This window comes from Streptomyces sp. L500 (genome assembly GCF_054551825.1).
In genome coordinates this window covers 57425-283090 of the sequence record NZ_JBTOLC010000002.1, presented here as the reverse complement: position 1 = coordinate 283090, position 225666 = coordinate 57425, and the positions used below count along the sequence as shown (strand labels likewise).

Below are 225666 nucleotides of genomic sequence, written 5' to 3'. Positions count from 1 at the left end.
TGGTGCTCCCGCCCTACGGCGGCGACACGATGGTCGCCAACGGCGCGGCCGGCTACAAGGACCTGCCCAAGGAGCTCCGCGAGATCGCCGACAAGCTGTGGGCGGTGCACACCAACCGCGCCGAGCAGCCGAAGCTGGGCACCGAGCGCGGCGAGGAGGTGCGCAAGGCGTTCATGGCCAAGCGCTTCGAGGCCGCCCACCCGGTGGTCCGCGTCCACCCCGAGTCCGGTGAACCGAGCCTGTTCCTGGGCGGCTTCGCCCAGCGCTTCGTCGGCATGACCCAGCAGGAGTCCCGCGGTCTCCTCGACGTCCTCCAGAGCTATGTCCGCCGCCCGGAGAACACCGCCCGCTGGACCTGGCGCGTCGGCGACGTCCTGATCTTCGACAACCGCGCCACGCAGCACTACGCGATCAACGACTACGACGACCACAAGCGCGTCCTGCACCGCGTGTCCATCACCGGCGACGTGCCCGTGGGCCTCGACGGCCGCACCAGCTACGTCATCGAGAACGGCGTCGAGGACGGTGAGGGCGAGTGACCACCACCGCGAACACCACCTCGCCCACCACCTCGCAGACCGCCGAGCGCCACGACCCGGCCACGTTCGCCGCGCGGCTGCGCCGCCGCGAACGCCTGCTGGGCTACTGGATCGCCTGTGACAACCCGGCGGGCACCGAGCGCATCGCCGGCGTCGGGTACGACTACATCGGCGTCGACGGCCAGCACGGTGTGATGCACCGGGCGGGCTGGCAGACGGCCATGCTCGCCGTGGACGCCCGGCAGGTCTCCGCCGGTGTCCTGCGCGTCCCCTCCGTCGACCCGATCGCCATCGGCACGGCCCTGGACTCGGGGGCGCGCGGCGTGGTGGTGCCGATGGTGAACACCGCCGAGGAGGCCGCGATCGCGGCCCGCGCCTGCCGACACCACCCCCGGGGCACCCGCAGCCTGGGCGGCCCGGTCCGCGGCGAGCTGCGGATGGGCTCGGTGCCCGCCGAGGTCGACGAGGCCGTCGCCTGCATCGTGATGATCGAGACGGCCGCCGCGCTGGAGAACCTGGAGGCGATCTGCGCGACGCCCGAGCTGGACGCCGTCTACGTCGGCCCCGCCGACCTGTCCGTGGCCCTGGGCGCCAAGTTCTTCGGCGACCCGGACGTCGCGGAGGCCCTGGAGGACGCGCTGAAGCGGATCACCGACGCCGCCGAGCGCGCGGGCATCGCCTGCGGCATCCACGTCCTCAAGGGTGCCGACGCCAAGCGCCGGCTGGCCGAGGGGTTCACCTTCGCCACGGTCTCCAGCGACATCACCCACCTCCAGGAGGCCGCCGTCACCCACCTCGCCGCCGCCCGCGGCGAGGCCTGACGGACCCCCGGTCGCGTCCGCCGGCCGCACCGAAGACGAACTGCGATGACACTGCGATGAAAGCTGGAGCTTTGATGACAGGGAACGCGCCCTCCCCCGCCCCCGCCCGGGCCGCGCGCCGGATCGTCCGGTCGGCGGAGGAGCTCGTCGGCGACACCCCGCTGATGGAGGTCCGCCTCCCGGGCGTGCCGGAGTCCGCCCGGCTCCTGGCGAAGCTGGAGATGTTCAACCCGCTGTCCAACGTCAAGGACCGCCCCGCGCTCTACATGATGCGCGAGGCCGAGCGGTCGGGCGTGCTGGCCCCCGAGGGCGGCACGGTCATCGAGTGCTCCTCCGGCAGCACGGGCATCTCGATCGCGGCACTCAGCGCCCAGCGCGGCCATCGCTGCATCATCGTGATGCCGGACAACGCGACCGAGGAACGCCGCCAGATCCTCCGGGAGTTCGGCGCGGAGATCGTCCTCGTCCCCCACCAGGACGGGCTGCTGCCCGCCTGGCGGTACGCCGAGGAGCTCCAGCGCTCCATCCCCGGCTCCTGGCTGGCCCACCAGGACGAGAACCCGGCCAACCTCCGCGCCCACTACGAGACCACGGGCCCGGAGATCTGGGAGGCCACCGGTGGCGACGTCGACGTGCTGGTGTGCGGCGTCGGCACCGGCGGCACCCTGATGGGCGTGGCCCGCTACCTCAAGGAGCGCCGCGACGTCCACGTGGTGGCGGTGGAGCCGGCCCGTTCGGCGATCCTCTCCGGCGGGGAGGCCGGGCCCCACGGCATTCCCGGCATCGGGGCCGGCTACGTCTCCGACATCATGGACCTCGAACTGATCGACGAGGTCGTCGCGGTGCCGGACGACGCCGCCGCCGACACCACCCACGAGGTCAACAGGGCCACCGGCCTGCTGGCCGGCATCTCCTCGGGCGCCGCCGCGTACGCGGCCCGGCTCCTCGCCCAGCGGGAGCGCTGGGCGGGCTCGACCATCGTCACCGTCTTCCCCGACACCGGGGAGCGCTACCTCTCGATGGCCCGCGACCAGGGCTGACGCCCGTACGGCACCCGGCGGCCGGGCGGCCCCCGCGCCTCGCCCGGCCGCGCACATCCTCTTGGCTCCACCCCGGAACGGACACCTCTTATGTGCCGCATCTACGGCTACTTCAACGCGATCGCGTCCCCCCACGAACTGAGAACGGTCGCCGCGCTCCAGCGGCACGGAGGCCCGGACAGCAGCGGCTCGGCCCGGGACGCCGGCTGGGGCATCGGCAACAACCGGCTGGCCATCGTCGACCTCGACGGCGGCGTCCAGCCCTACGGACGGCCCGGCCGCTACCAGGTCGTCTTCAACGGCGAGATCTACAACCACAACGAGCTGCGCGCCCGGCTGGAGGCGATGGGCCACACCTTCGCCGACCGCTGCGACGGCAGCATCATCCCGGCCCTGTACCGCGAGTACGGCCTGGACTTCACCGACCACCTCGACGGCATGTACGCCCTCGCCCTGGTCGACGAGCGCGGCGAGCGCCCCAAGCTGATCCTGGCCACCGACCACATCGGCATGAAGCCGCTGTACTACCGCTGGGACGCGGCCGAGCGCTCGATCCACTTCTCCTCCGAACTCCCCGCGCTGCTGGGCTTCTCCGGCGTCCCCGCCGGCCTGCGCTCCGAGGGCCTGGACGCCTACCTGGCGACCAAGACGCCCTTCGGCGAGGAGACGATGTTCGCCGGGATCCACGTGCTGCCGCCGTCCACCACGATGGTGATCGAGGCCGGCGAGACCCCCCGCGTCATCCACCGCCCGCAGCGCCCCGACGCCACCCGGCAGACCGACGAGTCGGCCGCCGGCGAGCTGATCCAGGGCCGGCTGCGCACCGAGGTCGGCAGCCTCCTCAACGCGGACGTGCCCGTCGCCGTGATCACCTCCGGCGGCCTGGACTCCAGCCTGGTCACGGCGCTCGCCGCCGAGCACGGCCCGGTGGACTCCTTCAACATCGCCTACAAGGGCGACTGGCCGTTCGACGAGCGGCACTTCGCCCGCCAGGCGGCCGAGCGGGCCAACGCCACCTACCACCAGGTGGAGATCGACCCGGCGAGCTTCCCCTCGCTGCTGGAGGACGTCGTCTGGCACCTGGGTCAGCCCAACGCCGACCCCATCACGCTGAGCACCTTCTCCCTCTTCCGCGCCGTGCGCGACGCCGGCTTCAAGGTGGCGCTCACCGGTGACGCGGCCGACGAGATCTTCGGCGGCTACTCCCGGATGCGCGCGGCCGCCCAGGCCGCGGCGACGGGCGCCGAGTGGTACCAGGAGTACGTCGACGAGCTCGGCGTCCTGCCCGCCCACCGCCGCTCCTCGCTCTACACCGACGAGTACCGCTCGCTGATCGCGGGCACCGACGCCATCCCGGCCGACGCGCTCACCCGGCTCCGCTCGGGCGAGGGCACGGTGCTCGAGCGCATCACCGAGTTCGAGCTCGGCCACCGGCTGCCCGCCTACCACCTGCGCCGCGTCGACCACCTGAGCATGGCCAGCTCCGTCGAGGCCCGGCTGCCGTTCTGCCAGCGCAGCGTCATCGCACCGGGCCGGGCCCTGCCGGACGCGCTGCGCATCCGCGACGGCAAGGTCAAGCGGTCCCTGTACGCGGCGGCCGCCGGTCTCGTCCCCGACGACGTCCTCAACCGCCCCAAGCAGCCCTTCACCCTCCCCATCACGGCGATGCTGGCGCCCGGTTCGGCGCTGTGGGAGTACGCGCGGGACATGCTCAGCCCGGGCCGGCTCAAGGACGCGGGCCAGCTGGACGTCCAGGCCGTCGAGCGGCTGTTCGCCGTCCAGGCGGAGCGGCCGGACGACACCACGTCGCTGACCCTGTGGGCGCTGCTGGTGCACGAGGTGTGGCGCGAGCTGTTCCGCCGCGCGGCCCTGGGGCCGGTGGCGGCGGCCGGGCGCACGGCGGTCCCCGCATGATCGGCCATCTCGCCTACGCCTCGGGCAGCCCCTGCCCGACGGTCGTCCTCGACGCGGGCCTGCTGGGCCCGGACGAGGAGGCCATGCGGCGGGACCTCACCGCGGTCCGGCGCTATCTGACGGAGGCGGGCGGCTCCCACGTCCTGAAGATCGCGCTCGTCCGGCCCTCCGAGCACCCGATGTTCGACCTGGACTACCGCTTCGTGCAGGCGCTGCCCGGCGGCCCGGACCGCTTCGACTTCCGCGGCTCCTGCGGGCATTCGATCCTCTCGGCGGTCGTGGCGGCCGCCCGTTCGGGGATGCTGCCGAAGCTGACGCCGGGCGGCCGGGTCCGGGTGAACGTCCTCAACAACGGGGACAGCGTGGTGTGCGAGGTGGACGCCGTCGACCGGGACGAGGTCCGCTTCACCGTCTACTTCGTCCAGCCGGGCGGCGTCGCCGTCTCGCGGCTGCTGCTCACCGGCGAGGCCCGCACCGAGCTCGCGGTGGACGACGGGAACGTCACGGTGTCCCTGGTGTCCTCCGGCAACGCCTACGCGTTCGTGGACGCACGGCAGTTGGGGATCGCCGACCACACCGCGCTGTTCTCCGCCGGGAGCGAGCTGTTCGACCGGATGGCGCGGATCCGCGCGGCGGCCGCCGCCCATCTGGGCTGGTCCCCCGAGGGCGCGTTCCCCAAGATCGCGGCGATCGTGCCGATGGAGCCGGGCCGGCTCGCGGCGCGCGCCATCTCGGTGCCGTCCTGGCATCCGACGATCGCCCTGACCGGGGCGGTCTGCCTCGGCGCCGCCACCCGGGTGCCCGGCACGATCCCCTGGGCCATGGCCCGGGAGCAGGGCCGCGCCGACGGACTGATCGACATCACCACACCCGGCGGTGACACGGCCGTCACCGCCACCACGCTCGAGACCGCCGGGGAGCCGGCGCTCACCTGGGTGGGCGTGGGACGCAAACGGGTCGTCTTCCAAGGCTCGTTCGTGCTGGAACCTCTCGCCCATCTGCAATTCGAGGAGATTGCCCAATGCCTGGCACTGTCAGCGACGTCCGCATGACGGACATCCGCATGAGGACGGAGATCACCCCCGCCCTGCGGGCGCGGCTTCGCGAGTCCGCGGAGCAGACCGCGCTGAGCGGGGCCCCCGACCACGAGGTGCTCGCCGAGCTGCGGGCCTCGGGCCTGCTGGCCACGGCGGTCCCCGCCGAGTACGGCGGCGCGGGCGCCGACGCCCGGGAGATCAACCGGGTCGTCGAGGAGATCGCGACCGTCAACCCCTCGGTGTCCATCATCGCCTTCCAGCACTTCGCGGTGAGTGCCCGGATCGCCGAGTGGGGCACCGAGGAGCAGAAGCGGGAGCTGCTGCCGCGGCTCGCCGACGGCACGTACCTGGCCGCCTCCGCGTGGAGCGAGACGGGCGCGGGCGCCGCGAAGCAGAAGCTCGCGAGCACCGGCACCCGCCGCCCGGACGGCACGTGGGTGCTGAACGGCGCGAAGTCCTTCACCACCGGCGCCTCGGTCGCCGACATCTACCTCGTGCTGGTGCAGACCGAGGAGCCGGAGGCGGACACCACCCGGGTGTACGGCTCGGTGGGCCAGACCTTCTTCCTCGTCATGGGCGAGAACCCGGGCCTGGTGCCGGACCTGAGCCTGGACCTGGTGGGCATGCGCGGCTCGGCGACGGGCTTCGTGTCGCTGGTGGACTGCGTGGTCGGTGCGACGGACATGCTGGGCCCCGAGGGCCGGGCGCCGGAGATCATCGCCGGGGTGCGGGAGTCCGGGGCCACCCTGGGCGCCGTGGCCGTGGGCACCGCCCGGGCCGCCCTCGACCTGGTCGTCGACCACGTCGAGCGGCGCGGCCTGCTGGAGAAGGCGACCGTGCGGCACCGGCTGGTGGGCCTGGCCACCCGGCTGGAGTCGGCGCGCGCCATCGTCGAGCGGGCCGGCGCCCGGACGTCGCAGACCCCGGGCCTGACGACGCTCCACAGCAAGCTCCACGCGTCCACCGAGGCGGAGGAGATCTGCCTGGAGGTGGCCCGGATGCTCAGCTCCGCCGGCTACGTCACCGGCTCGCGGCTGAACCGGCTGCTGGCCGACGCGCGCGCGGTGGCGCTGATGGGACCGACGAACGACCTCGCCCGAGAGCTGGTGGCTGTGTCATGGCAGAACTGAACGAAGACCGCTCCGGCGTGGAGCTGGTCGTCACCGCCCGTCGGCTGGTCACCCCCGAGGGCGTCCGCCCGGGCCGGGTGCTGATCGCGGGCGGCCGCGTCCTGGCCGTCGAGGGCGTGGACGACACGGACACCGTGCCGGCGTCCGTGCCCCGGATGGACGCCGGGGACCACTACGTCCTGCCCGGCCTCATCGACTCCCACGTGCACTTCCGCACCCCCGGTCTGACGCACAAGGAGGACTGGGAGCACGGCAGCCGGGCCGCCGTCGCCGGCGGCTTCACCACCGTGATGGACATGCCCAACACGGTCCCGCCGACGCTGACGGAGGAGGCCGTCCGCGAGAAGGCCGCGATGGTCGCGGGCCACTCGCTGGTCGACCACCGCTTCCACATCGGCCTCGACCCCGAGCGCCCCGAGCTGCTGGCCACGCTGGATCCCGAGGTCGCCACGAGCGCCAAGGTGTTCATGGCCGGGCACCACACGGCCCCGACCGTGGTCCGCGACCCCGTCGCCCTGGAGAAGGCGTTCGTCGCCGCCGCCGAGGGCGGGGTGCAGCTGGTCCTCCACGCCGAGGACGACCTGCTCTTCCAGCTCCTCGACGGCTGGTGGGGCGACCCGGAGAACTACCGCGAGTACGAGGCCCGCCGGCCGCGCAGCGGTGGCATCGCCGCCGTGGCCCGCGTCATCGAGCTCGTCCGCCGCCACGGCACCAAGGCCCACATCCTCCACCTGTCCAGCGCGGAGGAGGCCGACCTGGTGAGCGCCGCCCGGGCGGCCGGGCTGCCGGTCAGCTTCGAGGTCACCGGCCACCACCTGTCGTTCACCGACGAGGACACCAAGCGGCTGGGCGCCCGTACCCGGCTGTCGCCGTCCATCCGTCAGCAGTCCGACCAGGACCGGCTGTGGGAGGCGCTGCGGTCCGGGCACTCCGCCACGATCGGCAGCGACCACGCCCCGCACACCGTCGAGGAGAAGACGCAGACGGTCCAGAAGTCGCCGCCCGGCCTGCCGGGCGTGCAGGAGCTGGCCGTCGGCGTGTGGACGGGCATGCGCCGCCGCTGGCCGGACGAGGACCCCGACGTGGCGGTCGCCCGCCTCGTGCGGCACCTCGCCGAGGGCCCGGCGGACCTGTTCCGCCTGCCGGGCAAGGGCCGGATCGTCCCGGGTGCCGACGCCGACCTGGTGTTCTTCGCGCCGGACGCCACCTGGATGCTCTCCGCCCACGACGTCCGCGCCAAGTGCGGCTGGTCCGCGTACGAGGGCTGGACGATGACCGGCCGCGTCGAGCGCACCCTGCGCTCCGGCAAGGTCGTCTGGGACGCCGCCACCGGCGAGTTCGGCGACTACGACGGCCGCTGGCTGTCCTGCGCCCCGGCGCGGGCTGAAGGGGTGTGACGAGCATGGAGCGCAAGCGCACAGTGATCGTCGCCGGCGGCGGCATCGGCGGCCTCGCCGCCGCCGCTGCCCTGGCGGGCGCCGGACTGGACGTCACGGTCGTCGAGCGCGCCGCGCACATCGGCGACGTCGGCTCCGGGCTGATGGTGTACGCCAACGGCGTCCGGGCGCTCGACGCGATCAGCCCGCGCCTGGGCGAGCGCGTCCGCGCGACCGGTCACCCGACGGTCCCCGGCGACGTCCGCCTGCTGATGGACTCCGCCGGGAACACCCTCTCCGAGGAGCCCATCGGCGACATGGGCGAGCGCCTGGGCGCCCCGCAGATCCCGATCCTGCGCACGGCCCTGCAGACGGCCCTGCTCGACGAGGCGCTCGCCGCCGGCGCGGTGGTGCGGCTCGGCACCACCGTCGAGGGCCACACCGGCCGCGCGGACGGGGTGAGCGTACGGCTGTCGGACGGCAACACCCTGGAGGCGGACCTCCTGGTGGCGGCCGACGGCATCAAGTCCGTCATCCGGCAGGCGATGCTGGGCGACGGCGCCCCGACGTACCGCGGCTACACCTCCGTCCGGGGCCGGACGACCGGATCGCCGCTCTACCCGCGGCCGTTCGTGGCCAACGGGCGGGGCATCCAGCTCTTCGTCGCCCCCGTCGGCGCCGACACGATGTACTGGGCGGCGAAGATCACCGCCGAGCCGGGGGTGTGGCCCGCGAAGGGCCGCGACGTGGCCCTGAAGGAGCTGGTGGCGGCTCTCGACAGCTGGGACGAGCCGTTCGGGCGGCTGATCCTGGACGCCGACCCGCAGGACGTCGCCGTCACCGACATCCACGACCGCGACCCGGCCCCCTACTGGGTGGACGGCCGGGTCGCCCTCCTCGGCGACGCCGCGCACCCCATGGTCCCGGCCATGGGCCAGGGCGCCAACATGGCGCTGGAGGACGCGGTCACGCTGGCCGCCGCGCTCGGCGCCCACCAGGACGTGGACACCGCCCTGCGCGTCTACCAGGAGCAGCGCCTGGAGCGGACCTCCGCCGTCGTGCTCCACTCGCGCCGCCAGGGCGCCCTCGACCAGGGCGCCAGCCGGGACGAGGAGCGCGCGCGGAACGACTTCATGCGGTCCCACGGCCGCAAGGACGAGGCCATCTTCGACGTCGTCGCCTGGCGTCCCGAGGACATCCGGCTCGAAGCCACCCAGCCCCTGCCGGCAGCCGGCTGAGGGACACAGCTCACACTTCATGGAAGGTTGCCGCAGCGTGCAGACGCCACACATCGTACTGATCAGCGGGTCGCTCCGGGCCGGGTCGACCTCCGACCGCATCGCCGACTGGTGCGCGCGGGAGTGCCGGGAGCAGGGCGCCACGGCCCGGACGTTCACCGGCGGGGAGATCGACTTCCCGTTCTACCGGCCGGGGATCTCCGGGGACCACCCGGGGATCACCGAGTTCCTCGACGAGCTCGGCCGGGCCGACGGCGTGATCCTGGTCTCGCCGACCTACCACGGCACGCTGTCGGGCCTGCTGAAGAACGCCCTGGACTTCGTCAACGACCTCGCCGGGCCCCGGCCGTTCCTCGACGGCCGCGCCATCGGCTGCGTCGCCGTCGGCGCCGGCACCCAGGGCGCGGTGACCACCTTGGAGACGCTGCGCACCATCGGCCACTCGCTGCGCGCCTGGCCGACCCCGCTCGGGGTGGTCCTGCCGAACGCGGGCTCGCTGAGCGCCGAGGGCACCCCGGGCGAGCCGCACCACCGGGAGAAGATGATCGAAATGATCTCCCAGGTGCTGACGGTGAGCCGGGCCCGGGCGATGGACCAGGACCGCGTCCCGGCAACGGTCTGACAGCACATCACCACCCTTTTTCACTCCACTACTTGAGATTCAGGGAGACAGAACATGTCCGCAGCGGACGCCCCCGCACAGCCCTTCTCCATCGGCCCGATCTGGCGCGACTCGAACGTCCGCTCCGGCCCGTCCCTGGAGAGCCCGGTCCAGAAGCTGCTGCTGCCGGACGACGGCGTGAGCTACGACGCGCTCGGCTGGGTGACCGGCGACGAGGTCGTCGAGGGCGAGAACCCCAAGGGCGTGATCATCAGCGACCTCTGGTTCGAGCTCGCGATGGGCGGCTGGTGCAGCGCCGTGAACTTCGACCAGGAGACCGTCGCGCGGGTCGTCGCCGGCCACTGAGGCACCGCCTGACCTCGACGAACAGCGCTTGCTGCCGCGTCACCCCCGTGCGCGGCGGCGAGCGCTGTTCGCGCACCCTTTAATTGGACTCTCATACTCGCATTAACTAGGGTGAGTGACGTGCGACTGACCAAGAGCACCGACATCGCCCTGCGCATCGCCATGCGCCTGGCCGTGACGGACGACGCGGGGGACTCCGCGGCGCCCACCACCCGCGAGGTGGCCGGGGCCGTCGGCGTGCCGTACACCCACGCCGCCAAGGTGGTCAGCCGCCTCCAGCACCTGGGCGTCGTCGAGGCCCGCCGGGGTCGCGGCGGCGGGCTCGCCCTCACCCCCGCCGGGCGCGGGTGGTCGGTCGGCCGCCTGCTGCGCGAGCTGGAGGGCACGGGCGACGTCGTCGGCTGCGAGGACGAACCGCCGTGCCCGCTGCGCGGGGCCTGCCGGCTGCGCGGAGCGCTGCGCGAGGCCCAGGAGGCGTTCTTCGCGACGCTGGACCCCCTGACCATCGAGGAGCTGACGGCCCCGCCGACGGGCCCGCTCCTCCTCTCCCTCACCACCCGCCCGGAGCAGTAAGAGCCCCGGACCCCCACCGCCCACATCCCCCCACACCCAAAAATACGAATCTCAGATACCAATTAAAGGATCGCAGGAGGAGCCCAGATGCTGTCCCCGAAGTCGACCGAGATCGTCCGTGCCACCCTGCCCGCCGTCGGCGGCGCGATCGGTGACATCACCACGCTCTTCTACGACAAGCTCTTCACCGCTCACCCGGCTCTCCTGCGCGACCTGTTCAACCGCGGCAACCAGGCCGAGGGCAGCCAGCAGCAGGCCCTCGCGGGCGCCGTCGCCGCCTTCGCCACGGCCCTGGTCGAGCACCCGGACGTCCGCCCCGACGCGATGCTCTCCCGCATCGCCCACAAGCACGCCTCCCTGGGCATCACCCCGGACCAGTACCCGATCGTCCAGCGGCACCTCTTCGCCGCCATCGCCGAGGTCCTGGGCGACGCGGTCACCGCGGAGGTCGCCGCCGCCTGGGACGAGGTCTACTGGCTGATGGCGAACGCCCTCATCGCCCTGGAGGCCCGCCTCTACGAGCAGGCCGGCACCCCGGACGCCGACGTCTTCGTCCCCTGCCACGTGGTCGCCCGCCGGGCGGAGACGCCGGAGGTCACCACCTTCCTCGTCCGCCCGTCCGACGACCGCCCGCTCCCGGCCGCGCGCCCCGGCCAGTACGTCTCCGTCCGGGTGCCCCTCCCCGACGGCGCCCGGCAGATACGCCAGTACAGCCTCTCGGGCCACCCGGACAACGCCCTCCAGTTCTCCGTCAAGCGCGTGACCGGCGACCCCGCGGGCGAGGTCTCCACGTACCTCCACGACCACGTCGCCGTGGGCGACACCCTCACCGTGAGCGTCCCCTTCGGCGACGTGACCCTGGCCGACGGCGACTCCCCCGTCCTGCTGGCCTCGGCGGGCATCGGCTGCACCCCGATGACCGGCATGCTCTCCCACCTGGCCGCGACCGGCGCCACCCGCCGCGTCCTCGCCGTCCACGCCGACCGGAGCGAGGCCACCCACGCCTTCCGCGCCGACCTCCACCAGCTCGTCGCCAAGCTCCCGGACGCCGCCGCCCACGTCTGGTACGAGCACCCGGAGGCCGCCCACCCCGCCGACCGCACGGGCCGCGCGGACCTCACCACCCTCGACATCCCCACCGGCACCATCGCCTACCTCTGCGGCCCCCTCCCCTTCCTGAAGACGGCCCGCGCCCAGCTCCTCACGACGGGCGTGGCCCCGGCCGACATCCACTACGAGGTCTTCGGCCCCGACCTGTGGCTCGGAGCGGACGCGTAGGGCGACAGCCCCTAGGGGTGCGCCCCCGTGCCCGGCATCATGGTGACCGGTTCCGCGGGGGCGACCTCGACGGCCTCCGTCTTGGGGCTGCGGCGCTGGCGCTTGGCGGCCCAGGTGGCGAGCCAGGAGAGCAGCATGCACATCCCGATATAGATCGGGCAGATGATCATCACGACGGGGATGAACGGCAGGTCGTAGTCGAGATTGCTGGCGATCAGCTTGCCGGCGTGGAGGAACTCCTCGTAGGTGATGAGGAAGCCCAGCGAGGTGTCCTTCAGGGCGACGACCAGCTGGCTGATGATCGTGGGCAGCATGGCGCGCAGCGCCTGGGGGACGAGGACGTGGGTCATCACCTGGGTCTTGTACATGCCCAGGGAGTACGCGGCCTCCCGCTGGCCGCGGTCGACGGCGTTGACGCCGGTGCGGAAGACCTCGGCGAGGACCGAGCCGTTGTAGAGGGTCAGGCCGGTGACCAGGGCGGGCAGGGGCTGGACCTTGAGGGCGACGAAGACGAAGAAGATCATCACCAGGACGGGCATCGCCCGGAAGAACTCCACAAGGAGCGTGGCGGCCCAGCGCAGCGGCCGGTGCTCGGAGAGCCGGCCGCAGGCCAGGAGGCCGCCGAGGGCGAGGGAGAGGACGGCGGCGTAGCCGAAGGCGCGCAGGGTGTTGGCGAGGCCGCGCAGCAGGAGTTCCTGGACGCCCTTGTACTCGAAGGGGGCCCACTTCGCGGCCGTGAACTGGTGGGTGTCGACGAGGAGGACGACGACCCAGGCGACGATGCCGGCGATGACGGCGGTGGCGGCCAGCCCGTAGAGCAGGTGGCGGCGGCGGGCGTGGGGGCCGGGGACGTCGTAGAGGGCGGTGGCGGCCGGCGCGTGCGCGGTCATCGGGCGACTCCCCAGCGCTTCTCCAGCACGTTGAACAGCGCGCTGATGGACAGGGTGATGATGAGGTAGCCGACGGCGATCCAGACGAACGACCAGACGATGCTGTAGCCGAGCTCGTTGAGCGTCTTGTAGGTGCCGAGGAGCTCGGTGACGCTGAACGAGCCGGCGATCGCGGAGTTCTTGGCGAGGGCGATGAGCGTGGAGCCGACCGGTGGGATGACCGAGCGGAAGGCCTGGGGCAGGACGACGGCGCCGAGGGTCTGGCCGAAGGTCATGCCGAGGCTGCGGGCCGCCTCGCCCTGACCGGTCGGCACGGTGTTGATGCCGGAGCGCAGCGCCTCGCAGATGAAGGCGGAGGTGTAGCAGCCCAGGGCGAGGACCGCGAAGAGCTGGAAGGGCAGGACGATCCCGAAGCGCGGCAGGCCCAGCAGGACGGCGAAGAAGAGCAGGGTGAGCGGGGTGTTGCGCAGCACCGTCACCCACACCGTGCCGAAGACGCGCAGCGAGCCGACCGGGGCGACGCGGAAGGAGGCCATGAGGAAGCCGAGAACGAGCGCGAGCAGCGAGGCGTAGACGGTGAGTTCGACGGTGCCGAGGAAGCCCTTGCCGTAGAGGGCGAAGTTGTCGGTGAGCACGTTCATGCGGGTTCTCGTCCTCCTCAGCCTGCCGGGTAGCGGTCGACGGCGGGCGGCCTCGGGGCGGGGTGCCCGGACAGGCCGAGGGTGGCGTCGTAGGCCTTCGTCCAGTCGCCGTTCTTCTCGTGGGCCTCGAGGGCGTCGTCGAGGGCGAGGCGCAGGGCCGTGTCGTTGCGGGGGACGCCGATGCCGTAGGGCTCCTGGGAGAAGGGCCGGCCCACGACCTTCAGCTCCTCGGGGGCCTTGGCGGCGTACCCCAGGAGGATGGTGTTGTCGGTGGTGACGGCGTCCACCTGGAGGCTGAGGAGGTTGTCCACGCAGATCGAGTACGTGTCGTAGGCGACGGCGTGGGCCTTGGGGTAGTCGCTCTCGATGCGCCGGAGCGGGGTGGAGCCGGCCGCCGAGCAGACGCGTTTGCCGGCCAGGTCCTGGGGGCCGTCGATGCCCTTCTCGTCCTTGCGGATCAGCAGGTCCTGCCCGGCGATGAAGTACGGCCCGGCGAAGCCCACCTGCTTCTTGCGCAGGGCATTGATGGTGTAGGTGCCGACGTAGTAGTCGATCTGGCCGTTCTGGAGGGCGGTCTCGCGGTTGGCGGAGGCGATGGTCCGGAAGGCGAGGGTCTTGGGGTCGAAGCCGAGGGAGGCGGACATCATCCTGGCGATCTCGATGTCGAAGCCGGAGTAGACGCCGGACGACGGGTCCTTCTGGCCCAGGTAGGGCTGGTCCTCCTTGACGCCGGCGACGAGGTGGCCGCGGCGCTCGGCGGCCCGCCAGGTGGCGGAGTCCGGCAGCCGGAACCCCTGGGCGACGTGGTAGACGGGCAGCGCCGCCGGCTTGGGCCCCTTGACGGGCGGGCTGCCCTCCTTGCCGCAGGCGGCGGCGAGGAGGGCGGTGAGGCCCGTGACGGCGAGGGCGGCGGAGGCGGTGAGGCGACGTCCCATGGTCGGCCGGCCCCCTCAGTGCTTGAGGATCTTGGACAGGAAGTCCTTGGCGCGCTCGCTCTCGGGCGCGGTGAAGAACTCCTCGGGCGTGCGGTCCTCGACGATGCGGCCGTCCGCCATGAAGACGACGCGGTTGGCGGCGTAGCGGGCGAAGCCCATCTCGTGGGTGACGACGACCATCGTCCGGCCCTCCCGGGCGAGCTGCCGCATGACCTCCAGCACCTCGTTGATCATCTCGGGGTCCAGGGCCGAGGTCGGCTCGTCGAAGAGGAGCGCCTTGGGGTCCATGGCCAGCGCGCGGGCGATGGCGACGCGCTGCTGCTGGCCGCCGGAGAGCTGGGCGGGGTACTTCTCGGCGTGGGCCAGCAGCCCGACCCGCTCCAGGAGTTCGCGCGAGCGCCGGTCGGCCTCCTCCTTGCCGCGCTTGCGCACCTTGACCTGGGCGAGGGACACATTGGCGAGGACCGTCTTGTGCGCGAAGAGGTTGAAGGACTGGAAGACCATGCCGACCTCGGCGCGGAGCCGGGCGAGGTCCCGGCCCTCCTCCGGCAGCGGCTGCCCGTCGAGGGTGATGGTGCCGGACTCCACCGGTTCGAGGCGGTTGATGGTCCGGCACAGGGTGGACTTCCCCGAGCCCGAGGGGCCGATGACCACCACCACCTCGCCGCGGCCGACGGTGAGGTTGACGTCCTTCAGCACGTGCAATTTCCCGTAGTGCTTGTTGACGTCACGCAGCTCGATCAACGGCTCGTTCAGTGGCTCGCTCAATGGCTCGACGGCCATACCAGTCCTACCCACTCGCTCTCGGCGCTCCGGCGGTCGCGCACCGGTCGCAGCACCGTAGTCCGCCGGGAATCGGCGCCCCGGCGGTGACACACGGCCGGGGCGGGGATGGCACCGGAACGGGTCGGCGCGAGCCGCCATTTGCCCCAGGTACCGCCAGGTACCCCCTAGGTACACAGACCCAGCCTGGGTACCTAGCCTGTGGGGTCCGGACGGGGGAACCGAGGGGGAAGGGAGCCCCACGTGGGCGACAGCAGGCCCGTATATCTGCGCATCGCGGACGACCTGCGGCGGCGGATCGACGAGGGTGGGCTCGCCGTGGGCGACCGCATCCCGTCCCGCTCCGAGCTCAAACGCGCGTACGAGGCCAGCGATCAGACCGTGGACCGGGCGGTACGGGTGCTGAAGGCGGCCGGCTACGCGGAGGGCCAGTTCGGGCGGGGGGTGTTCGTCACCGACCGGGCACCCCTGGGCACGCTGCTGCGCTCGACCGGGGCGGTCGACTCGCCCTTCGCGGCGCAGATCCGCTGCTACGGCGGCAGGGGCGCGCCGGGCGCGCCCGTCCCGGGCCCGGGCGACCCGGCACCTCCCAGGGACACCGCCCTGGCCCTGGACCCGGCGCCGCCCCGGGACACCACGCTGACGTGGGAGGCGACCTCCAGCGAGACGCCCGCACCGGCCCCGATCGCCGAGCGGCTGGGCATCGGCACCGGCGAACCCGTGCTGTGCACCCAGTACGAGTACCTGGCCAACCGGCACCCCGTACAGCTCGCCACCAGCTGGGAGCCGCTGACCATCACCGAGGGCACCGACGTGGCCCTCCCCGAGCGCGGCCCCTACGCCCGGCGCGGGGTGCGCGGCAGGCTCGCCGCCATCGGCGTCCGCGTCGTCAGGGCCCGTGAGCTGGTGGGCTCCCGCCCGGCCACCACGCCGGAGGCGGAGGCCCTGGGGTGCGCGGCGGGCCAGTGCGTCACCGTCGTGGAGCGCACCCACTTCGACGGCGACGACCGGGCCGTGGAGACGTCGGACATCGTGGTCCGCGCGGACCGCTGGCGACTGGAGTACACCATCGCGTTCACGAGCTGACGGCCGTTCACCGGGGCGCCTCCGGTGGGCGTCAGGTCTCTCGCTTCGGCGGGCGTCGGATCTGGCTTCGGTGGGCGCCAGGTCGGGCTTCGGCAGGCGTCAGGTCTCGGCGAGCTCCGCGTAGAGCTGCGACAGCTCCGGCGCGCCCTCGGCCGCCCACGCCTGACCGGCCTCCACCACGTCGATCTCCCGGCCGCCGGCCAGCCGCACCACCGGCTGGCCGTCCTGCCGCAGCCACCAGCCGGCGCCCCGGACCGTACGGACGACGACGGTGCCCAGGTAGAGCCCCGCGTCGTTGCCCAGCCAGGGCAGCAGTTCGGGGTCGTCGCGCCAGCGCGGCTGGAGCTGGTCCAGCGCCTCCAGGGACGACGGCGCGTCGTCGAGCGCGACACCGGCCGACTTCGCTTGGGCGCGCAGCAGTTCGCACTCGGCCAGCAGCTCGGCCAGGCCCTCCGGGTCCCTGTCCGCGACCTCGGGCGGCACCGCACCGTGCGACTGACCGTGCCGCTTGCGCCAGCCGTCCAAGAAGGGAATGTTCATACCGCGCAGGATCTCACTCGCACGGATGGCCCCACCACCGGCACGCGGTGAACGACGTGGCCGTGCGGCCTCCTTGACGTTCCCCAGCCGTCTCCTTAGCTTCATCCCGCCACACGACCCTGCCACACGATCCCGCCCCACGCGGAGCGGGTAACGCTGGGAGGCATGACGCGCATGCTCCGGACCTCGAAGCGCGGGGCGTCCACCCTGACGCCCGGCAGGACACGTCACAGACCGGTCGGACCGGTCGCCGCCGCCCGCCGGACGGTCGCGACGGGTGTCGTCGCGGCGGCCGCGGCCTGGGCCCTGGGACTGGGCGCGCTCCCCGCGACCGCGGACCCGGGCCCGGACCGCGCCGACAAGGCGGCGGACACCACCGGACCGGACGTCACCGGGCCGGGCGTCACCGGGCCGAACACCAGCCGGCCGGACGCCGCCAGGCCCGACGGCCCCGCGCTGGATCCCGCCCCGGACCCGGTACCGGACCCCCTCCTCCTCGGCGACGCCGCGCCGGACGGCGAGCCGCTCCCCCTGGAGCGGCTCTTCGACAACCGGGGCGTCAGCGACGACGCCCGCCCAGGGGCCGCGGACTTCGACGGACGCGGCGACTCCTTCTCCGCCCAGGAGCTCAGGGCCGCCGGCTGGACCCCCGGCCGGACGATCGCCGTGGACGGCGCCGCGCTGCGCTGGCCCGCGACGGCACCGGGCCGCCCCGACAACGTCCTCGCGGACGGCCAGGCCGTACGGCTGACCGGGCGCGGCGAGGCCCTGACGTTTCTCGTGGCGGGCGGCGGACCGGGCGCGCGAACGCGCGACGGCGCGGCCGGGACGGGCCTCGTCCGCTACCGCGACGGCTCCCGGAGCACGTACCGGCTGCGCGCCCCGGACTGGCGCGCCGGCCCGCTCCCCACCAAGCTCCTGGGCCTCCCCCACCGCAACACGCCCGACGGCCGGCGGGCCGGGACCGTCCGGCTGTACGCGGTGACCGTGCCCGTCGACCGCGGCCGCGAGGTCTCCTCCGTGGTCCTGCCGAGGGCCGGCCGCGAGGCGGGGCTGCACGTCTTCTCCCTCGCCCTGCGCGGTCCCTCGAACGGGTGGACCGGCACCTGGGCGGCGTCCACGTCCGGGTACACCACGGTGGGCCCGTGGACCGACCGGACGCTCCGGCTGGTCGTGCACAGCAGCGCGGGCGGGCCGCGCGCCCGGATCCGGCTGGAGAACACCTTCTCCCCCGCCCCCGTCCGGATCGGGCACGCGACGGTGGCGTTGCGGGGCAAGGGCGCGGCGACGGCCGGACGGCCGGTGCCGCTGACCTTCGGGGGCCGCTCCGGGGCGGAACTCCCGGCGGGGGCCCAGCAGTTCAGCGACCCGGTGGGCTTCCGGGTGCCGCCGGACACCGACCTCCTGGTGAGCATCCACCTGCCGGGGACCGTCCGGGCCCTGCCCGTGCACAGCTACACCAGCCAGACCTCCTACCTCAGCGCCGACGGCGCGGGCGACCGCACGGCCGAGCGGGGCGGGGAGGCGTACGGCACCGCGCTGCCCAGCTGGCCCCTGCTGACCGGGGTGGACGTGGCCGGCGGCCCCGGCTCGGTGGTCGCCCTGGGCGACTCCATCACCGACGGCGAGCGCTCCACGCCGGGGGCGAACAGGCGCTGGCCGGACCTCCTGGCCCGGCGGCTGCGCGCCCAGTGGGACGTGCCCCGCTTCGGCGTCCTCAACCACGGCATCTCCGGCAACCGCGTCGTGACCGACCGCTACCCGGGCACCGGAGCCAGCTCGGTGCTGAGCGGGGTGAGCGCGGAGCACCGGCTGGAGCGCGACGTGCTGGCGCAGACCGGCGCCCGGACCGTCGTGGTCTTCGAGGGTGTCAATGACATCCGCGCCGGGACGACGGGCGACGAGGTCATCGCCACGCTGAAGAGGATCGCGGCGACCGCCCACGAGCGGGGCATGCGCGTGGCGGTGGCCACCATCGCGCCGTGCGGCGGCTTCTTCGACTGCACGGCCGAGGCGGAGTCGTACCGCGTCGCCGTCAACCGGCACATCCGGGCGGGGCTGGGTCTCTACGACGCCGTCTTCGACTTCGACGCGGCGATCCGCGACCCGGACCGGCCCGACCGCATGCTGCCGCGCTTCGACGGCGGCGACCACCTCCACCCCAACGACGCGGGGATGCGGGCGTTCAGCGAGGCGATCGATTTGCGAAAGCTGATCTGAGCCGAGGGCCGGGGGCGCCCGGCCCTCGGGGGCCCTCGGAAGGGGGCGACCCTCAGACGTCCAGGTCGACGACGACCGGGGCGTGGTCGGAGGCGCCCTTGCCCTTGCGCTCCTCGCGGTCGACGTAGGCGTCCTTGACGGCGCCGGTGAAGGACGCGTTGGCGTAAGCGAGGTCGATGCGCATGCCGCGGTTCTTCGGGAAGCAGAGCTGGCGGTAGTCCCAGTAGGTGTACGGGCGGTCGTACTTCAGGGGGCGGGGGACGACGTCCGACAGGCCCGCGTCGCGCAGGGCGGCGAGCGCGGCGCGCTCCGCGCGCGTCACGTGCGTGGCGCCCTCGAAGACGGCCGGGTCGAAGACGTCGTCGTCGGTCGGGGCGATGTTGAAGTCGCCGAGGACGGCGAACGGCCGCTCCCCCGTGGCGTCGGCCACGACCGCGTCGCGCAGGGCCTCCAGCCAGCGGAGCTTGTACGCGTAGTGGTCGTGGCCGACCTCGCGGCCGTTGGGCACGTAGACCGACCAGACGCGGACGCCGCCGCACGTCGCCGAGATCGCGCGGGGCTCCTGCGCGCCGTCGTACTCCGGGCCGCCGGGCAGACCGGAGACGACCTCCTCCAGGCCGACGCGGGAGAGCAGGGCCACGCCGTTCCACCGGCCGTCGGCGTTGACCGCGGACTCGTAGCCCAGGGCGCGCAGCTCGTCGGCGGGGAACTGCTCGGCGGAGCACTTGGTCTCCTGGATGCACAGCACGTCCGTGCCGCTGCTCTCCAGCCAGGCCAGGAGCCTCGGCAGTCGGGCGGTGATCGAGTTCACGTTCCAGGTGGCGATGCGCATGCGGCCACCCTAACGGCCGGGTGTGACAGTGCGGGGTGCGAGCGGATCCGCGCAGGTCAGAGGCCCGTCGGAGGTCCTCGTCAGAGCCGGACGCTCTGGCCGGCGGCCAGCCGGGAGTGCTCCGCCCCGGCGACGCCGGGGCCGTCCGGGCCGAGCATCCGGTCGTACACCGGCCGGGCGAGGTCGGTGAGGAGCGCGTCGTGGATGTCGATGGCGCGGCGCGGCTTGACCTCGCGGATGTAGTCGATGACGTCGGCGACCTTGTTCCAGGGGGCCATGACGGGGACCATCAGCGTCTCGACCGGCTGCCCGGGGAGGGTCAGCGCGTCGCCGGGGTGGAAGAGCGCGCCGTCGACGAGGTAGCCGACGTTGGTGATCCTCGGGATGTCCGGGTGGATCACGGCGTGCAGCTGCCCGTGCACCTGGACGTCGAAGCCGGCGGCGCTGAACGCGTCGCCCTCCCCGACGGTGTGCACCCGGCCGGGGAAGGCCGCCGAGACCTGCTCCGCGACGCTGCGCAGCGTCCACAGCTCGGCGGCCGGGTTGGCGTCCAGGGCGGCGCGCAGCCGCCCCTCGTCGAAGTGGTCCGGGTGCTCGTGGGTGACGAGGATCGCGTCCGCCCCGACGGCGGCGTCCGCCTCGCTGAACCCTCCCGGGTCGATGACGAGGGTGCGGCCGTCGTCCTTCTCCAGCCGGATGCAGGCGTGGCTCTGCTTGGTCAGCTTCATGGCCACCATCTTGCTACGCGTCCGTTTCCTCGGCGACGACGCGGCGGGCGACCTCGAAGGCCCGCCCGGCGGCGGGCAGACCGCAGTACAGGGACGCGTGCAGCAACGTTTCCTTTATCTCGTCCGGGCTCACGCCGCCGCGCAGGGCGGCACGGGTGTGCGTGGCCAGCTCGTCGAGGTGGCCGCCGGCGGTCAGCGCGCTGAGCGTGAGGAGGAACCGGGTCCGCCGGTCGAGCCCGGGCCGCGACCAGACGTCGCCCCAGGCGACGCGGGTGACGAGGTCCTCGTAGTCGGCGGAGAAGTCGCCGGGGTCGAGGTGCCGCGCGAGCGCGTCGCCCGCGCCGAGCACCTCGCGGCGCAGCCGCAGGCCGCGCGCGTGGGGGTCGCCTCCGGCGGGGTCGGCATGGCGCGCCGGGTCCTGTCCACCGCTTCCGCCAGCGCGGCCCGCGCCCGACGCGGCGTCCGCGTACGGATTTCCGCCGTCGACCGCACGTCGCGGCCCTGCCGGGGTATCCCCCTCACCGGGGGCCCGATCGCCGGAGCCGCCGACTCCGCCAGCGCGATCCCCGTCCGGGATGGCGGGGCGCTGCGGGTCGCCGCCGACGGACGGTCGGCCCGCGTCAGGACCGGTGACGCGCCCCTCGTCACGGGCCGGTCCTCCGATGCCATCGGCGCCGCCGACGCCACCGACGCCACGAGCACCGATGCGCACGGTGTCGGCGTACGACGCCCCACCGCCCCCGGCCCGGTCGCTTCCGCCAGCACGTTCCGTGATCCGGACGGTGTCGTTGTACGGGTTTCCGCTGTCGACCGCACGAACCGCGCCATCGTGGGTATCCCCCTTACCGGGGGCCCCATCACCGGAGCGCCCAACTCCGCCAGCGCGATCCCCACCACGCCCATCGTCCGTGGACGGACTCCCACTACCGCCGCCAGGGGCGCCCTCGCCGGTCCGACTGCCTCCGGCAGCGTCCTCCCCGCCGGGCCCGCCGTCCGCGTACGGGTTTCCGCTGCTGACCGGGGCACCGCCGTCGGGACGGCCGCCTCCGGCAGCACGGTCCTCACCGCGCCCACCGTCCGCGTACGGGCTTGCGCTGCCGACCGGGGTACCGGCGCCCGCCAGGACGCCGTCGCCGGACCCGCTGTCTCCGCCAGCGCGATCCACCCCACGCCCGCCGTCCACGTACGGATTCCCGCTGCCGGGTACGCCAGCCGCCCCCGTCGGGCCCGCTGTCCGGTACGGGTTCGCCCCGGGGCTCTCCACCGAGGCGGGCTCGGACGAGACCGGAGCCGCGGCCGGGACGGAGGCAGGGACAGGGGCGGAGACGGGGCCCGCAGCCGGCCGGGCTACCGGCCCCTGGGGACCCTGCGCGACGCCCTGCGGCCCCGGCACCCCCTGCGGCCCCGGCAAGTGCCGGGCCAAAAGGTCCGTCACAGCCGTGGGCTGTTCCACCGGGGCGAGGTGGCGGGCGCCCGGGACGACGGCGAGGCGGGCGTCGTGGATGCCCGCGACGAGGACGCGGGCGTCGGCGGCCGGGGTCACCTGGTCGTCCGCGCCGACGATGACCAACGCAGGCAGGTCGATGCGACCCAGCTCGGCGCGGACGTCGAACGCGGCGAGCGCCTCGCACGCCGCCTCGTAGCAGGCCATGTCGGTGGTCCGGACCATCTGGACGGCCCAGTCGACGATCGCCGGCTGGGCGCCCGCGAACGCGGGCGTGAACCAGCGTTCGGGTGCCGTCCGGGCCACCGGTTCGAGGCCGCCGGCCCGGACGTCGGCGGCGCGCATCCCGCCGCGCGGCGCGGCCTCGAAGTGCGCGGCGGAACCGACGACGGCGAGCGAGAGGAGCCGCCGCGGGTGGCGCAGGGCGAGGTCGGTACCCATGGCGCCGGAGACGCAGCAGCCCACGTACGCGAAGCGGTCGACACCGAGCGCGTCGAGCGTCGCCAGCAGCCGGTCGGTGAGCTCACCGACCGTGGCGGCGGGTTGCGCGGGGGCGCCACCGTGTCCCGGCAGGTCGAAGCGGATGACGCGCCGGCGGCGGGTCAGCTCGGGTATCTGCCGGTCCCACATGTGCCATGTAGTACCGAGGGCCGGGCCCAGGACCAGGACCGGGGCGTCTTCCGGCCCGTCAGAGCGGTATTGCAGGGTTTTGTTCATCGTCTCGCTCACCCGCTCACGCTCCCACATCTCACATCGCCGCCACGGTTGGGGGTGGGGAGACCTGCCGGACCCCCACGTCCGGCTTCGCATAGCAGCGCTTCGTGGCCGTCCATGACCTTTTAGGCCCGCTCGCCCGGTTGCCGCCCCTGGTTCGTCCGCGCGTACGTACCCGCGATCCTCATATGCCGTCTCCCTGACCAGCACTTTCTCGGCCGGCTTGGGCGGCCTTGCCCAAGCCGACGTCAGCCCAGGCCCGGGCTCCGGTCGCCGCCCTGAACGCGGCCGTCCCGGTGCGCCCACTTCGTCCACGCCTCGATGTCGTCCTCGGTGAGTTTGAAGCCACCCTCGGCATGCCTGCGGACAGCGCAGCCGATGTCCTCCCCGCCTCGGCGGCCGAGGGGGCCCACGGTGTGGCCCGGGCTCGCCGGCGAGCGGTGGCAAGGACGCTTGCTCCACCCTTTCGTGGGACAGCATTGTTCGATTCCTGGCGGCTAGCATTCCATGCACGCCGCCCATGAAATTTCATGACGGAATTTCACAAGGCCCCTGCCTGGGCATCTGCGCGGCGACGGGAAGGAAGCAGAGAAGTGAGATCCTCGAACAGAGAGGGAGTGTCCGCTATGCAGAACTTCACAAACGGCGTGCCCGCCGGCCTCATCCCCGGCAGTTGGGTGAAGAGCCGCAAGAGCGAGGCCAACGGCACATGCGTCGAGGTCCTGGGTCTCACCCAGGGGGGCGTGGCCCTGCGGAATTCAACCGATCCCAGCGGCCCCGCTCTGATCTTCACCATTGCCGAGATGGAAGCTTTCCTCGACGGCGCGAAGAATGGCGAGTTCGACGCCTTAGTCGCGAGCAACTAGCCGCCCAGAAGGGCAGGTTCAAGGCTCGCCGCTCCCCCGACGTGTCATCATGGGGCATATGACACCACGGTAAGGAGCACGCGTGTCCTCGGACTTGAATCCGATCGTCCGTCTGGCCCGGCCCTCCGGGCCAGACTGGACCACGACGGCAGCGAACATCATGCTGGGGCGCGCCGTCAGAGACCTGCGGGAAGGCGCGGGTCTCAAGCAGAAAGATCTGGCACACGGGATCCACGTTTCCATTCCCACGGTCCATCGCTTGGAGACCGGGGAGACCACTCCCGTACTGCGCACGGTCCAGGAAGTCATCAGATTCTTTGAGGTCGGTCCGCAGAAGCGGGACGAGCTACTGACGCTCTTCGCCCGGACCCAGGAGCCGGAGTGGTACCAGCACCGGTTCGCCGACTGCACGCCGTCCTACCTCCACCGGCTGCTCGGCCTTGAGTCGATGGCCATCCACATCACCACGTATGACGTGCGCCTGGTACCGGGGCTGCTCCAGACCCCGGGCTACACCGGCCAGATCGTTCGCACCGGTCTGCATCTGAGCGAGTGGGACGGCCCTGAGATGGAGTTACGCCTGGCGCAGCGACGGGAGCGTCAGCGGCGGGTGTTCGAGCAGGCGGATCCTCCGCGATGCGTCTTTCTGCTGGACGATTCCGTGCTCGGCCGGATGGCCGGAACCCGGACCATCATGCTTGAGCAGATGATCCACCTGCGCGAGATGGCCGATCTGCCGCACATCACGATCCGGTTCATCCTCTCGGACCGGATGATCGCGGGCAACGCGGCGGCGATGGCCGGCTCCATGGCCCAGCTGCAGTTCGGTCGCGGCGGCCTTCCGGACTTCGTGTATGCCGAGGGATACGAGAAGGCCGACTACTTCACCAAACCGCCCAGGGGTGCCGGAGGCTCGTCCAAACCTACGACACCTCGGCAGAACGACTACGAGCGACACTTACAGCTGTTGCTGCGCATCCAGGGCGAAGGGTGTGCATCGCCGACGGAGAGCCGGCGAATGCTGGACGAGAAGATCCGGCATTACTCGTAGCGGCTCACTCCACCTGCCTTCTGGCTTCGCGGGGTGGCACCCGTCCCAGCCCGCCGTACTCCGTCCATTCGATGCTGCGTTGGCGCTGCTGGAGTTCGGAATCAGGTCGCCAGTCGGTCACATCCAGGAGACCTGGTTCCTCCACGATGAGGTTGGCGAAGATCTCGTCCACGTCCGCCTTCTCGCGGACGCGTCCCCAGTTGTCGTGGGTCTGGACCCGCATGAGTTCGGTGACGCCATCGCGGACTTTCCGGTCATCGCTGACGAGTTGGCACACCACGACGAAGCTTCCCGGCACGAGCTTGTCGACGACGCGCTGGACCAGTTCCTTGGGACCGGCGCTGTCGGGCAGGCAGTGCAGCACGGAGATGAACAAGGCGGCTGTCGGCTTGGAGAAGTCGATGAGCCGGTTCAAGTCCGGGTGGGCGAAGATCGTGTCGGTGTCCGTCATGTTCACCGGCAGGATCGCGGTGTTGTTGTTCTCGTCGAGCAGCGACTGGCCGAGCGCCAGGACAACGGGGTCGTTGTCGATGTAGACGACATGCGACTCGGGGTCGACCTCCTGCGCGATCTGATGCACATTGCGCTGCGTCGGCAGACCGGAGCCGAAGTCGATGAACTGCCTTATCCCGTGCTCCTCGGCCAGTACGCGGACCACGCGCTGGAGGAACCAACGGTTGTTCAGTGCGATCTCACGCGATGTCGGTGCGACCTTCAGGAGTAACTCGCAGGCCTCCCAGTCGACTTCGTAGTTGTTACTGCCACCCAGCAGCCAGTCGTACATCCGTGCGGCGCTGGGCACCGACAGATCGACCACATTCCTCTGCTCCGCCAACGGACGTGTCCCCTCACTGGTTCCGTCGCGCTCAAAGTGAAGCCCACATCCTAGGAGGGCAGCACAGAGTGCACCACTGCCGGTACGGGTGACAAGTGGCGCACGGTGGCGAAAACTGAGGGACAGAGCAGCCCGCCGGGGAACGTGTGCGCGGGTGCGGATCGGGGATACGTCAGGGGTGCGTCAGGGGCGCCTCCCCGTGTCCAGATACGGAAGGGCTCGTCGGGCGGTACTGAGCCCGGCCTCGACAGCGGGAGGCTCCAGCCCCATGAGTTCGGCGGCCTCGTCTATTCCCAGGCCGAGCCGTCGGCAGAGCAGCACGCTGTCCGCGCTGCTCTCCGGCAGGCTGGAGTACAGAGCGACTATCCCCATGTCGCGAGGCGGGCCCAGGTCGGCCTGGCGGCTCACTTGGTATCGGAGTTCTTCCCAGACGTCGGCCGCGAGGCTTGGCCGGCTCAGCAGCCAGTCCCAGTGCCGGCGCGCGTGGGCCAAAGTGGAGCGCACCGCTGCCGACACATGGGTGTCCACCGGGAGTCTGGCGGTGACGTAGCGGATGTAGCGGGGCTGATTTCGTTCGGTGAAGGCGCTGAATCCGAGGTCTGCGGCAGCCAGAGCGGGTGCCGCTCGCTCGAGAGCGGGAGGCGGCGCGCCGGTGACTGGCACGCCCGGCCGAGAGGTAATGAGCAATGGGGCGCTCCTCACAGGCATGCGGGACTGGCGTTGCGGCCCTGGTACTCGATGCCGCCTGTCACAGCGGCAGGAGAAAGACCCGCGCCCTGATGAGCGCGGGACAGGTAAACCCCGGTTCTAGTTGCCCGAGTTCTGGTTGTCCGGGTTCTGGCTGCCCGGGTTCTGATTGCCCGAGTTCCAGGTGACGTTCACGCCGGCGTGCCAGGTGAAGCCGAGCATGGTCACGATGAAGGCCGACTCGGCCGGGTCAACGGCGGTACCTGTGACGAGGGTCCACGTGAGGACGAACCCGGCGATCGGCGCGCTCAGTCGGACCACCGCCTGACCGCCCGGGCCGTCGTGAGGCCCCACGGAGGCGATGTTGGGACTGGTACCGTGAAATTGCCCGGAGGGCGACTGAAGATGCCCTCGGCGAAGTGGTTCGAGCATTTGTTTGGTTCCTTCGGACTATTCGTTCCCGGGGTGGTGATAGCGCACTCCCCCGGGCGGGCCCTAGATGCGGCCTCTGCGACGAAACTACCGCGCGCGCTTGGGTGTTGAGGGGCATCAAGCCCCGCATGAAAACTCATTCTGTCGTACTAAAAATATCGATCAGAAGCCGCGGTTAAATGGTCGCGGTACGTTCCTCACCGCACTGTCCCGGCGGCGATGCGACTGTCAGGCTGAGGCGTGAGCGGTCTCGTCGGCGAAGGAGGCACGTCGTCCACCCGGCCGTCGGACCGACGTGTCCCCGTCACGGTGTGCGATACAGGCGGCTCGACGCCTTTGGCTCCGGAGTGGCGGCGCGGAACTGATCGGCTTCACCGGACTGTCCGTGCCCGAGCGGGAGACGGCACACCCGGTGTACGGCGGCTGCCCGCTGCGCGTTCACGCCATCGACCTCACCGAGTCCAGGCATGAACCGGCCGATCCGTCGATCACCACAGGACGGCCGGCCACCCTCCCTGCGCCCCCGGCACGTTGATCATGACGGGACGGATCGGGCCGAGCGCGGACGTCCGCGCGTCAGTTGAGGGTGGTGTCCCCGAGGGCCTCCAGTACCGACCGGAGGGCCTCGGCTGCATTCTCGACCAGGTCGCGGTCCACGTCGGCGAGCAGCCGCGCGCAGTTCGCCAGGTGGTCGGTGAAGACGGCCCGTGTGACCTCGTGCCCGTGCTCGGTGAGGTGGATCTTGACGGTGCGCCGGTCCTCTCCGTCGCGCACTCGTTTCACGAGGCCCTTGGCCTCCATCTTGTCGATGCGATTGGTGATCGTGCCGGAGGACACCATGGACGCCTTGAGGAAGGTCCCGGCGGTGAGGGCGTAGGGCGGCCCGGAGCGCTGCAGTGTGGCGAGGACGTCGAACTCACCGGCATCCAGGCCGTGTTTGGAGGCGTTCGCCTTGACCGCCTTCTCCACCACCACGGCCAGCCGCTGGACGTGCCCGAAGAGCTGCACCGTCCAGACTGTCGAGATTCTCAAGGCTGAACGACAGGCAGGAGCGCACGATGTCGTACCCGCAGCACCCCAAGTACCCCGCTCCCCGCTACCACGGAGACAGGGGCGAGGTGAACGCGTCCTTCCGCACCGCCGACACCCCGCCGGAGCTCACCTCGCCCCGCGGCGACGCCTACCACTACCTCGCCACGCACGAGTCGACCGGCGGCGAGTACGGCCTGTACAAGGTGGACCTGGCAGCGCGGGCCGCCGGTGCCAAGACCCACTTCCACAAGGCGATGTCGGAGTCCTTCTACGTCCTCTCCGGGCAACTGGAGCTCTTCAACGGCGAGAAGTGGGTGACGGGGCGCGCCGGTGACTTCCTGTACGTGCCCGTCGGCGGCCTGCACGCCTTCAAGAACGTGACGGACGAGCCCATGTCGATGCTCATGCTCTTCTCCCCGGGCGCCCCGCGCGAGGAGTTCTTCGAAAGGGTCGCGGAGATGTCACAGCGCGGCGGCGAGGAACTCAAAGAGTTCCGTGTCCGGCACGACAGCTACTTCGAGGAGGACTTCGAGGCGGGGACGGTGTAGCGGACTACCGCCGGCCGGAAGCAGTGCGGCGTCTTGAGGCCGACGACGACCTCGGAACCATCCCCCAAGTCGAGCTCGGGGGAAGTGCCGGCTCGACTCCGCATGGCGCCCTCATGAGCGTGCTGGGCGTCGCGGAGCCGCACCCCGCCGGAGAGGATCGCGGTGCGCGAGCTTAGTGGTCGGCTCCGGAAACCCTTCAGGAGCTGGGCACCGGCAAAACAGATGCCGCGGACCGCACAGCGACGTAATGTGTGATCTCGACTGCCGCCTATTACCTGGCCGTTGGTACGGCCACCGCTTCGGGAGGGCTTGATGGTTGCGGACATAGTCAGGACTTGGGTGGCGGGCTGGGCCGTGTCCCGGCGGACGCCCGCGCCTGTCGAGAAGCCCTGGGGGTTCTATGTAGAGGTGGTCGGCAACCCCGACGAAGTGGGACGCCATGTCCTGCCCGAGGCCGAGGAGTCGTTGGTCCGCGGCGCCGCGGCCTCGGTGTCCGTGCCGCGGACTTGGATGAAGATGCCCGCGGAGCCGGAGGAGATCGAGTCCTGGCTGCCCCAGGGGTGGGCCTGGGAGGAGAGCGGCCATCTGATGGCCGTTGACCTGATGGCCACGGACCCGGTCGCGCCTGAGGGGTACACCGCGACCGTGGAGACCATCGGAGCCGTCACCTACGCCTATGTGCTGGATGCGGCGGGCAAGCGGGCGGCCCAGGGGCAGATGGCATCCCTCGGGGAAGCCGTGGTCGTGGACCGGGTGGTGACCGAGGAGGCCCATCGTCGGCGCGGGCTGGGCAATTTCGTGATGCGTACGCTCACTGATCACGTCCTGGAGACGGGCGCCGTCCTCGGCGTTCTCGGTGCGACCGATGCCGGGCGCGCGCTGTACGAGACGCTGGGCTGGAAGAAGCACGCGACGCTGGCGGAGTGCGTCTACCGGCCCTGAAGCGGGAACACCGGCCGTACGCCGGGGGGGGAGCCGGTTTACTCAGAAGGGCCTGCGGGGCTGCCCCCTCGCCTCCGGCAGGACGCGCCACGCGGGTCAATCACGCCTACGGCCGGCCGTAGCGGCGCCCTGGCCACCAGGAACCACCATCCCGCTCAGAGTCGGCAGTGCATCACGTGCAGCCCGACGAGGCCGTGCTCGGGGTGGTCGAAGGCATCCGGTACGGTGCCGATCACTTCGAAACCCAGCGACTTCCACAGGTGCACCGCCGGGCCGTTGGCCTCCACGACCGCGTTGAACTGGATCCCGCGGAAGCCCTCCGCGCGGCTCCAGTCGAGGACGTGTTCGCCAAGGGCCCGCCCGATGCCCCTGCCCTGGTGGGCCGGGTCGACCAGGAACGAGGCGGTACCGATGTGGGAGCCGCGTCCGGGCCGGTTGGGGCCCATCTTCGCCGAACCCACGATCTCGCCCTCCGCCACGGCGACCACCGTGCGCCCCGGTGGGCGCTCCATCCACCACGGCCGCGCCTCCTCGAGGGTCTGCCCCTCGGGAAACGCGTACGTCCTGCCCTCGGCCATGATCACGGAGTAGAACCGGTAGATGCCGGGCCAATCCTCGTCAGAGGCTGTGCGGATCTCCATGCGCGGCAGCATACGCGCTCATCCGCAAAGGAACCGATCTTCCGGCTGGGCTACGGAGTCGTCGTGGAGATCACATACGCGCGGGGGCGGTTGGGGTTGTCCCAGTTGACGACGATCTCGAAGTTCGGCTTGGGCTTGTCGTGGGAGACGGCCGTGCCCCGCCAGTGGTGGTCTTCGGGGCCGAACTTCCAGCCGACGACGTCCGCCTCGTCCTTGTCGATGGTGACCTTGCCGGGCTGGAGTTCGGCGGAGGAGGTGCCGAGCTGCTCCAGCCAGTGGTCGAGCCTGTCGCCGGTGGTGGTGAACTGGAGGTACAGCGAGCTGGACTTCCACGAGTTGGTCTCGTAGTGGGCGACGTACGCGGCGCCCGGCGGCACCGTCATCCCGTAGATGCGGCGCTGCAGCCGGGACGGCCAGCCGGACTCCAGCCCGGTCTGGGCCGCTTCCTCGCGCTTGGACTCGCTGCCGCTGCGGCTCTGCATCGCGGAGATGTAGAGGTACCCGGCGGGGATGGCGACGAGCAGGAAGACGATCAGGGGTTTGACCCAGCGGGGGGCGCGCCGGGGCGCGCCCAGCGGTTCGCCGGGGGTGGTGAGCTGTTCGGGCTGCACGGCGGTCACCCCCGGCCTGCCCGCGCGTAGCGCTCGTAGCGCTCCACCCGGCGGCGGTTGGCACGGCGGAAGCGGCGGGCGACGAGGCGGGCGAGGTCGGCGGCGCCGACCATGCCGGCCTCGGGGCCCAGCTGGGCCTTGACGATGCGGGCCTCGGGGCGGTAGCCGCGGCCGGTGAGGTGGCGGCGGAAGGCGTCGCGGGCGGGGCCGATCAGCAGGTCGTCGGCGGCGCTGACGCCACCGCCGATGACGAAGCACGAGGGGTCGAGGGCGGCGGCGAGGTTGGCGATGCCGACGCCGAGCCACTGGCCGATGTCCTGGAGGAGCTCGACGCACATGGCGTCCCCGGAGCGGGCCAGCTCGGTGATCAGCGGGCCGGTGATCTCCTTGACGTTGCCGCCGACGCGGTCCATGATCCCGTACGCCACCGGGGACTCGGCCGCGGCGAGCTCCCGGGCCTCGCGGACGAGCGCGTTGCCGGAGCTGTACTGCTCCCAGCAGCCGCGGTTGCCGCAGGGGCAGCGGTGGCCGCCGGGGACGACCTGCATATGACCGAATTCGCCGGCGACGCCGAACTTGCCGCGCTTGACCTGGCCGTCCTCGAGGATGGCGCCGCCGATGCCCGTACCGAGGGTGATCATGACGAGGTGGTCCTCGCCCCGGCCGGCGCCGAAGCGCCATTCGGCCCAGGCGGCGGTGTTGGCGTCGTTGTCGACCATGACGGGCACGGCGAGGCGGCCGGCGAGGCGGTCGCGCAGCGGTTCGTTGCGCCAGGACAGGTGGGGGGCGAAGAGGACGCGGTTGCGGTCGGCGTCGACCCAGCCGGCGGCGCCGATGCCCACGGCGTGGACGTCGTGGCGGTCGGAGAGGTCGAGCACGAGCTCGACGATGGTGTCCTCGACGACCTTGGGGCTCTTGGACTTGTCCGGGGTCTCGGTGCGGAGCTTCTCCAGGATGTTGCCGTCGGCGTCCACGACGCCCGCCATCACCTTGGTGCCGCCGATGTCGATGCCGACCGTGGGGACGCGCGGGGCCGTGAGGTGCGAGCGCCGCTCGCGTGTGCCGACCGTGCGGAGCACGGTCGCTGTGGCGCTGCCCCGGTGTACCCGCTCGCGGTACATGCTCATCGCGGTCGTAGCCCCTGCGGTGGTCTCGTGAGGCCGTGGGCCTCGTGGATGCGGTCATGCGGTCATGCGGTCCTGGCCGATTGTGCCTCACTGACGGGTCACGACGCACAACGGCGCTGGTCACCCGGTTGTGGGCAATCGTCCCGTAAGGACGGAGGGCGGGCGCGTACGGTTCCCGCCGTCCGCGCCCGCCCGGTGTTCCACGAGGGGGTCAGCCGTCCTTCTCCGGCTTGCCCGCCTCCTCCGGCTCCGCCTCCTCCGACTCCGGCTCCGGCTCCGACTCCGGTTCCGCCTCCTCCGGCTCCGGCTCCGGCTCGATCCTTCTGCCGCCGATCACGTCCGGGCCCGGGGCCCGCTCCAGTTCGTGGCTGAGCTGGTCGAGCTCGCTGCCGCCCGCCATCTGCCGGGTGAGCTCGTCGAGCCCGATCCCGGACTTCGGGTGGCTGCCCGCCATGGCGCCCCGCTTGAGGAGGACGAAACGGTCGCCGACGAGGTAGGCGTGGTGAGGGTTGTGCGTGATCAAGACCACGCCGAGGCCGGCGTCCCGCGCGGCCGCGACGTACTTGAGGACGACGCCGGACTGCTTGACGCCGAGCGCCGCCGTCGGCTCGTCCAGGACGAGGACCTTCGCGCCGAAGTACACGGCGCGGGCAATGGCCACGCACTGGCGCTCGCCGCCGGAGAGGGTGCCGATCGGCTGGTCGACGTCGCGCAGGTCGATGCCCATGCGCAGGAGCTCCGCGCGGGTGGTCTCGCGCATCTTCCGCACGTCGAGGCGCTTGAAGGGGCCCGCGCCCGTCGTCGGCTCGGAGCCGAGGAAGAAGTTGCGCCAGACCGGCATCAGGGGGACGACGGCCAGGTCCTGGTAGACCGTGGCGATGCCGCGGTCGAGGGCCTCGCGGGGGGAGGCCAGCCGGGTCTCCTCGCCGTCGATCTCGAAGGAGCCGGTGTCGTGCTGGTGGAGGCCCGCGATGATCTTGATGAGGGTCGACTTGCCGGCGCCGTTGTCACCGAGGACGCAGGTGATCTCGCCCGGGTGGACCTCCAGGGAGACGCCCTCGAGCGCCCGGATGTTGCCGTAGAACTTGCTCACGTCGGTGAGCTTGACGAGTGCGGTCACTTGCTCGCCTCCGCGCGCTTGCGGACCCATGCGTTGAGCAGGGTCGCGAGGAGCAGCATGGCGCCGAGGAAGAACTTGAACCAGTCCGGGTTCCACTGCGCGTACACGATGCCCTTGCTGGTCATGCCGAAGATGAAGGCGCCGACCGCCGAGCCGATGGCGGAGCCGTAGCCGCCGGTCATCAGGCAGCCGCCGATGACGGCCGCGATGATGTAGAGGAACTCGTTGCCGACGCCCTCGCCGGACTGCACCACGTCGTAGGACATCAGGAGGTGCTGGCCGGAGATCCAGGCGCAGAAGGCGACGGCCATATAGAGGCCGATCTTGGTCTTGTTGACCGGGACGCCGACGGCCCGGGCGGCGTCAGAGCCGCCGCCGACAGCGAAGATCCAGTTGCCGACGCGGGTGCGCAGCAGGATCCAGGTGGCCAGGGCGACGAGGCCGAACCACCAGAGGATCGTCACCTGCAGGTCGACGCCGCCGACGGTGAGGTGGGAGGCGAAGACGGCGTGGGCGGAGCCGAAGCCTTCCATGTCACCGATGGTCTTGGTGGAGACGGTGCCGCTGATGAGCTTGGTGAAGCCCAGATTCAGGCCGGTGAGCATGAGGAACGTGCCGAGCGTGATGATGAAGCTCGGCAGTTTGGTGCGGGTGAGCATGAAGCCGTTGAAGAAGCCGATGGCCAGGGTCGTCAGCAGGGAGACCCCGACGCCGACCCAGACGTTCGCCGTCATCTGGTAGCTGAACATCGACGAGACCAGGGCGGAGGTCGTGACCATCACACCGGTCGACAGGTCGAACTCGCCGCCGATCATCAGCAGGGCGACGGGGACCGCCATGATGCCGATCGTCGAGGACGCGTACAGCACCGTGGAGAGGCTGGACGCGCGCAGGAAGCTGTCGGCGACGAACGAGAAGAAGAGGAAGACCGCCGCCGCGCCGACGACCGCGCCGAGCTCGGGGCGGCCGAGCATCCGGCGGAGCACGCCGCGGTGGACGAGCCGCTCGTCGGCCCGTGCGGTTGTCGCTGTACTCATCGGGTGCCCCGCTTCGTGTACTCGGCGAGGGTCTTCGCGTCGTCCTTGGTGACGATCTGCGGGCCGGTGAGGACCGGGCGGCCACCGCCGAGCATGTCGCGGTTGTACCGGTAGAGCCAGAGCAGGTCGACGGCCTCGTAGCCCTGGAGGTACGGGTCCTGGTCGACGGCGAAGCCGAGGGAGCCGTTCTGGAGGGCCTCGGCGACCTTGGCGTTGAGGTCGAAGGTGTCGACCTCGGCCTTGCCGCCGGCCTGCTGGGCGGCCTTGACGGCGGTGGGGGCGAAGGGGGCGCCGAGGGTGACGACGGCGTCGATGTCCTTGTCGGACTGGAGCTTCGCCTCGATGGAGGACTGCACGCTGGGCATGTTGGTGCCCTCGACGTAGAGGTTCTGCACCTCGCCCTTGAACGCCTTCTTCACGCCTTCGCAGCGCTGCTCGTGACCGACGTTGCCCTGCTCGTGGAGGACGCAGACGGCCTTCTTCTTGCCGCGCTGGTTGAGCTGCTCGCCGACGGCCTCGCCGGCGATGACCTCGTCCTGACCGATGTGGGTGAGCGCGCCGAACTCCTTGGACTTGTCGGAGCCCGAGTTCACGGTGATCACCGGGATGCCGGCCTTCACCGCCTTGGCGACGACGTCCTTCATGGCGTCGGGCTTGGCGAGCGTGACGATCAGGCCGTCGACCTTCTGGTCGATCATGGCCTGGACGTTCTGCGCCTGCTTGTTGCCCTCGACGTCGTGGGCGTAGAGGAATTTGATGTTGTCCTTGGCCGCCGCCTGCTTGGCGCCGTTCTGCACGATGTCCCAGAAGGTGTCGCCATCGCCCGAGTGGGTGACCATCGCGAAGGTCCACCGGGGGGTGTCGACCGCCGCCCGCCCCTGGGCGGCCTTGGCGGCCCGCTCCTCGGCGCGCTTGCCGCCCGTGCTGCTGCATCCAGCGAGTGTGGCGCCGAGCACCGCTGCCAGCACGGCACTCACCGCGCGTACGCCTGTCCGAACCCTTGCCACGAGGACTTGCCCTTCTCACTGTCTGTCACGGTGCGGCCGGACCCCTATCCCACGGGCCCAGCCGCCCAAGTATCCGTCACCATCCGTCACCGCTGTCGGCGGGGGCGCCGGGGCTGGTCTTTGTGGGTGGAGTTCTAGTGGCGTTCACCACACCCCGTCAAGCTTTTGTCAGAACATTCTTACGACAGAACAAGACAGGACGGGGCGGGGACGGCTAGGACCGCGCCAGGAGCTGGAAGTCGAACGCGTAGCGTGACGCCCGGTAGAGGTGCGAGGCGAACTCGACCGCGCGGCCGGTGTCGTCGAAGGTCGTCCGCTCCATCGTCAGCAGCGGCGCCCCCTCCGGCTCGGCCAGCAGCTCGCCCTCGGCGAGGCTCGCGGCGCGCGCCCCGATCGTCTGCCGGGCGCTGTGGAGGGTGATGCCGGCCATGCGCATCAGCCGGTAGAGCCCGGTGCGCTCCAGCGCCTCGTCGTCGAGGTCGAGCAGCCCGACGGGCAGGTGGTTGCGCAGGGCGGCCATCGGCTCGCCGTGCGCCAGGCGCAGCCGCTCCACCAGGAGGACGTCGGCCCCCTCGGCGACGCCGAGGGCGGCGGCGACCCGGGCCGTGGCGGGCTCGACGACGCGGCGCAGCACCCGGGTGGCGGGCTTCTGGCCGGCCTCCTCGAGGTCGTCGTAGAGGCTGCTGAGCTCCAGGGGACGTTTGACCTGGCTGTGGACGACCTGAGTGCCCACGCCCCGGCGGCGGACGAGCAGGCCCTTGTCGACGAGCGACTGGATGGCCTGGCGGACGGTGGGCCGGGACAGGCCCAGCCGTCCCGCGAGCTCGATCTCGTTGCCGAGCAGGCTGCCGGGGGCGAGCTCGCCCCGCTCGATGGCGGCCTCCAGCTGCTGGGAGAGCTGGAAGTAGAGCGGGACCGGGCTGCCCCGGTCGAGGGTGAACTGGAGGGGTTGGTGCGTGGCCACGGGGGGAGCGTAGTCGTGTGGCCTGATGTCGGGTAGTCCGGTGGTCCGGATGTCCGGACATCCGGACCACCGGGCCCTCGGGCGGGGCGGTCCGGTTCACCGCGCGCCGGTGGGGGCTTGTCGCGCCCACGCGGCGGCAGCCGCATATCGACACAGCCCCGCGCCCCTTACGGGGCGCCCCTGTCGGGGCGCCCCCTCAGAAGCGCACCGGCAAGTGGTGTGGGCCTCGCATCAGTAGGCCCTCGCGCCAGGTGAGGGCGTCGGGGTGGCTGTCGAGGGCCAGGTCGGGGCAGCGCTCCAGCAGGGAGCGGATGGCGATCCTCGCCTCCAGCCTCGCCAGGGGCGCGCCCACGCAGTAGTGGATGCCGTGGCCGAAGGCGACGTGGCCGCGGGCGTCGCGGTGGATGTCGAAGCGGCCGGATTCCTCGAAGCGGGCCGGGTCGCGGTCGGCGTCGGACAGGGCGGCGAGGACGAGCTCGCCCCCGCCGGGGATGACGGTGCCGCCGATCTCCAGGGGCTCGGTGGTGAAGCGGAAGGTGGAGGTCTCGACGGGGCCGTCGTAGCGCAGCATCTCCTCGACGGCGCCTTCGAGGAGCCCGAAGTCGGCACGCAGGTCGGCGAGCTGGCCGGGGTGGCGCAGCAGGGCGAGGACGCCGTTCGATATGAGGTTGACGGTCGTCTCGTGGCCGGCGACCAGCAGGATCCAGGCCATGCCGAGGAGCTCCTCGGACGAGAGCCGGTCGCCGTCCTCGTCGGTGGTGCGGATCAGGGCGCTGAGCAGGTCGTCGCCCGGCTTCTCCCGTTTGGCGGCGACGAGGTCCCGCAGATAGACGCCGACCTCCTCGGCGGCCTTGAGCTTCGCCTGGGGCGGCTCCGCGCCGATGGCGGTGTTCGACCAGTGGCGGAAGGCCGCCCGGTCGAGGTCGGGCACGCCGAGCAGCTCGCAGATGACGCTCATGGGCAGCGGGAAGGACAGCGCCTCGACGAGGTCGGCGCGGCGGTCCGGGGCGGCCAGCATGGTGTCGAGGAGCTCGTCGGTGAGCTGCTGGACGCGCGGGGCCATGGCCTCGACGCGGCGCGCGGTGAACTCCTTGGCGACCAGCTTCCGCAGCCGGGTGTGGTTCGGCTGGTCGGTGATGAGCATGTGCGGGCCGGCGGCGACGGGCGGCAGGGCCATGTCGGGCGCCGCGTTCCTCCAGTCCTTGGAGAGGGTGGGGTCGTTGAGGGCGGCGCGTACCTCGTCGTAGCCGACGACGAGCCAGCAGACCGCCCCCTCCGGCATCCGTACCCGGTGGACGGGGCCCCGCTCGCGCAGGGCGGCGTAGACCCGGTAGGGATCCCGGGCCAGTTCCGCGCCCATCGCCGCCAGATCGACCGTCCCGTCCCGCTCTTCCGCCACTGCTGTCACGGCTACCCCCCGGCACGTCGGCATGTTGTTCGACTCGCTCACCCTACGCGCGGGTAGGGCCGACCGCCATCGGCCGTGCGGACGAGTCCGGCACACCGTCAAGCGGGGTCGGTACGAAGGTGGTTGACCTCCGTCCGACGGGCCGTCACCAGTGGCGGCCCTCGGGGAGCTCCGTCAGGTGGGGGTGCGACAGGTGCAGCACCTCGTAGCGCTCGGCGCGCTCGTCCTCGCCCGGCGGAACGGAGTGCTCCCACAGCGTGAAGCGCAGCAGCTGCCAGTGGCGGGGGTCGAAGGCCAGCGCGGTGGTGTGCGCCCCGGCCCGGCCGGCGAGCTCGTCCAGCTCGCCGAGCGCGTCCGCCACCACGGTCGCGGGGTCGGCGTCGGCGGGCATCGGGGTCAGCAGCCGGGAGGCGGCGCGCGGCGCGGCGGACCGGGCCGGGCCCGCCTGGCAGGCGATGCCGGTCCAGTGGTGGACGGCCGGGCGGCCGAAGGAGGCGACGATGCCCTGGAATCCCCCGCCGCCGACCAGGAACTCGCCCATCGCGCCGACGCCGTCCCAGAGGTAGAAGGGGGCGTACTGGTTGACCGGCGAGCCGTCGACTCCGCGTTCCCGGATGACGTAGGCCTTCAGCCCCAGCCCCGCGCGGTCGTCGAGGACGTGGGCCCGGGCCGCCACCCGCTCCCGGATGGTGGTCATGTCGTAGTCGGCGGGCAGGGTGATCTCGTACTGCATGGCGTACATGGCGGCTCTTTCCCTCAGTCGGCTCGGCGCCCGGTGGTGGTGTGCGCTGCGAGCAGTCCCAGGACGCCGTCGACGGCCCGCCGGAAGGGCTCCTCCGATCCGGCGGCGCGGGCGAGGACGTAGCCGCCCTGGAGGACGGCCACCACGGTCGAGGCGGTGTCGACGGGGTCGAGCCCGGCATCGAGCTCACCGTGGTCCCGGCCCTCGGCCAGCACGTCCGCGATCCGGCCCCGCAGCCAGGCGAACGTCTCGTCGACGGGTGCGCGCAGCACGGGGTCGGCCATGACGTCGGGGTCCTGGGTGAGCCGGCCGACGGGGCAGCCCTTGAGGACCTCCCGCTCGCGCCGCAGATACGCCGTGACGCGCTCGACGGCCGTGCCGGGCGCGGCGAACCGCTCCTCGGCGGCGGCCCGGAGCTCCTCGGCGGTGCGCCGGATCGCGGCGAGGGCGAGGTCGGGCTTGCCGGAGAAGTGGTGGTACATGCTGCCCTGGCCGGCGCCGGCACGCTGCTGGATCGCCTTGGGGCTCGTACCGACGTAGCCGCGCTCCCACAGGAGTTCGCGGGTGCTCTCGATGAGGCGTTCCGGGGTGCTCATGATCCCAGTGTACATACCAGTAGGTACAACTGATCTTGAGGGGACGCCGGAGCCCCGTCACCGCGCATCGGTGACGGGGCTCCTTGACGCGAGCGAGAAGCGAGAGCGAAAGGGATCAGCAGGAGAAGTCGACGAGGTCGAAGCTCCGGTAGTGGTCGGCCGTGTAGTAGTCCTCGTGCGCGTTCCTGCCGGCGATGACACGGCGGGCGCCGCGGTCCGGGGAGCCCGGGGTGATGACGGTGTACTCGTGGTAGTAGCCGCTCGACTGCTTGGGGAGGACGCCCTCGCGGTTCGAGAAGACGATCCCGTCCCGCGGGTACGGGAAGGGGCCGCCCTGGTCGATCAGCCGGATGGTGTCGTGGGCCTGGGAGGGCAGCTCCGAGTAGCAGATGTCGCCGACGGACTGCACGCCCGTCACCGAGGGAGCGGCCGACGGGGCGGCCACGGCGGGGGTGCCGAAGAGCAGGGTGCCGGCGACGGCGGCGAGGGCGCCGAAGCGCACGAGACGATGGGGGGTTGTCATGGACATCAGGATGGCCGGGCGGCGGTATGACATGTCAACGCCAATCTTCTGATGTTTCCTTGACGTTCATCACGTTGACGGGGGCAGATCGCCTGTGTCCACGCCGCCACGCACGAAGACGGAAAACGAGAAGATTTTGCCCTTGAGGCAAAAGTTTTGCCCCGTGGGCAAGAGCGGGTCTATACCGGAACCATGAGTTCGCTGCCCGACCCCCAAGAAGGCCCCCACGAGGTGACCGAACTGCCCGCCGTGGCCCCGCGACTGCGCGCGCTGCGCAGGCGGAGCGGGCTGACGCTGGAGGCCGCCGCGGCCCGGGTGGGCCTGTCGCCCGCGCATCTGTCGCGGCTGGAGACCGGACGGCGCACGCCGTCCCTCCCCATGCTGCTGGCGCTGGCACGGACCTACGGTACGACCGTATCCGACCTCCTGGGCGAGGTGCCCGCCGAGCTCGACCCGATCGTCCGCGCCGACCGTATGGAGCCGCAGGAGGCGGGCGGCTGGACCTACTGGCGGGCCGGCGGCTCGGGCCGCGCCATGCAGGCGCTGCGGCTGCACGTGCCGCAGGGCCGGGACAGCCAGGAGGAGCTGGTCCGCGTCCACCCGGGCGAGGAGTGGCTCTACGTCACCCGGGGACGGCTCCGGCTGTCGCTGGGCGGTACCACCCACCTGCTCGACGCCGGTGACGCCGCCCACTTCGACTCCCTCACCCCCCACCGCATCGCCGCCGCGTCACGCGGCGGGGTGGACCTGCTGTTCCTCCACACACTGCTCCAGAGCGGCGCCGCCGAGCTGTGCCTCGGCGCGACGTCACCGACCCAGAGGGGAATCCGATGAGCGACAACGCGACGGAAGCGACGGGCTCCACGGGCGCGAAGCGGTTCCGCGAGGAGGACCGGGCCCCGATGGGCATGACGTTCCGGGTCTTCATCTACCTCGTCGCCGTCCACTTCATCGTGGCCTTCTTCTTCCTCCTCTTCTATCTCGGCGGAGCGAAGTGACCCGGCGGGCGAAGTGACCCGGCGGGCGGGGCAGCCCTGGCTACCCTGGTCCCATGGCCCGTACAGCCCGGCAAGTCCTCGACGAAGCGACGCGCGAGCTGGCCCCGGAGGCGGGGGCGAACCGTCTGGTCCCGCTGATCGCGGCGGGCGACGCCCCCGTGGCCGCCGTCGCCGCCTTCGCCCTCGAACAGCACCACGTCATCGCCTCCGACGCCCGCAGCTTCCTCCACCTCGCCGAACGGGCGGCCCTGCTGCGGCAGCCCGCCGTCGCCGCCTTCTTCGACCACCTCGCCCGGGACGAGTCCCGGGCACTGGCCTGCCTCGGCCCCCTCGCGACCGCCTGCGGGCTGGACGAGGCGGCGGTGCGGGAGCACGAGCCGCGCGCCGGCTGCCAGGCGTATCCGGCGTACGCGGCCTGGCTGGCGCTGGGCGCCGAGCCCGTCGACGTGGTCGTGGCCCTGTGCGCCAACTTCGCGGCCTGGGGCGACTACTGCGCCACGGTGGGCCGGGCCCTGCGCGAGCACTACGGCTTCGACGACGAGGCGTGCGGCTTCTTCGACCTGTTCGCCGCGCCCGACCCCGAGGGCGCCGAGCGCGCGCTGGCAGCCGTGGGAACCGGCCTGGTGGACGGCCGGCTCACGGAACGGCTGGCGCGCCGTTACGGCCGTCTGCTCCAGGACTATGAACTGATGTTCTGGGCTACGCTCGCGGCATGCTGAACTACCGTTCGGCGCAAGCCGACGAGCTGGCCCGTGTCGACGCGCTCGACAACTCCTTCACCACGGACTCCGTCATCGTGGTCACCGCCTCGGACGACGGCTTCCGCCTGCGCACGGTGCGGGTGAGCCCCCCGCTGCGCAAGGTCTACCCGGACGACGAGGACGAGGACGACCGCCCCCGCGAGACCGTCGTCGCCCAGGACGGCGCGGAGCTGTGCGGCGCGATCACCTTCGCGTACGAGTCCTGGAACCGCAGGCTGTTCGTCGCCGACGTCCGGGTCGCCCCCGGCCGCCGGGGGCAGGGCATAGGCCGCGGCCTGATGGACCGCGCCCTCGCGCGCGGCCGTGAACTGGGCGCCCGGACGGCCTGGCTGGAGGTGACGAGCGTCAACGCGCCCGCGATCCAGGCGTACCGCCGCATGGGGTTCGCGGTGTGCGGGCTGGACACCACCCTCTACCGGGGGACGGCGGCGGAGGGCGAGACGGCGCTGTTCATGAGCCGCACGCTGGCCTGACGCCTAGCCGGCCTGACGCCTAGCCGACCGCCAGCCCCCGCGCGCCCTCCTCCGTCAGCGAGCCGTGGACGCGCAGCCGCGCGATGCCCCCGTCGGGGAAGATGTCCACCCGGACGTGGGTGGCGACGGCGGGACGGTCCAGGACGAAGCGGTGGACGGTGTCCGGCTCCAGCCGGGTCCTGGGCAGCAGTTCCCGCCATCCGGTGGTGTGGTCGGCGGGGTCGGCGCCCGTGGCGGCGTCCAGGACGGACAGGGCCGCCCACCCGGCCGCGTTGCCCTTGTAGCAGCCGGTGTCGATCTCCACGGCCCGGAGGGACGCCTGCCCGGTGAGCCGGTAGCGCACCCAGTCGTGGCCGCGGTCGCGGCGGCGGCGGGTCTCCCAGCCGTCGTCCATCTTGCGGGAGCGGCCCGGGTGGATGGCGTTCGCCGGGGACGAGTAGAAGCGGTCGGAGGCGTCCTCGGCGTGCCCGCCGTTCTCCAGCGCGGCGAGGTCGAAGGTGCCCAGCGCCGTCAGCCAGGCGGGGTCGGGGGCGGCCTCGCCGTGGACCCTCAGCCGGGCTATGCCCCCGTCGGGGAACTGACTGAGTCTCAGGTGGGTGAAGCGCTCCCCGCCCCCGACGGCGAAGCCGTTGGCGGCGTGCCCGCCGACGGGGGTGCGGGGGACGAGGACCGTCCACTTCACCTCGTCGGAGAGCAGGTCGGCGGGGGACGGCGAGCCGGGCAGCGAGGCGCCCTCCACGCCGACGGCGTGCGGGTGGTTGCCGCGGAAGTGGGCGGTGTCGACGATCACGCCCCGGACGACGCCGGGCACGCCGAGCCGGACGATCGCCCAGTCGTGGTCCTCGTCCGAGGGGTGCGGTTCGCCGGCCGTGGCGCCGCGCCGGCGGCGGGTCTCCCAGCCGTCCATGACCTTGCCCTTGTGGCCGAAGAGCGCGGGGTCGAAGTGCGGTGCCTCCGGTTTGACCAGGTTCTCGCGCTCGGCGAAGAACTCGTCGTTGGCGGCGATCACCGAGCCGCCCAGCCGGCGGTCGGCGAGGTCGGGGAGGCGGGTGAAGGGGAAGTCGGCGGTCCGGTAGTCGGCGTAGGGGTCGCCGCCGGTGTACGGGGCGGCGCCGCCGGCGAAGGAGGGAATGCTCATCAGCGCTCCAGGAGTCGGCCGGTGGATGCGGTGAGGGAAGTGGGGGTGCCGTGGTCGGCCACCTTGCGGCCGCGCAGCCACGTGGACCGGACGACGCCGGTCAGGGTCCGGCCCGCGTAGGCGGTGACGGGGTTGCGGTGGTGGAGTGCGGCCGCGTCGACGGTGAAGGTCTCGTCGGGGGCGAGGACGGCGAAGTCGGCGTCCCGGCCCGCCTCGACGGCGCCCTTGGCGGACAGGCCGGCGAGGGCAGCGGGGGCGGTGGACATCCAGCGGGCCACGTCGGCCAGGGTGCGGCCGCGCCGCCGGGCCTCGGTCCAGACGGCGGGCAGGCCCAGCTGGAGGGAGGAGATGCCGCCCCAGGCTTCTGCGAAGTCGGGGACCTTGAGGTCGGCGGTGCAGGGCGAGTGGTCGGAGACGACGCAGTCGATGACTCCGTCGGCCAGCCCGGCCCACAGGGCGTCCCGGTTGGCGGCCTCGCGGATCGGCGGGCAGCACTTGAACTCGGTGGCCCCGTCCGGCACTTCCTCGGCGGCCAGGGTCAGGAAGTGCGGACAGGTCTCGGCGGTGATCCGTACGCCCTCGGCGCGGGCGGCGGCGATCAGGGGCAGGGCGTCGGCGGAGGACAGGTGCAGTACGTGGACGCGGGTGCCCCGGCGGCGCGCGACGTCGACGAGCGCGGCGATCGCCTCGTGCTCGGCGGCGCGCGGCCGGGAGGCGAGGAAGTCGGCGTAGCGCGGGCCGCCGCGCTGCGGGGCCCCGGCCAGCCGGTCCGGGTCCTCGGCGTGGACGATCAGCAGGGCGTCGAGCTCGGCGATCCGGGTCGCGACGGCGTCCAGGTCGTGGCGGTCCAGGTGGGGGAACTCGTCGACGCCGGACGGGGAGAGGAATGCCTTGAAGCCGAGGACGCCGGCGTCGTGCAGGGGGCGCAGGTCGTCCAGGTTGCCGGGCAGCGCACCGCCCCAGAAGCCCACGTCGATGTGGGCCCGGCCCCGGGCCACGGCCTGTTTGACGCGCAGGTGGGGCACGGTGGTGGTGGGCGGGATGCTGTTGAGCGGCATGTCGACGAGCGTGGTGACCCCGCCGGCGGCGGCCGCCCTGGTGGCGGTCGCGAAGCCCTCCCACTCGGCCCGGCCGGGGTCGTTCACGTGCACATGGGTGTCGACGAGACCGGGCAGGATGACGTCGTCGCCCAGTTCCTCGACGGGGGTTCCCGGGGGCGGCTCGGTCCCGTGGGGCAGGACCTCGGCGATCCGGCCGCCGGTCACGGCGACGGCGGCGGCGCGCACGCCCTCCGGGGTCACCACTCGTGTCGAACGCAGCAGCCAGTCCACCGTCCGCCCCTCGACGAATCGTCAACGATTTGTTGAACAGCGCTGCCCGCAGTCTTCTGCCGCCCCGCGACCCCGTCAAGAGTCCTTTCGTTATATGGAATCCTGATTTCACCTGGTAGAAACCAGCATGTGACAGAGCCCGTAACACGTGGGGTGGCCGGTAGGCTGCTGCCACCCATCCCGGAAGGAGCGCCGTGCCCCCGTCCGCCGAGCCCCGAACCGCCTCCGCCAGCGGCGGCGTCCAGTCCCTCGAGCGCGCATTCGACCTGCTGGAGCGGATGGCCGACGCCGGCGGCGAGGTCGGGCTGAGCGAACTGTCCACGAGCAGCGGGCTGCCGCTGCCCACCATCCACCGGCTGATGCGCACGCTGGTGGCCTGTGGATACGTCCGGCAGCAGCCCAACCGGCGCTACGCGCTGGGCCCCCGGCTGATCCGCCTCGGCGAGAGCTCCTCACGGCTGCTCGGCACCTGGGCCCGCCCCCACCTCGCCCGGCTGGTGGACGAGACCGGCGAGACGGCCAACATGGCGCTGCTCGACGGGGACGAGGTCGTCTACGTGGCCCAGGTGCCCTCGCGGCACTCGATGCGGATGTTCACGGAGGTCGGCCGGCGGGTGCTGCCCCACTCCACGGGCGTGGGCAAGGCGCTGCTGGCCCAGGCCCCGGACGACGAGGTGCGGGCGCTGTTGCTGCGGACGGGCATGCCGGCCGCGACGGAGAAGACGATCACGTCGCCGGAGGACTTCCTGACGGAGCTCGCCCGGGTGCGCGAGTCGGGCTTCGCGATGGACGACAACGAGCAGGAGATCGGCGTCCGCTGCCTCGCGGTGCCGGTGCCCGACTCCCCCACGTCGGCGGCCATCTCCATCTCGGGCCCGGCGGGCCGCGTCACGGAGTCCGCGACGGAACGGATCGTGCCGCTGCTGCGGGAGGTCGCGGCGGAACTGTCGGAGACGCTCGCGGGGGCGACGGGCTGATCCCGGCCCACGACGCGCGGCGGACGCGCCGACGCCGCTCAGGCCCCCTCCCGGGGGCGCGGCACCCCTTCCGGGGTGCCCGGAACGTCCCCGAACCGGTCGACCGCGGCCCGCACTTCACCGAGCGCCGGCCCCAGCGCGCTCACGGATCCCACCGCTCCCGCCACCAACAACAGCGAGCGCCGCAACCGGGAGACGTCCGGGTGTCCCGTGCGCGCCATCGCGTCGAGCGCGGCCAGTTCGTCCTCGGCGGCGTCCCTGTCGGGTAAGGGCGCGGGGTGCCCGGCCAGCGCCCGGCGGAGCCTGGCCACCGCGGCGCCCAGCTCACCGGCTCTCGGGTCCGGATCCTCACCGGATCGTCCCGTCCGCTCCACTTCCACCACCACGGCGCCTTCCGCCACGACTGTCCCCCTCCCACACGCACGCCCGCCCGCCCGCGCGGATCAGTTAACGCCACTTCACGTGTGACGCGCCACACTCACAGCGAAATTCAGGCCGCGCGTTCACGTACGAGTGACGAACTCCCGTACGACGCACACGCGGTCGCCCATACGGTATGCAGGGGCCATGGCTTGGATGACGGACAGCGGACCGGTCGCGGGGCTGCTGCTGGCAGCCGGCGGCGGCCGGCGGCTCGGCGGGCGGCCCAAGGCGTTGCTGGAGTTCCGGGGCGGCCTGCTGGTGGAGCACGCGGTGCGGGTGCTGCGCGAGGGCGGCTGCGCCCCGGTGTACGTGGTCGTGGGCGCGGGGGCGGCGGAGGTACGGGCCCGGCTCGGCGCGACGGCGGACGTCACCCTCGTCGAGAACGCCGACTGGGCCCTGGGCATGGGCACGTCCCTGCGGGCCGGGCTGGCGGCGCCGGCCGCCGCTGCGGACCCGGCGACGGCGGTGCTGGTGACGCTCGTCGACCAGCCGCGCGTCGGCGCCGAGGCGGTGGCCCGGGTGCTGGCCGCGCACCGGGCCGGCGCCCGGCTCGCGGCGGCGACGTACGGGGGTGAGCGGGGGCACCCGGTGCTGCTCGCCCGGGAGCACTGGGCGGGCGTGGCCCGGGCGGCCGACGGGGACATGGGCGCGCGGGCCTACTTGCGGCAACACGCCGCCGCCGTACGGCTCGTGGAGTGCGCGGACGTCGCCTCGCCCGACGACGTCGACACTCCGGACGATCTCGGCCTCCTGCGCTGAGCCGCGCCGACACCCCATTGAACTTCCACAATGAGAAAACTATTCTCCACTAGCCGAGGCGGCACCGCGTGCCGCACCGCCCGCTGAAGGAGTGACAGCCCATGTCCGCGCCTGCTCCGTCCTCGTCGGCAGCCGTCGAAGCCCCCTATGTGGAGCGGCAGGAGGAGGTGCTCACGGAAGCGGCGCTCGCGTTCGTCGCGGCGCTGCACCGCCGGTTCACCCCGCGCCGTGACGAGCTGCTGGCCCGCCGCGCCGAGCGGCGCGCGAAGCTCGCCCGGACCGGTCGGCCGGACTTCCTGCCGGAGACCGCCGCCGTCCGCGAGGACCCCGACTGGCGGGTGGCGCCCGCCCCCGCCGCGCTGGAGGACCGGCGCGTGGAGATCACCGGCCCCGCCGACGACCGCAAGATGACGATCAACGCCCTCAACTCCGGCGCCCGCGTCTGGCTCGCCGACATGGAGGACGCCTCCTCCCCCACCTGGCGCAACGTCGTCCACGGCCAGCTCAACCTCATGGACGCCTTCGCCCGCCGCGTCGACTTCACCAGCCCCGAGGGCAGGACCTACGCCCTCGGGCCCGCCGAGCGGCTCGCCACCGTCGTGATGCGCCCCCGCGGCTGGCACCTCGACGAGCGCCACCTCACCGTCGACGGCCGCCCCGTCCCCGGCGCCCTGGCCGACTTCGGCCTCTACTTCTTCCACAACGCCCGGCGGCTGCTCGACCTCGGCAAGGGGCCGTACTTCTACCTCCCCAAGACCGAGTCGCACCTGGAGGCCCGGCTGTGGAACGACGTCTTCGTCTTCGCCCAGGAGCGGCTGGGCATCCCCCGGGGGACGATCCGCGCGACCGTCCTGATCGAGACGATCACGGCGGCGTTCGAGATGGAGGAGATCCTCCACGAGCTGCGCGAGCACGCCTCGGGCCTCAACGCCGGCCGCTGGGACTACCTCTTCTCCATCATCAAGAACTTCCGTGACGCGGGCGAGGCGTTCGTCCTCCCCGACCGCAACGCCGTCACCATGACGGCCCCGTTCATGCGCGCCTACACGGAACTGCTGGTGCGCACCTGCCACAAGCGCGGCGCGCACGCCATCGGCGGCATGGCCGCCTTCATCCCGTCCCGCCGGGACCCGGAGATCAACGAGGTCGCGCTGGAGAAGGTGCGGGCCGACAAGGACCGCGAGGCCGGCGACGGCTTCGACGGCTCCTGGGTCGCCCACCCCGACCTGGTTCCGGTCGCCCGCGCCTCCTTCGACGCCGTCCTCGGCGACCGCCCGCACCAGAAGCACCGCCTGCGCGAGGACGTACGGGTCACCCCCGACCAGCTCGTCGCCGTAGGGTCCCTGGAGGCGAGGCCGACGGTCGACGGGCTGCGCAACGCGGTGCAGGTGGGCCTGCGGTACATCGAGGCGTGGCTGCGGGGGCTGGGCGCGGTGGCCATCTTCAACCTCATGGAGGACGCGGCCACGGCGGAGATCTCCCGCTCGCAGATCTGGCAGTGGGTGGCCGCGGGGGTCGTGCTGGACAACGGGGAGAAGGTGACGGCGGCGCTCGTGCGCGAGGTGGCGGCGGAGGAACTGGCGTCCGCGCCGGAGGCGTCGGACACCTGGCGGCAGGCGCACGACCTGTTCCTGCGGGTGGCGCTCAGCGAGGAGTACGTGGACTTCCTGACGCTGCCGGCGTACAAGCTGCTGGACTGAAGGGTGCCCCCGGCGGTGGGGGCCGGGGGCACCCCTACGAAACGATCGCCCCTACGAAACGACTGCCCTTACGAAATGACCGCCCCCACCGCCACGAACGCGCACACCAACACCGCCAGGATCACCAACAACGGCCAGACGAACCGCAAGTACCGGTCGTAGCCGACCTTCGCCAGCGACACCCCGCCCACCACGACGGCCGTGGTCGGCACCCAGAGGTTCATCCAGCCGCTGGCCGACTGCCAGGCCGTCACGACGAGCGCGCGGGAGACGCCGGCGAACTCGGCGAGGGGCGCGAGGATCGGCATGGCGAGCGTCGCGTGCCCGGACGTCGACGGGATCAGGAACGCGAGCGGCAGGTTCACCACGAAGACCATGACGCCGAAGAGCGCCTCCGGCGTGCCCCGGACCGTGCCCTCGATGGCGTGGAGCACCGTGTCGATGATCTTCGCGTTCGTCATGATGACGGTGATGCCGCGCGCGAGCACGATCACCAGCGCCGGCGCCACGAAGTCCGCCACGCCCTGCACGATCGTGGCGCTCAGCTTCTGCTCCCCCAGCCGGGCGACGAGCCCGACGAGCACCGCCGCGACAATGAACAGCGCGGCCAGCTGGGCGAAGCCCCAGCCCAGTTCCCAGCCGTAGGGCGTCGCGTCGGCCTTGCCGCTGAGCGCGCTCGCCCAGGGGATCACCGAGAAGATCATGAAGGCGAAGACCAGGGCGACGAGCACCAGCACGCCCTTCTGGAGGCCCGTCAGCTCCGGTGGGTGGACCGCCTGCTCGGCGAGCTCCCGGTCGCCCTCCCGGAAGCCGACCAGGGAGCGGGCCGGGTCCGCCCGCACCCGGTGGGCGTAGCGGACGACGTAGGCGATGGTGACGGCCGTGAGCACCAGCCACATCGCGAATCTCAAGGCGATGCCGTCGCCGAGTGAGATTCCCGCTGCCGAAGAAGCGACGCCGGTGGCGAACGGGTTGACCGTCGAGGCCAGCACACCGATGCCCGCGCCGAGGATGATCGTGCCGGTCGCGACCATGCGGTCATAGCCGAGCGCCAGCATCAGCGGCACCAGCAGCCCGTAGAACCCCAGGGTTTCCTCGGCGAACCCCTCGACCGTCCCCAGGAGGGAGAAGACGGTCATCACCCCGGCGATGAGCAGCGCCCCGCGCTCCCGGAGCCGGTGGGCGAGGCGTTCGATGCCGCGGTCCAGGGCGCCGGTGGCGAAGACGACGGTGATGAACGCGCCGATGGCGAGGACGAAGAGGAACACCCCGGCGCTGCCGTAGAGCGTGCCGACCGCGTCGGGCGCGACCTCGCCGGTCTTGAGGTCGCGGACGCCGTAGAGGCCGTTGACGGGCGCCAGGAAGAGCTGGCCGAGGCGGTGGACGAAGCCGCCCCGGGCGGGTTCGTGGTGGTAGGTGCCCTGGAGGGGGTTGCCGTCGGGGTCGCGGTCGTAGGTGCCGGAGGGGATGAAGAAGGCGACGATCCAGACGGCGACCGTCACGGCCGCGAGGACGGTCAGCGCGCTGGGGAAGACGAAGCGGTGCGCGGTCCGCGCCCCCTCCGGGTCCGCCCCCTGCGGTTGCTCCTCCACGACGGCACACCAATCGATCCTTGGGGTCTTTGTCGGGATTGTGACGTACGGCCGCGTCCGGGTGGCTGAGGCGCGCAGACCTCACGGTGTCCGTCGGCCGCGCCCCACGTGGTTGAACGCGAGGTTCAGCAGCACCGCCGTCAGGCAGCCGGCGCTGACCCCCGAGTTCAGGATGATCTTCAGGGTCTCGGGGATCGCGGTGTTGTCGTAGAAGGCCCGGGAGACGACCGGGATCAGGCCCATGCCGAGGGAGGCGGCGGCGATCAGCAGGTTGTCGCCCTGGTCGAGGCCCGCCGTGCGGAGCACGTCGATGCCGCTGGCGGCGACGGTGCCGAAGAGCACGATGCCCGCGCCGCCGAGGACCGGCTGGGGCACGAGGGCGATGAGGGAGGCGAAGACGGGGCTCAGGCCGAGCAGGACGAAGAACAGCCCGCAGGCCGCCACGGTGTAGCGGCTGCGGACGCGGGTGATGGCGACCAGGCCGATGTTCTGGGCGAACGCGCTGTTGGCGAAGCCGTTGAAGAACGGGCTGACGGCGCTGCCCAGGGTGTCGGCGCGCAGGCCCGCGGCGATGACCTTCTCGTCGGCCCGGCGGCCGACGATCGCGCCGAGCGCGAGCATGTCGGCGGTGCTCTCGGTCATGCAGACCAGCATCACGACGCACATGGAGACGATCGCCGGCACCTCGAAGACGGGGTGGCCGAAGTGGAAGGGGGTGGGGAAGCCGACGAGGGCGGCGTGCCGGGTGGCGGAGGTGTCGACGACGCCGGTGGGGACGGCTATCAGCGTGCCCGCGACGATCCCCAGCAGGATGGCGATCTGGCGCAGGAAACCGCTGAGGAGCCGGCGCAGGACGAGCACGGTCGCCAGCGTCGCCCCGGCCAGGGCCAGATTGGTCAGCGAGGCGGGCCGGTCGGGGCGGCCGCCCTGGATCCAGCCGAAGGAGACGGGCAGCAGGGTGATCCCGATGAGGGTGATGACCGTGCCGCTGACGACGGGTGGGAAGAACCGCACGAGCCGGCAGAAGGAGGGGGCCAGCAGAAAGCCCAGGACTCCGGCGACGATGACGGCGCCGTGGATGACGGGCAGCGCGTCCCCGTGGCCCGCGCGGGCGTCGGCGACGGCGAGCATGGGGGCGACGCCCGCGAACGAGACGCCGTTGACGAACGGCATTCTCGCCCCGACGTTCCAGAAGCCGATCGTCTGGAGGAGGGTCGCGATGCCGGCCGTGAAGAGGGCCGCCCCCACCAGGAAGGTGATCTCCTTCGGCGGGAGGCGCAGGGCCGCGCCGAGGACGAGCGGCGGGGCGACCACCCCGGCGTAGCTGGCGGCCACGTGCTGGAAGCCGCCGGCCAGCAGCCGGCCGGGGGCGGGAACCTGGTCGACGGGGTGGACGGGTGGGGCGGGGTGGACGCCCGTGCCCGCCCCGCCCCGCTCCAGGTCGTCGTCCTCCTCCGGTTCCCGGTCGGGCCGCTCGGTGGCGCCGGGCTCTGCGGTCACGGCTGTTCCTCCGGTGTGGTGGGGGATGAAAGGACCGGGGCGCGGGGCGGTGCCCCGTGCCCCGGTCCGGCCCGCCGAGGGCCGTCCCCCTCGGCGGGCGGCTCGCGCGAACGGTCCTCGCCGGGGCCGGGCCGTCAGGCGTCGGCCGCGATGCGGGCCAGGCGGCGGGCCTCGTCGCGGGCCTCGCGGGCGATGGTGTCCTCGTCGGCGGTGACCAGGCGGCCGTCCTCGACGACCGGTCTGCCGTCCACGAGCGAGAGGGTGACGGGCGCGGGCGCCCCGAGGACGAGGGCGGCGACCGGGTCGGCGATGGTGGAGTGGCCGAGGCCGTCGAGCTTCCACAGGACGAGGTCGGCGAGCTTGCCCGGCTCCAGCGAGCCGATCTCCGCCGCCCGGCCCAGCACCCGGGCGCCGCCGTAGGTGCCCAGCCGCAGCGCCTGCCGGACGTTCAGGGCGTTCTCGCCGCCCGCGAGCCGGTGGACGAGGAGGGCGTTGCGCAGCTCCGTGTGGAGTTCGCCGGTCTCGTTGGAGGCCGTGCCGTCCACGCCGAGGCCGACGGGGACGCCGGCCTTCAGCAGCGCGGGGACGGGGGCGGTGCCGGCGGCGATCCGGGCGTTGGAGGAGGGGCAGTGCGCCACGCCGGTGCCGGTGCGGGCGAAGGCGGCGATGTCGGCGTCGTTCATGTGGATGCAGTGGGCCATCCACACGTCCTCGCCGAGCCAGCCCGTGGACGCGAGGTAGTCCGTGGGGCCCATGCCGAACTTCTCCTTGCAGAACCGCTCCTCCTCCACGGTCTCCGAGCCGTGGGTGTGGAGGCGCACCCCCTTGCGGCGGGCGAGCTCGGCGGCCTCGCGGAGGAGTTCGGTGGAGACGGAGAACGGTGAGCAGGGGGCGACGCCGACGCGCAGCATCGAGCCGAACGACGGGTCGTGGTGGGTGTCGATGGCCTCCTCGGTGGCGCGGAGCGCCGCCTCGGTGGTCTCGACGGCGAAGTCGGGCGGCAGTCCGCCCGCCGACTCGCCGAGGTCCATGGAGCCCCGGGTGGGGCTGAACCGTACGCCCATCTCGCGGGCGGCGCGGATCTCCGCGCCGAGGAGGTCGCCCGCGCCGCGTGGGAAGACGTAGTGGTGGTCCATGGCGGTGGTGACGCCGCCGCGGACCATCATGGCCAGCGAACCGCGCGCGGCGGCGTGGACCATGGGCTCGTCGATGCGCGCCCAGACGGGGTAGAGGGTGACGAGCCAGTCGAAGAGGTGGGAGTTCTGGGCGAGGCCCCGGGTGAGCCACTGGTAGAAGTGGTGGTGGGTGTTGACCAGGCCGGGGGTGGCGAGGTGGCCGGTGCCGTCGACACGGCGGACGACGCGGGTCAGCCCGGCGGGGGCCGGTCCGGGGCCGACGGCCTCGATGAGGTTGCCGGCGACGACGATGTGACCGGAGGCGTATTCGGTGTCGTCGGCGTCGACGGTCGCGACGGCGCAGTTCTCTATGACGACGCGTGACTCGGGTATGGGGGATACGGAGGGTGGGGGTTCCGTCATGAGCGTATGTCCTTACGGGTCCTAGAGGTTCGTCATGTCCACCGGTATCCGGGGCTCGGCGCCGTCACGCAGGATGGTCGCCTCGATGAGGCCGTACGGGCGGTCGGCCGCGTAGTAGACCTCGTTGTCGTTCTTGAGGCCGAAGGGTTCGAGGTCGACGAGGAAGTGGTGCCGGTTGGGGAGGGACAGCCGGATCTCCTCGATGCCGGGGCACTTCTCGATGACACGGGAGCCCATGCGGTAGAGGGTCTGCTGGAGGGAGAGCGAGTACGTGTCGGCGAAGGCCGCCAGGAGGTGCTCGCGGGCCTGCCGGTAGGAGTGATCCCAGTCCGCTTCGGGGGTGGAGTGAGTGGAGTGGCCGGAGTGGCGCCAGCAGGCGTGCACCTGGGTGGCGAGGACGCGGTCGCGGGTCTCGGGGAGGGTGGTGTAGCGGTCCTTGACGTAGCCCGTGAACTCGGAGTCGGTGGAGTTCAGGACGGTCAGGTCCTTGAGGCCGGAGACGATCTCCCAGGCGGTGCCGTCGAAGCGGATCTGGGCGGTACGGGTCTCCCGGCCCTCACGGACGAAGGAGTGCCGCTTCGGGCCGGGGGTCTCTATCCGTTCCCACGCGTATTCCTCGATGCGGATCCGGGCGCTGTGGATCGTGGGCAGGCCGGTGACGAAGTGACGGGCGAGGAGGATGCCGAACTCCTCGGCCGAGGCGATGCCGTGCTCCTTGGCGAAGGCGAAGACGGTGTTCTTGGTGGTGTCGGTGGTCAGGACGTTGGCGTTGGAGCCGGAGAGGTGGACGTCCGTCATGTCGCCGGTGAGCGCGACGGAGACGTTGAGGTCCTTGATGTGGTGGGTGCTTCCCTCACGGGTGATCCGTACGATGCGGTTCTCGGCCTTGCCGTACTGGTTCTGACCCAGGATCACGGGCTAACTCCCTCGGTATACGGAGTATCCGAACGGGCTGAGCAGCAGCGGAACGTGGTGGTGCTCGCCGGGCGACACCGCGAAGGCGACCGTCACCTCGGGGAAGAACGCCGCCCCGGCGGCGGAACCGGCGGACAGATGCGGTGCCACGTCGAAGCGCAGCCGGACGTGCGCGGCGGCGGGCGGCAGCGCGGGGAGGGCGGCGCAGCGCCCGTCCGCGTCGGTGCGGGCCGTGCCGAGCACGGCCCACTCGCCGTCCGCGCCGCCGCGTACGGCCAGTTCCACGCCGACGCCGGCGGCGGGGCGGCCCGCGCCGGTGTCGAGGACGTGGGTCGAGACCGTGCTGTCGCTCATGGCCGGGACGTTCCTTCGGTCTCGGGGCGGACGGCGAGCCGGGCCAGCCGGACGCGGTTGATCCTGCCCAGTTCCTCACGGACGATCTCGCGCTCGCGTTCCGGGGGGTTGTCGATCCTGTTACGGACGGAGTCACGCATCTGTTCGGCGGTGAGGCCGGTGGCGCAGATGAGGAAGACGTGCCCGAACTTCTCCTGGTAGGCGAGGTTGAGTTCGAGCATCTCGGCCTTGAGCCGGTCGGTGGCGCCCGCCATGCCGCGCTGTTCCCGGGCGGAGACCGGGTCGCCCGGCCGGGGGCGGCCGATGGGCGGGTGCGCGGCCATGGCCTCGGCCAGGTCGGCCGGCGTGAGCCGGGCGACGGCCGTGTCGCTGGCGGCCAGCAGTTCCCCGGCGTCGCGGTAGGGCCGCCGGGCGAGGATCTCCTCGGCCCACGCGGCACTGGCGCAGATCGCGCGCAGCGCGGCCCGCGCGGTGTCGTCCTCGGCCGTGTTGAACCGGGTGAGCCCCGGTGTGGAACTCGAAGTCACGGGAACCTCCGTGGCGCTTCTCGCCGCACTCGGATGAGCTGCGCATAGCTAACGCCTCCGGCGAACGCGCGTCAACAGTTTGTTGAAGAACCGTTCGCGTCCCGTACCGGGGTCGGCGTCGGCGCCAACTCCGGTGCCGGTCAGGCCGCGCGCAGGCGCCGACGGGCGTAGGCGACGGTGACGACGGCGAGCAGCGGCCCCCAGAGCAGGAGGGGCAGATAGCAGGCGTTCATGATCCATGCGGCCGCGCCGTGGGGGCCTTCGGCGCCGCCCGCCGAGCCGGGCAGGTGGCCCCAGAACATCGGCATCACGCAGGCCGTGACCGCGAGCGCCCCCAGCGCCGCCGGCACGACCGCCGCCCACACCGGGACGTGTCTGCCGCCCAGGAGCGGGAGCCATCGCGGCGTCCGCTCGCCCCAGGGCCTGACCAGGCCGAGCGTCAGGAAGGCGAGGAGTTCGACGACGAGGGTCAGCAGGGTGATGTAGGAGGTGGTCTCCAGGCCGGGCCGCCAGTCCTCCGCGAGCTGCCCGCTGAAGCCCACGGGCACCCCCACGGCCATGGCCATCCGCCACAGCCCCGACGGCAGGACGACCAGCGGCACGGCTCGCGCCGTCCGGTCCAGCCGGCGCGGCACAGGAGGGAAGGCGGGGGCGGGCGATGTCGTCGTGGGGGGCATGTCATCTCCTGGGCGGCGTGGGCGTCACCCTCAAGGCTCGCCGGATGCCCCACGATTGACGTCCCCCTACGGGACCGTCGCGATCACCGTCCGGCGGAGCCCTCGTCCGACCGGGGGCGGACACGATCGGCCGCGTCCCGTTCGCGGTTCAGGTAGTTGTAGATGGTGAACCGGCTGACGCCGAGCGCGGCGGCGACCGTCTCGACGCCGTGCCGCAGCGCGAAGGCGCCGCGCGCCTCCAGATTCCGTACGACCGACTGCTTGGTCCTGCGGTCGAGTTCGGCGAGCGGCACACCGTGCCGGCGTTCGAGGTCGGCGAGGATGCTCTCCAGCGAGTCCGCGAGGTGCGGGAGGCGCACGGCCACGACCGGGCGGCCCTCCCAGCGGAGGACGACGTCGTCGCCCTCGGCCTCCTCGGGGTCGAGCAGCCGGCCGCCCATGGCGTCCACGAGCGGCCTGACGGCGGCGCGGAAGGCGTCCTCGCTCACGGGCCGTCCCCGCCCTCCGCGTCAAGGACGTTGACCTGCAGCGACACGCGGGTGGCACCCGCCTCCAGGGAGGCGCGCAGCAGGGTGTCCAGCGTCGCGAGCACGGAGTCGGCCCGGCCCTCGACGGTGTTGCCGAACGGGCCGACGTCGACGGTGTCCAACTCCGCTGCCTGGACGACGTCCCGGGCCGCCGTGGCGTGGGGCGGGGGCTCGTCGAGATCGAACGGCTCGGTCGTGAACTCCACTCTCAATCGCACACCGTCAACGTACCGGGCCCTTGACAGGGCCGGTGGGCGGGAGCAGCCTTCCTTGTCATGGAAGTTTCTTTCCGTAATACGGAATATGGCGGCTCCGGGTCGCGCTTCGATGTGAACCTGTCCATCCTCTTCACCGAACTGCCGCTGCTCGCCCGGCCCGCCGCCGCCTCGGCGGCCGGGTTCGCGGAGGTGGAGCTGTGGTGGCCCTGGCCGGACGACCCGGAGCCGCCCGAGGCGGAACTCGCGGCGCTGCGCGCGGCGTTGGACGCCGCCGGAACCCGTTTGGTCGCCCTCAACTTCTACGCCGGCCGACTGCCAGGACCGGACCGGGGTGCGCTCTCCGTGCCCGGTGAGGAGTCCGCGCGCTTCCGTGCGAACGTCGACGTCGCCGCCGGTTTCGCCGCGTCGGTGGGCTGCCGGGCGCTCAACGCGCTGTACGGCAACCGCGTCGACGGGGTGGCCCCCGGCGTTCAGGACGCCCTGGCGCTGGAGAACCTCGCGTACGCGGCGCGGGCGGCGGACCGGGTGGGGGCGATCCTGCTGATCGAGGCGCTCAACGCCGTGGAATCACCGGGGTATCCGCTGACGGACGTGGCGTCAGCCGCCGAGGTCACAGGCAAGGTCGACGCGGCGACGGGGCTGGGGAACGCGCGGCTGCTGCTGGACCTGTACCACGTGGCCATGGGCGGGGCGGACGTCCGGGAGGTCGTCGACCGGTACGCGGGGCGGGCGGGGCACGTCCAGATCGCGGACGTGCCGGGGCGGGGGGCGCCGGGGACGGGGGCGCTGGACTTCGCGGCGTTGCTGCCGCGGCTGCGTGAGGCCGGGTACGGCGGGCCGGTCGGGCTCGAGTACCGGGCCGACGGGCCCAGCGCGAACGCCTTCGGCTGGCTCGCCGGACGTTGACTCTGCCCCAGCCCCGCCCTTTCTCCCCCAGCTACCGCTGGGAGGTGCCCCCAGTTTCCGAGGGGGCTCCGCCCCCTCGCACCCCATCGGCGTCTGCCAACCACCCCGAAGGGAAACGACCCATGCCAACCCTCCCCCGCATCGCCTGGATAGGCCTCGGCATCATGGGCTCCCCCATGGCCGAGAACCTCCTCAAGGCCGGGTACCCCGTCACCGGCCACACCCTCGAACCCCACAAGCTCGCCCGCCTCGCCACCGCCGGCGGCACCCCCGCCGCCTCCGTGCGGGAAGCCGTCGCCGGCGCCGACGTCGTCGTCACGATGCTGCCCGCCGACCGCGAGGTCGTCGCCGTCGCCCGGGGCGACGACGGCGTCCTCGCCCACGCCCGTCCCGGCACGCTGTTCATCGACATGTCCTCGATCAGCCCCCGCACCTCCGCCGCGCTCGCCGCCGAGGCGGCCGCTCGTGGCATACGGGCCCTCGACGCGCCCGTCTCCGGCGGTGAGGCCGGCGCTGTCGAAGGCACGCTGTCCGTCATGTGTGGTGGCGAGCGGGCCGACTTCGAGGAGGCCGCGCCCCTGCTGCGCGCGCTGGGCACGACCGTCGTGCACTGCGGCCCCCACGGCGCCGGGCAGACCGTCAAGGCCGCCAACCAGCTGATCGTCGCCGCCAACATCCAGGCGTGCGCCGAGGCCGTCGTCTTCCTGGAGAAGTCCGGCGTGGACCTCGTCGCCGCGCTGGACGTCCTCGGCGGCGGGCTCGCCGCCTCCGCCGTGCTCGCCCGGAAGCGGGAGAACTTCCTCAGCCGCGAGTACCCGCCGGGGTTCCGGATCGAACTGCACCACAAGGACATGGGCATCGTCACCGCCGCCGCCCGCGAGGTCGGCGCCGCGCTGCCGCTGGGAACCCTGGTGGCCACGCTCGTGGCCGCCGCCCGGGAGCAGGGCGACGGGGCGCTCGACCACTCGGCCCTGCTCCGGGGCGTCGAGCGGCTGTCGGGAGCCGCCTCATGAAGGTTCCCGCCATGCACGCCGTCGTGCGGATCCTCAAGGACGAGGGCGTCGACATCGTCTTCGGCTGCCCCGGCGCCGCGATCCTGCCGCTGTACAAGGCACTGGAGACCGTCGGCGGCATCGAGCACCTGATCGTCCGCCACGAGGCGGGCGCCGCGCACATGGCCGACGGGTGGGCCCGCACCAACGGCCGGGTCGGGGTGGCGCTGGCGACCTCCGGGCCCGGGGGCACCAATCTCGTCACCGGGCTGTACACGGCCTTCGCCGACTCGATCCCCATGGTCTGCGTCACCGGCCAGGCGGTCTCCACCAAGCTCCACCAGGAGGCGTTCCAGGCGGTCGACATCGTGGGGATCGTCCGTCCCGTCACCAAGTGGGCGGTGCGGATCACGGAGGCCGCGCAGATCCCCTGGGTGTTCCGGGAGGCGTTCCGGATCGCGCGCGAGGGGCGGCCGGGGCCGGTGCTGATCGACATTCCGGTCGACATCGCCCGGCGTGAGATCCGCTACGACGCGGCCACCGACACCCGGCTCCCCGTCCGCGTCCCGGCGCCGCACCCGCCGAGTGTCGAGGCCGCCCTGGATCTGCTGCTGGCGGCCGAGCGGCCGCTGGTGCTGGCGGGCGGCGGGGTGGTCCTGGCCGGGGCGGCGGACGAGCTGCGCGCGCTGGTGGAGCTGCTGGGCGTGCCGTTCCAGGTGACGCTGATGGGCAAGGGGGCCGTCGAGGACGACCACGAGCTCCACATGGGCACCACGGGCATCCAGACCTCGCAGCGGTACGCCAACGCCTCCTTCCTGGAGGCGGATTTCGTGCTCGCCGTGGGCGCCCGTTTCGGCGACCGGCACACGGGGGCGGACCTGGACGTCTACCGGGGCGGGCGGACCTTCGTCCAGGTGGACGTCGAGCCCACGCAGCTGGGCAGGGTCGTCGCGCCGGACCTGGGCGTCGTCTCGGACGCGAAGGAATTCCTCGCGGCCCTGCTGGCCGCCGCCCGGCGGCGCGGGGCGCGGGCGGACACCGGCCCCGGGCAACCGGGGCAGCCGGGGCATCCCTGGCAGTCGTGGCAGCCGTGGCGGGAGCGCTGCCGGCTGCTCAAGCGGACCCTCGTCCGGCGGGAGGACTTCGACACCGTCCCGGTGAAGGCCCCCCGCGTCTACAAGGAGATCAACGAGATCTTCGGCGAGGACACCTATTTCCTCACCGCCATCGGTCTGTACCAGATCTGGGGCGGCCAGCATCAGAAGGCCCACCGGCCCCGCCACTACCAGGTGTGCGGCCAGGCGGGCCCACTGGGCTGGGAGGTCCCGGCGGCGATCGGGGCGAAGAAGGCGCTGGAGGGCATGGGGCGGGGCGCCACCGAGGTGGTGGGCGTCGTCGGGGACTACGGCTTCCAGTACACGGCGGAGGAGCTGGCCGTCGCGGCGCAGTACGGCGTCCCGTTCGTCCTGATCATGCTCAACAACGAGTACCTGGGCCTGATCCGGCAGGCGTCCATCGGCTACGGGATGAACTACCAGGTGGACGTCCACTACGACGAGACCGGCACCGACAACGTCAAACTGATGGAGGCCTACGGCTGTTCGGGGCGGCGTGTCGTCGAGCCGGCGGACATCCGTCCGGCGATCGAATGGGCCCGCAAGGAGGCGGTCGCCACTTCCCGGCCCGTCCTCGTCGAGATCATGATCGAGCGGGAGGCGAACACACCGCACGGCGTGAACATCGACGCCGTTCAGGAGTTCGAGCCGATCCCCCAGGGGGATCTCCCGGCTTCACCCGTGCCTCCTGCTCCACTCCCCTGACCTCCGGGCGGTGGCGCCGGCATCCATTCCGTTCGCGCCCCGGCGGCGCCGCCCGGAGCACTCTCCCGCGCCCGCCTTGCCGATTCGCTCCCCCGCCGCGCCCACATCGTGGACGATGGGGTCCCACATCCCCTACGGACCCTACGCTGGAGCCGAAGATGGCCAAGAGCGTGCCGGTGCACTGCCCCACGTGTCACCGGGAGCACTCCTTCACCCCGCCCACCTTCCCCTGCGCCTGCGGCACCCCGCTGACGCTGCCGGTACCGCCCGACGCCAGCCCCGAGTTACTCGCCCACCGCACCTGGCGCGACTCCTGGGTGGCGGTGCGCTGCCCCTCCTGCGACCGCCAGGGCCAGTGGCCCCGGCCCGAACTGGGCTGTTCCTGCGGGACGGTCGTCCGGCTGCCCGTCCTGCCGCCGCGCGACGCCGCGGAGATCCCCGAGGACGTCAAGGGCGCGACGGGCCCGGAGGAGGCAGCGCCCGAGGCGCCCTCCGATGCCCCTCCGCGCCCCCGCGCCATCTCGAAGCCGCCGTTCCGGCCGGTGGCCATCCGTACCGAGCGGGACGCGGTGATGTCCGCCGAACGCTATCTGCGCTGGCTGGGCTTCCCGGACGTACGCCGCCCCGGCAACTGCCCGGCGCCCGCGGCGAGCGGCGTGGACCTGTGCGCCACCGGCGTCGTCGCCCGCGTCGACCCCACGACCCTGCCGACCACCCTGCGCGACATCGAGTGCCTGTGGCTGTACGGCCTGCTGGACTCCGCGACGAGCGTCTGCTTCTCCCTGGCGGGCTACGCCCGGGACGCCCGCTGCCGGGCGGACGACCTGCGGCTCCCGCTGTTCGTGATGGACCTCACCGGCACTCCGCAGCCCCTCAACGAGTGGGCCGACGAACTGGTGCGGCGCGGCAGGAGGTGACCCGAAGCTCAATTCTTCCTCTGAACTGACCGCCCACCATGGCGACTTGGGCGTGACAGGGCGGAGACTGTGCGCAGGGCCCGCGAGACACGGGGGACCGCCGGCCCGGCCACGGGGGAATATCGGGGGAGCAAGAGACCGTTCACGGGGGAACGGGGGATACGGGGGAACGGGGGGAACGACGGGGCGGGCCACCGTACGCGGCCCGCCCCGTCCGTCCGTCACTCATCTCATCCGTCAGCCCCGTACGGCGACGCCCGCGCCGTCGAGCAGCGCGGCGGCCTCCTCCCTCAGCTCCACCTTCCGCACCTTGCCGCTGACGGTCATGGGGAAGGCGTCCATCAGCCGCAGATGGCGCGGCACCTTGTAGTGCGCGAGCCGGCCCCGGCAGTAGCGGGCGAGCTCGTCGCGCGTGAGGGTGTCGGCGGGGTCGCGCAGGATGACGCAGGCCATGATCTCCTCGCCGAACTTCTCGTCGGGGACGCCGATGACCTGGACGTCGGAGATCTTGGGGTGGGTGTGGAGGAACTCCTCGATCTCGCGCGGGTAGACGTTCTCCCCACCCCTGATGATCATGTCCTTGATGCGGCCGACGATCCGGACGCAGCCGTCCTCGTCCATCACCGCGAGGTCGCCGGTGTGCATCCACCGGTCGGCGTCGACGACCTCGGCGGTGCGCTCGGGGTCGTCCCAGTAGCCGAGCATCACCGAGTAGCCGCGGGTGCACAGTTCGCCGGGCTCGCCGCGCGGCACGGTGGTGCCGTCGGCCGGGTCGGTGATCTTCACTTCGATGTGCGGCAGCACCCGTCCGACCGTGCCGGTGCGGCGCGCCAGGTCGTCGTCGCGCCGGGTCTGGGTGGAGACCGGGGAGGTCTCCGTCATCCCGTAGCAGATGGCGACCTCGGACATGTGCATCTCCGTCACGACGCGCTTCATCACCTCCTCCGGGCAGGGCGAGCCCGCCATGATGCCGGTGCGCAGCGAGCCGAGGTCGTAGGTGGCGAAGTCGGGCAGGCCGAGTTCGGCGATGAACATGGTGGGGACGCCGTAGAGCGAGGTGCAGCGCTCGCGTTCGACGGCGTGGAGGGTGGCGGTGGCGTCGAAGGTGGGGGCCGGGATGACGACGCAGGCGCCGTGGGAGGTGGCCGCGAGGTTGCCCATGACCATGCCGAAGCAGTGGTAGAAGGGCACGGGCAGGGCGATGCGGTCCTGCTCGGTGTAGCCGAGGCCCTCGCCCACGAAGTAGCCGTTGTTGAGGATGTTGCGGTGGGAGAGGGTGGCGCCCTTGGCGAAGCCGGTGGTGCCCGAGGTGTACTGGATGTTGACGGGGTCGTCGCAGCTCAGCAGGGCTTCGCGGGCGGCGAGCCGGGCGGGGTCGACGCCCTGGCCGACGCGGACGAGGCCGGTCCAGGTGGGGTCGTCGATGTAGACGACGTCGCGCAGCGCCGGGCAGCGGCCGCGGACCTGTTCGACCATGCGGCGGTAGTCGCTCGTCTTGTACTCGACGGAGGAGACGAGGATGCTGATCCCGGCCTGGCGCAGGACGTAGGCCAGTTCGTGGACGCGGTAGGCCGGGTTGACGTTGACCATGATCGCGCCGATGCGGGCGGTGGCGTACTGGACCATGACCCACTCGGGACAGTTGACGGCCCAGATGCCCACGCGGTCGCCCTTGGCCACGCCCTTGGCGAGCAGTCCCAGGGCGACCTCCTCCACCGCCCTGCCGAACTCCTCGTAGGTCCAGCGGCGGCCGCCCTGGACGTCGACGAGCGCCTCGCGGTCGCCGAAGAGCGCGACGGTGCGGGCGAGGTTGGCGCCGATGGTCTCCTCGCGCAGCGGGGTGTCGACGGGGCCTGCCGTGTGGGAGGGGGAGGGTGTGGTCACCGGTGGTCTTCCTCTCGGTACTCGGTCCCGCCGCCCTTCGCGGTGTGTTCGCGCAGTTCGATGCGGCGGATCTTGCCGGACACGGTCTTGGGCAGCTCGGCGAACTCCAGCCGGCGGACGCGCTTGTAGGGGGCCAGCACGGCGCGCGAGTGGGCGAAGAGGGCCTTGGCGGTGTCCGGGCCGGGCTCCCAGCCGGCGGCGAGGACGACGTACGCCTTGGGCACGGCCAGCCGCAGCGGGTCGGGGGCGGGGACGACGGCGGCCTCGGCGACGGCCTCGTGCTCCAGGAGGGCGCTCTCCAGCTCGAATGGGCTGATCTTGTAGTCGCTGGATTTGAAGACGTCGTCGGCGCGCCCGATATAAGTGAGATATCCCTCTTCGTCCCGTGCGGCGATGTCACCGGTGCGGTAGTAGCCGTCCGCCATGACCTCGGCGGTGCGCTCGGGGTCGCCCGCGTACCCGGTCATCAGGCCGACGGGGCGGTCGCGCAGGTCGAGGGCGATCTCGCCCTCGTCGGCGGGCTCTCCGGTGCGCGGGTCGAGGAGGACGACGGTGAAGCCGGGGCTGGGGCGGCCCATGGAGCCGGGCTTCAGGGGCTGGCCGGGCGGGTTGGCGATCTGGACGGTGGTCTCGGTCTGCCCGAAGCCGTCGCGGATGGTCCGGCCCCAGTGGCGCCGGACGGCCTCGATGACCTCGGGGTTCAGGGGCTCGCCGGCGGCCACGACCTCGCGCGGCGGGTTGCGCAGCGCGCCCAGGTCGGCCTGGATGAGCATCCGCCACACCGTGGGCGGGGCGCAGAAGCTCGTCACCCCGCAGCGGTCCATCTCGGCCATGAGACGGGCCGCGTCGAAGCGGGTGTAGTTGTGGACGAAGACGGTGGCCTCGGCGTTCCAGGGGGCGAAGAGGTTGGACCAGGCGTGCTTGGCCCAGCCGGGCGAGGAGATGTTGAGGTGGACGTCGCCGGGGCGCAGCCCGATCCAGTACATGGTGGTCAAGTGACCGACGGGGTAGGAGATGTGGGTGTGCTCGACGAGTTTGGGGCGGGCGGTGGTGCCCGAGGTGAAGTAGAGGAGCAGGGTGTCGTCGGCGTGGGTGGGGCCGTCGGGGGCGAACGCCTCGTCGGCTTCGTGGTCGGCTTCGTTATGGGCGTCCTCGTACGCGAGCCAGCCGCCGTCTTCCGGTGCTCCGCCGACGGCGATACGGGTGTAGTCGCCGGGGACGTCCGTGAACTTGCCGGTGTCCTCGGCCCGTACGAGCACGTGGCGGGCCCCGCCGCGCTCGATGCGGTCGGCGAGGTCGGCCGGGCCCAGCAGCGGGGTGGCGGGGATGACGACGGCGCGCAGCTTCATGGCCGCCAGGGCGGTCTCCCACAGCTCGCGCTGGTTGCCGAGCATGACGACGATCCGGTCGCCGGCCCGTACGCCCCGCGCGCGCAGCCAGTTGGCGACGCGATCGGAGCGGCGGCGCATCGTGTCGAAGGAGAGCTTCTCCTCGCGGCCGCCCTCCTCCACGATCCACAGGGCGGTGCGGTCGTTGTCGCGGGCGATCGTGTCGAACCAGTCCAGCGCCCAGTTGAAGGCGGTGGGCCGGGGCCAGGAGAAGCCTTCGCGGGCCGCCGCGTAGTCCTCGCGGTGCGCGAGCAGGAAGTCCCGGGCCGCCCGGAAGCCGTCCGCCGGTCCGGGTTTCGCGGTCACGTCCGTCGCGGTCACGTTCGTCGCCGTCACTTCGTTCTCCAGGGTCACTTCGTCCTCCAGAGCGCCCGGGGCTCGCCGCCCCCGCCGGTAAGCATCGTGCGGCAATGATCCACGTCTGACCAGCCCCGGAGGGGCCCGGTGCGCGCCCGGCGGGACTCGGGACCGGTGGGGGTGCGCGCGGGGCGGATTGTTCCAAAGATTCCTGGCGGCCGGAGCCGGTGGTTCCGGGACGACGGTCTCGGGACGTGCGGGTTGGTTGGGATGGCTGGGGCGGGTAAGGCAGCCGGTACGGCGGCGCGTCGGCGGATCGGACCGGCGCAAGGGCGCGTGGGGGCGCGAGGGCGGTTCCCGGTGCGTAAACGAGCCGTCAAGGGACTCCCGGGTGGGGTCAATGTGCTGTCAAGGAGGCGGTCGCCCGGGCGGGGGACGGGCATAGCGTGACCGAGGCACCTCACCGAGGTTCCTCACCGACGTCTCCTCACCGACGCTTCTCACCAACGCCTCCGCACCGAAACTTCCCAAGGATCGTCATGCATCTGAGCCGTACTCCCGCCGAGGCCGCGGCCGTCGCCGCGGCGAACCGCCCCGACCGCCCCGACACCGCGGGGAGCCGCCCCGCCGACGACGGCGAGCCCTCCCATCCGGGCCCGGCGCGGCCGCTGTACATCCCCGTACGGCCCTGCCCCGTGGGCTTCGCCCTACGGGTCTTCCGCACCCCCCTCGGCGCCCGGACGGCCGTCGCCTTCACCAGCAGGCGGCGGCTTTCCGACTGTCTGGGGCCGGGTGTCCCCTCGGTCCGCCTGTCCCTGCCCGCCGTACAGGCCCTGGCCGCGCCGCTGGGCGTCGGGCAGGTGTCGGTCGACCCGCAGCTGACGGCGCGCCCCGCGCTGCCGGTGACCGAGGACGCCGCGCCCCTGCTGCCCCCCTTCGCCGACTGATCCTTCCGGCTGATCTTTCGGCTGGCCCTTCGGCCGATCCTTCCGGCTGATCCTTCCGGCCGGCCCTTCGGCTGACCCTTTCGGCTGACTCCTCGCGTCCCACCGATTTCCCCCGAAGGAGATCACCCGTGTCCCTCCCCCTCTCCCCCGCCGCCCTGTCCCCGCGGCTCGGTGAGCCCGTACCGGGCCCCGGTCCGTCGGACCCGGCGTGGCCGGGGCCCGTGTGGCCCGCGTCCGCCCGCGTCCTGCCCTCGGGCGGGCTGGCCGTCGGCGGGGTGCCCCTCGCCGAGCTCGCCGACCGCTTCGGCACCCCCTCCTACGTCGTCGACGAGGACGAGGTCCGGGCGCGTGCCCGAGCCTGGCGCGCGGCACTGCCGGACGCCGACGTGGCCTACGCCGGCAAGGCGTTCCTCACCCGGGCGATGGTCCGGTGGGTCGAGGAGGAGGGGCTCCACCTCGACGTCTGCTCGGCCGGCGAACTCGAACTCGCCGCGCACGCGGGCTTCCCCGGCGAGCGCGTCGTCCTCCACGGCAACGCCAAGAGCCCCGACGACCTGCGGACCGCGCTGCGGCTGGGCGTGGGGCGCGTGGTCCTCGACAGCACCGGTGAGATCGCCCGGCTCGCGGCACTGGTGCCGCCCGGTGCCCGGCAGAAGGTGCTGGTGCGCGTGGTGCCCGGCATCGAGGCCGGAGCCCACGCGGCGGTGCGGACGGGGGTCGAGGGCCAGAAGTTCGGGCTGTCCCTGGACGGCGGCGAGGCGGCGGACGCCGTCGCCCGCGTCCTGGGCCAGCCCCGGCTGGAACTCGTCGGCCTCCACTGCCACCTCGGCTCCCAGATCTCCTCGGTCGACCCGTACCTCGCCGCCGTCCGCAAGCTGGTGCCCTTCCTGTCCGCCCTGCGGGACGTGCACGGCGTGACGTTCCCCGAGCTCGACCTGGGCGGCGGCTTCGGCATCCCCTACCGCGACGGCGAACCGACGCTCGACCCCGCCGAGTACGCGGCACGCGTCGGCGCCGAACTGGCGCTGCGCTGCGCCCACGTGGACCTGCCGGTCCCCCGGCTCGCCGTCGAGCCGGGCCGCTGGATAGCGGGCCCGGCGGGAGTGGCGCTGTACCGGGTGCTGGCGGTGAAGGTCTCGGGCGGGCGGACGTTCGTCGCCGTGGACGGCGGCATGAGCGACAACCCGCGCCCGGCGCTGTACGGGGTGCGCTACACGGTCCGCCTGGCGGGCCGCGCCGGGGCGGCGCCGGCCCGGCCGATGACGGTCGTGGGGCGGCACTGCGAGGCGGGCGACGTGCTGGCGGAGGACGTGCCGCTGCCGGGCGACGTCCGCCCGGGGGACGTCCTCGCGGTCCCGGCGTCGGGGGCGTACCACTTGTCGATGGCCTCGTCGTACAACCTCGTCGGCCGCCCCCCGGTGGCGGCCGTCACGGGCGGCCGGGCGCGGCTGCTGGTGCGGCGCGAGACACCGGCGGACCTGTGGAGCCGCGAGCTGTCGGACTGAGCTCTCGGGTGGTGTCCGGGCGGGCGCCGTCGTTCAGCGGCGTCGACCGCCCCGGGTCTCCGGCGCGAACGGCACCCCGGTCATCAACCCGCGCGCTCCCACCGCCAGCGCCTCGCCCAGGAAGCCGACGCCGATCGAGAGCTGGACGGGCCGGGCCTGCGGGTGCATGCCCATCCGGCCGGCGAGCAGGCCGAAGCCGAAGGAGATCAACGCGGACACCGCCATCACCGCGAACGTCCGTCCGGTGTAGCGCTGCCACAGCACGCCTTCCTTCTCGAAGACCTGGACGGTCAGCCCGCGCACCGCCCCCAGCGAGACACCCAGCAGGGCACCGCCCGCCACCCAGAACGCGTCCGCGACGCCGATACCGTCGGCCTTCCACAGCGTCCACGCGCCGATGCCGGTCAGGATCAGCGGGGCGGCGAACAACTCGCGGGCGTTGAGGGGTTCCCCTCGCAGCCGCTTGACGACGACGGCCACGGCGACCGCGGCGATGAGGGCGGCAGACACCCAGGCGTTCACTAGGACTCCTCGCATGACTCACTTTAATAGCTCACTCGTGCCAAATAGAATTTAGCCCGATCGTGCTATAACGGCAACATGCCAAAGATCGTCGACCCCGAGGCCCGCCGCCGGGCGGTCGCCGACGCCGTGTTCCGGGTGGCCCGGCGCGACGGCCTGGAGAACGCGTCGCTGCGCAACGTCGCCCAGGAGGCGGGGCTCGCCGTCGGTTCCGTGCGGCACTACTTCGCCGACCACTCCGACCTGATGCTCTTCGCCATGCGGGAACTCGCCCGCCGCGTCGAGGGCCGAGTACGCGACCACGCCGAGCGCCTCCTGGCCACGCCGCCCGCCGACGGCCGCGGCGACCGCGCCGTGCTCGTCGAGGAGCTCCTCGCGGAGTTCCTCCCCCTGGACCAGGCCCGCCACGACGAGGCCGTCCTGTGGCTGGCCTTCTGCACGGCGGCCCGCGTCCGCCCCGAACTACGGCCCAGCGCGGACGGAATCCACACCGGCATGCGCGAACTGATCGAGCGCGTCCTGCACGAGGGCCGAAGCGCCGGCGGCTTCCCCGAACACCTCGACGTCCCCACGGAGGCCCTACGCCTGCTCGCCCTCCTGGACGGCCTGACCCTCACGTCCGTCCTCCACCCGGACCGACTCCCAGCCGACGACATGCGGCGAGTACTGCGCCTGCACTTGCGGTCGTTGCGGGGCGGGAAGGACTGACCCCGCACCGACGAAAGCGCGGAACGGGGACGTCCACCTCCCGCGCCGCAGCCCGAGACGAACGCGCGGCAGACGAACCATGCCCGACCACCGGTCCACCCCCAGAAAGGCACGCGCCACCGCGCCCCACGAACGCCACCGAGGAGGCCGACGAGGCCATGCACACCCTCCACGGCCTGAAGGGCCTGGCCACGTGCGGCGGCGCACAACGACCTCGTCGGCACTGTCATCGCCGCCCTGCTGGCCATGCACTACATCGCCCCCGAAGTCGCCCGCGCGGCCTTCGAGGAGATCTTCCACTGCCGTACCCGCAGGGGCCGCCAAGCCGCTGCCGCCGCCTGACCACTCCCCCATCCCCACACCGGCGGTCGCGTCCCCTCGGGACGCGACCGCCGTCCCGTGTCGTAGACGCTCCGCCCCCCACCCGCGGGGTGGACCATGGCGGGATGACCGAGACCCAGCTCCAAGCGGAAGCGATTGAGGCCGGCACAGGGGTATCCGCCCTGATCACGAACAGCCGGGCCGAATACCCGCTCCACCTCCGCGACGGCACCGAAGGCATCTGCTGGCCCGGCTACTGGACACCTGTCGGCGGACGTCCCGAACCCGGCGAATCACTGGCCGACACCGTCGCACGCGAGGTAGTCACACGGCCCGAGCCCAGGGCCGCCGGCCTCAGGCCCTGGCTCGTCGGCTAGAGCCTGTACGGACCGCACACCTAACGGGCTACCCCCTGGTCTCCGATGGCCAGCCTCTATCGAGCGGGCCTGCTGGGGAGAATTGCGCCGCTCGGGGAGCCGGCCCCGGCCGCTCGCCGAAGACCCGACCGGCGCCGGAGCGGCGAAAATCTTGGCGCGGGGGGCCGACGGAACCAGGTAACGTCTTTGTCATGTTCTTCCAGACACCGATTTACGAGTGAGAGCGTGACGGGCCCCGCTGACGTTCCTCGACGTCGCCGCGCCCGTCCCCCACCGATGAATCCGTAGATCACTTCACATCACCACCGGGAGAACCCGTGACCGACAGCAAGAACATCAACAACCCCGTGGGCCAGGGCGGCGGCCAGCGCAAGAGGCTGTCCCGCGCCGAACGGCAGAACAACGGTCCGCACCGCAACCTCGACCGTCAGGGCGCCGCCGCACAGAAGGCGGAGCTGGTTCGCAAGATGCGTGAAAAGGCACGCGCAGCTGAGGCCGCCGCGCAGGCGAGCGACGACGCCGCACAGAGCTGACGCACGGCCGCCGCAGGGCGGACGCGCTGATGGTGACGCTGCTGGTGCAGCTCGGGGTGGCGGCGGTGACGGAGCTGCTGAATCTGCGGCTGCCGCGGGTGGTCGGCTGAGACGCGGGTGATCCGCCGCCGCCACGGCAATGGCCCTCAGAGGCTGAGGGACCGGCGAGTACTACCGGAAGTTCCTGCGCAGGTACGGCGAGATCGACGTCCGCGAGAAACTGCATGAGCGCCGGTACGAGCGCAGCTGCTCGGTCTCTCCCCCCAACGATCGATGGTCGCGCGGCATCCAAGAAGGCTTGTTCTCCCTGTGAACAAGCCACCGCGCCCGACGGCTAGCACTGCCGGGAGCACAGGGGCCCACCTTCACCTGCCCCTCTGCCATGACGCTGCGTAGCCTGTCATGGCACGCCGATCGCGGTCCCGACCAGCGGCGATCTTCCTTGAGAGGGAGCCCCCTCTGGGGAGAATCTGGGGAGAATGAAGGCCCGTTGGGGAGCGGCTGGGGAGGACCAGCCGTACAAACAGGCAGCACGCCCGCCCTCCCGGAGTCGACGCGGTCGCCCGTCACGTCGCGGAACCCGACCCCGCCGCGCGTCGCCGCACGTGACACTCGTCGTTTGCGGCTGGTGACAGCGTTCTTACCGGCACCCCGACATCGCCGAGATCTTCCGCCAGTTGCAGGACGAAGGACAGAAGGTCGACCCGGAGGGCCTGGCGCAGGTCTCGCCGTACGTGACCGAGTACATCCGCCGCTTCGACGCTGCCCGAGGGCTGATCGCGGGGACCGAGCTGAGGTCACAGCATTCGGTCGACCAGCCCGTCGATGTAGTCCGCGGTGAGCGGGCCCATGCCGAACAAGACGCGGATGTACATCGGGGCCAGGATGTGGTCCAGCACGTCGAGCGCGTCGGGTGCGCGCTCGCCACGGTCGCGGGCGCGATCGAGCATGGACTGCAGTTGCCGGGTGCGTTCGGCGCGGAGGTCGTCACGCGCCTGCAGGCCCCGCTGACCGCTGCTCGACAGGGCGACGGCCAAGTGCAGCACCGCCGGACCGTCGGGTCCGGTGATTTCGCGGGCCACTTGGGCCGCGTACGTGCGCAGGTCGCCGGACAGGCTCCCGGTGTCGGGCATCGGCGACCGTGCGTTGAGACGGGTGAGCGCCACCTCGCTGAGCAGGGTCTCCAGGCTGCCCCACCGGCGGTAGATGCTGCTGTCGGCCACGCCCGCGCGGGCCGCCACCTCGCCGACGGTGAAGTTGCCGTAGCCGCGCTCGCTGATCAGTTCGGTGACGGCCTGGTGCACCTGCGCGCCGACGCGGGCGCTGCGCCCGCCGGGCCGCCGGGCCCGCTCCTTCTCGTTCATACCCCTACCTTAACGCAGCCGCCACTTGCGTTTACGGGAGACGCCTCGTACAGTCCCCTAACGCAGCCACTGACTGCTTTAAAGCGTCCGGTGCACCACCGGCCCGTCGGCCATGGCCGGGCGCGACCAACGATCGAGAGGAATCCCCATGGCGGCTTCGCCCGCGGCCGTAGGCAGTCGTTCACATCGGGCCGTGCTGCTCACGGTGACCTGCCTGGGCCAGTTCATGGTCCTGCTCGACAACACGATCGTCGGGGCGGCACTGCCCGATATGCAGCACCGGCTGCACACTCAACTGACCGGTCTGCAATGGATCGTCGACGCGTACGTACTGCTGGTCGCCATGCTGCTGCTGTCCGGCGGTGTCTTCGCCGACCGGTTCGGCCGCAAGCGGGTGTACCTGACCGGCGTGGCGGTGTTCACCGCCGCGTCGGTGCTGTGCAGCCTCGCGCCCTCGCTCGGCTGGCTGGTCACCGGCCGGGTGTTGCAGGGCATCGGGGCCGCCGCGCTGAGCCCGGCCTCGCTCGCGCTGCTCGCCGCCGCCTATCCCGTGCCGCAGGAACGCGTCAAGGCGATCGGGCTGTGGGCCGGACTCAGCGGAATCGGCCTGGCCGCGGGACCCGTGGCCGGTGGTGCGCTGACGGACGCTTTCGGCTGGCCCGCCATCTTCCTGGTCAATCTGCCCATCGGCGCGGTCCTCCTGCTGGCCGGTCTGCGCAGCCTCGAAGAGACCCGCAACCCTGGGGCCCCGGCGATCGACGTCCCGGGGACGGTGCTGTCCGTTCTGGGTGTGGGGACGATGACCTACGGGCTGATCGAGGGCGGCGCCCACGGCTGGACCTCGCCGCTGATCCTGGGCAGCTTCACCGCCGCGGTGATCCTCCTCGCCGCCTTCGTCGCCGTCGAAGCGCGCCGCTCCGCGCCGATGCTGCCGCTGCGGCTGTTCCGGCAGCGCCTGTTCACCGTGTCCAACACCGCCATGGTCGTGGTCGGGTTCGCGCTCATGGGCTCGTCGTTCTTCTTCTCCCAATTCTTCGTGTACGTCCAGGGCAGCTCGATCCTGCGCGCCGGCCTGCAGACCCTGCCGATGTCCCTCGCCATGGTGATCGTCAGCCCGTACGCGGGCCGGCTCGCCGCCCGGTACGGCTACCGCATCGTGGTCACCACCGGCCTGGCCCTGGCCGGCCTGGGACTGCTGGCGCTCGGCACGGTGCACGCCGACACCGGCTACGGGAACGTGTGGTGGCGGCTGGCGATCGTCGGCACCGGCTTCGCCCTGACCATGTCCCCCCTGACGGGAGCCGCCATCCAGGCAGTCGGCCCGCAGGAAGGCGGCCTCGCCTCAGGCATCAGCAGCACCACCCGCCAGATCGGCGCGGTGCTCGGCGTGGCGATACTCGGAGCCATCGTCCGCACCCGGCAAGCCGACGGCGCCTCCTTCGAGACCGGCCTCGACAACGCCTTCCTCGCAGCCGGCGCCGTCACCCTGGCCACCGCCGTATTCACCGGTCTGTGGCTCGCGAGGTCCAAGGTCGCGGAAGGCTCCACGGCCCCGCAACGGGCCACCGGTCCAGGTGTGGTCACCACCTTGAACGAGGCATCCGCGAACAGCCCGCACTAGACCGAGATCATCCCACGGCCCGTTTTCGCCGTATCCGGGCCCCACCCCCACTGGAGAGGAACCGCCTCCACGATGCCGCCCACTCCCGCTGACCCCACCGTGCTCCACCCGATGCCCGAGCACCCGCGCGTGGTCCTGCTCAAGCCGTTGCTGAAATCGTCGCTGATCGAGGTCGGTGACTTCACCTACTACGACGACCCGGACGACCCGACCGCGTTCGAGACGCGCAACGTCCTGTACCACTACGGGCCCGAGCGGCTCGTCATCGGCAAGTACTGCGCGCTGGGCACGGGCACCCGGTTCATCATGAACGGCGCCAACCACCGCATGGACGGCCCTTCCACCTTCCCCTTCCCCACCATGGGTGGCTCCTGGGCGGAGCACTTCGACCTGATCACCGACCTGCCCGGCCGGGGCGACACCATCGTCGGCAACGACGTGTGGTTCGGCCACGGCGCCACGGTCATGCCCGGCGTACGCATCGGGCACGGCGCGATCATCGCCGCCGGCGCCGTGGTCACCGGCGACGTCCCCGACTACGGCATCGTCGGCGGCAACCCCGCCCGGCTCATCCGCACCCGCTACGACGCCGCGGACACCGCCCGCCTCCTCACCGTGGCGTGGTGGGACTGGCCCGTGCGGCACATCACCGAACATATCCGCACGATCATGTCCGGCAGCATCGACGACCTGGAGAACGCGGCGCCCGGGCACATGGAAACGGAACATCTGGACCCAACGACCCCCAGCGCCAAGGACCGTTGAACGAACCCGGCCCGGGGCGACCTGCGCACTGGCCCGCTCCCCTGTCCGCGATCCACCGTTCCAGCACCGAGAATCGAGCTGTCAGCATGCCTGCTTCGCCCCACCACGACCCGTTCGCCGACTGGCTTCGCACCCACGCCGTCCCCCTCGACCACCTCGACCCCGAGACACCACTCGACGATCTGGAGCCGCTGCGCGCCATCATCGACGACGCACGTGTCGTCGCGATCGGCGAAAGTTCCCACTTCATCAACGAGTTCGCATCCATGCGCGAGCGCATCCTGCGGTTCCTGACCGAGCGCTGCGGATTCACCGTCCTGGCCTTCGAGTACGGCTTCAGCGAAGGCTTCCCCCTCGACGCATGGGCCCAGGGTGAGGGGACGGACGACGACCTGTCGGCGCACCTCGCCGGGACGATCCCCGTGGGAGTCGACGAGCCGCTGCGCTGGATGCGCCGGCACAACCGAACCGCCTCAACACCGGTGCGCTTCATGGGCATCGACATCCCGGCGGCCGGTGGTTCCTTGCTTCCCGCCCTGGTCCCGGTCGCCGACTACCTTCGCCGGATCGATCCCGAAACCCTGCCGGTCGTCCAGGGGGCGATACGGATCGCCGAATCGTTCGCCGGTGGCTCTGCGGCCGTCGCCGCGCCCGCGTGGGCACGCCTGGCCACCGCCGAACAGGACGCCCTCAGCGCGGCCCTGACACGCCTGCTCATCCGGTTCCGCTCCGTCGAACCGCTGTATGTCTCCCGCGGCGACCAGCACAGCTACGACATCGCCGTGCGCCGACTCGAAGGCGCCTGCCACGCCGACTACACCTTCCGCGCCATGGCCGACCTCTTCGCCGGCAAAGGGCTGACCGCCGACACCTCGGCCCGCGACGTCTACATGGCCGAGTCGGTCCTGTGGCACCTGGACCGCTTCCCACCCGGCACCCGCGTCGTGCTGGCGGCTCACAACGCCCACATCCAGAAGACACCGGTGTCCTTCAACGGCCACCTCACGGGGCTCCCCATGGGACAGCACCTGCACCGTGCGCTCGGCGACGACTACTTCGCCCTCGGCTTGACGAGCACCACCGGACACACCGCGGACATGCCCCGCGACGAGAACACACCCTTCGGCTTCACCATCGACGCCACCGCCCTGGAGCCGGCGGAGCCGGGAAGCATCGAAGCCGCCTTCGCCGACGCCGAACTCGGGCTCAGCATCGCCGATCTCCACCAGGCACGCCCGCAGGAGGCCCATGGAAACGCCGACCCCGCCCCGGGCCCCGACCGCATCCGGATCCAAAGCGCATACCTCCACACCCCCGTCCTCGAGGCGTTCGACGCCATCCTCCACACCCCGACCTCCACCGTTGCCGACAACCTCGAAAACATGTGAGACGGGCCGATGACCCGGGTGGGAAAGCCCTCAGGGCGGCGAAAGAGCGGAAACATCCAGCGCCGCAGGCCAAAGGGGTTCGCCAAGCAATTCCCACAGGTCAGCGCCCCGGGGGCGACAACCTCAAGAAGATCTCGTCACAGGCGGCGATCCTGTTCGCGCCCACACCGGCGGGGACCACCTACGGCAGAACTTCGAGCAAATGCCGGAATCGCACTGGGTGTTCGGCTACCCCTTCGCGATCCTGCTGATGGCGGTGGTGTGCGTCAGCCTGTATTTCGTCTTCACGAAGCGCGACCGGCTCTGACCGGTCCCGACCGGAACATAGGGTTCCGCAGGACCTTCAAGCACATCACCCAACGCAAAATCAACCCCCGTCCCCCCAATTCCCCCTAAAGGGTAGGCCAATCGCGTCCGGATCATATCAGGACACGGCCGGTTTGACTCCTATCCTCGGATCTTCAACACTGCGCCCAGACAACGCCCTCGTTCACCCGTTCGTCGGGTCACTCGAACGAGGCGCTACTGGGGGTACAACACAACATGCACAAGAGTCAGACCAACTCTGCGCGCACGCGAAAGATCCTTATGCGTGGGATCGTGACCACGACCGCGCTGGCCGCTGTCGCCGGGGTGGCCGCGCCGGGTCTCGCCGTCGCGGCGCCCACGGGGGCGGTGGCCGCGGCTGCCGGGATCGCGACCACCGACACGCAGCGCGTCGACGCCGCGGCCGTGGTCCACCTGGACCCGAGCCCGGACGTCCTGCTCCTCAGCGACCGCGACTTCGTCCACGCGCTGTGGCAGAAGGCACGGGACGGCGGCGAGCGGCTGGAGAACGTGCGCCTGGCCGCCGAGGGCGCCATGGTCAGTGGAACCGCCGAGGACCACGTGCGGTTCATCACCACCGGCATCCACGAGGCGTACGAGCTCGACAAGCAGCGGGAGAAGGCCAAGGCCGACGCCGAGCGCGCGGCCCGCGACGCCAAGTCCCAGGCCCTGATCACGGTGGGCATCCCGAGCAGCCCCGACCTGCTGGGCCTCAGCGACGAGAACTTCATCCGCGCCGTGATGAAGCACGAGGCCGCCGGGCCGGAGGTCCGCAAGGCGGCCGCGAAGGCGCTGGCCGACGCCGATCCCAAGGCCTGGGAGGAGTTCATCAAGAACGGCGCCCGCGAGGCCCACAAGCTCGACGTGGCCAACGAGCTCAAGGAGCTCGAGCAGAAGAACCGCGAGGAAGCCGAGCGCCGCAAGGAGCTGGCGGCCCGCAAGAACGCCGCCGCGCTGTTCGGTGTCACGGCCTCCGACACGATGCTGGCCCTGAGCGACGACAACTTCATCCGCGAGCTGCTGCGCGGCGTTCCCGCCGACGCGCGGAAGACCGAGCTCTACGCCGCAGCCCAGAAGGCCGTGCTGAGCTCCAGCGCGGCGGACTGGAAGGAGTTCATCCACACCGGCGCCGAGCAGGCCTACAAGCGCGACGCCGAGGCCCTGCGCAAGAAGGTCGCCGACGCCAACCGGAAGCTCGCGCTCCAGATCCAGGCATCGGCCGAGAAGACCGGGGTGAACCCGAACCTGGTCGCCGCGGCGAAGAAGGCGCTGGCCGGGACCGACGAGGCGGTCGCCGCGTTCCTCAAGGAGGAGAGCCAGTACCGGGCGAAGCGGCAGTCCTTCCAGCCCGCCAACGCGAAGCTGGCCGGCTGGTACATCCGCCAGTCCAGCGTGGACGCGGGCGAGGGCTTCATCGCCCCCCTCGACGCCAAGGACAAGCAGGCCGACCGTGAGGACGCCACCTGGGTCGTCGTGCCGGCGCTGGCCAACGAGGCCGGGTGCTACTCCTTCGAGTCCGCCCGCAAGCCCGGCCACTACCTGATCGAGAAGGACTTCCGGGTGCGGCTGGCCGCGAGCGACAACAGCGCGGAGTTCCGCAAGGACGCCACCTGGTGCGCCAAGAAGGGCCTGACCGGTTCCGGGACGTCCTTCGAGTCGGCGAGCCAGCCGGGCCGCTGGCTGCGGCAGTTCCAGGGCGATCTGTGGGCGGCCGACAAGAGCGGCAACCACAGCTGGGAGTCCGCGGAGGACTTCGCTCAGGACGCGACGTGGAAGATCTCCACCCCGCTCGCGCGCTGACCCGCTCCCCGCGCAGTCCACTCTTGAGAAGAACGGAATTCCCCATGTCTCGGATCACCCGGGTCGCCCTCGCCATCGGCGCCGGTGTCGCCGCGCTCGCCGGCAGTGTGACCCCCGCCTCGGCCGACGAGGCCCCCCGCGCCGCCGCACCCTCGGCCGTACAGCTCAAGCTCGAGCACAGCGGCAAGTGCCTCACCATCCCGAACGCCAGCTTCCGCAACGGCGTCGACGCCGTCCAGTCCACCTGCGTCGACGGCGCGGAGAACCAGCTCTTCGACGTGGTGTCCGCCGGCTCCGCCACCTTCGAGCTGCGCGCCAAGCACAGCGGCAAGTGCCTCGACGCGGAGAGCGCCGGCGTCAAGCCCGGCACCGTCGTCCAGCAGTGGTGGTGCGTCGACGCCGCACCGCAGGAGCGCTGGCGCCTGGTGATGGTCGACGTCGCCAACGAGCTGTACGAGCTGCGTCCCGCCCATGCTCTGGACAAGAACCTCTGCCTGGACATCTCGGGGTCGAGCAAGGACGACGGCGCGATCGCGCAGCTGTGGACCTGCAACGGCTCCGGCGCCCAGAAGTGGCGTCTCCAGCCGGCCAAGTCCGCCTGAGCACCCAGAACTTTCGAGAGGAAACCGATCCCATCATGTCTCGGATCATCCGGGCCACCCTGGCCGTAGGCGCCGGCGTCGCCCTGCTGGGCGGCGCCGCGACCACCGCGTACGCGGACGGTGGCACCACCGCCGCCGCCGAGGCCGCCCGCCGGGCCACCGAGGCGGCTCGCGACGCGGCCGCCAAGTCGGCCGCGGAGCGCGCGGCAGAAGCAGCCCGCAAGGCGGCCGAGGCCGCACGAGCGGCCGCCGAACGCGCGCAGCAAGGGCCCCAGGCGGTCGTCACCCTGCAGCTCGCGGCCAGCGAGAAGTGCCTGGAAATCAACAACGGCGCCAAGGACAACGGCGCCAAGGCACAGCAGTGGACCTGCAACGGAGACAACGCCCAGCAGTGGCGCATGGTCCCCGCCGCGGACTCCACCTACGAGTTCCAGTCCGTGCCCAGCGGCAAGTGCCTCGAAATCCAGGACTGGGGCACCAAGGTCGGCGACGACGTCCAGCAGTGGGACTGCCACGGCGGCGGGAACCAGCGCTGGCAGGTCGTCCTGGTCGACCACGACAAGAAGCTCTTCCAGCTGCGTCCCCAGCACGTCCAGGACTATTGCCTGGACATCCCCGGGGGCAGCAAGGAGAACAACGTGAAGGCCCAGCAGTGGTACTGCAACCAGACCGACGCCCAGCTGTGGAAGATCCAGCCGGTCAAGTGACCTCGCGGTCCACGCCGCGCGGGTGCGGCGGATAGACAGCGCGGAGGGACAGCGTCTTGACCAGGGCGCTGTCCCTCTCCGTATGGGCGACTGCAATGAGTTACACGTTCTTGAGGGGGAAGAGTGAGTCGTCAGTGGTGGGTCGCGCAGGCGTTGGCGGTCGGCATGCTGACCGGCGGGGTCGCGGTGGCGGGGGTGGCGCCGGCATGGGCGGACACGCGTGTCGCGGCGGCCGTCGAGGTCGACCAGCCGACCGATGAGGCAGCGCTCGCGAAGGCCGCGGCGGCCCAGGAGGCACGTGACTACGTGCTCGGGCAGGCGAAGACGCATCCGGCGGCCGAGGTGCGGACCTCGGCGTGGAACGCCCTGCGCAACACCCGGGGGGACGAGGCCATCGCGGAGTGGCTGGCGCCCGGCGGCGGCTTCGACTCCGCCAGACAGCGGGCGAAGGACGCCCGGTCCCGCAACAGGGCCTTCTGCGAGCGGGTGGTGCGTACGCACACCGTGGAGTTCTCTCCCGAGGCGCGGTCGGCCGCCGAGCGCGCGCTGAAGGGTACTGCCGCCGACCAGGCGGCGTTCGTGAAGACCGGGTACGCGGAGGCGCAGCAGCGCGACCGGGCGGCCCGGGAGGCCGACGCCCGGCACAAGCTGGAAGTCGCCGCGAAGGACCGGGACTTCGTGTCGTCCATCGCCGAGCACGACCCGGGTGAGCAGGTGCGGGTCGCGGCGCAGTGGGCGGTGCGACCCGGCGCCACGGACGCGGACATCGCGGAGTTCTTCGGCTACGGCTGGATGACGGGCGCGACGCTGGACGCGGAGGCATTCCGGACGCGGATCGCGGATGCGGAAACGGTCCGGCAGGCCGCACTGTCGCGCCTGGTCAAGGAGGCCGACGCGGCGGAGAAGGCCGTGAAGGGGTCGGCGGACGCGGCGAAGGCCCGGGCCGAGGCCGAGCGGGCCTGGAAGGCCGTGGCCGACCACTCCGAGGCCGCGCGCAAGGCGTGGCTGGCCGAGCAGGAGGCGGCCGCGGCGCAGGCGGAGAACTGGAAGAACATCGCCAAGGCCGCCCAGGAGAGCTCCGACGAGCTCTGGAAGAACATCGGCCGGTCGGCCGAGACCACCCTGAGCACCTGGGCCCAGGGCCAGGAGGGCGCGCTCAAGTCGCTCACGTTCTGGCAGGGCATGTTCGACATCGCCCGCAGCGGCGAGGACCGCGTCAAGGGCTGACCTCTTCTTTTCATGTCTTCCGGCCGGCCTGACCCGCCGGCCGGATTTTCCCGACCGCTTCGGCGGCTTCGCCCTGCCCGCGTACGCGGGTTCAGGGGCATTTTCTGTTTCTTTCCTATGGGGGGTTCTTCCCGTGATGGGTAGATTCCGGCCGAGGGCCGGACGGCTACGCGGTGACGTGGCCGGAGTGATGAGAAAGGCCGTTTCCACGGCCGTTGTCGTCGCGATATTGGGTGGTACGACGGGGGAGGCCACGGCGGCCACCAGGGCGCGTGCCGAGGCCGCGTCCGTATCGCCGAAGGAGGCGCTGGCGGCGCTGGACAAGCTGGCGGCGGCATTGCCGAAGCCGTCGTCCGGGCCGGCTCCCGCGCCGCGTACGGAGCTGGACAAGCTCAGTGCCGATCGTGACCGGCAGCTGGTCGAGGACTTCGCGGAGTTCGACGCGGAAGAGGAAGTCCGCGAGGCCGCGAAGAAGGCCCTCGCGAGCAGCGACCCGAACGCGATCCGGGAGTTCCTGGCGCATGGCGAGGCCGAGGCCCGCAAGCGCGCGAAGGAGAAGAAGGACGGCGCGGACGTCAAGAACCGTGCGGAGATCGAGAAACTCCGCGGGACGGGCGGCGCGTACTTCAACGCGGAGGTCGAGCGCGTCCTGGGACCGAAGGCGACCGCGAAGGACCGGGCCGACTTCCTGGCCTTCGGTGCGGCGATCGCCAAGCAGCGTGACGAGGCGGACAAGCAGAACGCGGCGAAGCGCGCGGAGGAGAACCGCAAGCGCGTCGAGATGCTCGCCGCTTCCGGTGGTCCGGAGGTGAAGAAGACCGCGCAGGCGGCTCTGGACACCAAGGACGACGCGAAGATCGCGGAGTTCCTGGAAAAGGGCTACCAGATCGCGGCCCAGAAGGACGCCGACGCCCGCGCGGCCGTCGAAAAGGCCCAGAAGGAGGCGCAGGAGGCCGCGCAGAAGCTGCGCGAGCTGGCCGAGAAGGCGGCGCGCGCGGCCGAGGCGCGCACCAAGCTCATCGCCGCACACGGCGATGCGGTCAAGGCGCTGAAGAACGCCTCGAACGCGATGACGCAGGCGGCGGCCGCCGCGCGGCAGGCGGACCGGATGCTGTCGGCCGACCGCGCCGGCAAGAAGCTGTCGTCCTACGACGACGTCAAGGCCGAGGCCGCCCGCCAGGTCGAGAACGCCGGTGTGGCGGCCAAGCAGGCGCAGGTCGCGGCCGCGCAGGCGAAGGTCCAGGCCGACGTCCTGGTCGAGACCGGCCTGACCTACGGCGCCCAGTGGTCCGAGGTCGCCTCCGGCATGGCCTCCGCCGCCGACGCGGCGGTGAAGGCGAGCGAGACCGCGCAGCACGCGGTCGACGCCACCGAGGCCGACGCCAAGGGCCTCAACGCCAAGAACCAGGCGGAGCTGCACGAGCAGCAGGCCAAGCAGTGGCGTGCCAACGCCGAACAGCACGCCGCCACCGCGGCGAAGCTCGCCGAGGCCGCCGAGAAGCAGGCCAGGATCGCCGCTGATGCCGCCGCCCGTGCGCGCACGGCGCGCATCGCGGCGGAGCAGGCCGAGGCCGAGGCGTGGGAGCACGCCAAGAAGACCCGCGAGGCCCACCAGGAGGCCGAGCGCCAGGCGAGGATCGCCGCCGAGCAGCGCGCCATCGCCGAGCGGGAGCGCGACCTGGCGGCCGCGGCGCGTGCGCGCGCGGAGCGCGAGCGCGACATCGCGGCCGCGGCCCGGGCGCGCGCGGAGGCCGAGGCCCGCACGGCGTCCGCGGCACGGGCGGAGGCCCAGGCGGCGGCGGCCACGGCGGCGGCGGCCCGGGCGGACGCCGAGAAGCAGGACGGGATCGCCGCCACGGCGGACACGAACGCCCGCACTATGGAGACCGAGGCCCGCGAGGCCCGGGACCGGTCGTACGAGGCCCGGCGGAACGCCGATGCCGAGAAGTCCCGGGCCGAGGCCACCGCGTCGATGGCGGCTGCCGCCAAGGGCACCACGTACTCCGTCGAGGCCAAGGCGGCCGCGGCCGCGGCGCGATCGGACGCCGATACGGCCGATGCCGCCGCCGGTCAGGCGCAGGGTGCCGCCGACACGGCCAGTGGTGCGGCGATCCGAGCGCGTTCCGCCGCGACGGAGGCCGCCGGTGCGGCCGCTCGTGCGCGTGCCGCGGCCGCCGAGGCCACCGCGCACGCCGCGCGGGCCAACGCCGCCGCCAACAAGGCCGAGGCCGCTGCCGCCGCCGCGAACGCGGCGGCCAACCGTGCCGAGGCCGAGGCCGCCGCCACCCACGCCGCCGCCCAGCGCGCGAACGTCAACGCCGCCGAGGCCACCGCGCAGGAGGCCCGTGCCGGCGTCGCCGCCCACGAGGCGGCCCGTCTGGCCGGCCTCGCGGCGATCGAGGCGAACAACGCGCTGCAGGCTGCGAACCGCACCAAGGACGAGGCCGAAGCCGCCACCCGTGAGGCGGCGATGGCCCGTCTTCAGGCGGGCATCGCCGTTCAGGCGTCCACGGCCGCCAAGGCCAGCGCGGCGGGCATCGCCGACCCGGCGAACACCGCGATCGAGCTGACCGCGCCGTTCGCCGGCAAGGACGTCGACGCCGACTTCGCCGCCCAGGTCGCCACCGCCGCCCAGGAGATGGGCGCGGAGCAGGTCGCCTCCGCCCAGGCCAAGGCCGATGAGGCCGTCAAGGCGGCCGAGGCCGCCGAGGCCGCCGCGAAGCGGGCCAATGCCCAGGTCGCCCCGGCCTTCAAGGCCGCCGCCGACGCCGCCCGCTCCTCCGCCGACGCCACGCGCTCCATGGCAGCCGCCATGAAGTCCGCCGCCGAAGCGGCCGCCGACGGCGCCAAGGCCCGGGCCGCCGCGGCCCGCGCCAACCAGGCCGACGCCCAGGCCCAGGCCGACGCCAAGGCGGCCCGCGAGGCCGCCAACCGGGCGTACGCCGACGCGGCAGCGGCCCGCCAGGCCGCCAACGCCGCGGAGGCCGAAGCGGCCCGCGCCCGCGGTGCCGCGGCCGAGGCCGACCAGCACGCCGCGGCCGCCAACAGCGCCGCCAGCCTCGCCGAAAGCGAAGCCGCCACCGCCCAGGCCGCGGCCACCAAGGCGAAGGAAGATGCCGAGGCCGCGAACAAGCTCGCCGAATCCGCCGAAAAGCACGCCGCGTCGGCGAAGGAAGCGGCCGACAACGCCCTCAACTACGCCAAGGAAGCGGACGAGGTCGCCAAGAAGGCCGAGGCCGAGCAGAAGGAGCGTGAGCGCAAGGCCCGCGAGGAGGCCGTCAACGCCGACAAGGCCGGTGGAACCGACCTGACCGACGACGAGATGGAGGAGCTCGAGAAGGAGGGCATCACTCGCGAGGAGTACGAGAAGGCCCTGGGGCTCTCGGAGAAGGGCTTCGAGGACTTCCTGATGGAAATCGGCGGTGAGCTGCTCAAGGAGTACTTCGACGTCGACAACATCAAGAAGTGCTTCGGCGAGGGCAACGTCGAGGCGTGCTTCTGGACCCTGGTGAACAACCTCCCCTGGGGCAAGGCCCTCCGGGCGATCGAGAAGTTCCCGGAGATCGCCAAGGCCATCAAGCGCCTCGCCGGCATCGGCAAGATGATCGAGGAGTCCGCTGCTGCGAAGAAGCTGGTCAAGAAGGCCGACGACATCCTCGAAAAGGTCTACAAGAAGCTCGACTGCCCCAGGAAGCACAGCTTCCTGCCCGGCACTCGGGTCCTGCTCGCCGATGGAACGCATCGCCCCATCGAGGACGTCCGCGTCGGCGACCGGGTGGTCGCCACGGACCCGGAGAACGGGCAGACCGACGCACGGCCGGTGACGAACTTCTTCACCACCGAGGACGACAAGGAGTTCACGCGGCTCACCGTCACCACGGCGCAGGGGTCCGCCACCATCACGGCGACCGCCAACCACCCCTTCTGGCTGATGGACCGCAAGGAGTGGGTGGACGCGGGCGAGGTGCGCGCCGGCAACAAGCTGCGCACCCCCGCCGGCTCGGCCCTCGCGGTGACCGGCGTCGTCAACTACCACAAGCGCCAGCGCACCCACGACCTGACCGTCGGGGAGTTCCACACCTACTACGTGGGTGTCGGAGCGACCGACGCCCTGGTCCACAACTGCACCGACATCGCGTCCGCCGAGCGCCGCTTCCCCGATCAGGCACACACCTACAAGGATCACATCAACCCCACCCCGGAGCGGATAGCGGCGAAGCTCGAAAAGGACGGCATCGTCACCACGTGGGTGGACGAGAAGACGGCTCAGGATGCAATCATCGACGTCGTCAAGCAGAACTCGAAGTTCCTGCAGAACAACCTCCGAAAGATGCGTGACGGGGAAGTCAGGGAGCTACCCGTCAAGAATTACAGTGGAGGTTCATTGGGTACCGTCATCAAGAAGGACCCCAATGATCCGACAAAGACGATCTCAACGCCGGCCGGCAACCGGGTGCAGGTGCTCATCAAGAAGGTCGAGAAGGGTAAGTCACCGGACGGCAAGCCCGTCCCCGGCGGCTACTACATCTACACTGCCTACCCGATGTAGCAAGAGCGGATGAGCACGAGAAAGGAACCGTCAGTGGAATTCGACTTCGGGTTGACAGCGCTGGGGGAAAAGTTCCACATGGACTGGCGGTACGACGGGCCGAACCCTCAGGATGTGGTGCGCCAGTGGGCCGGTTTCGTCGGAAGCGACGAGGCCGGTCGCGAGGAACTACGGCTTCTGCGGGAGGATGTACACCTGCTGCTGGCCTCGCCGCTCTCGGACGACGAAATCCATGCGTTGTGGAGAGTGTCGGCGATGTTCTACCCGTACTTTCCGGTGAACGAGGTGGAGCCCCCACGGGGCCGGGCATGGCTGATGGACATCGACCATGAGCTGCGGCCGTATGTACAGCGGTCGGCTGCCGAGTTCTCGACCACGGGAACGGCGCCCGAATCCGCGCGGTCCGCGGTCGTGGCGCTCGCCGAGAGACTGGCGCCCAGGGCGGAGCTCCCGCTCGAGCCCTTGCCCGCTCGGACCGTGATCGCGGCCGTCGGGCGTTGCGCGAGGGAGGTGAGTGCCGCACTCGCCTTCCGGTTCCTCTTGCGTGCCTACGCGGCATACGACAGCCCCGTGCCGTCGGATGCCTGGTCCTCTTTCGAAGCGCTCAATCATTCCTTCGGATACGGAGAGTTCATACTCGAAACAATCGAGTTTCTCCGGGAGAACTGACCCGTAAGAACAGCCGATGCCCCGCCGGATTCCTCCGGCGGGGCATCGGTGTTTTCGTTCGTCCTCAGATGTTCGTGAACGCCAGCTTCGCTCCCAGCGCCACGAACGCCCCCGCGAACGTGCGCCGCATCCAGGTCATGACCTGCGGCCGGGAGATGACGTGGTCGCGGACCGAGGCGGCGAGCAGCCCGTAGCCGACGAAGATGACGAACGTCATCAGCATGAAGACCGCGCTCAGCTCGATCATGCGCGGCACCGGGTGCGCCTCGTTCGCGCTGACGAACTGCGGGAGGAAGGCCAGGAAGAAGATGGTCAGCTTGGGGTTGAGGATGTTGAGCAGGATGCCCGTCCAGATCACCCGCACCGGGGACGGCGGCTCACCCGCCTGCTCCTCCACGCTCAGGGTGCCGCGGTCGCGCCAGGTGTTCCACGCGACGTAGAGGAGGTAGGCGACGCCCAGGAACTTGAAGGTCTGGAAGGCCAGGGCGCTGGTGTGCATGAGGGCGGCCAGGCCCATGATGGTGGCCGCCATGTGGGGGACGATGCCCAGGGTGCATCCGAACGCGGCGACGATGCTCGGGCGGAAGCCGCGCGAGAGACCGGTGGCCAGCGTGTAGAGCACGCCGGTACCGGGTGAGGCGGTCACGATTAAGGAGGTGACCAGGAATTCGATGCCCACGGGACATACTCCTCTTGCTGCTGTTCTGTGGCGAGTGACGATACGTTTCTACCGGGTCAGGAGGGCCCGCGTCGCCGCCTCGATGTCCGGAGTACGCATCAGGCTCTCGCCCACCAGGTAGGCGGAGATGCCCACTTGAGCGAGTCGTGCCAGGTCGGCGGGGGTGGACAGACCGCTCTCCCCCACGATCACCCGGTCCTTGGGCACCTTGGGCGCCAGCCGTTCGCTCGTGGCGAGCGTCGTCTCGAAGGTGTGGTGGTCGCGGTTGTTGATGCCGAGGAGGCGGGAGCGCAGCCGGGTGGCCCGCTCCAGCTCCGCCTCGTCGTGCACCTCGACCAGGACGTCCATGCCGAGGTCGAACGCCGTGTCCTCCAGGTCCTTCGCCTCCGCGTCGTCGACCGCCGCCATGATGATCAGGATCGCGTCGGCGCCCCAGGCCCGCGCCTGGACGACCTGGTACTGGTCGTACATGAAGTCCTTGCGGAGGACGGGGATCGCCGTCGCCTCGCGGGCCGCGGCGAGGTGTTCCGGGCCGCCCTGGAAGGACGGCGTGTCGGTGAGGACCGACAGACAGGCCGCGCCGCCCGCCTCATAGGCGCGGGCGATGAGCGGCGGGTCGAAGTCGGCCCGGATGAGGCCCTTGGACGGGCTCGCCTTCTTGATCTCGGCGAGCAGGGCGTATTCGCCCCGGGCCACGCGGCGCTCGACGGCCGTCAGGAAACCGCGTGGGGCCGGGGCGGCCGCCGCCTCGCGTTCGAGATCCGCGAGGGGACGGTCGCGCTTCGCCTCCGCGATTTCCTCACGCTTGGCCCCTTCGATCCTTGAGAGGAAGTCCGGCATCCGATTAAGCCCCTTCGCTTCGGTTCGATTCCGTTCGGTTCGATTCCGTTATCAGTCGTTCCAGCCTGCGGTTCGCTTCCCCGCCGTCGATCGACTCCGTGGCGAGCTCCATGCCGTCTTTCAGGTCCTTCGCCCGGCCGCCGACCACGAGTGCCGCGGCGGCGTTGAACGCCGCGATGTCGCGGTACGGCCCCTTCTCCCCCGTGAGGACGCCGCGCAGCGCCTCGGCGTTGGCTCGCGCGTCGCCGCCCTTGAGCGACTCCGGGGAGACGCGCGGCAGTCCGACATCCTCGGGGCTCACCCGGAACACCCGCACCGTGCCGTTCTCCAGCGAGGCGACGGTGGTGGGCCCGGTGGTGGTGATCTCGTCGAGGCCGTCCGAGCCGTGGACGACGAAGGCGCGCTCCGAGCCCAGTTCGCCCAGCACCCGCGCCAGCGGCTCGACCCACTCCTCGGCGAACACCCCGACCATCTGGCGCCGGACGCCCGCCGGGTTGGTCAGCGGTCCCATCAGGTTGAAGACGGTGCGGGTGCCGAGCTCGACGCGGGTGGGGTGGACGTGTCCCGTCGCCGGGTGGTGGTCGGGGGCGAACATGAAGCCGATGCCGGCCGCCGCGATGCAGCGCGCCACGTCCTCGGGCCGCAGGTCGATCCGGACGCCCAGCGCGCGCAGGACGTCCGCCGCGCCGCTGCGCGACGACAGCGCCCGGTTGCCCTGCTTGGCCACCGGCACCCCGGCCCCGGCGACGATCAGCGCCGCGCACGTGGAGATGTTGTACGAGCCGGACGAGTCGCCGCCCGTGCCGAGCAGGTCCATCGCCCCGGGCGGCGCCGCCACCCCGCGCATCCGCGCCCGCATGGCGATCACCCCGCCGGTGATCTCCTCCACGGTCTCGCCGCGCATCCGCATCGCCATCAGCAGCCCGCCCATCTGGGAGGGCGTCGCCCGGCCCGCCATCATCAGCTCGAAGGCGCGGGCCGATTCCTCGCGGGTGAGGGTGGCGCCGGTGGCCACCTTCCGGACCAGGTCCTTGAACTCCTCGAACCGGGCGTCGTCAGCGTCCATGCCCCTGCCCCTCCCGCGGTCCCCACATACCCCCGCTGCTCACCGGCAGCGGCTGGTCCCAGTCGAGCTCGACGTTCTCCCGCCGGTACGGCGTCTCATCGGTGATCGCGGTGTCCAGGGTGCGGGCGAAGAGGTGGCCGCTGTGGACGGCCGCCGCGATGATCCCCGGGCCCAGGCAGTCGCCCAGCCGGACGACGCGCCGGATGCCCGCCGCGCCCAGGACGTCCTCGCCGAACGCGCGCAGCCCGGTGTACAGCTCGTCGCGCGGCACCATGCCGGTGACCATCACCAGCGCGTCCACGTTCACGGCCGTCTCACGGCCCGTGTACACGCAGGCCAGCCCGGCCACGCCGGACTCGGCCCGGACGAGCGCCGTCGAGGTGTGCACGGCCGCGCACTTCTCCATCACGCGCCGCTGGACGCGCTTCTGCTCCGCCGTGAACTGCGTGAACGACGACACCAGGCTGTCGGGGGTGACGAACGTGACCTCGCAGCCGTGCTCGGCGAGGCGCTCGGCGATCACTCCGCCCATGTAGTAGTGGTCGTCGTCGAAGACGACGACCCGGCCGGAGGGCAGCCGGCCGGCCATGATGTCGTCCGGGGTGAAGACGGGGGTCTCCGCCGGTACGTCCATGGGGAAGCTGTGGTAGCGGCCCACGCCGTCCGCCCGCCACCGCGCGCCCGTGGCGACGGCGACGAGCGAGCACTCGGCCTCCAGGGCCATCTCCGCGGTGATCTCGTTGTCCGGCAGGAGCTGGACGTTGGGCATGCGGCGCAGCTGGGTGAGACGCCAGTCGCGCACCCGCGCCCACTCCCCCAGCCCCGGCAGCCGGCTCTCCAGGGTGACGCGGCCGCCGAGTTCGCGGCGGCGGTCGGCGAGCAGCACGTCGTAGCCGCGCTGGCCCAGGGCCCGGGCGGCCTCCAGGCCGGCGGGGCCGGCGCCGACGACGAGGACGGTGTCGTCCGTGTCCTTCGGCGGGATGTACTCGGGGTGCCAGCCGCGCCGCCACTCCTCGCCCATGGTGGGGTTCTGGGTGCAGCGCATCGGCACACTCGCCTTGTCGCCGGCGACGCAGATGTTGCAGCCGATGCATTCGCGGAGGTCGTCGAAGCGGCCTTCCTCGATCTTCCTCGGCAGGAAGGGGTCGGCGATGGAGGGGCGGGCCGCGCCGATGAGGTCGAGGGTGCCGCCCCTGATCATGGAGACCATGGTGTCGGGCGAGGTGAACCGGCCGACGCCGACGACCGGTTTGCTGGTGACGCTCTTGACGAACTTGACGTACTCCGCCTGGAAGCCCTCGTCGCTGAACCGGGACGTCTGGCCGTCGTTGTCGAAGTTGCTGAGGTTGACGTCCCAGAGGTCGGGGAGCTCGGCGAGCATCTCGACGACGTCACGGCCCTCGTCCTCCGAGCCGATGCCGCGCGGCCCCATCAGCTCGTCGACGCCGAAGCGGACGGCGACGGCGCAGGTGTCGCCGACGGCCTCCTTGGCGTCCTCGATGAGCTCGCGCAGCAGCCGGGCGCGGTTCGCGAGGCTGCCGCCGTATTCGTCGGTGCGGTGGTTGTGGCGCCGGGAGAGGAAGTGGACGGGCAGCGTCATGTCGTGGCCCGCGTAGATGTAGACGATGTCGAAGCCGGCGCGCTTGGCGTTGAGCGCGGCCGTGCGGTGCCAGCGGCGGGCGGCGCGGATGTCGTCCTTGTCCATGGCCCGGGCGGTGATGGGGAGGTTGCCCCGGACGGCCTTCAGGCTCGGGGCGATCGGTATGGTCCGGCTCTCCAGATTGCCGACGTAGGAGCCGTTGTGGGCGAGTTCGACGCCGGCGAGGGCGCCGTGGCGGTGAATCTCGTCGGTGGCCCGGGTGAGGTAGGGGAGGTCCTGCTCGTCCCAGATCCTGATCTCGCGCTGGTGGTTGCCGGAGTGGTGGATGTCGCACTGCTCGGTGACGACGACGCCCCAGCCCCCCTCGGCCTTGACGCCGCGCATCGCGGCCATCGAGCTGGGGAAGGCCCGGCCCATGCCGTTGCAGTGGGGTACCTGGTAGAAGCGGTTCTTCGCGGTGACCGGGCCGATCCGTACGGGTTCGAAGAGGACGTCGTAGCGGGCGGGGCGGCGGGGTGTGCGGTTCTCCATGCGGACGGTTCTCCAGGTGCCGGTGTTCCTGTGGAAATGGCAAGGAACAGGCGGCCCGGTCAGGGTCCTGACCGGGCCGCCCGGTTGTGCGTCAGCCCGTGGGTGGCTCAGCCCGTGGCGGAAGGATTCAGCGGTGGCCTGGAGCCGAAGATCGCGCTGCCCACGCGCACATGCGTGGCGCCGTACTCGACGGCCGTGGCGTAGTCCGTGCTCATGCCCATGGAGAGCAGTTCCAGACCGTTGCGGGCCGCGATCTTCGCCAGCGTCGAGAAGTGCGGCTCCGGCGGCTCACCGGCCGGCGGGATGCACATCAGCCCCACGACGTCCAGGCCGTGGGTCTCCCGGCAGTCGGCCAGGAAGGCGTCCGCGTCGTCCGGCAGCACACCGGCCTTCTGCGGCTCCTTGCCCGTGTTGACCTGGACGAACAGCCTGGGCTTACGGTCCTGCCGGGCGCACTCGCGCGCCAGCGCCGCGCTCAGGCTCGGCCGGTCCAGGGAGTGGATGACGTCGAACAGGGCCACCGCCTCCCGGGCCTTGTTGCTCTGCAGCGGCCCTATCAGGTGCAGTTCCAGGTCCGGACATCGGCCGCGCAGCTCCGGCCACTTGGCCTTGGCCTCCTGGACCCGGTTCTCGCCGAAGACCAGGTGGCCGGCCTCGATCGTGCGCTCCAGGACGTCGGCGGGCACGGTCTTGGACGCGGCGACGAGCGTCACGGAGCCGGGCTCGCGGCCCGCTCGCGCGCAGGCTCCGGCGACGGCACGCCGTACGTTCTCGAGACCGGTGGTGGGGTCGGGGGTCGGATTCATGCTGTCTCCTCATCTCCTCGCACGGAATCCCCTCGGCCGGAATCCCCTCGCGCGTACGAGAACTCCAGCCGGCGATCCGTGGTGTCGATCCGCCGCGCGGCCACGATCCGCACCCCGGCCTCCGGCAGCCCCGCCGTCAGCTCCCGCTCCAGCGCCGCGAGGTCCTCGGCGGCCGTGGGGTGCAGCGCCTCCGCCACGATGAGCGCGCGGTCCGTCTCCTTGGAGACGACGGACAGGGCGCTCTGGCGGAAGGTCCAGCGCCGGGAATGGGCGTGGCCCGCCGCGTCCGTGAAGACGATCTCCTCGGGGGCGGGGTGCTCGGTCTCCCCCTGGAAGGTCCGGTGGACCTCCGAGCCGTCGGCGTGGCGGACCGTGATGCCGTCCGTGACCTTGTCGCAGTCGAAGACGGCGATGGGGATGGCGAAGGCCATGGAGACGACGTTGAGGTAGTCGACCAGCGGGTGGAAGCCCGGCAGGTTCCGCTCCTTGCGGTAGCGCCGGAGCAGCGCCTCCGATGCGCACCGGTACTGGGTGGGCTTGAGCCCCATCCGGGAGAACGCCTCGCGCCAGGCGGCGATCTCCGGCATCGCGGACTCGCTCGCCGCGGCCAGCCGCTCCTCGACGCGGGCGGTGAGCGCCTCCCGGCGCTCCCGGCCGCTCTCGTGGCCGCTGGTCATACCGAGGACGCCGTCGACGGCCAGGGTGACCGCGCGCAGGCGCGGGTGGGCGTTCCAGACCGGATCGGCATGTGTGAAGTACATGGTTCTGTCCCTGCTCGCTGTACGGGTGGAGCCGTACGGGTGGACCGGTGGGGCCGGAGGGCGGCGCCGCCGGTGGTCGCCGTCCGGGGACGGCGCCGCCGGCCGGCGCCCCACGGGTGTACCCGCTACGGGTAGAACCGCTTCCGGTCCCACTCGCCCTCCGGCTTCTCCCTCGTGAATATCAGCCGGTCGTGCAGCCGGAACGGTTTTTCGGTCCAGAACTCCACATAGACGGGCCGGACCCGATAGCCGAGCCAGTGCGGCGGGCGCGGTACCTCGCCGTCGCCGAAGCGGGCGCTCTCGCGGGCCACGGCGGCCTCGAGCTCGGCGCGGTCGGCCAGCGGCTGGGACTGGAGGCTGGCCCAGGCGCCGATGCGGCTGTCCCGGGCGCGGGACGCGAAGTAGGCGTCGGCCTCGGCGTCGGTGACCTGCTCGACGGGGCCCCGGAAGCGCACCTGGCGGCGCAGGGACTTCCAGTGGAGGGCGCCGGCGGCCCGCATGTTGCCGGCGAGCTCCCGGCCCTTCTGCGAGCGGCTGTTGGTGTAGAAGACGAACCCGTCGGCGTCGAAGCCCTTGAGCAGCACGATGCGGACGTCGGGCAGTCCGTCGGCGTCGGTGGTGGCGATCGACATGGCGTTGGGGTCGTTCACTTCGGCGGCTTCGGCGTCCCGGAACCATTCGCGGAACAGTTCGATGGGGGCGTTCACTTCGTGCACGGAATTCACTCCTCGGTTCATTCCTCGCCTCGCGGGAACGCGCGCGCTAGAGCTTCACTGCCTGCTTCTCGTCGAGCAGGTGGCGCCACTTGTCGAGGTCGCCACCGCGGGCGGTGATCAGGTGCGGCGTTCCGGCGGTGTCCACGAGGACTTCCGCCGCCGGCGGGATGTTGAGGAATTCCATGTGCTGGGTGGCGCAGTAGGCGCCGACGTCGAGGATCAGCATGTGGCTGCGGCCGTCGACGCCCTCGGGCACGAAGTACTCGCCGGGCAGGATGTAGTCGTGGCGCAGGATGCTGCGGCCGCGCAGCGCCGCGTTCACCCCGCCGGTGGCGTCCCCGGCGGGGATCTCCTTCATGTCCGCGTCGAGGAAGACCACGTTGTGGCGCCGGTCGCGGAGCTGGGCGGAGGGCATCAGCATCCGGGAGCCGTCGGTGACGACGAGGCTGCCGACGGAGTTGGTGATGACGTTGCGCTCCACGCTGAGCAGGAGGGCCCCGGTGTCGGCCAGCACGTCCCGGGCCGGTTCGAAGAGGAACTTCACATGCTCGGGGATGCCCATCCGGTCGGCGCTCGCCCGCAGCGCCTTGAAGTACTGGCCCCAGTCGAAGTGCTTCTCCGTCTCGTCCCACTTCTCGTAGACGAAGCCGTGGCCGCCCGCGAAGTTGATGGAGTGGGCCTTGGGGAAGTGGGTCAGGAAGATGGTGAACATCGTCTCGATGATGCCGACCATGTCGTCCAGGGAGTTGCCGCTGCCGCAGTAGACCTCGAGGCAGTCGAGGTCGCGCCCGTGCCGTTCCAGCAGGTCCGCCAGGTTCTTCAGCTCGCTGAGCTTGATGCCGGGCTTCCCGGACTCGAGGCTGTCGATCCGGACGCTGATCGAGGGGGCGTCGTTGCGCAGCGAGTGGGAGACCTCGTCGAGGCTGGAGAGGAAGGTGGGGTAGCCCGCCCGGTCCCAGAAGCTGATCTCGTCGTCGGAGACGTGTCCGGGGGAGACGATGAACTTGTCGAAGCCGAACTTCGTGAGGAGCTGGTACTCGCTCGGGAGCTGGAGCAGGACGCCCACGCCCAGGTCCTGGAAGGGGCGCAGGACGTGGGGGTTGGAGTTGGGGAAGAAGGGGACGTAGAGCTCGACGCGGGAGCCGATGCCGGCCGCCTCCGCGGCGCTCTGTATCCGTCCTATGTTCTTGACGATCTGTGCTTCGCTGTAGAGGAAGACCGGTGTCCCCACTTGTTCGGCGATGGGTCGGAGATCGACCTCGCCGAGCCAGGTACCGGTCAATTTACAGTCGCTCTGACAGTCGTTCGCGGTCATCTGGCCGCCTCACTCTCGTGATACCGAAGTTCCTGACCGACGCTCTTGCCGTACACGGACGTGCGAAGTGCAAGGTGGTGCGAGGTTCTCTGGTGCTGGAGATGGTGAGCTTCCGGTTCGCGGACAGGCCGGAACCGCGCGGCGCGTCGAGGGCGCCGCGATCCGATGGAAGGTTGTCAGGGGAATATTCCAGGACAGGTGTTCGCACACCGCGCTGGCGTTCGAAGTCTACACGGGCAGGCCGGAGTTGGCCCTGTTCCGACGGCCGGAATCATTCCACCGAGCGGGCGGCCCGGATGAACTCCCTGATCAGGCGCGGGTCCTTCACTCCGCGCCGGGCCTCCACGCCGCTGGAGACGTCCACGCCCCAGGGACGCGTGGTGCGGACGGCGTCCGCCACGTTCCCGGGGTGCAGCCCGCCGGCGAGGATCCAGCGGCCCGCCGGCGGGGTGAAGCTCCCGGCGGACCAGTCCCACGGCTCACCCGAGCCGGGGGCCGGGGCGTCGAGCAGGAGGAGGTCCTCCCCCAGCTCGCCGAGGGCCGGCGACTCGCCCCGGCAGGCGGTGGCGCGGATCAGGGTCCAGCCGTCGGGCCGGAGCTCCGCGTAGTGCGCGGGCCCCTCGTCGCCGTGGAGCTGCACGGCCCGGACGCCCGCGGCCCGGGCCAGCTCGCGGACCTCGGCCACGGGCTGGCCGCGGAAGACGCCGACGGTCAGCACGTGCCCGGGCACCCGCTCGGCGAGCGGGCGGGCGAGGGCGGGGTCCACCGTGCGCGGGCCGCCCGGCGCGAAGACGAAGCCGATGGCGTCGGCCCCGGCCTCGACGGCCGCGTCCACGTCCTCGGCCGTGCGCAGCCCGCAGATCTTGACGAACAGCGGCGCACGCGACGCCTCCGACGCGCTCGAACCGTTCACGCCAGTCACGCTGAAACACTCCCATCGCCGGACCACCGCGAACGTACAGCACCCCGCGCCCGGTGCACAGGGCCGGACGCCCCCTTGCCCCCGGCACCCCCGGACGTCACCGCCCGGTGAAGAGGTTCCGCACCCGGCGCCCGGTCCGGCGCCCGGCCGGGTAGTCGTCGTCGCCGCCGTTGTCGTCGTCGTCCGGGCCCTGCAGCACGGTCCAGCTGACGGCGGAGACGGCGGGCTCCAGCGAGAGCCTGCTGACGGCCTCCTCCAGCAGGCTGTCGTCCCGGCGCTCGGTGCTCAGCTCCGCCGCGACCGTCACCTTCCCGGCCGTCTCCGCGTCCCGGCTGTGCACCGAGCGCAGGGTGAAGCCGGGCCGGGCCACGGCCTGGACGACGAGCGTCCGCACGTGCGCCTCCTCGGGCTCGGTGCAGACCACCTCGAAGTGGTAGTCCGTGACCACCTCGGCCCCGCCGGTGGCCCCCCGGTCCAGGCCCCGGGCGAGCGGGCGCAGCAGGGTGTTGGCCCCCACGACCCCGACCGTGCCGAGGGCGGCGATGACGTACAGCCCGGTGCCGGCGAGGGCGCCGACGGCGGCCGAACACCACAGCGTGGCGGCGGTGTTGAGGCCGCGCACGCTCAGGCCGTCGCGCATGATGACGCCCGCGCCGAGGAAACCGATGCCGGAGACGATCTGCGCGGCGACGCGTGAGCCGTCGTAGCCGGTGGTGCTGGTGGCGCTGCTGAAGCCGTAGGTGGAGAGGAGGACGAAGAGGGCGGATCCGGCGGCGACGAGCGCGTTGGTGCGCAGCCCCGCCATTCTGGCCCGCCACTGCCGCTCCAGCCCGATGATCGCGCCGAAGCCCAGTCCGGCCCCGATGTTGGCCGCGAGCTGCCACTCGTGAACCATGGCCATGATCCGCCCCTCCTAGTCCATTGTGTCGATCTTTTATCGGCCGCTCACAGCCAGGTGTTGAACCGGCGGATGTACCAGCTCTTCACCCCCTGGGTGAGCAGGCAGTAGGCGAGCAGGGTGCCGGCCAGCCACGGGAAGTACGTCAGGGGCAGCGCCCGCATCCCGAGCACCCCGGCGAGCGGGGAGAACGGCACCCACATGCCGAAGGCCATGACCAGCGCGGTCATCGCCAGCACGGGCGCGGTGGCCCGCGACTGCAGGAAGGGAACCTTCCGGGTACGCAGCATATGGACGACCAGGGTCTGCGTCAGCAGGCCCTCGACGAACCAGCCGGACTGGAAGAGCGCCTGGTGGGCCTCGCTGTTCGCCCCGAAGACGTGCCACATCAGCAGGTAGGTGGTGATGTCGAAGACGGAGCTGGTGGGCCCGAGGACGAGCATGAAACGGCCGATGCCCCGGGCGTCCCAGGCGCGCGGCTCGCGCAGGTAGTCCTTGTCCATCCGGTCCCAGGGCGTGGCCAGCTGCGAGATGTCGTACGCGAGGTTCTGCACGAGCAGCTGCATGGCCAGCATCGGCTGGAAGGGGATGAAGGCGGAGGCGACCAGGACGGAGAAGACGTTCCCGAAGTTCGAGGAGGCCGTCATCTTGATGTACTTGATGGTGTTGCCGAAGGTCTGCCGGCCCTGGATCACGCCCCGCTCCAGGACCATGAGGTCCTTCTCCAGCAGGATGATGTCGGCGGACTCCTTGGCGATGTCGACGGCCGTGTCGACGGAGATGCCGACGTCGGCGTCGCGCAGCGCGGCGGCGTCGTTGATGCCGTCGCCGAGGAAGCCGACGGTGTGCCCCTCGGCCTGGAGGGCACGGACGATCCGGGCCTTCTGCACGGGGTTCGCCTTGGCGAAGACCGTGGTCGCGGCGGCGAGGACGCGCAGCTCGGCGTCGTCCAGCTCGTCGACCTCCGTGCCGGTGACGACGCGGCCGACGTCGATGCCGACGTCCGCGCAGACCCGGGCGGCGACGAGCTCGTTGTCGCCGGTGACGACCTTGACGGCGACGCCGTTGTCGGCGAGCGCCCGCAGGGCGCGGGCGGCGTCCTTCTTCGGCGGGTCGAGGAAGGCGAGGAAGCCGATGAGGGTGAGCTCGGCCTCGTCGGCGACGGTGTACGTCTCCCTCTCGGCGAGCATCGTGCGGGTGGCGACGGCGAGGACGCGCAGGCCGAGCCGGTTGTTGGCCTCGGCGGTCAGGGTCGCCTCACGGCGCAGCGCGTCGGTGAGCGGGACGCGGGCGCCGCGGTCGGTGATGTGGGTGCACAGGGCGAGGACCTCCTCGACGGCGCCCTTGGTGACGAGACAGTGTTCACCCACCGCGTGCTCGGTGGCGGACCCGTTGAGCTCGTTGCGCGCCAGCACGACCGACATCCGCCGGCGGGCGAAGTCGAAGGGGATCTCGTCGACCATCGTGAAGCGTGCGTCGACGACAACCTCCTCGGCTTCGAGTACGCGGTCGATGACGGCCTGGTCCAGCAGATTGCGCAGCCCGGTCTGGAAGTGGCTGTTGAGGTAGGCGTACTCCAGGACCTCGCTGTCCTCGCCGCCCCGGACGTCGAGGTAGCGGTCGAGGACGATGCGGTCCTCGGTGAGGGTGCCGGTCTTGTCCGTGCAGAGGACGTCCATGGCGCCGAGGTTCTGGATGGCGTTGAGGCGCTTGACGACGACCTTGTGGCGGGACATGGTGACCGCGCCGCGCGCCAGGTTGGTGGTGACGACCATCGGCAGCATCTCGGGGGTGAGCCCGACGGCCACGGCGACGGCGAAGGTGAAGGCCTCGGCCCAGTCGCCCTTGGTGAACCCGTTGATCACGAAGACGAGCGGGACCATGACCAGCATGAAGCGGATCAGCAGATAGCTGACCTTCTTCACGCCCGTGTCAAAGCTGGTCTCGGGCCGCTCGCCGACGAGGGAGCCGGCCATCGAGCCGAAGTAGGTGTCCGAGCCGGTGGCCACGACCACGCCGGTGGCGGTACCGGAGGTGACGGAGGTGCCCATGAGGGCGAGGTTGTCGGCCTCGACGGGGTCGGTGGTCGTGGACTGCCCGTAGTCGTGCGTACGCGTGTCGGCCTTGGGGGTGGGCAGCGACTCGCCGGAGAGCGCGGCCTGGCTGATCATGAGGTCCTTGGCCGTGAGCAGCCGCAGGTCGGCGGGGACGAGGTCGCCGGCTGCGAGCCGGACGACGTCGCCCTTGACGACCTGGTCCATGGGGATCTCGACGGTGGCGGGCGCGGCGTCCCGGCCGGCCCGGCGCTGGACGGCCGTGGTGGTGGTGACCAGGGCCCGCAGCGCGGTGGCGGCGGCGGAGGACCGGTACTCCTGCCAGAACCGCAGCAGGCCGCTGATCAGCACCATCGCACCGAGGATGGGGATCTTGGGGTCGAAGGGCTCCTCGCCGGCGACCTGCAGCCACTGGACGTACATGATCACGACGAGGGCGGTCAGGATCAGGATGAACGGGTTCCAGAAGGCCCTGGCCAGCTGTGCGTACCAGCGGGGGCCGCGGTCGTGGGCGACGACGTTGGCGCCGTCGCGCTCCAGCCGCTCCCCGGCCTCGTCCTGCCGCAGCCCCTGCGGGGTGGCGCGGACGTCCTGTAGCACCTGCGATCCGGGCAGGGCGCTGAACCGGGCGAGCCGCTCGGCGACGGCCCGGGTCCCGGCCTCGAGCTCGGCTGCCTTCCGCTCCCGGCGGGCACGGCCGCCCGGCGGGGCGAGCTTCTGGGGGGTGAGGGTGGTGTTGGTCATGGCGGAACCTCTCTCCGGGCATGACGGCATGGCGGCATGGCGGCATGGAGACATGGCCGAAGGGCGGCATGGCGGCATGGCGCGGGGACGTGCCGTCGCACGGAAAAGTGGACGTGAAGGTATGAGGACCCGACGCGCGGAGGGCAGCGGAAATCACCCGTGTCCGCGGGTTCAGGCGAAGAAAAAGGCCGACAAGGGCCGATGGAGAAGGGGAGTCACACGCGACAGCGAGGCGCGAACGGCCTACGTGTCAGCGGAAATACCGCGTCAACGAGCCGTGCGCGGGAGAGGTGCGCTGTGGCGAGGACTTCCCTCGGGACTCCGACTGGTCATCCCGATCACCTCCTCGCTCGTACGGACAGCGCGGGTGCCGCCGATGCCCACGTGGACGCAGGCCGAAGCGGCAGCACCTTCGGCACCCAGCATGCCACAGGTGCCCCAGAGGGCGACCATGCACGGGCAATGGGCACGCAAAGCCCACCGGGGGCGGCGGGGCACGGCCAACCGCCCCTCCGGAGGCCCGGTGGCGCGAGGCGCCGCTCTACGGCCGTTCGTCCGGTCATGAATAGGCATCACGGCGGCGGGCGGGGCGGCGCGATCCGACGACGCCCACGATGACGCCCGGCACCGCCAGCACGAGCGCGAGGATCACGTCCACCGCGCCCAGCTCGCCCACCAGGGACGTGTCCACGATCACGACGAATGGCGCTGTCAGTAGCAACCAGGCACCGCCCAGGAAGGCCAGGGTCCGGCGGCGGGAAGCGGTCAGCGCGCATATCGCCACCCCCGCGAGGAGCCACACGCCCGCCAGGCGCCACAGCAGTGAACTCCCGGCGGACGGGAGGAAGTCGGTGGTGTGGCCCCGGACCGTCACCCGGGTCACCGTGCCGTGCCACAGGCGGACGTCGGCCGGGGTGCCCCGCCGCGCGGCGTCGTACGTGCCGCCGTTCACCGTCAGCCAGACGGTGTCACTCCCGTAGCGGACGCGGAGTCGTTGCTCTTGGGGCGGGCAGCCGTCGCCGGGGCAGCCCCTGGTGGCCATGCCGACGACTTCGCCCTTCACCTGCTCGAAGCAATCGGTTCCGGCCGGGCGGCCGGCGGGGCACTGGGACGCCCGTTCGTACGCCGCCCGGTCCCGGTACGCGTCCTCCACCCACGACGGGGCGTGGGCGAGGCCGAGGACGGCGACCGCCAGAACCACCACTCGCACGCACCCCATGACCCACTTGGGCATCGCCCGCCCCTCCCCCGTACAGCCGATCACACGACGCCGCTCAGCGTAGGAGAACATCTCCGGCCACCCATGGTGAGGTTTCGGCCACAGTCGAACAGCCATCACTCCGCGCCACAACCATGGCCATAAATCGCCGTTACATGCGCCCTTCGCCCGCCCCTCCGCCGCGCCTCCACACCCCGCCCGCATCCGGAGGCCGTCGTCCCACCGACGGACCGGCGCGCGAATCCCCCGGTGAGCGCCCCGCTTCGCGCCGCGCGCCACCACCGTTGCCGGAGCGACTTGTTCGGGCCCGTGCGGCTGGCCAGCGCCGCTGTCGGCTCGTAACGTCGCCTGCGCTCCGGAGCACGTCCTGTGGCAGCTCCGCACGAGGGGGAAAACGAGATGCAACCACTCCGAAGTGCCGTCGCGTCCGCCGTGGTGATGACCGCCTGCGCGATAGCCCTGGCACCCACCGCCGCACAGGCGGACGAAGGACCGGCCGGCAAGGGCGACATGTCCTTCTCCGTCATCGACGCGAAGTCCGCCATCCCGCGTACCGGCACCTTCCAGCTGCGCGACCTGGCGCGGTACGGGGTCGAGCAGAAGGCCGTGAACCGGCTGGCCGAGGGCCGGACGTCCGGGGCGGCCGACGCCGCCGGGAAGGCCGCACCCGCCGCACCCGACCCCGCGTACAGCATCGCGGGCGAGTGGAAGGACAAGGACGGCTGGGACACCACGATGCGCCAGGGCAAGTGGCCCGGCGGCGACTACGGCTTCGGCCTGACGAAGGTGGACCAGAAGCACAACCTCAGCCTGGCCGCCGTCAAGGCCACCACCAAGTACCCGCGTCCCACGGGCGGGAAGAAGCAGCAGGGCGGGACGAGCTACATCTACGTCACCGACGTGCTGCACGTGAAGTGCAGCGGCTGGTGGATCTTCCGCACGTGCCGTGTCGTGGAGGTGAAGGCCGTCGACGCCGTGGTGAACTTCCGGACGTTGCGGGACAACAAGCCGTTCGGCGTGGTCACCGCCTACTGTGAGAACACGCCGGGCCGGTGCCCCGACTGGGTGCGGCAGGCGATCAACATCTGACCCCAGAGGTCGAGACCGGAGATCGAGAGGGGTACGGCATGGGCGCCCGACCGGTACGACCGTCCCGCCGCTGGCCGGGGGCGGAATGGTGGGCGCCCCTGCTCGCCGGCCTCGCCGCGATCCAGCGGGCCGGCGCGGCCTCCGGGCCGCTGCTGGCCGCCGTCGAGCTGACCGGCGAGGCCCCCACCGTCACCGCCGTGTGGCCGGACGGGAGCCGTACGACCGTCACCCCCGATCCGGAGGCGGACACGCAGGCCCTTCGGGACCTGCTGGCCGTGTCCGGGACGGACACGGGCTACCCCACCCCCGGCGCGAGCGACCCGTTCCGGCTCAAGTACGCCTGGCTGCTTGAGGAGTTGAGCGGCGCGAGCGACGCCTGGTTCGCGTACACCGAGGAGCCGGTCCGTCTGCTGTCCGTACGTGCCGACGAAACCGCCGGCGCCGAGAACATCACCGTCGGCGTCGGGCGCCCCGGCCGGGGGGACGAGCTGAGCGTCGTGTTCCGGCTGGGGGACTGCGAGGACGTCATCGGCATCCCCTACGCCATCGCCGCGCAGGCGGCCGGCGCCGGACCGGTGCGCGTGGTGCCGCTCCGGCTGCCCGGCTGACGCACGCCCACGTCACCGCGTCGCCGCCGGCTCCACCGCCCTGCCCCATCCGTCGTGGTGGATCGGAACCTCTCCTCCCGCCAGCGGAATCCCCGATCCCCCGCGCCGCAGCGCGATGATTTCCGCTGCGATGGAGAGCGCCGTCTCCTCCGGCGTCCGCGCCCCGAGGTCGAGCCCGATCGGCGAGCGCAACCGGCACAGCTCCCCCTCCGACAGCCCCGCCTCCCTCAGCCGCCCCAGCCGCGCCTCGTGGGTACGCCGCGAGCCCATCGCGCCCACGTACGCCACCGGCAGCCGCAACGCCCGTTCCAGCAGCGGCACGTCGAACTTCGCGTCGTGCGTCAGAACGCACACGACCGTACGGGCGTCCACCGCCACCCGGTCCAGATACCGGTGCGGCCAGTCGACCACGACCTCGTCCGCCTCCGGGAAGCGCCGCGCCGTCGCGAAGACGGGCCGGGCGTCGCACACGGTCACGTGGTAGCCGAGGAACTTGCCCGCCCGCACCAGCGCCGCCGCGAAGTCGATCGCGCCGAAGACCAGCATCCGGGGCGGCGGCACGCTGCACTCGACCAGGAGCCGTACCGGCTCCCCGCAGCGCGAGCCGTCCGCGCCGACGTCGACCGGGGCGGTACGGCCCGCGTCCAGCAGGGCCAGCGCCTCCCGGGCCGCCGTCGCGTCGAGCGCGGGGCCGCCGCCCAGCCCGCCCCCGACCCTGCCGTCCGGCCGGACGAGCAGGGCGCGGCCCGGCGTGCCGGGCGGTCCCGCCACCACCCGGGCCAGCGCCAGCGCCTCGCCGCGCGCGGCGGCGGAGAGCGCCGCGGCCAGCTCCGGGTGGCGGCGTACCGGGGTCACCAGCACGTCGATCTCCCCGCCGCACATCAGGCCGACGGCGAAGGCGTCCTCGTCCGAGTAGCCGAACCGTTCCAGCAGTGGCTCCCCCGTGCGCAGCGCCTCGCGGCACAGCTCGTACACCGCGCCCTCCACGCACCCTCCGGAGACCGAGCCGACGGCCGTGCCCCCGGCGTCGACGGCGAGGGCCGCGCCCGGCGGGCGGGGCGCGCTGCCCCGGACGGCCACCACCGTGGCCACGGCGAAGTCGCGGCCCTCCGCGCACCACCGGTGCAGTTCCGAGGCGATGTCCAGCACGACAGAACCCCCTACTTCACGCCGAGCCACTGCTCGATCGGGTGCAGGGCGAAGTAGCCCGCGAAGACCAGGGTCAGCACCCACATGAACAGGCCCGGCTCGCGCCAGCGGCCCTGCCCGGCCTTGATGACGGTGTGGGCGATGACGCCGCCACCGACGCCCACGGTGATGGAGTACGTGAACGGCATGAGCGCGACCGTCAGGAAGACCGGGATGGCGACCGCCCGGTCCGTCCAGTCGATGTGGCGGGCGTGGCTCATCATCATCGCGCCGATGACGACGAGCGCCGCCGCGGCGATCTCGCCGGGGACGATCCTCGTCAGGGGCGTGAAGAACAGGCACGCCGTGAAGAACAGCCCGGTGACGACGGACGACAGGCCCGTGCGGGCGCCCTCGCCCACGCCCGTCGCCGACTCGACGAAGACCGTCTGGCCCGAGGCCCCGGCCACTCCACCGATCGCGCCGCCCGCGCCGTCGACCAACAGGGCCCGGCTCAGGCCGGGCATCCGGCCGCGCCCGTCGGCGAGTCCGGCCTCGGTGCCCACGCCGATGATCGTGGCCATGGCGTCGAAGAACCCGGCCAGCACCAGCGTGAAGACGATCATTCCCACGGTCACCCCGCCGACCTTCTCCCAGCCGCCGAACTCGACCTGGCCGAAGAGCGAGAAGTCGGGCATGGAGACGGCGCCGCCGGTGAGTTTCGGGGCGCCGTTCTGCCAGGTGCGGGGGTCGAGGCCGAAGGCCGCGTTCACGACGACGGCGAGCACGGTGCCGGCGACGATGCCGATGAGGATCGCGCCGGGCACGTCGCGCGCCTGGAGCATGAAGATCAGCAGCAGGGTGACGCAGAAGAGCAGCACCGGCCATCCAGCCAGTTCGCCCGCCGGGCCGAGGGTGACCGGTCCGCCGGCCTTCGCGGCGTGCACGAAACCGGCCTTGACCAGGCCGATCAGGGCGATGAACATGCCGATGCCCATGGTGATGGCGTGCTTGAGCTCCAGCGGGATGGCGTTCATGACGCGTTCGCGCAGGCCGGTGAGGACGAGCAGCATGATGACGATGCCGTAGATCACGCACATGCCCATGGCCTGCGGCCAGGTCAGCTGGGGCGCGACCTGGGTGGAGAGCACCCCGGAGACGCCGAGGCCGGCCGCGAGTGCCAGCGGAACCCTGCCGATCAGTCCCATCAGCAGGGTGGACAGCGCTGCCGCGAAGGCCGTCGCGGTGATCAGGCCCGTCCGGGCGAGGGTGTGCCGCCCGGCGTCCGGGCCGGAGAGGATCAGGGGGTTGAGCAGGAGGATGTAGCTCATCGCCATGAACGTGGTGACGCCGCCGCGCACTTCGCGGGCGAGCGTCGAGCCGCGTTCGGAGATGTGGAAGTAGCGGTCGAGCGGGGACCGTCCGGCGGGCGGACGCGAGCCCGCGCCCGCGTCCTCCGCCGTGGTCCCGGGCCGCACGGGTGCATGGGTCATGGTGCCTGCTCCAGTCCAGATTCCGGTGGGGGCTGCACGACCCGGGGGACGGCCCGAGACGATGAACGATATGGAGGGTCAGGTTCCGGTCAGGTGTTCCGGGCGGACCGGGACGCGGTTCAGGGCCAGGCCCGTGGCCTGCCGGATCGCCGCCACGACGGCCGGCGTCGAGGAGAGGGTGGGGGCCTCCCCCACGCCGCGCAGGCCGTACGGGGCGTGGTCGTCGGCGAGTTCGAGGACGTCGACCGGTATGGCCGGGGTGTCGAGGATCGTGGGGATGAGGTAGTCGGTGAAGGAGGGGTTGCGGACCTTCGCGGTCACCGGGTCGACGACGATCTCCTCCATGACCGCGAGGCCCAGCCCCTGCGTCGTACCGCCCTGGATCTGGCCGGTCACGGACAGCGGGTTGAGGGCCTTGCCGACGTCCTGGGCGCAGGCCAGCTCCACGACCTTGACCAGGCCCAGCTCGGTGTCGACCTCCACGACCGCCCGGTGGGCGGCGAAGGAGTACTGGACGTGCCCGAAGCCCTGCCCGGTGCGCCGGTCGAAGGGCCGGGTGGGGCGGTGCCGCCACTCGTCCTCGGCCTCGACGGACTCGTCCTCCAGGACGTCCACGAGCGTGGCGAGGACCTCGCCGCCGTCGGTGACCACCTTGCCGTCCTCCAGCAGGAGTTCGGCGGTGGCCCACGCCGGGTGGTAGCTGCCGAAGCGGGCCCGGGCCAGCTCCAGGACCTTCTCCCGCACCAGCTCGCAGACGTGCTTGACCGCGCCGCCGGTGACGTACGTCTGCCGGGAGGCGGAGGTGGAGCCGGCGGAGCCGACGCGGGTGTCGGCGGGGTGGATCGTCACCCGGGCGACGCCGAGCTCGGTGCGGGCGATCTGGGCGTGGACGGTGACCCCGCCCTGGCCCACCTCGGCCATCGCGGTGTGCACGGTGGCCACGGCCTCGCCGCCCACCGCCTCCAGCCGGACGCGGGCGGTGGAGTAGTCGTCGAAGCCCTCGGAGAAGCCGACGTTCTTGATGCCGACCGCGTAGCCGACGCCCCGGACGACCGATTCGCCGTGGGTCGTGTTCGACAGGCCGCCCGGCAGCGCCCGGACGTCCGCGGCGCCGCCCGCCGACTCCCACTGGCGGGCCGGCGGCAGCGGCATCGCCTTGACGCGCCGCAGCAGTTCGGCGACGGGCGCGGGCGAGTCGACGACCTGCCCGGTCGGCATCACCGCTCCCTGCGCCATGGCGTTGCGGCGGCGGAACTCGACCGGGTCCATGCCCAGCGCGGCCGCGAGCTTGTCCATCTGCGCCTCGTAGGCGAAGCACGCCTGCACCGCGCCGAAGCCGCGCATCGCCCCGCAGGGCGGGTTGTTGGTGTAGAGGGCGATCGCCTCGACGTCGACGTGATCGACGACGTACGGGCCCACGGCCAGCGAGGCGGCGTTGCCGACGACGGCCGGGGAGGACGAGGCGTAGGCGCCGCCGTCCAGCACGATGCGGGCCGTCACGTAGAGGAGGTCGCCGTCGCGGGTCGCCCCGTGCTCGTAGCGGAGCTTCGCGGGGTGGCGGTGCACGTGGCCGAAGAAGGACTCGAAGCGGTTGTAGACCATCTTCACGGGCCGGCCGGTGCGCAGCGCGAGCAGGCAGGCGTGGGCCTGCATGGACAGGTCCTCGCGGCCGCCGAAGGCGCCGCCGACGCCGGAGAGGGTCATGCGGACCTTCTCCTCGGGCAGGCCGAGGACGGGGGCGATCTGGCGGAGGTCGGCGTGGAGCCACTGGGTGGCGATGTAGAGGTCGACGCCGCCGTCCTCGGCGGGGACGGCGAGCCCGGACTCGGGGCCGAGGAACGCCTGGTCCTGCATGCCGACTTCGTACTCGCCGGTGACGATCACGTCGGCGCGGTCCTTCGCGGCGGACACGTCGCCGCGCACGATCGGCTGGCGGTGGACGATGTTGGGGTGGGGGACGTGGGGGGCGTGGTCATCGGTGCGGCCGGGGTGGAGGACGGGGGCGTCGGGGGCGGTGGCGCTCGCCTCGTCGGTGACGACGGGCAGGGTCTCGTAGTCGACGCGGATCTTCGCGGCGGCGCGGCGGGCGGTCTCGGGGTGGTCGGCGGCGACGAGCGCGACGGGCTCGCCGTGGTGGCGGACGACGCCGTCGGCGAGGACGGGGGTGTCCTCGATCTCCAGCCCGTAGCGGGTGGCGGCGGGCAGGTCGGCGTGGGTGAGGACGGCGTGGACGCCCGGGGTGGCGAGGGCCTCGGCGACGTCGAGGGAGCGGACGCGGGCGTGGGCGTGCGGGCTGCGCAGCGTGACGCCCCAGAGCATGTCCTCGTGCCACAGGTCGGAGGCGTAGGCGAATTCGCCGGTGACCTTGAGGGTGCCGTCGGGCCGGAGGGCGGACTCGCCGATGCCGCCCTTGGTGCCGCTCGCCTGGGTGAGCCCGGTGGGGGTGAGGTCGCGCATCGGGTCAGTCCGCCTCTCCGGTGCGGGCCGCCGCGAGGCGGACGGCGTCGAGGATCTTCTCGTATCCGGTGCAGCGGCAGAGGTTGCCGGAGAGGGCTTCGCGGATGTCGGCGTCGGAGGGGTCGGGCCGCTGCCTGAGCAGGTCGTCGGCGGCGACGAGGAGCCCAGGGGTGCAGAAGCCGCACTGGACGGCGCCGGAGTCGACGAACGCCTGCTGGACGACGGAGAGTTCGCCGGTCGTCCGGTCGGCGAGGCCCTCGACGGTCTCGACCTCCCGGCCCTCGGCCTGGCCCGCCGCCACCAGGCACGCACACACGGGGACACCGTCGAGGCGTACCGTGCAGGAGCCGCATTCGCCTTGTTCGCAGGCGTTCTTGGAGCCCGCCAGGCCGAGCCGCTCGCGCAGCACGTACAGCAGGGACTCGCCCTCCCAGACGTCGTCGGCCCGCTGGGTGCGGCCGTTGACGGTGAACGTCACGCGCATCGCGCTTCCCCCTCGCCCCTCGTGTACGTCTGCCACACCCAGCCGAGGGTGCGGCGGGCCATGACGCCGACCGCGTGCCGGCGGTAGCGGGCGCTGCCGCGCACGTCGTCGATCGGGTTGCAGGCGCCCGAGCACAGCTCGGCGAACTGCCGTACGGCGGACGGGGCGATGGGGCGCCCCGACTCCCACAAGCCGTCCTCGTCCAGGACGGAGGCGAGGAAGTCCTCGGCGGCCCGGGCGCGCACCGGGGTGGGCGCCGCCGAGCCGATGCCGGTGCGGACCGTACGGCTGTCGGGGTGGAGGGCGATGCCGAGGGCGCAGACGGCGATGACCATGGCGTTGCGGGTGCCGACCTTGGAGAACTGCTGCGGCCCGGTGGCCTTGCGGACGCGGACGGCGCGGATGAGCTCGTCGGGGGCGAGGGCGTTGCGTTTGACGCCGGTGTAGAACTCCTCGACCGGTATCAGCCGGGTGCCGCGCACCGACTCGGCCTCCACCACGGCACCGGCCGCGAGCAGCGGCGGGTGGCTGTCGCCGGCCGGGGACGCGGCGCCGAGGTTGCCGCCGACGCTGCCCCGGTTGCGGATCTGCGGGGAGCCGACGGTGTGGGCGGCGAGGGCGAGGCCGGGCAGCGGCGTGCGGAGCTCGCCGAGGATCCGGGCGTAGGGGACGGCGGCGCCGAGGCGGATGTCGGAGCCGTCCTCGTCCCACTCGTGGAGTTCACCTATCCGGGTGAGGTCCAGGAGGTGTGCCGGACGCCGGTGGTCGAAGTTGATCTCGACCATCACGTCCGTGCCGCCCGCGATGGGCACGGCCGTGGGGTGCGCGGCCTTGGCGGCCAGCGCTTCCTCCCAGGCGGCGGGGCGCAGGAAGTCCATGGGGGTCTCTTCTCAAGGGGGGTTCCGAGCGGCTTCATGTCCTGTTCACGCGGCGCACCGCCAGTACAGCGACGCGTGACCGGGCCGGTGCAGTCACCGAAACCATGAAGCTGGTTGGCTGGCCAGGCCCCATGTCTTGTAGATTCGAACGAAAGACGGGATGCAGAAACCTCACTGCATTCCACGGGTTACCTGAGGACAGATCGGCGGCGACGAGGATGCGGCTGCGCGCACTGCTGGAGACGGACGCGCTGGGCCTTCGGCTGCTCGGCGGCGAGGACGAGCTGGACCGCACCGTTCGCGGCGTGATGACCACGGACCTCCGTGACCCCAGCCGCTATCTGTCGGGCGGTGAGCTGGTGCTGACCGGCCTGGCCTGGCGGCGCGAGCCGGAGGACTCCGAGCGGTTCGTCCGGATCCTCACGGCCGCCGGAGTGGCCGGGCTGGCGGCGGGCGAGGCGGAGATCGCCTCGACCCCCGACGACCTGATCGCCGCCTGCGCCCGGCACCGGATGCCGCTGTTCTCCGTGGACGAGACGGTCTCCTTCGCCTCGATCACCGAGCACGTCGTCCGGCAGGTCTCCAGCGAGCGCGCCGGGGACCTGGCGGCCGTCGTCGACCGCCACCGGCGGCTGATGACGGGCGGCCCGGCGGGTGGCGGCCCCGAGGTCGTCCTCGACCTGCTCGGCACCGACCTGGACCTGCGCGCCTGGGTGCTCTCCCCCACCGGCCGCCGGATCGCCGGCTCCGCGCCGGCGGAGGCGGGCCCCGGTCTGTCCCCCGAGACGGGCGCCGTCCTCGCGGGCGAGCACCTGGCCGCCTCGCGCACCGGCCGGCGCGGCCCGCACCGGGTGACCACCGGCGGCAGCACGTACTCCCTGTTCCCCGTGGGCAACACCGCCCGCGCGGTGTCGGCGGCCGACGTGCGCGAGACCGTCCTGTCGGACTGGCTGCTGGCCGTCGAGGCCGACGCGGGCGACTGGCCGGCGGAGCGCCTGGACCTGCTCCACGGCGTCACCCAGCTGATCGCCGTCGAGCGGGACCGCCGCGACGCGGCCCGCACGGTGCGCCGCCGCCTCGCCCAGGAGGTGCTGGAGCTGGTCCAGGCGGGCGCCGCGCCCGCCGAGATCGCGGCCCGGCTGCGGGTGGCGGCCCCGGTGCTGCTGCCCGGCCTGGGCACCGCCCCGCACTGGCAGGTCGTCGTGGCCCGGGTGGAGTGGGAGGGCGGCGACGTCCCCGGCGGCCCGGTGGCGCAGGCGCTGCTGGAGGAGGTCCTGGTCGACCAGGAGAGCGCCGGCCCCGAGCCCACCGACCGGATCGCGGTCGCCCACACGGGCGATGAGGCGGTCGCGCTGGTGCCGCTGCCCGGCGTGGTCACCGGGCCCGACGAGCCGCTGACCGGCGCGGGCCTCCACGCCGACGCGCTGCTCGCCGCCGTCCGCGAGCCGCTGGAGCGCGGGCTCGACGGCGACGGCCGGCTGACCTTCGGCGTCAGCGCCGCCGTCCACTCGGCGGAGGGGCTGCGCGGCGCCCTGGAGGAGGCCCGGCACGCCCGCCGCGTCGCCGCCGCGCGCCCGGGCCGGGTGTGCGCGGCCGGCCACCAGGAGCTGGCCTCGCACGTCCTGCTGCTGCCGTTCGTCCCGGACGACGTCCGCCGCGCCTTCACGGCCCGGCTGCTGGACCCCCTGCGCGACTACGACCGGCGCCACCGCGCCGAGCTCATCCCGACGCTGGAGGCATTCCTCGACTGCGACGGCTCCTGGACGCGCTGCGCGACGCGGCTCCATCTCCACGTGAACACGCTGCGGTACCGGGTGGGGCGCATCGAGCAGCTGACGGGGCGCGACCTGTCCCGGCTGGAGGACAAGCTGGACTTCTTCCTGGCGCTGCGCATGAGCTGAGACCTCTCCCCTCGCGAGCCGCCCGGATGAGCGGACGGACGCTCATGAAGCCGATCATCTTGGGTAGCCTTCGGCCGGGAGTTTGTGAATTGGTTCACACCTGACCCTTGGCCGCGCGTGGTTCGCCGTGCTGTGATCGAGGCAGGCTTCCAGCTCGACGGCGCGCTTGGGGAGGGCACTGTGGCGGACACCGCCATGCGGAATTCTGGGTTGCCGGAGCCACACGTCCAGGGGGAACCCGCCGAGGGGGAACCCGTGCCGGGGGAACACTTCCAGGGGGACGACCCCCTCGAACGCGCCGTCTGGCGACTGCGGTCGCGGGCCTGCTGGGACGACGCGGCAGCACTGCTCGCACCCCGCGCCGCGACCGAACCGGGGGTCGCGCTGCGGCGGACGGCGGTGCTGATCGAACGGTGTCTGTTCACGGCGGAGGGCTGGGCCCCGGCGGAGGCCGCGCTCCGCGAGGCCGAGGCCCTCGCCGCGGACGACGAGGAGCGCGGCGCGGCCGCGTGCGAACGCGGCCACCTCGCCTACGCGTCCACCCTGCTGGGCGTACGGGACCGGGCCGACGAGGCGCGGTCCGCGCTGGGCCGCGCGGCGGCCCTGCTGGCCCCGCACTCGCCGACCCGCCCGCTGCTGGACTTCCGGCGCGGCTTGATCGCCCAGCACCTGTCCGGCAACCCCTCCGACGCCACGGCCGTCTTCCAGCGCGCGCACGCGGGGGCCGCCGCCCACGGGCAGCATCTGCTGCTCTCCTTCACCTGGCGCCACGTGGCGGCGATGGCCGAGCACGACGGCGATCTCCCGGCGGCCCGGCACGGCTTCGCGGAGTCGCTGCGGATCCGCGAGGAGCTCGGCTACCTCGTCGGCATCGCCCCGGCCCTCGCCTCCCTCGCGGCGGTCGTGGCCGACCCGGAGGAGGCGGAACGGCTCCGGGAGGAGGCCCGCCGGCTGGTGCGGCTGCTGGGGGGCGTCCCGGGGTGGCTCGCGGAGCGGCTGCGTCACTGATCACGGCGGCCCCGGTCCGTCGCCCCCGCCGGGCGCCGGGACGGCCAGCGGGTTGGGGAGGGGGACGTAGCGGGGTTCGGTGCCGTCCGCGTCGATCCAGCGGGAGAGCAGGCTGGCCTTGCACGGGACCGTCGGCGCGGCGAGCAGCGCCCCGGTCTCCGGGAGGCCGTGTTCCTTGTCGCACCGCTGGAACTCCCGTCTCGCCATGGGCCACAGGGCCCCGGCGGCCCGGGGGAAGCGGTGGGCGAGGACGTTCGCGATCTCGGTGAGGTTGTTGACGACGAGGCAGTACGCCACGCGCTCCCAGGCGGCCTCACGGGACGTCGCGGGGATCGCCTTGGCGCCCTCGGTGTCGCGGAAGACGACCTGGACGGGCGTGCCGTCCGGGTCGACGGCGATCAGCGTGTTCTGCAGGTGGCACTCGACCGCGACGCCGTACCGGGCGTACGCCTCCAGCACGGGCGGGACGACGCGGTCCAGGTAGGCCGACCACCACGGCAGGGGGTCGCCGAGGCGGTCGAGCGGGTCGCCGTCGAAGCCCTCGGTGAGGGCCGCGGCCAGCACGGCGGTGGCGCCCGGCACCACATGGCGGTCCAGGCCGTCGCGGACGATGACGGGGAACGTCTCCTCCAGGCCGCGAACCGTGCGATGCCCGCGTTCGCTCAGCCACGCCGCCGGGCCGTCCATGGCCCGGAAGGCCGCGGTGACCCGCGGGTCGGTGCGGCGCACATGGCGCAGCTCGTGCCGGCGGATCCGCCGGACGTCGTTGGTGATCTGCACTTCCAGGCTGAACTTCAGGAACAAGTCGCCGTCCGCTCCCGGCCGTTCGGGGCTGCCGGGGACGTGGACCGTGCGCACCGAGGCCGTGGCCCGGGCGTCCCAGGGCGTGTGGCCGAGGTGGACGAGGCGGCCCCCGGCGAAGGCGGCGCGCACGGCGGGCAGCCGGTGGGTGAGGTCGAGTTGCCAGGGGTGGACGGGTAACGGCCGGTATCCGGGCGGGGCCTGGCCCAGGGCGTCGAGGGCGCGGGTGTCGCCGTCGTCGAGCACCGCGTCCTGGCGCACGCCGAGCAGGACGAGGGGGAAGCGGCCGTACGCCTCCGGCGCGTAGCGCAGCCAGGTGGGGGGCGGGCCGCCGCCGCTGCGGGCCTTGGGGGCCGGGTGGTAGGGGTGGCCCATGACCAGGGCCTGTTCGGAGCGCAGCCACGTGCTGTCGGGCGGGGTGGCGCGGGCGCGGGCGGCGAGGAGGGCCTCGACGGCCTCGCGGCCGGCGGTCATCTCGGCGACCAGGGGGGCGTTGGGGCGTCCGGTGACCGCGCGCATCTCCTGGACGGTGAGGTCGACGAGGCCGGAGTGGCGCAGGGGGCGCCAGGTGCCGCCGGTGCGGAGTTCGGGTGCGGAGGGCCGGTGGCCGGTGCGGACGCTCAGCAGCCTGCCGGTGGCGCGCAGGCGGTGGACGGCCCGGCCGGCGACCGGTTCCCCGGCCGGTGAGGACGCCTCCCTCAGCAGACAGTTGAGCAGGGGCACCATGGCCAGTGCGTCGGCTTCCTCGGCGAAGGCATTCATCGACCACCAGTATGTGTGTCGTGTGTTCTCCTGCGGTAGGACATGCGCGTGTGCGACACGCCCGCCGAGCGGGAGCTTGCCGAGGAACTGGACCGCGTTCGCCCCGAGTCGGCGTCCGCCTACCTCGCCGCCCTGCCGGGGGCGCGGGCGGCGGTGCTGGCGCGGCTGTGGCGCGGGCTGGTCCATGAACCGCTGCCCTGGATCACGACCCGCTCCCCCGCGAGCGACGGCGTCGCACTGCGGCTCGTCGACGGGCGGCGGCTGCACGGCCCGCCGTCGGATCCGTGGGCGACGGGGACGGCGGTCGCCGCCGTGGAGCTGGACGGCGTCGCGTACAGCCATCCGGCCCGGCTGATGACGGCGCTGGACGTACCGGGCGGTGGGCGACTGGCCGCCGAGCTCGATCACAGCGTCGCGTCCATGGCGTTGTCCCGGACGGGCCGACGTCCGGCATCAGTGCCTTCGGTTCCCTGGGAGTGGGAGCAGCGGTCGCCGGACGGCCATCCGTACCATCCCGGCTGCCGCTCGCGGCCCGGCTTCTCGGCGGCCGAGCAGCTGGCCTACGCGCCCGAGCACCGGCCCGTGGTCGGCCTGCGGCTCGCGCCGGTGCCGGGAGCGACGGTACGGGGGCCGTGGCCCGCGGAATTACGGGACGGGACCACCGTGCTGATCCCGGTCCACCCCTGGCAGGCCGAGCACGTCCTGGGCGACCGGACGCTGCTGCCCGGGCCGCGGGCCCATCCGCTGCTGTCCCTGCGCACCCTCGCCCTCGACACGGGACCGCACGTCAAGACCGCGCTGAGCACCCGGCTCACCTCGGCGGTCCGCGACATCTCGGCCTACGGGGTGGACCACGCCCTGACCACCTCGGACGTCCTCGAACGCGTCGCGGACCGGCTGGACGGCCGGCTGCACATCGCGCGGACGCTGACGGCGGCGGGCGCGGGCACACCCGACCTCGCGGCGATACTGCGGGAATCGCCGTACACCTACGCCGGGACGGGGGAACAGGTGATACCCGTGGCCGAGCTGCCCGGGTACTTCGCCTCCCACAGGCCCCGCGAGCGGCCGGAGCGGATCACCGCGTTCGCGCGCCTGGCCCTCGGTGTGTGCCTGGACCTGCTCCGCCTGGGGGTGGCCCTGGAAGCCCACGGCCAGAACCTCCTCGCGGTCGTCGACGCGGACGGATGGCCCTTACGGCTGGTTTACCGGGACCTCGCCGACATACGGATCAGCCCGGCCCGGCTGGCCCGGCACGGCTTCCCCGCACCGCCGCTGACCGGCCGGCTCCTCAACGACGACCCCACCGTCCTCCGCCGCAAGGTCCTCGGCTGCCTGATCACGGGCGCGCTGGGCCCCCTGGCCGGGAACACCGCCGCCCTGGGCGCCCTCCTCGAAGCCGCCACCCACGGCCTTCCCCCGGGCCCGGACCTCCGGGCGCTGCGCACGGAGGAGCTGCCGGTGAAGGCCCTCACGCTGATGCGGCTGTCGACGGAAGGAGAACAGTGGGCGCTGCTGCCCAACCCGATGACCGAGAGGAAGGAGTGATGCCTCCGGGCTCCGGCGTGGGAAACGGGCCCCGAGGGCCGTGTCCGATTTCCGCCAGCCCGGCGTCGGGCGCTCCCGCAGACTGGACTCATGGAACACCCCACGGACCACCGCGCCACCCTCGACGACGACACCCGCTACCAGGCCGTGACCAGCCGGGACGCGCGTTTCGACGGGGTGTTCTACCTCGCCGTCACCACCACCGGGATCTACTGCCGGCCGAGCTGCCCCGCCGTGACGCCGAAGCGGGCCAACGTCCGCTTCTATCCGTCGGCGGCGGCCGCCCAGCGCGCCGGGTTCCGGGCCTGTCGCCGGTGCCGGCCGGACGCCGCGCCCGGGTCGCCCGAATGGAACGTCCGCGCCGACCTCGTCGGCCGGGCCATGCGGCTGATCGGCGACGGCGTCGTCGACCGCGAGGGCGTCACCGGGCTCGCCACGCGCCTCGGCTACAGCTCCCGCCAGGTGCACCGGCAGCTCACCGAGGAGCTGGGCGCGGGCCCGGTCGCCCTCGCCCGGGCCCAGCGCGCCCACACCGCGCGGGTGCTGCTCCAGACCACCGGCCTGCCGGTCACCGAGATCGCCTTCGCCGCCGGGTTCGCCAGCGTCCGGCAGTTCAACGACACCGTCCGCGCCGTCTACGCCCGCACCCCCAGCGAGCTGCGCGCCCGCCCCGCCCAGCGGCACCAGGTCGGCGCCGGCCCCGCGGGCGTCCCGCTGCGGCTCGCCCACCGGGGCCCGTACGCCGCACGCGAGGTCTTCGACTTCCTCCAGCGCCGCGCCATCACCGGCGTCGAGGAGGTCCTCGCCACCCCCGCCTCCCGGGTCTACCGCCGCACCCTGCGCCTCCCCTACGGCACCGGCATCGCCGAGATCCACGAGCCGGCCCCCGCGGGCACCCGCCGGCACGGCGACTGGCTCGACTGCCGGCTGCACCTCACCGACCCCCGCGACACGGCCGCCGCCGTCCACCGCGTCCGGCGTCTGTTCGACCTCGACGCCGACCCCTTCGCCGTCGCCGAGCGGCTCGGCGCCGACCCCAGGCTGCGCCCGCTGGTCGAGGCCCGCCCCGGACTCCGCTCCCCGGGCACCGCCGACGGCGACGAACTCGCCGTACGGGCCGTCCTCGGCCAGCAGATCTCCGTCCCGGCCGCCGCCCGGCTCGCGGGCACGCTCGTGGCCGCGTACGGGAAGCCGCTGGCCGCGCCGGACGGCGGACTCACCCATCTCTTCCCCGACGCCGCCACCCTCGCCTCCGCCGACCTCGCCGAACTGGGCATGCCCGACACCCGCCGGCGGACCCTGCGCACCCTCGCGACCGCCCTCGCGGACGGCACGGTCCGCCTCGACGCGGGCGTGGACCGCGACGACACCGAGCGCGCCCTGCTCGCCCTGCCGGGCATCGGCCCCTGGACCGCCGGCTACATCCGCATGCGGGCCCTCGGCGACCCCGACGTCTTCCTCCCGGGCGACGCCGGGGTACGCCACGGGCTCGCCGCCCTCGGCGCCACGGCCGGCGGCGCCGACGCCTGGCGCCCCTGGCGCTCGTACGCCCTCCACCACCTGTGGAACGCACCGAAGGACTCCTGACCATGCTGTACACCCACATCGCCAGCCCCCTGGGCCCGCTGCTGCTCACCGGACGGCCCTCCGCCACGGCCCCCGGCGGCACCGCCCTGGCCTCCCTCACCGTGCCCGGCCAGAAGAACGCCCCGGCCGTCGGCCCGGACTGGCGCGCGGACCCCGCCGCGTTCGCGGAGGCCGAACGCCAGCTCGGCGCGTACTTCGCGGGCCGCGCCAAGGAGTTCGAGCTCGAACTCACCGCCGGGGGCACGGACTTCCGGCGCAGGGTGTGGGAGGCTCTCGGCTCCATCCCGTACGGGGCCACCACGACGTACGGCGAGCTCGCCGCCCGGATCGGGGCCCCGCGCGCGGCCGTCCGCGCGATCGGCGGCGCCGTCGGGGCGAATCCGCTGCTGATCCTCCGGCCGTGTCATCGGGTGATCGGGGCGGACGGGTCCCTGACGGGGTACGCGGGGGGACTGGACCGCAAGCGGCTGCTCCTGGAGCTCGAAGGAGCGTAGCCGCGTGTCCCGGCTGCCCGCCGTGGGAGTTTCCCGCGCCTTCGGCGCGGTTCTCCCCCACCCGCCCCCCGATTGCCCGGAACGGCTCGCTCAGCCACGGGCATGGGGTGACGTGAGGGGGCGCTCAGCCCCGGAAGGGCCCGCCCGCCCCACCCCGCCCCCGGCACCAGCCGCGTTCGGCGGCCTGCCAGCCCAGTTGGAGCCGGGTGGTCACCCCGGCCAGCTCCATCAGCCGCCGCACCCGGCGCTGGACGGTCCGCAGACCCAGCCCGAGCTGTTTGGCGACGCTCGCATCCGTCAGCCCCGCCAGCAGCAGGGACAGCACCTCCAGGTCGGTGGCGTCGGGCTCCCCCGCCCCCTCGGGCGACCCGTCGACGGATCCACCGCCCGGCCGGAGGGGGCGACCCTCGTGCCAGGCGTCCTCGAACAGGTCGATCAGCGAGTCCAGCAGCGCGCCGGAGTGGACGACCAGGGCGGCGGTGCCGGCGGCGCCCGAGGCGAGGGGCAGCAGCGCGACCCTGCGGTCCACGATGACGAGTTCGGCGGGTATTCGGTCGACCACCCGGCACAGGCCGGGGACCGGCGGGCTGCCCTCGACGACCGTCCGGTGGACCACCGCTCCCGGCCCTCCGGGAACAGGGCCACCGGCCCGCTCCGTCAACACCCCTACCCGGGCCGTCAACATGACGCACACTTCTTCCACCGCGCCCAGCCGGAGCCCCGACAGCCGCCGGGCGACCGCCCCGGCACCCCTCACGACCTCCGCCGCACCCCCGCCGACAGGCTGCTCCGCTGGACTTTCCCCGGGTGCCGTCCGTTGTATGGCGTCCACATCCATGGAACCGAGCACGCGACTTTCCTCCCCATCCCCGCGACCGCGTCATGGCTCGGGACATCATCCCTGGGGTGGTGTTCGCCGTGCACTCTTCCCGTATGCCCCACAGTGTGGACAATAAGGGCATGAGTCAGCAGGGGGACCAGTACGCCGAACAAGAGGACGCCTGGTGGCGCGAGTTGTACGGCAGGAGTGAAGCCGACACGGGTGGTGTCGCCGCCGGCGACAGCCTCGACGAACGGTTCTCCTCCGCCTCGGCGATCGTGGGTCCGGAACCTCTTCGGCCGAGAGCGGAGCCGCGACGGCCCGAGCCGCCCAGGAGGGCGGCCGGGGGCGCGGACGCCCCGCCCGGCCCGCCCGGCGGCGGGCCGGGCGGGCTCTCGCCCGCCGTGTCCCGCGGGGTGCCACGCCAGACCAAACGCTGGTCCCCGCCCGCCCCCTCCCCCGGCGGCGCCCGCGGTACGGAGCCCCCCACGGCGAACGGCACGTCCGGATCCAACGGATCCAACGGCGTCGGCCACGGGCCTGGCCACGGCGCGTCCAACCGCACGGCCGGTGCCAACGGCACGGGCGCGGCCCATGGATCCGGTGGCGGCCTCGGCCCCGAGACGGGTCTCGGGGCCGACGGCGGCCCCGGATCCGGCGGCGGGCTCGGAGCGAGCGACGGCCTCGGACCCGACGCCGATCTCGGAACGAACGGTGGTCCCCGGCCCGACGGCGGGCTCGGAGCGGGCGTCGGCCCGGGGGCCGACGGCGGATCCCGATCAAGCGGCGGCCTCGGACCCGACGCCGGCCTCGGGAGGAATGGTGGCCCTGGTCCCGACGGCGGCCTCGGAGCGAGCGTCGACCCCGGGGCCGACGGCGGGCTCGGGATCAGCGGCGGGCTCGAACCCGACGACGATCTCGGGTCGGGCAGCGGCCTCGGGCCCAACGGCGCCCCCAGGCCCAACGGCGCCCCCAGGCCGAACGGCGACTTCGGGCCCGACGGCTCCCCCAGGCCGAACGGCTCCACCGGCCCCCGCGGCCCCCACGGCTCAATCGACCCCCACGGCACCGGCGCGGCCCCCTACACCGGCGGAGCCCCCCGAACCGGTGGCGGGGCCAACGGCATCGGCGGCGGTGGAGCCGACCGCTCCCGGGGGTCCGCCCTGCCCGTTCCCGTCAACCCTCGGCGGCAGCCCCCGCCGCCACCCGAGCCGTGCGCGCCCGTGGGGGCGCAGGGGCTTCCCGACGGGCCGCCGCCGCCCGATCCCAGGACGCGGGTCTCCCCGCCGCCCCCTCCGCTGCCGGTGCCGCCGGACGTCGTCGCGGACCCGGACCGGTACGCGGGCCCAGCCGAGCGCATGGAACGCCCGGAGCTCACCAAGCGCAAACGCGCCCCGGGCGCTCCCGCCGGCATCCCCGATGTCGCGGAGCCGCCCGGATTCCCGGAGCTGCCGGACCTCCCCGGCCTGCCCGGGTTCCCCGGCATCCCCGGCCTCTCCCGCGCGGCGGCCGCCCCCGGCACCGCGCTGGAGACCACCGAGGTCTCCGAGCTGCCCCCGCCCGAGCGGTCCCCCGTCGCCGGAACGCCGCGCCGGAACGGCGCGCGGCTGCGCACCCCCGAATACGTAGGGCGGCGGCCGCCCACCTACGAGGCCGAGCCGACCTCCTGGCCGGCCGCGGACCCCGGCGGGCTGGAGGACCTCGTGCCCGACACCGTGCTGGACGGCGCCCGGTACGGGGCGCTGACGCTGCGGGCCGGCTCGCTGCGCGGGGACTCCGCCCGCTACCGCGGCGAGCCCCGCCGGGACGCCCTGCTGACCGCGCGCTTCGGCGCGGGCGACGACGCGCTGCTGCTCGTCGCCATGGCGAGCGGCGCCCGCGCGGCCGAGGGCGCCCACCGGGCGGCGCGGGAGATCTGCGCGTGGCTGGGCGGCGCGGTCGGGCGCAGCCACGCCCGGCTGGTCGAGGACATCCACGCGGGCCGACGGGACGAGCTCAAGTCGGGGCTGCACCGGCTGACGGACCGCACGTACGGCCGGCTGCGCGTCCGCGCGGCCGAACTGGGCCTGCGGCCCAGCGAGTACACGGCGGGGCTGCGCTGTCTGCTCCTTCCCGTGGACCCGCGCTGCCGGACGCGCGTGTTCTTCGGCGTGGGCCCGGGCGGGCTGTTCCGGCTGCGCGAGGGCACCTGGCAGGACCTGGACCCGGAGCCCCGGGAGCCCGTCGCCGAGGCGGAGGCGGAGCCGCTGACGGGCTACGACGTCGCCGACCGGATCACCGTGGACCTCGGCATCCCCACGCCCGGCACGGCGCCCGTCATCGACCCGGCCGAGGTGCCCTCCGAGCCCTTCCGCTTCCGCGCCTCGATCGCCAGGCCCGGCGACACCCTGCTGCTGTGCAGCGCGGGCCTGGCCGACCCGCTGCGCGGCGAGGCGGAGCTGGGCGTGCGGCTGGCGGAGCGGTGGGCCAGGGCGGAGCCGCCGGGGCTGGCGGAGTTCCTCGCGGACGTCCAGCTGAGGGTGAAGGGGTACGCCGACGACCGTACGGCCTGCGCGGTCTGGGAGGGCTAGCGGCCGCCCGGACCGGCTCCTCGGGTCGGCAATTCGCGTGCCACACAAGAGGTTTCGGGATTCCGGTCGTATAACCATGTTGACGCGTCAACAGGCGTCGACCCGGCAGCCTTGGGGCATGCATTTCCCGTGAGCGTGTTCGAGGCCGGGGCGCCGGGGAGGGGTCGGGTCGGCGAAGAATGAACAGGCGGACTGGACACTGGGCGGGCGCGGAACAGCGCGAGAGCAGGGGAGGGTCCGCGGAAGGCGGTGTGTCGGAGGGATCCGGCGAATCCGGTGCGGCGGCGGCCCCGGCGCCGCACTGGGAGAGGCGGCTGCCGCGCAAGGACCTGGCGGCCGTCCACGACGTCCGCGCCGGGTTGCGCGCGCTGCTCGCCCGCTGGGGCGCCCCGGGCCGGGCCGACACCGCCGAACTGCTGGTGAGCGAGCTGGTCACCAACGCCCTGGTGCACACCGACGGCGGCGCCGTCGTCACCGCCCGCCTAACCGGCGGGCCGGCCGCGTCCGTCAAGGGCCGACTGCGCGTGGAGGTAAGGGACTTCCTCTCCCGGCATCCGACGGTACGGGCGCCCACCCCCGGCCCTCCGGGGCGGAACGGCGAGCGGGGCGTGGACACGGCGGCCACCTCCGGGCGGGGCCTGCTGCTCGTCCACGCCCTCGCGGACGGCTGGGGGGTACGGAGCCACGGCGTGGGCAAGTCCGTCTGGTTCGAGCTGGACGCGCGAGAGCCCTGAACCGCCTCCACGAGGCGGTTCAGGGCTCCTGGTCCGGGGCCGACGCGACGGCTGCCGACGGTCGTTCGCGCTTCGTCAGCCGAACTGCCGCTCGATCCGGGCCAGTTTCTCCTCCAGCGAGTCGAGCCGCGGGATGGCCTGGGTGTCGTCCTCCGCTGTGAGGTCGATGGGGACGGGCCTGTCCACCGACTGCAGCGGGCGGGAACGTACCGGAAGCTGCCCCGGCTCGACTATGGAGGGCTCCGGCCCTCCCTGCGAGCCGATCTGGGCGGGCTGCGGGGCGGCCGGCACGGCCGGGCCGGTCACCTCGACCTGCCGTCCGCCGCGCACCCGGGGCCACATCCGGTGCTGCCGGTTGTAGGCCTTCAGCCGGGCGCGCTCCAGCTTGCCGGCCTCCCGGCGGCGCATCCGGTGCTGGGCCTGCTGGCGCTTGTCCTCGCGGACCTCCTCCACGGCCTCGTCCAGCGACCGCACGCCCTCCAGGAGCATCAGCGACCAGGCGCCGAAGGTCTCCCGGGGCGCCCGCAGCCATCGCACTATCCGGATCTGCGGCAGCGGGCGGGGCACCAGGCCCTGCTCGCGCAGCGCCGCGCGGCGGGTCTGCTTGAGCGCCCGGTCGAAGAGCACGGCCGCCGACAGCGACATGCCGGCGAAGAACTGCGGAGCCCCCGCGTGGTCCAGCCCCCGGGGCGCGTGCACCCAGTTGAACCAGGCGGCGGCGCTCGCGAACGTCCACACCAGCATCCGGGAGCCCAGCGCGGCGTCGCCGTGGCTCGCCTCGCGCACCGCCAGCACCGAGCAGAACATGGCGGCGCCGTCGAGACCGAAGGGCACCAGGTACTCCCAGCCGTCCGTCAGCCCCAGGTTCTGCTGCCCGAAGCCGACCAGGCCATGGAAGGAGAGGGCCGCGGCGACCGCGGCGCAGCAGAAGAGGAGTACGTACGAGGCGCTGCCGTAGAGGGCTTCCTTGCGGCGTCTGCGTTCCTCGTTGCGCTCCCAGGAGTCCGTGCCGGCGGCCCCGTCCTCCCTGGCGGTGTTCCGGCCGCGCGTGTACACCGTCACCGCCACCACTGCCCCGATGAGCGCCACGGCACTGGGGAGCGCCCAATTCAGCGGTATGTCGGTCACTCTCATCTTCGTCCCTTGCATGCAGTACGGCGTTTCGCGCGCCATCCTGACGGACTCGCGCCGGATGCCAAGGGGTTTCGCGGTAACTCACCGCCAATGGACGGCAAGGATATACGGAGAGCGACGAATGAATTCGAACGCCCGCCAGCGGCAGGTGAATTGAGTTCTAACCAATCCACTCGATCGAGTGGCTTAGCCGTTTTGGCCGGAGAGAGGTGCGGCCGAGGCCGCGGACGTCGAGAGGATGATCGAATCCCGGCCATAACCAGGTAAGCCTAACCTTAGCCAGACGTATCGGGGTTTGAACTGTCGGATTCGCCGCCTATGGTTCCGATGGGACACCAGGAGGACCTCAATGGAGCAGGGCAGACCCCACAGCGCAGTATCGCGGCCGCATACCGGTGTACCCGCGCAGGCCACGCCGAGCGCGCGCGGGGAGCACACCCATGACGAGAGCGAGTACGCCTACGCCCCCGGCGCCCGCCCCGCGCCCCGGGTTCCCCAGCGCTACTCCGTCCGGGGGCAGGTGCTCGACGCCCTCCGCAAGGCGCTCGTCAGCGGGGAGCTCGTGCCCGGCGAGGTCTACTCCGGGCCCGCGCTCGGCGAGCGCTTCGGGGTGAGCGCGACTCCCGTGCGGGAGGCCATGCAGCAGCTGGCTCTGGAGGGCGCGGTCGAGGTCGTCCCCAACCGGGGCTTCCGCGTCACCAGCCGCACCGAGCGCGACCACGCGGAGCTCGCGGAGGTCCGCGCGCTGCTGGAGGTGCCCGCCCTGCTGCGGGTCGCCCGCGCGGTGCCGGCGGCCCGCTGGCGCGAGCTGCGGCCGCTGGCCGAGCGCACGGCCGCCGTGGCCGCCGAGGGCGACCGCGCGGCCTACGCGGAGGCCGACCGGGCCTTCCACCGGGCCCTGCTGGAGCTCACGGGCAACCGGCAGCTCGTGATCGTCGCGGACGAGCTCCACCGCCGGGCCCAGTGCCCGGGCGCGGTGACGGGCGGGCTCGCCGCCCACGCCGCGGAGCACCTCCGCTTGCTGGACGCGCTGGAGGCGCGTGACCTGGCAGGCGTCGAAGCCCTGGCGACCCGCCACTGCGCGGGCCCGTCGTAGACCGGAGCGAGCCCGGGCCCCCGGGAGGGGGGCCGGGGCGCAGCCCCGGGAAACGGTGAAAGGGCGGGACAGGGGCCCCCGCCGCGACGGCGATCAGCCACCGCGCCGGAGACCGGCGGTGCCGAACCACCCCCGCCCCGCCCGGCACCCCCGAACGGCGCCCCCGCCCCGCCCGGCACCAGCGAACCGCGCCGCAGCGGCTCGACGCCACCGCGGCCCAGCCCGGCCGGGGGGGGCGGCAGACGCCCCGGGGGCCCACCCCCGGCGTCAGCTGACCCCCCGCTTCAGCGCCACCGCCGCCCTCCCCTCCGCCTGCTTCCGCTTCCAGTCGCGGCGGATCTCCGCCCGCTGACGGGCGTCCGTGCGCGAGGCGATCCACGCGTTCTCGCGGAGGAGCTTGCGGTAGCTCTCCAGGCGGCGCGGCCGCAACGTGCCGTCCTCGACCGCCGCGAGGACCGCGCAGCCCGGCTCCGTCGCGTGGCCGCAGTCGTGGAAGCGGCAGTCCGCGGCGAGGGCCTCGATCTCGGCGAAGGTCCGGCCGACGCCGTCCTCCGCGTCCCACAGACCCACTCCCCGCAGCCCGGGGGTGTCGATGAGGACACCGCCGCCGGGCAGCGGCAGCATGTTGCGCGTGGTCGTGGTGTGGCGGCCCTTGCCGTCACGGTCACGCGTGGTCTGTACGGCCTGGACCTCGCCGCCGACGAGCGCGTTGGCCAGCGTGGACTTGCCGGCGCCGGACTGGCCGAGGAGGACGGACGCGCCGCCCGCCAGCACGGCCGCGAGGACGTCGACGCCCTCCCCCGTCTCGGCGCTGACGGCCAGCACCGTCACGCCCGGCGCCGCCGTCTCCGCGTCGGCGACGAGGTGGGCGAGGGTGGCGGGGTCGGGGACGAGGTCGGCCTTGGTGAGGACGACGAGCGGGGTGGCGCCGCTCTCCCAGGCCAGGGTCAGGAACCGCTCGATCCGGCCCAGGTCGAGCTCGACGGCGAGCGAGACGGCGACGACGGCGTGGTCGACGTTGGCGGCGAGGATCTGGCCCTCGGACCGCTTGGAGGACGTGGAGCGGACGAAGGCGGTGCGGCGCGGCAGCAGGGCCCGTACGTAGCCTCCGGCGAGGTCGACGGCGGCCCAGTCGCCGGTGCACATGATGTTCAGCGGGTCGCCGGTGGTGACGAGCGAGGTGTCGGCCATGACATGGCGCACGCCGCTCTCGCCGTCCGCGACGACGAGGTCGCAGCGGCCGCGGTCGACGCGGACGATCCGCCCGGGGACGAGCCCCTCGGCGGCGTGGGGAGCGAAGCTGTCAGCGAACCCCGCGTCCCAGCCGTAGGCGGAGAGGGGGTGCGCAGAGGTGTGCTCGGACAAGACGGTGGTCCTTCAGGAGGGAGGTGTGGATGGTCTTCTGAGCGCGGGCACGGCCCGTGGCGACGACAGTCATCGCGTGCTCACCTCCTGTGGAGTCGTTCGTCCTGACGGAATCGTCCAGACGGGATCGTTCTGACGGGATCGTCCTGACGAGAGCGATCGTAGAGACGAACGCCGACGGGCCGCGAGTGGTTTTCTCGCGGCCCGTCAGTGGTGCTATTCGTGCTTGTTGTTCGGTTTGGCATGCTTGGGCGAGTGATCCGGTTTGTGGAGCCGGGAGCGGACGTCCTCGGGGGGCAGGAACTGTGCCCAGCGCTCCGGGAATTCCGAGGGCGGCTCCCGGTCCTGGCCGATGACGCCCTCCTCGCCCTCCCAGGGATCGTCGTCGTTCTCGTGGACCAGGGCCCGCGCGGCCCGCTCGGCGGCCGCGCGGGCGGCGGCGGCCTCGCGCTGCCGGTCGACCTCGGCGCGGGCGGCGGCGGTGGTGACGGAGGGCCAGACCCGGTCGATCGCGGCGTTCACGGCGGCGCCGACGAGCACCGCGAAGGCGGAGACGCCGATCCACAGGAGCACGGCGACGGGCGCTGCCAGCGAGCTGTAGATGGTGACGCCCTCGACGGTGTGGGTGAGGTAGACGCGCAGCAGGAGGCTGCCGAGGACCCACATGGTGAGGGCGACGAAGGCACCCGGGATGTCCTCCGCCCAGGGGGAGCGCACGGGCACGGACACGTGGTAGAGCGTGGTGAGGAAGGCGATGGACAGGAGGGTGACGACGGGCCAGTAGAGGAAGCGGACGGCGTCCGCGCTCCAGGGCACGACGTTCACCACCGTCTCCGGCCCGGCCACCATCAGCGGCAGCGCCACCGCCCCGATGACGAGGGCGACGACGTAGAGGAGGAAGGCCAGCAGCCGGGTCCTGACGATGCCGCGCTTGCCCTCCAGCCCGTACATGATCGTGATGGTGTCCACGAAGACGTTCACGGCCCGCGAGCCGGACCACAGGGCGATGGCGAAGCCGACGGAGATGATGTCCGGGCTGCCGAGCTTGAGGACGTCGCGGACCAGCGGCTCGGCGATCTCCTTGGTGCCCTTGTCCGACAGGACGGCGGAGGACACGGTGAGGATGCTCTCCTGGATGCCGAGGATGGTGCGGGTGCCCGTCCAGTCGTCCAGGTAGCGCAGCAGCCCGAGGAGGGCGAGCAGCAGCGGGGGCAGCGACAGGAGGGTGAAGAAGGCGGCTTCGGCTGCCAGTCCCGTGACCCGGTACTCCATGCAGGAGTTGACGGTGTCCTTCAGGAGCAGCCACGCCATCCTGCGTTTGGAGACATTTCGGTACAGAGCCCTGGCCCTGCGGAGCCGGCCGACCTCCCGGCCCGAATGTTCTTTTGCTGCCTGCACGACCTAACCGTATCCGCCGCGGGCGGCTCGGTTCACCTTGCGGCCGGGCAGCGGGCCCGGCGGAACCGTTGCAGGTGGGAGGCCGCGGAGGGTGATGCTGCGCCGACTCGGCACCACCCTCCGGCCGCTCCCCTTCACCTTCCGCCCGGAGCGGGTGCGTTCGCAATGGTTGCAAGCGGTTGCAATATCGCGGATGACCCGGCGCGGAGCGGCTCGCGGCGGCACCATTGCAGCGTGAAGCGCATACCGATCGACGCGGGGCTGCTGCCCGCCATCCGGGAGGCCGCCCTCGCCGGCGCCGAGCCGCCCGTGCGACCGCGTCCGGTGATCGGCGAGTCGTGGCACCGGGTGCGCCGCCACGGCCTCGACCCCGACACCGGCGGGTCCGTCGCCCTGCTCTCGGTGGAGGAGGTGGAGCACCTGCGCCGGGCCTCCCCGCTGGGCGGGGTGCTGCCGCAGGTGCGGGAGGGGCTGCGCGAGGCGGTGGACGCCGTGCGGCATCTGATCGTGGTCTCGGACGCCGAGGGCCGGGTGCTGTGGCGGGAGGGCGGCGCCGGGGTGCGCCGGAGCGCGGACCGGCTGGGCTTCGAGGTGGGCGCGTCGTGGACCGAGGAGCGGGTGGGCACCAACGGGATCGGGCTGGCGCTGGTGGAACGCCGGCCGGTGCAGGTGCATTCGGCCGAGCACTTCGTGCGGACGCACCACGCCTGGACGTGCGCGGCGGCGCCGCTGCACGATCCGCGCGACGGGCGGCTGCTGGGCGTGCTGAACGTGTCGGGGCCCGTGCCCGCGTTCAACCCGACGACGCTGGCCCTGGTGACGGCCGTGGCCAAGGTGGCCGAGGCGGAGCTGCGCGCCCGGCACTGGGAGTCGGTGGACCGGCTGCGCACGGTCGCCTCGCCGATGCTGGCCCGGCTGGGCGGCCGGGCGCTGGCCGTGGACCGCGACGGCTGGACGGCGGCCGTGACGGGGATGGCGCCGGTGAGCCGGGTGGTGCTGCCCCTGGAGGCGGCCCCGGGGCGGGTGTGGCTGCCCTCGCTGGGGCCGTGCACGCTGGAGCCGCTGCCGGACGGCTGGCTGGTCCGGCTGGACCGGGGTGTGGACGAGGACGTGCCGCCCGGGCGGCTGGTGCTGGACCTGCGCCGGCCGCGCGCGTGGACGGTGAGCGTCGCCGGGGCGGCGGGCCAGTGGTCGCACGCCCTCAGCCCGCGCCACGCCGAGCTGCTGTACGTGCTGGCCCGGCACCGGGCGGGGCGGACGGCCGCCCAGCTGGCGGCGGACCTCTTCGGCGACGCCTCGCGCACGGTGACGGTGCGGGCGGAGCTCTCCCGGCTGCGGCGCACCCTGGCGGGGGTGCTCAGCCACCGCCCGTACCGCTTCGCCGACGGGCTGGAGGTGCGTCTGCTGGAGCCGGAGGACCCCGAGGACCTGCTGCCCGCCTCGACGGCGCCGCTGGTGCTGGCCGCGCGCCGGAGGCCGGCCGTGGACCGCTGACACGTGTGTGATGAGGTTTCGGCCATGAGCGACAGCACGACGACGACCGTGACCACCTGGTCGCTGGAGCAGACCTCACCGGCCGATCTCCTCCCGGCTCACGTTCCGGACGCTTCGTCCGGCATCCGGATCGAACGGGCGGCCGTGCCCTCCCCGGAGTTCAGCCGTTTCCTGTACACGGCCGTGGGCGGTGACATCCGCTGGACGGACCGGCTGAGCTGGTCGTACGAGAAGTGGACGGCCTTTCTGGAGCGGCCCGGGACGGAGACCTGGGTGGCGTACGAGCACGGCACGCCGGCCGGGTACGTGGAGCTGGACGCCCAGCCGGAGGGGGCGGTCGAGATCGTGTACTTCGGGCTGATCCCGCGCTTCCGGGGGCGGCGGATCGGGGGCCATCTGCTGAGCGTGGGGACCGCGCGGGCCTGGGACCTGGCCGAGCGCCGGCCGGAGCGGGAGCCCACGAAGCGGGTGTGGCTGCACACGTGCAGCCTGGACGGACCGCACGCGCTCGGCAATTACGAGCGGCGCGGCTTCCGGGTGTTCGGCACCAAGGTGACGGAAGAGCCGGACGCGCCCACTCCGGGCCCCTGGCCTGGCGCTTACCCGGAAGGCGCGGCCTAGCAGCGGCGCGCGGGACGGCGGCGGGCGGCGGCCCGCGACCCCATGGACCATTCCACATCCCGGAATGGTCCATCTTGCTATCCGGACAACAGTGGACTGGCCGAAGACTGCCGTGCCACGCTGCCGTCATGTCCCGAGCTGGAATCGCCTTGGTGAGTCGGCGTCACGTCGACCTCGGCCGCATGTCCAGCGCCATCTGTCCGGCGGGCTGACAGTCACAGCACCACCGTTCCCTCCCTCCGTCGGCCGTGGATCGCCGATGGGGTGGCCCTCGCTTCCCTTCGTATGCCGTGCCCGGCGCCTCCGCCGATGACGTATGCGGATTTTAAGGACATTTCTCCATGGCTGACACCCCTTCCCGCTCCCCTGCCGCCGCCCCGGCGCGGCGCAAGTCCGGCCGTCACCGAGGCGAAGGCCAGTGGGCCGTCGGCCACTTCACCCCGCTGAACGCCAACGAGCAGGTCAAGAAGGACGACGACGGTCTCAATGTGCGGACACGCATTGAGACGATCTACTCCAGGGCCGGTTTCCACTCCATCGACCCCAGCGATCTGCGCGGCCGGATGCGCTGGTGGGGCCTCTACACCCAGCGCAAGCCCGGGATCGACGGCGGCCGCACGGCCGTCCTGGCCCCGGAGGAACTGGACGACGAGTTCTTCATGCTGCGGGTGCGCGTCGACGGCGGCCGGCTGACCACCGCCCAACTGCGCGTCATCGGCGAGGTCTCCCAGGAGTTCGCCCGGGGCACCGCCGACATCACCGACCGGCAGAACATCCAGTACCACTGGATCCGGATCGAGGACGTGCCCGAGATCTGGCGGCGGCTGGAGGCCGTCGGCCTGTCCACCACGGAGGCCTGCGGGGACACGCCCCGGGTGATCCTGGGCTCGCCCGTGGCCGGCATCGCCGAGGACGAGATCCTCGACGGCACCCCGGCCATCGAGGAGATCCACCGCCGCTTCATCGGCAACCCCGACTTCTCCAACCTGCCCCGGAAGTTCAAGTCGGCCGTCTCCGGCTCCCCGCTGCTGGACGTCGCCCACGAGATCAACGACGTCGCGTTCGTCGGCGTCCGCCACCCCGAGCACGGCCCGGGCTTCGACCTGTGGGTGGGCGGCGGGCTGTCGACCAACCCCCGGATCGGGGTGCGGCTCGGCGCCTGGGTGCCGCTGGACGAGGTGGCCGACGTCTACGGCGCCGTCATCGGCGTCTTCCGCGACTACGGCTACCGGCGGCTGCGCAACCGGGCCCGGCTGAAGTTCCTCGTCGCCGACTGGGGTGCCGAACGGTTTCGCCAGGTGCTGGAGGACGAGTACCTCGGCCGCCGGCTCGTCGACGGCCCGGCCCCCGAACAGCCCCTGCACCGCTGGCGGGACCACGTCGGCGTCCACCGGCAGAAGGACGGCCGCTTCTACGTCGGCTTCGCCCCGCGCGTCGGCCGGGTCGACGGCGCCACGCTCACCAAGATCGCGGAGCTGGCGGAGCAGCACGGCTCGGGCCGGGTACGCACCACGGCCGAGCAGAAGATGATCGTGCTGGACGTGCCGGAGGAGCAGGTGTCCTCGCTGGTGGCGGGCCTGGAGGCGCTGGACCTGCGGGTCGCGCCCTCGCCCTTCCGGCGGGGCACGATGGCCTGCACGGGCATCGAGTTCTGCAAGCTCGCGATCACGGAGACCAAGGCGCGCGGCGCCTCGCTCATCGACGAACTCGAACGCCGGCTGCCGGAGTTCGACGAGCCCGTCACGATCAACATCAACGGCTGCCCCAACGCCTGCGCCCGTATCCAGGTGGCGGACATCGGTCTCAAGGGCCAGCTGGTCACCGACGAGCGGGGTGAGCAGGTCGAGGGCTTCCAGGTGCACCTGGGCGGGGCGCTGGGCCTGGAGGCCGGCTTCGGCCGCAAGGTGCGCGGCCTGAAGGTCACTTCGGCGGAGCTCCCGGAGTACGTGGAGCGCGTCCTGCGGCGCTTCCAGGCGGAGAGAACCGAGGGGGAACGGTTCGCCCAATGGGCGGCGCGTGCGGACGAGGAGGCGCTGTCGTGAGTGAACGCGCCGCCCCCTTCTACTGCCCGTACTGCGGGGACGAGGATCTGCGGCCCGGTGAGCAGGGGCACGGCGCCTGGGAGTGCGGCGCCTGCAACCGCGCGTTCAAGCTCTCCTTCCTCGGGCTGCTGACCCGGGGCCTGGTCAAGGAGCGGGCGCATGACCGGACTTGAGAAGCTGGCCCGCGACGCGGGCCGGGAGCTGGAGGACGCGCCCGCCCTGGAGATCCTGCGCTGGGCGGCCGACACCTTCGGCGAGCGGTTCTGCGTGACCGCCTCCATGGCGGACGCCGTCGTCGCCCACCTCGCCTCGCGCGTCCGGCCCGGCGTCGACGTGGTCTTCCTGGACACCGGCTACCACTTCCCGGAGACCATCGGCACCCGGGACGCGGTCGAGGCCGTGATGGACGTCCGGGTCCTGACCCTCACCCCGCGCCTGAGCGTCGCGGATCAGGACGCGGCGCACGGGCCGCGGCTGTACGAGCGCGACCCGGACCTGTGCTGCCGGATGCGGAAGGTCGAACCGCTGGCGGAGGGCCTGGCCGGGTACGACGCCTGGGCGACCGGCCTGCGCCGCGACGAGTCCCCGACCCGGGCCGGCACCCCGGTCGTGGGCTGGGACGCCCGGCGCGGCAAGGTCAAGGTCTCCCCGATCGCCCGCTGGACCGAGGCGGACGTGGACGCGTACGTCGCCGAGCACGGCGTGCTCGTCAACCCGCTGCTGACGGACGGCTACACCTCCGTCGGCTGCGCGCCGTGCACGCGGCGCACGCTGGCGGGCGAGGACGCGCGAGCCGGCCGCTGGTCGGGCACGGGCAAGACGGAATGCGGGCTGCACGGATGACGGAGCCCCTGCCGAACGAGCTGCTGAACGAGCTGTCGAACGAGCTGGAGAGGAACATGAGCGTGGGCGCCACCGTGTGGCTCACCGGCCTGCCGAGCGCGGGCAAGACGACGATCGCCCGTGCGCTCGCGGCCCGGCTGCGCGCCGAGGGGCGGCCGGTGGAGGTGCTGGACGGCGACGAGATCCGCGAGTTCCTCTCGGCGGGCCTGGGCTTCTCCCGCGAGGACCGGCACACCAACGTCCAGCGGATCGGCTTCGTCGCCCGGCTGCTGGCCTCGCACGGCGTGACGGTGCTCGTGCCCGTCATCGCGCCCTACGCGGACTCCCGCGAGGCGGTGCGCAAGCGCCATCAGGCGAGCGGCACGGGCTATGTGGAGGTCCACGTGGCCACGCCGGTGGACGTGTGCTCCACGCGCGATGTGAAGGGCCTGTACGCCAAGCGGGCGGCGGGCGAGATATCCGGCCTGACCGGAGTCGACGACCCCTACGAGGTGCCGGCCGACCCGGACCTGCGGATCCCCGCGCACGAGCAGAACGTCGAGGAGTCGGCGGCGGCGCTGTACGCGCTGCTCACGGGGAGGGGATTGCTGTGAGTACGGCCGACAGCCCGTACGCCCTGACGCATCTGGACGCGCTGGAGTCGGAGGCGGTGCACGTCTTCCGTGAGGTCGCGGGCGAGTTCGAGCGGCCGGTGCTGCTCTTCTCGGGCGGCAAGGACTCCATCGTCATGCTCCACCTCGCCCTCAAGGCGTTCGCCCCGGCGGCCGTCCCCTTCGGGCTGCTGCACGTGGACACCGGGCACAACTTCCCCGAGGTCCTCGCCTACCGCGACCGCACGGTCGCCGAGCTGGGCCTGCGGCTGCACGTGGCGTCCGTGCAGGACTTCATCGACCGGGGCGAGCTGCGCGAACGCCCCGACGGCACCCGCAACCCGCTCCAGACCGTGCCCCTGCTGGACGCCATCGGCAGCCACCGCTTCGACGCCGTCTTCGGCGGCGGCCGGCGCGACGAGGAGAAGGCCCGGGCCAAGGAGCGCGTGTTCTCGCTGCGGGACGAGTTCGGCGGCTGGGACCCGCGCCGGCAGCGCCCCGAGCTGTGGCAGCTCTACAACGGCCGCCACTCCCCCGGCGAACACGTCCGCGTCTTCCCGCTGTCCAACTGGACCGAGCTGGACGTCTGGCAGTACATCGCCCGGGAGAAGATCGAACTGCCCTCCATCTACTACGCCCACGAGCGCGAGGTCTTCGCCCGCGACGGCATGTGGCTGGCCCCCGGCGACTGGGGAGGCCCCCGCGACGGCGAGCGGGTGGAAAGACGCCTGGTGCGCTACCGCACCGTGGGGGACATGTCCTGCACCGGCGCCGTCGATTCGGGCGCCGCCACCATCCACGCCGTCATCGCCGAGATCGCGGCGTCCCGGCTCACCGAGCGGGGCGCGACCCGGGCCGACGACAAGCTGTCCGAGGCCGCGATGGAGGACCGCAAGCGCGAGGGGTACTTCTAGCCATGAGCACCGACACCGCCACCGACCAGGCCACCTCGCTCCTGCGCTTCGCCACCGCCGGAAGCGTCGACGACGGAAAGTCCACCCTCGTCGGCCGGCTCCTCCACGACTCCAAGTCGGTCCTGGCCGACCAGCTGGAGGCCGTCGAGCGGGCGTCCCTGGGCCGCGGCCAGAACGCCCCCGACCTGGCGCTGCTCACCGACGGGCTGCGCGCCGAGCGCGAGCAGGGCATCACCATCGACGTCGCCCACCGCTACTTCGCCACGCCCCGCCGCCGGTTCGTCCTCGCCGACACCCCCGGCCATGTGCAGTACACCCGCAACATGGTCACCGGCGCCTCCACCGCCGAGCTGGCCGTGGTGCTCGTCGACGCCCGCAACGGCGTCGTCGAGCAGACCCGCCGCCACGCGGCCGTCGCCGCCCTGCTGCGCGTCCCCCACGTGGTGCTGGCCGTCAACAAGATGGACCTCGTGGGCTACGCCGAGTCCGCGTTCGCCTCGATCGCCGGGGAGTTCGGCGCGTACGCCGCCTCGCTCGGGGTCCCCGAGGTCACCGCGATCCCGATCTCGGCGCTCGCGGGCGACAACGTGGTGACCCCGTCCGCGCACATGGACTGGTACGGCGGCCCGACCGTGCTGGAGCACCTGGAGACCGTGCCCGTCGGCAGCGATCCCACCGACGAACCCGCCCGCTTCCCCGTCCAGTACGTCATCCGCCCGCGAACGACCGCCCACCCCGACTACCGGGGCTACGCCGGCCAGGTCGCCTCCGGCGTGCTGCGCGTCGGCGAACCGGTGACGGTGCTGCCCTCGGGGCTCACGAGCACGATCGCCGCCATCGACGGCCTGGCCGGACCGGTCGACGTGGCCTGGGCGCCGCAGTCGGTCACCGTGCGGCTCGCCGACGACCTCGACGTCTCGCGCGGCGACCTGATAGCCCCCACCGCCACGGCGCCCGGCACCACCCGCGACGTCGAGGCCACCGTCTGCCACGTGGCCGACCGCCCGCTGCGCGTCGGCGACCGGGTGCTGCTCAAGCACACGACGCGCACGGTGAAGGCGCTGGTCAAGGCGGTGCCGTCGCGGCTGGCCCTGGACGACCTCACCCAGCACCCGGAACCCGGCGAGCTGGCAGCCAACGACATCGGCCGGGTCGTCCTGCGCACGGCCGAGCCGCTCGCGCTCGACGCGTACGCCGACTCCCGGCGCACCGGCTCGTTCCTGCTGATCGACCCCGCCGACGGCACGACGCTGACGGCGGGCATGGCCGGGACGGCGTTCGCGGCGAAGTCCGCGGTGGCGGCCGCCGACGACGGCTGGGACTTCCAGCGATGACGGGCCAGGCGCAGGACGCCTTCGCGACGTTCGACAAGGAGGGCGGCCGTATCGGCAGCGGTGCCCTCGGCAGCGGGCAGGGCGGAGTGGGGCGATGTGCGGGCTGACGCCCGTCCCCGGCCCGGATACCGCCCGTATCGCTGAACGAGAGGAACCCCCCTCGTGTCATCCCCCGCTCGCCGGCCACTGCCGGCGCTCGTCGCCGTGCCACTGCTGGCCTTGGCTCTGGGCGCCTGCGGCTACGGCTCGCAGAAGTCCTCCGGCACCACCGCCGGCCCCGCGGCCGCCACCGGAGCGAAGCTCTCCGCCGGCACCGTGCGCATCGGCTACTTCCCCAACATCACCCACGCCACGCCGCTGGTCGGCGAGCAGGAGGGCATCCTCCAGAAGGAGCTGGGCACCACCAAGCTCACCTCGACCACCTTCAACGCCGGGCCGTCGGAGATCGAGGCGCTCAACGCGGGCTCCATCGACATCGGCTGGATCGGCCCCTCGCCCGCCATCAACGGCTATGCGAAGTCCAAGGGCCAGAGCCTGCGGATCATCGCCGGTTCGGCCTCCGGCGGGGTGAAGCTCGTGGTCGCCCCCAAGAAGATCGGCTCGCTGGAGGACGTCAAGGGCAAGCGGATCGCCACTCCGCAGAAGGGCAACACCCAGGACGTGGCGTTCCTCAACTGGATCTCCGGGCAGGGCTGGAAGGTCGACCCGCAGAGCGGCAAGGGCGACGTCTCCGTCGTCCGCACGGACAACAAGGTGACGCCCGACGCCTTCAAGTCCGGTGCGGTGGACGGCGCGTGGGTGCCCGAGCCGACCGCCTCCAAGCTGGTGTCGGAGGGCGGGAAGGTGCTGCTGGACGAGAGCACCCTCTGGCCGGACGGCAAGTTCGTCATCACCAATGTGATCGTGTCGAAGAAGTTCCTCGACGCCCACCCGGACGTCGTGGAAGCCGTGCTGCGGGGCTCGGTGAAGACCAACGCCTGGATCGCCGCGAACCCCGACCGGGCGAAGGCCTCGGCCAACGCGGCGCTGAAGAAGCTGTCGGGCAAGGACCTGCCGCCGGAGATCCTCGACCCGGCGTGGCAGTCCATCCGGACGACGGACGACCCGCTGGCCACCACCCTCCAGGCCGAGGCGGACCACGCGGTCAAGGCGGGGCTGCTGGAGAAGCCGGATCTGGCCGGCATCTACGACCTGGCCCCCCTCAACAAGGTCCTGGCGGCCGAGGGCAGGCCCACGGTCGACGCGGCGAAGCTCGGCAGGCAGTGACGTGTACGCGGCAGTAGGGGCTCGTATGCCCGCTCCCCGACCAGGAGGTGACCGGATGGCACCGGCACTGAGCACGAATACGTCCGCCACGACCGCGTCCGCCACGGCCGCCACGGCCGCCGTCGGCGAGGACCGGGCACCGGCGACGGGCGTCCGGATCGACCACGTCCACAAGAGCTACGACGGCCGTTCGGTACTCGACGACATCACCCTCGACGTCCGTCCCGGGGAGTTCGTGTGCCTGCTGGGCGCCTCGGGCTGCGGCAAGTCGACACTGCTGAACCTGGTGGCCGGCCTGGACCGGCCGTCGGCCGGCACCATCGAGGTGCCCGGCGGCCGCCCGGCGCTGATGTTCCAGGAGCACGCGCTGTTCCCGTGGCTGACGGCGGGCCGCAACATCGAGCTGGCCCTGCGGCTGCGCGGCGTGCCGAGGGCGGAGCGCCGGGCGGAGGCGGAGCGACTGCTCCGGCTCGTCCGGCTGGGCGGCTCGTACGGCAAGCGCGTGCACGAGCTGTCGGGCGGGATGCGGCAGCGCGTCGCGCTGGCGCGGGCCCTGGCGCAGGACAGCCGGGTGCTGCTGATGGACGAGCCGTTCGCCGCGCTCGACGCCATCACCCGGGACGTGCTCCACCACGAGCTGACGCGCATCTGGTCGGAGACCTCGTTGTCGGTGCTGTTCGTCACCCACAACGTCCGGGAGGCGGTGCGGCTCGGCCAGCGGGTGGTGCTGCTGTCGTCCCGGCCGGGGCGGGTGGTGCGGGAGTGGACGGTGGACATCCCGCAGCCGCGCCGGATCGAGGACGCGGCGGTGGCCGACCTGTCGGTCGAGATCACGGAAGAGCTCCGGGGGGAGATCCGCCGCCATGGCAGGGACTGAGACCGAACGCCCCCCGACGGGAGAGGGCTCCCGGATCGGAGAGGGGGATCTCGCGGGCCTGGAGGCCGGCCTCGACGCCCTCGACGCGGTGCCGGTGAAGCGGACGCCGCTGCGGGAAGTGCTGCTGCGCAAGGTACTGCCGCCCGTGACGGCCGTCGTCCTGGTGCTGGTGGTGTGGAAGCTGCTGGTCCTGGCGGGGGTCACGGACGACTACAAGCTCCCCGACCCGTCGGCGGTGTGGGGCGCCCTGCGCCGGCTGTGGCTGGAGGGCACGCTCTTCGGCATCGTCTGGACCAGCGTCTCGCGCGGCCTGCTCGGCTTCCTCGCCGCCCTCGCCATCGGCACGCCGCTGGGGCTGCTGGTGGCCAGAGTGCCGCTGATACGGGCGGCGCTGGGCCCGGTCCTGTCCGGGCTCCAGTCCCTCCCGTCGGTGGCCTGGGTGCCGGCGGCCGTCATCTGGCTGGGCATCACGGACTCGGCGATGTACGCGGTGATCCTGCTGGGCGCCGTGCCGTCGATCGCCAACGGCCTGGTCTCCGGCATCGACCAGGTGCCTCCGCTGTACCTGCGCGCGGGCCGCACGATGGGCGCGACGGGCGCGCGGGGGGCGTGGCACGTGCTGCTGCCGGCGGCCCTGCCGGGATACCTCGCCGGGCTGAAGCAGGGCTGGGCCTTCTCGTGGCGATCGCTGATGGCGGCGGAACTCATCGCGTCCTCGCCGGACCTGGGCCTGGGCCTGGGTCAGTACCTGGAGAACGCCCGCACGGACTCGGACATGCCGGGGGTGCTGCTGGGCATCGTCCTGATCCTGTTCGTCGGCATCGCCATCGACCTGATCGTCTTCAGCCCGCTGGAGCGCAGGGTGCTGCGCTCGCGCGGCCTGGCGACGCGGTAGGGGCGGCTGCTCGTGGTCCTCCTCCTCATCGCCCACGGCAGCCGCGACCCCCGGCACGCGGCGACGGTCGCCGCGCTGCGGCAGGCGGTCGCGGGGCGCCGGCCGGGGCTGCGCGTGGAGGTCGGCTTCCTGGACTTCTGCGCGCCGAGCGTGCCGCGCGTGCTGGAACGGCTGGCGGCGGAGGGCGTCGGGGAGGTGGTGGCGGTTCCGCTGCTGCTGACGCGGGCGTTCCACGCGAAGGCGGACATTCCGGCGGTGCTGGCGGGCGCGACAGCCCGGCTGTCTGGGCCGACCGTCCACCAGGCGCCCGTCCTGGGCCCGTCGTCCCTGCTGACGGACGCGCTGGAACGACGGCTGCGGCAGGCCGGGGTGCGGGACGCCGACCGGAGCTCGACCGGGGTCGTCCTGGCCTCGGCGGGCTCATCGGACCCGGAGGCGATCGCGGTGATCGCAGAAATCGCGCGGGAGTGGCGGCACGCGAGTGGTTGGTGTGCCGTGCGACCCGCGTTCGCCTCCGCTTCCACCTCCGCCTCCTTTCCGGGAACGGAGGACGCGGTGCGCGCGCTGCGACGCGCCGAGGGCGTACGGCGCGTGGCGGTCGCGCCGTACGTCCTGGCCCCGGGACGGCTGCCGGACCGCATCGCGGCGGGGGCGCGGGGGGCCGATTTCGTCGCGGACGTACTGGGGCCGGCCCCGGAAGTGGCGGCGCTGGTGCTGCGGCGGTACGAGGAGGCGACGCGGGTGGCGCCTCGGTTGGCTGTGGCGGCTACCGGGTGAGCAGGGCGAGGACGTTGACGAAGGCGGTCAGGAGCGCGGCGCGGTCGGCGGGGGTGGTGTCGGTGCGGGACAGGATCGCGATGAACGCCGTGATGAGGATGAGCAGTTCGAGGGTCATGGGCTGAACTTCCGCGATTCCGCGTTCGCCGGCGTTCGCGCGTATGAAGATGAACGGATGGGTGCGGATTCGGGGGCGTCGGCCGAATTGGCCGCGCGATTGCGCCGGTTGCGGTTCGAGCGCGGCCTGACGCATGTGGCGCTGGAGCGACGGGCGGGGCTCGGGCACACGACCGTCAGCCAGACCCTCAACGGGCGGAAGGTGCCGACAGAGGGCACGGTGGTGGCCCTCGCCAAGGCCCTGGGCGCCGACCCGGGCCCGCTGCTGGTGCTGCGGGAGAGAGCGGCGGAGGAGATCGTCGAAGCCGCTGTCCGGGCGGATGACATCCCGTTCGAAGAACGGTATTGCCGCTACGTCGTCGAGCGGCACAGCGATCTCACCGTCGTCGGCCTCGATCTGCGGGGATCACATGCGGCGAGCTGGCCACTGGAGCCCGCCTACGTCAGCCTGGAACTGACGAGCAGGCGCGACGGCTCCCTGACCGTCGTCGAACGCGCCGAGAAGGCTTTGGCCGGGCAGCAGCGAGCGCTGATCCGCGGGCTCGCGGGCAGCGGCAAGACCACGCTCGTCCAGTGGCTGGCGGTCACCTCCGCCCGGCGCGGGAGCGTCCCCTTCGTCATTCCCCTGCGCAGGCTCGACCTCAAGAGCGCCCCACCCGCTCCGGACCGTTTCCTGGAAGCCATCAGGTGCCCGCTCGCCCCGGCGCAGCCGCAGGACTGGGCGGACAGGGTCCTCAAGAGCGGGCGGGGGTTGTTGCTCGTCGACGGCATCGACGAGGTGCCCGCCCATCGGCGCGAAGAGACGAAGGAGTGGCTCCGCGACCTGATCGCGGCCTACCCTCGTTCGAGCTTCCTGGTCACCACGCGGCCGACCGCCGTGCCCGAACGGTGGCTGGAGGCAGCGGGGTTCGCGGAGCTGACCGTACGGCCGATGAACCGGAAGGACGTCCTCGTCTTCGCCACACGGTGGCACACGGCGGCCCGTACCGAGCCCGAACTCGAAGAGCGCTTCAAGGACGCCGTAAGGGCCCAGCGGTCACTGGCCCAGCTCGCGACCACGCCGCTGATGTGCGCCCTGCTGTGCGCGCTCCATCGCGACCGCCGGGGACGTCTTCCCCGGAGCCGGATGGAACTGTACGAGGCGGCGCTGGCCATGCTGCTGGGCCGGAGGGACGACGAGCGGGGAATCGAGGCCCCGGAAGGAATCTGCCTCACACAGCACGAGGCGGTTCAGCTGCTGCAGCGGCTGGCGTACTGGCTCATCCGCAACAGCCAGGCAGAGATGGAGGAGAGGACCGCCCTGGCCGTTCTCGAAGACGTTCTTCCCGCGATGCCGACCGTCGCGGGGCAGGGCGACGCCCGGCAGGTCCTCACCCATCTGGTCTCCCGCTGCGGACTGCTCCGCAGACCGACGGCGGACACCATCGACTTCGTCCACCGCACGTTCCAGGACTACCTCGGTGCGAAGGCCGCCGTGGAGGGGCACGACCTCGGACTGCTGGTGCGCAATGCCCACGACGACCAGTGGGAGGACGTCGTACGGATGGCCGTGGCCCACGCGCGGCCGGCGGAGCGGGCGACGCTGCTGCGCCAGCTCATGGCACGCGGCGATCAATCCGCCGACCACCGGACGCGGCTGCACCTGCTCGCCATGGCCTGCCTGGAGCAGGCCACGGAGCTGGCCCCGGAGGTGCGGGCGAAGGTGGAGCAGCGGGCGACGGAGCTGGTGCCGCCGCGGAGCAACACCGAGGCCAACAAACTGGCCATGGTGGGGCCAGTGATCCTCGATCTGCTGCCAGGTCCGCAGGGGCTGTCGGAGAAGGAGGCGGAGGCTGTCGTCCACACGGCGGCGGACGTCGGCGGGGACGCCGCTCTCACCTTGCTCAAGCGGTATCGCGGCTGTCGCGACCCCCGCGTCATCGGCGCACTGTCGGCTAGCTGGGACTCGTTCGACCCCGGCGAGTTCGCGGAAGAGATCCTCAACCACCTGCCGGCCGAGTGCCGCATCACCGTCCGCAGCCGCGCCGCTCTGGAACTCGCCCCAAACCTCCCGCAGAAGTCGGACATCTCCTTCATCGGGGACCTCTCCGCAGACGACATCCTGGCAGTGGTCGATCCTGACCGATTGACGAGCATCATGCTGTCCGCCAATCAGCGGCTGAACGATGTGACTTTCCTCCGGAGCCTGCCGAGGTTGCGCCAGCTCTCCCTGCTCAGGTGCTCCGAGATCACCGACTTGTCGCCGCTCGACGGGCTACCACTCACCAAGCTGCTGATCCACGACACTCGCCCGCACGACCTGCGCCGCGTGGCCGAGCTGCCGGAGCTGGAGGAGCTGAACCTCGACCTCCCCGTGCGCCGGTCGCACACCTCGTCGCTGCCCGCCATGCCCAAACTACGAAAGCTCCACGTATGGCAGCGGAAAGCGTCGCGATCCCTGACGGGACTGGAGGCGTTCGACGGGTTGGAACATCTCACCATCAATGCCCCCCGATTCCCCGACGGGGATCGCGAAGAGCTCACGCGTCTCCCGCGACTGACTCACTTGATGATCATCGAGCAAATCATGCCCCGGCTCGCCATGGGTCCCGTGCTCCCCCAGGTACGGGAACTCATGCTCGTGCGTCCCTCGCACCCTGTCGACCTGACACCCGTGGGCAAGGTCTTCCCGGGACTCCGGCTGCTCAGGCTCTCCTGCCACTGGTCGCATCAAACGGTCGTCGACCTGAGCACCCTCGCCACCATCGACCACCCCGACATCGTCATCGCGGAGGCCAAAGAGGTCCTGAACCTGGACCTCCTCCCGCCCGGCAAGGTCACCGTCGTCCCCGGCCCCCGCTACTGACCGCCGTGTGCGGCGGCCGCCGTGCCCCGTGGGGGTTGGGCACGGCAGCCGATGGGACGCGACCGTACCAGGGGTTACGTGATCGGCCGAACTCCGGCGTGTCCGGATACCACCGCCCATGAGGGAGACTGGCGGCATCCTGGAGAGGGAAAAGCGGAAGGAACGGCGTGGCATTCACCGAACAACGGGCACGGGAAATCCTCGCGGAGGCGGGCACCCCGCTCCCGGCGGCCGGCGCCGAGTTGCTGGCCCTCGGCGAGAACGCGGTGTTCGCCGCCGACGGTCTCGTCGCGAAGGTGGGCCGGGACGCGTCCCTCGTGGAGCGCGCCACCCGTGAGCTGCGGATCGCCGCCTGGCTCGCGGAGGCGGGCGTGCCGGCGGTGCGGGCCGCGGAGCCCGAGGTGCTGGTCGCCGCCGGGCACCCCGTGACGCTCTGGCACCGGCTCCCGGCGGCCGAGCGCCCTGCCGGTCCCGCCGATCTGGCCGGGCTGCTCCGGCAGGTGCACGCTCTCCCCGAGCCCGGGTTCGGGCTGCCGCGGCGCGATCTGCTGGGCGGCGTCGAACGGTGGCTGCGGCTGGCCGGGACGGCGATCGACCCGGCCGACGCCGACTATCTGCGCGAGCGCCGCGACGGTTTCGCCGCCGCGGCCGCCGCCCTCACCCCGCATCTCACACCGGGGGCGATCCACGGCGACGCCCTGCCGCGCAATGTCCACATCGGGCCCGACGGTCCCGTACTCGTCGACCTGGAGACCTTCGCCTCGGACCTGCGCGAGCACGACCTGGTGGTGATGGCCCTCAGCAAGGACCGGTACGGGCTGGACCCGGACGCCTATCACTCCTTCGTCCACGCCTACGGCTGGGACGTCCGGGAGTGGGAGGGCTGCGCCGTGCTGCGCGGGGCCCGGGAGACGGCGAGCTGCGCCTGGGTGGCCCAGCACGCGCCGGGCAATCCGGCCGCCCTCACGGAGTTCCACCGCCGGGTCGCCTCCCTCCGCGACAACGACCCGGCGGTGCGCTGGTATCCCTTCTGAAGCGCGGCTACGCGCTGAGGAACGAGGCGCGCGGTCCGTCGAGGGTGGCGTTCATGCGCGCCAGCTGGCCCTCCGTGAACATGAACATGGCCGCGTCGTCGACGTAGTCCATGTAGTTCATGAACATGTCGCCGTCGGGTGCGTTGTTGCACGTGACACGGGGGAAGTCCGGCTTGCCGAAGTTGGGGCCGCCCTGGTTGGGGGTGTCGGCCACGAAGTCGGTGCCGTTGCAGGCCGTGCCGTCGTCGCCCCAGATGTGGAAGAGGTTCAGCCAGTGGCCCACTTCGTGGGTCGCGGTGCGGCCCAGGTTGAAGGGTGCCGTCGCGGTCCCGCTGGTGCCGAACGCGGAGTGGAGGATGACCACGCCGTCGGTGGCGGCCGGTCCGCCGGGGAACTGCGCGTACCCGAGCAGCCCGCCGCCCAGTTCACAGGACCACAGGTTGAGGTAGCGGTCGGTCGGCCAGGGGTCCTGGCCACCGGTCGCCGTCGACTTCACGGCGTCGTCAGTACTGAAACTCGCGGTCGCGGTCTGGGTGCGGGTGATGCCGTTGGTCGGCGCCCCGGACGGGTCGGTGGTGGCCAGCTGGAACTCGATGTCGCAGTCGGCCGCCAGTGCCTGCCAGACGGCCGGGACGCCGGAGACGTCCCCATTGGTCTTGCGGTAGTCCCGGTTGAGGGCGTCGATCTGGCTGGCGACCTGCGCGTCGTCGATGTTCTGCGCGCCGTTCTGGTGCACGACGTGGACGACGACCGGGATGAGGGTCACTCCGGCACGCGTGGTCCGCTCGTGGCCCTTCTCGTAGGCGAAGGCCTTGTTCTCGAGGGCCGCACGAGCCCCCGCGTACGGAGCGTGTTCCGTGAGCAGTCTGCGGTGGACTTCCATGGTCCCGCACAGCAGGCTCTCGGGTGACCTCTCGGATGTGGCGTTCTGCCGGTTCTCGGGCATGCGGCACCTCCTCTGACCGCCGTCAGACGCGGCGAGTTACGGGAGAGAATCGGGCCCGATGGCGTCTACGGTAGACCCGTAGAACGTGGAAAGAGATGGATATACCGGAATTCAATTCCAACCGTATGTCAACCTTCCGGATCCCGCCATTCAGGTGAACCCGGGCGATTACTGAGGTGTTTGAGGAATGAACGAGCCGCCCCCGGCTCTCTTCCGGAGCTGGATCCACTCCCGCGAAGAGGACTCCGCCGACGTCTCCGTCTACCGGCCCGCCGACCATCCCTTCCCGCCCTCGCGAGGGCGGGAAGGGATGGAGTTCGCCGCCGACGGAACGTTCGTCGACCACCCCATCGGGCGCGGTGACGCCCCCGACTCCGTGCCCGGCGTCTGGCAGACCAAGGACGGCGTCCGGCTGACGATCTCCTTCCCGACGGCCGGGCGGCCCGGACGGGAGCTGGAGATCGTCTCCTGCGACGAGAGCGCGCTCAGGGTACGGGGCTAGGGGCCAGGGTCGGGTCCATGCGGTTGCTCCTGACGTCCGACACCCACCTGCCCACCCGGGCCCGGAAGGTGCCGCCACCCCTTCTGGACGCGATGGACCGGGCCGACGTCGTCCTCCACGCCGGGGACTGGACCGACATCGCGACCCTGGAGCTGTTCACCGCCCGCGCCCGCCGTCTCGTCGCCGTCCACGGCAACAACGACGGCCCCGAGCTGCGCGCCCGGCTGCCCGAGATCGCCCACGCCGAGCTCGGCGGACTGCGCTTCACGATCGTCCACGAGACGGGCCCGGCGCGCGGCCGCGAGGAACGCTGCGCCGAACGTTTTCCGGCCACCGATGTACTGGTCTTCGGCCACAGCCACATCCCCTGGGACACCACCGCCCCCGGCGGCCTGCGCCTGCTGAACCCCGGCTCGCCCACCGACCGGCGCCGTCAGCCCTACCGCACGTACATGACCGCTCGTGCGGACGGCGGCGAGCTCACCGAAGTGACACTGCACCGCATCGAGGCGGCGGAGGCGAGGTAGGGACCACGGTCGGGGTAGGGACCGCCGTTTCGTCGGCACCGCATGTGTGACCGGCTCCCGGGTACCCGGGGGGCCCGCCGCATCCGGGTAGTGGGTGCGCTCATGACCACGGAGGTGGCCGATATGGCTCGGCAGCAGCCCAGGAAGACGTCCGGGCGCCGCAAGGCCGTTCCCCGGGACATGCAGGACCAGCAGGCGGGCGCCGCACCGCAGCGGAGCGCGGCCGGCCCGGAGACCTCCAGCAGCCGGAAGGGCACCGAGGACGTCAGGAACCCCGGCGAGCGGACCGGCGGTACGGGCGGCTCCGGCGAACCGCGGACGGACGAGCCCCCGGACTGAACACCGGGCTGGACCCCGGACCCAACCCCGGCGCGGCCGGCGCCCGACCGCTCAAGAGGTGGGGCCGGACCAGTAGGCGTACGCCAACCGCTTCCCATCGGGGCTGAACTCGACCTCGGCCTTGCCGGCCGCGTCGGACGGCAGCGAGAAGGCGTACTTGCCGACGGCTTCCTTGCCGGGCAGGACGTAGCCGGTGATGACCTTCTGGCGTCCGCTTCCGTCGATCAGCAGTTCCGTGGAGGCCCCGTTGGCGTCGTTGACGTTGGGCAGCCCCGACTCGACCGCGATCCGCTCCGTGCCGGTGTTGACGACCGTGACCGTCACCTCAACGGCCTTGTTCCCCTCCGCGTGGCCGAACACGGGCTCGCGCGGGTCGAACGGCTGCGGCTTGGCCACCGTGACCTTCAGACCGTTCTTGAACGTGTACGACTGACCGAACGACAGGTGCCTGGCCTTCTCCTCCGCCTTCTCCTTCTCCTCCTCGGCGGCGGCCGCCGCCTTCGCCCGCTCGGCCTTCGCACGACCGTCGTCGGCGACCTCTTTCGCCACCACCACGAAGAACACGCCGACGCCGGCCGATATCAGGAGACCGGCCACGCCCGTGATCACCCCGGCCAGCGCCATCGCCTTATTGGTCGCCAGCCCCCTGCGCGCGTAGCCGAGTCCGATGAAGCCGAAGACCACGGCCAGCAGGGCCGGCAGCCAGGACAGCCAGAACAGGATGACGGTCAGACCGAGGACCACGCCGGTGATGCCGAGGACCAGGGCCGTGACGCCCATGCCGTTGTTGCGCGCCTGGGGCACAGGTATCGGGTACGGCGGCCAGTACGCCGGGGCGGGCTCCGCCGGGCGAGGGCCCCACGGCTCCGGGGCGGCCGGCGGCGCCTGGTCCACAGGATTCCGGTCGCCGGGCGGAGTGGGCATGCTCATGCAAGATCCTTCAGGCAGGTCGAATCGGCGGATCAACGACATTACCAGTCGGTTTTACCGTTTCCTTACCTATAAGGGCGCACTTGGGCCCGGCTCAGCGCAGCGGCCACGTTCCCTCCACCACCGCCTCCGGATTCCCCTGCCGCCGCAGCCACTTCTGATAGTCGGCCGCCCACTCCCCGTACCACCGCGTCTGATCGCGGTGCAGCTCCCACAGGTCGGCCGCCGCGATGTGCGCGTACCGCCCGGCTATCGCGCGCGCCACGCGCACGGCCGCCAGGGCGTCCGCGCCCGCCTCGTGCGCCCCGTCGAGCACGACCCCGTACTCCCGGCAGGCGGCGGCCAGCGTGCGCCGGCCCTTGCGGAAGCGGTCGACGGCACGGTCGATGGTGAGGGGATCGACGACCGGGCCCACGACCGCCGGCGCGCCCGCGCCGTCCCCGCCCGGCCATTCGGCGCCCAGCCGTTCAGTGCCCAGCCGCTCGGTCAGCGACCGCAGGCCGTAGCGCTCCAGCTCGGCCGAGAGCAGGCTCAGGTCGAAGGCGGCGTTGTACGCGATGACCGGCACGCCCATCGACCAGTGGCCGGCCAGGGCGGTGGCCACCTCCTCCGCCACCTCGCGCGCGGGCCGCCCGCAGTCGGCGGCCCGCTCGGTCGTGATGCCGTGGATCGCCGTGGCCTCGGCCGGTATCGGCGTGCCCGGGTCGGCCAGCCAGAGCCGGCTCGCGACGACCTCGCCGCCCTTGGTCTCCACGACCGCCGCGGTGACGATCCGGGCCGTCGACGGGTCGGTGCCCGTCGTCTCCAGATCGAAGCCGACCAGACGCTCCTCGTGCCAGGCCATCGCGGTCCCCCCTGTCGGTAGTGCTTCCCCCGTCTGGTCCCCAGCGTCGCACGGCCCACTGACAACGGGCCGCGCCCCTGAAACGAGGCGCCATGAGAGACGCTGTGAGAGACGCCGTGAGAGATCCGCCTACGACACCGGCCTGGAGTCCTCCCACACGCCCTCGAACTCCTCGCGGTAGGTGTCGAAGAGCCCGCCGTCCGCGTCGGGGCGCCCCTCCCGGAGCACGCCCCGGCCGTGGCCGCCGCGCAGGACGAGCACCGGCGACTCCATGCCGCGCGCCTTGCGGAGATAGGACTGCACCACGGCGACCCCGTCCGAGCCGTCGCCGTTGACCAGGTAGGCGGTGAAGCGCGGGGTCTCGTCGAAGACGCGGATCTCGAAGGAGGAGGCGTCCCGGAGCGCGGCGCGCACCCGCCGCATGTGGATGATGTTCATCTCCACGGACCGGCTCATCTCGCCCTTCTTGATCCCCAGTTCCCGCTCCCGGCGGCGTACGGCGCTGCTGGCGGGGTTGAGGAAGAGCAGCCGGGTGCGGCAGCCGGCCTCGGCGAGGCGGACCATGCGCCGTCCGGAGTAGTTCTGGACGAGGAGGTTCAGGCCTATGCCGACGGCGTCGAGACGGCGGGCGCTGCCGAAGAGGTCCTCGACGGGCAGCTGGCGCTGGAGCCGCACCCGGTCGGGGTGGACGCCGACGACGTCGGCGTAGCGGTCGCCGACGAGGTCCTCGACGGCGTCTATGGGCAGCCGGTCGCCGGAGGACGCGCCCGTGCCGCTGCCGAGGATGTCCAGCAGCCGGGCCGAGGCGCGTTCGGCCTGGGCGAGGACGGTCTGGGAGAGCGCCCGGTTGCGGGAGACGACGTTGCGGGCCACCTCGAGCTCGTCCAGTACGAGTTCGAGCTCGCGCCGGTCGTCGAGGTAGGGCTCGAAGCACGGCCAGTGCTGGACGACCAGCTCGCGCAGCTGGGGCAGGGTGAGGAAGCTGAGGACGTTGTCGTCGGCCGGGTCGAGCAGATAACCCTTGCGGCGGCTGACCTCGCGGACGGCGACGGCGCGCTGCACCCATTCCTGGCCGGCCGGGCCGGCGGCCGCGACGACCCATTCCTCGTCGCCGTGGACGGGCTCGTAGACCGGGCGCAGCACGGCGGCGACGACGGCGCGGAGCCGCTGCTCGACCAGGTTGAGCCATATGTAGGCACGCCCCGCCCGGCGGGCGCGTGTGCGCACCTCGCCCCAGGCGTCGGCGCCCCAGTCCAGTTCCGCCCCGATCTCCCTCGGGCGGGTCAGGGAGACCACGCCCGGAGGGGTGTCGGACGTGCCGTCCTCTTCCGGACAGCCGTCCCCAGGGGGCAGCTCCAGCCCGCCCGAGCTCACCAGCGCACCGCCTTCCGCCCCCGCTCCCAATGATCAAGGCAGACTACTGCGCGGGCGGGAGGGGGGGGCACGCGCGTCCGTCGGGCCTTCGGCCAACTCTGCCGTCGGACGTGCCGGTTGTCCGATACCCGGGCGCCGGACGTGATCTGATTCATAGCCAGAAGTAGCCGGACGGGTGGCGGAAGGGTGGTGTCACCCGCTCGGCGGAGCCCTCGGGGCGGGCGGTGGACCGGCTTTTGCGGAAGATCTGCGGAAAGCGCGGCCGGGGGTGGAAGACTTCTGGGCATGCAGGTCTGGCCGGGACAGGCGTACCCCCTCGGTGCCACGTACGACGGCGCCGGAACCAATTTCGCGGTCTTCTCGGAGGCCGCCGAACGGATCGAGTTGTGCCTGTTGCACGGGGACGGCTCGGAAACGGCGGTGGAGCTGCGGGAGACGGACGCGTTCGTATGGCACGCCTACCTCCCGGGGGTGATGCCGGGTCAGCGGTACGGCTTCCGGGCGCACGGCCCGTACGAGCCGCGGCGTGGTCTGCGCTGCAACTCCGCCAAGCTGCTGCTCGACCCGTACGCGAAGGCCGTGAGCGGGGCGGTGGACTGGGGGGAGGCGGTCTACGGCTATCCCTTCGGGCGGCCGGAGAAGCGCAATGACATGGACTCGGCACCGCACATGATGACTTCGGTGGTGGTCAATCCGTACTTCGACTGGGGGGACGACCGGCCGCCCCGGACGGAGTACCACCGCACGGTCATCTACGAGGCCCATGTGAAGGGCCTGACGATGCGCCACCCGGAGCTGCCGGAGGAGATCCGGGGGACGTACGCGGCGCTGGCGCATCCGGCGGTGATCGGGCATCTGAGGGAGCTGGGGGTCACGGCGATCGAATTGATGCCGGTCCATCAGTTCGTGCAGGACCACCGGCTGGTGGACGCGGGGCTGGTCAACTACTGGGGCTACAACACCATCGGGTTCTTCGCGCCGCACAACGCGTACGCGTCGTGGGGTGACCGGGGTCAGCAGGTGCTGGAGTTCAAGACGGCGGTGCGGGCGCTGCACGCGGCGGGCATCGAGGTGATTCTGGATGTGGTGTACAACCACACGGCCGAGGGCAACCATCTGGGCCCGACGCTGTCGTTCCGGGGGCTGGACAACGCGTCGTACTACCGGCTGACCGACGATCCGCGCTACTACATGGACACCACCGGCACCGGCAATTCCCTGCTGATGCGGAGCCCGCACGTGCTCCAGCTCATCATGGACTCGCTGCGCTACTGGGTGACCGAGATGCGGGTGGACGGCTTCCGCTTCGATCTGGCGGCGACGCTGGCGCGGCAGTTCCACGAGGTGGACCGACTGTCGTCGTTCTTCGACCTGGTGCAGCAGGATCCGGTGGTCAGCCAGGTGAAGCTGATCGCGGAGCCGTGGGACGTGGGCGAGGGCGGCTATCAGGTCGGCAACTTCCCGCCCCTGTGGACCGAGTGGAATGGAAAGTTCCGGGACACCGTGCGGGACCTGTGGCGGGGCGAGCCCGCCACCCTGGCGGAGTTCGGCTCCCGGCTGACCGGCTCCTCCGACCTCTACCAGGGCGACAGCAGGCGCCCGCTGGCCTCCGTCAACTTCGTCACCTGCCACGACGGCTTCACCCTCCACGACCTCGTCTCGTACAACGCCAAGCACAACGAGGCCAACGGCGAGGACAACCGGGACGGCGAGAGCCACAACCGCTCCTGGAACTGCGGGGCCGAGGGACCGACCGACGACCCGGGCGTCCTCGCCCTGCGCGAGCGGCAGATGCGCAATTTCATCGCCACCCTGATGGTCTCGCAGGGCGTGCCGATGCTCAGCCACGGCGACGAGTTCGCCCGCACCCAGCACGGCAACAACAACGCCTACTGCCAGGACGGCGAAGTGTCCTGGGTGCGCTGGCCGCGCCGCCCGGAGGGGGCGGAGGAGGACGTGGACGAGGAGACGGCACGGGCGCTGCGGATGCTGCGCTTCACCCGCTCGCTGGTCTGGCTCCGCCGCGACCACCCCGTCTTCCGCCGCCGGCGCTTCTTCCACGGGCGGCCGGTGCAGGGCACCCACGACGACCTATCCGATATCGCCTGGTTCACCCCGGAAGGGGAGGAAATGCGGGACGGTGACTGGCAGGTCGCCCACGCCAGGTCCCTGACCGTCTTCCTCAACGGCAGCGCCATCTCCGAGCCCGGGCCCCGGGGCGAGCCGATCACCGACGACTCCTTCCTGCTGATGTTCAACGCCCACGACCGGCCGCTGGACTTCACCGTCCCGGTCGACCACGGCGCGCAGTGGCAGGTCGTCGTCGACACGGCGCGCCCGGAGGGCGTGGCGGCGGACGGGCCGAAGGTGCGGGCGGGGGAACGGCTGACTCTTGTCGACCGCAGTCTGGCGGTGCTTCAGCGGCCGGCGTGATCGCTCCCGCTGGGGTGGGCGGTGAATCACCTGCGGGGCGGTGGGGCTTGTCGCGCAGTTCATCGCGCCCCTTACAGGGGCTTGCCGTGGGTACGTATGTTCCTGTGAAGCCCGACAGCCGTCATCCGCCTACCGCCACTTACCGGCTCCAGCTCCAGCCCGGCTTTCCCTTCGCGGCGGCCGAGCGGATCGTGCCCCGCCTCGCCGGGCTCGGCGTGTCCCATCTGCACCTCTCCCCCCTCCTGGAGGCCGTCCCCGGCTCCACCCACGGCTACGACGTCGTCGACCACACGGCCGTACGGGCGGAGCTGGGCGGAGAGGACGGGCTGCGCTCCCTGGCCCGTACCGCCCACGCGCACGGGCTGGGGCTGATCGCCGACATCGTGCCCAACCACATGGCCCTGCCCGCCGCCGGACGGCCGGGCGGTCCCCTGTGGCACGTGCTGCGCGACGGCCCGGCCTCCCCGTACGCCCGCTGGTTCGACATCGACTGGGCCGAGCACGGCGGCAAGGTCCTGCTGCCGGTGCTCGCCGGCCGGCTCGGCGACGAGCTGGAACGCTTCACCACCGCCGACGGGGAGCTGCGCTACGGCGACCTCGTCCTCCCCCTGCGGCCCGGCACCGAACGCCTCCCGCTGCCCGAGCTGCTCGACGCCCAGTGGTACCGCCCCGCCTGGTGGCGGCTGGCCCGCACCGAGCTCAACTACCGGCGCTTCTTCACCGTCTCCGAGCTGATCGCGGTGCGCGTGGAGGACCCCGAGGTCTTCGCCGCCACCCACGCCACGATCCTCCGCCTGCTGCGCGAAGGCGTCCTCGACGGGCTGCGCGTCGACCACCCGGACGGGCTCGCCGACCCGCCCGCGTATCTGCGGCGGCTGCACGAGGCCACCGGAGGGCGGTGGACGGTCGTCGAGAAGATCCTCGCCGGGGACGAACGGCTGCCCGCCGACTGGCCCGTCGCCGGCACCACCGGCTACGACGCCCTGCGCCGGCTCGACGGCCTGTTCACCGACCCCGCCGGGCTCGGCGAACTCACCGACTTCTACCTCGCCTTCACCGGCTGCCCACCCGACCGGGGCGGCGACTGGCCCGCCACCGCGCGCCGCGCCGCCCACCGGGTCATCGGCCACGAGCTGGCCGCCGAGACCGAGCGGCTCGTCCGCACCGCAGTCCGGCTCTGCGAGACCTCCCACCGGCTGCGCGACCACGCCCCCTGGGCGCTGCGCACCGCCCTGCGCGAGATCCTCGTCCGGCTGCCCGTCTACCGCCCGTACGTCACGGCGGGCCGGCCCGCCGCGCCCACGGACGCCGCCCTGCTGGAGGAGGCCGCCCGGGGGGCCCGGGGAGCCTTCGCCGTGCCCGAGGAGGCCCGGGCCGTCGAGCTGATCCGCGACGCCGCCCTCGGCCGCCTCGGCGACGGCCCCGACCAGCGGGACTTCTGCGCCCGCTTCGCCCAGACGGCGTCGGCGCTGCGCGCCAAGTCCGTCGAGGACACCGCCTTCTACCGCTACGCGCCCCTGTTGTCGGCGACGGAGGTGGGCGGCACCCCCGACCGGCCGGCGGTCGCTCCGGAGGACTTCCACGCCTTCTGCGCCCGCGCCCAGCGCGACCGGCCCCACGGCGGGACCGTCCTGTCCACGCACGACACCAAGCGCAGCGCCGACGCGCGGGCGCGGATCGCCGCGCTGAGCGAGCACCCGGCCCGCTGGGCCCGGCTGATGGACCGGCTGTGGTCCGACTCCCCCGCCCCGGACCCCCATCTGGCGTGGACGGCCTGGCAGAACGCCTTCGCCCTCGGCGACCCCGACCCCGCCCGGCTCGTCCCCGCCGCCCTCAAGGGCGCCCGGGAGGCGGCGCTGCTGACGACGTGGACGGAACCGGACGCGGCGTACGAGGCGGCGGTGGCGGCCTTCGTCACCACCGGCCCCTGCGGGGCGGAGGGCCGGGCGGCCCTGGCCGCGTTCGAAGGCGAGGTCGGCGCCTCCATACGGGCCAACACCCTGGGGGCGGCGCTGCTCCACCTGACGATGCCGGGGGTGCCGGATGTGTACATGGGGACGGAGGGGCTGTACCGGGCGCTCGTCGACCCGGACAACCGGCCGGTCCCTCCCTTCCCCGACGGGACGGAGGACGGGCTCGCCGGCGAGAAGCTCCGGCTGACGCGGTCGGCGCTGCGGCTGCGGCGCGAACGGCCCGAGTGGTTCGGGGCGGGGGGCTCGTACGTGCCGCTGTACGCGGTGGGGGCGCGGGCCGGGCACGTCGTGGCCTTCGCCCGCGGGGGCGGGGTCGTCGCGGTGGCGACGCGGCTGGCGGGGCGGCTGGGGGAAGCGGGCGGCTGGGGGGACACGGCCCTGGAGCTGCCCGGGGACGGGGAGTGGCGGGATCTGCTGGGGGGTGGGGTGTGGCGGGGGCGGGTCGCGGTGGCGGAGCTGCTGGCCGCGGGGCCGGTGGCGCTGCTGGTTTCCGGGGGCTGATGTCGGCCCGTACGGGGAAAACTCCCTCGTCGAGAGGAGCCGCCGTGCTGTTCGAGGTGTGGGCACCGCAGGCCCGGCACGTCGCCCTGGAGGCGGACGGCCGGACGTACGCCATGGAGGCCGACCCGGCCCGGCCCGGCTGGTGGCGGGGCGACGCCCCCGCCCGGCACGGCACCCGCTACGGCTTCGCCCTCGACGGCGGCCCCACCCGGCCCGATCCGCGCTCGCGCCGGCAGCCGGACGGGCCGGACGGGCCCAGCGCCGTCGTCGACTTCGGCCGCTTCGCCTGGCGGCATCCGTGGCCCGGCCGGGGGCTGCCCGGCGCGGTCCTCTACGAGCTGCACACCGGCACGTTCACCCCCGAGGGCACCTTCGACGCGGCGGCCGGGCGGCTGCCCCACCTCGCGGACCTGGGCGTCACGCACATCGAGCTGATGCCCGTCTGCCCCTTCCCCGGCCGGCACGGCTGGGGGTACGACGGGGTGGCGCCCTGGGCCGTGCACGAGCCCTACGGCGGCCCGGACGGGCTGCGGCGGTTCGTGGACGCCGCGCACGGCCTCGGCCTGGGCGTCGTCCTCGACGTCGTCCACAACCACCTGGGCCCGTCCGGCAACCACCTGCCCGCGTACGGCCCGTACTTCACCGACACCCACCACACCCCCTGGGGCGCGGCCGTCAACCTCGACGCGCCCGGATCACCGGAGGTACGGGCGTACCTCATCGGCAGCGCCCTGGCCTGGCTGCGCGACTACCGGCTCGACGGGCTGCGGCTGGACGCCGTGCACGCGCTCGCCGACACCGGGCCCCGGCACTTCCTCGCCGACCTGTCCGCCGCCGTCGACGAGCTGGCCGGACGGCTGGGCAGACCGCTGTTCCTCATCGCCGAGTCCGACCTCAACGACCCGGCCACCACCACCCCGCGCGACGCGGGCGGCCACGGTCTCCACGCCCAGTGGAACGACGACTTCCACCACGCCCTCCACACCGCGCTCACCGGCGAGTCCCAGGGCTACTACGCCGACTTCGCCGCCGACCCGGCCCACGCCCTCGCCAAGACCCTGCGCGGCGGCTTCTTCCACGACGGCACGCCCTCCGCCTTCCGCGCCCGCCGCCACGGCCGCCCCCTGGACCCGGCCACCACCCCGGCCCACCGGCTCCTCGGCTACGCCCAGACCCACGACCAGATCGGCAACCGGGCGCTCGGCGACCGCCTCTCCGCCCGGCTCTCCCCGGGCCTGCTGGCCTGCGCGGCCGCGCTCGTGCTGTGCGCGCCCTTCACCCCCATGCTGTTCATGGGCGAGGAGTGGGGCGCCCGGACGCCCTGGCAGTACTTCACCGACCACCCGGACCCGGCCCTCGCGGAGGCCGTACGGACCGGCCGCCGCCGGGAGTTCGAGGCGCACGGCTGGCCCGCCGAGGAGATCCCCGACCCCCAGGACCCGGCGACCCGCGACCGCTCCTGCCTGGACTGGACGGAACCCGGCCGCCCCCCGCACGCCCGGCTCCTCGCCTGGTACCGGCAGCTGATCGCCCTGCGCCGCGCCGAGCCCGCCCTGACGGACCCGCGCTGGCGGTACGAGGCGCTGTCCGTGACCGCCGAGGGCCTCGTCTCCTTCCGGCGCGGCCCGCTGCACGTCGCGGTCAACCTCGCCGCCCGCCCGGCCGCCCTACGGCTGACCGGCCCGGTGACGGAGGCCGTCGCGGCGTGGCGCCCGGTGGGCCTGCCGGACGGCCCCGACGGCGTGCTGCGGCTGCCGCCGGAGACGGCGGCGGTGCTGCGCTGATCGTCTCCGCGCGTTTGCGCGTTTGCGCGTTTGCGCCCCCGGGCGTGGCGGGCCGACCCTGGAAGTGACGCGACCGCGCAGGTGAAGGAGTGAGGGCCATGCGCATGCTCTTGCGGGCCCGGTTGGACACCCACACGTCGAACGCGGGGGTCAAGGACGGCAGCCTGCCCAGGCTGATGGAGAAGATCGTGGAGGAGCTCAAGCCCGAAGCCGCCTACTTCGCGCCCCTGGACGGCGGCCGGTCCTGTCTCATGGTCTTCGATATGCGGGACTCCTCGCAGCTCGTCGGCATCGGCGAGAAGTTCTTCCAGGAGGCGGACGCTGAGGTCGAGCTGAACCCGGTGATGAACCTCGACGACCTGAAGAAGGGCCTCGCGGACCTCACCGGGTGAGCGCTCCGCTCAGTCCTCGTCCGGGCGCAGCCGGAGCGAGACGGAGTTGATGCAGTACCGCTGGTCCGTGGGGGTGGGGTAGCCCTCGCCCTCGAAGACGTGGCCCAGGTGGGAGCCGCAGCGGGCGCAGCGGACCTCGGTGCGGACCATTCCGTGGGAGCGGTCGTCCAGGAGCTCGACCGCGTCGGAGTCCTTCGGGTCGAAGAAGCTCGGCCAGCCGCAGTGGCTCTCGAACTTCTCCGTGGAGCGGAACAGCTCCGCGCCGCACGCCCGGCAGGCGTAGACGCCCGCCGTCTTCGTGTCGGTGTACTCACCGCGGAAGGCGGGCTCGGTGCCCGCCCGGCGGAGCACCTGGTACTCCGCAGGCGTCAGCTCCGCGCGCCACTGCTCGTCCGTCTTCTCGACCTCGTACGCCATGCCGTACGCCCTCCGCGGTGTGTCGGTCAGTTCTCCAGGCGGGCCAGGATCTTCGGACCGAGGTCCGTGACGTCACCCGCGCCCATCGTGAGAACGAGATCGCCGGGGCGTGCCATTCCCGCGATGACGTCCGGGATCGCGGCCATGTCGTGCTCGGCGCGGACGTCCGCGCCGGCCTTCTCGGCCGCGTCGATGATCAGGGCGCTGGTGATGCCCGGGATCGGGTCCTCACGGGCCGGGTAGATGTCGAGGACCACGGAGGCGTCGGCCAGGGTCAGGGACTGGCCCATCTCCGTGCCGAGCTCCTGGGTGCGGCTGAAGAGGTGCGGCTGGAAGACGACCAGGACGCGGGAGCCGGCGGCGGCGCCCCGGATGGCCTCCAGGTCGGCGGTCATCTCGGTGGGGTGGTGGGCGTAGGAGTCGATGACCTGCACGCCGTTGGCCTCGCCCTTGAGCTGCAGGCGGCGGCCCACGCCGGTGAACTTGCCGAGCGCGGAGGCGAGGTTGTGCGCCGGGATGCCGAGGGCCACGCCGGCGGCGAGGGCGGCGACGGCGTTGTGGGCGTAGTGGCTGCCGGGGACGGAGACGGCGAAGGTGAGCATCTTGCCGTTCAGCAGGATGGTGACCTCGCTGGACAGGCCGCGCGGGGTGACCTTCAGGACGCGCACGTCGGCGTCCTCGGCCGTGCCGTAGGTGACGATCTCGATGTCGTGGCGGCCGGAGACCCGCTCGGTGAGCTCGCGGGCGCCCGCCTGGTCGGCGGAGATCACCAGCGTGCCGCCGGGGCGGACGCGGCCGACGAACGTCTCGAAGGACTCGTAGATCTCGTCCATCGACGCGTAGTTCGCGTGGTGGTCCAGCTCCACGTTGAGGATGATCGCGACCTCGGGCGCGTACTTGTGGAAGCTGCGGTCGCTCTCGTCCGCCTCGGCGACGAAGATGTCGCCGGAGCCGTGGAGGGCGTTGGTGCCGGGGCCGTTCAGGTCGCCGCCGATGGCGTACGACGGGCCCAGGCCGAGGGCGTCCAGGGAGACGGCGAGCATCGACGTCGTCGTCGTCTTGCCGTGGGTGCCGGCGACGGCGATCGGGCGCAGCCCGTCCATCAGCCGGGCCAGCGCGTCCGAGCGGTGGACGACGGGGATGCCGCGCTCGGCGGCCGCGGCCAGCTCGGGGTTGTCGGCGCGGATGGCGCTGGAGACGACGACGCAGGTGGCGTCGGCGGCCAGGTGCTCCGCGGCGTGGCCGATGTGCACGGTGACGCCCAGCTCGCGCAGGGCCGCGGCGGTGGCCGACTCCTTGGCGTCGCTGCCGGCGACGGCCGCGCCGCGCTGGGCGAGGATCTTCGCGATGCCCGACATGCCGGCGCCGCCGATGCCGATGAAGTGCGGTCGGTCCATCGTCGTGGGGACGGCCGGTGCCATGTGCGGTGCTCCCTGGGGTCGAAAACTAAAGTGCGCGCACGATTCTTGCACCCTGGCCGACCGCCCCGTCACACCGCCCGGATCAGCCCCGCCGCCAGGCCCGCCGCGACCGCCGCCGTGCGGCTGTCGACGCCGAGCTTGTCGTAGATGTGCACGAGGTGGGTCTTGACCGTCGCCTCGCTGATGAAGAGCCGCTTGGAGATCTGCCGGTTGGCCAGGCCCTCGGCCACCAGGCCCAGGATCTCCGTCTCGCGCGGGGAGAGCGCCGGCCGGCCCCCGGCCCGCACCCGGCCGAGCAGGCGGGCGGCGACGGGCGGGGCGAGGACGGTCTCGCCGCGCGCGGCGGCGTGGACGGCGGCCGCGACCTCCTCGGGCGGGGCGTCCTTGAGGAGGTAGCCGGTGGCCCCGGCCTCGACGGCGGCCAGGATGTCGGCGTCGGTGCTGTAGGTGGTGAGGATCAGCACGGCGGGCGGCCGGGGGCGCGCGGTGATGCGCCGGGTGGCCTCGACGCCGTGCATGCCGGTGCCCATCTGGAGGTCCATGAGCACGACGTCGGGCCGGACGCCCTCGTCCAGCAGCCGCAACGCCTCGGCGCCGTCGGCGGCCTCGCCCACGGCCGTCACGTCGGGCAGGTCGTCGACCATGGCGCGCAGCCCGCGCCGCACGACGGGGTGGTCGTCGACGAGGAGGACCCCGATCACGTCGCTCGTCCCGCTCATGCCGCCGCTCCCACGGCGCGGAGGACCGTCGGCACCGTCGCCGCGATCGCCGTGCCCTCGCCGGGGGCGGACTCGACGGTGAAGGTGCCGCCCAGGCCGGCGATGCGCTCGCGCATGCCGTGGAGGCCGAAGGTGCGGCGGCCGTCGGCCGGGCCGTGGCCGGGGGTGAAGCCGACGCCGTCGTCGTAGATGTCGAGGGCGACCTGCCCGTCGAGGAAGGCGAGGGTGACGGCCGTGTGCTCGGCCCGCGCGTGGCGGGCCACGTTGGCCAGGGCCTCCTGGGTCAGGCGCAGCAGGGCCACCTCGGTCTCCACGGGCAGCGGGCAGGGCTCGCCGTCGAGGCGGAAGACGGCCCCGGGGACGGTGCGCGCGGTCACCCGGCGCAGCGCCTCGGGCAGGGGCGCGTCCTCCAGGGCGGGCGGGGTGAGGGCCTGGACGAAGCGGCGGGCCTCGGCGAGGTTGTCGGCGGCGGTCAGCCCGATCTCGCGGACCCGTTCCCGGGCCGTCTCCCGCTCGGCGGTCTCGGCGGCGCGGGCGAGCAGGACGATGCTGGACAGGCCCTGGGCGAGGGTGTCGTGGATCTCGCGGGCGAGCCGCTGCCGCTCGGCGAGGCGGCCCGCCTCGCGCTGGGCGGCGGCGAGCTCGTCCCGGGTGCGCACGAGGTCGTCGATCAGCCGCTGGCGGCGCTGGCCCTCGCGGTGGAGGGCGGCGTAGCCGTAGGCGGTGAGGATCGCGACGGCGGCCCCGGCGGCGGGGCCGATCACCTTCGCGACGGTGAGCCCGCCGGGCGCGGTGGCCTGGGCGGCGACGACGGCCGCCGTGGCGGCGGCGACGGCGGGGTGCGCCCAGCGGACGGGGAGGGCGCGCAGGAAGAGGAAGAACAAGGGGAAGGCGACGTAGCTGAAGCCGCGGTCCAGGGCGAGGAGCGCCAGCCACAGGGCGGTGACGGCGGAGAGCCAGAGTCCGGGGCGGCGGGCGGGGCGGACGGTCCCGGCCGCGTACACGGCGGCGAGCAGCGCGCCCAGCGGCAGCACGGCCAGGGGGCCCGCCGACGGCCGTCCGGCCACGGTGGGGGCCAGGGCGACGGCGAGCAGCGCGTAGAAGGCGCCGTGGAAGGCGAGGCGGACCAGGCGCAGCGGGGGCACGTCGGAGGCCTCGCGTCCGCGCGGGAGCGCGGCGGGCGCGCCGGGGTCGGAGGGACTCGTTCGGCTCATCCCACCGAGCGTACGGGCCCCCGCCGGGAGCTCCGGAACCGGCTGCCGTCAACCGTTCGATTGATTTTCGGGTGCATCGGACGGACGGTCCGGGGACCGTCCCGGGGCCCGATGGCGGAACGGGCCCGGGGCGGCAGCCTGGAGGGGTCCCGGTCCGGCTCCGGAAGGAATCCCTTGTTCGTCGCGCTCCGCGACATCCGTTTCGCCCGGGGGCGCTTCGCCCTCATGGGGACGGTCGTCGCGCTCATCACCACGCTCGTGGTCTTCCTCTACGGGCTGACCGACGGTCTGGCCCGGGAGGCGTCGTCGGCCGTGGCGGGGCTGCCGGCGGGCCGCGTGGTCTTCGGCGCCCCGGCGGGGGCCGCGCCGGAGGTGTCGTTCTCCAACAGCACCGTCGACGAGCGGCAGGCCGAGGCGTGGCGCCGGGCGCCCGGGGTGCGGTCCGCGGAGCCGTTCGGCGTGGCGATGGCCCGGCTGACGGCGGGCGGCTCGGCGGAGTCGGTGAGCGTCCTCGGCGGCGGGCGCCTGATGCCGGCGCCTCTGGCCGGTGCGGCCCCCGGCGACGGGCAGGCGGCCGTGAGCCGGCGCATCGCCCGGGAGCACGGGCTGCGGCCCGGCGACCGGATCGTCCTCGGCACCCGGGAGCTGACCGTCTCCGGCGTCACGCCCGACCGGGGCCACGGCCACGCGCCGACCGTGTGGACGACGCTCGCCACCTGGCGCGAGGTGAGCCACCTGGCGCGGCCGACCGCGCTGGCGGTGACCGGGTCCGGCACGCCCTCGGGGGACGTCGCCCGCACCACGAAGGCCGTCGCCCTCGGCGACGCGCTGGACGGCATCGACGGCTACGCCGCCGAGCACGGCACGCTCCGGATGGTCCAGGGCTTCCTGTTCGTGGTGAGCGCGCTCGTGGTGGGGGCCTTCTTCACCGTGTGGACGGTGCAGCGGCGGCCCGACGTGGCGGTGCTCAAGGCCGTGGGCGCGAGCAGCGGCTATCTGGTGCGGGACGCGCTCGGGCAGGCGGCGGTGGTGCTGGCCGCCGGCGCGGCCGTGGGCGCCGGCGCCGGTGCGGCGGGCGGGGCGCTGGCGTCGGCGGTGGTGCCGTTCGAGCTGAGCGCGGCGGCGGTGGCCGTACCGGTGGCCGCCATGGTCCTGCTGGGGCTGGCCGGCTCGGCGCTGGCCGTCGCCCGCATCACGTCCGTCGATCCGCTGACCGCGCTGGGAGCCACCCGATGACCATCGCCCTCTCTCTGGAGGACGCCGTCCTCACCTACCCCGACGGGGACCGCACGCTCACCGCGCTGGACCGGGTCTCGCTGGACGTGGCGCCCGGCGAGCTGGTGGCCGTGGTGGGGCCGTCGGGCTCGGGCAAGTCCAGCCTGCTGGCGGTCGCGGCGACGCTGCGCCGCCCCGACGCGGGGCGCGTGGTGGTGGCGGGGCGCGACACCGGGGCGATGAGCGCCAAGGAGCGCACCGCGCTGCGGCGCGACCGGATCGGCATCGTCTTCCAGCAGCCGAACCTGTTGCCGTCGCTGACGGCCGAGGAGCAGGTGCTGGCGGTCGCGCATCTGCGCGGCGCGTCCGTCCGGGCGGCCCGGGCGCGGGCGGCGGAGCTGCTGGAGTCGGTCGGGCTGGACGCGGCGAAGCGGCGGCGCCGTCCGCATCAGCTGTCCGGGGGTGAGCGGCAGCGCGTGAACATCGCCCGCGCGCTGTTCGGCGGCCCCGCCGTGCTGCTGGTGGACGAGCCGACGTCGGCCCTGGACCACGAGCGCGGCGAGCGGGTCGTCGAACTGCTGGCCGAGGTCACCCGCCGGCACCGCACGGCGACGGTGCTGGTCACCCATGACCGGGGGCTGCTCGGCCGGGCGGACCGGGTGCTGACGATGCGCGACGGCAGGCTGGGGTGAGGGGGCGCGGAGGGGGCGCCCGCCGGTTCTAGTCGCGGGTGCCGGCCGCCGCCTCCCCTTCCGCCGCCTCGTCGGCGTGCGCGTAGAGCTTGAGGACGGGCACCCCGACCTTGTGGCGGGCGCGCGAGGCCCAGTCGCGGTGGAAGAACTCCTCGACGAGGTGGGGCGCGGTCAGCACGATCACCTCGTCGGCGTGGGTCTGCTCCACGACGGAGCGCAGGAGGTCCAGCGGGTGGCCGTCGATGAGCTGGCCGACGGCCTCGCAGCCCGCCTCGCGCAGCAGGCGCAGCGAGTGTTCCAGGGCGACGGCGGCGGGCCGTACGGCCTCCTCGCCCTCGGGCTCGTCGGCCTCGTGGAGCGCCTGCTCCAGCTCGCCGAGGGCCACGTCGTCGATGGCGCGCAGCAGCCGGTCCTCGTCGCCTCTGGGGCGCATGAGGACCACGAAGGACATGCTGTCGTCGTGGAGGGTCGTGACGAAGTCGACATCCGTCGCGGAGAGCGGCTGCTCGATCATCAATACGCTCGTGAACACGGTGGGAGCCCTTCTTCTCCATGGGCCACCGGGCCCCAACAGAAACCATCCTGCGCGGGCTCCCCGGGAACCCGCCTGTTTTGATCCTGTGCCCCCGGGGGAGCGTCTGACTCAATTCTGCCCACCCCGAGTTAAACCGGAACGACAAATTCCGCCGATTGTCAGACCCGCCGCCGTCAGACCCGGCTGTAGCGGGTGAAGAGGAAACCGCCGTCCTCCAGCACCGACCCCAGCGCGAAGCGCTCCGGCACTGCCAGCGGCGGCCCCGCCATGATCCGCGGCGCCGTCCCCGTGGCCACCACCGGCGCCAGCGACAGGCACATCTCGTCCAGCACCCCGGCCGCCGCGAACTGACCCAGCAGCCGGGGGCCGCCCTCGGTCAGCAGCCGCGTCAGCCCCCGTCCGGCCAGCAGCCCCGGCACCCGCGCCACGTCGACGCCCGGCCCCTCGCCCGGCACCACGAGCACCTCGGCGCCCGCCGCCCGCGCGGCGGCCACCCGCTCCGCCGGGGCGTCCGCCCCGGTCAGCACGATCGTCGGCACCAGCGGCGCGGTGAACAACGGAAGCGAGAAGTCCAGGTCGAGCCCCGCGCTCACGACGGCTATGACCGGCGCGGGCCCCTGGCCGAGCGCCGCCCGCCGCGCCGCGAAGACCTCCCGGGCCCGCGCGGGCCGGTAACCCTCCTGCCGTACGGTCTGCGCGCCGACCACCACCGCGTCGGCCAGCCCCCGCAGCGTGCCGAAGATCCGCATGTCGGCGGCCGAGGACAGCGGCTGCGACCGGCCCTCGTGATGGGCCGCGCCGTCCAGCGAGGAGACCATGTTGGCCCGCAGCCACGCCGTCCCGGCGGGCAGGCCCGCCGGGTACGCGTAGAGGTCGGCGAGCTCGTCCGGCCCCCATTCGCGGTCGTCGAGGTCGGCGGGGCTGAGCGGGGAGGGGAACAGGCGTCGCATAGGCCGCAGTGTGACATGGCTCGCTCCGCGCGGGCGGGCCACCGCACTTTCAGGGGCTACGCTGGACAGCTGTGTCGTCCTCCACCGCATCACCCGCAAGCGCCACGGCCCCCGCGGCCCCCGGTCCGATAACCGGCGGCCCGGCAGGATCGCCCGTCGCGCTCACCTCGCGCGCCCCGCACGTCCCGGCCGACCGCCTGGTCGCCGAGATGGTGCCGCCGCCGCGCTTCGACGGGGTGCGCTTCGACACCTACATCCCCGACCCGAACCAGCCCAGCCAGACCGAGGCCGTCAAGATCCTCGCCGGCTTCGCGGGCGGGCTCGGCGGCGAGGCCGCCGGCCGCAAGCGCTGGTTCCGGCGCGAGACGAAGCCCGCCGCCCCCGCCGGCCCGCGCGGCGTCTACCTCGACGGCGGCTACGGCGTCGGCAAGACCCACCTGCTGGCCTCCCTCTGGCACGCCACCCCGGCCGCCCCCGAGCGGAAGGCCTTCGGCACGTTCGTGGAGCTGACGAACCTCGTCGGCGCCCTGGGCTTCCAGCAGACCGTCCGGACCCTCAGCGAGCACAAGCTGCTGTGCATCGACGAGTTCGAGCTCGACGACCCGGGCGACACCGTCCTCGTCTCCACCCTGCTGGGCAAGCTCGTCGACGCGGGCGTGGCGCTCGCCGCGACCTCCAACACCCTGCCCGGCAAGCTCGGCGAGGGCCGCTTCGCCGCCGCCGACTTCCTCCGCGAGATCCAGGGCCTCTCCGCCCACTTCCGCCCCCTGCGCATCGACGGCGAGGACTACCGCCACCGCGGCCTGCCCCAGGCCCCCGCCCCGTACGACGACGACACCGTCGAGCGGGTGGCGCACCGCGCCGAGGGCGCCTCCCTGGACGCCTTCCCGGACCTCCTCGACCACCTCTCCAAGGTCCACCCGAGCCGCTACGGCGCCATGTGCGACGGCGTCCGGGCCGTCTGCCTGACCGGCGTCCGCGCCGTGCCGGACCAGTCGACCGCGCTGCGCCTGGTCGTCCTCGCCGACCGGCTCTACGACCGCGAGGTCCCGGTGCTGGCGTCCGGCCGGCCCTTCGACGAGCTGTTCAGCGAGGAGATGCTGAACGGCGGCTACCGGAAGAAGTACTTCCGGGCGATCTCCCGGCTCACGGCGCTGGCGCGCGACGCGAAGTCGCTCGTCGACGCCGGCGAGTGACGGCCGCCGTACCGGACCCGTGCGCTCCCTGAGCAGATCCCTGGCACCCGCCGCCGCCCTGGCGCTCTGCGCCGGGCTGGCCGCCTGCGGAACGTCCGGCAAGGGCGGGGACGACAAGCCGCGCGCCGCCGGCCCGGCCCGTACGGCACCGGCGTCGCCCTCCGCTTCCCCTTCCGTGTCCGCCGCGCCCACCCTCCCGGCGGGGCCGGGCGGCGCCGCGCCCGTCTTCTCGCACGGCGCCCGCGACGGCCGCAAGCGGGTCGCCCTCACCTTCGACGCCGACATGACGTCGGACCAGGGCCCGCGCGCGGCGCGCGGTGAGCGCTTCGACAACCCCGGGCTGATAGCGACGCTCCGGACCCTGAAGGTGCCGGCCACGGTCTTCATGACCGGCAGATGGGCCGAGCAGTACCCCGACGAGGCCCGCTCCATAGGCGCCGACCCCCTCTTCGAGGTCGCCAACCACTCCTACAGCCACCACGCCTTCACCACCCCCTGCTACGGCCTGCCGACCGTCGCGCGCGGCACCGCCCGCGCGGACGTCGAGCGCGCGTTCGCGGCCTTCCGCACCGCCGGGGTCGAGCGCGTCGTCCCGTACTTCCGATTCCCCGGCGGCTGCCACGACGACGCGACACTGCGCGAGATAGGCCCGGCGAAGGTCACGGCCGTCCAGTGGGACGTCGTCAGCGGCGACGCCTTCGCGAAACGGTCCGAGCCCGTCGCCGCGCAGGTGCTCTCCCAGGTCAAGCCCGGCTCGGTCGTGGTGATGCACTGCACGCACAGCGCGGCACCGATGACGGAGGACGCGGTGAAGAAGATCGTCCCGGAGCTGCGGGCCCGCGGGTACGAGTTCGTGCGGGTCTCGGACCTGGTGGGCTCCGGCCCCTCCTAATCCATCGGCTCCATCGGCACGAAATCGATGCGCTCCTGCGTCACCGGGTACCCCACCCGCGCGAAGGTCGCCGCCATCGGGGCGTTGCCCATGTCCGTCGCGGCGGCGATCCTCGTGGCGCCCCGCTCCGCCAGGTCGCGCGTGCAGTCGACGAGCAGGTCGTGGGAGTAGCCGCGCCCGCGCCGCTCGGGCACGACGCCGATGTAGCCGACGCAGGGCCCGGCGGGGTTGCGCGCGGGGACGTGGAGGCCGGCGAGGGTGCCGTCCGGGGTGAAGGCGAGGCGCCACCACGCGCGGGGCGAGGGCAGCCAGTGGAGGAGGTCCATCATCTCGTCGGCGGCCGCGTCCAGGCCCGACGCGGCGATGGTGCGGCGGTCGTGGGCGTCCAGCGTGCCGTGCATGGTGCGGCGCACGACGTCGCGGAACGCCGCGTCGTCCGGCTCGGGCCGGTACACCAGGCGGCCGGTGCGTTCCGGCAGCGGGCAGGCGGGCGTCCACTCGTAGCGGTACCGCTCGACGAGGAACCGCATCCCCGCCGCCTCGGCCGCCGCCCCGCGGGCCTCGACGGCGGCCCGTACGCGCGGCCGGTCGCGCCAGCCGGGCGGGGCGAGCAGGGCGTACTCGGCGCTCAGCGGGGCGGTGCGCAGCAGTCGGACGGCCGCCTCGCTCTCGCCGTCGGCGAAGTCGAACCAGTCGAGGGCCTTGGGCGCCTCGTCACCGGGCCCGCCCCACCAGGCGGCGCGCGCGACGACGCGGCCGTCGCGCAGGGCCACCCACGTCCAGTCGGGCCGGTATTCGCCGCCGAGGTGGACGGGGGCGTAGGAGTGCCCGAAGGCCGCCCTGCCGACGAGGGCGGGGGCGAGGGTGGTGTCGAGGGAGGTGAAGAGCGCGGTGTCGTGCTCGGTGAGGGCACGGATGACCAGGGAGGTCATGGGGATCCTTCCGGAAGGGGTCGCGATCGCGCTCCCGGTCGGACGAGGTGTCAGACGGAGGACGCCCGGCGGAGGGGGCGGGAGCGCGGGACAGCGGTGACAGTGCTGTCGGTGGTGCCGGTGCGGTTCATCTCGCCCCTCCTTTCCGGGTTCTCGGACGTCTGCGGGGACCTTACGGGCCGCCGGACGCGGTCGTCCAACGGTTTTCCCGTCCCCCGTCCCCCGCCGCGCGGCCCGGGCGGCCGCCGGGGCGGAGGGCGGCGAGCTGCACGTCGTGACGCTGCACGCGCTGGCGGTCGGCGTTCTGCCACCGGTTTTCGCGCGCTGGCGGGCGGAGTTCCCGGGGGTCGCGCTGCGACTGCACGAGTGCACCACGACGGACGAGCTGCGCGAGCGCATGGAACGTGGCGTCGCCGACCTGGCCGTCGGCCCGCGCCCGCGGGGCTGGCCGGGTCCGGTGGTCTCCCTCGGCGACGAGGAGATCGTCCTGGTCGTCTCCGCCGGCGACCCCCTGGCGGGGCGTGCGGCGCCGGTGGCGCTGGAGGAGCTGGCGGGCCGGGCGTGGGTGCGGTGCGCGCTGGAGCCGGTGGTGGGCGGGCGGCGGTGGCTGGACGTGGTGTGCGAGGAGCGGGGTTTCACCCCGGTGACGGCGGTGGAGACGGAGCACTCGTCGACGGCGGTGCGGATGGCCGCCGCCGGGCTGGGCATCGTGGCGGCGCCCCGGCACCTGGCCGAGACGACGGCCGGCGCGGTGGCGGTGGCCGTGGACCCGCCGTGGCGGCGGGAGCAGACGGTGTTCTCGCGGGTCGAACCGACGGGGGTGGCGGAGGCGTTCGTGGCGCGGTGCGCGGGGATCCTGCGTGGGCCGGGCGACCACGCGCCGGACGGGCCGCGTGAGGCCTCCGGGGCGGCTGGCAGACTGGGGGCGTGACCAGCGACGACACCGTCCCGCACGACGAGGACCCCCGCGACCGCGCCCCCCAGTTCGTCCTGCCCCTCGTGGTGCGGATCGAGAAGGCCGCGCCCCCGGCGCGTACGGACGCGCTGGAGACGGCCGCGCGGGCGGTGCTGTTCCTGCTGTCGGACGAGCGGGCGGCCGGGGACGGCGAGTGGGCCCGAGCCGTGGCGGACTGGGAGGACGGCCGCATCCGCAAGGTCGTGCGGCGGGCGCGCGGGGCGGAGTGGCGCAAGGCGTCCGCGCTGCCGGGCATGGAGGTCACGGGCGCGACCGCCGAGGTGCGGGTCTTCCCGCCCGTACCGCTCGACGGCTGGCCCAAGGAGCTGGTGAAGCTTCAGGTGTCGGGCACCGACCTGGACGACCCGGAGCCGCCGGCCGCGCCGGACCCCACCCGCCCGGTGCTGTGGCTCAAGCCGGGGCTGGAGATGTCGGCGGGCAAGGCCATGGCCCAGGTCGGGCACGGCGCGCAGCTCGCGTGGTGGGCCCTGGACGACGCGGCGCGGCAGGCGTGGCGCGAGGCCGGTTTCCCGCTGTCGGTGCGGACGGCCGAGCCCGGGCACTGGGCGGAGCTGACGGCGAGTGGGGTGCCGGTGGTGCGGGACGCCGGTTTCACGGAGATCGCGCCCGGCGAGACCGTCGCGGTCGAAGGGGGCGAGCGCTACTGCCCGCTCCCGCGCCTACGACGCCCCTAGCCGGGCGACACGCTCACCCCTGTCGCTGCCGAACAGGCGGTGGCGGCTGGGGGTGCATGTACACGGCGGAAAAAGCCGCACCCCCGGGAATCAATATCTGTTCCCGCGACATGAGAAATAGGTGCGGGGCCCGGCGAATATTCCTCGACCCCCGACCGGAGCGGAATTATCGGCCGTGCAGGGCCGATCGCGCCATGCTACTGTCGATCCCGGTTGCAGGTGTGGTTGCCAGAAGGTTCATTTCCGACGGGGTAATCATCACGGCGACACGGAATTCGCACAGGGTGAATTCCTGACACCGTCTCCGAAGGAGAAATAACATGGCTACCGGCACCGTGAAGTGGTTCAACGCCGAAAAGGGCTTCGGCTTCATCGAGCAGGACGGCGGCGGCGCCGACGTCTTCGCCCACTACTCGAACATCAGCGCCCAGGGCTTCCGCGAGCTGCAGGAAGGCCAGAAGGTGTCCTTCGACATCGCGCAGGGCCAGAAGGGCCCGACGGCCGAGAACATCGTTCTCGCCTGACACCGGCGCTGCCGCATGCTTCGCAGCCGGGGCCCGCACCGCAGGGGTGCGGGCCCCGGCTCGCCGCTTTTCAGGGCACGCGGCGGGAAGGTTCCACCGCACCTCCGACCGGTGACGCATTTCCCGCCGCCCCGACTCGACCTGCTTCGCATTCGGCTCGTCCCTCGAGATTCTCTGCGCGCCCATCCGCGTCGGGAATTCTTTGTCACGTGCCTCGCCGGGAAAGGTTCCGCATGCAGCGTGCCCATACCCGTCGCGGTCGCCCGGTCAGCCCGTCGCCCTTCTCCACCGCTTCTTCGTTGTGAGGCATCATGCGCTGTGTCATCGCCCGGTACCCGTTCGATCTGACCAAGGACGGAGTGCTCGCCTCGATGAAGGGCGTCGCACCCGAGCCCGTCACAGGTGAGTCCGTGACCATCGGCCGCCACCGCTACCCGGTCAAGCAAGTGGGCCAGGTCATCACCCGACAGGACCGCCGCGACTTCACCAGCGGCGAGGTCGTCCGGGCCATGACCCGCCTCGGCTTCACCTGCCACGAGTACCCCGAGACCGCGCCGGTGGGCGTGCCCACTCCGCTCCACACCGCGTCGGCACTGCTCGGAGGCATCGTCTCCCCGGAGGTGTGAGGGACAGGCGGGAAACCGCCACCAGAGACCCGGTGAGGGCCCTGCCGACGCGCGTCGGCAGGGCCCTCACCGCCGTTTCGCCGCCGCGGCGGCTCGCGCCCATGACCGCTGGCCAAAGGATTCCTATGCGCTACGAACCCAAAAATCTGCTCTTGCCGGAGTAGACATTCACCCCCAGCGTGGTTAGCCTTTTCTCGTCGACACGGTCGAGCGAGACCCGGCAGACATGAACTGGCGGGTAGCAGTCGTAGTACCGCAGTACCTGTTCACCCAGTGGTTGGTTCGGAGGAAGGACGGAGGAGCAGACGCCATCAGGATCGCCCGGCCCGGGAAGCTCCCGGCCCGGGTACCGCAAGACCCCCGATTGGATGGTGGTCCCCGGTCACGCAACCGCGATCCCCGCACCCCTCCCCCTCGGGGACCGGGTAGCGGAAACAGAAGGTCGGCACAGCATGAGGGCCGACAGATGGTGTTGAATTTCCTTCGGGGCCCTGGTGCCGTACGGCACCAGGGCCCCTCGACGCGTTGCACAACGAGGTGACATGACAGCAGACATTCCACTCAGCGATCGCCTGGACGACGATGACTACCCCGCATACACCATGGGCCGGGCCGCCGAAATGCTCGGCACGACCCCTGCCTTCCTCCGAGCCATCGGCGAGGCTCGTCTGATCACTCCGCTGCGCTCGGAAGGTGGCCATCGCCGGTACTCCCGCTACCAGCTGCGGATCGCCGCCCGCGCCCGCGAGCTCGTCGACAGAGGAACCCCGATCGAGGCCGCTTGCCGCATCGTCATCCTTGAGGACCAACTCGAGGAAGCTCAGCGCATCAACGCCGAGTACCGCCGTGCCGCGAAGAAGGCGTCCGACGGTTTCGGTCCCGGTCCGAGCTGATCACCCGGGCGCGGGCGGTCCGCCCGCACGCTCCCGCACTCACCGGGATCACGCCCGTTTCGCGCGCGGCCGTCGCGGACCACCCCTTGCCGTGGAACCGTCACACGCGCCTGTGATACTGGCCGCCTGAACATGTATAGCGGCACCAGGGAGTACGGCGTTGTCGAAGAGATCCGTCTACGGTCCGACGGCGCTGGGCTCCATATGCGTGGTGGCGGCGCTGGTCGCCGTGCTGGCGCAGGGCGACGGGGGCGAGGGCCGCAAGGGCAACGCCTCGTCGTCCGCCGAGCGGGCCGGCGGGGCGGGCGCGTCCGGTGATGGCAAGAAGCAGGAAGAGGAGCCCTGGGACGGCAAGGTCAAGGTCCTCGGGGACGGCTCGACGTCCTTCACGGGCCCGCAGCCGAAGGTGGCCAAGCCCGAGAAGCTGAAGCCCGGCGAGCAGCCCCCGCAGTTCGTCGTCTTCTCCTGGGACGGCGCCCTGGAGGGCGACGACCACCTGTTCTCCCATTTCCGGCAGGTCGCCAAGGAGAACGACGCGCACATGACGTTCTTCCTGACCGCCATGTATCTGCTGCCGAAATCCAAGGCGACCCTGTACAAGCCGCCGCAGCACAAGCCGGGCGACGCGGCGATATCCTTCGCGACCGACCAGCACATCCGGGACACCCTGAACCAGGTGCGCGGCGCCTGGCTGGACGGCAATGAGATAGGCACCCACTTCAACGGGCATTTCTGCGGCACCAAGGGCGGTGGCGACTGGAGCCCGGCGGAGTGGAAGAGCGAGATCGAGCAGTCGTATTCCTTCGTGGAGAACTGGAAGACGAACACCGGCTACAAGGACCTGCCCCCGCTGCCCTTCGACTACAAGAAGGAGCTGGTGGGCGGCCGCGCGCCCTGCCTGGAGGGGCAGAAGAACCTGCTGACGGCGGCGAAGGAGTTCAACTGGCGCTACGACGCCAGCTCGCCCGGCGACTTCCAGCTGTGGCCGTCCAAGGTGAACGACATCTGGAATTTCCCGCTCCAGCTGCTCCCGTACCCCAAGAGCGAAAAACAGGTCCTCTCCATGGACTTCAACTTCCTCTACAACCAGTCCGGCGACAACACCAAGGGCGATCCGGCGAAGTACGCGGAGTGGCGGAAGCTGACCCGCGACGGCTATCTGAACGGCTTCAACCGGGTCTACAACGGCAGCCGCGCGCCCCTCTTCATAGGCAACCACTTCGAGGACTGGAACGACGGCATCTATATGAAGGCCGTGGAGGACGTCATGAAGTCGGTGTGCAAGAAGGACGGGGTGCGCTGCGTCTCCTTCAAGCAGCTGGCCGACTGGCTGGACGCCCAGGACCCCAAGGTGCTGGCGAAGCTGCGCGGCCTGGACCCGGCACAGGCGCCGGACTGGAAGACGTTCCTGAAGTAGGCCCCGCCAGGGAGCACCCGCAAGGGAGCGCCCGCAAGGGGCGCGGGGAACTGCGGAGCGCTCAGCGCTTGGTCATGAAGCGCGTCCAGATGTCCCCCGGGTACGCGCTCCCCTGGACGGTCTTCGCCGTGCCGCCCAGCCCGTCCAGCGGCAGCAGCTCCTGCGACTTGGGGTCGATGCGGGAGAGCGAGACAGCCGTCGCCACCGTGCCCCGGTAGCCGGCGAACCACGCGGACTTGTTGTCCGGGCCGGTTCCGGCGGTGGCCGCCGTGCCCGCCCCGACGGTCTTGGCCGCGACCCCGTGCCCGTTCTGCACACCGGCGCGCAGGGCGTCGTCCACCGCGCCGGCGACGCTCGCGGACAGCGCGCGCACGGCGACGGACTTCTCCACAGGCACGGGGTCGCCGTTGCGGCTGACCTCCGTGACGGAGTACGGCTCGGCGTTCATGCCCTTGGCCGCGAAGGTGGCGTAGGCGGCGGCCATGCGGATGGCGCTGGGCCGGGTGGTGCCGAGGGAGAAGGCGGGCACCTGCGGGCCGAGGCTGTCCTCCAGGATCCCACACTGGACGGCCGTGCGGCCGACCTTGTCCAGGCCGACGTCCATGCCGAGCTGCATGACGGAGGAGTTGACGGACTGGGCGACCGCCTCCCGCAGCGTGATCTTCCCCCAGGACTTGCCGCCCTCGTTGCGCCCCTTGACGATCTTCCCGGAGCGGTCCCAGTAGGGACCCTCGGGCGTCCGTATCGCGATCTTGTCGTCGCCGTCGTAGACGGTGGCGGGGGTGACGGGTATCCGGGGGCCGCCGCGCTCGCGCTGGATGCCGTTGGTCAGGGCCGAGGCGTAGACGAACGGGGCGAAGGCCGTGCCCGCCGGGACGACGGTGGAGTTCGCGTCGTTGAAGCCTTGCTTGAGGTAGTCCGGCCCGCCGTAGAGAGCGACGATCCGTCCGTCGGCCATGACGGAGGCGGCGCCGATCCGTACGTCCCGGTCGGCTTCCCGCTTGTCGGGGTCGAGACCCCGGGTGGCGTCGACGACGGCCTTGGCCAGGCCGTCGACCTTGGGCTTCTCGAAGGTGGTGTGGATCTGGTAGCCGCCGAGGTCGAAGTCCTTGTCGGAGACGTCGGTGTGGGCGAGGACGTAGGCGTGGGCGGTGTCCACGAGATAGCCGGTCTGCCCGGTGAGCCCGGCCGGCTTGGGCGGGGCCTTGGGCTCGGGGAAGGTCGTGTACGTGGCCCGTTCCTGCGGCGAGAGCTTGCCGATGGTGACCATGCGGTCGAGGATCCACTTCCAGCGCTCCACGGCCCGCTCGTGGTTCTTGGGGCCGAGCGAGGGGTCGTAGAGGCCGGCGCCCTTGAGGAGGGCGGCCAGGAAGGCGCCCTCGCTGGGGGTGAGCTCCGAGACGTCCTTGCCGTAGTAGGCGTGGGCGGCGCGTTGGATACCGTAGCTGCCGCGCCCGTACCAGCTGGTGTTGAGGTAGCCCTGGAGGATGTCCGACTTGCTCATCTTGTTGTCGAGCTTGATGGCGATGAACATCTCGGTGAGCTTGCGCGTGAAGGTCTGCCGCTGGTTGAGGTAGGCGTTCTTCACGTACTGCTGGGTGATGGTGGAGCCGCCCTGGGTGTCCCCGCCGCCGATCATCCTGGTGACGGCGCGGGTCATACCGCTGACGGAGACGCCGCTGTCGGTGTAGAAGGTCTCGTTCTCGGCGGCGAGGGCGGCCCAGCGCACCTTCTCCGGGACCTTGTCCAGGGCGGTGTCCTGGCGGTTCACGGCCCCGGTGCGGGCCATCTCGCTGCCGTCGGCCCAGTAGTAGACGTTGTCCTGCTGGGTGGCGAAGGCGTTGAGGTCGGTGGGGATGTCGGTGGTGGCGTAGAGGACCGCCACGGTGGCGGCGAGGGTGCCGAAGAGGCAGCCGAACAGGCCGAGGGTCTGGCGCCACGAGGGTATCCAGCGGCGCGCGCCCTTCCGGCCCGGGCGGGGGTAGGCGGGCCGCAGCCGGGCCAGGCGGGCGCCGAGGGCGCCGAGGAAGCCCAGGGCACCGCCGGCGCCGGTGGCGCCCCGGCGGGAGCGGGCCCGCTGCCCGCGACGGCCGCGTACGGAAGCGAGGGGTTTGCGGGCACGTGCCCTGCTGTGCCGTTCACTCACCGCTGTGCCCCACCCTTGCCCGAACATCCGTCTTTGACTCTGTCGCTCGATTACCGGGAGTCTGCCATACCCGGAATCTGAAGATCCGTTAGGTTACGCAGAGTTCGCCGAGTCCTTTACACTCCTGTAGAGGTCATGTGTACAGGTCATGGCGTGGCACAGCGGAAGGAACGTCGGAAGAGATGGAAGCAGCCGCAGCCGCACCCGCTGTCGCCGTGCGCCGGGACCGGCGCCGTGCCAGCGGCGCGCTGGAGGGCGAGGTCCTCGCCGCGCTGCAGCGGGCGGGCGCCCCGCTGACCCCCCGCGAGGTCCAGGCCACCCTCCCGGGCGAGCTGACCTACAGCACGGTGGTCACGATCCTCTCCCGGCTGCTCGTCAAGGACGTCCTCACCCGCACCCCGCGCGGCCGCGCCTACGCCTACGCGCCCCTCACCGACGAGGCCGGGCTCGCCGCCCGCCGGATGCACAAGGTGCTCGAGGGGCGCCCCGACCGCGAGGTCGTGCTGACCCGCTTCGCCGACGGCCTGGCCCCCGAGGACGCGGAGCTGCTGCGGCAGCTCCTCACCGGCATCCCCCGGCCCCGCTGACCCTTCCGGAAGAGGGCGGCTCCGGTCAGGCCCCGAGCCAGACGCGCCGGTTGCGCGCCACCGTGTGGATCCGGTCCACCCGCTCCGGGCGCAGCACGCCGCCCAGCCCGCCGAGCCCCGGTACGTCCCCCTCCCGCAGCACCCGTACGTCCGCCGGCGGCTCGGCCGTCTCGACCTCGATCTCGGCCGCGCCGACCAGCACCAGGACGGGCCGTGCCCGCACCGGGAAGCCGCAGCCGCGTGAGAGCACGAGCGAGGACCGGGCCGCGCTGTGCCGGATCCGCCGGACGTACGGCCGGGGGTGGCGCTCCCCCGCGTAGCGGACGGCGGTGCCGTCCACCGTGAGCCGTGCCCCGTGGGCGGGCTCGGGGGCGACGCAGAAGACCCCTCCGGGCCCGATCAGCAGATGGGGGATCACGGCGTCCCCCGGCAGGACGATCGAGTGGACGACCTCCCAGCCTCCGGCCGTCAGCAGCTCCAGCGCCGACCCGACGAGCTGCTGGACGGCCAGCTCCCGGCGCCAGGCGTCCTCCACGGGCCGCCGGCCGAGCAGCCGGGCGAGCATCAGCGCCACGCGGCCGGTCCGGGACCCGTCGAGCCGGGCGCGCAGGGTCTCCCCGGGCCGGTTCGGGGCGAGGTCGTCGTCGGGTGGGAGGAAAAGCCTCTCGGGGTCGTAAGCCTTTCCGTTCACGCTCCTCTTCGCTTCCGGCCGCTCGCGCACGCCCATCACCCCCACCCGCCATACTGCCGCAGAAGCGCGGGAACCAACCCAATCGGACGCCCGTTGAACCGGTAGAGGCCCCGCGGCATCCCCCCGACCGCGGGGCCTCGTCCATGCCCGGGCCGGCGGCGGAAGCGCGCACCTTATCGGCGACGGCCGGCTCCTCGTGGGCCCTCGCCCCGGAAGTGACGCGGCACACAACCCCCCACCGGATTTCTGCGGAGCGGTGGAGCCGCAGGTCGGCCGGGGGTTCCGGGGCCCGCCCGCCGGTGCGGCCGCCCGGAATCCCCTTGGCGATCAGCGCCGGGCCCCTAACGTGCGGTGCCGCACAAGGAGGTGCCATGCGATCCCCGAAAGGCGCCGTACGTTCCCTCACCGGCACCGGTCTCGTCGTCACCGCTCTGGTGGCGACGGCCGCCGCGCTGCTCTTCCCCCTCTGGTCGTACCGCGACCGCGCGGGCCCGGGCACGGGCGCCGCCGATCTCACGGCGGGCTCGGTGTCCACCCGCTTCGGGCCGCTGTCGGCGGCCGACCGCGACTTCGTCGCACGGGTCCGCCAGGCCGGGCTCTGGGAGCTGCCCGCCGGCCAGCAGGCCGTGGAGCGGGGCGGCACGGCGGCCGTGAAACGGGCGGGCGAGCATCTCGTGGAGGGCCACACCTCGCTCGACCGGCACGTCCGCGACGTGGCCGCGCGGCTGGGCCTCGATCTGCCCAGCCAGCCCTCCGCCGAGCAGCGCGGCTGGCTGTCGCGGCTGGACGCCGCGCACGGCGCCGCGTACGACCGCGAGTTCGTGGGCGTCCTGCGGCTCGCGCACGGCCGGGTCTTCGCGCTGGTCGGGCGGATCCGCGCGGCGACCCGCAACGCGGCCGTGCGCGAGCTGGCCGAGGACGCCAACGCGACCGTCCTGGACCACATGAAGGTGCTGGAGGACACCGGTCTCGTCGACTTCGACGCCCTCTCGGCGGGGCTGGGGTCGCCGGCGCCCGCGGCCCCGTCCCCGCCGGCGCCTCCGGGGGCCGCCCTCACCGGTCCGCCCCCGCCCGCCGCGACGCCGTCCGCCGTGACCCCGTCCGTGTCGGTCTCCCCGCCCTCGCCCGAGGCGCCGTCGCCCGCTCCCTCACCACAGAGCCCCTCATCACAGAGCCCCTCACCACAGACCTCGTCACCACAGACCTCCTCCCCCGCGTCCCCCTCACCCTCCGAAGGGAACTGAGCCGCCATGACCGCCGCTCACCGGCGCCGCCTCGGCGCCCGGCACCTGATCCTTCTCGCCCTGCTCGCGTTAATCGGCTCGGCGGGCACGTTCGCCACCGTCACCGGCAGCGCCTCCGCCCATCCGAGTCCGTCACCCAGAGTGACAGACCCCACTGACAATCACGGCCACGGCGGCCCCTCCCCCGCCGACTTCGCCGACATCCGCCGCGCCCGCCCCGACGCGCGCCCGCCCCGGAACCAGCCCTCCGCCTCCACCGGGACCTTCACCGCCCGCTGCGGCCGCAACGAGAACGGCCACCGCAACCCCGACAACTTCATCGTCACGCCGGGCGTGCGCAACGGCGCCCACCACCTCCACGACTACGTCGGCAACCTCTCCACCGACGCCTTCTCCACCGACACCTCGCTGCGCGCGGCCGGCACCACCTGCGCCCGGGGCGACAAGTCGGCGTACTTCTGGCCCGTCCTGCGCCTCACCGGCGACTCCGACGAGTCCGGCGCCTCCGACGAGAAGGAGGCAGAAGGCCGCGTCCTGACCCCCGACAGCGTGACCCTCACCTTCCGCGGCAGCCCCGCGGCGAAGGTCTCCGCCATGCCGGAAGGGCTGCGCGCGATCACCGGTGACGCGAAGGCCTTCACCAACGGCGCCAAGGACGCCCGTGCCCGCTGGAGCTGCACCGGTTTCGCCGACCGGCACCTCGCCGACAAGTACCCGCTCTGCCCGCGCGGCAGCGCGGTCGTACGGCTGCTGGACTTCCCGAGCTGCTGGGACGGCCGGCACACCGACTCGGCGGGGCACCGGGCGCACCTGGTCTTCCCCGACGCCGCCACGGGCCGCTGCGGGCGCGGCCTCACGCCCGTGCCGCAACTGCGCATGGAACTGACCTACCGCGTCCCCAAGGACCCGTCCTTCGCCGTGGACAGCTTCCCCGAGCAGCTCCGCGAGCCCGTCACCGACCACGCCGACTTCGCGAACGTCATGCCCGCCGCGCTGATGGCGACCGTCGTGCGCTGCGTCAACGAGGGGCGGCGCTGCGGCTGAGCCCCGCTCCGGCCTCTCTTCGGGCGCATCGCACCCGACATCGCACCCCGGTGCTTTACTTCGTCAACTGCTGGCCTAATTATCCCTTTTGCCGCATTACATATGAAGGGATAGCGCCAGTGCCACTGAGAGCAGCAGCCCTGTACGGAACCCTCGGATCCCTGGTCCTCACAGGGCTCACCGGCCTCCCCTCCGCCCCGGCCCATGCCCATGCCCCGGACGGGCGGGCCGAGGCGCGCGGTGTGGCCCAGGCGGCCAAGCTGGCCGCCGCCCGGGGCGTCGACTTCGACGACTGCCCCGCCTCGGAGGGCCTCCCCGCCCCCATCGAGTGCGGCACTGTGACCGTGCCCCTGGACTACGCCCACCCGGGCGGCAAGCAGATCAACCTCACCGTCAGCCGCGCCCGGGCCCTCGGCCGGGAGGAGGACCGGCAGGGCGCCATCGTCTTCAACCCCGGGGGCCCCGGCGGCAACGGCATGTTCTACCCGCTGCTGACCCGCCTCCCCCAGTGGCGGAACGTCGCCGAGGAGTACGACCTGGTCGGCTACGCCCCGCGCGGCGTCGGCCGCTCCGCGCCGCTGTCCTGCGTGAGCCCGGCGGGCTTCGGCAAGGGCCCCACCCAGGCGCCCGAGCACCCCACCGAGGCGTACAAGAAGGAGCAGCTCAAGAAGGCCAAGGCCTACGCCCAGGGGTGCGCCCGGCGCAACGGCGCCGACCTGCGCCACTTCACCAGCCTCAACAACGCCCGGGACCTCGACGTCCTGCGGGCCGCGCTCGGCGAGCGGAAGCTGACGTACGTCGGCGCCTCCTACGGCACCTACTTCGGCGCCCTGTACGCCACGCTCTTCCCCACGCACGTCCGCCGCATGGTCTTCGACAGCGTCGTCAACCCCGACCCCCGCAAGGTCTGGTACGACAACAACCTGGAGCAGTCCGCCGCCTTCGACCGCCGCTGGGCCGACTGGCGCCGCTGGGCCGCCCGGCACCACGCCGTCTACCACCTGGGACGCACCCCCCAGGAGGTGCTGGCCTCCTACGAGAAGGCGGTCCGCGCGCTGACCCGCCGGGCCGCCGGCGGCCGGGTCGGACCCGGCCAGCTCCAGGGCGTCTTCCTCAAGGCCGGCTACACCGACAGCTTCTGGGCGCAGGCCGCGCGGGTCCTCTCCGCGTACCTCCAGGGCGACGAGAGCCCGCTGCTCGCGGTGGCCGGCGGCGGCGAGGCGGGCGCGCGGGCGGCCGAGAACGAGAACGCCGTCTACACGGCCGTCGAGTGCAACGACACACCCTGGCCGCGCTCCTGGGAGGTGTGGGACCGCGACAACACCAAGCTCGCCCAGCGGGCGCCGTTCGAGACGTGGAGCAACGCCTTCATGAACCTGCCGTGCGCCTACTGGCAGGAGCCACGGCAGAAGCCGCTCGACGTCAGGCTCGGCCGGAAGTCCGGTCTGCCGCCCACGCTGCTGCTGGCCGCCGAACGGGACGCGGCGACCCCGTACAAGGGCGCGCTGGAGCTCCAGAAGCGGCTCCCGGGCTCGTCCCTGGTCACGGAGCGGGACGCGGGCACCCACGGCATCGGCGGCGGGCCCAACACCTGCGTCAACCGCTACCTGGAGACGTACCTGCTGACCGGCGAGGTCCCCGCGCGCCGCGTCTACTGCGCGCCGCGCCCGGAGCCGCGCGCCACGACGTGACGCACGACGAAGGCCGGGCCCGCCGTCGGACGGCGGGCCCGGCCTTCGTCATCGGGTTCAGGCGAGCCCGGCCACCAGGTCGGCCACGGCCTTGCGACGGCCCGTGTAGAACGGGACCTCCTCGCGCACGTGCATCCGCGCCTCGGACGCCCGCAGGTGACGCATCAGGTCGACGATGCGGTACAGGTCGTTCGCCTCGAAGGCGAGGATCCACTCGTAGTCGCCCAGCGAGAACGAGGCGACCGTGTTGGCCCGGACGTCGGGGTAGCCGCGCGCCATCTTGCCGTGGTCGGCGAGCATGCGACGGCGGTCCTCGTCGGGCAGCAGGTACCAGTCGTAGGAGCGCACGAACGGGTAGACGCTGACGTAGTCGCGCGGCGTCTCGTCGGCGAGGAACGCCGGGATGTGCGACTTGTTGAACTCGGCGGGGCGGTGCAGCGCCATGTTCGACCAGACCGGCTCCAGCGCGCGGCCCAGGCGGGTGCGGCGGAAGAGGTTGTAGGCGTCCTGCAGGGCGTCCGAGGTCTCGGAGTGCCACCAGATCATCACGTCGGCGTCGGCCCGCAGACCCGACAGGTCGTAGGTGCCGCGCACCGTGACGTCCTTCTCCGCCAGCTGGGCGAAGAGCTCCTCGACCTCCTCGGCCCAGCCGGCGCGGTCCTGCGGCAGCACGTCGCGCAGCTTGAACACCGACCAGAGCGTGTAGCGGATGACCTCGTTGAGGTCCTTGGCCTTCTTGCCGGCGTTCGGCATCTTCACAGGGGCGTCAGAGGCGTCAGTCATGTCCCTATTCTCCCCCGTCGCCGCCGGCGGCTTCCGTCAGGGTCGGCGTGAGGGCCGCCAGGACCTCGTCGGCGGCCCGGCGGCCGCTCGCGATACAGGCGGGGATGCCCACGCCGTCGTAGGCGGCCCCGCAGACCCGCAGGCCGGGCAGGCGGGAGACGTGCTCGCGGATGCGGGCGACCCGGGTCAGATGGCCCACCGGGTACTGCGGCAGCCCGCCGTGCCAGCGGGTCACCCGGGTCTTGACCGGTGCCGCCGCCAGGCCGACGGCGTCGCCGAGGTCCTTGAGCGACATCGATACCAGCTCGGAATCCTCGCGCTTCAGATCCTCCTCGTCGCCGAACCGCCCGATCGAGGTACGCAGCACGAAGAGGTCCGGGGCGGCGTCGGCGTTCCAGCGCCACTTGTTGCTGGAGAACGTGGACGCCTTGATCTTGCGGCCGTCGACGGGCGGCACGAGGAAACCGCTGCCGCGCAGCAGCCCCGCCACGTCGGAGCGGCGGAAGGCCATGGTGACCAGCGCCATGGAGGCGTACTCGATGCCGGCGAGCTCCGCCACGGCGGCGTCGGCGCCCCCGGCCCGCGCCGCGACGGCGATGATCCGGGCCGCGTCGGACGCGGGGGTGGCGACGACGACACCGTCCGCCGCCAGGACCTCGTCCGCCAGCTCGACCCGCCAGCCGTCCCCGGAGCGCCCGACCTCCACGACGGGCGCGCCGGTGCGGACCGTGCCGCCCTTCGCCCGCACCGTCTCCGCGACGGCGCCCGGCAGCAGGCCGATGCCGCCCTCGATGCCCATGAAGACCGGCCCCGACTGCTGCGGCGCGGCGGCCGCCCGCGCCTGGAGCGCCCGTACGGCCTCGGTCAGGGTGCCGTGCGCGCGGGCCGCCTCGAAGAGCTGGGGGACGGCGGTCCGCAGCGAGATGCGGTAGGCGTCGCCCGCGTAGACGCCGCCGAGCAGCGGCTCGACCAGCCGGTCGACGACCTCGCGGCCCATCCGCTCGGCGACGTAGGCGCCGATGGCGACGTCCTCGCCGAGCTCGGAGGGCGGCAGCTCCTCGTCCTTCGCGACCCGGGCCAGGCCCTCGGCGGACAGGACGCCGGAGGCGGCCACCTCGGCGAGGTCGCCGGGGACGCCCATCATGTGGCCCTTGGGCAGGGGCCGCAGCTCGCCACGGGTCCACAGCGACGCGGTCGCGGAGGGCGGCGCCAGCCGGTCGCCGAGACCGGCCGCGCGGGCCAGGTCCACGGCCTCGGGGCGGCGCGCGAGCACCGACTCGGCGCCCAGGTCCACGGGCGCGCCCGCGATCTCGCCCACGAGCAGTTTCCCGCCGACGCGCCCGGAGGCCTCCAGGACCGTCACGCGCGCCCCGCCCTCCAGCAGCCGCAGGGCCGCCGCCAGGCCGGAGACGCCGCCGCCGATGACCACCACATGCCGCGAAGGGGTGTGCGCTGCGCTCATGCCCCCACTGTCTCAAACCGCCCTGCCGGGCCGGTCGGCACCCCGTCCGGGCCGGTCGGCCCACCATTGACAGCGACCGGGACCGCGCCGAGACTCGCGCGGAACAACGACCGTCCCACCCGCCACGAACGTTTACGGAGACCCCATGAACGACCGCATCCGGGATGTGTACATCGTCGACGCCGTCCGCACCCCGGTCGGGAAGTACGGCGGCGCCCTCGCCCCGGTACGCCCCGACGACCTGGCCGCGCACGTCGTGCGCGCCCTGGTGGACCGGTCCCCCGAGCTGGACCCGGCCCGGGTCGACGACGTGGTGCTCGGCAACGCCAACGGCGCGGGCGAGGAGAACCGCAACGTGGCCCGGATGGCGGTCCTGCTCGCCGGGCTGCCCGTCTCCGTGCCCGGCGCGACCGTCAACCGGCTGTGCGCCTCCGGCATGGAGGCCGTCGTCCAGGCGTACCGGGCCGTCGCCCTGGGCGACGCGTCCGTGATGATCGCGGGCGGGGTGGAGTCGATGAGCCGCGCCCCCTGGGTGCTGCCCAAGCCGGAGCGGGCGTTCCCGGCCGGCCACCAGGAGCTGTACTCGACGACGCTGGGCTGGCGGATGACCAACCCGGCCATGCCGCCGCGGTGGACGGTCTCCCTCGGCGAGGGCGCGGAGCTGATCGCCGAGAAGCACGGCGTCACCCGCGAGGAACAGGACGCCTTCGCGCTCGCCAGCCACCGCAAGGCGGCAGCGGCGTGGCAGGAGGGCCGCTACGACGCCGAGGCCGTGCCCCTGGAGGGGGTGGCCCTCGCCCGGGACGAGTCGATCCGCGACAGCACCTCGGCGGAGGCGCTCGCCGCGCTGAAGCCCGCCTTCCGGAAGTCCGGGGGCACGGTCACCGCGGGCAACTCCTCACCGCTCAACGACGGCGCGGCGGCGCTGCTGCTCTGCGACGAGGAGGGGCTGCGGGAGACCGGCCGCGAACCGCTGGCGCGGATCCGGGCGACGGCGGTCACCGGTATCGAGCCGGACCTCTACGGCCTCGGTCCCGTCGAGGCGGTGCGGCGGGCGCTGGCCAAGGCGGGCCGCACGTTCGCGGACGTGACGGACTTCGAGCTGAACGAGGCGTTCGCCGCCCAGGCGCTGGGGTGCCTCGCGGAGTGGCCGGAGCTGGACCCCGCCGTCGTCAACCGGCGCGGCGGGGCGATCGCCCTCGGCCACCCGCTGGGCTGCTCGGGCGCCCGGCTGACGGGCTCGGTGGCCCACGCCCTCGCGGCGGCGGGTTCGGGGACGGGGGTGGCGGCGCTGTGCGTCGGGGTCGGCCAGGGGCAGGCGCTGGTCCTCGAACGCTGACCGACAATCGCCGGTCCGGCGGGGACGCGTGGATCACCGCCGCCGGACCGGGGTAGGCCATGGCCATGGCAGCGCCCGAAGCGTTACGCGAAGAGACGACGACACCTGCCCCCGAGCCCTATCTGGGCCCCGCCGAACGCCATCCCCGGCAGCCGCTCGTTCCGCTCGCGCTCTCCCCGGGCGCCGTCGAGCTGACCGGTCCCGTGTTCGGCGCGGCCGACGTGAGCCCGCTGGACGCCGATCTGACGCGGCAGCACCCCGGTGAGCCGATCGGCGAGCGCATCACGGTCTCCGGCCGGGTCGTGGACGGCCGGGGGCGCCCCGTGCGGGGTCAGCTGGTGGAGGTGTGGCAGGCCAACGCCGCCGGCCGCTACACCCACCGGCTCGACCGCCACCCGGCGCCGCTCGACCCGAACTTCACCGGCACCGGCCGCTGCCTGACCGACGACGAGGGCCGCTACCGCTTCACCACGATCCGGCCCGGCGCCTATCCGGTCTTCCCGGACGCGAACGTCTGGCGTCCGCCGCACATCCACTTCTCGCTCTTCGGCACGGCCTTCACCCAGCGACTGGTCACCCAGATGTACTTCCCCGGCGACCCGCTCCTCGCCCACGACGGCGTCTGGCACGCCGTCACCGACCCCGCCGCCCGGCGACGGCTGGTCGCCGCCTACGACCCCGGGCTGAACGACGCGGCGGCGTCCACGCTCGGCTACCGCTGGGACATCGTCCTGGACGGGCCCGCCGCCGTCCCGTCCGGGGAGGGCCGCCACTGATGTCGTCGTCGCACGCCACGCCGTCCCAGACGATCGGGCCCTACTACGGCACGGCCCTGCCCTTCCCGGGCGGCCCCGACGCGGCCCCCGCCGGCCACCCCGACGCGATCACCGTCCACGGCCGGGTCCTCGACGGCGAGGGGGTTCCGGTGGCGGACGCGCTCCTGGAGTTCTGGCAGGCCGCCCCGGACGGCTCCCTCACCGGTTCCCCCGGCAGCCTCCGCCGCGACGGGGCGCGCTTCACGGGCTTCGCCCGCGTACCGACGGGCGGCGACGGCCACTACGCGCTGCGCACGCTGCCGCCGCCGGAGGGGGCGCCGTATCTGGCACTGTGCGTGTTCGTACGGGGGCTGTCGCGGCACCTGTTCACGCGGGTGTACTTCCGGCTGCCGGCCGGAGACCCGCTGTTGGCGGCGCTGCCGCCAGGGCGGCGGGACACGCTGCTGGCCGCACCCGACCCGGGCGGGCATCGCACGTACCGCTTCGACGTGCGGCTGCGGGGGGAGGGGGAGACGGTGTTTCTTTCCCCTACCCGCCCCTTCCCGTAACCGGGGGCAAGCCCCCGGACCCCCGGACGCGGCTGCGCGCGCGGAGCGCGGCTAGCGTGCCGTGCGCTCGTGCACGTACTCGACCACGCGCGTCAGCGCGTCCGGGTCCGTCGTGGGCATGACGCCGTGCCCGAGGTTGAAGACATGGCCCTCAAGGCCCCGCGCCGCGGCCAGCACCTCGTCCGTCTTCGCCTCGACCGCCTCGCGCGGAGCGAAGAGCACCGTCGGGTCCAGGTTGCCCTGGAGCGCCTTGCCGGGGCCCACCCGTCGCGCGGCCTCGTCCAGCGGGACGCGCCAGTCGACGCCGACGACGTCCGCGCCGGCCTCGCCCATCAGGCCGAGCAGCTCGCCCGTGCCCACGCCGAAGTGGATGCGCGGCACGCCGTAGCCGGCGACGGCGTCGAAGACCTTGCGGGAGGCGGGCATGACGTAGCGCCGGTAGTCGGCGGGGGCGAGGGCGCCCGCCCAGGAGTCGAAGAGCTGGATCGCGCTCGCGCCGGCCTCGATCTGGACGCGCAGGAAGGCGGCGGTGATGACGGCGAGGCGGTCGACGAGGTCGGCCCACAGCTGCGGGTCGCCGTACATCATGGCCTTGGTGTTCTCGTACGTCCGCGACGGGCCGCCCTCGATGAGGTAGCTGGCCAGGGTGAAGGGCGCGCCGGCGAAGCCGATGAGGGGCGTGGTGCCCAGCTCGGCGGTGAGCATGCCGATGGCCTCGGTGACGTAGGGGACGTCGGAGGGGTCCAGGGCGCGCAGCCGCTCCAGGTCGGCGCGGGTGCGGACGGGCTCGGCGACGACCGGGCCGACGCCGGGCTTGATGTCGAGGTCGACGCCGATGGCCTTGAGCGGCACCACGATGTCGCTGAAGAAGATCGCGGCGTCGACGCCGTGGCGGCGCACGGGCTGCAGGGTGATCTCGGTGACGAGCTCGGGCCGCATGCAGGACTCGAGCATGGGGATGCCCTCGCGCACCTTGCGGTACTCGGGGAGCGAGCGGCCCGCCTGCCGCATGAACCACACGGGGGTGTGGGGCACGGGCTCACGGCGGCACGCCTTCAGGAACGCCGAATCGTGTGCCGCGGTGCGGCCGGTCTGCTGCTCGCTGCGCTCGCTCATGCCCCAAATCTTCGCACGGGCCGAACGAGTGACCCGCCCGTGTGGGTGTCCCTACCCGGAACAGCGCGTCCTTCCGCCTAGTCTTCCGGGCATGGCTGCGGCGCAGGGACACCTCTCGGACGGTCCGGACGACGCGGATGGGGAGGGCACCCCGTCCGTCTTCCGGCAGGCGGTCGCGGGGTTGCAGGGGGTACGCCTGCGGCCCGAGATCGAGCTGGACGCGACACCGCCGCCCCAGCGGCTCGCCCCGTACTCGTACGCGCTGGAGGCGGCGGTCGTCGTGGACGACCAGGAGCTGGCGGACGGGCGGCTGATCCTGCTGCACGACCCGGCGGGACACGACGCCTGGGGCGGCACGTTCCGGCTGGTGACGCTGGTGCACGCGGAGCTGGAGCCGGAGATGGCGGCGGACCCGCTGCTGCCGGAGGTGTGCTGGTCCTGGCTGACGGGGGCGCTGGAGGCGCGCCGGGTGCCGTACGCGGCGATCAGCGGCACGGTGACGCGCGCCGGCTCCCACTACTTCGGGGGGTTGCGGGAGCGGGAGCCGTCGACGCGGATCGAGATCCGGGCGTCGTGGTCGCCGGCCCCCGCGAAGGTTCCTGCGGGTGCCGAGCGGGGGGTGCCGGACACGGCGGCGCATCTGTCGGCGTGGTGCGACCTGCTGTGCCAGATCGCGGGGCTGCCGCCGGGGGGCGCGCCCGAGGCGGGGATCGTGACGCTGCCGCAGCGGCGGGGGCCGCACAGCAGCCGCTGACCCGGACGTCGGCAATAAGCGGTCGCCTTCTGTCGAAACCACCCTTGACCGGCGGTTTCCGGTCAAGGGTGGTGGGTGATCCGGTCATGATTCGGGCCGGGGAAGCAGTCGAATCGATCGGGCAATCGTCTCAATTGCCCGAATTGTTACTCACCAATTCGTGATCATTCCCTAAAGCCGGGCCCTTTCATTGCCGAAGGACCTTGTGACCCTTCCCATACGGATCGCCCCGGCTTATCCCCAAAGTCGGCACCCGTCCCGCCACTCCCCCCACTGGAGGCCTGGTGTCCGTTCTCCTCGAGCAACCCGCTAGCCTCGCCTACCGCCCGAACAAACCGACGGCCATGGTCGTCGTCGCCGACCCCCGGGTCCGCTCGACCGTCACCCGCCATCTGTGGGCGCTGGGCGTGCGCGACGTGATCGAGGCCTCGTCCATCGCGGAGGCCCGCCCCCGGATCGGCAACCCACGCGACATCTGCGTGGCCGACGTCCACCTGCCGGACGGATCCGGCCTGACCCTGCTCTCCGAGACCCGCGCCGCCGGCTGGCCCAACGGTCTGGCCCTGTCCGCCGCCGACGACATCGGCGCCGTGCGCAACGCCCTCGCGGGCGGCGTCAAAGGCTATGTCGTCACCGGCACCCGTACGAACCTCGGCATCCCCGGCCGCCCCGGGGCCGCCCCCATCGGCTCCGCCGCCGCCCGGATGCAGCGCCGGCCCCCCGGCGCCCCCGGCCACCCCGGTGGCTACCGCGAACTGTCCGGACGCGAGGTGGAGGTGCTGCGGCTGGTTGCGGAGGGCCAGTCCAACAAGGCCATCGGCGTCTCGATGGGGCTCTCGGCGCTCACCGTCAAGAGCCACCTCGCCCGGATCGCCCGCAAGCTCGGCACCGGGGACCGGGCCGGAATGGTGGCCGTGGCGCTGCGCACCGGCATCATCCACTGAGCGCCCCGCGAAATCCCCGCAGCGCCCGTCGCCGGAACGTTCCGGCGACGGGCGCTTGCCATACACAGATACCCTTGACCAGTGACCGACGCCCAAGAGACCGCAGAAGACACGACACTGCGAACCACCGGGGGCGGCCCCCCGGACGACGTCGATTCGGCGCCGATCCCCTTGCTGGAGCCACGCGAAGGCATGCCCCCGGTCGTCGCCGACGCCGACGCCCTGGCCCGGGTCGTCGCGGCCTTCGCCGCGGGCACCGGGCCCGTCGCCGTGGACGCCGAGCGGGCCTCCGGCTACCGCTACGGCCAGCGCGCCTACCTCGTCCAGCTGCGCCGCGAGGGCGCCGGCACGGCGCTGATCGACCCGGTCGGCTGCCCCGACCTGTCCGCCCTCGGCGAGGCCATCGGCGACGCCGAATGGGTGCTGCACGCCGCCACCCAGGACCTCCCGTGCCTGCGCGAGATAGGGATGACCCCGGCCCGGCTCTTCGACACCGAGCTGGCGGGCCGGCTCGCCGGCTTCGCCCGCGTCGGGCTCGGCGCGATGGTCGAGAACGTCCTCGGGTACGCCCTGGAGAAGGGCCACTCCGCCGTCGACTGGTCCACCCGCCCGCTGCCCGAGCCCTGGCTGCGCTACGCCGCGCTGGACGTGGAACTGCTCGTCGACCTCCGCGACGCCCTGGAGGAGGAGCTGTCCCGGCAGGGCAAGCTCGAGTGGGCCCAGGAGGAGTTCGACGCCATCGCCTCCGCCCCGCCCCCGCCGCCGCGCAAGGACCCCTGGCGGCGCACGTCCGGGATGCACAAGGTCCGCCGCCGCCGGCAGATGGCCGTGGTGCGCGAGCTGTGGACCACGCGCGACAACGTGGCCCAGCGGCGCGACGTCTCCCCCGGCAAGGTGCTCGGCGACGGCGCGATCATCGAGGCCGCGCTCAACATCCCGCCCAACGCCCACGCGCTCGCCGCGCTGCCCGGCTTCGGGCACCGGATGAGCCGCAAGCAGCTCGAGCAGTGGCAGTCCGCGATCGACCGGGCCAAGGCCATCCCGGACGCCGAGCTCCCGCAGCCCGGTCAGGCGCTGACCGGCCCGCCCCCGCCGCGCGCCTGGGCGGACAAGGACCCGCTGGCCGCGGCCCGGCTGGCCGCGGCGCGCACCGCGGTGTCCGAGATCGCCGAGCGGCTCACCATGCCGCAGGAGAACCTGATCACCCCGGACACGGTGCGCCGGCTGTGCTGGGAGCCGCCGAAGCACCCCACGGTGGACTCCGTCGCCGAGATCCTCACGGCCCACGGCGCCCGTGCCTGGCAGGTGGAGCAGGTGACACCGGCGCTGGTGAAGGCGCTGACGGAGGCCACGGCCTGACATCGCGCATCTCCTCCGGAAGGGCTGGATCCGTCCAGCCCTTCCGGCGTTTCCGGGCCAGGGTCCGGGGCGGAGCCCCGGCACGGAATGTGACCTTCGCCGCTCCCGCCCAGGGGTCTGGGCAGCGTGGTTACCCGCAAGTAGCATGACGGTTGTCAGCCCGCACCGCGGCGGAGCCGTCTCGGCATGCCCGCGCGCAGCGATCCGCACCTGGAGGAGAGCCAACGTGCCTCGTACCGCTAGGGACGTCGTCTTCGTCGACGGCGTCCGCACCCCGTTCGGCAAGGCGGGCCCGAAGGGCATCTACCACGAGACCCGCGCCGACGACCTGGTCGTCAAGTGCATCCGGGAGCTGCTGCGCCGCAACCCGGACCTCGACCCCGCCCGCATCGACGAGGTCGCCATCGCCGCGACCACGCAGATCGGCGACCAGGGGCTGACGCTCGGTCGTACGGCCGGCATCCTCGCGGGCCTCCCGCAGTCCGTGCCGGGCTACTCCATCGACCGTATGTGCGCCGGCGCGATGACCGCCGTGACCTCGGTCTCCGGCGGTGTCGCCCTCGGTGCCTACGACATCGCCCTCGCCGGCGGCGTCGAGCACATGGGCCGTCACCCCATGGGCGAGGGCGTCGACCCCAACCCCCGCTTCGTGTCGGAGAAGCTGGTCGACGAGTCGGCCCTCTTCATGGGCATGACGGCGGAGAACCTCCACGACCGCCTGCCGCACATCACCAAGCAGCGGGCCGACGAGTACGCGGTGCGCAGCCAGGAGAAGGCCGCCAAGGCGTACGCCGACGGCAAGATCCAGGCCGACCTGGTGCCGATCTCCGTCCGCCGCACGTCCCCCGAGGGCGGCGAGACGGGCTGGGGCCTGGCCACCGCCGACGAGCCGATGCGCCCGGGCACCACGCTGGCGAACCTGGCCGGCCTGAAGACCCCGTTCCGTCCGCACGGCCGCGTCACCGCGGGCAACGCCGCCGGTCTCAACGACGGCGCCACCGCCTCGCTGATCGCCGCCGAGGACGTGGCGCGCGAGCTGGGCCTGCCGGTCAAGATGCGTCTGGTCTCCTACGCCTTCGCCGGTGTGGAGCCCGAGGTCATGGGCATCGGCCCGGTCCCGGCCACCGAGAAGGCCCTGGCCAAGGCCGGTCTGACGATCGGTGACATCGGCCTGTTCGAGATCAACGAGGCCTTCGCCGTCCAGGTGCTCTCGCTCCTGGACCACTACGGCATCGCCGACGACGACCCGCGCGTCAACCAGTACGGCGGCGCCATCGCGTTCGGCCACCCGCTGGCCTCCTCCGGCGTCCGGCTGATGACTCAGCTGGCCCGCCAGTTCGAGGAGCAGCCGCACGTCCGCTACGGCATCACGTCGATGTGCGTGGGCTTCGGCATGGGCGGAACGGTCATCTGGGAGAACCCGCACTTCGACGGAGGCGACAAGTGAGCACCACCACTGAGCTCCTGAAGGGCGCGGCCGAGCTGTTCCCCGACGAGGTCGTGACCCAGGCGCACGTGCGCCACCTCGACCTCCCCGGCGCGGGGCGCTTCGCGCTCATCACGCTGGACAACGGCCTGGACCACACCAAGCCGACCACCTTCGGCCCGCAGTCCCTCGCCAACCTCGACAAGGCGATCGACCAGGTCGAGGCGGAGGCGAAGGCCGGTGAGATCGTCGGCGCCGGCATCACCGGCAAGCCGTTCATCTTCGCCGTCGGCGCCGACCTCAAGGGCGTCGAGCTGCTGAAGAAGCACGAGGAGGCCCTGGCCATCGGCAAGGGCGGCCACGACGTCTTCAAGCGGCTCTCGTCGCTGGCCGTGCCGACCTTCGCGTACTACAACGGCGCCGCGATGGGCGGCGGCGTCGAGGTCGGTCTCCACTGCACCTACCGCACGGTGTCCAAGGCGATCCCGGCCTTCTCGCTCCCCGAGGTCTTCCTCGGCCTGGTGCCCGGCTGGGGCGGCTGCGCCCTGCTGCCGAACCTCATCGGCGCGGACCGCGCGGTCTCGGTCATCATCGAGAACTCGCTGAACCAGAACAAGCAGCTGCGCGGCAAGCAGGTCTTCGACCTGGGCATCGCGGACGCCCTCTTCGACGGCGCGGACTTCCTGGAGCAGTCGCTCCTGTGGACGGCCTCGGTGCTGAAGGGCGAGACCGAGGTCGTCCGGCCCGAGGTCGACCGCGGCGAGGCCTGGGACCAGGCCATCGAGCGCGGTCGCGCCTTCGCCGACTCCAAGGTGCACGGCGCGGCCCCGGCCGCCTACCGGGCGCTGGAGATCATGGCCGCCGCCAAGAACGGCGACCTGCGCCAGGGCTTCGACGCCGAGGACCAGGCCCTCGCGGACCTGATCATGGGCGGCGAGCTGCGCAGCGGCATCTACGCCTTCAACCTGGTGCAGAAGCGCGGCAAGCGCCCCGTCGGCGCCCCGGACCGGTCGCTCGCGCGCCCGGTCAACAAGGTCGGTGTCGTGGGCGCCGGTCTGATGGCGTCCCAGCTGGCGCTGCTGTTCCTCCGCCGCCTGGAGGTGCCGGTCGTCCTGACCGACATCGACCAGGAGCGCGTGGACAAGGGTGTCGCCTACGTCCACGGCGAGATCGACAAGCTGCTCCTCAAGGGCCGCGTCAACCAGGACAAGGCCAACCGCCTGAAGGCCTCGGTGACCGGCTCGCTGGACAAGGCCGCCGCCTTCGGCGACGCGGACTTCGTCATCGAGGCCGTCTTCGAGGAGATGGGCGTCAAGCAGCAGGTGTTCGCCGAGCTCGAGGCGGTCGTGCCCGAGCACACGATCCTGGCGACCAACACCTCCTCCCTCTCGGTCACCGAGATGGCGTCGAAGCTGAAGCACCCCGAGCGGGTCGTCGGCTTCCACTTCTTCAACCCCGTCGCGATCCTTCCGCTGCTGGAGATCGTGCGCGGCGAGCGGACCGACGACGCGGCCCTGGCCACGGCGTTCGGTGTCGCCAAGAAGCTGAAGAAGACCGCGGTGCTGGTGAAGGACGCCCCGGCGTTCGTCGTCAACCGCATCCTGGTCCGCTTCATGGGCGAGATCCAGAACGTCATCGACGAGGGCACGCCGGTCGCGGTGGCGGAGAAGGCCGTCGAGCCGCTCGGTCTGCCGATGTCGCCGCTGGTGCTGCTGGAGCTGGTCGGCCCGGCGATCGGTCTCCACGTCTCCGAGACGCTGGCCGCCGCCTTCCCCGACCGCTTCAAGGTCTCGCCGAACCTGGCCGCCGTGGTCAAGGCCGGCAAGCGCGGCTTCTACGTCTACGACTCCGGCAAGCCGGAGCTGGACCCGGAGGTCGCCGCCCTTCTCGTGCAGGGCGACAGCGTCCTGACGGAGGAGCAGGTCCGGGCGCGCGTCCTGGACGCCATCGCCCAGGAGATCGGCCTGATGCTGGACGAGGGCGTCGTCGCCGAGGCGCAGGACATCGACCTGTGCCTGATCACCGGCGCCGGCTGGCCCTTCCACCTGGGCGGCGTCACGCCGTACCTGGACCGCGAGGGCGTCTCCGAGCGCGTCATCGGCCGCCGCTTCCTGCCCCAGGGCGTGGCGAGCGTTCCCGCGTAGCGTTACCCATCACCACCGGACGGGCTGGATTTATCCAGCCCGTCCGGCGTTTGAGGACCTCCCCCTACGCCCGCCCCGCACTCCATCGCCGGACGACCTCCGTCAACGCGCGCACCGCTTCCCCCATGAGCCCGTCATCGAACCGCACCGTCCGACTGTGCTCGACGTGGAGGAACGGCGCCCCCACCGCGTCCGCGTGGTCGCCCTCGACGTTCGTCCGGCCCTCCAGGCGGCCGCAGTAGCGCCGCCACACCTCGCACACCCTCAAGTTCTCGCGACCGAGCGCCGCCGAGAGCCGGCGCGCGGCCGGCAGGCCGGCATCGCCCTTGCCGGGCGAGACGACCACGTCGTGCTCGGGAAGGCTGGCGTCGGCGAAACCGTGCACCTGCACGGCCGGCAGCCGCCGGTCGGCGAGCACGGCCGCGACGGCGGCGAAGACGGAGTCCGCGCGATGGGCGACATCGGCGGCGTCCCCATCGGCGGAATCGGCCGCGTTGCGATGCGCGCCGGCGAGAATCAGCACTCCACCCGGCGCGCCCCGCAGCAAACCGATGCCCAGCTGTTCGGTGCGCTGATCCGCGCTGGGGTGCGGCACCTGTACGGACCAGCGCGCCGGCCCCTGGAGGTCGAGGTAGACGCGGCCCCAGCCCCGGGTGGTCTCGCCTTCCCGGGTGGCGTCGGCGATCTCGGCGTAGCGGCGGCCGTCCTGGCGGTCGGCGAGGGTGCGCAGGGCGTAGCCCGCCCCGGCCAGCGACCGTTCGGCGGCGGCGCGGTCGCCGTCGATGAGGAGGCGGACGCCGTCGGCGACGGCCCGCCGGTCGCTCGCGGCGGGGACGCGGTAGTGCCCGTTCTGGTTGATGCCGTCGGTGAAGCCCGTGATCCGCGCGCCGAGATCGACCGTGCCCGCCGCGGCCGACGGCCCGGTGTCCGGGGCGCCGGCGGCGCCCGGGCGGGCGCGGCCCGAGAGGTCGGCACAGCCGGTCAGCCCGGTGAGCGCCGTCAGCGTCAGCGTGCCGAGCAGCACGGATGCCAACAGCGGGGAGATTTCGGGCTTGAGCCTCATGGCGGTAAAAATACCCCGGTGAAACGCTTCCTCCGCCGCCGTATTCTGCTGGCCATGGTCCTGACGCTCCTCGCCGGAGGCTCGACGGCAGGGTATCTGTACGCCCGCGCGGAGCCGGGCGGGGTGGAGGCGTCGTTCACGCTGGCCGCCGGTGGCGACGTGCTCATCCACCCGGAGATCACCGAGCAGGCCGTCGAGGATGCGAAGGCGACGGGTCGTCCGGGGCCCGACTTCGGTGCCGTCATGGCCGGGATCAAGCCGGTCGTCGCCGGGGCGGACCTCGCGGTCTGCCACATGGAGACCGCGCTGGCCGACCCCGAGGGGCCCTTCCTCGGCTACCGGAAGTTCAGCGTCCCGCCGCAGATCGCCGGCACGCTCAAGGACCTCGGCTACGACACCTGCTCGACGGCCTCCAATCACACCCTCGACCACGGCCCCGAGGGCGTCCGGCGGACGCTGGACACCCTCGACGCGGCCGGGCTGCGGCACACCGGTTCGGCGCGCGACGCGCGGGAGGCCACCACGCCGCTCGTCCTGGACGTCAAGGGCGTGAAGGTGGCGCAGCTGTCGTACACGTACGGGCTGAACGACACGACCGTGCCGAAGGACAAGCCGTGGCTGGTCAACGTCACGGACGTGCGGCGGATGGCGGAGGACGAGAAGCGGGCGCGGGCGGCGGGCGCCGAGGTCGTCTTCGCGAGCCTCCACTGGGGGCGCGAGGGGCGGCCCGAGGTGAGCAGGACGCAGGCGCGGCTGGCCGAGCGGATCGCCGAGGAGACGGGCATCGATCTGGTCGTCGGCCATCACGCGCATGTGGTGCAGCCCTTCGAGAAGGTGGGGAGCACCTGGTTCGCCTACGGCCTGGGCAATCAGGTGGCCCGGCACGCGCAGCCGCTGGGCGTCACCGAGGAGGGCGTGATGGGCTGGTTCTCCTTCACCAAGCGGAAGGGCGCGTGGTCGGTGTCCGATGCCCGGTTCGTCCCGACCATGGTGGAGCTGGAGCCGAGGATCCGGCTGGTGGACGTGGGGGCGGCGCTGAAGAGCGGTGGCCTGACGGCGCAGCAGCGCTCGCGCTACCGGACGGCCTTCGAGCGGACCCGGGGCACGGTGCTCAACCGGGGTGCGGAGAAGGACGGTCTGCGTCCACTGACCGTCTCGGAATAGCGCCCGCGCAACGACCACCAAAAGGTCAAAGTCGATCATGTACAGACAAACGACTTGGTCGTTTCTTTAAAGTCTGCCTAGAATCCGGACGATTCACGCTTCGAAAACGCAGTGCGGCAGACAGTAGGGCCAGGACCTCTTGGTTCCGGTGAGCATGCCCCGCGCGCTCACCACCGAGAGGAAGACCGTTGTCCGCTTCGCGCGGCTCCCGTCGGCGCAGGACGCGCCGGCGTGCCGACATGCCCCTGCTGGGCGGCGCCCGCCCGCCGATCGCCGCCCTGCTGGCGCTGTTGCTGGCGGTGGCGGGTACGACGGCCCTGGTGCTGGGCGACCGCGACCGGGCACTCGTCGACCGGGCCGTGCTGACCTCCCAGCAGCATGTGGCCTAGGACGGCGCCCTGTCGCTGCGGGCCTCCCTCGACGAGAGCGTCACCGACATCGAGCGCGCGGCCGCCCAGTTCGGCGGGGACAGGGCGGGCGCCCCCGACGCCCTGATGGACCAGCTCGGCAAGGTCTACGGCAAGTGGCGCGGCACCGCCGTCGTCGACCCGGGCAGCGGCACCCTCCTCGCCGCGCGCGGCGAGAACATCCCCCTGGCGACCGTCCTCGGCGACAGGGCCGGGCAGCCGGGCGCGCGGAATCCCCAGGACCCCAAGGCCAAGGACCCCCAGGCCGGCGGCCCCGCCCCGCTCGGCCCGCAGCTGGTGCGGCTGCCCTCCGGCGAGACCCGGATGCTCGTCGTGGCCGCCCTGCGCGGCGAACGGCCCCGGCTGCTCGTCGCCTCCGGCACCCTCAACGTCCCCGGCATCTCCTCCGGCGAGGACCGCTCGCTGCTGGTCGTCGACTCCGCCGGTACGGTCCTGGCCAGCGACGGCCCGTCCGTCGCCCGCAAGACGTGGGCGAAGAGCGCCCGGAAGAAGGCCGCCGCCGAGTCCGCGAAGACCCCCGAACCCGGCGGCCACCCCGGCGCGAGCGGGCACCTCATGGGCACCGGGCGCGGTGACACCCGGATGGCCGTGGGCTACGCGGCCGCCGGGCGCGCCCCCGGCGAGAGCAGCCCCGCGGGCGGCCTCGGACTGTCGGTCGTCACCTCCGTCGAGATCACCGAGGACCCGTCCGCCGTGCGCACCCAGGCGTTCGGCCTGGTCGCCGCAGGCGTCCTGCTCGTCCTCGCCCTGATCGTGGGCTGGGTGCTGCTGACGACCGTCCAGCGGCCGCTGCTGCAGCTGTACCTGGAGAGCCGCCGGCTCGCCCGGGGCGAGCTCGACCGGCCCGTCCGCCGCTTCAAGGGCCGGGAGCCGGCCCGGGTCGGCGCCGCCCTGGAGAGCCTGCGCCGCCAGCTGCTCGGCGAGCGGCCCACGCGTTCCGGGCGGGCGCGCGGCGGCTTCGGCACCCGGGGCTCGGTGATCGTGTGCGCCGTGGTCCTGCTGGCCTGGGCCGCGCCGCTGCTGCTGCTCGTCAATCGCGCGGGCGGCACCGTGGCCGTGCCCCAGCAGCTGGTGGAGGACCAGCGCCGCCGTACCGACACCGCCTCCGACCGGGTGCGCAAGGCCCTCAACGAGGGCTGGGCCGACGTGGCCTCCGTGGCGCAGGTCATCGGCGCGGACGACCGCGAAGCGTCGGAGGCCGCCGACAGGGCCGTCCTGGAGAAGACGCTGCGCGAGCACGGCCGGTACCGCGCGGTCTACGTCGTCGACGGCGCGGGCAAGGTCCTCGCGCACGCCGGCGCCGCCGCACACCACCCGGCCGGCAAGGCGCCCCACGACGACTCCGTCGTCCAGCTGAACACCTCCGGCAAGGAGCCGTTGATCGCCGCCTACGCGGCCGTGCCCGGCGGCAAGGGCCGCGCGGTGGTCGGCGAGTACGACCCGCAGTTCCTCGTCTCGATGGTCACCCGGCCCGGCCTCGGCCAGGTCTGGCTGGTCGACAAGGCCCACCGGGTCGTCGCCGCCGACCGCGCCCACGGCTTCCGGGCCTTCACGAAGCTGCCCTCGGGCCATCTCGACGACCTCGCGGTCACCGCCGCGAAGCACCCCGGCAAGACCTCCGGCACCGCCGTCCTCCACCGCGGCGGGGGCGCCTCCGACCTCGCGGCCGCCGCGCCCTTCACCGGCGGCGGCGCGGTCAAGGACCTCGGCTGGCAGGTCGTCAGCTCCCAGCCGACGTCCTGGCTGGAGCTCCCCGAGTACCGCGCCCAGCGGCGCACCATGCTCGCCGGGCTCCTCGGGGTGACCGCCGCCGTGGCCTGCCTGGGCTGGCTGCACATCATCGTCATCCGCCCGCTGCGCGCTCTCGCCGACCGGGCGGAGGCGCTGGCCGGCGGCGACCGCAGGACGGTGCTGTTCCCCCAGCACCACGACGAGACGGGCGCGGTCGTCCGCAACCTCGAACTGATCCGGCAGCAGCTGGCGCGCCCCTCCGGAAGGACCTGACGCGTGCTCTTCCTCTATACGGTCCTGGTGATCTGCTGTGCGGTCCTCCTGGTCGCGGGCGTGATCGAGCAGCGCCGGCACTTCACCAACCTCGACGCGATCCCCACCCGGGTGCTGATCAACGGCATCCGGGGGAAGAGCTCCATCACCCGGCTGTGCGCGGGCGCGCTGCGCGGCGGCGGGCTGGTCACGGTCGCCAAGACCACCGGCACCGCGGCCCGCTTCATCCACCCGGACGCCACCGAGGAGCCCGTCTACCGCAAGTTCGGCATCGCCAACGTCGTCGAGCAGATCGGCATCGTGCGCCGGGCCGCCGCCTACCGCCCGCACGCCCTGGTCATCGAGTGCATGGCCGTGATGCCGGCCCTGCAGGAGGTCAACCAGACCAAGCTGATCCGCTCCACCATCGGTGTGCTGTGCAACGTCCGCGAGGACCACCTCGCCGAGATGGGCCCGACGCTGGACGACGTGGCCCGCTCCCTGAGCCGGTCCATGCCGGTCGGCGGCGTCTGCGTCACCGCCGAGCGCGACCGGCTGCACATCCTGCGCGAGGAGGCCGCCAGGCGCGACTGCCGGCTGATCGCCGTGGACCCGGAGACGGTCACCGACGAGGAGCTGCGCGGCTTCAGCTGGTTCACGTTCAAGGAGAACGTCGCCATCGCGCTCGCCGTCGCCGAGCTCCTCGGCGTCGACCGGGCCACCGCCCTGCGGGGCATGTACGACGCGCCGCCGGACCCCGGTGTGCTGTCCGTGGAGCGCTACCGCACCCCCGAGGGCGTGCCGTTCCGCTTCGCGAACGTCTTCGCGGCCAACGACCCCGAGTCGACGCTGATGAACGTCGAGCAGCTGCTGGGCCTCGGCGCCGTCGAACGCCCCCTCCACGTCCTCATCAATTGCCGTCCGGACCGCGTCGAGCGCAACGGCCAGATGGGGGAGCTGATCCCCCGGCTCGCCCCGGAGTCGGTCTTCCTGATCGGCCACCCGACGAAGAGCGCCGCCGACGCGATCCCCGCCGAGTGGCGCTCACGGATCGTCGACCTGGGCGGCGACCGCCGCGACCCGGCCGAACTGGAGCGGGAGATCCTGGGCCGGCTCGGCCCCGGCGCCTCGCTCATCGCCATCGGCAACATCCACGGCCAGGGCGAACTGCTGCTGGAACGCCTGGCGGAGCTGCCGACGGACGAACCGGCGCAGCCGCGGCAGCCGGAACAACCCCCGGTGTATGTCCCGACGTACATAGAGCACACAGGAGACTTCCGTTGATCCCCGCCGTCCTCACTCCCGAGATCGCCGCCATCGGGATCGCGCTGGGGCTGCTGTTCTCGCTGGTCTGCTACCTCACCACCAACCTCTCCCCCGGCGGCATGATCACCCCCGGCTGGCTGGCCCTGACCCTGGTCGAGGACCTCCAGCGCGCCGCGATGGTCGTCGGCATCACCGTGCTGACCTACCTGGGCACGCTGCTGCTCCAGCGCCACGTCATCCTCTACGGCAAGCGGCTCTTCGCCGCCGTCGTCCTGACCGGCGTGGTGCTCCAGGCGACGCTCCACATCGTCCTCCAGCAGCAGTTCCCCCTGATGTACGCGAACCAGACCCTGGGCTTCATCGTCCCCGGCCTGATCGCCTATCAGCTGGTCCGCCAGCCGCGCGGCGCGACCCTGCTGGCGACCGCGACGGTGTCGCTCGCCAACTACGTCGTCCTGACCGCCGGGATCCTGCTCGGCTTCATGCCCACTGTCTGACCACGGAGCTCACGCACATGTCCCGGAAACTGGAACGGAAGCGCGGCACCCGCCGCAAGGGCGGCGGCCCCGGCGGCAAGCGCACCTTGCACGCCCTGGTTCTCGCGGGCCTGCTCGGCGGCAGCGCCTACCTCACGGTGGAGCTGCGCGACCGGCAGGACGACCCGGCCCCGCCGGTACGCACCCTCGGCGGCCCCGCCGCCAAGTCCGCCGGCAGGACGGTCACCGGCGAGCGCCGCTTCGAACGCCTCGCCGCCCCGGCCCGTACGGTCGTGCGCTCCGCCGACGGCTCGGTCCTCGCCACCTTCACCGACAACGCCCGCACCGCCGTGCTCACCGGCCCCAGCCGGACGTTCACCGAGCCCAACTTCACGTCGGCGAAGGTCACCACCGACAGCTGGGTGCGGCTGCTGCCGGAGAAGTGGAAGGAGGGCGCGGAGAAGGCCCCCTGGTTCAAGGAGTGGTTCGCCACCCAGCTCGGCAGCCAGGAGCCGGACATCTTCGCGTTCTCCATGGACTACCTCGACGGCGCCCCGCAGAAGAAGGACGCCCACGGCGTCCCGTACGCGGGCGACGCCCAGTTCGGCCCGCTGAACCCCAACGGCTCCGAGGCCGGGGACCTGCGCCTGGAGCAGTCCGACTTCTACGACTACCTGGGCATCCCCTACACGTTCCGCGACGGCACGGCGGAGAAGCCCGAGGCGCAGCGCTTCCGCGCGATGGACTGCTCCGGGTTCGTCCGCACGGTCTTCGGCTACCGGGCCCGCTATCCCCTGCTGGGCAAGGACGTCAAGGGCGACGGCCTCCCGCGCACGGCCAACGGCATGGCCCGCCTCGCCCCGGGCGTGCCGGTGCTGGAGCTGACGAACAAGCGCCCGGCGGCCATCGACAAGCTCCAGCCGGGCGACCTGGTCTTCTTCGACATCGACAAGCGCACCGGCGAACGTCTCGACCACGTCGGCATCTACATGGGTCTCGACACCGACGGCAAGCCCCGCTTCGTCTCCAGCCGCGAGGAGGCCAACGGCCCCACCTTCGGCGACAAGGGCGGCACGGCCCGCCTCGACGGCAACGGCTTCTACGCGACGGGCCTGCGCGGCGCGACGCGGCTGTAACCGGGGCTCCGCCCCGGACCCCGGTCCTCAAACGCCGGACGGGCTGATCAGCCCGTCCGGCGTTTGAGGACACCGGGCGAAGCCCGGTCCGGGGTTCGAGGGGGCGAAGCCCCTTCGGAAACGGTGAAAGGGCGGGGCCGGGGCAGAACTACGCCCGCGCCCACGGCCCGAGCTCGAGCTCCGGCCCGTCACCGCGCTGCCGCGCGACCCGCAGGCTCCCGTCCGGGCCGATGACGGCCACAACCACGCGGCCCGCCGCATCCACCGCCAGCGCCGGCGCTCCCACGCACTCCTCGCCAGTCTGCGACCAGGACGCGTCGTCCCCGTCGTACACCGCCACCGCCACACGCCCGGAGTCCGCCCGCTGGGCCAGCACCGTGCGCTCGCGCCCGCCGAGCACCGTGCGCAGCGCGGCCACCGGCCCGCTGCCGTCGCCGCCCAGGGAGGCCAGCGCGACGGGCGAACCCTCACCGCTGCGCGCGTGGAGCACTGAGTCACCCTCGGTGCGCCAGAAGTGCGTGACGCTCCCTTCCCCGCCCGGCACGGACGAGAGGGACTCCGGCAGGGACTTCACCGCCGTGTCCGGCATCCGCTTCAGCGGCCCGCCGGGCTCCTCCTGGCGCCACCGCAGGACGTGGTCCGGCGCGGGCACGACGAGCTCGACGTGCCCGTCGGCGGAGACGGCCGCGGACCCCGACTCGACGACCTTGCTGCCCGCGAGGTCCAGCCAGGGGCCCCAGATGCCCCGGGCGTCCTGGCGCCGGCCGCTGACGCCGCGTCCGGCGTTGCGGAAGTAGAGGTGGAGGCCGACGCCGTCGGCGGCGGCCACGGGGAAGCCGATCCGTCCGGCCTTCTCCCAGTCGGCGCCGTGGGGCGTGCCGATGCTCCGCCACTGCGTCAGGGCGCGGCCCGACTGGAACTGGGTGGCGTAGACCACGTCGGTCTCGGCCCGGCCGTCCTCGTGCGGACGGCGGCGGAGCCCGGCGAGGTAGACATAGCCCTCGGGGCTGCGGGCTATGGAGAGGTACGGCTCCAGCCCCGGCACGTCCAGCCGCTGGGGCCCCGTCCATTCGCCTTCGCCGGGGCGGCCCTCGGTCCAGCGGAGGAGACCGCCCGAGACCGGGGCGTAGGCCGTCAGCCGGCCGTCGTTACCCCGCAGCAACCAGCCGGTGGTGGTGGCCGTGCGCACTGCCATGACTCGCTGACCAGCCTCTCTTGGAAAACCTTTATCGATTTTGTCGATCCTCGACATTAACACTGCGGATTCCGCCCGCTGACGGCGTGCGAAGCTGTCGCCATGACCGCACGGGCCCCGGAAAACCCCGAAACCCCTGATTCCGCTCTTCTTGTCGTGGACGCCGCCAACGTCGTCGGTTCGGTGCCGGACGGCTGGTGGCGCGACCGGCGCGGAGCGGCCGAGCGGCTGCGGGACCTGCTGGCGGAATACGCGCGGGAGGGGCTGCCGCAAGGGGCCGTGGAGCCTCCGCCGCTGACCCCTCCACAGATCGTGCTGGTGGTGGAGGGCGCCGCGCGCGGCACCGCGCCGGTGCCCGGGGTGGGCGTCGAGGCGGCCGACGGCAGCGGGGACGACCGGATCGTGGAGCTGGTCGCCGCGCGGGCGCCGGGGCGGCGCTGTGTGGTCGTCACGGCGGACCGGGAACTGCGCGAGCGGGTGCGGGCGCTGGGCGCCGAGGTGGTGGGGCCGCGGGCGGTGCGCCCGTAGTCCGCGGCCCCCGGCTCGGCGACGGGCCCTGGTCAGACCGTGGGCGGCCCGCTCCGCTGCGCCTGATTCACCCGGCTCATCCTCCTCCCGTAGACGAAGTAGACGACGACGCCGATGACCATCCACACGGCGAACCGCACCCACGTCTCCGCCGGCAGGTTGAGCATCAGCCACAGCGACGCGAGCACCGACAGCACGGGGACGTAGGGCACGAACGGGGTGCGGAAGGCGCGCGGCAGGTCGGGGCGGGTGCGGCGCAGGACGACGACGCCCAGCGCGACGACGACGAAGGCGAACAGCGTGCCGATGTTGACGAGTTCGGCGAGGACGTCGATCGAGGTGAAGCCCGCGACGACCGCGACGACGACGCCCAGGAGGATCGTGGAGCGGTAGGGCGTGCCGAAGCGGGGGTGGACGGTCGAGAAGAAGCGGGGCAGGAGCCCGTCGCGGCTCATGGCGAAGAACACCCGGCTCTGCCCGAGGAGCAGGATCATGCAGACGGAGGTGAGGCCGACGGCCGCGCCGAAGCTGATCAGCCCGGCCCAGAAGGGGTGCCCGGCGTCCTTGAAGGCGTCGGCGAGCGGCGCCTTCGTGGACAGCTTGTCGTACTTCTGCATGCCGGTGACGACGATGGACACGGCCACGTAGAGCACGGTGCAGATGAGGAGGGAGCCGAGGATGCCGCGCGGCAGGTCGCGCTGGGGGTTGCGGGTCTCCTCGGCGGCGGTGGCCACGATGTCGAAGCCGATGAAGGCGAAGAACACCACGGCGGCGGCCGAGAAGATGCCCATGACGCCGAAGTTGGACGGGGTGAAGCCGAACATCAGCTGGACGAGCGGGGCGGCGAGCCCGTTGCCGCCCTCGGTGCCCTTCGACGGCGGGATGAAGGGCTGGTAGTTGGAGCCGCTGATGAAGAAGGCGCCCACGATGATGACGATGAGGACCACGGTCACCTTCACGCCGACCACGATCGCCGTCACCCGCGAGGACAGCTTCATCCCGGCGACCAGAATGGCCGTCAGCACCAGGACGAGGACGGCGGCGAGGAGGTCGAAGCCGAAGGCGCCGTTATGGGCGCCGGTCAGCGGCCCCGGCAGGTGCCAGCCGGCGTTGGCCAGCAGCGACTGGATGTAGCCGGACCAGCCGACGGCCACCACGGCGCAGCCCAGCGCCAGCTCCAGGATCAGGTCCCAGCCGATGATCCACGCGGGGAGCTCGCCGAGCGTGGCGTACGAGAAGGTGTACGCGGACCCGGCCACCGGCACGGTGGAGGCGAACTCGGCGTAGCACAGCGCCGCGAGCCCGCAGACGATGCCGGCGAGGACGAAGGCGAGGGCCACGGCGGGCCCGGCGTTCTCCTTGGCGACCTTTCCGGTGAGGACGAAGATGCCGGTGCCGATGACGACGCCGACGCCGAACACGGTGAGGTCGAGGGCCGACAGGTCCCTCCGGAGGCTGTGTTCCGGCTCCTCCGTGTCCTGGATGGACTGCTCCACCGTCTTGGTCCGGAACATCCCGCTTCTGCCGCGGTCGCTCCGGACGGGCCGCTCTGCGCTCATCGGCTCACCTCCACCTGCTCGGCGTCGCTCGCCCTGCCCGAACTGGGCGAGTGTCCGCGATGATCGGGGTGTGACACGGGCGGCCACAGCCACCCACCCCCAGGATTCACCCGATGGAGGACAGGCGCATCCATGCGGAAGGGCCGACCGGACCACCCGTGAGGGTGGTGCGGCCGGCCCTTCGGCTCGGTGACGGTCCCGTCAGTCGCGGACGGCCTCGGCGGTCTCGGCGGCGTCGACGGCCTCGGTGACCTCGGCGGCCTTCACCGTCTCCGCGGCCTCCATGGTCTCGTCGGCACCTTCGAGGCGCCCGTCGAGCTTGGCGACGAGGCCGGTGACCTGGCGGGCGATGTCGGGCGCGGTGAGCCCGATCTCCGCCATGACCTCCTTGCGGGAGGCGTGGTCGAGGAAGCGCGGCGGGATGCCGAAGTCGCGCAGCGGCAGGTCCACGCCGGCGTCGCGCAGCGCCTGCGCGACCGCCGAGCCGACGCCGCCGACGCGGCCGTTGTCCTCGACGGTGACGACGACGCGGTGCTCGGCGGCCAGGCCCGGCAGGGCCTCGTCGACGGGCTTGACCCAGCGCGGGTCGACGACGGTGGTGGAGATGCCCTGCTTGTCGAGGAGGTCGGCGATCTCCAGGCACATCGGGGCGAGCGCGCCGACGGAGACGAGGAGGACGTCCGGCTTCTCGGTGGCGTCGGCGGGGCGGCGCAGCACGTCCATGCCGCCGATGCGGCAGACGGCCTCGACGGCCGGGCCGACGGTGCCCTTGGAGTAGCGGACGACGGTGGGGGCGTCCTTGACCTCGACGGCCTCGCGCAGCTGGGCGCGGACCTGGTCGGCGTCGCGCGGGGCGGCGATCCGCAGCCCGGGGACGACCTGGAGGATGGACATGTCCCACATGCCGTTGTGGGAGGCGCCGTCGTCGCCGGTGACGCCGGCCCGGTCCAGGACGAACGTCACGCCGCACTTGTGGAGGGCGACGTCCATCAGGACCTGGTCGAAGGCGCGGTTGAGGAAGGTCGCGTAGACGGCGAAGACCGGGTGGAGGCCGCCGGTGGCCAGGCCCGCCGCCGAGGTGGCGGCGTGCTGCTCGGCGATGCCGACGTCGTAGACGCGCTCGGGGAAGGCCTTGGCGAACTTGCCGAGGCCGACGGGCTGCATCATCGCGGCGGTGATGGCCACGATGTCCTCCCGCTCCTGGCCGAGCTTGACCATCTCGTCGGCGAAGACGGAGGTCCAGCTGGCGCCGCCGGAGGAGACGGGCAGGCCGGTGTCGGGGTGGATGGCGCCGATGCCGTGGAAGCGGTCCGCCTCGTTCTGCTCGGCGTGCTTGTAGCCGCGGCCCTTCTGGGTGAGGCAGTGCACGAGGACGGGGCCGCCGAAGCGCTTGGCGCGCTGCAGGGCGGACTCCAGGGCCTCGATGTCGTGGCCGTCGATCGGGCCGACGTACTTCAGGCCGAGGTCCTCGAACATGCCCTGCGGGGCGATGAAGTCCTTCAGGCCCTTCTTGGCGCCGTGGAGCGTCTCGTAGAGGGGCTTGCCGACGACGGGGGTGCGCTCCAGCAGGTCCTTGCCGCGGGCGAGGAAGCGCTCGTAGCCGTCGGTGGTGCGCAGGGTGGCCAGGTGGTTGGCGAGGCCGCCGATGGTGGGCTCGTAGGAGCGCTCGTTGTCGTTGACGACGATGACGAGCGGGCGGTCCTTGGCGACGGCGATGTTGTTCAGCGCCTCCCAGGCCATGCCGCCGGTGAGGGCGCCGTCACCGATGACGGCGACGACGTGGTCCTTCTTGCCGAGGACCTGGTTGGCCTTGGCGAGGCCGTCGGCCCAGCCGAGGACCGTCGAGGCGTGGCTGTTCTCGATCACGTCGTGCTCGGACTCGGCGCGCGAGGGGTAGCCGGACAGGCCGTCCTTGGCGCGGAGCCGCGAGAAGTCCTGGCGGCCGGTGAGCAGCTTGTGGACGTACGCCTGGTGCCCGGTGTCGAAGAGGATCTTGTCCCTGGGCGAGTCGAAGACCCGGTGCATGGCGATGGTCAGCTCGACGACGCCGAGGTTGGGCCCGAGGTGCCCGCCGGTCTTGGAGACGGCGTCGACGAGGAAGGTGCGGATCTCCGCGGCCAGCCGGTCGAGCTGCTCCGGGGTGAGCCGGTCCAGATCGCGCGGTTCCCTGATGCGGGTCAGCAGCGCCACCCGTGCCTCCTTGTTCGAGCTGTCGAGCCTTGTCGAGCTCGCCGGTCCGTCGAGTCTAATGTTCCGCCCCTGGTCCGCTCACAACGGTGGTGAACGGGTGATGCGAGCTATCTCACGCGTTCGGCGGAGCGAGATCACACAGCCTATGAAAGGCCGGACGGACGCGCACGGCGAGGGGCCCGGACCGGCCACCCGGTCCGGGCCCCTCGGCCCGTGCGCACGGGTCCGCCCGCTATACCCGGCCGGCCGTCTTCTGGGTCCGGCGGGAGAGGGAGTCGATCACCACGGCGGCCAGCAGCACCGCGCCCGTGATCATGTACTGGACCGCCGAGGCGATGCCCAGCAGGGCCATGCCGGAGGCGATGGACTGGATCACCAGGACGCCCAGCAGCGCCGACCAGGTCGAGCCCCGGCCGCCGAAGAGGCTGGTGCCGCCGATGACGGCCGCCGCGATGGCGTTCATCAGCAGGCTGCCGGCGCCGGAGGACTGGTTGGCGGCGTTGATCTGGGAGGCCAGGAACATGCCGCCGAGCGCCGCCATCGTGCCGGAGAGCGCGAAGACCGAGATCCGTACGGCGGCGACGTTCACACCGGCCCTGCGGGCCGCCTCGACGCTGCCGCCGAGGGCGAAGACCTTGCGCCCGTAGGAGGTGCGGCGCAGCGCGAAGTCCAGCGCGACCACCACCCCGAGGAAGATCACCAGGGCCAGCGGCAGGCCCTTGTACTGGTTGAGGAGCCAGGCCACCGCGTAGGCGGGCACCGCCAGCGCGGCCGTGCGCAGCACGATCTCGCTGAGCGGCCGGCTGGGCACGCCGGCCGCCTCGCGCCGCTTGCTGTCGCGCCAGGAGGCCAGGAAGAACACCGCCACACCGAGCGTGGCCAGCCCGTAGGCGGCGGAGACGTCGGCGAAATAGTGATTGGTCAGCCCGGCGACCAGTCCGGAGTCGTCGAGGTTGATGGTGCCGTTGGAGCCGAGCACCTGCAGCATCAGCCCGTTCCAGCCGAGCAGGCCGGCCAGGGTGACGACGAAGGCGGGCACGCCGATCCGGGCGAAGAAGTAGCCGTGGAGCACCCCGGCGAGGGCCCCGGTGACCAGGGCGAGCACCAGGGCGAGCCACTCGGGCATGCCGTGGTGGACGTTGAGCACCGCGAAGACCGCGGCGGACAGGCCGCTGACCGAGCCCACCGACAGGTCGATCTCGCCGAGGATCAGCACGAAGACGATGCCGACCGCGATCAGGCCGGTGCCCGCGGCGGTGACGAACAGGTTGGAGAGGTTCTCGGCGCCCAGGAAGGCCGAATCCCGCAGCTGGAAGACCAGGGCGATGATGATCAGCCCGACCACCACGGGCAGCGAGCCCAGCTCGCCGCTGCGCAGCTTCCGGCGGAATTCGCTCCAGTAACCGGCGAAGCCCTCCTCGCGGACCAGCAGCCGGGGGTCGACGGGCGGGGCCGCGGCCCCGGCGGGCGGCGGGGTGTCCACCGGATCCTGCTTGGACAGATCGGCGGTCATGGCGCGCCCTCCCCTGCTGTGCGGGCCCTGCGGCGGGTGACAGCGTTGTCGGTCGCGCCGGTGATGGCCGAGATGATCTCCTCCTGGGAGGTGGACCGCACCTCGAAGGTGCCGTTGTTGCGGCCGAGACGCAGCACCGCGACGCGGTCGGCGACGGCCTTCACGTCCGCCATGTTGTGGCTGATGAGGATCACGCCCAGGCCGCGCTCGCGCAGCCGCTCGACCAGGTCGAGGACCTGGGCGGTCTGCTCCACGCCGAGGGCGGCGGTGGGCTCGTCGAGGATGACGACCTTGGGCTCGCCCAGCAGCGAGCGGGCGATGGCGACGGTCTGCCGCTGCCCGCCCGAGAGCGAGGCGATGGGGATCCGGACGCTGGGGATGCGGATGGACAGGGTGGCGAGGAGCTCCCGGGAGCGGCGTTCCATCTCGACCTCGTCCAGCACCCCGGCGCGGGCGATCTCCCGGCCGAGGAAGAGGTTGCCGACGACGTCGAGGTTGTCGCAGAGGGCGAGGTCCTGGTAGACGGTCGCGATGCCCAGTTCCTGGGCGGTGTGCGGCCGGTCCACGGTGACGGGCCGGCCCTCCCACTCGATGACGCCGTCGTCGGCCGGGCCGACGCCCGCGATGGTCTTGACCAGGGTGGACTTGCCGGCGCCGTTGTCGCCGACGAGGGCGACCACCTCGCCCGCGTGGATCTCCAGTTCCACGTCGGTGAGCGCCTGGACGGCCCCGAAGCGCTTGGAGATCCCGCGCAGCGCCAGCACGGGCGGTGCGGACATGTGCGTCATCTCCTTACTTCAGTCCGGCCGCGTCGCACTGCGCCTGGAACTTGTCGGTGCAGATCTCGGTCTTGGTGAAGAAGCCCTCCTGGCCGACGTACTTCCCGATGTCCGCCTTGGTGAGCGCGAAGGGGGTGACGATGACGGCGGGGATCTTCTTCTGGGTGCCGCTGTCGACGGTGGTCTTGGCGACGGCGGCGAGGTCCTTGCCCTGGGCGAGGGCCACGGCCAGCTCGGCGGCCGCGTCGGCCTCGGGCTTGTAGGGCTTGTAGACGCTCATGAACTGCTCGTCCGCGAGGATCCGCTGGACGGCCGAGAGCTCGGCGTCCTGGCCGGTGACCGGCGGGAGCTTGTCGAAGCCGGCGCTGCGCAGGGCCGTGATGATGCCGCCGGCCATGCCGTCGTTGGCGGAGTAGACGCCGACGATGTTGTCCTTGCCGAGGGAGGAGATGGCGCCCTTCATGTTCTCGTTGGCGTTCTCCGGCTTCCACTCCTTGGTGTCGTACTCCCTCCCGATCTTGACCTTGCCGTCGAGGACGGCGTGGGCGCCGTCCTTGTACATCTTGGCGTTGGGGTCGGTGATCGCGCCGTTCATCATCACGATCTGGCCCTTGGCGGCGTTGTCGCCGAGCTCCTTGAGCAGGGATTCGCCCTGGATCCGGCCGACGCGTTCATTGTCGACGGAGGTGTAGGCCTTGACCGGGCCCTCGGCGAGGCGGTCGTAGGCGACGACGGGAATTCCCTTGTCGTTGGCCTTCTTGACCGAGCTCGCTATCGACTTGGCGTCCACCGCGTCGACGATCAGCGCGTCGACCTTCTTGGTGATCATCGTGTCGACCTGCTGCTGCTGGACGGAGGCGTCCTGCTTGGCGTTGTCGTAGAGGACGACGGTGTCGGCGCCCGCGAGTTCCTTGAGCTTCTTCTCGATCAGCGGCCGGTCGAACCGCTCGTAGCGCGCGGTCTGGTTCTCCGGCAGCAGCAGACCGATGGTCAGCGGGCCCTTCTTGTCCTTCTTCGCGGTACCGCCGCCCGCTTCCTTGGCACTGCCGCAGGCCGCCAGCCCGGCGGTCATCGAGACGGCTGCCAAGGCCACGGCCGCGCGACGCAGATGAGCGTTCACTTGCAGTTACCTCCCTGACGAGGCCGCGCCGTTGCGGCCGAGGTGACCGGAAGTCAACTCGGCCGCCAAAGGAGCGTCAAGAAGTAAATTCTTAACGAGATGGCAACGATGCCATTCGTTATCTGTGTGAACTCAAGAGGTGACGCATTGCGGCGTCGGCGTGTCTTTCCGCAGTACGCGAAGGCACTCGTCGAGAGTGCCCCGCGCGAAATCCGGGCGGGCCGTCAGGCCGGTATCGCGGAACGCGGCGGGCCGGCCGGGTCCAGCAGGGTCGAGTCGCCCATCTCGCTGAGGACGAGCGCCAGGGCGCCCAGCACCTCGGAGCGGCCGCCCAGCGCCCCCGGCACGACCTCCAGCCGGCGGGCGGCGCTGGGGATCGCGTAGCGCGAGACGGACTCGCGGATGGGCGCGAGCACCAGCTCGCCCGAGTCGGCGAGGTCGCCGCCGAGGACGACCCGGCTGGGGTTGAGGAGGTTGCAGAGGTTGGCCACGCCGCTGCCGATGTACCGGCCGACGTCGGAGATCACCCGGCGGCAGCCCGGGTCGCCCTCGCGGGCGAGCTCCACCACGCGCGGCACGGTCAGATCGGTGCCGTGGGCCGAGTGGAGCAGCGGCAGGATGTAGCGGGCGGCGGTGAAGGTCTCCAGGCAGCCGCGGTTGCCGCAGCGGCAGACCGGGCCGGACTCGTCCAGGGTGATGTGGCCGATCTCCCCGGCGGTGCCGCCCGGGCCCCGGTAGATCTTCCCGTTGATCACCAGGCCCGCGCCCACTCCGCTGGCGACCTTGATGTACGCCAGGTCCGTGGCGCCCCGGCCCGCGCCCCACACCAGTTCGCCGAGGGCGCCGAGGTTGGCGTCGTTGTCGACGTGGACGGGGACGCCGAGGCGGGCGGCGAGGTCGTCGCGGGGGTTGGTGCCGGCCCAGCCGGGCAGGATCGCGGTCGAGCCCAGCACGCCGGACTCCACGTCGATCGGGCCGGGGACGCCCAGGCCCACCCCGATGATCTTGCGCGGGTCGATCCCGGCCTTGGTGATCAGCGTCCGGACGAGGGATTCGGCCCGCCGCAGGCCCTCCTCGGCGGAGGCGTCCACATCGAGCGGCTCGGCGTCCTCGGCCAGCACCTGGTGGGCGAGGTTGCCGACGGCCACCCGCAGGTGGGTATGGCCGAAGTCCACGCCCACGACGATCCCGGCGTCACCGGAGAGGGAGACGCTGCGGGCGCGCCGACCGCCGGAGGAGGTGGGGGTCACCTCGACCGTCCCGCCGTCCTTCAGCTCCCGGACGATGTTGGAGACGGTGGCGGCCGACAGCCCGGTGGTCCGGGCGATCTCCGCCTGGGTGAGCGAGCCCGCCATGCGCACCGCGCGTACGACCCGCTCCAGGTTGGCCCGGTGCAGCGACGACTGCGACCCCGGAGTCTCCACGCCCATCCACTCCCGCCTCACCGGGCCGGCCCGACCGCCGACCCGAGGCCGGACTGCGGCTCTGGAGCCCGGCCATCCCTACAACATATGAACCCTAAGCTCAGCCGTCGGGCTTCCGTCCCGTCAAGGGTCCGACGCCACAGCGTAAGGGCCGGGCGGCCCGGGAGGCCATTTCCGGCCACCCCGCCACCCGGCCCGGGAGCACTCCGGGGCGGTCGGTTACTTCAGGGCCCCGGCCGTCAGCCCCGCCTGGACCTGCCGCTGGAAGACGACGTACGCGGCCAGCACCGGCAGCATCGCCATGACCAGGCCCGCGAAGAGCCCCGACCAGTCGCCCTTGTACCCCTGGCTGACCGCGAGGGCGACCAGCCCCTGGGGCAGCAGCTTCTTGTCGTCGTCCCCCACGTTGAGCACCGTGGGCAGGAGGTACTGGTTCCACTGGCCCAGGAAATTGAAGATGCCGACGCTGATCAGGCCGGGCTTGGCCATGGGCAGCATCACCTGGAAGAAGGTCCGGGTGTGCGAGGCCCCGTCGATCAGCGCCGCCTCGGCGACGGAGGTCGGCAGGGTCCGGAAGAAGCCGCTGAGGAAGAAGATGGTGAACGGCAGCGAATAGGCGATGTAGACCAGGATCAGCCCGTGGTAGGTGTCGAGCAGTTGCATGTTCTTCATGACGAAGAACAGCGGCACGAGCGCCAGGATGACCGGGAAGCTCATCCCGCCGACGAAGAGGAAGTAGATGAAGCGGTTGCCGGGGAATTCGAAGCGGGCCAGGACATAGGCGGCCATCGACCCGAGCAGCATGGTGCCGGTGAGCGAACCGGCCACGACGATCACGGAATTGAGGAAGTACTCGCTCATGTGCGCCTGGGACCAGGCCCGGCTCCAGGCGTCGAAGTGCAGCCCGTGCGGCAGCGCCCAGGGCGAGGTGAAGATCTCCTTGTCGGTCTTGAAGGCGCTCATCACCGCCCACAGCAGGGGCAGGGTGACCATCAGGCCCCAGATGAAGAGCACACCGTGGGAGAAGACGTTGAGGACGCCGCCCTCGCGGCCCATGCTCCCCCGGGGCGTCCCGGGGCGGGCGGCCTTCCCGGCGTCCGGTGTCGCGGCGCCGCTCCCCTCGGTGGGTTCCGCCGTCACGGCCATCAGTACTCCAGCCTTTCGCGCCGGCCGAGCTTCAGCACGACGCCCGCGAAGATCATGGTGACGATGAGCAGGGCGACACCGAGCGTCGTGGCGTAGCCGGCCTGCCCGTCACGGAACGCCTTGGTGTAGAGGTAGAAGGACAGCACTTCCGTGGAGTAGTCCGGTCCGCCCGGCCCCACGGTCATGATCTGTACGACGGCGAAAGAGTCGAGCGCCATGATGCCCATGTAGACCCAGCCGGTCTGCACGGTGTCCCAGAGCAGCGGAAGCGTGACCCGGAAGAAGGTCTGCAGGCGATTGGCGCCGTCGAGCAGGGCGGCCTCGTAGAAGTCCCGGGGAATGGCGCTCATGCCCGCCGAGAACAGCACCACGTAGAAACCGACGTTGCTCCACACCATCACCGCCGTCACGCACCACAGCGCGAGCCGGGGGTCGCCCAGCCATTCCGGCCGTACGGAGTCCAGGCCGACGGCGCTCAGAAAGGAGTTCAGGGCGCCGCTGTTGGGGTTGTAGGCGAACTGGAACAGCAGGGCGACGATGGCGATCGACAGCACCTGGGGAAAGAAGTAGACGACCTTGTAAAGACCCGAGCCGCGCACCCCGGCGACCGCCGCGTTCTTCCTGCGCCGGCCGCCGACGTTGAGCATGAAGGCGAAGAACAGCCCGAGCCCGAGCGTCACCACCGGGAGCACAAGCAGCAGCAGGACGTTGTGCCAGACGGCCTTCCAGAACACGTCGTCGTGCCAGAGCCGTTGGTAGTTCTTGAGCCCCGTCATCCGGAAGTCGGGGCTCAGTCCGGTCCAGTCCGTGAAGGAGTAGTAGATGGCCTGGACGAACGGCGAGATGACGAAGACGCCGTAGAGCGCCAGGGGCAGGATCAGGAATCCCGCGATGAAGCGGTACTTACCGTGCTGCATGGCCGCCGCTCACTTGTGCCGGTACTTCTTGACGGAGTCGTCCTTGGCGGTCTCGTCGGCGAAGCGCTGGATCTTGGTGATCGCCTCGTCGGGCGTCAGCCGGCCGGCCATCATCTCGCCGAGCGCCCCCACGCCGATCTTCTCCTTCTGGAGGGCCACGTACCAGTCGCCGAGGCGCGGGTTGACCACGTTCTTGCCGGCCTTGGTGAGCGCTTCCTGGGAGGAGGCGAGGCCCGGCGGGAGGGCGAGGCCCTCGGTGCCGCCGTTGAGGGAGGTGAGCGAGGAGACGGACTTGATGAAGTTCTGGGAGGACTTCTTGCCCAGCATCAGGCGCAGCAGTTCCATGCCGCCCTGCGGGTTCCTGGCGTTCTTCGGCACGATGAAGGGCTCGCCGCCGGAGGCCCACAGGGTGCCGAACGGCAGCTTGTCGTTCTTGTCGAGGCTGGAGGGCGCGCCGACCGACATCCGGAAATCGGCGGGCGTGGTCTTCTTGGACTCGTTCTCGACCCAGGAGCCGTTGGGGAGGAACAGCGCCTTCCCCTCGTTCCACGCCGTCTGCGACTCGATATGGGTCAGGCCCGGGGTGCCCTGGAGGATGTAGCCCTTCTTGTAGAGCTCGTAGTAGGCCTCGAAGGCGGCCTTGACGGCCGGGTCCTTCCAGGCGTTGGGCTCCAGGTCGTCGATTCTCTTCAGCACCTCGACACCGCCGATCTTGGCGATGAACGGGTAGAGGCTGAACGGCAGGTAGTACGGGTACTTGCCCGCGTACGTCCAGCCGGCGATGCCCTTCTTCTTCGCCGCCTCGCAGACCTTGAGCATGTCGTCCCAGGTCTCCGGGTATTGGGCGTCGAGCTTCGCCAGGTTCGTCTTCGAGTACCAGACGCCGTAGACCGTGTAGGCGTAGTACAGGACCCAGGTCTCATCGCTGTCGAACCGCCCCATTTCCACGACGCCGGGGCGCAGGGTGTCGCGGACCTTCTTCGACGGGTCGTCGTAGGAGGGCGCGTCCAGCAGGGCGTTGAGGTCGGTCAGCTGTTTCTTGGCGACGAGGGTGCCCATGTCCATTTGTTTGGCACCGGAGTTGTCGATGAGGTCCGGCGGTGTGCCGCCGTTGAAACGGGGCTGGAGCTGGGTCTGGATCTCCTGGGTGGCGGAGTGCTTCACCTGGGCCTTGGGAAAGGCCTTCTGGTATTCGGCCTCGGCGTCCTTGGCGTACTGCTGACCGAAGCCGCCGTCGAAGATGACGACGTCCAGGGCGGCGCCCTCATTGACCGCGAGCGGGTTCTTGGTGCTCTTCTCGCCCTTGTCGACCTGATTTCCGCCGCCGCTGTCGCCGCTGGCGCAGGCGCTCAGCACGCTCATCGTGGGCACCGCGATCAGGCCTATCGCCGCGGCTCGTTTGATCAGGTCGCGCCGGCCGAATTCCGGGGTGGTTCCCATGCTCAAGTCCTCGCCTTCTCCAGGACTCAGGCGGTGCACCGGTCTCCCCTTGCGAATTCGCCACCGCCGAAGGGCCCGACACCGCGGGTCAGTTGAAGCTTGGTGCTGGGTGCGCTCCGGAAGGAATCCCCCGCGGCGTGCTGGTGTGCCGCTCTCCCCCGGGTCCGCCACGGCCACGGCCGCCCGGACTGTTCGACAGGTATAGTCCACTCCTGCTCAACTGGGCAAGATCGAAAGCGGCTTTGACCGTCAGTCTTTCCCGAGTTGAGACCTCTCCGCCCGGCCCTCGGAGCCCCCTGGAATCCCGCTGGGGCCCGTCCGGCGACACCAGCCCCGAGACCCTTGACACCACTGGTGTCTCACGCACTACTTAACACTGCGCGTCATGGGTGACAACGTTGTCTGAGTCGTCCGGCCGTCCGTGCCGGGTTCAGCGGAGAGGCAAAGGGATGCGAACGGGAACCGGGTACCGCAGATGGCGTACGCTCGCCCGTCCCACGGCGCTCCTGGTGGCCACCGTACTGGTGACGGGGGCTCAGGTCACGCAGGGCGGACCCGTCGGGGCGTCGCCGGCCCGGGCCGGGGCGGCCGCCCCGGCCGACGAGCGCTTCGCCTCCTCCTTCGAGCCCGGCGACCCCCGGCCCGACTGGACCGACACCGTCGAGACCGGCCGCGACGGCCGCCCGCGCGCCGCCGGCGTCGACGGCGACGACACCAGCGGCATCCCCGGCAATGTCACCGACCGGGTCACCGCCGTCCGCGCCAGCGGCGAGCACGCCGAGGCGGGCGAGGTCAAGGAGAACCTCGTCGACGGCGAGAGCGCGACCAAATGGCTCGCCTTCGCGCGCACCGCCTGGCTGGAATTCGAGCTCGACCGGCCCGTCACCGCCGTGCGCTACGCCCTGACCTCCGCGAACGACGCCCCCGGCCGCGACCCCCGGGACTGGACGCTCAAGGGATCCGACGACGGCGCCACCTGGCAGGTGCTCGACACCCGCCGGGACGAGGCCTTCGAAAAGCGCCTCCACACCCGCGAGTTCTCCTTCACCGGGTCCCGTCCCCACCGCCAGTACCGGCTGGAGATAACCCGCAACAACGGCGAGCCCGTCACCCAGCTCGCCGAGTTCCAGCTGGCGGCGGGCGACACCGGCACCCCGCCGCCCGCCGACATGCGCAGCCACATCGACCGCGGCCCCACCGGCTCCCCCACCGCCAAGGCCCGCGCGGGCTTCACCGGCACCCATGCCCTGCGCTACGGGGGCATGCACCAGGCCACCGGCCACGCCTACTCCTACAACAAGGTCTTCCGGACCCACCTGCGCGTCACCCCGAGAACCCTGCTCTCCTACAAGATCTTCCCCGCCCTCCCCGAGCCGGACGCCCGCTACCCCGCCACCCATGTCGCCGTCGACCTCGCCTTCACCGACGGCACCTACCTCAGCGAGCTCGGCGCGGTCGACCAGCACGGCGCCCGGCTGACCCCGCAGGGCCAGGCCGCCTCCAAGACGCTCTACGTCAACCAGTGGAACAACAAGGAGTCGCGCGTCGGCGCTGTCGCCGCGGGGAAGACCGTGGAGCGGGTGCTGATCGCCTACGACTCGCCCGTGGGCCCGGCGAAGTTCCGCGGCTGGATCGACGACGTCTCCCTCGCCCCGGCCCCCGCGGAACCGCCCGTCGCCCATCCGGCGGACCGGGCCGTCACCACCCGCGGCACCAACTCCAGCTCGAACTTCTCCAGAGGCAACACCTTCCCGGCCACCGCCGTCCCCCACGGCTTCAACTTCTGGACGCCCGTCACCAACGCGGGCGTCACGGACTGGCTCTACCAGTACGCGGCGACCAACAACGCCGACAACCTCCCCACCCTCCAGGCATTCTCTGCCAGCCACCAGCCCAGCCCCTGGATGGGCGACCGGCAGACCTTCCAGCTCATGCCCTCGGCCTCCCCGGGCGTACCGCCCGCCTCTCGCGCCGCCCGCGCCCTGCCCTTCCGGCACGAGAACGAGACCGCCCGGCCCCACTACTACGCCGTCACCTTCGAGAACGGCATCAAAGCGGAGATCACCCCCGGCGACCACGCCGCGATGATCCGCTTCACCTTCCCCTCGGAGCAGGCGAGCGTCCTCCTCGACAACGTCAAGGACCGGGGCGGGCTGACCCTCGACCCCGAGCACCGCTCCTTCAGCGCCTACTCGGACGTCCGCAGCGGACTGTCCACCGGCGCCGGCCGCCTCTTCGTCCACGGCGTCTTCGACACGCCCGTCATCGACAGCGGCAAGCTCAAGGGCGACACCGGCAGCGACGCCGTCACCGGCTATCTGCGCTTCGCGCCCGGCACCAGCCGTACGGTCACCCTGCGCGTGGCGACCTCCCTCATCGGCACCGACCAGGCCCGCGCCAACCTCGAGCAGGAGATCCCCGCGAGCACCGGTTTCGACCAGGTCATGACCCGCGCCCGCACCGCCTGGGACACCCTCCTCGGCCGCGTCGAGGTCGAGGGCGCGACCCGCGACCAGCTCACCACCCTCTACTCCAGCCTCTACCGGCTCTACCTCTATCCCAACTCCGGGTTCGAGAACACCGGCTCCCTCACCCGGCCCCGCCCGCGCTACGCCAGCCCCTTCTCCCCGCCCGCCGGCGAGAACACCCCGACCACGACCGGCGCCAAGGTCGTCGACGGTGAGATCTACGTCAACAACGGCTTCTGGGACACCTACCGCACCACCTGGCCCGCGTACTCGCTGCTGACGCCCCGCCAGGCGGGCAGGCTGATCGACGGCTTCGTCCAGCAGTACAAGGACGGCGGCTGGATCTCCCGCTGGTCCTCCCCCGGCTACGCCGATCTGATGACGGGCACCAGCTCCGACGTCGCCTTCGCCGACGCCTACGTCAAGGGCGTCCCCTTCGACGCCGAGGCGGCGTACGCGGCCGCGCTGAAGAACGCCACCGTCGCCCCGGACAGCCCCGGCACCGGCCGCAAGGGCATGGAGACCTCCGTCTTCCTCGGCTACACCAGCACGAAGACCCGCGAGGGCCTGTCCTGGGCTTTGGAGGGCTACCTCAACGACTTCGGCCTGGGCCGGATGGCCCGCGCGCTGTACGAGAAGACCCGCAAGGAGCGCTACCGCGAGGAGTCCGCGTACTTCCTCAACCGCGCCCGGAACTACGTCAAGCTCTTCGACGACCGCGTCGGCTTCTTCCAGGGCCGCGACGCGAACGGCGCCTGGCGGCTGCCCCCCGCCTCCTACGACCCGCGCGTCTGGGGCAACGACTACACCGAGACCAACGGCTGGAACTTCGCCTTCACCGCCCCCCAGGACACCCGGGGCCTGGCCAACCTCCACGGCGGCCGCGCCGGCCTGGCCGCGAAGCTCGACACCTACTTCGCCACCCCCGAGACGGGCGCCCCCGAGTTCGCCGGCTCGTACGGCGGCGTCATCCACGAGATGACCGAGGCCCGGGACGTCCGCATGGGCATGTACGGGCACAGCAACCAGCCCGCGCACCACATCGCCTACATGTACGACGCGGCGGGACAGCCCTGGAAGACGCAGGAGAAGGTCCGCGAGATCCTCTCCCGCCTCTACCTCGGCAGCGAGATCGGCCAGGGCTACCCCGGCGACGAGGACAACGGCGAGATGTCCGCCTGGTACGTCTTCGGCGCCCTCGGCTTCTACCCGCTCGTGATGGGCCAGGGCGAGTACGCGATCGGCTCGCCCCTCTTCACCAAGGCCACCGTCCACCTGGAGAGCGGCCGCGACCTGGTGATCCGCGCACCGCGCAACAGCGCCCGCAACGTCTACGTCCAGGGCCTGCGCGTCAACGGCCGCGCGTGGCACAGCACCGCCCTCCCCCATGCCCTGCTGGCCAGGGGCGGCACCCTGGACTTCGCGATGGGCCCCGGCCCGTCCCGCTGGGCCACGGGCCCGGACGCGGGCCCGACGTCCTTGACGCGTGACGACAAGGTGCCGGCCCCGCTGACCGACGTCACGGCCCACGACGGCTCGGCCCTGACCGACGACACGTCCCGCACGTCGGCGACCTTCACCACCGCCACCCTGGACACACCGGGCGCCCCCCGGGTGACGTCCTACACCCTCACCTCGGCCGACCGCGCCAAGGCCCCGACCGGCTGGGTACTCCGCGGCTCCCCGGACGGCACGACCTGGACCGAAGTCGACCGCCGCACCGCCGAAACCTTCACCTGGGACCGCCAGACCCGCGTCTTCACCCTCCCCACCCCGGCGGCGTACCGCCACTGGCGCCTGGAGGTGGCGGGTGGCCAGGAGGCGACACTGGCGGAGGTGGAGCTGCTGGGGGCGCCGGGGTGAGCCGGTGCCGTTGACACCTCTTGTCCGAAAGGCGCCTGGAAATCCCAAGATCTCATAGGATGATCAAGGAGGTCTCGCTACGACCCGCCACGGGGCGCAGCACCTGATTTTCAGCTATGGGGGGTATGAAATGGGTATTTTCACCGGCCGTCAGCGCGGCCGCGCGCTGTCGGGCCTTGCACGCACCACCGCGATCGCCACCGCCTTGGTCGGCCTCACCGCCGGAACCGCGGCCGCCGACACCGCTCCGAAGTCCGTGGGGCCCTCGGCCGGCGCCCCGCGGTTCCCGCTGTTCGCGACCAAGCGCGCGCAGGACGCCAAGGATGTCCAGGACATCTTCAGGTACCGGTCGAACGACCGGGGTGGTTTCGGGGACCGCGAAGTTTACGGCTTCTTCGGTTCGTCGCCGCGCGTCACGGACACCGCGACCGTCGACCACGGCCACAACGGCGAGATGGACGGCTGGTACCACCAGCAGAACGACGGCCGGCTGGTGTACCAAGGCGTCCGCGGCAGCAAGGTGATCGGCCCCGGCTGGGACGTCTACGACCGCATCCTGTCCCCCGGCGACCTCGGCGGCTCGCTCGAGTCCGACCTCCTCGCCCGCGACAAGTCGGGCGTCCTCTGGCTCTACCTCGCCCGCCCCGATGCCACCCTGGAGAAGCCCTACCGCGTCGGGCCCGGCTGGGACCAGTACACCGACATCGTCGGCAAGGGAAGCCTCAACGGCGACGGCAGGGCCGACATCGTCGCCAAGGACCGCAACGGCGACCTCTGGTACTACAAGGGCACCGGCGAGTCCCACGCCCCTCTCTCCGACCGCGTCAAGATCGGCGGGGGCTGGAACCGGTACGACAAACTCGTGAGCACGGGTGATGTCAACGGCGACGGCAAGGCCGACCTGCTCGCCCGCGACAAGTCCGGCGTCCTGTGGCTCTACAAGGGCAACGACAGCCAGACCGACCCCTTCGAGAAGCGCGTGAGGATCGGCGGCGGCTGGGACCAGTACAACGACCTGTTCTGATCACGCTTCACACCCGCGCCGCGCGGGAGCCGTGACACCTGGGGCCGCACTCGTGACGAGTGCGGCCCCAGGTGTGATGTGCAACTCCCGATAAGTCAGTTGATATGCGTGAAGCTTGGGTCAAAGATCAAGGTGTCGCGATGCTCCTGGCGTCGCTCCTGAATCACCTTCAAGGGAGAAGTACATGGGCAATCTCTCCGGTCGTAAGCGTGGACGCGCGCTCTCCGGTCTCGTCACCGCGGCGATAGCCACCGCGCTGGTCGGCACCGCTTCCGCGACCGCATCCGCCGACGTTCCGGCAGGCCCCTCTGCCGCCAAGGCGCACCAGCGCGCCGAAAGCGCCCCCAAGCACGCACCGCAGAAGGCCGCCAAGCCGCGTGCCGGCCTGCTGCGGTCCGCCGCCGCCGACGACAAGGGCACGGCCGCGGCTCCCCAGTTCGACCTCTACGCGGCCGACCGTGACGGTCTCGTGTACCTGTACATGGCGAACGGCCACGGCGGCTTCAAGGACGCCTGGTTCCTCGACTCCGGCTGGCAGAACTTCACCGAGGCCACCCAGGTCGACCACGACCGCAACGGCGAGAGCGACGGCTGGTACGTCCGGCACGCCGACGGTCAGCTGGAGTACACCGGCGAGGCCGGCAACAAGATGATCGGCGGTGGCTGGAACGCCTACGACCGCGTCTTCTCCCCCGGTGACCTCGGCGGCGCCGGCGAGTCCGACCTCCTCGCCCGTGACAAGTCGGGCGTCATGTGGATCTACCTCGCCCGCCCCGACGGCACCCTGACCGACCGCTACCGCGTCGGCCCCGGCTGGGACCAGTACACCGACATCACCGGGCGTGGCGACCTCAACGGCGACGGCAAGGCCGACATCGTCGCCAAGGACCGCAACGGCGACCTGTGGTTCTACAAGGGCACCGGCGACTACAAGGACCCGTTCGAGAGCCGCGTGAAGGTCGGCGGCGGCTGGAACATGTTCGACAAGCTCGTCGGTATCGGCGACCTCGACCACGACGGCCGCAGCGACATGCTCGCCCGCGACAAGTCCGGCGTCCTGTGGCTCTACAAGGGCAACGGCAACCAGAGCGACCCCTTCGAGAACCGCACGAAGATCGGTCCCGGCTGGGGCAAGTTCAACCTGATGTTCTGATCCATCATCCACCCCGCGATGCGCGGGGTACGGCGTGGAACAGGGGCCGCACTCCCAATGGGGGTGCGGCCCTCCGCATGTGAAGGCCCTGTGTAATGATCCGGTGCGTCTCGCGGTCCCCGGCAGGGGAACCGCGTCTTTTCTCACCACAGGAGTACTAGGTGGCCCACACCTTTGGCCGTAAGGGCGCACGTGCCCTCTCGCGCCTCACTGTCGCGGCGATAGCCGCGGCCCTGGTCGGCACCACGGCGGGCACCGCCGCCGCCGACGGTCCGTCCCCCGACTACCGGCCGACCGTCGCGGCGCCGTACTTCCCGCTGCAGGCGACGAAGTCGACCGGCGAAGCGTATGTGTACGCGCCCGACGGCCGGGGCGGCTTCGGCGACCGGGAGCAGATCACCGATGTCGACTCGCGCACCGTCAGCGCCATGGTGGACGTCGACCACGCCCAGAACGGGTACTACGACAGCGCCTACGTCCGGACGACGGACGGCACGCTGGTCTACTCGCCCGAGGGGAAGGACGGGGCGGACGAGCCCGCTCCCATCCGGATCGGCAGCGGCTGGAACATCTACGACCGTCTCCTCTCCCCCGGCAACGTCGGCGGCACCAAGGAGGCGGACCTCCTCGCCCGCGACAAGTCGGGCGTGCTGTGGCTCTACCAGGCCCGTACCGACGGCACCCTCGGCGACCGCTACCGCGTCGGCGGCGGCTGGGACATCTACACCGACATCGTCGGCAAGGGTGACCTGAACGGCGACGGCAAGGCCGACATGCTCGCCAAGGACAAGAACGGCGACCTCTGGTTCTACAAGGGCACTGGCAACACCGCCGACCCCTTCGCCAGCCGGGTCAAGGTCGGCGGCGGCTGGAACATCTTCGACAAGCTCGTCGCCACCGGTGACGTGAACCTGGACGGCCGCAGCGACCTGCTCGCCCGCGACAAGTCCGGCGTCCTCTGGCTCTACAAGGGCAACGGCAAGCAGACCGACCCCTTCGAGAGCCGCGTGCGCATCGGCGGCGGCTGGGGCCAGTACAACAACCTGTTCTGATCCCTCTCCGACGTGACCCTGGGCCGCACCTGACGAACCGTAGGTGCGGCCCTTGTCAGAGCCGTATGGCAGGATCCCGACGTATCGCGGCACCCCGAATCCGTGGATGTCGCGTCATTCTCGAACAGGAGAGCCATATGGCCCACATTTCCGGGCACAAGCGCAGACGCGCCCTGTCGCGTCTCGCCACCGCGGCGATAGCCGCGGCCCTGATCGGCACCACGGCGGGCACCGCCGCCGCCGACGCCCCGGCTCCGTCCGCTCAGGACCTGCAGAAGGCCGCCCAGTCCGTCGCCCCGGTGACGGCGGGCAAGGCACCCGTCTCGGAGTCGCCGGCCGACGCCCCCCGATTCCCGCTGATGGCGGTCAACGGTACGACCCTGTACCGCTACTTCCCCGACGGCCACGGCGGGTTCACCGACCGGAAGGCCGTCAACACCGACTGGCGCGGTATCACCTCCACCGTCCAGGTCGACCTGAACCAGGACGGTCTCGCGGAGTCCCACTACCTCCGGACGATCGACGGGTCGCTGTTCTACGTCCACGGCGGCAGCAAGGACGTCCCGGCGACCCACCAGCGCATCGGCGGCGGCTGGAACATCTACAACCGCATCACCTCCCCGGGCAACCTCGGCGGCAGCGGCGAGGCCGACCTCATCGCCAGGGACCAGTCCGGTGTGCTGTGGCTGTACCTGGCCCGTCCCGACGGCTCGCTCGGTGACCGCATCCGCGTCGGCGGCGGTTGGGACCAGTTCACGGACATCGTCGGCCGCGGCGACCTCAACGGTGACGGCAAGGCCGACATCGTCGCCAAGGACCGCAACGGCGTGCTGTGGTTCTACAAGGGCACCGGGGACTCCAACGACCCCTTCGCCAGCCGGGTCAAGGTCGGCAGCGGCTGGGACGCGTACGACATGCTGGTGTCCAGCGGCGACGTAGACCTCGACAACCGCAGCGACCTGCTCGCGCGTGACAAGTCCGGTGTCCTGTGGCTCTACAAGGGCAACGGCAACCAGAACGACCCGTTCGCGAACCGCGTGCGGATCGGCGGCGGCTGGGGCCAGTACGACACGATGTTCTGAGCCGTTCGGCTCACCGCCTGCGTGAGGCCATCGCGTCCTGCCTCACCACCTGCCTCACGCAGGCCCGCCTCACTCAGGCTCACCCTCAGCCCTCAGGCCCCTCCGCCCTCAAGCCCGCCCGCCCGCCGGCCGAGCCGCGCCCCGGCCGTCGCCACGCCAGCCGGACCAGCGCCCGTACCGGCCGTCCCACCACCAGCGCCAGCCCCGCCAGGGGCAGCACGAGCAGCACGGCCTGAAGGCACGCGGCCACCATGGCCAGCACCTGGTCGCCGGAGGAGCCGGACGCGCCGGACGCCCCCGCGTGCGCCATCAGCGACGTGATCGTCCGCCAGTCCGCCGCGAGCAGTTCCGGCAGGTTCACCAGCACCAGGCCCAGTTGCAGGGACAGCACCGGCACCAGGAAGAGCACCCACACCGCGACGACGACCTGCGGCCAGCGCTTCAGGGCCCGTAGCCGGTCGTCCTGCGGACGGCGGAGGAACACCCGGCGCAGGATGGGGGCGATGTACTTGAACAGGTCGGGGATGCCGATGAGGTCGGCGACGATGTAGTAGCCGTCGAAGCGCAGCGTGGGCAGCAGTTGCTGGACCATCTCCAGGTGGACGGAGAGGATCGCGACGAGCAGCGGCTGGAAGCCGGTCGCCGCGTACAGCGCGCCCAGGCCCAGGACGAAGACGGCGTTGAACCAGACGCCGCCGAGGTCGGCGCGGATGCGGCCCGCGCGGCCCAGCCGGTAGGAGTTGGTGATGTCCGTGTAGAAGGCGGGCCACACCAGGTAGATGCCGCAGCCCATCGCGCCGGGCCGGACGCCGCCGTAGCGGCAGGCCGCGCCGTGGCCCAGTTCGTGGAACGCGCACGAGGCGATCGCCAGGAGAACGACGAGCAGGACGGCGGCCGGTGAGGTGAGGACGTCCCGCAGCGCGGCGCCCGTGTCCTGGGTCGTCCACAGCCACGCCTCGCCCGCCACGAACGCGCCGAGCCCGAGGGCGACCACCGCCGGGCGGAACAGCCAGGCGAAGAGGCCCGACAGGAACCAGGTGACGTGCTCCGGCAGTACGGCCAGCCGGAAGCGGAAGGCGAGGAACGGGTCGTTCTTCGTGGTCGGGGGTGGCGGGGAGCCGTCGCTGTAGGTGGTGATGCCGAGCGGGGCGAGCTTCTTGTCGATGAGGAAGACGATGTGTTCCTCGGTGAAGCGCCGGCCCGTCTCCTCCGAGAGGTCGGCGGCGATCCGGGCCATGGCGGGCTCGGGGCCGGGGGGCAGGGGGCCGGCCAGGGCGCGCACCACCCGGTAGAGCAGGGGCGGGAGCCGGACGATCTGGCCGTCGGGGCGGCAGACGAGTTGCGGAGGCTCCCGGTAGCCGGATCCCTCGAACTCGCCGACGAGTTCCATGCCGGCCACCAGGGCGGGTGGGGCGCAGGGCGCTGACACGGTCGTCCTCCGGAGGGTGGCGGGCGGCGGGGAAGGGCCGGGACCGGGCAAGCGGGTCCCGGCCCTTCCCCGGACGCTTGGGGCGGGTCCGTCAGGCGATCAGTGACCGATCGGGTGGCCGATCAGTGACTGGCCACGGCCGCCGGGGTGCAGACCACGCTGGCGGTCGGGTTCTCGGAGCCCAGGCCGAGGGAGCCGAGGAGGCCCGGGGTGCCCTGCCGGTCGATGGACTGGCAGGCGGACAGCATCGTGGTGCCGTGGTCGTGCGGCACGGGGGCGAAGACGCCGCCGCCCGTGGCCGCCGCGGAGCTGGAGCTGCCGGAGGCCGCGCCGGCGCCGGGGTCGCCCGGGCCGACGAGGTTGAGCGGGGTGGCGATGACGCCCATGACGGTGCGCTCGGGCAGCACCTCGCCCGCGACGCGGTCGAGTTCCTCGAAGCTGATGGCGTTGTCCATATCCGTTCCCCTTCTGTGGTGTCCGCTCCCGGCCCGCCGAACGGCGCCCGGGCATGCCGCCCCCACCGGATCGGCCGGGGGCGGAGTCCTTGGGGTTGAGACGGTGGCGCGTGCTGGGGTGGTCAGCGGCTGTGAACGGCCGCCGGGACGCAGGTCATGGTGTAGCCGGGCGTAGTGGGTGCCAGGCCCAGGGCGGCGAGGAGGCCGAGGCCGCCGGGGTTCTCCTTGTACTGGCAGGCGTAGGCCACGGTCGTGCCGTGCTCGGTTCTCACGAGCGCCGGATAGACGGGATGGTGGTCCGCGCCCGCGCCGGCGGTGGCGCCGGTGGGCAGCAGGCTCGACAGGGCGATCCGCGCGGGCAGCTCCTCGCCGAACAGCCGGCCGAGCTCCCCGAAGGTCACGGCGGATCCCATTGGCTCATCCCTCCCTCTGGGACGACAGCGTCGCGTCCATCCCGGCGGGGAGCCTAACCCGCATATGAATGCACAACACTTCATCAATCCCCCTATCACCCGGTCGTGTTGTGAAATGCCCCGGGAGGGTGAAGGGCGGGAACACCCGCCCGGACAAGCGGAAGGGCCGCACCCCGTGAACGGGGTGCGGCCCTCAACCGCTCAGCCTGACCGCTTAGTTGCGGATCAGGTTGCGCAGCACGTACTGCATGATGCCGCCGTTGCGGTAGTAGTCGGCCTCACCGGGGGTGTCGATGCGGACGACCGCGTCGAACTCGACACCGGTGTCGGTGGTGACCTTGACCGTGCGCGGCGTGCGGCCCTCGTTGAGCTCGGTGACGCCCGCGAAGGAGAAGGTCTCCTCGCCGGTCAGGCCGAGGGCCTCGGCCGAGGCGCCCTCGGGGAACTGGAGCGGGAGGACGCCCATGCCGATGAGGTTGGAGCGGTGGATGCGCTCGTAGGACTCGGCGATGACGGCCTTGACGCCGAGGAGCGCGGTGCCCTTGGCGGCCCAGTCGCGGGACGAGCCGGAGCCGTACTCCTTGCCGGCCAGGACGACCAGCGGGATGCCCTGCTCGATGTAGTTGCGCGAGGCGTCGTAGATGAACGACACCGGCGCGTCGGCCTGGGTGAAGTCGCGGGTGAAGCCGCCCTCGGTGCCCGGCGCGATCTGGTTGCGCAGGCGGATGTTGGCGAACGTACCGCGGATCATGACCTCGTGGTTGCCTCGGCGGGAGCCGTAGGAGTTGAAGTCACGACGCTCGACACCGTGCTCGGTGAGGTACTTGCCCGCCGGGGTGTCGGCCTTGATGGCACCGGCCGGGGAGATGTGGTCGGTGGTGACCGAGTCGCCCAGCTTGGCCAGGACGCGGGCGCCGGTGATGTCGGCGACCGGGGCCGGCTCCATCTGCATGCCCTCGAAGTAAGGGGGCTTGCGGACGTAGGTGGACTCGGCGTCCCACTCGAAGGTGTTGCCGGTCGGGATCGGCAGGGCCTGCCACTGGGCGTCGCCCGCGAAGACGTCCTGGTAGGACTTGTTGAACATGTCCTCGCCGATGGCGTTGGCCACGACGTCGTTGACCTCGGCCTCGGAGGGCCAGATGTCCTTGAGGTAGACCGGGTTGCCGTCGGTGTCGATGCCGAGGGCGTCCTTGGTGATGTCCACCTTCATGGAGCCCGCGAGGGCGTAGGCGACGACCAGCGGCGGGGACGCCAGGTAGTTCATCTTGACGTCGGGGTTGATCCGGCCCTCGAAGTTGCGGTTGCCGGAGAGCACCGAGGTGACGGCCAGGTCGTGGTCGTTGACGGCCTTGGAGACCTCCTCCGGCAGCGGGCCGGAGTTGCCGATGCAGGTGGTGCAGCCGTAGCCGACGAGGTTGAAGCCGACCTTGTCGAGGTAGGGGGTCAGGCCCGCCTTGTCGAAGTAGTCGGTGACGACCTTGGAGCCCGGGGCGAGGGTGGTCTTGACCCACGGCTTGCGGGTCAGGCCCTTCTCGACCGCCTTCTTGGCCACGAGCGCGGCGGCGACCATGACGTAGGGGTTCGAGGTGTTGGTGCAGGAGGTGATCGCGGCGACGGTGACGGCGCCGTGGTCGATCGTGTAGGTGCTGCCGTCGGGGGCGGTGACGGTGACCGGGTTCGACGGGACGCCGTTGGCGGCGGCCGGGGAGTCGGAGGCCGGGAAGGACTCCTCGCCCGCCTCGTCGGCGGTGGAGACGTAGTTGAGGACGTCACGCTCGAACTGCGCGGCGGCCTCGGCCAGGACGATGCGGTCCTGCGGGCGCTTCGGGCCGGCGATGGAGGGGACGACCGTGGAGAGGTCGAGCTCCAGCTTCTCGGAGAAGTCGGGCTCGGCGGCCGGGTCCAGCCACAGGCCCTGCTCCTTGGCGTACGCCTCGACGAGCGCGACCTGCTGCGCGGAGCGGCCGGTGAGCTTGAGGTAGTTCAGGGTCTCGCCGTCGATCGGGAAGATCGCGGCGGTGGAGCCGAACTCCGGCGACATGTTGCCGATGGTGGCGCGGTTGGCGAGGCTCGTCGCGGCCACGCCCTCGCCGTAGAACTCGACGAACTTGCCGACGACGCCGTGCTTGCGCAGCATCTCGGTGATCGTGAGGACGAGGTCGGTGGCGGTGGTGCCGGCCGGGAGCTCACCGGTCAGCTTGAAGCCGACGACGCGCGGGATGAGCATGGAGACCGGCTGGCCGAGCATCGCGGCCTCGGCCTCGATGCCGCCGACGCCCCAGCCGAGCACACCGAGGCCGTTGACCATGGTGGTGTGCGAGTCGGTGCCGACGAGGGTGTCGGGGTAGGCCTGGCCGCCTCGGACCATGACCGTACGGGCCAGGTGCTCGATGTTCACCTGGTGGACGATGCCGGTGCCCGGGGGGACGACCTTGAAGTCGTCGAAGGCGGTCTGGCCCCAGCGCAGGAACTGGTAGCGCTCCTTGTTGCGGCCGTACTCCAGCTCGACGTTCTGGCTGAAGGCGTCCTTGGTGCCGAACTTGTCGGCGATGACGGAGTGGTCGATGACCAGCTCGGCCGGGGAGAGCGGGTTGACCTTCGCCGGGTCGCCGCCGAGCTCCTTGACGGCCTCACGCATGGTGGCGAGGTCGACGACACAGGGCACGCCGGTGAAGTCCTGCATGATCACGCGGGCCGGCGTGAACTGGATCTCCTGGCTGGGCTGGGCCTGCGAGTCCCAGTCGCCCAGGGCGCGGATGTGGTCGGCGGTGATGTTCGCGCCGTCCTCGGTGCGGAGGAGGTTCTCCAGCAGCACCTTCAGGCTGTAGGGAAGGCGCGCGGAGCCCTCGACCTTGTCCAGCCGGAAGATCTCGTACGACTCGTCGCCCACGCGCAGCGTGCTGCGGGCGTCGAAGCTGTTCGCCGACACGACAGTCTCCTTCATGCATGAATTCGCGTACTGCGGCAATCCTGCCGCCCCGATGGCGCGCGCGTACGCTAAGGTGTGCCTAACTTAGGTATGCCTTACTGGCGCGACAGCGGTACGCCTCTCGGCAGATATCTCGATGTCGAGATAACTCTAATACATCGCCGCCGATCGGTCATGCCCGGATAGGCCGAGCGGGCCCGCGCCCGGTGGCCGACGGCACCTCCGCCGCGCGGCGGAGGCGGGCCCCGCGATCTCGTCCCGGGGAGCGACGGCCGGGAACGCCCTGGTGGCCAGGATCGACCCCGGCCGTTCCCGATCCGCTCCAGAACCGGAGATCCCCATGTCCATACGGGCCCCTCGCACGCTCACCCTCCTCGCCCTCGCGGCAGCGCTGACCGCCCCGGCCGCCGTCCCCGCCGTGGCGGCGAGCCCCTCCGGTGGTGAGCCGCGGATCACGAGCACCTCCAGCCTCACGGGGACGGGCCGCATGGACCACCCCGTGCCCGGCAACGACATCCGCGTCACCGTCGACGCCCGCGCCTTCTACGGGGTGGGCCACCTCCCCGTACGCTCCGAGGGCACCTTCCGCGTCTCGCACCACACGGACGCCATGAACGGGGAGCCCGCGTCCGACCACTGGGGTGAATTCGCCGTCGACTGCCTGACCACCGGCGGCCCGGTGGCGACCGTGACCGGCAGGCTCGTCCGCACCGACCCCGGCGGCCCCTGGGAGAAGGCGGGCTACCTGAAGCGGCACGTACGCATGGGCGTGAGCTTCTACGTCGCCGACGTCGCCGACGTCGCCGACGGGAACGGCGGCCCGAGCCGGATCGGGCTGTCGGGAGGAACGGAGAAGGGGGAGCTCCCCCTGAAGAAGTGCATGGCCCCGGCCCCCGACGCGACGGTCGTGGCGGGCGGCTACACCCTCAGGGACAGGACGCCGGTGGGCTGACCGACGGGCGGCAGGTCTCGCCGAACACGTGGGGGTGGTTCACCAGTTCGGGTGACGGTTGAGCCGAACGAGCCGTCTGCCGAAGCGGATTGCCGTAGACCGTGGACAGTCGTCATGCTGCAGTCTCGATGCCCGCAGGAGGACCCGTGAGCACGCAACCGATTCACCCGCAGCCGCGCACATACTCAGCCGACGACCCCGAAACCGCACTCAAGTACGCGATCCAGCACGTCAAGGGCAATCGTGCTCAGATCGTGGAGGGGGTCATCCAGCTCATGTCGCCGACCTGGGGCCACGAGAAGGCCATCAAGAAGATCCGCAGGCAGATCGAGCCGACAACCGACAAGCTCGGCTGCACGGTCGGCGCAGGCAACGTCGACCTGCCAGGAACCCCCAACTGGTTCATCCCCGACATGGCCGTCATCCCTGAACAGCTCGAAGACGCCGATGCGGTTCTCCCCGACCAGACCCTACTGGTCGTCGAAGTCACCTCGGATTCCAACGGCGACACCGACCGCATCGTCAAGCGCCGCCGCTACGCCGAGTTCGGCGCCCCCCTGTACCTCCTGGTCGACCGCCAGGAGCAGTCCTGCACCCTCTTCGGCGAGCCCGGCAAGCTCGGCTACACAAAGGTCAGCGGCCCCCACCCCTTCGGCACGCCCCTCCACCTCCCCACCCCCTTCGACCTGGAGCTCGACACGTCGGACTTCTGATTTCCATACTCCTGTCCGATTGTTCGGATAGGAGCAGAACGCGTGGACAGGCCATGGCGCATGCGGAAGGAATCTCATATCTGAGATACCGTCTGACTCATGACAGACGCCTACCTCGGCCGTATCGGCAAGCTCATCCGCGACGCCCGGCAGCACCGCGGCTGGACCCAGTCACAGCTGGCGGACGCGCTCGGGACCAGCCAGAGCGCGGTCAACCGCATTGAGCGGGGAAATCAGAACATCAGTCTTGATATGATCGCCCGCATCGGTGAGGCCCTCGACAGCGAGATCGTCTCCCTCGGATACGCCGGACCGATGCATCTCCGCGTCGTCGGCGGGCGCCGGCTCTCCGGTTCGATCGACGTCAAGACGAGCAAGAACGCCTGCGTGGCCCTGCTGTGCGCCACGCTGCTCAACGCCGGGCGCACCACCCTGCGGCGCGTGGCGCGGATCGAGGAGGTCTACCGGATCCTCGAGGTGCTCGCCAGCATCGGCGTGCGGCACCGGTGGATCAACGACGGGAACGACCTCGAGATCGTGCCGTCCGCCGAGCTCGACCTGGGCGCGATGGACACCGAGGCCGCCCGCCGCACCCGTAGCGTCATCATGTTCCTGGGTCCGCTGCTCCACCGCATGGACCACTTCAAGATCCCTTACGCCGGCGGCTGCGACCTCGGCACCCGTACCGTCCAGCCGCACATGACGGCGCTTCGGCACTTCGGCCTGGAGGTCACGGCCACCGACGGCACGTACCACGCCCAGGTGGATCGTTCCGTCTCCCCCACGCGCGCCATCGTGCTGACCGAGCGCGGGGACACCGTCACCGAGAACGCCCTGCTGGCCGCCGCCCGTCATGACGGCGTGACGGTCATCCGCAACGCCAGCTCCAACTACATGGTCCAGGACCTCTGCTTCTTCCTGGAGGAGCTGGGCGTGCGGGTCGAGGGCGTCGGCACCACCACGCTCACCGTGCACGGCGTGGCCACCATCGACCGCGACGTCGACTACGCGCCCTCCGAGGACCCGGTCGAGGCCATGAGCCTGCTCGCCGCCGCCGTGGTGACGGAGTCGGAGCTGACGATCCGCCGGGTGCCGGTGGAGTTCATGGAGATCGAGCTCGCCGTCCTGGAGGAGATGGGCCTCGACCACGAGCGCAGCCCCGAGTACCGCGCCGACAACGGCCGCACGCGGCTGCTCGACCTGACCGTGCGCCCCTCCAAGCTGCGGGCGCCGATCGACAAGATCCACCCGATGCCGTTCCCGGGCCTGAACATCGACAACGTGCCGTTCTTCGCGGCCATCGCCGCGTTCGCCCAGGGCCAGACCCTCATTCATGACTGGGTCTACGACAACCGCGCCATCTACCTCACCGACCTCAACCGCCTCGGCGCGGACGTCAAGCTCCTCGACCCCCACCGGGTCCTGGTCGAGGGCCCCACCCGCTGGCGCTCGGCCGAGATGATGTGCCCGCCGGCGCTGCGCCCCGCCGTGGTCGTACTGCTGGCGATGATGGCCGCCGAGGGCACCTCGGTGCTGCGCAACGTCTATGTCATCAACCGCGGTTACGAGGATCTGGCCGAGCGCCTCAACTCCATCGGCGCCCAGATCGAGACGTTCCGGGACATCTGACCCGCCCCCGCCCAAGCCACGAGCCCGGCGCACCCGTTCGGACGGACGCGCCGGGCTCTCGCGTTCCCGCCTGTCGTAGACTCCGGACTGACCGAGCGGTCAGACAGCTGACCGCATGGTCAGTCAGGCGTCCACCGTGAGGGGAGCGGAAAAGACATGGAACGCACGACGTGCTGTGTGGTGGGTGGCGGTCCCGCGGGCATGATGCTCGGCCTGCTGCTCGCCAGGGCCGGCGTCGAGGTGACCGTGCTGGAGAAGCACAAGGACTTCCTGCGGGATTTCCGCGGCGACACGGTCCACCCGTCGACACTGCGCCTGCTCGACGAACTCGGCCTGGGCGAACGGTTCGCACGGCTCCCGTCCCGCAAACTGGACCTGGTCCGGATGCACATCGGCGACACGGTCGTGACCCTGAGCGACCTGCGGCGCATCCCGGGCCCGCACAAGCACATCGCCATGGTCCCGCAGTGGGACTTCCTCGACCTGCTCGCGAGCGCGGCCGCCGAGGAGCCGTCCTTCACCCTGCGGACGCGCACGGCCGTCACGGGCCTCCTCACCGAGGGCGGCCGGGTCACCGGCGTGCGCTACGAGGACGCGGACGGCGCCACCGGGGAGATCGCGGCGGATCTCACGGTCGCCTGCGACGGCCGTGACTCGCTGGTCCGCGAGCTGGCGGGGCTGCGGCCCGACT

204 protein-coding genes and 5 pseudogenes (2 of these 209 only partly in view) are annotated in these 225666 nt (G+C 72.3%); 115 read left to right on the top strand and 94 right to left on the bottom strand.

What is annotated here, in order from left to right; all coding sequences use genetic code 11:
• From ACX9I7_RS04200 to ACX9I7_RS04145, 12 genes are all read left to right on the top strand, one after another.
• Positions 1–539, top strand: partial view of a TauD/TfdA dioxygenase family protein gene (locus ACX9I7_RS04200; RefSeq protein WP_459386517.1) — the 3' portion only. Its footprint begins 340 nt before the window's first position; 539 of the gene's 879 nt are visible here — the last part of the coding sequence; its start codon lies beyond the left edge, outside the window; the stop codon is at positions 537–539.
• Entirely contained in the window at positions 536–1360 is an 825-nt protein-coding gene (locus ACX9I7_RS04195) for an HpcH/HpaI aldolase family protein (RefSeq protein WP_459386516.1), read from the top strand. Before ACX9I7_RS04200 ends, ACX9I7_RS04195 begins: the two co-directional genes overlap by 4 nt.
• Before the next feature lie 74 nt (positions 1361–1434).
• On the top strand, positions 1435–2400 hold the full coding sequence (locus ACX9I7_RS04190; protein ID WP_358625304.1) for a PLP-dependent cysteine synthase family protein: 966 nt from the start codon (positions 1435–1437) through the stop codon (positions 2398–2400).
• Positions 2401–2490: 90 nt separating this feature from the next.
• Positions 2491–4314: an asparagine synthase (glutamine-hydrolyzing) gene (gene asnB / locus ACX9I7_RS04185; protein ID WP_459386515.1), complete on the top strand. Its 1824-nt coding sequence runs from the start codon at positions 2491–2493 to the stop codon at positions 4312–4314.
• Complete coding sequence (locus ACX9I7_RS04180; RefSeq protein WP_459386514.1) at positions 4311–5366, top strand: PrpF domain-containing protein; 1056 nt, start codon at positions 4311–4313, stop codon at positions 5364–5366. The genes asnB and ACX9I7_RS04180 overlap by 4 nt, the downstream gene beginning before the upstream one ends.
• Before the next feature lie 11 nt (positions 5367–5377).
• Positions 5378–6481: an acyl-CoA dehydrogenase family protein gene (locus ACX9I7_RS04175; RefSeq protein ID WP_459386633.1), complete on the top strand. Its 1104-nt coding sequence runs from the start codon at positions 5378–5380 to the stop codon at positions 6479–6481.
• Complete coding sequence (locus tag ACX9I7_RS04170) at positions 6469–7878, top strand: dihydroorotase (RefSeq protein ID WP_459386513.1); 1410 nt, start codon at positions 6469–6471, stop codon at positions 7876–7878. The genes ACX9I7_RS04175 and ACX9I7_RS04170 overlap by 13 nt, the downstream gene beginning before the upstream one ends.
• Positions 7879–7883: 5 nt before the next feature.
• Positions 7884–9095, top strand: a complete 1212-nt coding sequence (locus ACX9I7_RS04165; protein WP_459386512.1) for an FAD-dependent oxidoreductase — start codon at positions 7884–7886, stop codon at positions 9093–9095.
• A gap of 37 nt (positions 9096–9132) precedes the next feature.
• Positions 9133–9717, top strand: a complete 585-nt coding sequence (locus tag ACX9I7_RS04160) for an NADPH-dependent FMN reductase (RefSeq protein ID WP_387571361.1) — start codon at positions 9133–9135, stop codon at positions 9715–9717.
• 54 nt (positions 9718–9771) lie between these two features.
• Positions 9772–10062 (top strand): SH3 domain-containing protein, encoded by a 291-nt coding sequence (locus ACX9I7_RS04155; RefSeq protein WP_358625318.1) that lies wholly within the window; start codon positions 9772–9774, stop codon positions 10060–10062.
• 120 nt (positions 10063–10182) lie between these two features.
• Complete coding sequence (locus ACX9I7_RS04150) at positions 10183–10635, top strand: RrF2 family transcriptional regulator (protein ID WP_387571364.1); 453 nt, start codon at positions 10183–10185, stop codon at positions 10633–10635.
• Positions 10636–10722: 87 nt separating this feature from the next.
• Positions 10723–11913: a globin domain-containing protein gene (locus tag ACX9I7_RS04145; protein ID WP_459386511.1), complete on the top strand. Its 1191-nt coding sequence runs from the start codon at positions 10723–10725 to the stop codon at positions 11911–11913.
• An 11-nt stretch (positions 11914–11924) separates the two neighbouring features.
• Here ACX9I7_RS04145 and ACX9I7_RS04140 read toward each other — a convergent pair whose 3' ends face one another.
• From ACX9I7_RS04140 to ACX9I7_RS04125, 4 genes are read right to left on the bottom strand one after another with little or no spacing between them, the layout of a single operon-like run.
• Entirely contained in the window at positions 11925–12803 is an 879-nt protein-coding gene (locus ACX9I7_RS04140; protein ID WP_387571369.1) for an amino acid ABC transporter permease, read from the bottom strand.
• Positions 12800–13444 carry an amino acid ABC transporter permease gene (locus ACX9I7_RS04135; RefSeq protein ID WP_387571372.1) on the bottom strand — a complete coding sequence of 215 codons (645 nt, stop codon included), beginning with the start codon at positions 13442–13444 and terminating at the stop codon, positions 12800–12802. The genes ACX9I7_RS04140 and ACX9I7_RS04135 overlap by 4 nt, the downstream gene beginning before the upstream one ends.
• A gap of 17 nt (positions 13445–13461) precedes the next feature.
• On the bottom strand, positions 13462–14379 hold the full coding sequence (locus tag ACX9I7_RS04130; RefSeq protein WP_387571375.1) for a glutamate ABC transporter substrate-binding protein: 918 nt from the start codon (positions 14377–14379) through the stop codon (positions 13462–13464).
• Between the two features lie 15 nt (positions 14380–14394).
• Complete coding sequence (locus ACX9I7_RS04125; protein ID WP_459386632.1) at positions 14395–15135, bottom strand: amino acid ABC transporter ATP-binding protein; 741 nt, start codon at positions 15133–15135, stop codon at positions 14395–14397.
• Positions 15136–15405: 270 nt separating this feature from the next.
• Between ACX9I7_RS04125 and ACX9I7_RS04120 the strand changes: the two genes are divergently transcribed.
• Complete coding sequence (locus ACX9I7_RS04120) at positions 15406–16248, top strand: GntR family transcriptional regulator (RefSeq protein ID WP_358625332.1); 843 nt, start codon at positions 15406–15408, stop codon at positions 16246–16248.
• A 99-nt stretch (positions 16249–16347) separates the two neighbouring features.
• Here the strand turns inward: ACX9I7_RS04120 and ACX9I7_RS04115 are convergent, their stop codons facing one another.
• Entirely contained in the window at positions 16348–16788 is a 441-nt protein-coding gene (locus ACX9I7_RS04115) for a DUF6278 family protein (protein WP_358625334.1), read from the bottom strand.
• Positions 16789–16953: 165 nt separating this feature from the next.
• On the opposite strand from ACX9I7_RS04115, the gene ACX9I7_RS04110 reads away from it, so the two are divergent.
• Positions 16954–19008, top strand: a complete 2055-nt coding sequence (locus tag ACX9I7_RS04110) for a GDSL-type esterase/lipase family protein (RefSeq protein ID WP_459386510.1) — start codon at positions 16954–16956, stop codon at positions 19006–19008.
• A 52-nt stretch (positions 19009–19060) separates the two neighbouring features.
• Here the strand turns inward: ACX9I7_RS04110 and ACX9I7_RS04105 are convergent, their stop codons facing one another.
• The 4 genes and pseudogenes from ACX9I7_RS04105 to ACX9I7_RS04090 all read right to left on the bottom strand — a co-directional run.
• Positions 19061–19840 (bottom strand): exodeoxyribonuclease III, encoded by a 780-nt coding sequence (locus tag ACX9I7_RS04105; RefSeq protein ID WP_459386509.1) that lies wholly within the window; start codon positions 19838–19840, stop codon positions 19061–19063.
• An 80-nt stretch (positions 19841–19920) separates the two neighbouring features.
• Positions 19921–20568: an MBL fold metallo-hydrolase gene (locus tag ACX9I7_RS04100; protein ID WP_189448643.1), complete on the bottom strand. Its 648-nt coding sequence runs from the start codon at positions 20566–20568 to the stop codon at positions 19921–19923.
• Between the two features lie 13 nt (positions 20569–20581).
• Positions 20582–20848, bottom strand: a pseudogene (locus ACX9I7_RS04095) (carboxymuconolactone decarboxylase family protein); the annotation flags it as partial.
• Between the two features lie 957 nt (positions 20849–21805).
• A pseudogene (locus tag ACX9I7_RS04090) lies at positions 21806–22741 on the bottom strand (alpha/beta fold hydrolase); the annotation flags it as partial.
• A 611-nt stretch (positions 22742–23352) separates the two neighbouring features.
• On the opposite strand from ACX9I7_RS04090, the gene ACX9I7_RS04085 reads away from it, so the two are divergent.
• Both ACX9I7_RS04085 and ACX9I7_RS04080 read left to right on the top strand, forming a co-directional pair.
• Positions 23353–23592: a DUF397 domain-containing protein gene (locus ACX9I7_RS04085; RefSeq protein WP_387571388.1), complete on the top strand. Its 240-nt coding sequence runs from the start codon at positions 23353–23355 to the stop codon at positions 23590–23592.
• Positions 23593–23674: 82 nt separating this feature from the next.
• Entirely contained in the window at positions 23675–24643 is a 969-nt protein-coding gene (locus ACX9I7_RS04080; protein WP_459386508.1) for a helix-turn-helix domain-containing protein, read from the top strand.
• A 4-nt stretch (positions 24644–24647) separates the two neighbouring features.
• Here ACX9I7_RS04080 and ACX9I7_RS04075 read toward each other — a convergent pair whose 3' ends face one another.
• The 3 genes from ACX9I7_RS04075 to ACX9I7_RS04065 form a co-directional block, all read right to left on the bottom strand.
• The gene (locus ACX9I7_RS04075) at positions 24648–25460 is read right to left on the bottom strand and encodes an SAM-dependent methyltransferase (protein ID WP_459386507.1); all 813 of its coding nucleotides are present in this window, start codon (positions 25458–25460) and stop codon (positions 24648–24650) included.
• A 201-nt stretch (positions 25461–25661) separates the two neighbouring features.
• Positions 25662–25850 carry a sigma factor-like helix-turn-helix DNA-binding protein gene (locus ACX9I7_RS04070; RefSeq protein ID WP_387571397.1) on the bottom strand — a complete coding sequence of 63 codons (189 nt, stop codon included), beginning with the start codon at positions 25848–25850 and terminating at the stop codon, positions 25662–25664.
• A gap of 435 nt (positions 25851–26285) precedes the next feature.
• Positions 26286–26519, bottom strand: coding sequence for a hypothetical protein (locus ACX9I7_RS04065; protein WP_459386506.1), 234 nt, complete (start codon positions 26517–26519; stop codon positions 26286–26288).
• Positions 26520–26985: 466 nt separating this feature from the next.
• On the opposite strand from ACX9I7_RS04065, the pseudogene ACX9I7_RS04060 reads away from it, so the two are divergent.
• Positions 26986–27057 (top strand): annotated as a pseudogene (locus ACX9I7_RS04060) (GNAT family N-acetyltransferase); the annotation flags it as partial.
• A 116-nt stretch (positions 27058–27173) separates the two neighbouring features.
• Here ACX9I7_RS04060 and ACX9I7_RS04055 read toward each other — a convergent pair.
• On the bottom strand, positions 27174–27629 hold the full coding sequence (locus ACX9I7_RS04055; protein WP_459386505.1) for a MarR family winged helix-turn-helix transcriptional regulator: 456 nt from the start codon (positions 27627–27629) through the stop codon (positions 27174–27176).
• A 26-nt stretch (positions 27630–27655) separates the two neighbouring features.
• Here ACX9I7_RS04055 and ACX9I7_RS04050 point away from each other — a divergent pair, with 26 nt between their 5' ends.
• Together ACX9I7_RS04050 and ACX9I7_RS04045 are read left to right on the top strand one after the other, a co-directional pair.
• Positions 27656–28177 carry a cupin domain-containing protein gene (locus tag ACX9I7_RS04050; protein ID WP_459386504.1) on the top strand — a complete coding sequence of 174 codons (522 nt, stop codon included), beginning with the start codon at positions 27656–27658 and terminating at the stop codon, positions 28175–28177.
• 312 nt (positions 28178–28489) lie between these two features.
• Positions 28490–29119: a GNAT family N-acetyltransferase gene (locus tag ACX9I7_RS04045; protein WP_459386503.1), complete on the top strand. Its 630-nt coding sequence runs from the start codon at positions 28490–28492 to the stop codon at positions 29117–29119.
• Positions 29120–29274: 155 nt separating this feature from the next.
• On the opposite strand, the gene ACX9I7_RS04040 is transcribed toward ACX9I7_RS04045, so the two are convergent.
• The 11 genes from ACX9I7_RS04040 to ACX9I7_RS03990 all read right to left on the bottom strand — a co-directional run bounded on the left by ACX9I7_RS04040 (position 29275) and on the right by ACX9I7_RS03990 (position 38895).
• On the bottom strand, positions 29275–29760 hold the full coding sequence (locus ACX9I7_RS04040; protein ID WP_392754214.1) for a GNAT family N-acetyltransferase: 486 nt from the start codon (positions 29758–29760) through the stop codon (positions 29275–29277).
• Positions 29761–29810: 50 nt separating this feature from the next.
• The gene (locus tag ACX9I7_RS04035; protein ID WP_387571413.1) at positions 29811–30371 is read right to left on the bottom strand and encodes a hypothetical protein; all 561 of its coding nucleotides are present in this window, start codon (positions 30369–30371) and stop codon (positions 29811–29813) included.
• A 5-nt stretch (positions 30372–30376) separates the two neighbouring features.
• Complete coding sequence (locus ACX9I7_RS04030; protein WP_126916654.1) at positions 30377–31498, bottom strand: ROK family glucokinase; 1122 nt, start codon at positions 31496–31498, stop codon at positions 30377–30379.
• 211 nt (positions 31499–31709) lie between these two features.
• Positions 31710–32648: an ATP-binding cassette domain-containing protein gene (locus ACX9I7_RS04025; RefSeq protein ID WP_459386502.1), complete on the bottom strand. Its 939-nt coding sequence runs from the start codon at positions 32646–32648 to the stop codon at positions 31710–31712.
• Entirely contained in the window at positions 32615–33655 is a 1041-nt protein-coding gene (locus ACX9I7_RS04020) for an ABC transporter permease (RefSeq protein ID WP_189448666.1), read from the bottom strand. Before ACX9I7_RS04020 ends, ACX9I7_RS04025 begins: the two co-directional genes overlap by 34 nt.
• Positions 33652–34662 carry a sugar ABC transporter substrate-binding protein gene (locus ACX9I7_RS04015; RefSeq protein ID WP_452672836.1) on the bottom strand — a complete coding sequence of 337 codons (1011 nt, stop codon included), beginning with the start codon at positions 34660–34662 and terminating at the stop codon, positions 33652–33654. The genes ACX9I7_RS04020 and ACX9I7_RS04015 overlap by 4 nt, the downstream gene beginning before the upstream one ends.
• 214 nt (positions 34663–34876) lie before the next feature.
• The gene (locus ACX9I7_RS04010) at positions 34877–35626 is read right to left on the bottom strand and encodes a GntR family transcriptional regulator (protein WP_387571423.1); all 750 of its coding nucleotides are present in this window, start codon (positions 35624–35626) and stop codon (positions 34877–34879) included.
• Between the two features lie 196 nt (positions 35627–35822).
• Entirely contained in the window at positions 35823–37058 is a 1236-nt protein-coding gene (locus tag ACX9I7_RS04005; protein WP_387572146.1) for a cytochrome P450 family protein, read from the bottom strand.
• Between the two features lie 121 nt (positions 37059–37179).
• On the bottom strand, positions 37180–37776 hold the full coding sequence (locus ACX9I7_RS04000; protein WP_387571426.1) for a DUF4865 family protein: 597 nt from the start codon (positions 37774–37776) through the stop codon (positions 37180–37182).
• Positions 37777–37790: 14 nt separating this feature from the next.
• Positions 37791–38372, bottom strand: a complete 582-nt coding sequence (locus ACX9I7_RS03995) for a TetR/AcrR family transcriptional regulator (RefSeq protein ID WP_459386501.1) — start codon at positions 38370–38372, stop codon at positions 37791–37793.
• A 115-nt stretch (positions 38373–38487) separates the two neighbouring features.
• Positions 38488–38895, bottom strand: a complete 408-nt coding sequence (locus ACX9I7_RS03990) for a guanyl-specific ribonuclease (protein WP_387571432.1) — start codon at positions 38893–38895, stop codon at positions 38488–38490.
• 192 nt (positions 38896–39087) lie between these two features.
• Here ACX9I7_RS03990 and ACX9I7_RS03985 point away from each other — a divergent pair, with 192 nt between their 5' ends.
• From ACX9I7_RS03985 to ACX9I7_RS03970, 4 genes are read left to right on the top strand one after another with little or no spacing between them, the layout of a single operon-like run.
• Entirely contained in the window at positions 39088–39729 is a 642-nt protein-coding gene (locus ACX9I7_RS03985) for a helix-turn-helix domain-containing protein (RefSeq protein ID WP_387571434.1), read from the top strand.
• Positions 39726–39893 (top strand): DUF6126 family protein, encoded by a 168-nt coding sequence (locus ACX9I7_RS03980; RefSeq protein ID WP_386727805.1) that lies wholly within the window; start codon positions 39726–39728, stop codon positions 39891–39893. The genes ACX9I7_RS03985 and ACX9I7_RS03980 overlap by 4 nt, the downstream gene beginning before the upstream one ends.
• Positions 39894–39946: 53 nt before the next feature.
• Positions 39947–40612, top strand: a complete 666-nt coding sequence (locus tag ACX9I7_RS03975; RefSeq protein ID WP_459386500.1) for a transcriptional regulator — start codon at positions 39947–39949, stop codon at positions 40610–40612.
• Positions 40606–41127: a GNAT family N-acetyltransferase gene (locus ACX9I7_RS03970; RefSeq protein WP_459386499.1), complete on the top strand. Its 522-nt coding sequence runs from the start codon at positions 40606–40608 to the stop codon at positions 41125–41127. Before ACX9I7_RS03975 ends, ACX9I7_RS03970 begins: the two co-directional genes overlap by 7 nt.
• Before the next feature lie 19 nt (positions 41128–41146).
• On the opposite strand, the gene alc is transcribed toward ACX9I7_RS03970, so the two are convergent.
• Both alc and allB read right to left on the bottom strand, forming a co-directional pair.
• Positions 41147–42265: an allantoicase gene (gene alc, locus ACX9I7_RS03965; protein WP_459386498.1), complete on the bottom strand. Its 1119-nt coding sequence runs from the start codon at positions 42263–42265 to the stop codon at positions 41147–41149.
• Positions 42265–43596 (bottom strand): allantoinase AllB, encoded by a 1332-nt coding sequence (gene allB, locus ACX9I7_RS03960; protein WP_459386497.1) that lies wholly within the window; start codon positions 43594–43596, stop codon positions 42265–42267. Before allB ends, alc begins: the two co-directional genes overlap by 1 nt.
• A 194-nt stretch (positions 43597–43790) precedes the next feature.
• On the opposite strand from allB, the gene ACX9I7_RS03955 reads away from it, so the two are divergent.
• Complete coding sequence (locus ACX9I7_RS03955) at positions 43791–44573, top strand: IclR family transcriptional regulator (protein WP_358625400.1); 783 nt, start codon at positions 43791–43793, stop codon at positions 44571–44573.
• A gap of 38 nt (positions 44574–44611) precedes the next feature.
• Here ACX9I7_RS03955 and ACX9I7_RS03950 read toward each other — a convergent pair whose 3' ends face one another.
• Positions 44612–44974: a DUF5955 family protein gene (locus tag ACX9I7_RS03950; RefSeq protein WP_387571451.1), complete on the bottom strand. Its 363-nt coding sequence runs from the start codon at positions 44972–44974 to the stop codon at positions 44612–44614.
• A 166-nt stretch (positions 44975–45140) separates the two neighbouring features.
• On the opposite strand from ACX9I7_RS03950, the gene ACX9I7_RS03945 reads away from it, so the two are divergent.
• Positions 45141–45755, top strand: coding sequence for a nucleotidyltransferase family protein (locus tag ACX9I7_RS03945; RefSeq protein ID WP_459386496.1), 615 nt, complete (start codon positions 45141–45143; stop codon positions 45753–45755).
• Between the two features lie 101 nt (positions 45756–45856).
• Complete coding sequence (aceB, locus tag ACX9I7_RS03940) at positions 45857–47455, top strand: malate synthase A (RefSeq protein ID WP_459386495.1); 1599 nt, start codon at positions 45857–45859, stop codon at positions 47453–47455.
• A 68-nt stretch (positions 47456–47523) separates the two neighbouring features.
• Here aceB and ACX9I7_RS03935 read toward each other — a convergent pair whose 3' ends face one another.
• The 9 genes from ACX9I7_RS03935 to ACX9I7_RS03895 all read right to left on the bottom strand — a co-directional run bounded on the left by ACX9I7_RS03935 (position 47524) and on the right by ACX9I7_RS03895 (position 55303).
• Positions 47524–49047, bottom strand: coding sequence for a YfcC family protein (locus tag ACX9I7_RS03935; protein WP_387571460.1), 1524 nt, complete (start codon positions 49045–49047; stop codon positions 47524–47526).
• Positions 49048–49128: 81 nt separating this feature from the next.
• Positions 49129–50547: a nucleobase:cation symporter-2 family protein gene (locus ACX9I7_RS03930; RefSeq protein ID WP_459386494.1), complete on the bottom strand. Its 1419-nt coding sequence runs from the start codon at positions 50545–50547 to the stop codon at positions 49129–49131.
• A 134-nt stretch (positions 50548–50681) separates the two neighbouring features.
• The gene (locus ACX9I7_RS03925; protein WP_387571466.1) at positions 50682–52085 is read right to left on the bottom strand and encodes an 8-oxoguanine deaminase; all 1404 of its coding nucleotides are present in this window, start codon (positions 52083–52085) and stop codon (positions 50682–50684) included.
• Positions 52086–52106: 21 nt separating this feature from the next.
• Positions 52107–53000, bottom strand: coding sequence for a factor-independent urate hydroxylase (pucL, locus tag ACX9I7_RS03920; RefSeq protein WP_459386493.1), 894 nt, complete (start codon positions 52998–53000; stop codon positions 52107–52109).
• A gap of 3 nt (positions 53001–53003) precedes the next feature.
• Positions 53004–53354, bottom strand: coding sequence for a hydroxyisourate hydrolase (gene uraH / locus ACX9I7_RS03915; protein ID WP_189448697.1), 351 nt, complete (start codon positions 53352–53354; stop codon positions 53004–53006).
• Entirely contained in the window at positions 53351–53881 is a 531-nt protein-coding gene (gene uraD / locus ACX9I7_RS03910; protein ID WP_387571471.1) for a 2-oxo-4-hydroxy-4-carboxy-5-ureidoimidazoline decarboxylase, read from the bottom strand. Before uraD ends, uraH begins: the two co-directional genes overlap by 4 nt.
• Before the next feature lie 140 nt (positions 53882–54021).
• The gene (locus tag ACX9I7_RS03905) at positions 54022–54558 is read right to left on the bottom strand and encodes a hypothetical protein (protein ID WP_358625419.1); all 537 of its coding nucleotides are present in this window, start codon (positions 54556–54558) and stop codon (positions 54022–54024) included.
• 83 nt (positions 54559–54641) lie between these two features.
• Entirely contained in the window at positions 54642–54998 is a 357-nt protein-coding gene (locus ACX9I7_RS03900) for a helix-turn-helix domain-containing protein (protein ID WP_459386631.1), read from the bottom strand.
• Between the two features lie 44 nt (positions 54999–55042).
• Complete coding sequence (locus ACX9I7_RS03895; protein WP_387571476.1) at positions 55043–55303, bottom strand: thiamine-binding protein; 261 nt, start codon at positions 55301–55303, stop codon at positions 55043–55045.
• A 57-nt stretch (positions 55304–55360) separates the two neighbouring features.
• On the opposite strand from ACX9I7_RS03895, the gene ACX9I7_RS03890 reads away from it, so the two are divergent.
• The 4 genes from ACX9I7_RS03890 (at position 55361) to ACX9I7_RS03875 (ending at position 59938) form a co-directional block, all read left to right on the top strand.
• The gene (locus ACX9I7_RS03890; RefSeq protein WP_459386492.1) at positions 55361–56209 is read left to right on the top strand and encodes a TIM barrel protein; all 849 of its coding nucleotides are present in this window, start codon (positions 55361–55363) and stop codon (positions 56207–56209) included.
• 122 nt (positions 56210–56331) lie between these two features.
• Positions 56332–57222: a 2-hydroxy-3-oxopropionate reductase gene (locus tag ACX9I7_RS03885; RefSeq protein ID WP_459386491.1), complete on the top strand. Its 891-nt coding sequence runs from the start codon at positions 56332–56334 to the stop codon at positions 57220–57222.
• Positions 57219–59021, top strand: a complete 1803-nt coding sequence (gene gcl / locus ACX9I7_RS03880) for a glyoxylate carboligase (protein WP_459386490.1) — start codon at positions 57219–57221, stop codon at positions 59019–59021. The genes ACX9I7_RS03885 and gcl overlap by 4 nt, the downstream gene beginning before the upstream one ends.
• Positions 59022–59179: 158 nt before the next feature.
• Positions 59180–59938: a hypothetical protein gene (locus ACX9I7_RS03875; RefSeq protein WP_459386489.1), complete on the top strand. Its 759-nt coding sequence runs from the start codon at positions 59180–59182 to the stop codon at positions 59936–59938.
• Between the two features lie 237 nt (positions 59939–60175).
• On the opposite strand, the gene ACX9I7_RS03870 is transcribed toward ACX9I7_RS03875, so the two are convergent.
• Together ACX9I7_RS03870 and ACX9I7_RS03865 are read right to left on the bottom strand one after the other, a co-directional pair.
• On the bottom strand, positions 60176–61822 hold the full coding sequence (locus ACX9I7_RS03870) for an AMP-binding protein (protein ID WP_387571487.1): 1647 nt from the start codon (positions 61820–61822) through the stop codon (positions 60176–60178).
• Positions 61819–63531 (bottom strand): AMP-binding protein, encoded by a 1713-nt coding sequence (locus ACX9I7_RS03865; RefSeq protein WP_459386630.1) that lies wholly within the window; start codon positions 63529–63531, stop codon positions 61819–61821. Before ACX9I7_RS03865 ends, ACX9I7_RS03870 begins: the two co-directional genes overlap by 4 nt.
• Before the next feature lie 515 nt (positions 63532–64046).
• Between ACX9I7_RS03865 and ACX9I7_RS03860 the strand changes: the two genes are divergently transcribed.
• Positions 64047–64454, top strand: a complete 408-nt coding sequence (locus tag ACX9I7_RS03860) for an SAV_915 family protein (protein WP_459386488.1) — start codon at positions 64047–64049, stop codon at positions 64452–64454.
• A gap of 128 nt (positions 64455–64582) precedes the next feature.
• A complete protein-coding gene (lysA, locus tag ACX9I7_RS03855; protein WP_459386487.1) occupies positions 64583–65959 on the top strand; it encodes a diaminopimelate decarboxylase in 1377 nt (458 codons plus the stop codon).
• Between the two features lie 33 nt (positions 65960–65992).
• On the opposite strand, the gene ACX9I7_RS03850 is transcribed toward lysA, so the two are convergent.
• Entirely contained in the window at positions 65993–66481 is a 489-nt protein-coding gene (locus ACX9I7_RS03850) for a DUF1453 domain-containing protein (protein WP_387571494.1), read from the bottom strand.
• 78 nt (positions 66482–66559) lie between these two features.
• Between ACX9I7_RS03850 and ACX9I7_RS03845 the strand changes: the two genes are divergently transcribed.
• The 3 genes from ACX9I7_RS03845 (at position 66560) to ACX9I7_RS03835 (ending at position 68420) form a co-directional block, all read left to right on the top strand.
• Positions 66560–67189, top strand: coding sequence for a TetR/AcrR family transcriptional regulator (locus ACX9I7_RS03845; protein ID WP_387571497.1), 630 nt, complete (start codon positions 66560–66562; stop codon positions 67187–67189).
• Between the two features lie 446 nt (positions 67190–67635).
• Positions 67636–67887 carry an NUDIX domain-containing protein gene (locus ACX9I7_RS03840; RefSeq protein WP_387571499.1) on the top strand — a complete coding sequence of 84 codons (252 nt, stop codon included), beginning with the start codon at positions 67636–67638 and terminating at the stop codon, positions 67885–67887.
• 317 nt (positions 67888–68204) lie between these two features.
• Entirely contained in the window at positions 68205–68420 is a 216-nt protein-coding gene (locus ACX9I7_RS03835; RefSeq protein ID WP_459386486.1) for a DUF6243 family protein, read from the top strand.
• Between the two features lie 797 nt (positions 68421–69217).
• On the opposite strand, the gene ACX9I7_RS03830 is transcribed toward ACX9I7_RS03835, so the two are convergent.
• A complete protein-coding gene (locus ACX9I7_RS03830) occupies positions 69218–69784 on the bottom strand; it encodes a TetR/AcrR family transcriptional regulator (protein ID WP_387571505.1) in 567 nt (188 codons plus the stop codon).
• 148 nt (positions 69785–69932) lie between these two features.
• On the opposite strand from ACX9I7_RS03830, the gene ACX9I7_RS03825 reads away from it, so the two are divergent.
• From ACX9I7_RS03825 to ACX9I7_RS03780, 10 genes and pseudogenes are all read left to right on the top strand, one after another.
• Entirely contained in the window at positions 69933–71405 is a 1473-nt protein-coding gene (locus ACX9I7_RS03825; RefSeq protein ID WP_387571508.1) for an MFS transporter, read from the top strand.
• Positions 71406–71477: 72 nt separating this feature from the next.
• The gene (locus ACX9I7_RS03820) at positions 71478–72170 is read left to right on the top strand and encodes a CatB-related O-acetyltransferase (protein WP_459386485.1); all 693 of its coding nucleotides are present in this window, start codon (positions 71478–71480) and stop codon (positions 72168–72170) included.
• 86 nt (positions 72171–72256) lie between these two features.
• Complete coding sequence (locus ACX9I7_RS03815) at positions 72257–73558, top strand: erythromycin esterase family protein (protein ID WP_459386484.1); 1302 nt, start codon at positions 72257–72259, stop codon at positions 73556–73558.
• 116 nt (positions 73559–73674) lie between these two features.
• Positions 73675–73865: pseudogene (locus ACX9I7_RS03810) on the top strand (CorA family divalent cation transporter); the annotation flags it as partial.
• 293 nt (positions 73866–74158) lie between these two features.
• A complete protein-coding gene (locus ACX9I7_RS03805) occupies positions 74159–75685 on the top strand; it encodes an AbfB domain-containing protein (protein WP_459386483.1) in 1527 nt (508 codons plus the stop codon).
• A gap of 44 nt (positions 75686–75729) precedes the next feature.
• On the top strand, positions 75730–76287 hold the full coding sequence (locus ACX9I7_RS03800) for an RICIN domain-containing protein (protein ID WP_387571519.1): 558 nt from the start codon (positions 75730–75732) through the stop codon (positions 76285–76287).
• 35 nt (positions 76288–76322) lie between these two features.
• On the top strand, positions 76323–76994 hold the full coding sequence (locus tag ACX9I7_RS03795) for an RICIN domain-containing protein (RefSeq protein ID WP_387571522.1): 672 nt from the start codon (positions 76323–76325) through the stop codon (positions 76992–76994).
• Between the two features lie 123 nt (positions 76995–77117).
• A complete protein-coding gene (locus tag ACX9I7_RS03790; RefSeq protein WP_387571525.1) occupies positions 77118–78221 on the top strand; it encodes a hypothetical protein in 1104 nt (367 codons plus the stop codon).
• Positions 78222–78411: 190 nt separating this feature from the next.
• On the top strand, positions 78412–82770 hold the full coding sequence (locus ACX9I7_RS03785; protein ID WP_459386482.1) for a polymorphic toxin-type HINT domain-containing protein: 4359 nt from the start codon (positions 78412–78414) through the stop codon (positions 82768–82770).
• A 33-nt stretch (positions 82771–82803) separates the two neighbouring features.
• Positions 82804–83439, top strand: a complete 636-nt coding sequence (locus ACX9I7_RS03780) for a hypothetical protein (RefSeq protein ID WP_459386481.1) — start codon at positions 82804–82806, stop codon at positions 83437–83439.
• Positions 83440–83503: 64 nt separating this feature from the next.
• Here the strand turns inward: ACX9I7_RS03780 and ACX9I7_RS03775 are convergent, their stop codons facing one another.
• The 12 genes from ACX9I7_RS03775 to ACX9I7_RS03720 form a co-directional block, all read right to left on the bottom strand.
• Complete coding sequence (locus ACX9I7_RS03775; protein WP_358625527.1) at positions 83504–84118, bottom strand: LysE family translocator; 615 nt, start codon at positions 84116–84118, stop codon at positions 83504–83506.
• Positions 84119–84166: 48 nt separating this feature from the next.
• Positions 84167–84958 carry an indole-3-glycerol phosphate synthase TrpC gene (gene trpC, locus ACX9I7_RS03770; RefSeq protein ID WP_459386480.1) on the bottom strand — a complete coding sequence of 264 codons (792 nt, stop codon included), beginning with the start codon at positions 84956–84958 and terminating at the stop codon, positions 84167–84169.
• Positions 84959–84962: 4 nt separating this feature from the next.
• A complete protein-coding gene (gene trpD / locus ACX9I7_RS03765; RefSeq protein WP_387571536.1) occupies positions 84963–86024 on the bottom strand; it encodes an anthranilate phosphoribosyltransferase in 1062 nt (353 codons plus the stop codon).
• Complete coding sequence (locus ACX9I7_RS03760; protein WP_459386479.1) at positions 86014–88155, bottom strand: oxidoreductase; 2142 nt, start codon at positions 88153–88155, stop codon at positions 86014–86016. The genes trpD and ACX9I7_RS03760 overlap by 11 nt, the downstream gene beginning before the upstream one ends.
• 107 nt (positions 88156–88262) lie before the next feature.
• Positions 88263–88961, bottom strand: a complete 699-nt coding sequence (locus ACX9I7_RS03755) for a YggS family pyridoxal phosphate-dependent enzyme (RefSeq protein WP_387571541.1) — start codon at positions 88959–88961, stop codon at positions 88263–88265.
• Positions 88958–89722: a B3/B4 domain-containing protein gene (locus ACX9I7_RS03750; RefSeq protein WP_459386478.1), complete on the bottom strand. Its 765-nt coding sequence runs from the start codon at positions 89720–89722 to the stop codon at positions 88958–88960. Before ACX9I7_RS03750 ends, ACX9I7_RS03755 begins: the two co-directional genes overlap by 4 nt.
• Positions 89723–89847: 125 nt before the next feature.
• Entirely contained in the window at positions 89848–90438 is a 591-nt protein-coding gene (gene pdxH, locus ACX9I7_RS03745; RefSeq protein WP_387571547.1) for a pyridoxamine 5'-phosphate oxidase, read from the bottom strand.
• Between the two features lie 46 nt (positions 90439–90484).
• Entirely contained in the window at positions 90485–91753 is a 1269-nt protein-coding gene (locus ACX9I7_RS03740) for a hypothetical protein (RefSeq protein WP_358625541.1), read from the bottom strand.
• Positions 91754–92024: 271 nt separating this feature from the next.
• Positions 92025–92666 (bottom strand): phosphoribosylanthranilate isomerase, encoded by a 642-nt coding sequence (locus ACX9I7_RS03735; RefSeq protein WP_387571553.1) that lies wholly within the window; start codon positions 92664–92666, stop codon positions 92025–92027.
• Positions 92667–92772: 106 nt separating this feature from the next.
• Positions 92773–93576 carry an MgtC/SapB family protein gene (locus ACX9I7_RS03730; protein WP_229819924.1) on the bottom strand — a complete coding sequence of 268 codons (804 nt, stop codon included), beginning with the start codon at positions 93574–93576 and terminating at the stop codon, positions 92773–92775.
• 44 nt (positions 93577–93620) lie between these two features.
• Positions 93621–96371 carry a magnesium-translocating P-type ATPase gene (mgtA, locus tag ACX9I7_RS03725; protein ID WP_459386477.1) on the bottom strand — a complete coding sequence of 917 codons (2751 nt, stop codon included), beginning with the start codon at positions 96369–96371 and terminating at the stop codon, positions 93621–93623.
• A gap of 559 nt (positions 96372–96930) precedes the next feature.
• Positions 96931–97605 carry a hypothetical protein gene (locus ACX9I7_RS03720; protein ID WP_459386476.1) on the bottom strand — a complete coding sequence of 225 codons (675 nt, stop codon included), beginning with the start codon at positions 97603–97605 and terminating at the stop codon, positions 96931–96933.
• A gap of 384 nt (positions 97606–97989) precedes the next feature.
• On the opposite strand from ACX9I7_RS03720, the gene ACX9I7_RS03715 reads away from it, so the two are divergent.
• Both ACX9I7_RS03715 and ACX9I7_RS03710 read left to right on the top strand, forming a co-directional pair.
• Positions 97990–98679 (top strand): hypothetical protein, encoded by a 690-nt coding sequence (locus ACX9I7_RS03715; RefSeq protein ID WP_459386475.1) that lies wholly within the window; start codon positions 97990–97992, stop codon positions 98677–98679.
• Between the two features lie 38 nt (positions 98680–98717).
• Entirely contained in the window at positions 98718–99287 is a 570-nt protein-coding gene (locus ACX9I7_RS03710) for a hypothetical protein (RefSeq protein WP_459386474.1), read from the top strand.
• A 12-nt stretch (positions 99288–99299) separates the two neighbouring features.
• Here ACX9I7_RS03710 and ACX9I7_RS03705 read toward each other — a convergent pair whose 3' ends face one another.
• The 5 genes from ACX9I7_RS03705 to ACX9I7_RS03685 form a co-directional block, all read right to left on the bottom strand.
• Entirely contained in the window at positions 99300–100436 is a 1137-nt protein-coding gene (locus tag ACX9I7_RS03705; RefSeq protein ID WP_459386473.1) for an XdhC family protein, read from the bottom strand.
• Positions 100437–100447: 11 nt separating this feature from the next.
• Positions 100448–101908 carry an NCS2 family permease gene (locus ACX9I7_RS03700; protein WP_459386472.1) on the bottom strand — a complete coding sequence of 487 codons (1461 nt, stop codon included), beginning with the start codon at positions 101906–101908 and terminating at the stop codon, positions 100448–100450.
• 78 nt (positions 101909–101986) lie between these two features.
• A complete protein-coding gene (pucD, locus tag ACX9I7_RS03695) occupies positions 101987–104365 on the bottom strand; it encodes a xanthine dehydrogenase subunit D (protein WP_459386471.1) in 2379 nt (792 codons plus the stop codon).
• Positions 104366–104369: 4 nt separating this feature from the next.
• The gene (locus tag ACX9I7_RS03690; protein ID WP_358625561.1) at positions 104370–104849 is read right to left on the bottom strand and encodes a (2Fe-2S)-binding protein; all 480 of its coding nucleotides are present in this window, start codon (positions 104847–104849) and stop codon (positions 104370–104372) included.
• Positions 104840–105727, bottom strand: coding sequence for an FAD binding domain-containing protein (locus ACX9I7_RS03685; RefSeq protein ID WP_459386470.1), 888 nt, complete (start codon positions 105725–105727; stop codon positions 104840–104842). The genes ACX9I7_RS03690 and ACX9I7_RS03685 overlap by 10 nt, the downstream gene beginning before the upstream one ends.
• Positions 105728–105945: 218 nt before the next feature.
• Here ACX9I7_RS03685 and ACX9I7_RS03680 point away from each other — a divergent pair, with 218 nt between their 5' ends.
• Together ACX9I7_RS03680 and ACX9I7_RS03675 are read left to right on the top strand one after the other, a co-directional pair.
• On the top strand, positions 105946–107628 hold the full coding sequence (locus tag ACX9I7_RS03680) for a PucR family transcriptional regulator (protein ID WP_189448758.1): 1683 nt from the start codon (positions 105946–105948) through the stop codon (positions 107626–107628).
• Positions 107629–107823: 195 nt separating this feature from the next.
• The gene (locus ACX9I7_RS03675) at positions 107824–108636 is read left to right on the top strand and encodes a hypothetical protein (protein ID WP_387572154.1); all 813 of its coding nucleotides are present in this window, start codon (positions 107824–107826) and stop codon (positions 108634–108636) included.
• Here the strand turns inward: ACX9I7_RS03675 and ACX9I7_RS03670 are convergent, their stop codons facing one another.
• The gene (locus ACX9I7_RS03670) at positions 108637–110199 is read right to left on the bottom strand and encodes an IucA/IucC family protein (protein ID WP_459386469.1); all 1563 of its coding nucleotides are present in this window, start codon (positions 110197–110199) and stop codon (positions 108637–108639) included.
• A gap of 42 nt (positions 110200–110241) precedes the next feature.
• Here ACX9I7_RS03670 and ACX9I7_RS03665 point away from each other — a divergent pair, with 42 nt between their 5' ends.
• The 3 genes from ACX9I7_RS03665 (at position 110242) to ACX9I7_RS03655 (ending at position 113828) form a co-directional block, all read left to right on the top strand.
• Positions 110242–111747, top strand: a complete 1506-nt coding sequence (locus tag ACX9I7_RS03665; RefSeq protein ID WP_459386468.1) for an IucA/IucC family protein — start codon at positions 110242–110244, stop codon at positions 111745–111747.
• A gap of 90 nt (positions 111748–111837) precedes the next feature.
• Complete coding sequence (locus ACX9I7_RS03660) at positions 111838–113334, top strand: AlkA N-terminal domain-containing protein (protein ID WP_459386467.1); 1497 nt, start codon at positions 111838–111840, stop codon at positions 113332–113334.
• Between the two features lie 2 nt (positions 113335–113336).
• Positions 113337–113828, top strand: a complete 492-nt coding sequence (locus ACX9I7_RS03655; protein WP_387571587.1) for a methylated-DNA--[protein]-cysteine S-methyltransferase — start codon at positions 113337–113339, stop codon at positions 113826–113828.
• A 124-nt stretch (positions 113829–113952) separates the two neighbouring features.
• Here ACX9I7_RS03655 and ACX9I7_RS03650 read toward each other — a convergent pair whose 3' ends face one another.
• The gene (locus ACX9I7_RS03650; RefSeq protein ID WP_459386466.1) at positions 113953–114444 is read right to left on the bottom strand and encodes a helix-turn-helix transcriptional regulator; all 492 of its coding nucleotides are present in this window, start codon (positions 114442–114444) and stop codon (positions 113953–113955) included.
• 344 nt (positions 114445–114788) lie between these two features.
• On the opposite strand from ACX9I7_RS03650, the gene ACX9I7_RS03645 reads away from it, so the two are divergent.
• The gene (locus ACX9I7_RS03645) at positions 114789–117218 is read left to right on the top strand and encodes a protein phosphatase 2C domain-containing protein (RefSeq protein ID WP_459386465.1); all 2430 of its coding nucleotides are present in this window, start codon (positions 114789–114791) and stop codon (positions 117216–117218) included.
• A gap of 251 nt (positions 117219–117469) precedes the next feature.
• Entirely contained in the window at positions 117470–117952 is a 483-nt protein-coding gene (locus tag ACX9I7_RS03640; protein ID WP_387571596.1) for an ATP-binding protein, read from the top strand.
• Positions 117953–118027: 75 nt separating this feature from the next.
• On the opposite strand, the gene ACX9I7_RS03635 is transcribed toward ACX9I7_RS03640, so the two are convergent.
• Positions 118028–119086 carry a DUF2637 domain-containing protein gene (locus ACX9I7_RS03635; protein ID WP_358625582.1) on the bottom strand — a complete coding sequence of 353 codons (1059 nt, stop codon included), beginning with the start codon at positions 119084–119086 and terminating at the stop codon, positions 118028–118030.
• Positions 119087–119435: 349 nt separating this feature from the next.
• Here ACX9I7_RS03635 and ACX9I7_RS03630 point away from each other — a divergent pair, with 349 nt between their 5' ends.
• Positions 119436–120182: a GntR family transcriptional regulator gene (locus tag ACX9I7_RS03630; RefSeq protein WP_387571600.1), complete on the top strand. Its 747-nt coding sequence runs from the start codon at positions 119436–119438 to the stop codon at positions 120180–120182.
• 267 nt (positions 120183–120449) lie between these two features.
• Here ACX9I7_RS03630 and rsgA read toward each other — a convergent pair whose 3' ends face one another.
• Positions 120450–121547, bottom strand: coding sequence for a ribosome small subunit-dependent GTPase A (gene rsgA / locus ACX9I7_RS03625; protein WP_459386464.1), 1098 nt, complete (start codon positions 121545–121547; stop codon positions 120450–120452).
• A 216-nt stretch (positions 121548–121763) separates the two neighbouring features.
• A complete protein-coding gene (locus ACX9I7_RS03620) occupies positions 121764–122945 on the bottom strand; it encodes a YihY/virulence factor BrkB family protein (protein WP_387571606.1) in 1182 nt (393 codons plus the stop codon).
• Positions 122946–123179: 234 nt separating this feature from the next.
• On the opposite strand from ACX9I7_RS03620, the gene ACX9I7_RS03615 reads away from it, so the two are divergent.
• From ACX9I7_RS03615 to ACX9I7_RS03555, 13 genes are all read left to right on the top strand, one after another.
• Positions 123180–124439 (top strand): GAF domain-containing protein, encoded by a 1260-nt coding sequence (locus tag ACX9I7_RS03615; RefSeq protein WP_387571608.1) that lies wholly within the window; start codon positions 123180–123182, stop codon positions 124437–124439.
• A 24-nt stretch (positions 124440–124463) separates the two neighbouring features.
• On the top strand, positions 124464–125060 hold the full coding sequence (locus ACX9I7_RS03610; protein WP_459386463.1) for a GNAT family N-acetyltransferase: 597 nt from the start codon (positions 124464–124466) through the stop codon (positions 125058–125060).
• Between the two features lie 128 nt (positions 125061–125188).
• Entirely contained in the window at positions 125189–125272 is an 84-nt protein-coding gene (locus ACX9I7_RS03605) for a putative leader peptide (RefSeq protein ID WP_309471194.1), read from the top strand.
• Positions 125273–125401: 129 nt separating this feature from the next.
• Positions 125402–127102 (top strand): nitrite/sulfite reductase, encoded by a 1701-nt coding sequence (locus ACX9I7_RS03600; protein ID WP_387571613.1) that lies wholly within the window; start codon positions 125402–125404, stop codon positions 127100–127102.
• Positions 127099–127275, top strand: a complete 177-nt coding sequence (locus tag ACX9I7_RS03595; protein WP_386725383.1) for a hypothetical protein — start codon at positions 127099–127101, stop codon at positions 127273–127275. Before ACX9I7_RS03600 ends, ACX9I7_RS03595 begins: the two co-directional genes overlap by 4 nt.
• Positions 127262–127945: a phosphoadenylyl-sulfate reductase gene (locus tag ACX9I7_RS03590; protein WP_459386462.1), complete on the top strand. Its 684-nt coding sequence runs from the start codon at positions 127262–127264 to the stop codon at positions 127943–127945. The genes ACX9I7_RS03595 and ACX9I7_RS03590 overlap by 14 nt, the downstream gene beginning before the upstream one ends.
• A gap of 56 nt (positions 127946–128001) precedes the next feature.
• Positions 128002–128538 (top strand): adenylyl-sulfate kinase, encoded by a 537-nt coding sequence (gene cysC / locus ACX9I7_RS03585; protein WP_387572157.1) that lies wholly within the window; start codon positions 128002–128004, stop codon positions 128536–128538.
• Positions 128529–129449, top strand: a complete 921-nt coding sequence (gene cysD, locus ACX9I7_RS03580; protein WP_459386629.1) for a sulfate adenylyltransferase subunit CysD — start codon at positions 128529–128531, stop codon at positions 129447–129449. The genes cysC and cysD overlap by 10 nt, the downstream gene beginning before the upstream one ends.
• Positions 129450–129451: 2 nt before the next feature.
• Positions 129452–130783 carry a sulfate adenylyltransferase subunit 1 gene (locus tag ACX9I7_RS03575; RefSeq protein WP_459386461.1) on the top strand — a complete coding sequence of 444 codons (1332 nt, stop codon included), beginning with the start codon at positions 129452–129454 and terminating at the stop codon, positions 130781–130783.
• Positions 130784–130945: 162 nt separating this feature from the next.
• The gene (locus ACX9I7_RS03570; protein ID WP_459386460.1) at positions 130946–132049 is read left to right on the top strand and encodes an aliphatic sulfonate ABC transporter substrate-binding protein; all 1104 of its coding nucleotides are present in this window, start codon (positions 130946–130948) and stop codon (positions 132047–132049) included.
• A 55-nt stretch (positions 132050–132104) separates the two neighbouring features.
• Positions 132105–132926 carry an ABC transporter ATP-binding protein gene (locus ACX9I7_RS03565; protein ID WP_459386459.1) on the top strand — a complete coding sequence of 274 codons (822 nt, stop codon included), beginning with the start codon at positions 132105–132107 and terminating at the stop codon, positions 132924–132926.
• Positions 132913–133821, top strand: a complete 909-nt coding sequence (locus tag ACX9I7_RS03560; protein ID WP_459386458.1) for an ABC transporter permease — start codon at positions 132913–132915, stop codon at positions 133819–133821. The genes ACX9I7_RS03565 and ACX9I7_RS03560 overlap by 14 nt, the downstream gene beginning before the upstream one ends.
• Positions 133822–133833: 12 nt before the next feature.
• On the top strand, positions 133834–134598 hold the full coding sequence (locus ACX9I7_RS03555; protein ID WP_459386457.1) for a sirohydrochlorin chelatase: 765 nt from the start codon (positions 133834–133836) through the stop codon (positions 134596–134598).
• Here ACX9I7_RS03555 and ACX9I7_RS03550 read toward each other — a convergent pair.
• The gene (locus ACX9I7_RS03550; RefSeq protein ID WP_459386456.1) at positions 134588–134716 is read right to left on the bottom strand and encodes a hypothetical protein; all 129 of its coding nucleotides are present in this window, start codon (positions 134714–134716) and stop codon (positions 134588–134590) included. The two genes, ACX9I7_RS03555 and ACX9I7_RS03550, sit on opposite strands and share 11 nt — an antisense overlap.
• Before the next feature lie 57 nt (positions 134717–134773).
• Between ACX9I7_RS03550 and ACX9I7_RS03545 the strand changes: the two genes are divergently transcribed.
• Positions 134774–137560, top strand: coding sequence for an NACHT domain-containing protein (locus ACX9I7_RS03545; RefSeq protein ID WP_459386455.1), 2787 nt, complete (start codon positions 134774–134776; stop codon positions 137558–137560).
• Between the two features lie 167 nt (positions 137561–137727).
• Positions 137728–138594, top strand: coding sequence for a phosphotransferase enzyme family protein (locus ACX9I7_RS03540; RefSeq protein WP_459386454.1), 867 nt, complete (start codon positions 137728–137730; stop codon positions 138592–138594).
• A 7-nt stretch (positions 138595–138601) separates the two neighbouring features.
• Here the strand turns inward: ACX9I7_RS03540 and ACX9I7_RS03535 are convergent, their stop codons facing one another.
• Positions 138602–139540 carry a zinc metalloprotease gene (locus ACX9I7_RS03535; RefSeq protein WP_387571637.1) on the bottom strand — a complete coding sequence of 313 codons (939 nt, stop codon included), beginning with the start codon at positions 139538–139540 and terminating at the stop codon, positions 138602–138604.
• Positions 139541–139727: 187 nt separating this feature from the next.
• Here ACX9I7_RS03535 and ACX9I7_RS03530 point away from each other — a divergent pair, with 187 nt between their 5' ends.
• The 3 genes from ACX9I7_RS03530 (at position 139728) to ACX9I7_RS03520 (ending at position 140908) form a co-directional block, all read left to right on the top strand.
• Positions 139728–140042, top strand: a complete 315-nt coding sequence (locus tag ACX9I7_RS03530) for a hypothetical protein (protein ID WP_387571639.1) — start codon at positions 139728–139730, stop codon at positions 140040–140042.
• 17 nt (positions 140043–140059) lie between these two features.
• A complete protein-coding gene (locus tag ACX9I7_RS03525) occupies positions 140060–140569 on the top strand; it encodes a metallophosphoesterase family protein (protein ID WP_387571641.1) in 510 nt (169 codons plus the stop codon).
• Positions 140570–140692: 123 nt separating this feature from the next.
• The gene (locus ACX9I7_RS03520; protein WP_459386453.1) at positions 140693–140908 is read left to right on the top strand and encodes a hypothetical protein; all 216 of its coding nucleotides are present in this window, start codon (positions 140693–140695) and stop codon (positions 140906–140908) included.
• Between the two features lie 51 nt (positions 140909–140959).
• Here the strand turns inward: ACX9I7_RS03520 and ACX9I7_RS03515 are convergent, their stop codons facing one another.
• From ACX9I7_RS03515 to ACX9I7_RS03505, 3 genes are all read right to left on the bottom strand, one after another.
• Positions 140960–141838 carry a DUF4190 domain-containing protein gene (locus ACX9I7_RS03515; protein ID WP_387571647.1) on the bottom strand — a complete coding sequence of 293 codons (879 nt, stop codon included), beginning with the start codon at positions 141836–141838 and terminating at the stop codon, positions 140960–140962.
• 94 nt (positions 141839–141932) lie between these two features.
• Positions 141933–142682, bottom strand: coding sequence for an exonuclease domain-containing protein (locus tag ACX9I7_RS03510; protein ID WP_459386452.1), 750 nt, complete (start codon positions 142680–142682; stop codon positions 141933–141935).
• 129 nt (positions 142683–142811) lie between these two features.
• Positions 142812–144056, bottom strand: coding sequence for an SAV2148 family HEPN domain-containing protein (locus ACX9I7_RS03505; protein WP_387571651.1), 1245 nt, complete (start codon positions 144054–144056; stop codon positions 142812–142814).
• 285 nt (positions 144057–144341) lie between these two features.
• On the opposite strand from ACX9I7_RS03505, the gene glgX reads away from it, so the two are divergent.
• From glgX to ACX9I7_RS03485, 4 genes are all read left to right on the top strand, one after another.
• A complete protein-coding gene (gene glgX / locus ACX9I7_RS03500) occupies positions 144342–146489 on the top strand; it encodes a glycogen debranching protein GlgX (protein ID WP_392754347.1) in 2148 nt (715 codons plus the stop codon).
• A gap of 104 nt (positions 146490–146593) precedes the next feature.
• Positions 146594–148963: a malto-oligosyltrehalose synthase gene (treY, locus tag ACX9I7_RS03495; RefSeq protein WP_459386451.1), complete on the top strand. Its 2370-nt coding sequence runs from the start codon at positions 146594–146596 to the stop codon at positions 148961–148963.
• Positions 148964–149007: 44 nt separating this feature from the next.
• A complete protein-coding gene (gene treZ, locus ACX9I7_RS03490; protein ID WP_387571658.1) occupies positions 149008–150747 on the top strand; it encodes a malto-oligosyltrehalose trehalohydrolase in 1740 nt (579 codons plus the stop codon).
• Between the two features lie 98 nt (positions 150748–150845).
• Positions 150846–151139, top strand: coding sequence for a hypothetical protein (locus ACX9I7_RS03485; RefSeq protein ID WP_387571661.1), 294 nt, complete (start codon positions 150846–150848; stop codon positions 151137–151139).
• Positions 151140–151148: 9 nt separating this feature from the next.
• Here the strand turns inward: ACX9I7_RS03485 and msrB are convergent, their stop codons facing one another.
• From msrB to ACX9I7_RS03465, 4 genes are all read right to left on the bottom strand, one after another.
• A complete protein-coding gene (gene msrB / locus ACX9I7_RS03480) occupies positions 151149–151556 on the bottom strand; it encodes a peptide-methionine (R)-S-oxide reductase MsrB (protein ID WP_459386450.1) in 408 nt (135 codons plus the stop codon).
• A 26-nt stretch (positions 151557–151582) separates the two neighbouring features.
• The gene (murC, locus tag ACX9I7_RS03475; RefSeq protein ID WP_459386449.1) at positions 151583–152977 is read right to left on the bottom strand and encodes a UDP-N-acetylmuramate--L-alanine ligase; all 1395 of its coding nucleotides are present in this window, start codon (positions 152975–152977) and stop codon (positions 151583–151585) included.
• 68 nt (positions 152978–153045) lie between these two features.
• Complete coding sequence (locus ACX9I7_RS03470; protein WP_308430315.1) at positions 153046–153696, bottom strand: response regulator; 651 nt, start codon at positions 153694–153696, stop codon at positions 153046–153048.
• A complete protein-coding gene (locus ACX9I7_RS03465; RefSeq protein WP_387571667.1) occupies positions 153693–154910 on the bottom strand; it encodes a sensor histidine kinase in 1218 nt (405 codons plus the stop codon). The genes ACX9I7_RS03470 and ACX9I7_RS03465 overlap by 4 nt, the downstream gene beginning before the upstream one ends.
• Positions 154911–155084: 174 nt before the next feature.
• Between ACX9I7_RS03465 and ACX9I7_RS03460 the strand changes: the two genes are divergently transcribed.
• Both ACX9I7_RS03460 and ACX9I7_RS03455 read left to right on the top strand, forming a co-directional pair.
• Entirely contained in the window at positions 155085–156146 is a 1062-nt protein-coding gene (locus ACX9I7_RS03460) for an ABC transporter permease (protein ID WP_459386448.1), read from the top strand.
• A gap of 2 nt (positions 156147–156148) precedes the next feature.
• Positions 156149–156817 (top strand): ABC transporter ATP-binding protein, encoded by a 669-nt coding sequence (locus tag ACX9I7_RS03455; protein WP_358625689.1) that lies wholly within the window; start codon positions 156149–156151, stop codon positions 156815–156817.
• Between the two features lie 28 nt (positions 156818–156845).
• Here the strand turns inward: ACX9I7_RS03455 and ACX9I7_RS03450 are convergent, their stop codons facing one another.
• Positions 156846–157349: an indole-3-glycerol phosphate synthase gene (locus ACX9I7_RS03450; RefSeq protein ID WP_387571673.1), complete on the bottom strand. Its 504-nt coding sequence runs from the start codon at positions 157347–157349 to the stop codon at positions 156846–156848.
• A gap of 176 nt (positions 157350–157525) precedes the next feature.
• The gene (locus tag ACX9I7_RS03445; protein WP_387571675.1) at positions 157526–158302 is read right to left on the bottom strand and encodes a pyrimidine reductase family protein; all 777 of its coding nucleotides are present in this window, start codon (positions 158300–158302) and stop codon (positions 157526–157528) included.
• A gap of 71 nt (positions 158303–158373) precedes the next feature.
• On the opposite strand from ACX9I7_RS03445, the gene zapE reads away from it, so the two are divergent.
• Together zapE and ACX9I7_RS03435 are read left to right on the top strand one after the other, a co-directional pair.
• Positions 158374–159498 (top strand): cell division protein ZapE, encoded by a 1125-nt coding sequence (gene zapE, locus ACX9I7_RS03440; protein WP_459386447.1) that lies wholly within the window; start codon positions 158374–158376, stop codon positions 159496–159498.
• Positions 159499–159517: 19 nt separating this feature from the next.
• Entirely contained in the window at positions 159518–160390 is an 873-nt protein-coding gene (locus ACX9I7_RS03435) for a polysaccharide deacetylase family protein (protein WP_459386446.1), read from the top strand.
• Here the strand turns inward: ACX9I7_RS03435 and ACX9I7_RS03430 are convergent.
• A complete protein-coding gene (locus tag ACX9I7_RS03430; RefSeq protein WP_387571684.1) occupies positions 160387–161322 on the bottom strand; it encodes a GNAT family N-acetyltransferase in 936 nt (311 codons plus the stop codon). The genes ACX9I7_RS03435 and ACX9I7_RS03430 overlap by 4 nt on opposite strands.
• A 259-nt stretch (positions 161323–161581) precedes the next feature.
• Here ACX9I7_RS03430 and ACX9I7_RS03425 point away from each other — a divergent pair.
• The 6 genes and pseudogenes from ACX9I7_RS03425 to ACX9I7_RS03400 form a co-directional block, all read left to right on the top strand.
• Positions 161582–162253: pseudogene (locus ACX9I7_RS03425) on the top strand (LysR family transcriptional regulator substrate-binding protein); the annotation flags it as partial.
• The gene (locus tag ACX9I7_RS03420) at positions 162250–162972 is read left to right on the top strand and encodes a peptidyl-tRNA hydrolase (protein ID WP_387571686.1); all 723 of its coding nucleotides are present in this window, start codon (positions 162250–162252) and stop codon (positions 162970–162972) included. The pseudogene ACX9I7_RS03425 and the gene ACX9I7_RS03420, both read left to right, overlap by 4 nt.
• 320 nt (positions 162973–163292) lie before the next feature.
• Positions 163293–163496, top strand: coding sequence for a cold-shock protein (locus ACX9I7_RS03415; RefSeq protein WP_189448857.1), 204 nt, complete (start codon positions 163293–163295; stop codon positions 163494–163496).
• 311 nt (positions 163497–163807) lie between these two features.
• Positions 163808–164122: an SCO5918 family protein gene (locus ACX9I7_RS03410; RefSeq protein ID WP_459386445.1), complete on the top strand. Its 315-nt coding sequence runs from the start codon at positions 163808–163810 to the stop codon at positions 164120–164122.
• Positions 164123–164664: 542 nt separating this feature from the next.
• Positions 164665–165015, top strand: a complete 351-nt coding sequence (locus ACX9I7_RS03405) for a helix-turn-helix domain-containing protein (protein WP_387571692.1) — start codon at positions 164665–164667, stop codon at positions 165013–165015.
• Positions 165016–165175: 160 nt separating this feature from the next.
• Entirely contained in the window at positions 165176–166432 is a 1257-nt protein-coding gene (locus tag ACX9I7_RS03400; protein ID WP_387571694.1) for a polysaccharide deacetylase family protein, read from the top strand.
• A gap of 61 nt (positions 166433–166493) precedes the next feature.
• On the opposite strand, the gene ACX9I7_RS03395 is transcribed toward ACX9I7_RS03400, so the two are convergent.
• A complete protein-coding gene (locus ACX9I7_RS03395; RefSeq protein ID WP_459386444.1) occupies positions 166494–168605 on the bottom strand; it encodes a transglycosylase domain-containing protein in 2112 nt (703 codons plus the stop codon).
• A gap of 155 nt (positions 168606–168760) precedes the next feature.
• Between ACX9I7_RS03395 and ACX9I7_RS03390 the strand changes: the two genes are divergently transcribed.
• A complete protein-coding gene (locus ACX9I7_RS03390; RefSeq protein WP_387571700.1) occupies positions 168761–169165 on the top strand; it encodes a BlaI/MecI/CopY family transcriptional regulator in 405 nt (134 codons plus the stop codon).
• Positions 169166–169190: 25 nt separating this feature from the next.
• On the opposite strand, the gene ACX9I7_RS03385 is transcribed toward ACX9I7_RS03390, so the two are convergent.
• Complete coding sequence (locus ACX9I7_RS03385; RefSeq protein WP_387571703.1) at positions 169191–169856, bottom strand: nuclease-related domain-containing protein; 666 nt, start codon at positions 169854–169856, stop codon at positions 169191–169193.
• Between the two features lie 371 nt (positions 169857–170227).
• Here ACX9I7_RS03385 and ACX9I7_RS03380 point away from each other — a divergent pair, with 371 nt between their 5' ends.
• From ACX9I7_RS03380 to ACX9I7_RS03370, 3 genes are all read left to right on the top strand, one after another.
• Complete coding sequence (locus ACX9I7_RS03380) at positions 170228–171100, top strand: DUF4142 domain-containing protein (protein ID WP_459386443.1); 873 nt, start codon at positions 170228–170230, stop codon at positions 171098–171100.
• 6 nt (positions 171101–171106) lie between these two features.
• Positions 171107–172144, top strand: coding sequence for a DUF1996 domain-containing protein (locus tag ACX9I7_RS03375; RefSeq protein WP_459386442.1), 1038 nt, complete (start codon positions 171107–171109; stop codon positions 172142–172144).
• A gap of 125 nt (positions 172145–172269) precedes the next feature.
• Positions 172270–173835: an alpha/beta hydrolase gene (locus tag ACX9I7_RS03370; RefSeq protein WP_387572166.1), complete on the top strand. Its 1566-nt coding sequence runs from the start codon at positions 172270–172272 to the stop codon at positions 173833–173835.
• Positions 173836–173892: 57 nt separating this feature from the next.
• On the opposite strand, the gene hemQ is transcribed toward ACX9I7_RS03370, so the two are convergent.
• Positions 173893–174618 (bottom strand): hydrogen peroxide-dependent heme synthase, encoded by a 726-nt coding sequence (hemQ, locus tag ACX9I7_RS03365; RefSeq protein ID WP_189448874.1) that lies wholly within the window; start codon positions 174616–174618, stop codon positions 173893–173895.
• Between the two features lie 4 nt (positions 174619–174622).
• The gene (hemG, locus tag ACX9I7_RS03360; RefSeq protein WP_459386441.1) at positions 174623–176080 is read right to left on the bottom strand and encodes a protoporphyrinogen oxidase; all 1458 of its coding nucleotides are present in this window, start codon (positions 176078–176080) and stop codon (positions 174623–174625) included.
• A 145-nt stretch (positions 176081–176225) separates the two neighbouring features.
• On the opposite strand from hemG, the gene ACX9I7_RS03355 reads away from it, so the two are divergent.
• The 3 genes from ACX9I7_RS03355 (at position 176226) to pcaG (ending at position 178743) form a co-directional block, all read left to right on the top strand.
• A complete protein-coding gene (locus tag ACX9I7_RS03355) occupies positions 176226–177419 on the top strand; it encodes a thiolase family protein (RefSeq protein ID WP_459386440.1) in 1194 nt (397 codons plus the stop codon).
• A 65-nt stretch (positions 177420–177484) separates the two neighbouring features.
• Positions 177485–178195 carry a protocatechuate 3,4-dioxygenase subunit beta gene (gene pcaH, locus ACX9I7_RS03350; RefSeq protein WP_387571717.1) on the top strand — a complete coding sequence of 237 codons (711 nt, stop codon included), beginning with the start codon at positions 177485–177487 and terminating at the stop codon, positions 178193–178195.
• Positions 178195–178743 (top strand): protocatechuate 3,4-dioxygenase subunit alpha, encoded by a 549-nt coding sequence (pcaG, locus tag ACX9I7_RS03345; RefSeq protein WP_387571720.1) that lies wholly within the window; start codon positions 178195–178197, stop codon positions 178741–178743. The genes pcaH and pcaG overlap by 1 nt, the downstream gene beginning before the upstream one ends.
• 51 nt (positions 178744–178794) lie before the next feature.
• Here pcaG and hemE read toward each other — a convergent pair whose 3' ends face one another.
• Positions 178795–179859 carry a uroporphyrinogen decarboxylase gene (hemE, locus tag ACX9I7_RS03340; RefSeq protein WP_459386439.1) on the bottom strand — a complete coding sequence of 355 codons (1065 nt, stop codon included), beginning with the start codon at positions 179857–179859 and terminating at the stop codon, positions 178795–178797.
• Between the two features lie 91 nt (positions 179860–179950).
• On the opposite strand from hemE, the gene ACX9I7_RS03335 reads away from it, so the two are divergent.
• The 5 genes from ACX9I7_RS03335 (at position 179951) to ACX9I7_RS03315 (ending at position 186486) form a co-directional block, all read left to right on the top strand.
• Positions 179951–180613, top strand: coding sequence for a DUF3000 domain-containing protein (locus ACX9I7_RS03335; protein WP_387571725.1), 663 nt, complete (start codon positions 179951–179953; stop codon positions 180611–180613).
• A 284-nt stretch (positions 180614–180897) separates the two neighbouring features.
• Entirely contained in the window at positions 180898–181557 is a 660-nt protein-coding gene (locus ACX9I7_RS03330; protein WP_126916532.1) for a response regulator transcription factor, read from the top strand.
• A gap of 81 nt (positions 181558–181638) precedes the next feature.
• Complete coding sequence (locus ACX9I7_RS03325; protein ID WP_387571728.1) at positions 181639–182916, top strand: HRDC domain-containing protein; 1278 nt, start codon at positions 181639–181641, stop codon at positions 182914–182916.
• A 226-nt stretch (positions 182917–183142) separates the two neighbouring features.
• Positions 183143–184363: a thiolase family protein gene (locus ACX9I7_RS03320; protein ID WP_358629493.1), complete on the top strand. Its 1221-nt coding sequence runs from the start codon at positions 183143–183145 to the stop codon at positions 184361–184363.
• A complete protein-coding gene (locus tag ACX9I7_RS03315) occupies positions 184360–186486 on the top strand; it encodes a 3-hydroxyacyl-CoA dehydrogenase NAD-binding domain-containing protein (protein ID WP_387571731.1) in 2127 nt (708 codons plus the stop codon). Before ACX9I7_RS03320 ends, ACX9I7_RS03315 begins: the two co-directional genes overlap by 4 nt.
• A gap of 64 nt (positions 186487–186550) precedes the next feature.
• Here ACX9I7_RS03315 and ACX9I7_RS03310 read toward each other — a convergent pair whose 3' ends face one another.
• Positions 186551–187549, bottom strand: a complete 999-nt coding sequence (locus ACX9I7_RS03310) for a hypothetical protein (RefSeq protein WP_387571734.1) — start codon at positions 187547–187549, stop codon at positions 186551–186553.
• Between the two features lie 54 nt (positions 187550–187603).
• Between ACX9I7_RS03310 and ACX9I7_RS03305 the strand changes: the two genes are divergently transcribed.
• From ACX9I7_RS03305 to ACX9I7_RS03280, 6 genes are all read left to right on the top strand, one after another.
• Positions 187604–188713: a CapA family protein gene (locus ACX9I7_RS03305; RefSeq protein ID WP_459386628.1), complete on the top strand. Its 1110-nt coding sequence runs from the start codon at positions 187604–187606 to the stop codon at positions 188711–188713.
• Positions 188714–188901: 188 nt separating this feature from the next.
• Positions 188902–189102, top strand: a complete 201-nt coding sequence (locus ACX9I7_RS03300; RefSeq protein WP_459386438.1) for a hypothetical protein — start codon at positions 188902–188904, stop codon at positions 189100–189102.
• Positions 189103–189207: 105 nt separating this feature from the next.
• Positions 189208–191145 (top strand): HAMP domain-containing protein, encoded by a 1938-nt coding sequence (locus ACX9I7_RS03295; RefSeq protein ID WP_459386437.1) that lies wholly within the window; start codon positions 189208–189210, stop codon positions 191143–191145.
• A gap of 3 nt (positions 191146–191148) precedes the next feature.
• Complete coding sequence (pgsB, locus tag ACX9I7_RS03290; RefSeq protein WP_459386436.1) at positions 191149–192408, top strand: poly-gamma-glutamate synthase PgsB; 1260 nt, start codon at positions 191149–191151, stop codon at positions 192406–192408.
• Positions 192405–192887, top strand: a complete 483-nt coding sequence (locus ACX9I7_RS03285) for a poly-gamma-glutamate biosynthesis protein PgsC/CapC (protein WP_126916526.1) — start codon at positions 192405–192407, stop codon at positions 192885–192887. Before pgsB ends, ACX9I7_RS03285 begins: the two co-directional genes overlap by 4 nt.
• Positions 192888–192904: 17 nt before the next feature.
• Positions 192905–194002, top strand: a complete 1098-nt coding sequence (locus ACX9I7_RS03280; protein ID WP_459386435.1) for a C40 family peptidase — start codon at positions 192905–192907, stop codon at positions 194000–194002.
• Positions 194003–194150: 148 nt separating this feature from the next.
• On the opposite strand, the gene ACX9I7_RS03275 is transcribed toward ACX9I7_RS03280, so the two are convergent.
• Positions 194151–195197, bottom strand: a complete 1047-nt coding sequence (locus ACX9I7_RS03275; protein ID WP_459386434.1) for a PLL family lectin — start codon at positions 195195–195197, stop codon at positions 194151–194153.
• Between the two features lie 102 nt (positions 195198–195299).
• Here ACX9I7_RS03275 and ACX9I7_RS03270 point away from each other — a divergent pair, with 102 nt between their 5' ends.
• Positions 195300–195725 carry an NTP pyrophosphohydrolase gene (locus ACX9I7_RS03270; RefSeq protein ID WP_387571747.1) on the top strand — a complete coding sequence of 142 codons (426 nt, stop codon included), beginning with the start codon at positions 195300–195302 and terminating at the stop codon, positions 195723–195725.
• A gap of 32 nt (positions 195726–195757) precedes the next feature.
• Here ACX9I7_RS03270 and ACX9I7_RS03265 read toward each other — a convergent pair whose 3' ends face one another.
• From ACX9I7_RS03265 to ngcE, 9 genes are all read right to left on the bottom strand, one after another.
• Entirely contained in the window at positions 195758–197284 is a 1527-nt protein-coding gene (locus tag ACX9I7_RS03265; RefSeq protein ID WP_387571750.1) for an amino acid permease, read from the bottom strand.
• Between the two features lie 201 nt (positions 197285–197485).
• Positions 197486–199474 (bottom strand): 1-deoxy-D-xylulose-5-phosphate synthase, encoded by a 1989-nt coding sequence (gene dxs, locus ACX9I7_RS03260; protein WP_459386433.1) that lies wholly within the window; start codon positions 199472–199474, stop codon positions 197486–197488.
• 232 nt (positions 199475–199706) lie between these two features.
• Positions 199707–200987 carry a sugar ABC transporter permease gene (locus ACX9I7_RS03255; RefSeq protein WP_387571755.1) on the bottom strand — a complete coding sequence of 427 codons (1281 nt, stop codon included), beginning with the start codon at positions 200985–200987 and terminating at the stop codon, positions 199707–199709.
• Positions 200984–201775 carry an ATP-binding cassette domain-containing protein gene (locus ACX9I7_RS03250; RefSeq protein WP_189448909.1) on the bottom strand — a complete coding sequence of 264 codons (792 nt, stop codon included), beginning with the start codon at positions 201773–201775 and terminating at the stop codon, positions 200984–200986. Before ACX9I7_RS03250 ends, ACX9I7_RS03255 begins: the two co-directional genes overlap by 4 nt.
• A gap of 4 nt (positions 201776–201779) precedes the next feature.
• A complete protein-coding gene (locus ACX9I7_RS03245) occupies positions 201780–202886 on the bottom strand; it encodes a substrate-binding domain-containing protein (protein WP_459386432.1) in 1107 nt (368 codons plus the stop codon).
• Between the two features lie 224 nt (positions 202887–203110).
• Positions 203111–204310 (bottom strand): ROK family transcriptional regulator, encoded by a 1200-nt coding sequence (locus ACX9I7_RS03240; RefSeq protein ID WP_126918269.1) that lies wholly within the window; start codon positions 204308–204310, stop codon positions 203111–203113.
• A gap of 219 nt (positions 204311–204529) precedes the next feature.
• Positions 204530–205456 carry a carbohydrate ABC transporter permease gene (locus ACX9I7_RS03235; RefSeq protein WP_387571760.1) on the bottom strand — a complete coding sequence of 309 codons (927 nt, stop codon included), beginning with the start codon at positions 205454–205456 and terminating at the stop codon, positions 204530–204532.
• Complete coding sequence (locus tag ACX9I7_RS03230) at positions 205456–206373, bottom strand: carbohydrate ABC transporter permease (protein WP_358629449.1); 918 nt, start codon at positions 206371–206373, stop codon at positions 205456–205458. The genes ACX9I7_RS03235 and ACX9I7_RS03230 overlap by 1 nt, the downstream gene beginning before the upstream one ends.
• Positions 206374–206382: 9 nt before the next feature.
• Positions 206383–207813, bottom strand: coding sequence for an N-acetylglucosamine/diacetylchitobiose ABC transporter substrate-binding protein (gene ngcE, locus ACX9I7_RS03225; protein WP_387571764.1), 1431 nt, complete (start codon positions 207811–207813; stop codon positions 206383–206385).
• A gap of 449 nt (positions 207814–208262) precedes the next feature.
• Here ngcE and ACX9I7_RS03220 point away from each other — a divergent pair, with 449 nt between their 5' ends.
• The 5 genes from ACX9I7_RS03220 (at position 208263) to ACX9I7_RS03200 (ending at position 216455) form a co-directional block, all read left to right on the top strand.
• A complete protein-coding gene (locus ACX9I7_RS03220; RefSeq protein WP_459386431.1) occupies positions 208263–212144 on the top strand; it encodes a GH92 family glycosyl hydrolase in 3882 nt (1293 codons plus the stop codon).
• A 130-nt stretch (positions 212145–212274) separates the two neighbouring features.
• Positions 212275–213168: an FG-GAP repeat domain-containing protein gene (locus ACX9I7_RS03215; RefSeq protein ID WP_459386430.1), complete on the top strand. Its 894-nt coding sequence runs from the start codon at positions 212275–212277 to the stop codon at positions 213166–213168.
• 184 nt (positions 213169–213352) lie between these two features.
• Positions 213353–214321: an FG-GAP repeat domain-containing protein gene (locus tag ACX9I7_RS03210; RefSeq protein ID WP_387571773.1), complete on the top strand. Its 969-nt coding sequence runs from the start codon at positions 213353–213355 to the stop codon at positions 214319–214321.
• Positions 214322–214482: 161 nt separating this feature from the next.
• On the top strand, positions 214483–215373 hold the full coding sequence (locus ACX9I7_RS03205) for an FG-GAP-like repeat-containing protein (protein ID WP_459386429.1): 891 nt from the start codon (positions 214483–214485) through the stop codon (positions 215371–215373).
• A gap of 137 nt (positions 215374–215510) precedes the next feature.
• Positions 215511–216455 (top strand): FG-GAP repeat domain-containing protein, encoded by a 945-nt coding sequence (locus ACX9I7_RS03200; RefSeq protein ID WP_459386428.1) that lies wholly within the window; start codon positions 215511–215513, stop codon positions 216453–216455.
• An 85-nt stretch (positions 216456–216540) separates the two neighbouring features.
• Here ACX9I7_RS03200 and ACX9I7_RS03195 read toward each other — a convergent pair whose 3' ends face one another.
• The 4 genes from ACX9I7_RS03195 to acnA form a co-directional block, all read right to left on the bottom strand.
• The gene (locus ACX9I7_RS03195) at positions 216541–217884 is read right to left on the bottom strand and encodes a hypothetical protein (RefSeq protein WP_459386427.1); all 1344 of its coding nucleotides are present in this window, start codon (positions 217882–217884) and stop codon (positions 216541–216543) included.
• Between the two features lie 122 nt (positions 217885–218006).
• Positions 218007–218339, bottom strand: coding sequence for a hypothetical protein (locus ACX9I7_RS03190; protein ID WP_387571783.1), 333 nt, complete (start codon positions 218337–218339; stop codon positions 218007–218009).
• Positions 218340–218461: 122 nt separating this feature from the next.
• Complete coding sequence (locus tag ACX9I7_RS03185) at positions 218462–218752, bottom strand: hypothetical protein (RefSeq protein WP_387571785.1); 291 nt, start codon at positions 218750–218752, stop codon at positions 218462–218464.
• A gap of 214 nt (positions 218753–218966) precedes the next feature.
• Positions 218967–221681, bottom strand: coding sequence for an aconitate hydratase AcnA (gene acnA / locus ACX9I7_RS03180; protein WP_387571788.1), 2715 nt, complete (start codon positions 221679–221681; stop codon positions 218967–218969).
• 340 nt (positions 221682–222021) lie between these two features.
• On the opposite strand from acnA, the gene ACX9I7_RS03175 reads away from it, so the two are divergent.
• The 4 genes from ACX9I7_RS03175 to ACX9I7_RS03160 all read left to right on the top strand — a co-directional run.
• Positions 222022–222633 carry a hypothetical protein gene (locus tag ACX9I7_RS03175; protein WP_459386426.1) on the top strand — a complete coding sequence of 204 codons (612 nt, stop codon included), beginning with the start codon at positions 222022–222024 and terminating at the stop codon, positions 222631–222633.
• Positions 222634–222779: 146 nt separating this feature from the next.
• The gene (locus ACX9I7_RS03170) at positions 222780–223346 is read left to right on the top strand and encodes a Uma2 family endonuclease (protein ID WP_459386425.1); all 567 of its coding nucleotides are present in this window, start codon (positions 222780–222782) and stop codon (positions 223344–223346) included.
• A 99-nt stretch (positions 223347–223445) separates the two neighbouring features.
• Positions 223446–224975, top strand: coding sequence for a helix-turn-helix domain-containing protein (locus tag ACX9I7_RS03165; protein ID WP_387571796.1), 1530 nt, complete (start codon positions 223446–223448; stop codon positions 224973–224975).
• 156 nt (positions 224976–225131) lie between these two features.
• Positions 225132–225666, top strand: partial view of an FAD-dependent oxidoreductase gene (locus tag ACX9I7_RS03160; protein ID WP_459386424.1) — the 5' end (the start) only. The gene runs 689 nt beyond the window's last position; the window shows 535 of its 1224 coding nt (coding positions 1–535); it begins with the start codon at positions 225132–225134; its stop codon lies off the right edge, out of view.

What these genes read in the sequence shown, in the direction of transcription:
- ACX9I7_RS04190 (WP_358625304.1), top strand. Translation starts at nt 1,435, where the DNA reads ATGACAGGGAACGCGCCCTCCCCCGCCCCCGCCCGGGCCGCGCGCCGG.
- asnB (WP_459386515.1), top strand. Translation starts at nt 2,491, where the DNA reads ATGTGCCGCATCTACGGCTACTTCAACGCGATCGCGTCCCCCCACGAA.
- ACX9I7_RS04180 (WP_459386514.1), top strand. Translation starts at nt 4,311, where the DNA reads ATGATCGGCCATCTCGCCTACGCCTCGGGCAGCCCCTGCCCGACGGTC.
- ACX9I7_RS04175 (WP_459386633.1), top strand. Translation starts at nt 5,378, where the DNA reads ATGAGGACGGAGATCACCCCCGCCCTGCGGGCGCGGCTTCGCGAGTCC.
- ACX9I7_RS04170 (WP_459386513.1), top strand. Translation starts at nt 6,469, where the DNA reads ATGGCAGAACTGAACGAAGACCGCTCCGGCGTGGAGCTGGTCGTCACC.
- ACX9I7_RS04165 (WP_459386512.1), top strand. Translation starts at nt 7,884, where the DNA reads ATGGAGCGCAAGCGCACAGTGATCGTCGCCGGCGGCGGCATCGGCGGC.
- ACX9I7_RS04155 (WP_358625318.1), top strand. Translation starts at nt 9,772, where the DNA reads ATGTCCGCAGCGGACGCCCCCGCACAGCCCTTCTCCATCGGCCCGATC.
- ACX9I7_RS04145 (WP_459386511.1), top strand. Translation starts at nt 10,723, where the DNA reads ATGCTGTCCCCGAAGTCGACCGAGATCGTCCGTGCCACCCTGCCCGCC.
- ACX9I7_RS04140 (WP_387571369.1), bottom strand. Translation starts at nt 12,803, where the DNA reads ATGACCGCGCACGCGCCGGCCGCCACCGCCCTCTACGACGTCCCCGGC.
- ACX9I7_RS04135 (WP_387571372.1), bottom strand. Translation starts at nt 13,444, where the DNA reads ATGAACGTGCTCACCGACAACTTCGCCCTCTACGGCAAGGGCTTCCTC.
- ACX9I7_RS04130 (WP_387571375.1), bottom strand. Translation starts at nt 14,379, where the DNA reads ATGGGACGTCGCCTCACCGCCTCCGCCGCCCTCGCCGTCACGGGCCTC.
- ACX9I7_RS04115 (WP_358625334.1), bottom strand. Translation starts at nt 16,788, where the DNA reads ATGAACATTCCCTTCTTGGACGGCTGGCGCAAGCGGCACGGTCAGTCG.
- ACX9I7_RS04110 (WP_459386510.1), top strand. Translation starts at nt 16,954, where the DNA reads ATGACGCGCATGCTCCGGACCTCGAAGCGCGGGGCGTCCACCCTGACG.
- ACX9I7_RS04105 (WP_459386509.1), bottom strand. Translation starts at nt 19,840, where the DNA reads ATGCGCATCGCCACCTGGAACGTGAACTCGATCACCGCCCGACTGCCG.
- ACX9I7_RS04100 (WP_189448643.1), bottom strand. Translation starts at nt 20,568, where the DNA reads ATGAAGCTGACCAAGCAGAGCCACGCCTGCATCCGGCTGGAGAAGGAC.
- ACX9I7_RS04085 (WP_387571388.1), top strand. Translation starts at nt 23,353, where the DNA reads ATGCAGAACTTCACAAACGGCGTGCCCGCCGGCCTCATCCCCGGCAGT.
- ACX9I7_RS04070 (WP_387571397.1), bottom strand. Translation starts at nt 25,850, where the DNA reads ATGGGGATAGTCGCTCTGTACTCCAGCCTGCCGGAGAGCAGCGCGGAC.
- ACX9I7_RS04050 (WP_459386504.1), top strand. Translation starts at nt 27,656, where the DNA reads ATGTCGTACCCGCAGCACCCCAAGTACCCCGCTCCCCGCTACCACGGA.
- ACX9I7_RS04045 (WP_459386503.1), top strand. Translation starts at nt 28,490, where the DNA reads ATGGTTGCGGACATAGTCAGGACTTGGGTGGCGGGCTGGGCCGTGTCC.
- ACX9I7_RS04040 (WP_392754214.1), bottom strand. Translation starts at nt 29,760, where the DNA reads ATGGAGATCCGCACAGCCTCTGACGAGGATTGGCCCGGCATCTACCGG.
- ACX9I7_RS04030 (WP_126916654.1), bottom strand. Translation starts at nt 31,498, where the DNA reads ATGAGCATGTACCGCGAGCGGGTACACCGGGGCAGCGCCACAGCGACC.
- ACX9I7_RS04025 (WP_459386502.1), bottom strand. Translation starts at nt 32,648, where the DNA reads ATGGGTCCGCAAGCGCGCGGAGGCGAGCAAGTGACCGCACTCGTCAAG.
- ACX9I7_RS04020 (WP_189448666.1), bottom strand. Translation starts at nt 33,655, where the DNA reads ATGAGTACAGCGACAACCGCACGGGCCGACGAGCGGCTCGTCCACCGC.
- ACX9I7_RS04005 (WP_387572146.1), bottom strand. Translation starts at nt 37,058, where the DNA reads ATGCCGACGTGCCGGGGGGTAGCCGTGACAGCAGTGGCGGAAGAGCGG.
- ACX9I7_RS04000 (WP_387571426.1), bottom strand. Translation starts at nt 37,776, where the DNA reads ATGTACGCCATGCAGTACGAGATCACCCTGCCCGCCGACTACGACATG.
- ACX9I7_RS03995 (WP_459386501.1), bottom strand. Translation starts at nt 38,372, where the DNA reads ATGAGCACCCCGGAACGCCTCATCGAGAGCACCCGCGAACTCCTGTGG.
- ACX9I7_RS03990 (WP_387571432.1), bottom strand. Translation starts at nt 38,895, where the DNA reads ATGACAACCCCCCATCGTCTCGTGCGCTTCGGCGCCCTCGCCGCCGTC.
- ACX9I7_RS03985 (WP_387571434.1), top strand. Translation starts at nt 39,088, where the DNA reads ATGAGTTCGCTGCCCGACCCCCAAGAAGGCCCCCACGAGGTGACCGAA.
- ACX9I7_RS03980 (WP_386727805.1), top strand. Translation starts at nt 39,726, where the DNA reads ATGAGCGACAACGCGACGGAAGCGACGGGCTCCACGGGCGCGAAGCGG.
- ACX9I7_RS03975 (WP_459386500.1), top strand. Translation starts at nt 39,947, where the DNA reads ATGGCCCGTACAGCCCGGCAAGTCCTCGACGAAGCGACGCGCGAGCTG.
- ACX9I7_RS03970 (WP_459386499.1), top strand. Translation starts at nt 40,606, where the DNA reads ATGCTGAACTACCGTTCGGCGCAAGCCGACGAGCTGGCCCGTGTCGAC.
- alc (WP_459386498.1), bottom strand. Translation starts at nt 42,265, where the DNA reads ATGAGCATTCCCTCCTTCGCCGGCGGCGCCGCCCCGTACACCGGCGGC.
- ACX9I7_RS03945 (WP_459386496.1), top strand. Translation starts at nt 45,141, where the DNA reads ATGGCTTGGATGACGGACAGCGGACCGGTCGCGGGGCTGCTGCTGGCA.
- aceB (WP_459386495.1), top strand. Translation starts at nt 45,857, where the DNA reads ATGTCCGCGCCTGCTCCGTCCTCGTCGGCAGCCGTCGAAGCCCCCTAT.
- ACX9I7_RS03925 (WP_387571466.1), bottom strand. Translation starts at nt 52,085, where the DNA reads ATGACGGAACCCCCACCCTCCGTATCCCCCATACCCGAGTCACGCGTC.
- uraH (WP_189448697.1), bottom strand. Translation starts at nt 53,354, where the DNA reads ATGAGCGACAGCACGGTCTCGACCCACGTCCTCGACACCGGCGCGGGC.
- ACX9I7_RS03905 (WP_358625419.1), bottom strand. Translation starts at nt 54,558, where the DNA reads ATGCCCCCCACGACGACATCGCCCGCCCCCGCCTTCCCTCCTGTGCCG.
- ACX9I7_RS03900 (WP_459386631.1), bottom strand. Translation starts at nt 54,998, where the DNA reads ATGGGCGGCCGGCTGCTCGACCCCGAGGAGGCCGAGGGCGACGACGTC.
- ACX9I7_RS03890 (WP_459386492.1), top strand. Translation starts at nt 55,361, where the DNA reads ATGGAAGTTTCTTTCCGTAATACGGAATATGGCGGCTCCGGGTCGCGC.
- ACX9I7_RS03885 (WP_459386491.1), top strand. Translation starts at nt 56,332, where the DNA reads ATGCCAACCCTCCCCCGCATCGCCTGGATAGGCCTCGGCATCATGGGC.
- gcl (WP_459386490.1), top strand. Translation starts at nt 57,219, where the DNA reads ATGAAGGTTCCCGCCATGCACGCCGTCGTGCGGATCCTCAAGGACGAG.
- ACX9I7_RS03875 (WP_459386489.1), top strand. Translation starts at nt 59,180, where the DNA reads ATGGCCAAGAGCGTGCCGGTGCACTGCCCCACGTGTCACCGGGAGCAC.
- ACX9I7_RS03860 (WP_459386488.1), top strand. Translation starts at nt 64,047, where the DNA reads ATGCATCTGAGCCGTACTCCCGCCGAGGCCGCGGCCGTCGCCGCGGCG.
- ACX9I7_RS03845 (WP_387571497.1), top strand. Translation starts at nt 66,560, where the DNA reads ATGCCAAAGATCGTCGACCCCGAGGCCCGCCGCCGGGCGGTCGCCGAC.
- ACX9I7_RS03840 (WP_387571499.1), top strand. Translation starts at nt 67,636, where the DNA reads ATGACCGAGACCCAGCTCCAAGCGGAAGCGATTGAGGCCGGCACAGGG.
- ACX9I7_RS03830 (WP_387571505.1), bottom strand. Translation starts at nt 69,784, where the DNA reads ATGAACGAGAAGGAGCGGGCCCGGCGGCCCGGCGGGCGCAGCGCCCGC.
- ACX9I7_RS03825 (WP_387571508.1), top strand. Translation starts at nt 69,933, where the DNA reads ATGGCGGCTTCGCCCGCGGCCGTAGGCAGTCGTTCACATCGGGCCGTG.
- ACX9I7_RS03820 (WP_459386485.1), top strand. Translation starts at nt 71,478, where the DNA reads ATGCCGCCCACTCCCGCTGACCCCACCGTGCTCCACCCGATGCCCGAG.
- ACX9I7_RS03815 (WP_459386484.1), top strand. Translation starts at nt 72,257, where the DNA reads ATGCCTGCTTCGCCCCACCACGACCCGTTCGCCGACTGGCTTCGCACC.
- ACX9I7_RS03800 (WP_387571519.1), top strand. Translation starts at nt 75,730, where the DNA reads ATGTCTCGGATCACCCGGGTCGCCCTCGCCATCGGCGCCGGTGTCGCC.
- ACX9I7_RS03795 (WP_387571522.1), top strand. Translation starts at nt 76,323, where the DNA reads ATGTCTCGGATCATCCGGGCCACCCTGGCCGTAGGCGCCGGCGTCGCC.
- ACX9I7_RS03785 (WP_459386482.1), top strand. Translation starts at nt 78,412, where the DNA reads ATGAGAAAGGCCGTTTCCACGGCCGTTGTCGTCGCGATATTGGGTGGT.
- trpC (WP_459386480.1), bottom strand. Translation starts at nt 84,958, where the DNA reads ATGCCGGACTTCCTCTCAAGGATCGAAGGGGCCAAGCGTGAGGAAATC.
- trpD (WP_387571536.1), bottom strand. Translation starts at nt 86,024, where the DNA reads ATGGACGCTGACGACGCCCGGTTCGAGGAGTTCAAGGACCTGGTCCGG.
- ACX9I7_RS03760 (WP_459386479.1), bottom strand. Translation starts at nt 88,155, where the DNA reads ATGGAGAACCGCACACCCCGCCGCCCCGCCCGCTACGACGTCCTCTTC.
- ACX9I7_RS03755 (WP_387571541.1), bottom strand. Translation starts at nt 88,961, where the DNA reads ATGAATCCGACCCCCGACCCCACCACCGGTCTCGAGAACGTACGGCGT.
- ACX9I7_RS03750 (WP_459386478.1), bottom strand. Translation starts at nt 89,722, where the DNA reads ATGTACTTCACACATGCCGATCCGGTCTGGAACGCCCACCCGCGCCTG.
- ACX9I7_RS03740 (WP_358625541.1), bottom strand. Translation starts at nt 91,753, where the DNA reads ATGACCGCGAACGACTGTCAGAGCGACTGTAAATTGACCGGTACCTGG.
- ACX9I7_RS03730 (WP_229819924.1), bottom strand. Translation starts at nt 93,576, where the DNA reads ATGGCCATGGTTCACGAGTGGCAGCTCGCGGCCAACATCGGGGCCGGA.
- mgtA (WP_459386477.1), bottom strand. Translation starts at nt 96,371, where the DNA reads ATGACCAACACCACCCTCACCCCCCAGAAGCTCGCCCCGCCGGGCGGC.
- ACX9I7_RS03720 (WP_459386476.1), bottom strand. Translation starts at nt 97,605, where the DNA reads ATGCCCAAGTGGGTCATGGGGTGCGTGCGAGTGGTGGTTCTGGCGGTC.
- ACX9I7_RS03715 (WP_459386475.1), top strand. Translation starts at nt 97,990, where the DNA reads ATGCAACCACTCCGAAGTGCCGTCGCGTCCGCCGTGGTGATGACCGCC.
- ACX9I7_RS03710 (WP_459386474.1), top strand. Translation starts at nt 98,718, where the DNA reads ATGGGCGCCCGACCGGTACGACCGTCCCGCCGCTGGCCGGGGGCGGAA.
- ACX9I7_RS03700 (WP_459386472.1), bottom strand. Translation starts at nt 101,908, where the DNA reads ATGACCCATGCACCCGTGCGGCCCGGGACCACGGCGGAGGACGCGGGC.
- pucD (WP_459386471.1), bottom strand. Translation starts at nt 104,365, where the DNA reads ATGCGCGACCTCACCCCCACCGGGCTCACCCAGGCGAGCGGCACCAAG.
- ACX9I7_RS03690 (WP_358625561.1), bottom strand. Translation starts at nt 104,849, where the DNA reads ATGCGCGTGACGTTCACCGTCAACGGCCGCACCCAGCGGGCCGACGAC.
- ACX9I7_RS03685 (WP_459386470.1), bottom strand. Translation starts at nt 105,727, where the DNA reads ATGGACTTCCTGCGCCCCGCCGCCTGGGAGGAAGCGCTGGCCGCCAAG.
- ACX9I7_RS03680 (WP_189448758.1), top strand. Translation starts at nt 105,946, where the DNA reads ATGCGGCTGCGCGCACTGCTGGAGACGGACGCGCTGGGCCTTCGGCTG.
- ACX9I7_RS03675 (WP_387572154.1), top strand. Translation starts at nt 107,824, where the DNA reads ATGCGGAATTCTGGGTTGCCGGAGCCACACGTCCAGGGGGAACCCGCC.
- ACX9I7_RS03670 (WP_459386469.1), bottom strand. Translation starts at nt 110,199, where the DNA reads ATGAATGCCTTCGCCGAGGAAGCCGACGCACTGGCCATGGTGCCCCTG.
- ACX9I7_RS03665 (WP_459386468.1), top strand. Translation starts at nt 110,242, where the DNA reads ATGCGCGTGTGCGACACGCCCGCCGAGCGGGAGCTTGCCGAGGAACTG.
- ACX9I7_RS03660 (WP_459386467.1), top strand. Translation starts at nt 111,838, where the DNA reads ATGGAACACCCCACGGACCACCGCGCCACCCTCGACGACGACACCCGC.
- ACX9I7_RS03655 (WP_387571587.1), top strand. Translation starts at nt 113,337, where the DNA reads ATGCTGTACACCCACATCGCCAGCCCCCTGGGCCCGCTGCTGCTCACC.
- ACX9I7_RS03645 (WP_459386465.1), top strand. Translation starts at nt 114,789, where the DNA reads ATGAGTCAGCAGGGGGACCAGTACGCCGAACAAGAGGACGCCTGGTGG.
- ACX9I7_RS03635 (WP_358625582.1), bottom strand. Translation starts at nt 119,086, where the DNA reads ATGAGAGTGACCGACATACCGCTGAATTGGGCGCTCCCCAGTGCCGTG.
- ACX9I7_RS03630 (WP_387571600.1), top strand. Translation starts at nt 119,436, where the DNA reads ATGGAGCAGGGCAGACCCCACAGCGCAGTATCGCGGCCGCATACCGGT.
- ACX9I7_RS03610 (WP_459386463.1), top strand. Translation starts at nt 124,464, where the DNA reads ATGAGCGACAGCACGACGACGACCGTGACCACCTGGTCGCTGGAGCAG.
- ACX9I7_RS03605 (WP_309471194.1), top strand. Translation starts at nt 125,189, where the DNA reads ATGTCCCGAGCTGGAATCGCCTTGGTGAGTCGGCGTCACGTCGACCTC.
- ACX9I7_RS03600 (WP_387571613.1), top strand. Translation starts at nt 125,402, where the DNA reads ATGGCTGACACCCCTTCCCGCTCCCCTGCCGCCGCCCCGGCGCGGCGC.
- ACX9I7_RS03590 (WP_459386462.1), top strand. Translation starts at nt 127,262, where the DNA reads ATGACCGGACTTGAGAAGCTGGCCCGCGACGCGGGCCGGGAGCTGGAG.
- cysC (WP_387572157.1), top strand. Translation starts at nt 128,002, where the DNA reads ATGAGCGTGGGCGCCACCGTGTGGCTCACCGGCCTGCCGAGCGCGGGC.
- ACX9I7_RS03575 (WP_459386461.1), top strand. Translation starts at nt 129,452, where the DNA reads ATGAGCACCGACACCGCCACCGACCAGGCCACCTCGCTCCTGCGCTTC.
- ACX9I7_RS03565 (WP_459386459.1), top strand. Translation starts at nt 132,105, where the DNA reads ATGGCACCGGCACTGAGCACGAATACGTCCGCCACGACCGCGTCCGCC.
- ACX9I7_RS03560 (WP_459386458.1), top strand. Translation starts at nt 132,913, where the DNA reads ATGGCAGGGACTGAGACCGAACGCCCCCCGACGGGAGAGGGCTCCCGG.
- ACX9I7_RS03550 (WP_459386456.1), bottom strand. Translation starts at nt 134,716, where the DNA reads ATGACCCTCGAACTGCTCATCCTCATCACGGCGTTCATCGCGATCCTG.
- ACX9I7_RS03545 (WP_459386455.1), top strand. Translation starts at nt 134,774, where the DNA reads ATGGGTGCGGATTCGGGGGCGTCGGCCGAATTGGCCGCGCGATTGCGC.
- ACX9I7_RS03535 (WP_387571637.1), bottom strand. Translation starts at nt 139,540, where the DNA reads ATGCCCGAGAACCGGCAGAACGCCACATCCGAGAGGTCACCCGAGAGC.
- ACX9I7_RS03530 (WP_387571639.1), top strand. Translation starts at nt 139,728, where the DNA reads ATGAACGAGCCGCCCCCGGCTCTCTTCCGGAGCTGGATCCACTCCCGC.
- ACX9I7_RS03525 (WP_387571641.1), top strand. Translation starts at nt 140,060, where the DNA reads ATGCGGTTGCTCCTGACGTCCGACACCCACCTGCCCACCCGGGCCCGG.
- ACX9I7_RS03520 (WP_459386453.1), top strand. Translation starts at nt 140,693, where the DNA reads ATGGCTCGGCAGCAGCCCAGGAAGACGTCCGGGCGCCGCAAGGCCGTT.
- ACX9I7_RS03515 (WP_387571647.1), bottom strand. Translation starts at nt 141,838, where the DNA reads ATGAGCATGCCCACTCCGCCCGGCGACCGGAATCCTGTGGACCAGGCG.
- ACX9I7_RS03510 (WP_459386452.1), bottom strand. Translation starts at nt 142,682, where the DNA reads ATGGCCTGGCACGAGGAGCGTCTGGTCGGCTTCGATCTGGAGACGACG.
- glgX (WP_392754347.1), top strand. Translation starts at nt 144,342, where the DNA reads ATGCAGGTCTGGCCGGGACAGGCGTACCCCCTCGGTGCCACGTACGAC.
- ACX9I7_RS03485 (WP_387571661.1), top strand. Translation starts at nt 150,846, where the DNA reads ATGCGCATGCTCTTGCGGGCCCGGTTGGACACCCACACGTCGAACGCG.
- msrB (WP_459386450.1), bottom strand. Translation starts at nt 151,556, where the DNA reads ATGGCGTACGAGGTCGAGAAGACGGACGAGCAGTGGCGCGCGGAGCTG.
- murC (WP_459386449.1), bottom strand. Translation starts at nt 152,977, where the DNA reads ATGGCACCGGCCGTCCCCACGACGATGGACCGACCGCACTTCATCGGC.
- ACX9I7_RS03470 (WP_308430315.1), bottom strand. Translation starts at nt 153,696, where the DNA reads ATGAGCGGGACGAGCGACGTGATCGGGGTCCTCCTCGTCGACGACCAC.
- ACX9I7_RS03465 (WP_387571667.1), bottom strand. Translation starts at nt 154,910, where the DNA reads ATGAGCCGAACGAGTCCCTCCGACCCCGGCGCGCCCGCCGCGCTCCCG.
- ACX9I7_RS03445 (WP_387571675.1), bottom strand. Translation starts at nt 158,302, where the DNA reads ATGCGACGCCTGTTCCCCTCCCCGCTCAGCCCCGCCGACCTCGACGAC.
- ACX9I7_RS03430 (WP_387571684.1), bottom strand. Translation starts at nt 161,322, where the DNA reads ATGACCTCCCTGGTCATCCGTGCCCTCACCGAGCACGACACCGCGCTC.
- ACX9I7_RS03415 (WP_189448857.1), top strand. Translation starts at nt 163,293, where the DNA reads ATGGCTACCGGCACCGTGAAGTGGTTCAACGCCGAAAAGGGCTTCGGC.
- ACX9I7_RS03410 (WP_459386445.1), top strand. Translation starts at nt 163,808, where the DNA reads ATGCGCTGTGTCATCGCCCGGTACCCGTTCGATCTGACCAAGGACGGA.
- ACX9I7_RS03405 (WP_387571692.1), top strand. Translation starts at nt 164,665, where the DNA reads ATGACAGCAGACATTCCACTCAGCGATCGCCTGGACGACGATGACTAC.
- ACX9I7_RS03395 (WP_459386444.1), bottom strand. Translation starts at nt 168,605, where the DNA reads ATGTTCGGGCAAGGGTGGGGCACAGCGGTGAGTGAACGGCACAGCAGG.
- ACX9I7_RS03390 (WP_387571700.1), top strand. Translation starts at nt 168,761, where the DNA reads ATGGAAGCAGCCGCAGCCGCACCCGCTGTCGCCGTGCGCCGGGACCGG.
- ACX9I7_RS03380 (WP_459386443.1), top strand. Translation starts at nt 170,228, where the DNA reads ATGCGATCCCCGAAAGGCGCCGTACGTTCCCTCACCGGCACCGGTCTC.
- ACX9I7_RS03375 (WP_459386442.1), top strand. Translation starts at nt 171,107, where the DNA reads ATGACCGCCGCTCACCGGCGCCGCCTCGGCGCCCGGCACCTGATCCTT.
- hemQ (WP_189448874.1), bottom strand. Translation starts at nt 174,618, where the DNA reads ATGACTGACGCCTCTGACGCCCCTGTGAAGATGCCGAACGCCGGCAAG.
- hemG (WP_459386441.1), bottom strand. Translation starts at nt 176,080, where the DNA reads ATGAGCGCAGCGCACACCCCTTCGCGGCATGTGGTGGTCATCGGCGGC.
- ACX9I7_RS03355 (WP_459386440.1), top strand. Translation starts at nt 176,226, where the DNA reads ATGAACGACCGCATCCGGGATGTGTACATCGTCGACGCCGTCCGCACC.
- pcaH (WP_387571717.1), top strand. Translation starts at nt 177,485, where the DNA reads ATGGCAGCGCCCGAAGCGTTACGCGAAGAGACGACGACACCTGCCCCC.
- pcaG (WP_387571720.1), top strand. Translation starts at nt 178,195, where the DNA reads ATGTCGTCGTCGCACGCCACGCCGTCCCAGACGATCGGGCCCTACTAC.
- hemE (WP_459386439.1), bottom strand. Translation starts at nt 179,859, where the DNA reads ATGAGCGAGCGCAGCGAGCAGCAGACCGGCCGCACCGCGGCACACGAT.
- ACX9I7_RS03335 (WP_387571725.1), top strand. Translation starts at nt 179,951, where the DNA reads ATGGCTGCGGCGCAGGGACACCTCTCGGACGGTCCGGACGACGCGGAT.
- ACX9I7_RS03310 (WP_387571734.1), bottom strand. Translation starts at nt 187,549, where the DNA reads ATGAGGCTCAAGCCCGAAATCTCCCCGCTGTTGGCATCCGTGCTGCTC.
- ACX9I7_RS03305 (WP_459386628.1), top strand. Translation starts at nt 187,604, where the DNA reads ATGGTCCTGACGCTCCTCGCCGGAGGCTCGACGGCAGGGTATCTGTAC.
- ACX9I7_RS03295 (WP_459386437.1), top strand. Translation starts at nt 189,208, where the DNA reads ATGGACCAGCTCGGCAAGGTCTACGGCAAGTGGCGCGGCACCGCCGTC.
- ACX9I7_RS03280 (WP_459386435.1), top strand. Translation starts at nt 192,905, where the DNA reads ATGTCCCGGAAACTGGAACGGAAGCGCGGCACCCGCCGCAAGGGCGGC.
- ACX9I7_RS03275 (WP_459386434.1), bottom strand. Translation starts at nt 195,197, where the DNA reads ATGGCAGTGCGCACGGCCACCACCACCGGCTGGTTGCTGCGGGGTAAC.
- ACX9I7_RS03270 (WP_387571747.1), top strand. Translation starts at nt 195,300, where the DNA reads ATGACCGCACGGGCCCCGGAAAACCCCGAAACCCCTGATTCCGCTCTT.
- ACX9I7_RS03265 (WP_387571750.1), bottom strand. Translation starts at nt 197,284, where the DNA reads ATGAGCGCAGAGCGGCCCGTCCGGAGCGACCGCGGCAGAAGCGGGATG.
- ACX9I7_RS03255 (WP_387571755.1), bottom strand. Translation starts at nt 200,987, where the DNA reads ATGACCGCCGATCTGTCCAAGCAGGATCCGGTGGACACCCCGCCGCCC.
- ACX9I7_RS03250 (WP_189448909.1), bottom strand. Translation starts at nt 201,775, where the DNA reads ATGACGCACATGTCCGCACCGCCCGTGCTGGCGCTGCGCGGGATCTCC.
- ACX9I7_RS03235 (WP_387571760.1), bottom strand. Translation starts at nt 205,456, where the DNA reads ATGGCCGTGACGGCGGAACCCACCGAGGGGAGCGGCGCCGCGACACCG.
- ACX9I7_RS03230 (WP_358629449.1), bottom strand. Translation starts at nt 206,373, where the DNA reads ATGCAGCACGGTAAGTACCGCTTCATCGCGGGATTCCTGATCCTGCCC.
- ngcE (WP_387571764.1), bottom strand. Translation starts at nt 207,813, where the DNA reads ATGGGAACCACCCCGGAATTCGGCCGGCGCGACCTGATCAAACGAGCC.
- ACX9I7_RS03220 (WP_459386431.1), top strand. Translation starts at nt 208,263, where the DNA reads ATGCGAACGGGAACCGGGTACCGCAGATGGCGTACGCTCGCCCGTCCC.
- ACX9I7_RS03215 (WP_459386430.1), top strand. Translation starts at nt 212,275, where the DNA reads ATGGGTATTTTCACCGGCCGTCAGCGCGGCCGCGCGCTGTCGGGCCTT.
- ACX9I7_RS03210 (WP_387571773.1), top strand. Translation starts at nt 213,353, where the DNA reads ATGGGCAATCTCTCCGGTCGTAAGCGTGGACGCGCGCTCTCCGGTCTC.
- ACX9I7_RS03200 (WP_459386428.1), top strand. Translation starts at nt 215,511, where the DNA reads ATGGCCCACATTTCCGGGCACAAGCGCAGACGCGCCCTGTCGCGTCTC.
- ACX9I7_RS03190 (WP_387571783.1), bottom strand. Translation starts at nt 218,339, where the DNA reads ATGGACAACGCCATCAGCTTCGAGGAACTCGACCGCGTCGCGGGCGAG.
- ACX9I7_RS03185 (WP_387571785.1), bottom strand. Translation starts at nt 218,752, where the DNA reads ATGGGATCCGCCGTGACCTTCGGGGAGCTCGGCCGGCTGTTCGGCGAG.
- ACX9I7_RS03175 (WP_459386426.1), top strand. Translation starts at nt 222,022, where the DNA reads ATGTCCATACGGGCCCCTCGCACGCTCACCCTCCTCGCCCTCGCGGCA.
- ACX9I7_RS03165 (WP_387571796.1), top strand. Translation starts at nt 223,446, where the DNA reads ATGACAGACGCCTACCTCGGCCGTATCGGCAAGCTCATCCGCGACGCC.